The 229538-nt window shown below is 70.9% G+C and carries 191 protein-coding genes, 1 tRNA gene, 1 other RNA gene and 11 pseudogenes (1 of these 204 only partly in view); 97 read left to right on the top strand and 107 right to left on the bottom strand.

Annotated features, from left to right (window positions below; genetic code table 11):
• The 3 genes from ACZ60Q_RS02505 to ACZ60Q_RS02495 form a co-directional block, all read right to left on the bottom strand.
• Positions 1 to 236, bottom strand: partial view of an MFS transporter gene (locus ACZ60Q_RS02505; RefSeq protein WP_469627205.1) — the 5' portion only. The gene continues 1183 nt to the left of window position 1, outside the view; 236 of the gene's 1419 nt are visible here — the first part of the coding sequence; the start codon lies at positions 234 to 236; the stop codon falls past the left edge of the window.
• Between the two features lie 176 nt (positions 237 to 412).
• Positions 413 to 682, bottom strand: a complete 270-nt coding sequence (locus tag ACZ60Q_RS02500) for a DUF397 domain-containing protein (protein WP_469627202.1) — start codon at positions 680 to 682, stop codon at positions 413 to 415.
• A complete protein-coding gene (locus tag ACZ60Q_RS02495; protein WP_469627200.1) occupies positions 666 to 1490 on the bottom strand; it encodes a helix-turn-helix domain-containing protein in 825 nt (274 codons plus the stop codon). The genes ACZ60Q_RS02500 and ACZ60Q_RS02495 overlap by 17 nt, the downstream gene beginning before the upstream one ends.
• A gap of 82 nt (positions 1491 to 1572) precedes the next feature.
• Between ACZ60Q_RS02495 and ACZ60Q_RS02490 the strand changes: the two genes are divergently transcribed.
• Entirely contained in the window at positions 1573 to 2046 is a 474-nt protein-coding gene (locus tag ACZ60Q_RS02490) for an ATP-binding protein (RefSeq protein ID WP_469627198.1), read from the top strand.
• On the opposite strand, the gene ACZ60Q_RS02485 is transcribed toward ACZ60Q_RS02490, so the two are convergent.
• From ACZ60Q_RS02485 to ACZ60Q_RS02460, 6 genes are all read right to left on the bottom strand, one after another.
• Complete coding sequence (locus ACZ60Q_RS02485) at positions 2015 to 2827, bottom strand: serine hydrolase domain-containing protein (protein ID WP_469627195.1); 813 nt, start codon at positions 2825 to 2827, stop codon at positions 2015 to 2017. The genes ACZ60Q_RS02490 and ACZ60Q_RS02485 overlap by 32 nt on opposite strands.
• 74 nt (positions 2828 to 2901) lie before the next feature.
• Positions 2902 to 4119 (bottom strand): glycerate kinase family protein, encoded by a 1218-nt coding sequence (locus tag ACZ60Q_RS02480; RefSeq protein WP_469627193.1) that lies wholly within the window; start codon positions 4117 to 4119, stop codon positions 2902 to 2904.
• A complete protein-coding gene (locus tag ACZ60Q_RS02475; protein WP_469627190.1) occupies positions 4116 to 5549 on the bottom strand; it encodes an SLC13 family permease in 1434 nt (477 codons plus the stop codon). Before ACZ60Q_RS02475 ends, ACZ60Q_RS02480 begins: the two co-directional genes overlap by 4 nt.
• Before the next feature lie 260 nt (positions 5550 to 5809).
• On the bottom strand, positions 5810 to 6469 hold the full coding sequence (locus ACZ60Q_RS02470; RefSeq protein WP_469627188.1) for a response regulator transcription factor: 660 nt from the start codon (positions 6467 to 6469) through the stop codon (positions 5810 to 5812).
• Positions 6466 to 7890 carry a sensor histidine kinase gene (locus ACZ60Q_RS02465; protein WP_469627185.1) on the bottom strand — a complete coding sequence of 475 codons (1425 nt, stop codon included), beginning with the start codon at positions 7888 to 7890 and terminating at the stop codon, positions 6466 to 6468. Before ACZ60Q_RS02465 ends, ACZ60Q_RS02470 begins: the two co-directional genes overlap by 4 nt.
• On the bottom strand, positions 7880 to 8194 hold the full coding sequence (locus ACZ60Q_RS02460) for a small hydrophilic protein (protein ID WP_469627182.1): 315 nt from the start codon (positions 8192 to 8194) through the stop codon (positions 7880 to 7882). Before ACZ60Q_RS02460 ends, ACZ60Q_RS02465 begins: the two co-directional genes overlap by 11 nt.
• Before the next feature lie 202 nt (positions 8195 to 8396).
• On the opposite strand from ACZ60Q_RS02460, the gene ACZ60Q_RS02455 reads away from it, so the two are divergent.
• Together ACZ60Q_RS02455 and ACZ60Q_RS02450 are read left to right on the top strand one after the other, a co-directional pair.
• A complete protein-coding gene (locus ACZ60Q_RS02455) occupies positions 8397 to 8897 on the top strand; it encodes a MerR family transcriptional regulator (protein ID WP_469627985.1) in 501 nt (166 codons plus the stop codon).
• Positions 8897 to 9910, top strand: a complete 1014-nt coding sequence (locus ACZ60Q_RS02450; protein ID WP_469627179.1) for an aldo/keto reductase — start codon at positions 8897 to 8899, stop codon at positions 9908 to 9910. The genes ACZ60Q_RS02455 and ACZ60Q_RS02450 overlap by 1 nt, the downstream gene beginning before the upstream one ends.
• Before the next feature lie 70 nt (positions 9911 to 9980).
• Here ACZ60Q_RS02450 and ACZ60Q_RS02445 read toward each other — a convergent pair whose 3' ends face one another.
• The 7 genes from ACZ60Q_RS02445 to ACZ60Q_RS02415 form a co-directional block, all read right to left on the bottom strand.
• The gene (locus tag ACZ60Q_RS02445; RefSeq protein WP_469627176.1) at positions 9981 to 11210 is read right to left on the bottom strand and encodes an acyltransferase family protein; all 1230 of its coding nucleotides are present in this window, start codon (positions 11208 to 11210) and stop codon (positions 9981 to 9983) included.
• Positions 11207 to 12301 carry an alpha/beta hydrolase gene (locus ACZ60Q_RS02440; RefSeq protein WP_469627174.1) on the bottom strand — a complete coding sequence of 365 codons (1095 nt, stop codon included), beginning with the start codon at positions 12299 to 12301 and terminating at the stop codon, positions 11207 to 11209. The genes ACZ60Q_RS02445 and ACZ60Q_RS02440 overlap by 4 nt, the downstream gene beginning before the upstream one ends.
• 425 nt (positions 12302 to 12726) lie before the next feature.
• Complete coding sequence (locus ACZ60Q_RS02435) at positions 12727 to 13416, bottom strand: response regulator (RefSeq protein WP_469627171.1); 690 nt, start codon at positions 13414 to 13416, stop codon at positions 12727 to 12729.
• Complete coding sequence (locus ACZ60Q_RS02430) at positions 13413 to 14753, bottom strand: sensor histidine kinase (RefSeq protein ID WP_469627168.1); 1341 nt, start codon at positions 14751 to 14753, stop codon at positions 13413 to 13415. Before ACZ60Q_RS02430 ends, ACZ60Q_RS02435 begins: the two co-directional genes overlap by 4 nt.
• A gap of 140 nt (positions 14754 to 14893) precedes the next feature.
• A complete protein-coding gene (locus ACZ60Q_RS02425) occupies positions 14894 to 15859 on the bottom strand; it encodes a DUF4429 domain-containing protein (RefSeq protein WP_469627165.1) in 966 nt (321 codons plus the stop codon).
• An 86-nt stretch (positions 15860 to 15945) separates the two neighbouring features.
• Positions 15946 to 17154, bottom strand: a complete 1209-nt coding sequence (locus ACZ60Q_RS02420) for an alpha/beta hydrolase (protein WP_469627162.1) — start codon at positions 17152 to 17154, stop codon at positions 15946 to 15948.
• A gap of 175 nt (positions 17155 to 17329) precedes the next feature.
• Positions 17330 to 17983, bottom strand: a complete 654-nt coding sequence (locus ACZ60Q_RS02415; protein ID WP_469627159.1) for a TetR family transcriptional regulator — start codon at positions 17981 to 17983, stop codon at positions 17330 to 17332.
• Between the two features lie 126 nt (positions 17984 to 18109).
• On the opposite strand from ACZ60Q_RS02415, the gene ACZ60Q_RS02410 reads away from it, so the two are divergent.
• Positions 18110 to 19729, top strand: a complete 1620-nt coding sequence (locus tag ACZ60Q_RS02410) for an MFS transporter (RefSeq protein WP_469627156.1) — start codon at positions 18110 to 18112, stop codon at positions 19727 to 19729.
• A 285-nt stretch (positions 19730 to 20014) separates the two neighbouring features.
• Positions 20015 to 20407 carry a peptidase inhibitor family I36 protein gene (locus tag ACZ60Q_RS02405; protein ID WP_469627153.1) on the top strand — a complete coding sequence of 131 codons (393 nt, stop codon included), beginning with the start codon at positions 20015 to 20017 and terminating at the stop codon, positions 20405 to 20407.
• A gap of 71 nt (positions 20408 to 20478) precedes the next feature.
• Here the strand turns inward: ACZ60Q_RS02405 and aceE are convergent, their stop codons facing one another.
• A complete protein-coding gene (aceE, locus tag ACZ60Q_RS02400) occupies positions 20479 to 23211 on the bottom strand; it encodes a pyruvate dehydrogenase (acetyl-transferring), homodimeric type (protein ID WP_469627150.1) in 2733 nt (910 codons plus the stop codon).
• Positions 23212 to 23708: 497 nt separating this feature from the next.
• Between aceE and ACZ60Q_RS02395 the strand changes: the two genes are divergently transcribed.
• The 6 genes from ACZ60Q_RS02395 (at position 23709) to ACZ60Q_RS02370 (ending at position 28274) form a co-directional block, all read left to right on the top strand.
• Positions 23709 to 24146, top strand: coding sequence for a DUF3052 domain-containing protein (locus ACZ60Q_RS02395; RefSeq protein ID WP_030585952.1), 438 nt, complete (start codon positions 23709 to 23711; stop codon positions 24144 to 24146).
• A 169-nt stretch (positions 24147 to 24315) separates the two neighbouring features.
• Complete coding sequence (locus ACZ60Q_RS02390; protein WP_003969401.1) at positions 24316 to 24774, top strand: peroxiredoxin; 459 nt, start codon at positions 24316 to 24318, stop codon at positions 24772 to 24774.
• A gap of 139 nt (positions 24775 to 24913) precedes the next feature.
• Positions 24914 to 25489, top strand: coding sequence for a TerD family protein (locus ACZ60Q_RS02385; protein ID WP_097865933.1), 576 nt, complete (start codon positions 24914 to 24916; stop codon positions 25487 to 25489).
• Between the two features lie 125 nt (positions 25490 to 25614).
• Complete coding sequence (locus ACZ60Q_RS02380; protein ID WP_469627146.1) at positions 25615 to 26190, top strand: TerD family protein; 576 nt, start codon at positions 25615 to 25617, stop codon at positions 26188 to 26190.
• A 68-nt stretch (positions 26191 to 26258) separates the two neighbouring features.
• Complete coding sequence (locus tag ACZ60Q_RS02375) at positions 26259 to 27410, top strand: DUF475 domain-containing protein (protein ID WP_469627143.1); 1152 nt, start codon at positions 26259 to 26261, stop codon at positions 27408 to 27410.
• Between the two features lie 129 nt (positions 27411 to 27539).
• On the top strand, positions 27540 to 28274 hold the full coding sequence (locus ACZ60Q_RS02370) for a TerD family protein (protein ID WP_469627140.1): 735 nt from the start codon (positions 27540 to 27542) through the stop codon (positions 28272 to 28274).
• Between the two features lie 72 nt (positions 28275 to 28346).
• Here the strand turns inward: ACZ60Q_RS02370 and ACZ60Q_RS02365 are convergent, their stop codons facing one another.
• Complete coding sequence (locus tag ACZ60Q_RS02365) at positions 28347 to 29234, bottom strand: TerD family protein (RefSeq protein WP_469627137.1); 888 nt, start codon at positions 29232 to 29234, stop codon at positions 28347 to 28349.
• Between the two features lie 219 nt (positions 29235 to 29453).
• On the opposite strand from ACZ60Q_RS02365, the gene ACZ60Q_RS02360 reads away from it, so the two are divergent.
• From ACZ60Q_RS02360 to ACZ60Q_RS02345, 4 genes are all read left to right on the top strand, one after another.
• Positions 29454 to 30713 carry an HpcH/HpaI aldolase/citrate lyase family protein gene (locus ACZ60Q_RS02360; protein ID WP_469627133.1) on the top strand — a complete coding sequence of 420 codons (1260 nt, stop codon included), beginning with the start codon at positions 29454 to 29456 and terminating at the stop codon, positions 30711 to 30713.
• Positions 30714 to 30723: 10 nt separating this feature from the next.
• Complete coding sequence (locus tag ACZ60Q_RS02355; protein WP_469627130.1) at positions 30724 to 33297, top strand: phosphoribosyltransferase; 2574 nt, start codon at positions 30724 to 30726, stop codon at positions 33295 to 33297.
• Entirely contained in the window at positions 33294 to 34115 is an 822-nt protein-coding gene (locus ACZ60Q_RS02350) for an HAD family hydrolase (RefSeq protein ID WP_469627127.1), read from the top strand. The genes ACZ60Q_RS02355 and ACZ60Q_RS02350 overlap by 4 nt, the downstream gene beginning before the upstream one ends.
• A 95-nt stretch (positions 34116 to 34210) precedes the next feature.
• Positions 34211 to 34870, top strand: coding sequence for an O-methyltransferase (locus ACZ60Q_RS02345; RefSeq protein ID WP_469627126.1), 660 nt, complete (start codon positions 34211 to 34213; stop codon positions 34868 to 34870).
• A 112-nt stretch (positions 34871 to 34982) separates the two neighbouring features.
• Here the strand turns inward: ACZ60Q_RS02345 and ACZ60Q_RS02340 are convergent, their stop codons facing one another.
• The 3 genes from ACZ60Q_RS02340 to ACZ60Q_RS02330 form a co-directional block, all read right to left on the bottom strand.
• Positions 34983 to 35201 carry an FmdB family zinc ribbon protein gene (locus tag ACZ60Q_RS02340; protein ID WP_073218577.1) on the bottom strand — a complete coding sequence of 73 codons (219 nt, stop codon included), beginning with the start codon at positions 35199 to 35201 and terminating at the stop codon, positions 34983 to 34985.
• Positions 35202 to 35255: 54 nt separating this feature from the next.
• Entirely contained in the window at positions 35256 to 36701 is a 1446-nt protein-coding gene (locus ACZ60Q_RS02335) for a hypothetical protein (protein WP_469627123.1), read from the bottom strand.
• A 71-nt stretch (positions 36702 to 36772) separates the two neighbouring features.
• On the bottom strand, positions 36773 to 37573 hold the full coding sequence (locus ACZ60Q_RS02330) for a DUF4097 family beta strand repeat-containing protein (protein ID WP_469627121.1): 801 nt from the start codon (positions 37571 to 37573) through the stop codon (positions 36773 to 36775).
• Between the two features lie 282 nt (positions 37574 to 37855).
• Here ACZ60Q_RS02330 and ACZ60Q_RS02325 point away from each other — a divergent pair.
• Positions 37856 to 37927 (top strand) — tRNA-Val (locus ACZ60Q_RS02325).
• 269 nt (positions 37928 to 38196) lie between these two features.
• Here the strand turns inward: ACZ60Q_RS02325 and ACZ60Q_RS02320 are convergent.
• Positions 38197 to 38493 carry a hypothetical protein gene (locus tag ACZ60Q_RS02320; protein ID WP_469627118.1) on the bottom strand — a complete coding sequence of 99 codons (297 nt, stop codon included), beginning with the start codon at positions 38491 to 38493 and terminating at the stop codon, positions 38197 to 38199.
• 383 nt (positions 38494 to 38876) lie between these two features.
• Positions 38877 to 39023 (bottom strand): hypothetical protein, encoded by a 147-nt coding sequence (locus ACZ60Q_RS02315; RefSeq protein WP_469627115.1) that lies wholly within the window; start codon positions 39021 to 39023, stop codon positions 38877 to 38879.
• 198 nt (positions 39024 to 39221) lie between these two features.
• Here ACZ60Q_RS02315 and ACZ60Q_RS02310 point away from each other — a divergent pair, with 198 nt between their 5' ends.
• The 3 genes from ACZ60Q_RS02310 to ACZ60Q_RS02300 are packed head-to-tail and all read left to right on the top strand — an operon-like array spanning position 39222 to position 40854.
• Positions 39222 to 39482 (top strand): hypothetical protein, encoded by a 261-nt coding sequence (locus ACZ60Q_RS02310; protein WP_469627112.1) that lies wholly within the window; start codon positions 39222 to 39224, stop codon positions 39480 to 39482.
• Positions 39454 to 39978: a DUF6879 family protein gene (locus ACZ60Q_RS02305; protein WP_469627108.1), complete on the top strand. Its 525-nt coding sequence runs from the start codon at positions 39454 to 39456 to the stop codon at positions 39976 to 39978. The genes ACZ60Q_RS02310 and ACZ60Q_RS02305 overlap by 29 nt, the downstream gene beginning before the upstream one ends.
• Before the next feature lie 18 nt (positions 39979 to 39996).
• Positions 39997 to 40854 (top strand): helix-turn-helix domain-containing protein, encoded by an 858-nt coding sequence (locus ACZ60Q_RS02300; protein ID WP_469627105.1) that lies wholly within the window; start codon positions 39997 to 39999, stop codon positions 40852 to 40854.
• 254 nt (positions 40855 to 41108) lie between these two features.
• Here the strand turns inward: ACZ60Q_RS02300 and ACZ60Q_RS02295 are convergent.
• A pseudogene (locus ACZ60Q_RS02295) lies at positions 41109 to 41498 on the bottom strand (transposase); the annotation flags it as partial.
• Between the two features lie 841 nt (positions 41499 to 42339).
• On the opposite strand from ACZ60Q_RS02295, the pseudogene ACZ60Q_RS02290 reads away from it, so the two are divergent.
• Both ACZ60Q_RS02290 and ACZ60Q_RS02285 read left to right on the top strand, forming a co-directional pair.
• Positions 42340 to 42435, top strand: a pseudogene (locus ACZ60Q_RS02290) (ScoMcrA-related endonuclease); the annotation flags it as partial.
• A gap of 67 nt (positions 42436 to 42502) precedes the next feature.
• Positions 42503 to 42550 (top strand): annotated as a pseudogene (locus tag ACZ60Q_RS02285) (hypothetical protein); the annotation flags it as partial.
• A gap of 116 nt (positions 42551 to 42666) precedes the next feature.
• Here ACZ60Q_RS02285 and ACZ60Q_RS02280 read toward each other — a convergent pair.
• The 3 genes from ACZ60Q_RS02280 to ACZ60Q_RS02270 all read right to left on the bottom strand — a co-directional run bounded on the left by ACZ60Q_RS02280 (position 42667) and on the right by ACZ60Q_RS02270 (position 44558).
• On the bottom strand, positions 42667 to 42957 hold the full coding sequence (locus ACZ60Q_RS02280; protein ID WP_469627102.1) for a hypothetical protein: 291 nt from the start codon (positions 42955 to 42957) through the stop codon (positions 42667 to 42669).
• Between the two features lie 49 nt (positions 42958 to 43006).
• Positions 43007 to 43474, bottom strand: a complete 468-nt coding sequence (locus ACZ60Q_RS02275; RefSeq protein ID WP_469627099.1) for a nuclear transport factor 2 family protein — start codon at positions 43472 to 43474, stop codon at positions 43007 to 43009.
• A 460-nt stretch (positions 43475 to 43934) separates the two neighbouring features.
• On the bottom strand, positions 43935 to 44558 hold the full coding sequence (locus ACZ60Q_RS02270; RefSeq protein ID WP_469627097.1) for a histidine phosphatase family protein: 624 nt from the start codon (positions 44556 to 44558) through the stop codon (positions 43935 to 43937).
• 145 nt (positions 44559 to 44703) lie between these two features.
• Here ACZ60Q_RS02270 and ACZ60Q_RS02265 point away from each other — a divergent pair, with 145 nt between their 5' ends.
• From ACZ60Q_RS02265 to ACZ60Q_RS02250, 4 genes are all read left to right on the top strand, one after another.
• Positions 44704 to 44922: a hypothetical protein gene (locus tag ACZ60Q_RS02265; protein ID WP_469627094.1), complete on the top strand. Its 219-nt coding sequence runs from the start codon at positions 44704 to 44706 to the stop codon at positions 44920 to 44922.
• Positions 44923 to 44949: 27 nt separating this feature from the next.
• Positions 44950 to 45294: a hypothetical protein gene (locus ACZ60Q_RS02260; RefSeq protein WP_469627093.1), complete on the top strand. Its 345-nt coding sequence runs from the start codon at positions 44950 to 44952 to the stop codon at positions 45292 to 45294.
• 133 nt (positions 45295 to 45427) lie between these two features.
• Complete coding sequence (locus ACZ60Q_RS02255; RefSeq protein ID WP_469627090.1) at positions 45428 to 45892, top strand: DUF7144 family membrane protein; 465 nt, start codon at positions 45428 to 45430, stop codon at positions 45890 to 45892.
• Positions 45893 to 45985: 93 nt separating this feature from the next.
• A complete protein-coding gene (locus ACZ60Q_RS02250) occupies positions 45986 to 46207 on the top strand; it encodes a DUF2277 domain-containing protein (RefSeq protein WP_097866502.1) in 222 nt (73 codons plus the stop codon).
• A gap of 42 nt (positions 46208 to 46249) precedes the next feature.
• Here ACZ60Q_RS02250 and ACZ60Q_RS02245 read toward each other — a convergent pair whose 3' ends face one another.
• On the bottom strand, positions 46250 to 47092 hold the full coding sequence (locus ACZ60Q_RS02245; protein ID WP_469627087.1) for a DedA family protein: 843 nt from the start codon (positions 47090 to 47092) through the stop codon (positions 46250 to 46252).
• Between the two features lie 197 nt (positions 47093 to 47289).
• Between ACZ60Q_RS02245 and ACZ60Q_RS02240 the strand changes: the two genes are divergently transcribed.
• Positions 47290 to 48057 (top strand): superoxide dismutase family protein, encoded by a 768-nt coding sequence (locus ACZ60Q_RS02240; RefSeq protein WP_469627084.1) that lies wholly within the window; start codon positions 47290 to 47292, stop codon positions 48055 to 48057.
• 197 nt (positions 48058 to 48254) lie between these two features.
• Here the strand turns inward: ACZ60Q_RS02240 and ACZ60Q_RS02235 are convergent, their stop codons facing one another.
• The 3 genes from ACZ60Q_RS02235 to ACZ60Q_RS02225 all read right to left on the bottom strand — a co-directional run bounded on the left by ACZ60Q_RS02235 (position 48255) and on the right by ACZ60Q_RS02225 (position 51285).
• Complete coding sequence (locus tag ACZ60Q_RS02235) at positions 48255 to 48704, bottom strand: DoxX family protein (protein WP_469627082.1); 450 nt, start codon at positions 48702 to 48704, stop codon at positions 48255 to 48257.
• A gap of 84 nt (positions 48705 to 48788) precedes the next feature.
• Complete coding sequence (locus tag ACZ60Q_RS02230; RefSeq protein WP_469627079.1) at positions 48789 to 50513, bottom strand: alkaline phosphatase D family protein; 1725 nt, start codon at positions 50511 to 50513, stop codon at positions 48789 to 48791.
• A gap of 127 nt (positions 50514 to 50640) precedes the next feature.
• Positions 50641 to 51285 (bottom strand): HNH endonuclease family protein, encoded by a 645-nt coding sequence (locus ACZ60Q_RS02225; RefSeq protein WP_469627076.1) that lies wholly within the window; start codon positions 51283 to 51285, stop codon positions 50641 to 50643.
• 247 nt (positions 51286 to 51532) lie between these two features.
• Here ACZ60Q_RS02225 and ACZ60Q_RS02220 point away from each other — a divergent pair.
• Positions 51533 to 51991 (top strand): annotated as a pseudogene (locus tag ACZ60Q_RS02220) (ABC transporter permease); the annotation flags it as partial.
• A gap of 161 nt (positions 51992 to 52152) precedes the next feature.
• Here ACZ60Q_RS02220 and ACZ60Q_RS02215 read toward each other — a convergent pair.
• Both ACZ60Q_RS02215 and ACZ60Q_RS02210 read right to left on the bottom strand, forming a co-directional pair.
• Positions 52153 to 52815, bottom strand: a complete 663-nt coding sequence (locus tag ACZ60Q_RS02215) for an HAD-IA family hydrolase (RefSeq protein WP_469627073.1) — start codon at positions 52813 to 52815, stop codon at positions 52153 to 52155.
• A 228-nt stretch (positions 52816 to 53043) separates the two neighbouring features.
• Entirely contained in the window at positions 53044 to 54207 is a 1164-nt protein-coding gene (locus tag ACZ60Q_RS02210) for a peptidoglycan-binding domain-containing protein (protein ID WP_469627070.1), read from the bottom strand.
• Between the two features lie 214 nt (positions 54208 to 54421).
• Between ACZ60Q_RS02210 and ACZ60Q_RS02205 the strand changes: the two genes are divergently transcribed.
• Positions 54422 to 56545: an MDR family MFS transporter gene (locus ACZ60Q_RS02205; RefSeq protein ID WP_469627068.1), complete on the top strand. Its 2124-nt coding sequence runs from the start codon at positions 54422 to 54424 to the stop codon at positions 56543 to 56545.
• Between the two features lie 55 nt (positions 56546 to 56600).
• On the opposite strand, the gene ACZ60Q_RS02200 is transcribed toward ACZ60Q_RS02205, so the two are convergent.
• Complete coding sequence (locus ACZ60Q_RS02200; RefSeq protein WP_469627065.1) at positions 56601 to 57089, bottom strand: GNAT family N-acetyltransferase; 489 nt, start codon at positions 57087 to 57089, stop codon at positions 56601 to 56603.
• 110 nt (positions 57090 to 57199) lie between these two features.
• Between ACZ60Q_RS02200 and ACZ60Q_RS02195 the strand changes: the two genes are divergently transcribed.
• Together ACZ60Q_RS02195 and ACZ60Q_RS02190 are read left to right on the top strand one after the other, a co-directional pair.
• A complete protein-coding gene (locus ACZ60Q_RS02195) occupies positions 57200 to 57340 on the top strand; it encodes a hypothetical protein (RefSeq protein ID WP_469627063.1) in 141 nt (46 codons plus the stop codon).
• A gap of 88 nt (positions 57341 to 57428) precedes the next feature.
• Positions 57429 to 59684 (top strand): bifunctional glycosyltransferase 87/phosphatase PAP2 family protein, encoded by a 2256-nt coding sequence (locus ACZ60Q_RS02190; protein WP_469627060.1) that lies wholly within the window; start codon positions 57429 to 57431, stop codon positions 59682 to 59684.
• 207 nt (positions 59685 to 59891) lie between these two features.
• Here the strand turns inward: ACZ60Q_RS02190 and ACZ60Q_RS02185 are convergent, their stop codons facing one another.
• The gene (locus ACZ60Q_RS02185) at positions 59892 to 61145 is read right to left on the bottom strand and encodes a cytochrome P450 (protein ID WP_469627055.1); all 1254 of its coding nucleotides are present in this window, start codon (positions 61143 to 61145) and stop codon (positions 59892 to 59894) included.
• Between the two features lie 305 nt (positions 61146 to 61450).
• On the opposite strand from ACZ60Q_RS02185, the gene ACZ60Q_RS02180 reads away from it, so the two are divergent.
• Entirely contained in the window at positions 61451 to 62629 is a 1179-nt protein-coding gene (locus ACZ60Q_RS02180) for a steroid 3-ketoacyl-CoA thiolase (RefSeq protein WP_469627053.1), read from the top strand.
• On the opposite strand, the gene ACZ60Q_RS02175 is transcribed toward ACZ60Q_RS02180, so the two are convergent.
• The 6 genes from ACZ60Q_RS02175 to ACZ60Q_RS02150 form a co-directional block, all read right to left on the bottom strand.
• On the bottom strand, positions 62613 to 63503 hold the full coding sequence (locus tag ACZ60Q_RS02175; RefSeq protein WP_469627050.1) for an ECF transporter S component: 891 nt from the start codon (positions 63501 to 63503) through the stop codon (positions 62613 to 62615). The two genes, ACZ60Q_RS02180 and ACZ60Q_RS02175, sit on opposite strands and share 17 nt — an antisense overlap.
• Positions 63500 to 65248: an ABC transporter ATP-binding protein gene (locus ACZ60Q_RS02170; protein ID WP_469627047.1), complete on the bottom strand. Its 1749-nt coding sequence runs from the start codon at positions 65246 to 65248 to the stop codon at positions 63500 to 63502. The genes ACZ60Q_RS02175 and ACZ60Q_RS02170 overlap by 4 nt, the downstream gene beginning before the upstream one ends.
• A complete protein-coding gene (locus ACZ60Q_RS02165; protein WP_469627044.1) occupies positions 65245 to 66492 on the bottom strand; it encodes an energy-coupling factor transporter transmembrane component T in 1248 nt (415 codons plus the stop codon). The genes ACZ60Q_RS02170 and ACZ60Q_RS02165 overlap by 4 nt, the downstream gene beginning before the upstream one ends.
• A complete protein-coding gene (locus ACZ60Q_RS02160) occupies positions 66489 to 67244 on the bottom strand; it encodes an SCO2322 family protein (RefSeq protein ID WP_469627041.1) in 756 nt (251 codons plus the stop codon). Before ACZ60Q_RS02160 ends, ACZ60Q_RS02165 begins: the two co-directional genes overlap by 4 nt.
• Entirely contained in the window at positions 67241 to 68491 is a 1251-nt protein-coding gene (locus ACZ60Q_RS02155) for a prenyltransferase/squalene oxidase repeat-containing protein (RefSeq protein ID WP_469627038.1), read from the bottom strand. Before ACZ60Q_RS02155 ends, ACZ60Q_RS02160 begins: the two co-directional genes overlap by 4 nt.
• Before the next feature lie 279 nt (positions 68492 to 68770).
• The gene (locus tag ACZ60Q_RS02150; RefSeq protein ID WP_469627035.1) at positions 68771 to 69808 is read right to left on the bottom strand and encodes an MBL fold metallo-hydrolase; all 1038 of its coding nucleotides are present in this window, start codon (positions 69806 to 69808) and stop codon (positions 68771 to 68773) included.
• Between the two features lie 186 nt (positions 69809 to 69994).
• On the opposite strand from ACZ60Q_RS02150, the gene ACZ60Q_RS02145 reads away from it, so the two are divergent.
• Both ACZ60Q_RS02145 and ACZ60Q_RS02140 read left to right on the top strand, forming a co-directional pair.
• Positions 69995 to 71455 (top strand): aldehyde dehydrogenase, encoded by a 1461-nt coding sequence (locus ACZ60Q_RS02145; RefSeq protein ID WP_469627033.1) that lies wholly within the window; start codon positions 69995 to 69997, stop codon positions 71453 to 71455.
• Entirely contained in the window at positions 71455 to 71688 is a 234-nt protein-coding gene (locus tag ACZ60Q_RS02140) for a ferredoxin (RefSeq protein ID WP_469627031.1), read from the top strand. The genes ACZ60Q_RS02145 and ACZ60Q_RS02140 overlap by 1 nt, the downstream gene beginning before the upstream one ends.
• A 266-nt stretch (positions 71689 to 71954) precedes the next feature.
• On the opposite strand, the gene ACZ60Q_RS02135 is transcribed toward ACZ60Q_RS02140, so the two are convergent.
• The 3 genes from ACZ60Q_RS02135 to ACZ60Q_RS02125 form a co-directional block, all read right to left on the bottom strand.
• Complete coding sequence (locus ACZ60Q_RS02135; protein ID WP_469627028.1) at positions 71955 to 72461, bottom strand: hypothetical protein; 507 nt, start codon at positions 72459 to 72461, stop codon at positions 71955 to 71957.
• 543 nt (positions 72462 to 73004) lie between these two features.
• On the bottom strand, positions 73005 to 73280 hold the full coding sequence (locus ACZ60Q_RS02130; RefSeq protein WP_469627026.1) for a DUF7848 domain-containing protein: 276 nt from the start codon (positions 73278 to 73280) through the stop codon (positions 73005 to 73007).
• Complete coding sequence (locus ACZ60Q_RS02125) at positions 73273 to 73569, bottom strand: hypothetical protein (RefSeq protein WP_469627023.1); 297 nt, start codon at positions 73567 to 73569, stop codon at positions 73273 to 73275. The genes ACZ60Q_RS02130 and ACZ60Q_RS02125 overlap by 8 nt, the downstream gene beginning before the upstream one ends.
• A gap of 94 nt (positions 73570 to 73663) precedes the next feature.
• On the opposite strand from ACZ60Q_RS02125, the pseudogene ACZ60Q_RS02120 reads away from it, so the two are divergent.
• Positions 73664 to 74419: pseudogene (locus ACZ60Q_RS02120) on the top strand (tyrosine-type recombinase/integrase); the annotation flags it as partial.
• 502 nt (positions 74420 to 74921) lie between these two features.
• Here the strand turns inward: ACZ60Q_RS02120 and ACZ60Q_RS02115 are convergent.
• From ACZ60Q_RS02115 to ACZ60Q_RS02095, 5 genes and pseudogenes are all read right to left on the bottom strand, one after another.
• Positions 74922 to 81878: a polymorphic toxin-type HINT domain-containing protein gene (locus ACZ60Q_RS02115; RefSeq protein WP_469627021.1), complete on the bottom strand. Its 6957-nt coding sequence runs from the start codon at positions 81876 to 81878 to the stop codon at positions 74922 to 74924.
• 123 nt (positions 81879 to 82001) lie between these two features.
• Positions 82002 to 86096, bottom strand: a complete 4095-nt coding sequence (locus ACZ60Q_RS02110) for a LamG-like jellyroll fold domain-containing protein (RefSeq protein WP_469627018.1) — start codon at positions 86094 to 86096, stop codon at positions 82002 to 82004.
• Positions 86097 to 86494: 398 nt separating this feature from the next.
• A pseudogene (locus ACZ60Q_RS02105) lies at positions 86495 to 86651 on the bottom strand (IS701 family transposase); the annotation flags it as partial.
• A 385-nt stretch (positions 86652 to 87036) separates the two neighbouring features.
• The gene (locus ACZ60Q_RS02100; RefSeq protein WP_469627015.1) at positions 87037 to 87246 is read right to left on the bottom strand and encodes a DUF397 domain-containing protein; all 210 of its coding nucleotides are present in this window, start codon (positions 87244 to 87246) and stop codon (positions 87037 to 87039) included.
• Positions 87243 to 88127, bottom strand: a complete 885-nt coding sequence (locus ACZ60Q_RS02095) for a helix-turn-helix domain-containing protein (protein WP_469627013.1) — start codon at positions 88125 to 88127, stop codon at positions 87243 to 87245. The genes ACZ60Q_RS02100 and ACZ60Q_RS02095 overlap by 4 nt, the downstream gene beginning before the upstream one ends.
• A 193-nt stretch (positions 88128 to 88320) precedes the next feature.
• On the opposite strand from ACZ60Q_RS02095, the gene ACZ60Q_RS02090 reads away from it, so the two are divergent.
• Together ACZ60Q_RS02090 and ACZ60Q_RS02085 are read left to right on the top strand one after the other, a co-directional pair.
• Positions 88321 to 88956, top strand: coding sequence for an ATP-binding protein (locus ACZ60Q_RS02090; protein ID WP_469627010.1), 636 nt, complete (start codon positions 88321 to 88323; stop codon positions 88954 to 88956).
• Between the two features lie 340 nt (positions 88957 to 89296).
• Positions 89297 to 89671, top strand: coding sequence for a type II toxin-antitoxin system VapC family toxin (locus ACZ60Q_RS02085; RefSeq protein WP_469627007.1), 375 nt, complete (start codon positions 89297 to 89299; stop codon positions 89669 to 89671).
• 31 nt (positions 89672 to 89702) lie between these two features.
• Here ACZ60Q_RS02085 and ACZ60Q_RS02080 read toward each other — a convergent pair whose 3' ends face one another.
• From ACZ60Q_RS02080 to ACZ60Q_RS02065, 4 genes are read right to left on the bottom strand one after another with little or no spacing between them, the layout of a single operon-like run.
• Entirely contained in the window at positions 89703 to 90977 is a 1275-nt protein-coding gene (locus ACZ60Q_RS02080; RefSeq protein ID WP_469627004.1) for an MFS transporter, read from the bottom strand.
• Complete coding sequence (locus ACZ60Q_RS02075; RefSeq protein WP_469627001.1) at positions 90967 to 92739, bottom strand: condensation domain-containing protein; 1773 nt, start codon at positions 92737 to 92739, stop codon at positions 90967 to 90969. The genes ACZ60Q_RS02080 and ACZ60Q_RS02075 overlap by 11 nt, the downstream gene beginning before the upstream one ends.
• The gene (locus tag ACZ60Q_RS02070) at positions 92736 to 94082 is read right to left on the bottom strand and encodes a DUF6271 family protein (protein WP_469626998.1); all 1347 of its coding nucleotides are present in this window, start codon (positions 94080 to 94082) and stop codon (positions 92736 to 92738) included. Before ACZ60Q_RS02070 ends, ACZ60Q_RS02075 begins: the two co-directional genes overlap by 4 nt.
• Positions 94064 to 95152 carry a phytanoyl-CoA dioxygenase family protein gene (locus ACZ60Q_RS02065; protein ID WP_469626995.1) on the bottom strand — a complete coding sequence of 363 codons (1089 nt, stop codon included), beginning with the start codon at positions 95150 to 95152 and terminating at the stop codon, positions 94064 to 94066. The genes ACZ60Q_RS02070 and ACZ60Q_RS02065 overlap by 19 nt, the downstream gene beginning before the upstream one ends.
• Before the next feature lie 429 nt (positions 95153 to 95581).
• Between ACZ60Q_RS02065 and ACZ60Q_RS02060 the strand changes: the two genes are divergently transcribed.
• The 3 genes from ACZ60Q_RS02060 (at position 95582) to ACZ60Q_RS02050 (ending at position 97535) form a co-directional block, all read left to right on the top strand.
• Positions 95582 to 96439: a class-II aminoacyl-tRNA synthetase family protein gene (locus tag ACZ60Q_RS02060; RefSeq protein WP_469626993.1), complete on the top strand. Its 858-nt coding sequence runs from the start codon at positions 95582 to 95584 to the stop codon at positions 96437 to 96439.
• 168 nt (positions 96440 to 96607) lie between these two features.
• Positions 96608 to 96859 carry an acyl carrier protein gene (locus tag ACZ60Q_RS02055; RefSeq protein ID WP_469626990.1) on the top strand — a complete coding sequence of 84 codons (252 nt, stop codon included), beginning with the start codon at positions 96608 to 96610 and terminating at the stop codon, positions 96857 to 96859.
• Between the two features lie 10 nt (positions 96860 to 96869).
• Entirely contained in the window at positions 96870 to 97535 is a 666-nt protein-coding gene (locus tag ACZ60Q_RS02050; RefSeq protein ID WP_469626987.1) for a 4'-phosphopantetheinyl transferase family protein, read from the top strand.
• Here the strand turns inward: ACZ60Q_RS02050 and ACZ60Q_RS02045 are convergent.
• Entirely contained in the window at positions 97501 to 98112 is a 612-nt protein-coding gene (locus ACZ60Q_RS02045; protein WP_469627982.1) for a TetR family transcriptional regulator, read from the bottom strand. The genes ACZ60Q_RS02050 and ACZ60Q_RS02045 overlap by 35 nt on opposite strands.
• Before the next feature lie 266 nt (positions 98113 to 98378).
• Between ACZ60Q_RS02045 and ACZ60Q_RS02040 the strand changes: the two genes are divergently transcribed.
• The 4 genes from ACZ60Q_RS02040 to ACZ60Q_RS02025 all read left to right on the top strand — a co-directional run bounded on the left by ACZ60Q_RS02040 (position 98379) and on the right by ACZ60Q_RS02025 (position 102501).
• A complete protein-coding gene (locus ACZ60Q_RS02040; RefSeq protein WP_469626984.1) occupies positions 98379 to 99692 on the top strand; it encodes a glycosyltransferase family 4 protein in 1314 nt (437 codons plus the stop codon).
• A gap of 70 nt (positions 99693 to 99762) precedes the next feature.
• Positions 99763 to 100494, top strand: a complete 732-nt coding sequence (locus ACZ60Q_RS02035) for a class I SAM-dependent methyltransferase (protein WP_469626981.1) — start codon at positions 99763 to 99765, stop codon at positions 100492 to 100494.
• Entirely contained in the window at positions 100491 to 101564 is a 1074-nt protein-coding gene (locus tag ACZ60Q_RS02030; RefSeq protein WP_469626976.1) for a prenyltransferase/squalene oxidase repeat-containing protein, read from the top strand. Before ACZ60Q_RS02035 ends, ACZ60Q_RS02030 begins: the two co-directional genes overlap by 4 nt.
• 157 nt (positions 101565 to 101721) lie before the next feature.
• Entirely contained in the window at positions 101722 to 102501 is a 780-nt protein-coding gene (locus tag ACZ60Q_RS02025; protein ID WP_469626973.1) for a maleylpyruvate isomerase family mycothiol-dependent enzyme, read from the top strand.
• A 23-nt stretch (positions 102502 to 102524) separates the two neighbouring features.
• Here ACZ60Q_RS02025 and ACZ60Q_RS02020 read toward each other — a convergent pair whose 3' ends face one another.
• The 5 genes from ACZ60Q_RS02020 to ACZ60Q_RS02000 form a co-directional block, all read right to left on the bottom strand.
• Positions 102525 to 103535 (bottom strand): LLM class F420-dependent oxidoreductase, encoded by a 1011-nt coding sequence (locus tag ACZ60Q_RS02020; RefSeq protein WP_469626971.1) that lies wholly within the window; start codon positions 103533 to 103535, stop codon positions 102525 to 102527.
• Between the two features lie 111 nt (positions 103536 to 103646).
• Positions 103647 to 104504, bottom strand: coding sequence for a DUF5336 domain-containing protein (locus ACZ60Q_RS02015; RefSeq protein WP_469626969.1), 858 nt, complete (start codon positions 104502 to 104504; stop codon positions 103647 to 103649).
• Positions 104505 to 104670: 166 nt separating this feature from the next.
• On the bottom strand, positions 104671 to 105639 hold the full coding sequence (locus ACZ60Q_RS02010; RefSeq protein ID WP_469626966.1) for an N-acetylmuramoyl-L-alanine amidase: 969 nt from the start codon (positions 105637 to 105639) through the stop codon (positions 104671 to 104673).
• A gap of 35 nt (positions 105640 to 105674) precedes the next feature.
• Positions 105675 to 106262, bottom strand: coding sequence for a class I SAM-dependent methyltransferase (locus ACZ60Q_RS02005; RefSeq protein WP_469627979.1), 588 nt, complete (start codon positions 106260 to 106262; stop codon positions 105675 to 105677).
• A gap of 241 nt (positions 106263 to 106503) precedes the next feature.
• A complete protein-coding gene (locus ACZ60Q_RS02000; protein ID WP_469626963.1) occupies positions 106504 to 108096 on the bottom strand; it encodes an MFS transporter in 1593 nt (530 codons plus the stop codon).
• Between the two features lie 175 nt (positions 108097 to 108271).
• On the opposite strand from ACZ60Q_RS02000, the gene ACZ60Q_RS01995 reads away from it, so the two are divergent.
• Positions 108272 to 110674: an acyl-CoA dehydrogenase family protein gene (locus tag ACZ60Q_RS01995; RefSeq protein ID WP_469626960.1), complete on the top strand. Its 2403-nt coding sequence runs from the start codon at positions 108272 to 108274 to the stop codon at positions 110672 to 110674.
• Positions 110675 to 110717: 43 nt separating this feature from the next.
• A complete protein-coding gene (locus ACZ60Q_RS01990; RefSeq protein ID WP_469626957.1) occupies positions 110718 to 111911 on the top strand; it encodes a lipid-transfer protein in 1194 nt (397 codons plus the stop codon).
• A 95-nt stretch (positions 111912 to 112006) separates the two neighbouring features.
• Here the strand turns inward: ACZ60Q_RS01990 and ACZ60Q_RS01985 are convergent, their stop codons facing one another.
• Entirely contained in the window at positions 112007 to 113788 is a 1782-nt protein-coding gene (locus ACZ60Q_RS01985) for a BCCT family transporter (RefSeq protein WP_469626954.1), read from the bottom strand.
• A gap of 115 nt (positions 113789 to 113903) precedes the next feature.
• Here ACZ60Q_RS01985 and ACZ60Q_RS01980 point away from each other — a divergent pair, with 115 nt between their 5' ends.
• The 4 genes from ACZ60Q_RS01980 (at position 113904) to ACZ60Q_RS01965 (ending at position 118621) form a co-directional block, all read left to right on the top strand.
• Positions 113904 to 115379 carry an MFS transporter gene (locus ACZ60Q_RS01980; protein ID WP_469626952.1) on the top strand — a complete coding sequence of 492 codons (1476 nt, stop codon included), beginning with the start codon at positions 113904 to 113906 and terminating at the stop codon, positions 115377 to 115379.
• Positions 115380 to 115659: 280 nt separating this feature from the next.
• A complete protein-coding gene (locus tag ACZ60Q_RS01975; RefSeq protein ID WP_469626950.1) occupies positions 115660 to 116514 on the top strand; it encodes a MaoC/PaaZ C-terminal domain-containing protein in 855 nt (284 codons plus the stop codon).
• 48 nt (positions 116515 to 116562) lie between these two features.
• Positions 116563 to 117639 (top strand): Zn-dependent alcohol dehydrogenase, encoded by a 1077-nt coding sequence (locus ACZ60Q_RS01970; protein ID WP_469626948.1) that lies wholly within the window; start codon positions 116563 to 116565, stop codon positions 117637 to 117639.
• Between the two features lie 34 nt (positions 117640 to 117673).
• The gene (locus ACZ60Q_RS01965) at positions 117674 to 118621 is read left to right on the top strand and encodes a 3-oxoacyl-ACP reductase (protein WP_469626945.1); all 948 of its coding nucleotides are present in this window, start codon (positions 117674 to 117676) and stop codon (positions 118619 to 118621) included.
• A 392-nt stretch (positions 118622 to 119013) separates the two neighbouring features.
• Here the strand turns inward: ACZ60Q_RS01965 and ACZ60Q_RS01960 are convergent, their stop codons facing one another.
• Entirely contained in the window at positions 119014 to 120309 is a 1296-nt protein-coding gene (locus tag ACZ60Q_RS01960; protein WP_469626942.1) for a hypothetical protein, read from the bottom strand.
• Positions 120310 to 120522: 213 nt separating this feature from the next.
• Between ACZ60Q_RS01960 and ACZ60Q_RS01955 the strand changes: the two genes are divergently transcribed.
• The 4 genes from ACZ60Q_RS01955 to ACZ60Q_RS01940 all read left to right on the top strand — a co-directional run bounded on the left by ACZ60Q_RS01955 (position 120523) and on the right by ACZ60Q_RS01940 (position 124681).
• A complete protein-coding gene (locus ACZ60Q_RS01955; protein ID WP_469626940.1) occupies positions 120523 to 121566 on the top strand; it encodes an ABC transporter substrate-binding protein in 1044 nt (347 codons plus the stop codon).
• A 171-nt stretch (positions 121567 to 121737) separates the two neighbouring features.
• Positions 121738 to 122574, top strand: a complete 837-nt coding sequence (locus ACZ60Q_RS01950; protein WP_469626937.1) for a Nif3-like dinuclear metal center hexameric protein — start codon at positions 121738 to 121740, stop codon at positions 122572 to 122574.
• Complete coding sequence (locus ACZ60Q_RS01945; protein WP_469627976.1) at positions 122571 to 123314, top strand: zinc ribbon domain-containing protein; 744 nt, start codon at positions 122571 to 122573, stop codon at positions 123312 to 123314. The genes ACZ60Q_RS01950 and ACZ60Q_RS01945 overlap by 4 nt, the downstream gene beginning before the upstream one ends.
• Positions 123314 to 124681 carry a bifunctional RNase H/acid phosphatase gene (locus tag ACZ60Q_RS01940; protein ID WP_469626934.1) on the top strand — a complete coding sequence of 456 codons (1368 nt, stop codon included), beginning with the start codon at positions 123314 to 123316 and terminating at the stop codon, positions 124679 to 124681. The genes ACZ60Q_RS01945 and ACZ60Q_RS01940 overlap by 1 nt, the downstream gene beginning before the upstream one ends.
• Before the next feature lie 124 nt (positions 124682 to 124805).
• Here ACZ60Q_RS01940 and eda read toward each other — a convergent pair whose 3' ends face one another.
• The 4 genes from eda to ACZ60Q_RS01920 all read right to left on the bottom strand — a co-directional run bounded on the left by eda (position 124806) and on the right by ACZ60Q_RS01920 (position 128183).
• Entirely contained in the window at positions 124806 to 125456 is a 651-nt protein-coding gene (gene eda / locus ACZ60Q_RS01935; protein ID WP_469626932.1) for a bifunctional 4-hydroxy-2-oxoglutarate aldolase/2-dehydro-3-deoxy-phosphogluconate aldolase, read from the bottom strand.
• A gap of 78 nt (positions 125457 to 125534) precedes the next feature.
• On the bottom strand, positions 125535 to 126335 hold the full coding sequence (yaaA, locus tag ACZ60Q_RS01930; RefSeq protein ID WP_469626929.1) for a peroxide stress protein YaaA: 801 nt from the start codon (positions 126333 to 126335) through the stop codon (positions 125535 to 125537).
• 199 nt (positions 126336 to 126534) lie between these two features.
• A complete protein-coding gene (locus ACZ60Q_RS01925; protein WP_469626927.1) occupies positions 126535 to 127440 on the bottom strand; it encodes a hypothetical protein in 906 nt (301 codons plus the stop codon).
• Entirely contained in the window at positions 127437 to 128183 is a 747-nt protein-coding gene (locus ACZ60Q_RS01920) for a MerR family transcriptional regulator (protein ID WP_469626924.1), read from the bottom strand. Before ACZ60Q_RS01920 ends, ACZ60Q_RS01925 begins: the two co-directional genes overlap by 4 nt.
• A gap of 170 nt (positions 128184 to 128353) precedes the next feature.
• On the opposite strand from ACZ60Q_RS01920, the pseudogene ACZ60Q_RS01915 reads away from it, so the two are divergent.
• Positions 128354 to 128518, top strand: a pseudogene (locus ACZ60Q_RS01915) (Uma2 family endonuclease); the annotation flags it as partial.
• 148 nt (positions 128519 to 128666) lie between these two features.
• An RNA gene (rnpB, locus tag ACZ60Q_RS01910) (RNase P RNA component class A) lies at positions 128667 to 129074 on the top strand.
• Positions 129075 to 129134: 60 nt separating this feature from the next.
• On the opposite strand, the gene ACZ60Q_RS01905 is transcribed toward rnpB, so the two are convergent.
• Positions 129135 to 130037, bottom strand: coding sequence for a glycosyltransferase family 2 protein (locus tag ACZ60Q_RS01905; RefSeq protein ID WP_469626921.1), 903 nt, complete (start codon positions 130035 to 130037; stop codon positions 129135 to 129137).
• Positions 130038 to 130455: 418 nt separating this feature from the next.
• On the opposite strand from ACZ60Q_RS01905, the gene ACZ60Q_RS01900 reads away from it, so the two are divergent.
• Positions 130456 to 131478 (top strand): hypothetical protein, encoded by a 1023-nt coding sequence (locus ACZ60Q_RS01900; RefSeq protein ID WP_469626918.1) that lies wholly within the window; start codon positions 130456 to 130458, stop codon positions 131476 to 131478.
• A 34-nt stretch (positions 131479 to 131512) separates the two neighbouring features.
• Here the strand turns inward: ACZ60Q_RS01900 and ACZ60Q_RS01895 are convergent, their stop codons facing one another.
• The 3 genes from ACZ60Q_RS01895 to ACZ60Q_RS01885 all read right to left on the bottom strand — a co-directional run bounded on the left by ACZ60Q_RS01895 (position 131513) and on the right by ACZ60Q_RS01885 (position 133988).
• Entirely contained in the window at positions 131513 to 132367 is an 855-nt protein-coding gene (locus tag ACZ60Q_RS01895; protein WP_469626916.1) for a PhzF family phenazine biosynthesis protein, read from the bottom strand.
• Between the two features lie 232 nt (positions 132368 to 132599).
• On the bottom strand, positions 132600 to 133079 hold the full coding sequence (locus tag ACZ60Q_RS01890; protein ID WP_469626913.1) for a lamin tail domain-containing protein: 480 nt from the start codon (positions 133077 to 133079) through the stop codon (positions 132600 to 132602).
• Between the two features lie 144 nt (positions 133080 to 133223).
• Positions 133224 to 133988: an SDR family oxidoreductase gene (locus ACZ60Q_RS01885; RefSeq protein ID WP_469626910.1), complete on the bottom strand. Its 765-nt coding sequence runs from the start codon at positions 133986 to 133988 to the stop codon at positions 133224 to 133226.
• A 144-nt stretch (positions 133989 to 134132) separates the two neighbouring features.
• Between ACZ60Q_RS01885 and ACZ60Q_RS01880 the strand changes: the two genes are divergently transcribed.
• Positions 134133 to 135830: an alkaline phosphatase D family protein gene (locus ACZ60Q_RS01880; protein WP_469626907.1), complete on the top strand. Its 1698-nt coding sequence runs from the start codon at positions 134133 to 134135 to the stop codon at positions 135828 to 135830.
• A gap of 23 nt (positions 135831 to 135853) precedes the next feature.
• On the opposite strand, the gene ACZ60Q_RS01875 is transcribed toward ACZ60Q_RS01880, so the two are convergent.
• Positions 135854 to 136849 carry a Gfo/Idh/MocA family protein gene (locus ACZ60Q_RS01875; protein WP_469626904.1) on the bottom strand — a complete coding sequence of 332 codons (996 nt, stop codon included), beginning with the start codon at positions 136847 to 136849 and terminating at the stop codon, positions 135854 to 135856.
• A gap of 89 nt (positions 136850 to 136938) precedes the next feature.
• On the opposite strand from ACZ60Q_RS01875, the gene ACZ60Q_RS01870 reads away from it, so the two are divergent.
• Entirely contained in the window at positions 136939 to 138324 is a 1386-nt protein-coding gene (locus ACZ60Q_RS01870; RefSeq protein ID WP_469626901.1) for a multidrug effflux MFS transporter, read from the top strand.
• A gap of 40 nt (positions 138325 to 138364) precedes the next feature.
• Here the strand turns inward: ACZ60Q_RS01870 and ACZ60Q_RS01865 are convergent, their stop codons facing one another.
• Positions 138365 to 139687, bottom strand: a complete 1323-nt coding sequence (locus tag ACZ60Q_RS01865) for a hypothetical protein (protein WP_469626898.1) — start codon at positions 139685 to 139687, stop codon at positions 138365 to 138367.
• A gap of 229 nt (positions 139688 to 139916) precedes the next feature.
• Between ACZ60Q_RS01865 and ACZ60Q_RS01860 the strand changes: the two genes are divergently transcribed.
• Complete coding sequence (locus tag ACZ60Q_RS01860) at positions 139917 to 140915, top strand: small ribosomal subunit Rsm22 family protein (RefSeq protein ID WP_469626895.1); 999 nt, start codon at positions 139917 to 139919, stop codon at positions 140913 to 140915.
• A 50-nt stretch (positions 140916 to 140965) separates the two neighbouring features.
• Here ACZ60Q_RS01860 and ddaH read toward each other — a convergent pair whose 3' ends face one another.
• Positions 140966 to 141883, bottom strand: a complete 918-nt coding sequence (gene ddaH / locus ACZ60Q_RS01855; protein ID WP_469626892.1) for a dimethylargininase — start codon at positions 141881 to 141883, stop codon at positions 140966 to 140968.
• Positions 141884 to 142059: 176 nt separating this feature from the next.
• On the opposite strand from ddaH, the gene ACZ60Q_RS01850 reads away from it, so the two are divergent.
• Complete coding sequence (locus tag ACZ60Q_RS01850; RefSeq protein ID WP_469626889.1) at positions 142060 to 142689, top strand: TetR/AcrR family transcriptional regulator; 630 nt, start codon at positions 142060 to 142062, stop codon at positions 142687 to 142689.
• Positions 142690 to 142886: 197 nt separating this feature from the next.
• The gene (locus ACZ60Q_RS01845) at positions 142887 to 143633 is read left to right on the top strand and encodes a bifunctional DNA primase/polymerase (protein ID WP_469626886.1); all 747 of its coding nucleotides are present in this window, start codon (positions 142887 to 142889) and stop codon (positions 143631 to 143633) included.
• 84 nt (positions 143634 to 143717) lie between these two features.
• Here ACZ60Q_RS01845 and ACZ60Q_RS01840 read toward each other — a convergent pair whose 3' ends face one another.
• From ACZ60Q_RS01840 to ACZ60Q_RS01825, 4 genes are all read right to left on the bottom strand, one after another.
• Complete coding sequence (locus ACZ60Q_RS01840) at positions 143718 to 144734, bottom strand: SCO2278 family lipoprotein (protein ID WP_469626884.1); 1017 nt, start codon at positions 144732 to 144734, stop codon at positions 143718 to 143720.
• 129 nt (positions 144735 to 144863) lie between these two features.
• A complete protein-coding gene (locus ACZ60Q_RS01835) occupies positions 144864 to 145703 on the bottom strand; it encodes a heme ABC transporter ATP-binding protein (RefSeq protein ID WP_469626881.1) in 840 nt (279 codons plus the stop codon).
• The gene (locus tag ACZ60Q_RS01830) at positions 145700 to 146809 is read right to left on the bottom strand and encodes a FecCD family ABC transporter permease (RefSeq protein WP_469626878.1); all 1110 of its coding nucleotides are present in this window, start codon (positions 146807 to 146809) and stop codon (positions 145700 to 145702) included. Before ACZ60Q_RS01830 ends, ACZ60Q_RS01835 begins: the two co-directional genes overlap by 4 nt.
• Complete coding sequence (locus ACZ60Q_RS01825; protein WP_469626875.1) at positions 146806 to 147906, bottom strand: heme/hemin ABC transporter substrate-binding protein; 1101 nt, start codon at positions 147904 to 147906, stop codon at positions 146806 to 146808. Before ACZ60Q_RS01825 ends, ACZ60Q_RS01830 begins: the two co-directional genes overlap by 4 nt.
• Before the next feature lie 134 nt (positions 147907 to 148040).
• Between ACZ60Q_RS01825 and ACZ60Q_RS01820 the strand changes: the two genes are divergently transcribed.
• From ACZ60Q_RS01820 to ACZ60Q_RS01810, 3 genes are all read left to right on the top strand, one after another.
• Complete coding sequence (locus ACZ60Q_RS01820; RefSeq protein ID WP_469626872.1) at positions 148041 to 149501, top strand: HtaA domain-containing protein; 1461 nt, start codon at positions 148041 to 148043, stop codon at positions 149499 to 149501.
• 97 nt (positions 149502 to 149598) lie between these two features.
• The gene (locus ACZ60Q_RS01815) at positions 149599 to 151245 is read left to right on the top strand and encodes an HtaA domain-containing protein (protein ID WP_469626870.1); all 1647 of its coding nucleotides are present in this window, start codon (positions 149599 to 149601) and stop codon (positions 151243 to 151245) included.
• 156 nt (positions 151246 to 151401) lie between these two features.
• Complete coding sequence (locus ACZ60Q_RS01810) at positions 151402 to 152073, top strand: PhzF family phenazine biosynthesis protein (protein ID WP_469626867.1); 672 nt, start codon at positions 151402 to 151404, stop codon at positions 152071 to 152073.
• A 104-nt stretch (positions 152074 to 152177) separates the two neighbouring features.
• Here ACZ60Q_RS01810 and ACZ60Q_RS01805 read toward each other — a convergent pair whose 3' ends face one another.
• Positions 152178 to 152843 (bottom strand): biliverdin-producing heme oxygenase, encoded by a 666-nt coding sequence (locus ACZ60Q_RS01805; protein ID WP_469626864.1) that lies wholly within the window; start codon positions 152841 to 152843, stop codon positions 152178 to 152180.
• A gap of 208 nt (positions 152844 to 153051) precedes the next feature.
• Positions 153052 to 153909, bottom strand: a complete 858-nt coding sequence (gene map, locus ACZ60Q_RS01800) for a type I methionyl aminopeptidase (RefSeq protein ID WP_469626861.1) — start codon at positions 153907 to 153909, stop codon at positions 153052 to 153054.
• Between the two features lie 58 nt (positions 153910 to 153967).
• Here map and ACZ60Q_RS01795 point away from each other — a divergent pair, with 58 nt between their 5' ends.
• Positions 153968 to 154225 carry a hypothetical protein gene (locus ACZ60Q_RS01795; protein ID WP_469626858.1) on the top strand — a complete coding sequence of 86 codons (258 nt, stop codon included), beginning with the start codon at positions 153968 to 153970 and terminating at the stop codon, positions 154223 to 154225.
• 81 nt (positions 154226 to 154306) lie between these two features.
• Here ACZ60Q_RS01795 and ACZ60Q_RS01790 read toward each other — a convergent pair whose 3' ends face one another.
• Positions 154307 to 155629: an MFS transporter gene (locus ACZ60Q_RS01790; protein WP_469626855.1), complete on the bottom strand. Its 1323-nt coding sequence runs from the start codon at positions 155627 to 155629 to the stop codon at positions 154307 to 154309.
• A 201-nt stretch (positions 155630 to 155830) separates the two neighbouring features.
• Between ACZ60Q_RS01790 and npdG the strand changes: the two genes are divergently transcribed.
• Together npdG and ACZ60Q_RS01780 are read left to right on the top strand one after the other, a co-directional pair.
• Entirely contained in the window at positions 155831 to 156541 is a 711-nt protein-coding gene (gene npdG / locus ACZ60Q_RS01785) for an NADPH-dependent F420 reductase (protein WP_469626852.1), read from the top strand.
• Positions 156542 to 156619: 78 nt separating this feature from the next.
• On the top strand, positions 156620 to 156802 hold the full coding sequence (locus ACZ60Q_RS01780) for a hypothetical protein (RefSeq protein ID WP_469626849.1): 183 nt from the start codon (positions 156620 to 156622) through the stop codon (positions 156800 to 156802).
• A 16-nt stretch (positions 156803 to 156818) separates the two neighbouring features.
• On the opposite strand, the gene ACZ60Q_RS01775 is transcribed toward ACZ60Q_RS01780, so the two are convergent.
• Positions 156819 to 157625 (bottom strand): site-2 protease family protein, encoded by an 807-nt coding sequence (locus ACZ60Q_RS01775; protein ID WP_469626846.1) that lies wholly within the window; start codon positions 157623 to 157625, stop codon positions 156819 to 156821.
• 242 nt (positions 157626 to 157867) lie between these two features.
• On the opposite strand from ACZ60Q_RS01775, the gene ACZ60Q_RS01770 reads away from it, so the two are divergent.
• Entirely contained in the window at positions 157868 to 161275 is a 3408-nt protein-coding gene (locus tag ACZ60Q_RS01770) for an AfsR/SARP family transcriptional regulator (protein ID WP_469626843.1), read from the top strand.
• A gap of 22 nt (positions 161276 to 161297) precedes the next feature.
• On the opposite strand, the gene ACZ60Q_RS01765 is transcribed toward ACZ60Q_RS01770, so the two are convergent.
• From ACZ60Q_RS01765 to panB, 3 genes are all read right to left on the bottom strand, one after another.
• Entirely contained in the window at positions 161298 to 162143 is an 846-nt protein-coding gene (locus ACZ60Q_RS01765; protein WP_469626840.1) for an ABC transporter permease, read from the bottom strand.
• Positions 162140 to 163153, bottom strand: coding sequence for an ATP-binding cassette domain-containing protein (locus tag ACZ60Q_RS01760; protein WP_469626838.1), 1014 nt, complete (start codon positions 163151 to 163153; stop codon positions 162140 to 162142). The genes ACZ60Q_RS01765 and ACZ60Q_RS01760 overlap by 4 nt, the downstream gene beginning before the upstream one ends.
• A 197-nt stretch (positions 163154 to 163350) precedes the next feature.
• Entirely contained in the window at positions 163351 to 164271 is a 921-nt protein-coding gene (panB, locus tag ACZ60Q_RS01755) for a 3-methyl-2-oxobutanoate hydroxymethyltransferase (RefSeq protein WP_469626835.1), read from the bottom strand.
• A 180-nt stretch (positions 164272 to 164451) separates the two neighbouring features.
• Between panB and ACZ60Q_RS01750 the strand changes: the two genes are divergently transcribed.
• The 3 genes from ACZ60Q_RS01750 (at position 164452) to ACZ60Q_RS01740 (ending at position 168136) form a co-directional block, all read left to right on the top strand.
• Positions 164452 to 166065 carry a DHA2 family efflux MFS transporter permease subunit gene (locus ACZ60Q_RS01750; protein WP_469626833.1) on the top strand — a complete coding sequence of 538 codons (1614 nt, stop codon included), beginning with the start codon at positions 164452 to 164454 and terminating at the stop codon, positions 166063 to 166065.
• A 180-nt stretch (positions 166066 to 166245) separates the two neighbouring features.
• Positions 166246 to 166911: a TetR/AcrR family transcriptional regulator gene (locus tag ACZ60Q_RS01745; protein WP_469626830.1), complete on the top strand. Its 666-nt coding sequence runs from the start codon at positions 166246 to 166248 to the stop codon at positions 166909 to 166911.
• Positions 166912 to 167110: 199 nt separating this feature from the next.
• The gene (locus ACZ60Q_RS01740; protein ID WP_469626828.1) at positions 167111 to 168136 is read left to right on the top strand and encodes an endonuclease/exonuclease/phosphatase family protein; all 1026 of its coding nucleotides are present in this window, start codon (positions 167111 to 167113) and stop codon (positions 168134 to 168136) included.
• 102 nt (positions 168137 to 168238) lie between these two features.
• Here the strand turns inward: ACZ60Q_RS01740 and ACZ60Q_RS01735 are convergent, their stop codons facing one another.
• The 6 genes from ACZ60Q_RS01735 to ACZ60Q_RS01710 form a co-directional block, all read right to left on the bottom strand.
• The gene (locus ACZ60Q_RS01735) at positions 168239 to 169993 is read right to left on the bottom strand and encodes an NAD+ synthase (protein ID WP_469626825.1); all 1755 of its coding nucleotides are present in this window, start codon (positions 169991 to 169993) and stop codon (positions 168239 to 168241) included.
• A 122-nt stretch (positions 169994 to 170115) separates the two neighbouring features.
• Positions 170116 to 171687, bottom strand: coding sequence for a multicopper oxidase family protein (locus ACZ60Q_RS01730; RefSeq protein WP_469626823.1), 1572 nt, complete (start codon positions 171685 to 171687; stop codon positions 170116 to 170118).
• 69 nt (positions 171688 to 171756) lie between these two features.
• Positions 171757 to 172263, bottom strand: a complete 507-nt coding sequence (locus tag ACZ60Q_RS01725) for a hypothetical protein (RefSeq protein WP_469626820.1) — start codon at positions 172261 to 172263, stop codon at positions 171757 to 171759.
• A gap of 174 nt (positions 172264 to 172437) precedes the next feature.
• Positions 172438 to 172863: a CBS domain-containing protein gene (locus tag ACZ60Q_RS01720; protein WP_469626818.1), complete on the bottom strand. Its 426-nt coding sequence runs from the start codon at positions 172861 to 172863 to the stop codon at positions 172438 to 172440.
• A 188-nt stretch (positions 172864 to 173051) separates the two neighbouring features.
• A complete protein-coding gene (locus ACZ60Q_RS01715) occupies positions 173052 to 173759 on the bottom strand; it encodes a DUF305 domain-containing protein (protein ID WP_469627973.1) in 708 nt (235 codons plus the stop codon).
• Positions 173760 to 173812: 53 nt separating this feature from the next.
• Positions 173813 to 174505, bottom strand: coding sequence for a DUF3105 domain-containing protein (locus ACZ60Q_RS01710; RefSeq protein WP_469626815.1), 693 nt, complete (start codon positions 174503 to 174505; stop codon positions 173813 to 173815).
• A gap of 289 nt (positions 174506 to 174794) precedes the next feature.
• On the opposite strand from ACZ60Q_RS01710, the gene glnA reads away from it, so the two are divergent.
• Complete coding sequence (gene glnA / locus ACZ60Q_RS01705; RefSeq protein ID WP_003969536.1) at positions 174795 to 176156, top strand: type I glutamate--ammonia ligase; 1362 nt, start codon at positions 174795 to 174797, stop codon at positions 176154 to 176156.
• Positions 176157 to 176256: 100 nt separating this feature from the next.
• Here the strand turns inward: glnA and ACZ60Q_RS01700 are convergent, their stop codons facing one another.
• Together ACZ60Q_RS01700 and ACZ60Q_RS01695 are read right to left on the bottom strand one after the other, a co-directional pair.
• A complete protein-coding gene (locus tag ACZ60Q_RS01700; RefSeq protein WP_469627970.1) occupies positions 176257 to 176553 on the bottom strand; it encodes a hypothetical protein in 297 nt (98 codons plus the stop codon).
• Positions 176554 to 176723: 170 nt separating this feature from the next.
• The gene (locus tag ACZ60Q_RS01695; protein ID WP_469627967.1) at positions 176724 to 177062 is read right to left on the bottom strand and encodes a hypothetical protein; all 339 of its coding nucleotides are present in this window, start codon (positions 177060 to 177062) and stop codon (positions 176724 to 176726) included.
• A gap of 160 nt (positions 177063 to 177222) precedes the next feature.
• Between ACZ60Q_RS01695 and ACZ60Q_RS01690 the strand changes: the two genes are divergently transcribed.
• A complete protein-coding gene (locus ACZ60Q_RS01690) occupies positions 177223 to 177987 on the top strand; it encodes a GntR family transcriptional regulator (protein WP_469626812.1) in 765 nt (254 codons plus the stop codon).
• 105 nt (positions 177988 to 178092) lie between these two features.
• Here the strand turns inward: ACZ60Q_RS01690 and ACZ60Q_RS01685 are convergent.
• Positions 178093 to 178260: pseudogene (locus tag ACZ60Q_RS01685) on the bottom strand (TetR family transcriptional regulator); the annotation flags it as partial.
• 281 nt (positions 178261 to 178541) lie between these two features.
• Here ACZ60Q_RS01685 and ACZ60Q_RS01680 point away from each other — a divergent pair.
• Entirely contained in the window at positions 178542 to 179441 is a 900-nt protein-coding gene (locus tag ACZ60Q_RS01680; RefSeq protein ID WP_469626809.1) for a putative protein N(5)-glutamine methyltransferase, read from the top strand.
• An 86-nt stretch (positions 179442 to 179527) separates the two neighbouring features.
• On the top strand, positions 179528 to 182524 hold the full coding sequence (locus tag ACZ60Q_RS01675; protein ID WP_469626806.1) for a bifunctional [glutamine synthetase] adenylyltransferase/[glutamine synthetase]-adenylyl-L-tyrosine phosphorylase: 2997 nt from the start codon (positions 179528 to 179530) through the stop codon (positions 182522 to 182524).
• A 123-nt stretch (positions 182525 to 182647) separates the two neighbouring features.
• On the opposite strand, the gene ACZ60Q_RS01670 is transcribed toward ACZ60Q_RS01675, so the two are convergent.
• Positions 182648 to 183628, bottom strand: coding sequence for a phosphatase PAP2 family protein (locus tag ACZ60Q_RS01670; RefSeq protein WP_469626803.1), 981 nt, complete (start codon positions 183626 to 183628; stop codon positions 182648 to 182650).
• A gap of 58 nt (positions 183629 to 183686) precedes the next feature.
• The gene (locus ACZ60Q_RS01665) at positions 183687 to 184730 is read right to left on the bottom strand and encodes a LacI family DNA-binding transcriptional regulator (protein WP_469626800.1); all 1044 of its coding nucleotides are present in this window, start codon (positions 184728 to 184730) and stop codon (positions 183687 to 183689) included.
• Positions 184731 to 185076: 346 nt separating this feature from the next.
• Between ACZ60Q_RS01665 and ACZ60Q_RS01660 the strand changes: the two genes are divergently transcribed.
• From ACZ60Q_RS01660 to ACZ60Q_RS01630, 7 genes are all read left to right on the top strand, one after another.
• On the top strand, positions 185077 to 186348 hold the full coding sequence (locus tag ACZ60Q_RS01660; RefSeq protein WP_469626798.1) for an extracellular solute-binding protein: 1272 nt from the start codon (positions 185077 to 185079) through the stop codon (positions 186346 to 186348).
• A gap of 19 nt (positions 186349 to 186367) precedes the next feature.
• Complete coding sequence (locus tag ACZ60Q_RS01655) at positions 186368 to 187387, top strand: carbohydrate ABC transporter permease (RefSeq protein WP_469626795.1); 1020 nt, start codon at positions 186368 to 186370, stop codon at positions 187385 to 187387.
• The gene (locus ACZ60Q_RS01650; RefSeq protein ID WP_469626793.1) at positions 187384 to 188262 is read left to right on the top strand and encodes a sugar ABC transporter permease; all 879 of its coding nucleotides are present in this window, start codon (positions 187384 to 187386) and stop codon (positions 188260 to 188262) included. The genes ACZ60Q_RS01655 and ACZ60Q_RS01650 overlap by 4 nt, the downstream gene beginning before the upstream one ends.
• 112 nt (positions 188263 to 188374) lie before the next feature.
• The gene (locus tag ACZ60Q_RS01645; RefSeq protein ID WP_469626790.1) at positions 188375 to 190057 is read left to right on the top strand and encodes a glycoside hydrolase family 13 protein; all 1683 of its coding nucleotides are present in this window, start codon (positions 188375 to 188377) and stop codon (positions 190055 to 190057) included.
• Positions 190042 to 191103, top strand: coding sequence for a LacI family DNA-binding transcriptional regulator (locus ACZ60Q_RS01640; protein ID WP_469626787.1), 1062 nt, complete (start codon positions 190042 to 190044; stop codon positions 191101 to 191103). The genes ACZ60Q_RS01645 and ACZ60Q_RS01640 overlap by 16 nt, the downstream gene beginning before the upstream one ends.
• Positions 191104 to 191354: 251 nt before the next feature.
• Positions 191355 to 192491 carry a PQQ-dependent sugar dehydrogenase gene (locus ACZ60Q_RS01635; protein ID WP_469626784.1) on the top strand — a complete coding sequence of 379 codons (1137 nt, stop codon included), beginning with the start codon at positions 191355 to 191357 and terminating at the stop codon, positions 192489 to 192491.
• Between the two features lie 396 nt (positions 192492 to 192887).
• Positions 192888 to 194207 carry an MFS transporter gene (locus ACZ60Q_RS01630; RefSeq protein WP_469626781.1) on the top strand — a complete coding sequence of 440 codons (1320 nt, stop codon included), beginning with the start codon at positions 192888 to 192890 and terminating at the stop codon, positions 194205 to 194207.
• Positions 194208 to 194717: 510 nt separating this feature from the next.
• Here the strand turns inward: ACZ60Q_RS01630 and ACZ60Q_RS01625 are convergent.
• Complete coding sequence (locus ACZ60Q_RS01625) at positions 194718 to 195212, bottom strand: Imm1 family immunity protein (RefSeq protein ID WP_469626779.1); 495 nt, start codon at positions 195210 to 195212, stop codon at positions 194718 to 194720.
• Complete coding sequence (locus ACZ60Q_RS01620) at positions 195209 to 198850, bottom strand: DddA-like double-stranded DNA deaminase toxin (protein WP_469626776.1); 3642 nt, start codon at positions 198848 to 198850, stop codon at positions 195209 to 195211. Before ACZ60Q_RS01620 ends, ACZ60Q_RS01625 begins: the two co-directional genes overlap by 4 nt.
• 541 nt (positions 198851 to 199391) lie before the next feature.
• Here ACZ60Q_RS01620 and ACZ60Q_RS01615 point away from each other — a divergent pair.
• The 5 genes from ACZ60Q_RS01615 to ACZ60Q_RS01595 all read left to right on the top strand — a co-directional run bounded on the left by ACZ60Q_RS01615 (position 199392) and on the right by ACZ60Q_RS01595 (position 203451).
• On the top strand, positions 199392 to 199895 hold the full coding sequence (locus tag ACZ60Q_RS01615) for a hypothetical protein (protein WP_469626773.1): 504 nt from the start codon (positions 199392 to 199394) through the stop codon (positions 199893 to 199895).
• A 176-nt stretch (positions 199896 to 200071) separates the two neighbouring features.
• Positions 200072 to 201925, top strand: coding sequence for an FG-GAP-like repeat-containing protein (locus ACZ60Q_RS01610; protein ID WP_469626771.1), 1854 nt, complete (start codon positions 200072 to 200074; stop codon positions 201923 to 201925).
• A gap of 213 nt (positions 201926 to 202138) precedes the next feature.
• On the top strand, positions 202139 to 202576 hold the full coding sequence (locus ACZ60Q_RS01605) for an FG-GAP repeat domain-containing protein (protein ID WP_469626768.1): 438 nt from the start codon (positions 202139 to 202141) through the stop codon (positions 202574 to 202576).
• Between the two features lie 346 nt (positions 202577 to 202922).
• Entirely contained in the window at positions 202923 to 203129 is a 207-nt protein-coding gene (locus tag ACZ60Q_RS01600; protein ID WP_469626766.1) for a hypothetical protein, read from the top strand.
• A gap of 10 nt (positions 203130 to 203139) precedes the next feature.
• Positions 203140 to 203451, top strand: a complete 312-nt coding sequence (locus ACZ60Q_RS01595) for an SGNH/GDSL hydrolase family protein (RefSeq protein ID WP_469626764.1) — start codon at positions 203140 to 203142, stop codon at positions 203449 to 203451.
• Positions 203452 to 203666: 215 nt separating this feature from the next.
• On the opposite strand, the gene ACZ60Q_RS01590 is transcribed toward ACZ60Q_RS01595, so the two are convergent.
• Both ACZ60Q_RS01590 and ACZ60Q_RS01585 read right to left on the bottom strand, forming a co-directional pair.
• The gene (locus ACZ60Q_RS01590; protein WP_469626761.1) at positions 203667 to 203858 is read right to left on the bottom strand and encodes a hypothetical protein; all 192 of its coding nucleotides are present in this window, start codon (positions 203856 to 203858) and stop codon (positions 203667 to 203669) included.
• Positions 203859 to 203869: 11 nt separating this feature from the next.
• Positions 203870 to 204609, bottom strand: a pseudogene (locus ACZ60Q_RS01585) (helix-turn-helix domain-containing protein).
• Between the two features lie 293 nt (positions 204610 to 204902).
• Here ACZ60Q_RS01585 and ACZ60Q_RS01580 point away from each other — a divergent pair.
• Complete coding sequence (locus ACZ60Q_RS01580) at positions 204903 to 205532, top strand: ATP-binding protein (protein WP_469626758.1); 630 nt, start codon at positions 204903 to 204905, stop codon at positions 205530 to 205532.
• 259 nt (positions 205533 to 205791) lie between these two features.
• On the opposite strand, the pseudogene ACZ60Q_RS01575 reads toward ACZ60Q_RS01580, so the two are convergent.
• Together ACZ60Q_RS01575 and ACZ60Q_RS01570 are read right to left on the bottom strand one after the other, a co-directional pair.
• Positions 205792 to 206016, bottom strand: a pseudogene (locus ACZ60Q_RS01575) (helix-turn-helix domain-containing protein); the annotation flags it as partial.
• A gap of 500 nt (positions 206017 to 206516) precedes the next feature.
• A complete protein-coding gene (locus tag ACZ60Q_RS01570; RefSeq protein ID WP_469626755.1) occupies positions 206517 to 207335 on the bottom strand; it encodes an aminoglycoside phosphotransferase in 819 nt (272 codons plus the stop codon).
• 252 nt (positions 207336 to 207587) lie between these two features.
• On the opposite strand from ACZ60Q_RS01570, the pseudogene ACZ60Q_RS01565 reads away from it, so the two are divergent.
• Positions 207588 to 207796: pseudogene (locus tag ACZ60Q_RS01565) on the top strand (transposase); the annotation flags it as partial.
• A 183-nt stretch (positions 207797 to 207979) separates the two neighbouring features.
• Positions 207980 to 208510, top strand: coding sequence for a hypothetical protein (locus ACZ60Q_RS01560; protein ID WP_469626753.1), 531 nt, complete (start codon positions 207980 to 207982; stop codon positions 208508 to 208510).
• 16 nt (positions 208511 to 208526) lie between these two features.
• Here ACZ60Q_RS01560 and ACZ60Q_RS01555 read toward each other — a convergent pair whose 3' ends face one another.
• Positions 208527 to 209090 carry a transposase gene (locus ACZ60Q_RS01555; protein WP_469626750.1) on the bottom strand — a complete coding sequence of 188 codons (564 nt, stop codon included), beginning with the start codon at positions 209088 to 209090 and terminating at the stop codon, positions 208527 to 208529.
• Positions 209091 to 209124: 34 nt separating this feature from the next.
• Here ACZ60Q_RS01555 and ACZ60Q_RS01550 point away from each other — a divergent pair, with 34 nt between their 5' ends.
• The 5 genes from ACZ60Q_RS01550 to ACZ60Q_RS01530 all read left to right on the top strand — a co-directional run bounded on the left by ACZ60Q_RS01550 (position 209125) and on the right by ACZ60Q_RS01530 (position 220154).
• Positions 209125 to 209388 carry a hypothetical protein gene (locus ACZ60Q_RS01550; protein WP_469626747.1) on the top strand — a complete coding sequence of 88 codons (264 nt, stop codon included), beginning with the start codon at positions 209125 to 209127 and terminating at the stop codon, positions 209386 to 209388.
• Between the two features lie 455 nt (positions 209389 to 209843).
• On the top strand, positions 209844 to 211571 hold the full coding sequence (locus ACZ60Q_RS01545) for a carbohydrate-binding module family 20 domain-containing protein (protein ID WP_469626744.1): 1728 nt from the start codon (positions 209844 to 209846) through the stop codon (positions 211569 to 211571).
• Positions 211572 to 211657: 86 nt separating this feature from the next.
• A complete protein-coding gene (pulA, locus tag ACZ60Q_RS01540; RefSeq protein ID WP_469626742.1) occupies positions 211658 to 216976 on the top strand; it encodes a pullulanase-type alpha-1,6-glucosidase in 5319 nt (1772 codons plus the stop codon).
• Between the two features lie 180 nt (positions 216977 to 217156).
• A complete protein-coding gene (locus ACZ60Q_RS01535) occupies positions 217157 to 219316 on the top strand; it encodes an ATP-binding protein (protein ID WP_469627964.1) in 2160 nt (719 codons plus the stop codon).
• Between the two features lie 127 nt (positions 219317 to 219443).
• Positions 219444 to 220154 (top strand): DUF2470 domain-containing protein, encoded by a 711-nt coding sequence (locus ACZ60Q_RS01530; RefSeq protein WP_469626739.1) that lies wholly within the window; start codon positions 219444 to 219446, stop codon positions 220152 to 220154.
• Positions 220155 to 220176: 22 nt separating this feature from the next.
• On the opposite strand, the gene ACZ60Q_RS01525 is transcribed toward ACZ60Q_RS01530, so the two are convergent.
• The 3 genes from ACZ60Q_RS01525 to ACZ60Q_RS01515 all read right to left on the bottom strand — a co-directional run bounded on the left by ACZ60Q_RS01525 (position 220177) and on the right by ACZ60Q_RS01515 (position 223013).
• On the bottom strand, positions 220177 to 220920 hold the full coding sequence (locus tag ACZ60Q_RS01525; protein ID WP_469626736.1) for a TetR/AcrR family transcriptional regulator: 744 nt from the start codon (positions 220918 to 220920) through the stop codon (positions 220177 to 220179).
• Between the two features lie 101 nt (positions 220921 to 221021).
• Positions 221022 to 222104 (bottom strand): PDR/VanB family oxidoreductase, encoded by a 1083-nt coding sequence (locus ACZ60Q_RS01520; RefSeq protein WP_469626733.1) that lies wholly within the window; start codon positions 222102 to 222104, stop codon positions 221022 to 221024.
• A gap of 3 nt (positions 222105 to 222107) precedes the next feature.
• Positions 222108 to 223013 carry a metal-dependent hydrolase gene (locus ACZ60Q_RS01515; protein WP_469626730.1) on the bottom strand — a complete coding sequence of 302 codons (906 nt, stop codon included), beginning with the start codon at positions 223011 to 223013 and terminating at the stop codon, positions 222108 to 222110.
• Between the two features lie 91 nt (positions 223014 to 223104).
• Here ACZ60Q_RS01515 and ACZ60Q_RS01510 point away from each other — a divergent pair, with 91 nt between their 5' ends.
• Entirely contained in the window at positions 223105 to 223857 is a 753-nt protein-coding gene (locus tag ACZ60Q_RS01510) for a class I SAM-dependent methyltransferase (RefSeq protein ID WP_469626727.1), read from the top strand.
• Between the two features lie 233 nt (positions 223858 to 224090).
• Here ACZ60Q_RS01510 and ACZ60Q_RS01505 read toward each other — a convergent pair whose 3' ends face one another.
• Positions 224091 to 224738, bottom strand: a complete 648-nt coding sequence (locus tag ACZ60Q_RS01505) for a LuxR C-terminal-related transcriptional regulator (RefSeq protein WP_469626725.1) — start codon at positions 224736 to 224738, stop codon at positions 224091 to 224093.
• Positions 224723 to 225991, bottom strand: coding sequence for a sensor histidine kinase (locus tag ACZ60Q_RS01500; RefSeq protein ID WP_469626722.1), 1269 nt, complete (start codon positions 225989 to 225991; stop codon positions 224723 to 224725). The genes ACZ60Q_RS01505 and ACZ60Q_RS01500 overlap by 16 nt, the downstream gene beginning before the upstream one ends.
• A gap of 244 nt (positions 225992 to 226235) precedes the next feature.
• Between ACZ60Q_RS01500 and ACZ60Q_RS01495 the strand changes: the two genes are divergently transcribed.
• On the top strand, positions 226236 to 228383 hold the full coding sequence (locus tag ACZ60Q_RS01495) for an MMPL family transporter (protein WP_469626719.1): 2148 nt from the start codon (positions 226236 to 226238) through the stop codon (positions 228381 to 228383).
• An 80-nt stretch (positions 228384 to 228463) separates the two neighbouring features.
• On the opposite strand, the gene ACZ60Q_RS01490 is transcribed toward ACZ60Q_RS01495, so the two are convergent.
• On the bottom strand, positions 228464 to 229123 hold the full coding sequence (locus tag ACZ60Q_RS01490) for a winged helix-turn-helix domain-containing protein (protein WP_469626716.1): 660 nt from the start codon (positions 229121 to 229123) through the stop codon (positions 228464 to 228466).
• Positions 229124 to 229538: the final 415 nt, after the last annotated feature.

Raw genomic sequence — 229538 nt, 5'->3', positions numbered from 1 at the left:
CCCAGCACACCACCGAGCAGACTGGCCGCCACGAAGCTGCCCGCCACCAGGGGGAACAGGGACACCCCGTTCAGATCCTGCGCCGCCGTCGGCAGCGTCGGCACCACGGCCAGCGCGGCGAAGCCGGTCAGGAACATCACCGTGGCGAAGGTCAGGGTGGCCGCCGCGTACGGTCGGGAGAAGATGCCCGGCTCGGTGTCGCTCGGTGGGGGTCGGAGGGCCTGTTCCGCGGTCATCGATGTCCCGTTGACGTAGCTCGACACCCCGAGGCCTGGTCTGGACCACCCGGAGCCAGCGAGAAGCTATGCCAGGTGTCGATTCCCGGGCAACCGCATTTAGCGCGGTCGCGACGCGAAGCGGGGTGGTACGGGGACCAGTTGCCCGTACCACCCCGCTCCCGTTGACGGCTCCGTCAGCGCAGCCCGTCCACGAACGCCTGCCAGGCGGGGGCCCCGAGGACGATGGCGGGGCCGGTCGGATTCTTGCTGTCGCGGACGGGGACGGCCCCGCAGGGGGAGCCGACGGCGGTCTCGACGCAGCAGCCGCCGGTGCTGCCGCTGTACGAGGAGGTCCGCCAGGCCGCGCCGCCGGTCACGGCGCACTCGACGCAGTCGCCGCCGGTGGTGCCGCTGTAGCTGGACTTACGCCATTCCGCGCTCTTCAGGTCAGTGCTGGTCTGCATAACGTTCCTCCATCACGCGGCGGATCCGCGCCGCCGATTCCTCCACGGAGAGGGCGGCGGCCTGGAGGTGAGCGTATCGGAGCGAGCCCTCCCTGACTGTCTCAGGATTGGCTGTCATGTGGCCGGAGATGAGGTCCTCGGTGTAGACAATGTCCAGGTCGTCCTCGAAACGCAGGAGGTTGAATGAGCCATCCAGGCTCGCGTGTTCACCTGCCGTGAACGGCAGCACCTGAATCCGCATCCAGCGGTGTGCCGAGAAATCCAACAGCTTCTGGAGTTGGGCGCGCATCACGGCAGGGCCGCCGATCGTCCGGTACAGCACCGCCTCGTCCAGGATCGCCCAGGCCAGCGGCGGCTTCTCGCGCTCCAGGATGCGCTGGCGCTCCATGCGAGCCGCCACCAGCCTGTCCGGGTCGTCGGGCATTCCGGGGGCGAGCAGCGCCCGCGCGTACTCCTCCGTCTGCAACAGCCCGTAGACCACCTGCGCCTGGTACGTCGAGATGTACGCGGCCTTCGCCTCCATGTCCGCGTACGGCTGGAACCACGTGGGCAGCTGGCTCCGCAGCACCAGTCCCACCAGCCGTGAGAACGTCCCGTCCGTGCCCAGCGCCGCGTCCACGCGCTCCGAGAAGTCGCGGGTGGGGATCTTCTTCGTCGTCTCGACCTGGCCGATCAGCGAGCCCGTGCAGAAGATGATGGTGCCCAACTGCGGCTGCGTCAGGCCTTGGGCCTCGCGCTGGCGGCGCAACTCCCCGCCGTAGTAGGCGAGCGGGGAGGCGTCGGGATCGAGCGTCTGGATGTTGGCCACGGATGGACCTCCGGGTGCAACGCCTCGCGGCGTTCGTTTCGGTACGTAGCCGAGCGTAGCCAGTCCGTCGCAGCCTGGTGGCATGAACTACGTACTTGTCCCCCGGAGGGATCCCGGGGAGCCCGTCTACCGCGCCGACTTCGCCCTCGGCGCGCACTCCGCCCGGCATCTGCGGTGCGTCCTGCGGCTCTACCTCAAGGCCTGGGAGCTGCTGTTCCTCGCCGACGCGGCGGAGCTGGCCCTCACCGAGCTGATCGCCAACGTCGTGCGACACGTGCCCGATCGGCGCGGCAGGACCCTCATCTTCCGGCTGCCGCGCGGCGAGGGCGTACGCGTCGAGGTCGCGGACAGCAGCCCCGCCGTGCCCCTCGCCATCACGGGCGACCCCCTGGACGACGGGGGCCGGGGGCTCGTCCTGGTCGACGCCGTCACCGACGACTGGGGCATCGTGAAGCAGTGGGACGGCAGCGGGAAGACCGTCTGGTTCGAGTGCCTGACGCCGCCGGAGCTGGGCGGCAGCCGGTTCAGGACAGCTCGGCCAGAACCGCGTCCGTGAACGGCGTCCAGGCCTGTGCCGCCCACGGGCCGAAGGCGCGGTCGGTCAGCGTGACGCAGGCCGCGCCCGCCACCGGGTCGATCCAGAGGAACGTGCCCGACTGGCCGAAGTGCCCGAAGGTGGCGGGGGAGGAGGAGTCGCCCGTCCAGTGCGGGGACTTGGCGTCGCGGATCTCGAAGCCGAGGCCCCAGTCGTTCGGGCTCTGGTGGCCGTAGCCCGGCAGGACGCCCTTGAGGCCCGGGTGCACGACGCTCTGGGCCTCAAGAACCGTACGCGGGTCGAGGAGGCGGGGGGCCTGCACCTCGGCGGCGAAACGGACCAGGTCGGCCAGGGTGGAGACGCCGTCGCGGGCGGGGGAGCCGTCCAGCGTGGTCGAGGTCATCTCCAGGGGCTCCAGAACCGCCTGGCGCAGATACTCCGCGAACGGGATGCCGGACGCCTTGGCGATGTGGTCGCCCAGCACCTCGAAGCCGGCGTTGGAGTACAGGCGGCGGTTGCCGGGCGGGGCCGTCACCCGGTGCTCGTCGAAGGCGAGGCCACTGGTGTGGGCGAGGAGATGGCGCACCGTGGAGCCCTCGGGTCCGGCCGCCTCGTCCAGCTCGATGGCCCCCTCCTCGTACGCCACCAGCGCCGCGTAGGCCGCGAGCGGCTTGGTGACCGAGGCGAGGGGGAAGCGGTGGTCGGCCGGCCCGTGCGTGCCGAGGACCGTGCCGTCCGCCCGGACGACGGCCGCCGCCGCCGTCGTGACCGGCCAGGTGTCGATGATGCGCAGGCTCTCCATGGCTCCGAGCCTAACGGTCGCGCCTGCCACCGGGGCCCCGGCCCCGGGAGCCCCGGGGCTCCCGGGCGTACGCCTCACGCGGCCAGTGGCGCGAGCCGGGTGCCGAGCGCCATGATCCGCATCGCGCGCTCCGTGGCGTCGGCCAGGAACTCGCCGCTCCTGCCGATCGCCTCCACCAGCGTCATCGGCGCGGGCAGGATCGAGCTGTACGCGTCCACGCCCACCGCCCGCACGTCCTGCGCGCCCGGCCCGATGGTCCCGGCCAGCACCAGGACCGGCACCCCGGAGGCGTGAGCCCGCCGGGCGACCTCCGCCGGGATCTTCCCCCGTACGGTCTGGTGGTCGAGCGCCCCCTCCGCCGTGATCACGAAGTCGGCGCGGGCCAGGCGCGCGTCCAGGTCGAGGCCGTCGAGGAGGACGTCGTAACGGGGGAGCAGGCGGGCTCCCACGGCCGCGAGGCCGGCCCCCAGGCCGCCCGACGCACCCGTGCCGGGGGCCGTGCGCAGGTCGACCGGGACTCCGGTCGCCGGGGTGAAAGCCGGGGCGAGGTCCCGGGTGAGGACGGCGGCCAGCCGCTCCAGGCCCGCCGAGAGCAGCTCCACCTCCGCCGGGGTCGCCCCCTTCTGCGGCCCGAACACCCGGGCCACTCCGCGCTTCCCGCACAGCACGTTGTACGGGTTGCAGGCCACGAGCAGTTCGGTGCGGGCCAGCCTCGGGTCGAGGCCGGACGGGTCGATGCGCTCCAGCTCGTGCAACGCCCCGCCGCCCCGGCGCAGTTCATGGCCGTGCCGGTCGGTCAGCCGGGCCCCGAGCGCCTGGAGGGCGCCCGCGCCCCCGTCCGACGTACCGGAGTCACCGCAGCCGACGAGGATGCGCCGGGCCCCCGCGTCCAAGGCCGCCCGGATCAGCTCGCCGACGCCGTACGTGGTGGTCGCGCCCGGGTGGCGCAGGCCCGGCGGCACCAGGGCGAGGCCCGCGACGGCGGCCATCTCGACCACGGCGGTGAGCGGGCCGGTCGTCCTGCCGGGCGCGGGAACGCCGCCGCCCAGCAGCGCGAAGTGCGAGGCGACCGGCTCGCCCACCGGGCCCGTCGCGGTGACCGGGACCAGCCGGCCGCCGCCCGCCAGAGCCAGCGCCTCGGCCGTGCCCTCGCCGCCGTCCACCAGCGGGATGAGGTCGAGATCGGCGTCGGGGATCACGCGCCGTACGCCGACGGCGATGGCCTCGGCCACCCGGGCGGCCGAGAGGGACTCCTTGAAGCCACTGGGGGCGATGGCGATGCGGTGGGTCATGGCTGGGTCTCCAGAAGGACGGGCACGCCGAGCAGAGGCCAGACGGCGAGGGCGAAGGTGAGGACGAGGGCCGCGCTGAGCGGGGCGAGGAACGCGGACAGCCGCAGGAGGTCGCGCGGGGTGTAGGTCGGGGTGCCGGGCACATCAGCGAAGAGCGCGACCGGCTTGGCCGACGAGGGCAGCGTGTGGCAGAAGCCGGCGGCGGCCGTGGAGGCCAGCGCCGCCGTGACCGGGTTGACCCCGGCCCCGACCGCCGCCGCGACCACCAGCGGGACCAGCACGGAGGACCGGGCGGAGCGCGACTGGAGCGCCAGATGGGCGGCCGTGCTGACGACGACCACTCCGGTCAGGAACACCCAGGGGGGCGTGGACGCCCCCAGGGGTATCCAGCCCACCAGCCAGTCGGCCGCCCCCGAGTCGGAGAGGGCGACGCCCATCGCCATGGTGGCGGCCATGAACAGCAGCAGCGGCCAGGGAACCGTCCGCAGACCGTCCTTGAAGCGCACGGTCCCCAGCGCCGGAGAGGTCGCCACCAGCGCGCCGATGAGCGCGACCACGGCGGGCGACACCCCGTGCAGGGGTTCGCTGCACCACAGCAGGACGACCGTCGCCAGCAGGAGCAGGCACCGGGACTCCGCCGGGCTGAACGGGCCCTCGACGGCCGTCTCGGAGTGCTCCTGGATCTGCGCCGCCGTGATCGTGACAGGCCCCTTGCGGTCCGACCGCCGGGTCGTCGTCAACAGCACCAGCTCGGCGGCCAGATGGGAGGAGACGACCGCCAACGGCATCCCGACCACCAGCCATTGCACGAAGCTCAGCTGCTCACCGGTCTGCTCCCACAGCACCCCGACGGTGATCAGGTGCGCCCCCGCGCCGATCAGGGTCGCGACGGCCGACAGCAGGATGACCGTGGGGAAGAGCAGCGCCAGCATCACCACCAGACGGCCACGCTCACGCAGGGCGGCGGCCAGCGCCAGGAACACCGGGAGCGCGAGGGCGGCGCGCCCCGACGTGGCCGGCACGGCGAACGCGGTGACGACCAGTCCCGCCGTGGTCAGGTGCACCAGCTGGCGCACGGTCCTGGCCCCGCCGACCAGGAAGACGGCGGCCCGGCCGGCCAGACCGGTCCGGGTCACCGCCGCCGCCAGGACGAAGGCGCAGATCAGCAGCCACACCGTCTCGTCGCCCAGGGTGGCGAACAGGGTCTCGCTGCTGATCACCCCCGTGACCGTCAGCGCCAGGCCCGCGCCGAGCGCGATGTAGGCGTCGTCCACCGGAGTGGCGATCCAGGCGGCCGTGGCCAGGGCGAAGACGGCGAGGGAGAACCGGCCGTCGACGCTGAGGCCGGGGGCGGCGCCGGGGACGGCGAGGAGAGCGCAGAGCCCGAGGACGGCACAGAGGCCGACGGTCTGCCGGAGTGATAGAGGCACGCTGTACAGACTCCGGAGGCGGGGTGAGCGCCCGATGAGTGTCCGGTGAAGGCCTTTTCATCAAGTCCGCCGAGCGGATCGCACCCACCCGGGGCCCGGTCGAACCCCCCCAGGGCCAGGGGCGGGTCCGGGCGGCTCACACCTCGCGGCCCGGGGTGGCCCGCGACAGCGAACGGCCCCGCCCCGGGCACACGGGACGAGGCTGTCGATCGAGGGGCCGGGGTCGGGGTCGGGTCCGGGGTCGGGGCCGGGACCGGGGCTCAGGGCAGGCGGTAGCCCATGCCCCGGATCGTCTCCAGCCGCTCCGCGCCCAGCTTCCGGCGCAGCGCGCGCACGTAGACGTCCACGATGTTGGAGCCGGGGTCGAAGTCGTACCCCCACACATGGGACAGGATCTGCTCGCGGGAGAGCACCTGGCCGGGGTGGCGCAGGAACATCTCCAGGAGCACGAACTCGCGCGCCGTCAGATCCACCGTCCGCTCGCCCGCGCGGGCCCGCCGGGTCCGCAGGTCCAGGGCGAGGCTGCCGCTGCGCAACATGGTGACCTCGGGGGCGCGGGCGGCGGTGCGCTGCCGCAGCCGTACCCGGGCGAGCAGCTCCTCGAAGCGGAACGGCTTCGTCATCCAGTCGTCGGCCCCGCCCTCCAGCCCGGCCACCGTGTCCCGTACGGAGTCGCGTGCCGTGAGGACGATGACCGGCAGCGTGACGCGGGCCTCGCGCATCTCCCGCAGCACGGTGAAGCCGTCCCGACCCGGCAGGCCGATGTCGAGCACCATCAGGTCGAACCCGCCGGTCAGGGCGTGGCCCAGCGCCAGGTCCCCGTCCTCGGCGACGACCGTGGTGAAGCCGTTGGCGCGCAGCCCCTTCTGGACGAACGAGGCGATGCGCTCCTCGTCCTCGGCGATCAGGATGCGGTTCATGAGTCCTTCTCCAGCGTGAGTACGAAGGTGGCTCCGCCGCCTTCGGTCCGGCGTAGTTCGACGCGGCCGTGGTGGCCCTCCGCGATGGCCTTGACGATGGCGAGGCCGAGCCCCGCGCCGCTGGTACGGGTCCCGCGCCGGGACGTCCCCCGGCGGAACCGCTCGAAGATCACGCGGGCGTCCTCCGGCGGAATCCCGGGCCCGTGGTCGGCGACGTACAGTTCGACGAGGTCCGCCTCGGCCCGCGAGCCGATCCGGATGCGCTGGCCGGGCACGGTGTGCTGGACGGCGTTCTGCGCGAGCTGCACCATCGCCTGCGTCATCCGCTGCGGGTCCAGGCGCACTTCGAGGTCCGCGACGCCGTCGAGCTGCCACTCCCGGTCACCGAGGGTCCGCACCTTCACGAACACGTCGGCGGTCAGCTCCGCGAGCTGGACCGGTTCGGGGCGTACGAAGTCGGGGCGCTCGGCCCCCGCGAGCAGGAGCAGGTCCTCGACGATGCGGCTCATCCGGTCCAGCTCGTCCGTGACCAGCCGCACCGTCTCCTCCCGGTCCGCCGGATCGTCGCCCATCAGCTCCAGGTGGCCCCGGACGATGGTGATGGGGGTGCGCAGCTCGTGTCCGGCGTCGTCGACGAAGACCCGCTGCGAGGTGAACGCCCGCTCCAGCCGGTCGAGCATCGCGTTGAACGTCTCGGCGAGGGCCGCGATGTCGTCCCGGCCCTCCACGGGGATGCGGCGGGTGAGGTCCTGTTCGGTCAGCTCCGCCGCCGTCGTCCGGACGATCCGGACGGGCGCGAGGATGCGTCCGGCGACGGCCCACCCGATCCCGGTCGTCATCAGCAGCGCCACACCGGACAGGGCGAGCAGCGTCCAGAACGTCTTGTCGGCGACGGCCCGTTCGCGCTCCGGGTGGAAGGCGACGACGAACGCGCCGGGCAGCCCGCCCGCGGACGGTCCGATCTTGACCTTGGCCCAGCGCACCTCGCCCTGCGGGCGCTCCAGGGTCCCGAAGGAGTCCTTGGAGGCGTGGATCCGGCGGAGCGAGGCACGGTCCTGCCACAGGGCGGTCTCCGGGGGCAGTTCGCGGACCTGCCGGATGACGCCGGGGCGGTCCCCGGGCCGGCCGGTCAGGCCCAGCAGCTCCTCGTCGGGGTCCGCGTACTGCCGTTCCAGATAGACGCGGAGCAGCTTGTCCGTGGTGGCGAACCGGCCGCCGGTGTCGGGGTCCACCCCCTGCGGCACGAAGTTCGCGAACTCGCCGGTCTCCTGCGTGAGCAGCTGGCTGATGCGGTGGTCCACGTCCCGCTGGAGGATCGAACGCACGGTGACGGCGACCGCGCCCAGCGCGACCGCCATCACGACCAGCAACCACAGCAGGATCCGTACCCGGGCGGAAATCCTCGGAAGGCTAACCGTCATCACCGAAGTCGTCGTCATCGTCGTCGTCGGCCGCCGAGGGGCCCGGGACGACGGAGCTGTCCGCTGTACGGGTGGGGGAAGGCGTAGAAGGAGGAGTGGGGGAGCCGCTCGGCGCCGGGGCGTCGGTCGGTGACGTGACACCGCTCGTCGGCGGCGGTGTGCCGCGCGGACTCTCCTCCAGCTGGACGGAGGGAGGCACCTTCGGTGCTTCCGAGGTGTCGGTCATGGCATAGCTGGTGGCCGCTATGCCTAGGGGCACGGCGACGACGGCTGCCAGGGCCGCCAGACGAGGTGAGAAAGCCATGTATTCACCCTGACTGTCCCGGACGGTCAGAACATGAAGCGAAGATGAACAATCCTTCATCTTCGATGTGCTTCCCGTCGCCCCGTCGCCCCGTCCGTCCGCCCGTGCAAGTGCCCGGCCCGAGAAGACCTGCCGTTCCCGCCCGCGTCGAGCTCTTCCCCCCCTTGCTTCGAGTGCACTCCAAGGATTTAGCGTGGAGTACATGACGGTGATCGACGGAACCTCCCGGAGCACTCCCGCGACCATCGCACACCCACGGCCCTCACCGGCGGTGGATGCCTGCACGGCCGCCCCGAAGCCGCACCCCCGCCCCACGGGCGAGGACAGCTACACGATCAGCGAGGTCGTCGCCTTCACCGGGCTCACCGCGCACACCCTGCGCTGGTACGAGCGCATCGGGCTCATGCCCCATATCGACCGCTCGCACACCGGCCAGCGCCGGTTCAGCAACCGCGACCTCGACTGGCTGGCCTTCGTCGGCAAGCTGCGGCTGACCGGGATGCCCGTCGCCGATATGGTGCGGTACGCGGAGCTGCTGCGCGAGGGCCCGTCCACCTTCGAGGAACGGCGGGAACTGCTGGAGGCGACCCGCCGCGATGTGGTCACGCGGATCGCGGAGCTCCATGACACCCTCGCCGTCCTCGACCACAAGATCGAGTTCTACGCGGGCGCCCGCCGGGCCCCGGAGAGGAAGGGCGCCTGATGACCGCTGACACGATCGCCACCGTGGAGCTGGGCGCCGGAGGGCCGCCTGTCGGCGTCCAGGGCCTCGGCTGCATGGGCATGAGCGAGTTCTACGGCGACACCGATGAGCGTTCCGCCCGGGACACCCTGGACGCGGCCCTGGAGGCGGGCGTCACGCTCTTCGACACCGCCGACACCTACGGGCGCGGGGCCAACGAGGAGTTCCTCGCGCCGTTCGTCGGGGCCCACCGGGACGAGATCACCCTCGCCACCAAGTTCGCCATGATCCGCACCGAGGACCCCAAGTACCGGGCGATCAGCAACGACCCCGCGTACATCCGCACCGCCGTCGAGGCGAGCCTGCGCCGGCTGAACACCGACGTCATCGACCTCTACTACATGCACCGCCGCGACCCGGCCGTCCCGTTCGCCGAATCGGTCGGCGCGCTGGCGGAGCTGGTCGAACAGGGCAGGATCCGGCAGATCGGGCTGAGCGAGGTGACCGGTCCCGAGCTGCGCGAGGCGCACGCCGTGCACCCGATCGCCGCCCTCCAGTCGGAGTGGTCCCTCTTCAGCCGGGACATCGAGAAGAGCGCCGTCGGCGCGGCGGCCGAGCTGGGCGTCACGCTCGTGCCGTACTCGCCGCTCGGCCGGGGCTTCCTCACCGGCTCCTTCACCGACGCGGGCAAGGACCTCTCCGCGGGCGACTTCCGGGCCCGCCAGCCCCGGTTCAACGGCGACAACGCCCGGACGAACGCCGCCCTGCTGGAGCCCGTCCACGAAATCGCCGCCGCACACGGGGCCACCGCCGCGCAGGTGGCCCTCGCCTGGGTCCAGCAGCGCGCCCAGGTGCACCGACTGAACGTGGTCCCGATCCCCGGCACCCGTAAGCGCAGCCGCCTGCTGGAGAACGTGGCGGCGACCCGGCTGACCCTGACGGCCCAGGAGCTGGCCCTGCTGGAGCCGATCGCGGGCCGGGTGGCGGGGGACCGCTACCCGGACATGAGCAGTACGTCGGCGGCGCGGGAGTAGCCCGGAACCGTATGCGGTGATCGCTCGGTTCATGAACGGTGTGACGACCGAGCCACGCCCCTGAAGGCCTTCACACCAGCCCCAGCGCGAACACCGCGAACCCCGCCGCGAGCAGCCCCGCCAGCGCACGGCGGGCGTTCGCGGCGCGGGTGCCCGCCTGCCACGGAGCCTCGAAGCGGCGCGCGTACCGGGCGATCAGCACCAGCAGTGCGGCGAACACCGGCAGCCAGGCGATCCGGGCGAGGATCCAGCCCACCGTGTCCGGCGCGGTCGTCAGCCCCGCCACGGCCGTCCCCACCCCGGCGAGCGAGGCCGGTACGGCGGCGGCCAGCATCGCGGTCTGGTGCCAGCACAGGATCGTCATCGCGGACAGGTTGATCACCACGACCGGCGCCCAGAGCAACGGCTTGCACAACAGCCGCCCGAGCCGGTCGCGCAGCAGGATCGCCGCCCCGCTCTGCGCCGCCGCCAGCGCCACCACCAGCAGCGACGGCGGATGCGAGTTCGTCCGCGCCTCGCCCGGCACCCCGACCATCGACGCCGGGTAGTCGAAGGCGAGCAGCAGCGTGGCGAACAGCACCCCGCCGCCGATCAGCAGCAGCCGGGCCCCGCACCTTCCGATCCGCCCCTCGCCCCAGGACACGCCCAGCTGATAGGCGAAGAGCCAGCCGGGCAGGATGTTGAGCATGCTCAGCCAGGACGGCATCGCCTCCGCGAAGGGCCCGTAGCGCAGGAAGTCCACCACCGCGACCGACGCCAGCAGCGGCAGCGCCGCCCACCCGCCGAGCCTCCGAGCCAGCGTGACGCAGACCGGGGTGAGGGCGGTGACCACGGTGTACACCCCGGCGAACCAGAGCGGCTGGATCACCAGCGTCGACCCCGTACGCAGGGTGTCGCCGGGTACGCCCAGCGCGGACCCCACCGCGAGCAGCACCGCCCAGGCGGCGGTCACCCCGAGCACCGGCCGGCCCAGGCGGGCCAGCCGGCCGCCCAGCCAGGCGGCCGTCGTCGAGGTCCGGCGGCGGAAGGAGAGCACCGAGGCGTACCCCCCGACGAGGAAGAAGATCCCCAGCATCTGGAGCACCCAGCTCGCGGGCGCGAGCCCGGCGAACGTCGAGAGCGGGCTCGCGTTGTGCAGGCCGTCGGCGTCCAGCCGGAACCCGCCGAGCATCCAGTGGCCGAGCGGCACGGCGAGCAGCGCCAGCGCCCGCAGGCCGTCGACCGCCCGGTCGCGGTGGGCGGGGGTGGACGCGTCGATACGGGCCGCGAGCCGCCGGCCGTCCTTCGGCAGGGCGTTCATCGGGCCACGCCTTCCGGGGCCGGGGCGGCTTCCGCCTCCGGGGCTGCCTCCGGCGCGTCGCCGCGCGCGATGGCGGCGAAGGTCCGCAGCGAATCGGTCCCGGGCTCGAAGTAACCTGCATGGCCCCGGGCCTCGTCCGCCGGCACACGGCGGGCGCCGAACGCCGGATCGGCCGGGTCCGTCCCGTGGCCGAGGCCCGCGAAGCGCACGTTCGGCACGTCGTCGATCCAGTCGGTCGGGTCCTTCGCCGCCCACACCCGGGCGCTCGTCCGCAGCGCGCCCACGTCGTCGGCGCGCATACCGGGGGAGCCGAGGACCACCAGGTCGGTGACGGGGAGGCGGTGCGCGGCCAGGCCGCAGACCACCGAGCCGTAGCTGTGGCAGAACACGGCGGCCCGGGGCAGCCCGTCCGCCGCCAGGCCCTCCGTGAACCGGGCCAGCCGCCCGGCCCCCGCCTCGGCGAGGGCGCCGGTGGCCGCGTCGAGGCCGACGCCCACCGGGGTGGTGTACCCGACCCAGGCGATGACGGCGGTCCCCGGACCGGCCGCCGTGTGCAGGGTCCTGGCCATGCCGACCGGGGCCCCGTGGGCGGCGGCCTTCCGGTCGAAGGTCCCGGCGTCGTTGTCGGACCCCGGCACCACCACCGAGACCCGGAGCGCCGTGCGCAGGTCCCCGAAGACCTCGGCGACCTGGCCGCGTCCGCGTGGGTCGAACGCGAGGATCTGGCGGCCGGGGGCGGCGAGCGAGCGGTAGCGGGGATCGTCCTCGGCGGCCAGCGTGAGGGTGTTGGCGCGGTAGCGCAGTTCGAGGGGCGCACCGTCGAGATTTCCGACGACGGACGGATGGCGGGCGAGCAGGAGCTGCCGCTCGTCGTCGCCCAACCCGGAGAAGAACGAAGCGACTTCGGTGGGTGTGGCATGCTCCGGATCCGGCAGCTCCGTCCCCAGCGCCCGGTCCGCCCGCCACTGCGAACTGCCCGGCGGCGGTCCGGTCAGCGCTTGCTGAGCATCCGCCGAAACCCAGCCCGCGGTTCCCGTCACCACGCTGGTGGCCAGTGCGAAAGCGACCAGGGTCCTCGCGTATCGGCGCATCGTGTGCCCTCCCTCTCCGGATCCGCACCGACCGGTGCGACCGGGAGGAAGGTAGGAAGAGGACGGGTGAGGGGGCGTCACACCGGGGAGCCAACCGCGGGATGCTACCGGGGTAGGGGGTGGGCCAGGCGTACGCGCGAACCGGGGCGGCGCACCCGCGAAGTCCCGTACGGCGGTGGCGGCTCACGGGGCGTACGGCGAGGGCGCGTCCCACGCCGGCGAAGACCCGTACGGCGGGCGGCTCACCCGCCCACGACGCCCCGCACGGTGAGGGGCCCGGCTGTGCGCCGTGACGCCCCGCACAGCGAGGCCCCGACTACGCGCCCGCGACGCCCCGCACAGCGAGCCCCGACTACGCGCCCGCGACGCCCCGCACAGCGAGCCCCGACTACGCGCCCACGACGCCCCGCACAGCGAGGCCTCGACTACGCGCCCGCGTCCCCCGGTGTCACCAGCCCCGACTCGTACGCGAAGATCACCGCCTGCGCCCGGTCCCGCAGCTCCAGCTTGGCCAGCACCCGCCCGATGTGTGTCTTGACGGTCTGCTCGGCCAGCACCAGCCGCCCCGCGATCTCCTGGTTCGACAGCCCCCGGGCGATCAGCTCCAGCACCTCGCTCTCGCGCGGGGTGAGCCCGTTGAGCCGGAGTGCCTGGCCGCCGCGCGTCGCCCCGGCGGGCCGCTGCGCCGCGAAGTCGGCGATCAGCCGCCGGGTCACCGAGGGCGCGAGCAGCGCGTCCCCGGCCGCCACCACCCGTACCGCGGCGATCAGATCGGCGGGCGGGGCGTCCTTCAGCAGGAACCCGGACGCGCCGGCACGCAGCGCCTCGTACACGTAGTCGTCCACGTCGAACGTGGTGAGCATCAGGACCTTCGGCCGGTGCACCACCCCCACCGGCGGGTTCAACAGCCGGCGGGCGGCGGCCAGTCCGTCCATCTCCGGCATCCGGACGTCCATCAGGACGACGTCGGGGTGCTGGTTGCGGCTGACGTCGATGCCCTGGCGGCCGTCCGCCGCCTCGCCCACCACGTCGATATCGCTCTGCGCCGCCAGCAGCGCCGCGAACCCGGCCCGCACCATGGCCTGGTCGTCGACGATGATCACGCGAATGGTCACAGGTCCTCCGAAGGGGGTGGGACGGAAGGCGACATGGCCGGAGGCAGCGGCATCCGGGCGGCCACCCGGAATCCGCCGTCGGGCAGCGGCCCGGTGTCCAGCGTGCCGCCGGTCAACCGTACGCGCTCCCGCATCCCCACCAGCCCGTGCCCGGTACCGGCGCTCTCCAACGGTGCGGCGGCGGGCTTCGGCGCGGGGCCGTTGACGACCAGGACGTTCAGATGGCCCGCGGAGGTCCGGACCGAGACCTGGGTGCGTGCCCCGGGCGCGTGCCGCACCACATTGGCCAGCGCTTCCTGCACGATCCGGTACGCCGACAGATCCACCGCCGGCGACACCTCACCCAGATCCGCCGCGAGCGACAGCTCCGCCGGCAGCCCGGCCCGTACCGTCGCCTCCACCAGCTGCTGGAGCCGGTCCAGGCCCGGTTGCGGCGCCCGGTCGCCCTCGGTGCCGTCGCTGCGCAGCACCGACAGCAGCCGCCGCATCTCGCCGAGCGACTCCCGCGCGGCCGCCGCGATCGAGGCGAACTCCTCCCGCGCGGTCTCCGGGAGCCCGGAGATCCGGTACGGCGCGGAGTCGGCCTGCACGGTGATCACCGACATATGATGCGCGACCACGTCGTGCAGCTCACGGGCGATCCGCGTCCGCTCCTCCAGCAGCGTGCGCCGCGCCCGCTCCGCCTCGCTGATCGTCTCCTGCTCCGCCAGCCGCCGTGTCGCCTCGCTCCGCTCCCGTACGGCGCCGCCGATCACCAGGACCACCGCCCCGAGGATCGGCAGCAGCAGGGCGCTGCCGGTGCTGCGGCCCGCCGGAGCGAGCAGTTGCATCACGGCCCCGGCCGCTGCCGTCATCACCCATACGCCGACGACGGTCCGCCGGGTCTCGCGCAGGCCGAGGGCCAGCAGCAGGAAGAGATACGCGACCAGGGTCGGTGGGGGCCACGGCCAGGTGTCGTGCCGCCCGGGGGCGTGGGCCAGCAGCACCAACGCGCCCGCGATGTCGGCCGGGAAGATGATCCACCACGCCTGGAGAGGCCGGTGGGCCAGCATCAGCAACGGGGCCGCCTGGGCCACCCCGAGCGCCCCGGCCAGTGCCCCCGGTACGCCGTACTGCGAGGTCAGGACGTTGATGGTGACCGGAATGAAGGTCGCGGTCAGGGCGAGCACCACGACGTACGGCAGCAGCCGCTGCCACCGCTTCGGGGCTTTTGCCAGCAGCGGGGTGGACGGATGGGACGCGTGGGACAGTCCGTGGGCGAGCTCGCGCAGATTGCGGCGGGCGGCGCTCAGCAGGCCGTCGGCGGGCGGCGGAGGCCCGGCGGGGGAAGTGGACATGGCCCGGTCAGCCTAGGCAGGCCGGGGGCCCGGGGGCGTCATACCGGGGTCGCGGCCCCCGGCAGGTTCGCCTCATACCCCGGTACGGGGTCACAGTCCGGTACGGGTGGCGCCCCCGACGAGTGCACGGGGGCGCGGGGTCACAACTCCGCGAGCAGCTGGGCCTTCTTCGCGCTGTACTCGGCGTCCGTCACCAGTCCGGCCTGATGCAGCTCGCCGAGGTGATGTATCCGCTCGGCGATGTCCGCCGGATCGCGCCGCCCCGCGTTCACCAGGACCGGGGCGGAGGCGGCGGGCGCGGGCTGGGTCCGGCGTACGGATTCCAGGACGGCGGCGGCGAAGGGCAGCGACTCGTGCACCGGCCCGTAGCCCAGCCCGAACAGCACGGCCGCCGGATCCTGGTCCGCACGGGCGGCCGGAGGCTCGGCGGGCAGGCCCGCGGGCGTCCCGTCGTCCGCGTCCCCGCGGCTGCCGGGACCGTGAAGATCGCCGAGACTGCCGCCGGCGCGGTGGTCGACCGGAGCCGCCGCGCGGGGCACCAGACGCAGATAGCCGTCCAGCGCCTCGGGCGAGCGCCATACGATTCCGGCCAGTTCGCTCACCCGGAAGCTCTGGTCGCCGGCCTTCCACTTGGCGCTGGAGGCCCCGGTCCAGGACCACCGGAAGGAGATCCGGTCGCCGTCGAAGCTGGCCCGGCCGTCGTACGCCTTGAAGTTCATCGGGGCCTCGGGTGCCGCCACCAGGAAGCGGTCGGCGCTCTCGCCGGACGCCGGGTCCAGCAGAGCCCGCAGCTCGTCCGCGTAGTACTCGGCGAGCACCTCCCGCTCCGCCGGAAGCACCAGACGGTAGGGGTCGCACCCCTCCTTGAGCTGCCCGGAGGCAGCCTCCACCAGAGGATCGGCACCTGCTCTCGGCACGGCACGCAGAACCACCGTGCCCCGCTTGCCGGGGGTCAGCACCACCGACGACAACGCCGCATACGGGATGCGGCGTTCCCGCAGGCTCTGGAAGAGCTTCGGTGTGCGGATGCCCCGTTCGAAGCGGATGAGCACGGAGTCGGTGTCGAACTCCCAGGTGGCATGAATTCCGGCCAGCACATCACCCATGTGCCTCATCGTATGCGGCACAGTCGCCCACGTCCCCCCTCGGAGCAAGTCCCGATTAATCCGCCCGACACCGACCTCTACGCGCGTCAGCCGTCCCGCTCGCCGGAAATACCCTTGTGGCAGGTGCCGCCGGCACTCGCGCAGCTGACCGCCCCGTACGCTCCGACGCCGATCGCGGCGAAGTTGTCCAGGCTCTCGCTTCCCGGTTCGAAGTAGCCGCTGTGCCCGGCGGCACCGGCCGCCGAGAGGATCCGCGCGCCGAAGGCCGGGTCGACGGGGTCGGCCCCGTGACCGATCCCGCCGAACTCCAGATGGGGTACGTCCCCGATCCAGTCGTCCCCGTCCCGCGTCGCCCAGATCCGGGCGCCGGTCCCCAACTGCCCGGCGTTGGCGGCCCGCATGCCGGGGCTGCCCGCGACCGCGATGTCGGCCACCCGGTCGTGCGCCCGGTGCGCGGCCACCCCGCACACCACGGAGCCGTAGCTGTGGCAGAACAACGAGACCTTCGAGGCGCCGGGCAGTGCGCCGACCATCGCGTTCAGCCGGACCGCACCGTTCGCCGCGAGCCCGCCCAGCGCCGCGTCCATGCCGAGGCCGGCCGGGGAGGTGTAGTCGGCCCACGCGATGACGGCCGTACGGGTGCCCGGGGAGGCCGAGCGCTCCGCCTCGTACAGGGACTTGGCCATGCCTACGGGGGCCCGGTACGCGCGTGTGCTGCGCTCCAGGGTCAGCAGATGGGTGTCGACGCCCGGGACGACGACGGAGACCCGGGCGGCCCGGTCGAGATTCCCGAACACCTCGGCCGCACGGCCCCTCCCGGAGGGATCGAAAGCCAGGATCTGGCGCCCGCCCGTGAGCATCGACCGGAACCGGTCGAGACGGGCCTCCGCCTCACCGCGGCCGTCCGGCGAGAGCTTCGCGTCGTGCGTCCGCGTCTTCTCCACGGCCACGGCCTGTCGGAGAGCCAGCCGGTTGGCGTGGTAGCGCAGGGTGACCGGAGCGCCGTTCAGATTCCCCACCACCGACGGGTACTTGCCCGCGAGGGCGATTCGCTGTCCCGAGGTGAGTGTGGCGAAGAAATGGGCCAGCCGGTAGGCGGGAGCATCGACGTCCGGCAGCGGGCGGCCGGCTATCCGGTCCCTCGCCCAGGAGGCGAGCGCGAGCTCGCGTGGCTCGTCGGAGCGCTGATCGCGGACGGCGTTCCAGCCCGTCGTCGCCAGCATCACGAACACCACCGCCACGGCGAGCAGAGCGCGCCATGCGGTCAACGTGGGTGAGGTGTCGAAGGAAGTCACTGCGCCACACCCTAGGAGACGCGTGCCGACCACCGTGATGCGGGTGAGGTACATCACCCGTCCGCGAAGGATTCATCATGGAATTCTCACGCAGGGTCACCGCGGTCCCGAGGTCGTGCTACTCCCGACGCCCGCCCGAGGAGCGTGCTGCTCCCGACGCCCGTCGGTGGGTGCGCTACTCCCGGCCCCAGTCCCGGGCGAGGGCCGGGGCGAGCTGGTCGAGATACTCCTCGGTCAGGTCGCGCAGCGCGTCCACGCTCGGATCGAGCCCCCGGCCCCACAGTTGGCCGGTCACCCGCATCACCGCGGAGAACGCGGCGACGGCCACCCGCGGCCGGGGGTCCCGTTCCACGTCGAGCCCCTCGCGCTCCGCGATCAGCAGGGCGACCTGGTTCTCCAGGGCGACTCCGCGCCGCATGTGCGCGGCGAGCAGGGAGGGGGTCGACTCGATCATCTGGTACATCCGCATATGGAGATCGACGGTGACGACCTCCTCGATCGCCTCGCCGATGCTGTTCCACGCGCACAGCACCGCCCGGCGCATGGCCTCGAAGGGGGCTTCGGCCGCGGGGCGGCGGCGCAGCTCCTCGATGAAGCGGGACTCGACCATCTCCTGCACGGCGAAGGTGACGTCCTCCTTGCTCGCGAAGTAGCGGAAGAAGGTGCGCTGGGAGACCTCCACGGCGTCGACGATCTCGTCGACGGTGGTGCGTTCGTACCCCTGGGTGGTGAACAGTTCGAGGGAGGCGCGTACCAGGGCGTCCCGGGTGCGCTGTTTCTTGCGTTCACGCAGTCCGGCTCGGGGCTCTACTGTCTGCCCGTCGGTCACGTACTGGTTCCTCTTCTTCCGTGTTTGCCCAGCTCAGCATAGTGTGAGCCAGGTGTGAGCTACGTGACAGTTACTGACTTGTGAATTGGTTTGTCAACTGTCAGTGGCTGTCACTAGTCTCGCTGTATGACTAGTCAGACCACCGTCGAGAAGGCGCCGCGAGAGCCCGAAGACACAGCAGTACCCGCCCCGGTCAAGGGGCTGCGCGGCCACCCCTGGCTGACCCTCTTCGCCGTCGCCATCGGCGTGATGATGGTCGCCCTCGACGGCACCATCGTCGCCATCGCGAACCCCGCGATCCAACGGGACCTCGGCGCCTCGCTCGCCGACGTCCAGTGGATCACCAACGGCTATCTGCTCGCCCTCGCCGTCGCCCTGATCACCGCGGGCAAGCTGGGCGACCGCTTCGGCCACCGACAGACCTTCCTCATCGGCATCGCGGGCTTCGCCGTCGCCTCCGGTGCGATCGGTCTCTCCAGCGAGATCTCGCTGGTCATCCTCTTCCGTGTGCTCCAGGGCCTTTTCGGCGCCCTGCTGATGCCGGCCGCACTCGGCCTGCTGCGGGCCACCTTCCCCGCCGAGAAGCTGAACATGGCGATCGGCATCTGGGGCATGGTCATCGGGGCGTCCACCGCGGGTGGCCCGATCGTCGGCGGCCTGCTCGTCGAGCACGTCAGCTGGCAGTCGGTCTTCTTCATCAACGTGCCGGTCGGCGTCGCCGCGCTCGTCTTCGGCCTGGTGATCCTCAAGGACCACCGCGCCGCCAACGCGCCGCGCTCCTTCGACGTCCTCGGCATCGCGCTGCTCTCGGGCGCGATGTTCTCCCTCATCTGGGGCATCATCAAGGCCGGTGAGTCCTGGGGCTGGGGTGACGGCCGCACCTGGGCGTGGCTCGGCCTCGCGATCCTGCTCTTCGTCGCCTTCGGTCTCTGGGAGACCAAGGTGAAGGAACCGCTCGTTCCGCTGGGGATGTTCCGTTCCGTCCCGTTGACGGCCGGTGTCGTCCTCATGATGCTGATGGCCTTCGCCTTCATGGGCGGCCTCTTCTTCGTGACGTTCTTCCTCCAGGGCGTCCACGGCCTCAGCCCGGTCGACAGCGGTCTGCACCTGCTGCCGCTGACCGCCATGATGATCGTCTCCTCGCCGGTCGCCGGCCTGCTGATCACCAAGTTCGGCCCCCGGGTCCCGCTGGTCGGCGGCATGGTCTGCACGGCCACCGCGATGTTCGGCATGACCACGCTCAGCGACTCCACCGGCACCTTCGCGATGTCCCTCTGGTTCGCCCTGCTCGGCTGCGGGCTCGCCCCGGTCATGGTCGGCGCCACCGAGGTCATCGTGGGCAACGCGCCCATGGAGCTGTCCGGCGTGGCCGGCGGCCTCCAGCAGGCCGCCATGCAGGTCGGCGGCGCGCTCGGCACGGCCGTCCTCGGAGCGGTCATGTCCTCCAAGGTCAGCTCCGAGTTCGCGGACAACTGGGCGGGCGCGGGCCTGCCCGGCGCACCCGACCCGAAGCTGGAGGAGGCCGCCGAGTTCGGCATGGTCCCGGCCGAGGCGCTCGCCAAGGCTCCGGGCATGACGCCGGACATCATCGACCGCATCGGCGGCGTCATCCACGACACGTTCATGTCCGGCATGGGCCTGGCCTTCACGGTCGCGGGCGTCGTCGCCGTGATCGCGGCCTTCGTCGCCACCCTCACCAAGCGCGGCGCGAACGCCGAGGCGGGTGCCGGAGTCGGCCACATCTGACGCTCGAAGCAGCGCCGGTCCTCAACACAGCGCCGGTCCTCAACACAGCGCAGGCTGTCAACACGACGCAGACCGTCAACACGAAGCCGGTCGTCAACACGAAGCCGCTCGTCAGCGCAGCGCAGACCGTCAACACAGCGCAGGTCAGAGCCCCGCCGAATCCTTTCGGCGGGGCTCTCGCCTATCAGGGTGGAGCCCCCCGGTCCCGCTTCCGCACACCGCGCATGGTGACGCAGAGTGAGCGGCGGAAGAACAGTACCGACCAACCACGGGGGTTGATCCATCATGCGTACGACCGTCCTCGCCGCGGCCGCCCTGGCCGTCACCGCACTCGTTCCCCAGGCCCTGGCCCACGACCGGGCGGCAGCGGCCCCCGAACGGTCCCCGGGCGTCGGCCTCGGGAGCTGTGAGGCGGGCAGCCTCTGTCTCTGGAAGAAGCCCGACTTCACCGGGGCCCGCCACGCCTACGAACTCTCCGGTGTGGACATCGAGAGCTGCACCCCGCTGCCGAAGGGTGGCGACGCCCAGTCCCTCGCCAACCGCACCGGCCGGCCCGTCACCACCTACCAGTCCGCCGAGTGCGCGGAGACAGGGGAGTTCGAGACGTACCCCGGCGGCGGCACCTGGACGCCCCGGTCCCCGTACCAGGTGCGAGCCTTCAAGATCTGGGAGAACTGAGCCCACCGGCCCCGGAGAACGCCGAGGGGCGGCGGCGCTCCCGCGCCGCCGCCCCTCGGACCACCACGTCCCTACGCGTCGCCGCCCGCCGCGCCCGGATCGGCCGCGGCCACGTCCAGGAGCTGGTAGCGGTCCACCGCCGTCTTGAGGGCCGACCGGTCGATCCTGCCCTCCTTGGCCAGCTCGGTGAGTACCGCCAGCACGATCGACTGCGCGTCGATGTGGAAGAACCGGCGGGCCGCACCCCGGGTGTCGGCGAAGCCGAAGCCGTCCGCACCCAGCGACTGGTAGGCGCCCGGCACCCAGCGCGCGATCTGGTCCGGAACCGAACGCATCCAGTCCGAGACCGCCACGAAGGGGCCCTGGGCCGCTTCGAGCTTCCTGGTCACGTACGGGACGCGCTGCTCCTCCTCCGGGTGCAGGAGGTTGTAGCGCTCCACGTCCACCGCCTCGCGGCGGAGCTCGTTCCAGGAGGTCGCCGACCAGACGTCCGCCTTGACGTTCCACTCGTCCGCGAGGATCCTCTGCGCCTCCAGGGCCCAGGGGACCGCCACGCCGGACGCCATGATCTGGGCCGGGATCTCGCCCTTCTCACCGGTGCTGAAGCGGTGGATGCCCTTGAGGATGCCCTCGACGTCCACGTCCTCCGGCTCGGCCGGGTGCTGGATCGGCTCGTTGTAGACGGTGAGGTAGTAGAAGACGTCCTCGTTCGCCTCGCCGTACATCCGGCGCAGCCCGTCCTTCATGATGTGCGCGATCTCGAACCCGTACGCCGGGTCGTACGCGACACAGCCCGGGTTCGTCGAGGCGAGCAGCTGCGAGTGGCCGTCCGCGTGCTGGAGGCCCTCACCGGTCAGCGTCGTACGGCCGGCGGTCGCGCCGAGCACGAAGCCGCGCGCGAGCTGGTCGGCCATCTGCCAGAACTGGTCGCCGGTGCGCTGGAACCCGAACATCGAGTAGAAGACGTACACCGGGATCAGCGGCTCGCCATGCGTGGCGTACGCCGAGCCGGCCGCGATCAGGGAGGCCGTACAGCCCGCCTCGGAGATGCCGTCGTGCAGCATCTGACCCGTGGGGGACTCCTTGTACGCGAGCAGCAGATCGCGGTCGACGGCCTCGTACTGCTGGCCGAGCGGGTTGTAGATCTTCGCACTCGGGAAGAACGCGTCCATGCCGAAGGTGCGGTACTCATCGGGGGCGATCAGCACGAAACGCTTGCCGATCTCCTTGTCCCGCATGAGGTCCTTAAGGATGCGGACGAACGCCATGGTAGTGGCGATCGACTGTGCACCCGAGCCCTTCTTCGCAGACGCGTACGTCTTGTCCTCGGGCTGCGGAAGCGGCTTCGCACGCACCACACGAGTCGGGACATAACCGCCCAGACTCTGGCGGCGGTCGTGCATGTACTGGATCTCCTCCGAGTCGCGGCCCGGGTGGTAGTAGGGCGGGTAGCCCTCGTCCAGCCGCTTGTCCGTGATCGGGATGTGCAGCCTGTCCCGGAAGCGCTTGAGGTCCTCGACCGTGAGCTTCTTCATCTGGTGGGTCGCGTTGCGGCCCTCGAAGTTCGGCCCCAGCGTCCAGCCCTTCACCGTCTGCGCCAGGATGACCGTCGGCTGGCCCTTGTGCGCCTTGGCCGCCGCGTAGGCCGCGTAGACCTTGCGGTGGTCGTGGCCGCCGCGGCCCAGGTGCAGGATCTGCTGGTCGGTCATGTCCTTGACCATGTCCCGCAGCCGCGGGTCGTCGCCGAAGAAGTGCTCGCGGATGTACTCACCGGTCTCGGTGGCGTACGTCTGGAACTGGCCGTCCGGCGTGGTGTTCAGCCTGTTGACCAGGATGCCCGTGCGGTCCTGCGCCAGCAGCGGGTCCCAGGAACGGTCCCAGACCAGCTTGATGACGTTCCAGCCGGCGCCCCGGAACTGCGACTCCAGCTCCTGGATGATCTTGCCGTTGCCGCGCACCGGGCCGTCGAGCCGCTGGAGGTTGCAGTTGACCACGAAGGTCAGGTTGTCCAGGCCCTCACGGGCCGCGATGGACAGCTGGCCCAGGGACTCCGGCTCGTCCATCTCGCCGTCGCCGAGATAGGCCCACACGTGCGACCTGGAGGTGTCGGCGATGCCGCGCGCCTCCATGTAGCGGTTCATCCGCGCCTGGTAGATCGCGCCGAGCGGACCGAGGCCCATCGAGACGGTCGGGAATTCCCAGAAGTCCGGCATCAGCCGCGGGTGCGGATAGCTGGACAGTCCGTTCGGGGCCTTCGACTTCTCCTGGCGGAACGCGTCGAGCTGCGCCTCGCTCAGCCGGTCCAGCAGGAACGCGCGGGCGTAGATCCCCGGGGACGCGTGTCCCTGGAAGAAGATCTGGTCGCCGCCGTCGCCCTGGTCCTTGCCCCGGAAGAAGTGGTTGAAGCCCACGTCGTACAGCGAGGCGGAGGAAGCGAACGTGGCGATGTGACCGCCGACGCCGATCCCGGGACGCTGGGCCCGCGAGACCATCACCGCGGCGTTCCAGCGGGTCGCGTTGAGGACCTTGCGTTCGATCTCCTCGTCGCCGGGGAAGAACGGCTCGTCCTTCGTGGCGATCGTGTTCACGTAGTCCGTGCTGCGCATCTCCGGCACGGCGACGCGCTTCTCACGCGCGCGCTCGATGAGCCGGAGCATCAGGTAGCGGGCCCGCTCACGGCCGCGCTCGTCGACGGCGGCGTCGAGTGAGTCGAGCCATTCCCGGGTCTCCTCGGGATCAAAATCCGGGACCTGGCTCGGAAGGCCGCCAATGATGATCGGGTTGCGATCGGATCCGGAAGCCACACTGTTCCTTCGCTGTTCGGTGGTGCCCTACGGGGCCTGCTACGGGGAACACGCCCCCGGGGACAACTCTGGGTGCGCCGCCTCCATCGTGCTACCGCGAGGGCCCGAACGTCATCTCTACCGTGGGGTAACCCCCAGGTTCCGCAACGCGTCCGCGGGGCACGAGTATGGGCAGTGCGAGGCTGGGTGCGGGCAAACCGCAACCTTACGCCCAAGGCGTCCAAGTGTTCCCAAAGGCTGTTCGACTCCGATTGGCGGATCGAAACCGCATAAGCTGAGGAAGGACGTAAACGGATGGAGTGACCCGGGGGAGGCCCTGGGAAGCCGCCGGAGAGAGATGCCTGGACTTGCGGTGACGTGGCAGGGAACGTCACCGTATAGGCGGTCTCGCACGCTGGGTACTTGCGCGATTCGCCGAGCCCGTGTGGACTACGGCCAACGCCCCGCGCACGCGCGTGGCTGCAGCATTTTCCGAAGACATGATCAGGAGGCAACCCGTGAGCGCGACCGCGGACCACGCGGAGGAGCGGACCAACCCGGCAGCACGCCTGGGGTTCGAGCCCGGACAAGTGGTCCAGGAGATCGGCTACGACGAAGACGTCGAGCTGGAGCTCCGTGAGGGCATTGAGGCCACTACCGGCCAGGAACTCGTCGACGAGGAGTACGACGACGTCGCTGACGTCGTCCTGCTCTGGTTCCGCGACGAGGACGGCGACCTTACGGACGCGCTGGTGGATGCCATTGGTCTGATCGAGGACGGCGGTACGGTCTGGCTGATGACGCCGAAGACCGGCCGTGACGGATACGTCGAACCGAGCGACATCAATGAGGCTGCCCAGACAGCCGGTCTCGCCCAGACCAAGAGCATCAGCGCGGGCAAGGACTGGACGGGCAGCCGTCTGGTCACCCCCAAGGGGGCCAAGGCCAAGCGCTGAACCACGTTTCGCACCACTCCGGGGCCCCCACGGGCGCACACCGCGCCCGTGGGGGCCTTCGGGCGTCCACGGCCCCTCCGGGACCGGCCCGGGACCCCTGCGTAGGGTGGGTGTCACCCGGACGGACCCGGCCCGGGATGCGGAGAAGCGGCGAAGGGATACGTGTTCCATGACGATCGAGGTCGGCAGCCAGGCCCCGGACTTTCAGCTCAAGGACAACCACGGCCGGACCGTGCGGCTGTCGGAGTTCCGCGGCGAGAAGAACGTAGTACTGGTGTTCTACCCGTTCGCCTTCACCGGCGTCTGCACCGGCGAGCTGTGCGCGCTCCGCGACGAGCTCCCCCGCTTCGAGAACGAGGGCACCCAGCTCCTCGCCGTCTCCAACGACTCCATCCACACCCTGCGCGTCTTCGCCGAGCAGGAGGGCCTGGAGTACCCGCTGCTGTCCGACTTCTGGCCGCACGGGGAGACCTCGCGGGCGTACGGAGTCTTCGACGAGGACAAGGGCTGCGCGGTGCGCGGCACCTTCGTCATCGACAAGGCGGGCGTCGTCCGCTGGAGCGTCGTGAACGGGCTCCCGGACGCCCGCGACCTGAACGACTACGTCAAGGCGCTCGAAGCGCTCTGAGACGATCGCTCTGGCGACGCCCGGTCAAAAGCCTGTTTTGGCCGGGAACCGGTCACTAGGATCCACTCGTTGATCCGATGCCAATGAACGACGGGGACGCCGGTGTCCGCCGGCCCCTGAGAAAACTACTGGAGGACTCGTGGGAGTCAGCCTCAGCAAGGGCGGCAACGTCTCGCTGACCAAGGCCGCGCCCAACCTGACCGCGGTCATCGTCGGTCTGGGCTGGGACGCCCGCACCACCACCGGCGGTGACTTCGACCTCGACGCCAGCGCACTGCTGGCGAACGCCGAGGGCAAGGTCGCCGCCGACGGCAATTTCGTCTTCTTCAACAACCTGAAGAGCCCCGACGGCTCCGTCGAGCACACCGGTGACAACACCACGGGTGAGGGCGAGGGCGACGACGAGGTCATCAAGGTGAACCTGGCCGGTGTGCCGGCCGACGTCGACAAGATCGTCTTCCCGGTCTCGATCTACGAGGCCGAGAGCCGCCAGCAGAGCTTCGGGCAGGTCCGCAACGCGTACATCCGCGTGGTCAACCAGGCCGACAACACCGAGCTGGCCCGCTACGACCTGAGCGAGGACGCGTCTACGGAGACCGCGATGGTCTTCGGCGAGCTCTACCGCAACGGCGCGGAGTGGAAGTTCCGCGCCATCGGCCAGGGGTACGCCTCCGGCCTGCGCGGCATCGCCCAGGACTTCGGCGTCAACGTCTGACGTCACCTGGGCCCCGGGGTGCCCGGCCCGATGGGCCGGACACCCCCTGACCGGGCGTTTTCGATGCCCGGCCGCGGGCGTCGAAAGCGCCCGGCAGCGTTTTACACGACTCGGGGAGGACACACATGGGCGTCACGCTCGCCAAGGGAGGCAATGTCTCCCTCTCCAAGGCCGCACCGAACCTCACCCAGGTGCTGGTGGGACTCGGCTGGGACGCACGCTCCACCACCGGAGCCGATTTCGACCTCGACGCCAGCGCACTGCTGTGTCGGTCGGGCCGCGTGCTCGGCGACGAGTGGTTCGTCTTCTACAACAACCTGAAGAGCCCTGACGGCTCCGTCGAGCACACCGGTGACAACACCACGGGTGAGGGCGACGGCGACGACGAGTCCGTCATCGTCCGTCTCGACCAGGTTCCCGCCCACTGCGACAAGATCATCTTTCCGGTCTCGATCCATGACGCGGACAACCGGGGCCAGGCGTTCGGCCAGGTCGGCAATGCCTTCATCCGGGTGGTCAATCAGGCCGACGGCCAGGAACTGGCCCGCTACGACCTCAGCGAGGACGCGTCGACGGAGACCGCGATGATCTTCGGCGAACTCTATCGGTACAGCGGCGAGTGGAAATTCCGTGCAGTCGGCCAGGGGTACGCGTCTGGCCTGCGCGGCATCGCTCTAGACTTCGGCGTCAGCCTTTCCTGACGCCGCGCTCGGCGTGGGGGAGCCCCGACGCACCGGGGAGCCCCTTTACCAACACGATGAGGTAGCCAGTGGTCCTGAGAACCTTCGGCTGGTCGTTCGCGGTCACCGCGCTCGGCCTGGTCGCAGCGATTTTCTACGGGGGGTGGCAGGCATTCGGTATCGTCGCGATCCTGTCCGTCCTGGAGATCTCGCTGTCCTTCGACAACGCGGTGATCAACGCCGGAATCCTGAAGAAGATGAATGCCTTCTGGCAGAAGATCTTCCTCACCATCGGCATCCTCATCGCCGTCTTCGGTATGCGACTGGTGTTCCCCGTCGTGATCGTGGCCGTGAGCGCCCAGCTCGGCCCGATCGAGGCCATCGACCTGTCCTTCAACGACCCGGACAGGTACAAGGAACTGGTCACGGACGCCCATCCGTCGATCGCCGCCTTCGGTGGCATGTTCCTGTTGATGATCTTCCTCGACTTCATCTTCGACGAGGACCGCGACATCCACTGGCTGCGCTGGATCGAGCGTCCACTCGCCAAGCTCGGCAAGGTCGACATGCTGTCGGTCTGCGTCGCGCTCATCATCCTGCTCATCACCGCCATGACCTTCGCGACCCAGGCCCACCAGCACGGTGGCGGGCACGCCGACAAGTCGGCCACGGTCATGCTCTCCGGCATCGCCGGTCTGATCACCTACCTCGTCGTCGGCGGGCTCTCCGGATTCTTCGAGGGCAAGCTCGAAGAGGAGGAGGAGCGCGAGCACGAGGCCGAGGAAGAGGCCAAGAAGAAGGGCAAGCCCGTCACCGGGGTCGCCCTCGCCGGAAAGGCCGCGTTCTTCCTCTTCCTCTACCTGGAAGTCCTGGACGCCTCGTTCTCCTTCGACGGCGTCATCGGCGCCTTCGCCATCACCAACGAGATCGTGCTGATGGCCCTCGGCCTCGGCATCGGCGCCATGTACGTCCGTTCGCTCACCGTCTACCTGGTGCGCGAGGGCACGCTCGACGACTACGTCTACCTGGAGCACGGAGCGCACTACGCGATCGGCGCGCTCTCCATCATTCTGCTGATCACCATCCAGCACCAGATCAACGAGTTCATCACCGGCTCGGTCGGTGTGATCCTGATCGCCCTCTCCTTCTGGTCCTCGGTCAGGCGCAACCGCGCGCTCGCCGCGGAATCCGGTGGGGGCGGCGGCTCGGGAAACAAGTCCGAGGTGTCCTCCGGGGTGTGACCCGGTAAGGATTGAGGAACGCTCTCTGCGGGGCGGCCCACATGGCGACGGCTCTCCGGGAACTCCCGGACCCGGCCCGGTGGCCGCCCCGCAGTGATGTCCGGGGCGCGCGAACAGGTGGGGGTTGGTATGGGATTCTTCGACGGCCTGTGGCCGGGGCGCGCGGCGCAGTTCGACTCGGGCAACTCGACGTCGAGCGCGATCGTGCTGTCCAAACGGAACGCCACGATCTCGCTCAACAAACAGGGCGCCCTGTCGGGCAACCTCCGGGTCAACCTGTCCTGGCGGATGCGGACCTCGGACATCGAGGGCCGGTCGCGCCAGAGCGGCATGCTGCGGCGCCCCCTCCAGCTCTTCAAGCCCGAGGTGGTCCAGGCGCACACCCAGGGCGTCGTCAACGTCGACCTGGACCTCGGCTGCATGTACGAGCTGATGGACGGCACCAAGGGGGTCGTGCAGCCGCTGGGCAGTCTGATCGGCGACCTCAACGGCCCGCCCTACGTCCGGCTCAGCGGCGACGACCGGTTCGGCGCGCCCTCGGGGGAGACGGTCTACGTCAACCTCGACCAGCGCGACCAGATCAAACGGCTGCTGTTCTTCGTCTACATCTACGACCGGACGCCCGCGTTCGACCGCACGCACGCCAAGATCACGCTCTACCCGGGCAACGGCCCGCGCATCGAGATCGAGCTGGACGAGCGCGCACCACAGGCCCGCTCCTGCGCGGTGTTCACCGTGGAGAACATCAAGGACGAGCTGATCGTGCGCCGCGAGGTGAAGTTCGTGTACGGCTTCCAGTCGGAGCTGGACCGGCTGTACGGCTATGGCATGCAATGGGGGCGCGGCTACAAGTCCCGGACCTGAGCCCGGGCAGCCGTGCGGGCCCGAGGGCGAACACGGGAATCAGGACGGACGCGGGACTCGGATCGGGGCGGCTCAGGAACGGACGAACTGCGGACCTTGTGGAGGCAGCACGAAATGGGGGTCGGGCGCGTGCGCGGCGGCTGCCGCGGGCTGCGGATAGCCGTACGTGGGCGGCTCGGCGGCGGGCTGCGGGTAGCCGTACGCCGGCTGGTGGGCCACGGCGGCGGCAGCGGGGTGCGCGACCGGCGGCGGATAGCCGTAGGAGGGCTGCTGGTGCTGGACCGTGGCGTGGGAGTCCGGCCCGGGCCCGGGCGGCACGGCCGGCAGCGGGGGCGCGGCGGCCGGGAGGGGCCCCGCGCCCGCCGGAGCGGCCGGGTCCCACGGCCCGTTGCCCGCCTGCGCCCCGTTCACGGCCTCCGACTCGTCCACCGAGATACCGAAGGCGGTGGCCAGGCCGATCAGGCCGGTGGGATACCCCTGGCCGACCGCGCGGAACTTCCACCCGTCGCCGCGGCGGTAGAGCTCGCCGCAGATGATCGCCGTCTCTTCCCCGGTCTCCGGCCGGACATCGAACACCGCCAGCGGCTCGCCCTCGGCGAACGCGGCGTCGAACAGGAGTATCCGCAGCTCCAGGATCCGCTCGAAGGCGCCCCCGTCGGAGGACGCCGCGATGACCACCTGGTCCACCGACGCGTCGAGCGCCCCGAGGTCCGCCTCGACCGTGTCCGTCAGCCCTTCCGGGACGCTGCGCTTCGGCAGCCGCCGGACCAGGCCGGAGGGGTGCCGGGGCTGGTTGTAGAAGACGAAGTCCTCGTCGGACCGCACCCGGCCGGACGCACCGAGGAGCAGGGCGGAGGCGTCCACGTCGGGAACCCCGGCGCCCGGGGTCCAGCGCAGCACGGCCCGTACGGCCGCGGCATCGACGGGGACGTTCGAGCCCTTCAGCATCGTGTGCGTCATGAACGTCATCCTGCCTGCTGGGGGCCCGTGCGGACAATGCGGGGGCACCGCGGCCGTGCCCGGCGGCGGTGCGGGCAGGGCGTGACGATACCGCGACAGGGGGTCGGACAAGGAGTGGGTAACCGGAAATTCATATACATGGGGAACTGTCGACACCCGTCCGTACGTACTATTACCGGCCATGCATTGTTCGGCCGGTCAGGCAGTTAGGGGGAAAACATGCGTCACTTCGGGCACATATCGCCCACTGCCCGCGAGGGTCTGTTCTTCAGGGAGCCCTGCACCTTCACCGCGGACTCCCCGGCACGGATGCTCTCCGTCGCCCTGGGAGCCACGCTCTACTCCCCGGCCACCCGGCCGTCGCTCGCCGACGATGTGCTCAAGCAGGCCGCGCGCGGCGTCGTCTCCATGGTGCTGTGCCTGGAGGATTCCATCGACGACGCCGAGGTCGCCGACGCCGAATCCAATCTGATCAGGCAGTTTGCCGAGCTGGCCGCCCGGGACGCGGTATCGGGAACCCAGGACACCGGACCGGGGGCCCAAGACGGGGCAGCGGGGACCGCCGCGCGGAACCCGCACGGGGCCACGGGCACGGCGGGCGTCGATGTACCACTGCTCTTCATCCGGGTACGGGAACCGGCTCAGATCACCGACCTGGTGCGGCGCCTCGGCGACTCGGTCCGGATGTTGTCCGGTTTCGTACTTCCCAAATTCACCGAAGAGCGCGGCAGACGGTTCCTGGAGGCGCTCGCCGAAGCCGAGTCGGAGTGCGGACGACGGCTCTTCGCCATGCCGGTCCTCGAATCCCCCGAGCTGCTCCATCTGGAGACGCGCGCCGAAATACTCCAGGGCATCGCCCGCAGCGTGGAGAAGCACCGGGACCGGGTGCTCGCCCTGCGGCTCGGCGTCACCGACTTCTGCTCGGCCTACGGACTGCGCCGCGCGCCCGACATGACGGCGTACGACGTCCATATCGTCGCCTCCGTGATCGCCGACGTGGTCAACGTGCTCGGCCGGGCCGACGGCACCGGCTTCACGATCACCGGCCCGGTCTGGGAGTACTTCCGCCGCCAGGAGCGCATGTTCAAGCCCCAGCTGCGCAGCAGCCCCTTCCTGGAGGGCCGGGCCGAGGAACTGCGTACGGCCCTCATCGAGCACGACCTCGACGGACTGCTCCGGGAGATCGAGCTCGACCGTGCCAACGGCCTGCTCGGCAAGACCTGTATCCACCCGTCACACGTGGCGCCGGTCCACGCCCTGTCCGTGGTCAGCCACGAGGAGTACACCGACGCCCAGGACATCCTCAGCCCGGAGCGCGGGGGCGGCGGGGTGCTGCGCTCGGCCTACACGAACAAGATGAACGAAGTGAAGCCCCACCGGGCCTGGGCCGAGCGCACACTCCAGCGGGCCGAGGTCTTCGGGGTGGCGAGGGAAGACGTCGGCTTCGTGGACCTGCTGGCCGCAGGTCTGACGAACTGAGCGCGTCTCGATGAGCGAGCGCGCGACGAGAGAAGAGACCGTGGACGTGGTGTGGTCGGGCAACTGGGTGGCGGAGCGACTGGGAGTCGCCCTCGAAGGCGACGGAGAACTCCGGGAACTGCTGGGCCTGGCCCTGCGCCGCAACCCCAGACGGGCGCATCTGCTGGTGTCCAACGTGCTGGGCAAGCATGTGCCCCAGCGGCCCTCCGTCGTCCACGGGGCCGGGTTCGAGCTGGGTGAGCGGGTACGGGCGCTGCTCGGCGCGAAGGGGGCCCGCCGCGCGGTGGTCCTCGGGTACGCGGAGACGGCCACCGGCCTCGGGCACGCCGTCGCGGACGGCCTGCGGGACGCCCCGTACCTGCACTCCACCCGGCGACCGGTGGCGGGCGTCGAGCAGGCGGGCGGCTTCGAGGAGTCCCACTCGCACGCCACCTCGCACCTGCTGCTGCCGGAGGACCCCGACCTGCTGGCGGGCGGCGGGACCGGGGACGACGCCTCCGTGCTGGTGCTGGTCGACGACGAGTTCTCCACCGGCAACACGGTCCTGAACACCATCCGCGCGCTGCACGCACTGCACCCGCGCGAGCGGTACGTCATCGTCGCCCTGGTCGATGTGCGATCGGCAGGCGACCGCGACCGGCTGACCGCCTTCGCCGCCGAGATCGGCGCCCGCGTCGACCTGGTGACGCGCGGCACCGGAACAGTCGTCCTGCCGTACGGCGTCCTGGAACGCGGCCAGGCCCTGGTCGCGGCCCAGGAGGCGGAACAGGCGGACCGGGCAGCGCGGGCCGGGCAGCCGGAGGGGCCCGCGGGGGCCGCCGAAGGCACGGACCCCGCCCCCGTCACCCGGGTCGACCTCGGCTGGCCGGCAGCCGTGCCCGACGGCGGCCGGCACGGCTTCACCCCCGCCCACCGGGCGGCGCTGGAAGCGGCGCTCCCGGGCATGGCGGACCGGATCGCCAGCGCGCTGGGCAACGCGGCCGGCACCCGCCCCCACCCCCGCCGGATTCTCGTCCTCGGCTTCGAGGAGCTGATGTACGCCCCGCTGCGCCTGGGCACCGCCCTCGAAGCCACGCTGGGAACCGGCACCGAGGTCCGCTACTCCACCACCACCCGCTCACCCGTCCTGGCCGTCGACGACCCCGGCTACGCGATACGCACCCGTCTCGTCTTCCCGGCCCACGACGACCCGGCGGACGGCCCCGGCGACCGGTACGCCTACAACGTGGCGGGCGCCGGCTTCGACGCGGTGGTCGCCGTCGTCGACTCCACCGCCGACACCCCCGAACTCCACGCCCCCGACGGGCTGCTGGCCCGGCTCGCCGAGCACACCGGCCAGATACTCCTCGCGGTCGTCCCCTCGTACACCCCCGCACCCGTCTCGTGCACCCCCGCACCCGCTTCCCACCGGCAGGAGCCCGCCGTGCTGCCCGAGCCCCTCCGAGGCCCCGACTTCTCCAGCTACGCGCCCGGGGACGTCGGCTGGCTGCTCCAGGACCTCTCGGACACCGAACTGGAAGCGCCCACCGAGGAGCGCGAGGAGGCGATCCAGAGCGGCGGCGCGCACTACGCGGAGTCGCTGCCCGTCGAGTACCAGCCGAGCGCCGCATACCAGGCCCTGTTCACCGCGGCCCTGGAGACCTCCGCCGCACGCATCGCACACGCGGTCGGCACCGTCACCGAGACGGTCCTCGCCGAACGCGGCCCCCGCCCCGTGCTCGTCTCACTCGCCCGCGCCGGAACCCCGGTCGGTGTGCTGATGCGCCGCTGGGCCCAGCACCGGCACGGACTGGACCTGCCGCACTACGCCATCTCCATCGTCCGGGGCCGCGGCATCGACGCCACCGCCCTGCGCTGGCTGGCCGCCCATCACGACCCGGCCGACGTGGTGTTCGTCGACGGCTGGACGGGGAAGGGCGCGATCACCCGCGAACTGGCCGCGGCCATCACCGAGTTCGAGAACTCGGGCGGACCCGCCGGCTTCGACCCGGAGATCTCGGTACTCGCCGACCCGGGCGGCTGCGTGCGGACGTACGGCACCCGCGAGGACTTCCTCATCCCCTCGGCCTGCCTCAACTCCACGGTATCCGGGCTCATCTCCCGCACGGTGCTCCGCGCCGACCTGGTCGGCCCCGACGACTTCCACGGCGGAAAGTTCTACCGGGAACTGGCGGACGCGGACGTCTCGGGCCTCTTCCTCGACACGATCGCCGCCCGGTTCGACGAGGTGGCGGACCACGTCGAGGCAGCGGCCAAGGAGCTCCTCGCCGCCGACCGCGCCCCGACCTGGGAGGGCTGGGCCGCCGTCGAGCGGATCAGCGAGGAGTACGGCATCCACGACGTCAACCTGGTCAAGCCGGGTGTCGGCGAGACCACCCGGGTGCTGCTCCGCCGGGTCCCCTGGAAGATCCTCGCCAAGCGCGGCGCGGGCGCGGACCTGGAGCACATCCGGCTGCTGGCCGAACAGCGCGGCGTCCCGGTCGAGGAGGTCGACGACCTCCCGTACAGCTGTGTCGGACTGATCCACCCCCGGTTCACGCGCGGCGCGACGGGCGCGGACGGCAAGGCGGTGCAGGGCGCATGAGCGCGACGTCACCGGCCACCCTGGTCGCGAGCGACCTCGACCGCACGCTGATCTACTCGGCGGCCTCGCTCGACCTGTCGATGCCCGACGCGGAGGCCCCCCGGCTGCTGTGCGTGGAGGTGTACGACCACAAGCCCCTCTCGTACCTGACCGAGACGGCCGCCGCCCTCCTCACCGAGGTGGCGACCTCCACCGTCTTCGTCCCGACGACCACCCGCACCCGCGAGCAGTACGGGCGCATCCACCTGCCCGGCCCCGCCGCCCGGTACGCGATCTGCGCCAACGGCGGGCACATCCTCGTGGACGGCGTCTGCGACCGTGACTGGCAGCGGAGGGTGGAGGCACGCATCGCCGAGGAGTGCGCCCCGCTCACCGAGATCCGCGCCCACCTCGCCACCACCGCCGACCCGGCCTGGCTCCTGAAGGAACGGGTCGCCGAGGACCTCTTCGTCTACCTCGTCGTCGAACGCTCCCTGCTGCCCGGGGAATGGGTGAAGGAACTGGCCGCCTGGGCCGGGCCGCGCGGCTGGACGGTCTCCCTCCAGGGCCGCAAGATCTACGTGGTCCCGGCGCCGCTCACCAAGAGCGCCGCGATGCACGAGGTCGCCCGCCGCACCGGTGCCACGCGCACGCTCGCCGCCGGGGACTCCCTGCTCGACGCGGACCTGCTGCTCGCCGCCGACCTCGGCTGGCGCCCCGGCCACGGCGAACTGGCCGACGAGGGCTGGCGGGCCCCGCACGTGGTGGCCCTTCAGGAGCGGGGCTGGGCGGCGGGGGAGGAGATCCTGCGCCGGTTCCTGGCGGCTTGCGCTGCGTGAGGGCGCGGGGTGCGCGAGGCTGGGAGCGGCGGAGGGGCCGCCGCCCCACCTCACTCCCACTGCTCCACTCCACGACACCGAGGGAAGCGCACCGGATGGCCAAGGGCAACGACACCACGATCACGGACGAGCTGTACGCGTACATGCTGGCCCACAACCCGCCGCTGGACCCGGTCCAGCGGGAACTGGTGGACACCACGTACGCGCGGTTCCCCGACCACGCGGGCATGCAGTCGGCCGAGGAACAGGCCCCACTGCTCGCCTTCCTCGTCCGGCTGGTCGGCGCCCGGCATGTGGTGGAGGTCGGCACCTTCACCGGCTTCAGCGCACTGGCGATGGCCCAGGCGCTGCCCGCCGGCGGCACGCTGATCGCCTGCGACATCTCGGAGGAGTGGACGGCGTACGGCCGGGAGGCCTGGGCGAAGGCGGGCGTCGCGGACCGGATCGACCTGCGCATCGCCCCGGCCCTTGACACCCTGCGCGCGATGCCCGCCGAGCCGCACATCGACCTCGCCTACCTGGACGCGGACAAGGGCGGTTACCTCGCGTACTGGGAGGAGCTGGTGCCCCGGATGCGGCAGGGCGGGGTCATCGCCACGGACAACGTGCTCTTCCACGGTGGGGTCACGGACCCGGGGGCGACCGGTCCGACGGCGGCGATCAAGGAGTTCAACGACCACGTGAGCGCCGACCACCGGATGGACAGCGTCCTGCTGACGGTCTCGGACGGCCTGACGCTGTCCCGCAAGAAGTAGCGAGCCTCTCGCGACGGCCCGGCGACGGCCCCGCGACGGCCCTGCCATCGGAGTCGGTCTCCCGGTGGGACCACCGGCCGGGATCAGCCTCGCGGTGGCACCATGGCCGGGTTCAGCCGCAGCACCCTCCCCCGCAGCAGCCCCCGCCCCCACCGCCGCCGGACGGCGCGGGAGCGGACCCGGCGGCACCGCCCACGGCCACGGCGGACAGCAGCTTGACGGTGTCGTCGTGGCCTGCGGGGCAGGAGGCGGGGTCCGAGGACCGGGCCATGGGACGGCTGACTTCGAACGTGTCTCCGCAGGTGCGGCAGCGGAATTCATAGCGAGGCATGGGCTCAGGCTAGAGCCATCGCGGCCGGGGGGCTACGTCCCCCCAGCGGTCTCCTCAGGAGCCGGTGCCGCGTTCCTCACGGATGTCGGAGACGACCCGGGCGGCGGTCCCCCGCACGGCCTCGGTCTCGGTCAGGAAGTGCCAGTAGTCGGGGTGGCGCCCCTCGAGACCGGCGATCGCGCGCTCCAGCCGGGCCACGGAGTCGTCCAGGGGCCGGGCGTGCCGGGGGTCGGGCGTATGCCGGCCGGACATGGCGAGACGCTGGGCGTCCCGCACCGCGAACCGGGTCCGCTCGATCTCCTGCTGCGGGTCCTTCGCCACGGCGTTCAACTGCCGCAACCGGTCCCCGGCGGCGGAGACCGCCTCGTCCGTGGCGTTGAGCAGGGCGCGGACCGTGCTCAGCCGGGACGTGGCGTCCGCCCAGCGCTGCTCGTCGCGCGCCTTCGCCGCCTCCGCGAGCTTCTCCTCGGCCTGCCGGACGTTGACGGCTGCCTGCTCCGGAACGGGCTGGAGGTCCTGCCAGCAGGCGGCCGAGAAACGCCGCCGCAACTCGCTGAGCACCGGTTCCACCGAGCCCGCCCGTGTCGTCAGCGCCTGGGCGCGGGTCCGCAGCGAGACGAGCCTGCGGTCGATCTCGGCGGCCCGCTCGGGCAGCCGCTCCGCCTCGGTGCGCACGGCCTCGGCATCGCGCAGCACCGCGTCGGCCCGCTGGAGCGTCTCCGCGACGCCATGCGCTCCCGCGCCCTGGTTCAGTTTGGTCAGCTCCGGGGCGAGCGCGGCGAGCCGGGCGGCCAGCTCATCGGCCCGCAGTCCCGCGGCCCGGGCCCCGTCGAGGGCGTTGCTCGCCCCCAGGAGCGCCTGCCGGGCCCGCTCGACGGCTGGGGCGAGCCGGGCGAGCTGCGTCTCCGCGCTGCCCAGCAGGGGCCCGAGCCCCTGGGCGAAGCGGTCCAGCTCGCCCTTGACCCGCACGAGGTCGCCCTTGGCCCGGGTCAGCTCGGTACGGGCCCGGGAGGCGACGGCGGGCTCCAGATCGTCCCGGTCCAGGTCGTGGCTGTCGACGGCGGTGATGTACGTGTGACTGACCTCGTCGATGCGCCGCCCGAGCGCGGCGAAGTCCTCGGACGCCTTGCGGCCGCGCGAGGAGCTGTCCACGGCGTTGATGGTCTCGATGGAGATCCTGAGATCACGCTGGGCGCTGTCCAGCTCGTAGAACGCCTCGGCGGCGGCGTCCTTCGCGGCCTGCGCCTCAGCCCGCTCATTCTCCCCGCGCCCGCCGAACCACCGGCGCGTACCGCCACCGGCGAAGGAGGCGGGGAGTGCGGCGAGCAGGAGGGGCACGGGCAGGAGCATCAGCGCCAGGACATCCCGACCGCCGGAACCACCCCGTTCGCCCGGCCTCCGTGACCTCCCGGGGGCGTGCTGCCCCGGCAGGCCCTGACCGCTCCGGGCGGCGGAACCTCCACCCGCTCCTGCCTCCGGCCGCGCGTGTGTCGCCGTCACATCCCACTCCCGTGCCGATTCGCCCTGCCCGGTACATTCTCCCACCAGGTAAGGACGAACACACGGGTCGGTCAGTTCGCGCTTCGAACAGTGACTTGGCCGTTGTCGCTGCGCGCCTTCACCACATGGGCGCTGTCCTCGCCGCGCGGCACCCCGATCGAGACGTCCCCGTTGTCGGCGGAGGCGTTCACCGCGTACGTCTGCCCGCCCGGCGGCAGGTCGATGGTGGTACTCCCGTTGTCGCTCACGGTGTCCACGAGGTCGGGCACGGAGCTGAAGCCCAGCCGGATCTCCCCGTTGTCGGCGCGGGCGACCACGGAGGAGGCGGATATCCGGTCCGCCCGCACCTCCCCGTTGTCGCTCTTCAACTTCAGCGCGCCGCTCGCGTCCCGGACATTGATCTCCCCGTTGTCGGACGAGAGGTCCAGCGCGCGGTCGAAGCCGGTGGCGCTGATCGTCCCGTTGTCCGTCGAGGCCGTCACGCCGACCCCGCGCGGCACCTTCACCCGGTGCCGGGCCTCGCAGTTGTTGATCAGCGCCTCACACTTCACCCGGAGCGTGAGGGTGTCGCCCTCCATGGACCAGACCGGGTCGGGCCCACTGCCCAGCACCACCCACCCGTCGACCTGCCGCTCCACCTCGACCTGTTCCACGTCGGCCGACACCAGGTCCACGGTGCCGTTCTCGGCGTCGATGGTCAGCGTCTTCCCCTCCAGGGCGAACGACTTGCGCTCGACGGGAGCGCCGTCGACGTCCGCACTCCCGCACCCGGTGAGAGCCAGCGCCAGCAACGTGACCCCACCCCCCAGAGCGAGGGCCCGCCCGGGTGCCCTGCGGAGCGTGCGGGTCGCTGCGCTCGTAACGATGTCCACGGTGATCGGGTCCCCCAGTGCGTGCTGCCGGACGGTGCCACCGGACGTCGCTGCCGGTGCACTCGAACCGTATGCGCCGACATCCCCCGACGGGATCCGGCCGGCTACCGTCTTTGTGGTGGGGTTATCCCCCGGACGGGCTGTGGACCCGCCCCGGACTCAGCCCCGGACCCGGGCGTCGGCGCTGGTCCCTGCCCCGGGGATGCGGCCCGGCCTCCGCCCCGAACAGCCAACGGTTTATGAGCGGGGGCCCCGGCCCATGTACGCTGTTGCCTCATCCACGGGTGCGTAGCTCAGGGGTAGAGCGCTGCTCTTACAAAGCAGATGTCGGCAGTTCGAAACTGCCCGCGCCCACCGAGGGTAAGTAGCAGGTGAGAGCCTGTTTTTGGCCCCCCAGCCCTGATCGGCGGGGGCCTTCTGCTGTCCAGCGTGGACCGCCCCGCACCCATCAGGGTGCGGGGCGGGGCGTCTTGGCTGAGTCATGACGCCTAACGGCGCAAAGAGGCGGACATGCGAACACCTCCGCGCCGCTTCAGTGCCACATCCCGACGGACGTAGCTGCTCAGGGTCTCCGATGTGGGCGACGGGGCTGCGGCTGGGCGAGGCCGCAACCCACTCATCCGTTACGCCGGCGGGGTACCCGGCGGCGACGGAGTCGGCGGGGGGTTCGGCAGCGGTGGCCCCTGATCCGGAGGCGTCTGCGGAGACCCGCTCCCATGCCGGCCCGCCTCGATCCTGCGAGCCGTCAGCCCGTAGATCCCGAACGGCGGGAACAGGTCGACGCGCCGCGGGTAGCCACCGACTGCGCACGGCCGGCAGAGGAGATCCGTACCGGAAGCGGTGACGCGCACGCCCGCGACCGGCTCCTTCCAGCAGGCCTCGCACGTGGTGACCGCGGCCGGCGACAGGGTGGTGGTCATGGGCGCCGCCCAGGGGGTGCGCTCGGGCGGGTGTCGGTGGTACGCATGGTGGTGCCTCCGTCCTCATGGGTGGATGGTGACCCGCCTCGGCCGCTGTCCTGCCAGGGAATGAGCGGCTGGGGCGGGAGTCTCAGTTCTCGCGCCGCGCCTCGGCGAGCCGGTCCTCGCGGGTCTCCTGAAGCCAGATCAGGTCGTCCAGCTCCGGGTCCGGCTCGGGCTGCGGCTTCTGGGGGGTGCTCATCGGCGGTCCATTCGCCAGACCCGTGTCAGCCGGGCGGCGGTCGGGCAGGGGCCTCTGGCTGCTCGGCAGGCGGCGCACTGCGTGGTGTGACCGAGGAGCGTGCGGTATGCCTGGTCTGGCTTGGCGTGTTCGGTTACTGGCCTCACTGCCCCGTCTCCTGACACTGCGGGCACTTGCAGGCGGGGAACTGGTGCGAGGCCTCCGGCCGGGCGAGCGGAACGACCTCCGCTTCTTCGCGCACGATCCGGGTGAGCCCGTCGCGGTTCACCTCGTACACCTTGATCGTCATCACGGGTAAGCCCCTCGTCGCAGTCGGTGACATATGCCAGACCGTAGGGACGGCCCGTGCACGCGCACCACCTATGTGCAGAACTGTGCGCACTCCGCCGCCCTGACGAGTGGTAGGCCGAAGCATGCTCTTGACCAGGGCTAAGGCAGGCGTCGACGCTGATGCACAGAACTGCACACCCCGATACCGGAGGTCAGCATGTCGCTACAGTTCATCGGGATCGACCCCGAGACGGGGGACAAGCAGAGCCCCACCGTGTGGGTCGATACCGACAACAAGGAGCTGGTCTTGCAGGGCTGGAAGCCGGGACAGGGCCTCGAAGCCGAGTGCGCGGCGTTCACCGTGCCCGGTCACGCGGTCGGCATCCCCGACAACGAGGCAGTCATCCGTATCCCTGCCCGTATGGTCGGCATGATCAGGGAGGCTTGCGATGCCGTCGAGCGTGCCGACCTTCGATGAACTGATCTCCAGGTGCACCACTGCGGTGCACCTGGAGATGCGAGACAGCTACGCCGTCGACTACGAAGAGGGCCCGTTCGCTCAGTGGCGGGGCGGCTTCCGCCACGACCCGGCAGACAGCGGGTCATGGTGGCGGCCGTGGCTCGACCTGATCCAGGACACCACCCAGCGCGGCGCGTCCGTCAAGCGGGCTCGCATCGTCTCCGAGCCGGTCAGCGAGTACACCCGGTTCCTTTACGACGGGACCTTCACGAACGTCGCGGCCGGCGAGGAGGTGCGGTGGCTGCCCCGCCGCCGAGCCTCCGACATCGCGCTACCAGGCAACGACTTCTGGTTGTTCGATGACCAGTGGGTTCACTGGAATCACTTCTCGGGAGACGGCTCGTCACTCGGCGAGGAGATCACCGGCGACCCGGCCGTAGCCAGGCTGTGCGCCGACGCGTTCCGAGCCGTGTGGGAACGCGCCACACCCCACCAGAACTACAAGATCACCTGACAGGAACGCTTGCCGCCCATGCCTATCTCCCCCTCGTCGTCCGCTCAGGCCGCGCGCGAGAATGTCGCGTGCCGTCTGCGTGACATCCGAAAAGGGGCTGGCCTCACCGTGGTGCAGTTGGCCGCTGAATGCGGCTGGCATCACGCCAAGACGTCCCGCATCGAGAACGCGCGTACCGCCCCATCCGCCTTGGACATCACCCGCTGGACGGCGGCGTGCGGCACCGCGGAGCAGGCATCAGACCTGATGACTCAGTCCCTCAACGCGGAGTCCATGTACCAGGAGTGGCGGCACCAAGTGCGGGCCGGGCTCAAGCAACTCCAGGACAGCTGGGTGGACTTCTACCGATCCACCCAGCTGTTCCGCATGTACTCACCAACGCTGGTCCCTGGCCTGCTGCAGGCCGAGGGGTATGCCGCAGCGCTGCTGTCCTCGATCGGCCGGTTCCGCGGCATCCCCATCAACGACGGTGCCGAGGCGGGAGCTGCGCGGGTCGAACGGTCTCGCATCATCCGCGAACCGGGTCGTCGGTTCGTCTTCCTCGTCGAGGAAACCGTCCTCGGGTACAGGATCGGCGATGCGGACGCGATGGCCGCCCAGCTCGGCTACCTGCTTGCTGTTGGTGCGCTCCCGTCCGTGTCGCTGGGCATAATCCCGTCGTCGGTGTCACGTGAGCAGAGCATGTGGCCGCAGGAAATCTTCCACGTGTACGACGACAACTTCGTCTCCGTCGAGCTCCTGTCCGCCCAGGTCAACATCACGCAGCCGTCCGAGGTCGAGATGTACGTCAGGGCCTTCGAGGAACTGCGCGGAATGGCCGTGTACGGCGGAGCGGCGCGCGCCCTGATCGTGAAGGCCATCGACTCCCTCGGCTGACCAGGCATGACGGAAGCCCCCACCGTCGAAGCGATGGGAGCTTTTCGCGCAGGAGCTACTGAACTTGATTGGGTGATGTCAGGCGAACGGCCCGACATCACCCAATCAAGTTCAGTAGTCGACGGCCCATCAGGCGTCAGGTATAAGGACCGCTGCTCTGAACTGGACGATTCTCACAGGCCAGGCCCCTGAGCACAGCCGAAAGGCCCCACCGCCGAAGTAGTGGGGGCACGACGAAGCTCAACAGGTCGGTTCTGGCAATTCTCGGTGCGGCCGGCGGTGCCGGAATACTGCCGTTGCACCCCGGCGGAAATGGTGCCCTTTTCCAGGAACCCGATGTCGTCGACGATCAGCACACCGTCCGGCCGCCCGAGCCGCTCGGCCACGTAGTCCTGCAGATCGTCGCGGATCTCGTCCGGATCCCACTGGCACCATGACAGCAGCCGCTGCAACCCGTACGGGGTGTTGTGGCCCGCGTGCTCGGCTATTTGCCAGCTGTTCTTGCGGCCGACGGGGCCCAGCAGACCGCGCACGTGGTCCCGCATCCGACGCCGCGGCTCGACCCTGCCGAACCGCTCGCCCACTCGCAGCAGCAACGCCTGCAACTCGGCTTCCCACAGCCCTACTTCGACATCACTCTCCATCTCCATGACTGGTTCAACGCCGATCGGGTGAGTCGCGAACCTCCGCCCACCTGATGGAGCGTCAGCCCGCTAGGCTCCAGAAACACCCTGTGACCAGGACAAATGAAGAAGCACGACTGGATTACTAGCCCTGAACTGACAGGTCCGGATGCGTGAACACAAAGATCATGTAAGTCACCGCAGCTACTGTCCCTACGGTCGAGAGCGCTAGTCCGATCAGAGGCTGAGCATGGCTGGTGTCTTGACGCGAAGCAGCGCGGTATTCGATGGCACCCCGGACTAGGCCTGTCAGCCCCAGAGGCAAGGCCACTAGCCAGACAAGCATCCAGAATGGACAGCAGAACCAGAGGGCAACGGAGGCCCCGCCGAGAGCGACGGCGAGACTCGTCCGCCTCGGTCTGTCGCCAGTCGAGTCATCGGTAGGGAGCATGTGCTGATCAAAGCATCATCAGAACGGGCGCCCGGTACCGCCTCTGGACAAGTCCGTCCCCCTCACGTGCCCGATCCGAGCTGGAAACCGGGGTGAACACCGCAGAAACGCGGTGCAAGGGCTCGCCGAGGTGCTACTGCTGGCTATGAGAACTGTCAAGCTGCCGGTTGATGTCTGACACCAGCACCTGACACCAACAGGGGCGAACGGCGGCGGTCAACGCCGAACCTCAACGGACAACCATTCCAGGCGCAGAGCCGCTTGACCGACGTCACCGACTCCCAGTGATCGACCTGACGAGGATGAGGCCAGAACCCCCAGGTCGAGCACGGGGCGAAGAGTTCGTGCGTCGCTACGGTGCGTCTGGGGAACGCCGAGGCTGTTGTCATTGCCCGGCCCTACGATCCTCGTATGCGAAGAGGAGCGATCACGCGAGAGTCCGTACTCAAGGTCCTGGCGGAACACGACGAGTTGGGGCGTAAAGCCTTTCTGACGAAGTACGGCTTCGGGGAGGCGCGGTCCTACGTGCTGGTCCACGAGGGCCAGGAGTACGACTCCAAGGCTGTCCCCCGGGGTGGCCCACAAATGGGATCAGGGGCGGGCCCTCACGCGGGACGAGTTCAGCGGGGGCAAGGATCATGCCGCGGCGTGGCTCAAGCGGGTTGGCCTTCAGGGGGAACTTCATCCACTTCTTCCCCCTCGCGGTGACATGGCCGCGACGAACGGCTCTCAAGATCGTCATCGTGCGCCGGCGGCATCGCCTGCCTCGGTGATGAGCCTCTGCACTTCCATGACCGCATCGCGGAGGTGTCCCTGCTGTACGGCCTCGCGCACCAGCCACTCATCGAGGCGGGGACGTAGATACCTGACGGTCCTGGGCCCATGACGCCGTAGGGCCGAGCGGTTGACCGAGATCTCTTCCTGGATCTCCCGCCGCAGGTCATCAGTCCAGCCCTGCTCACGGTCACCCTGCTTCAGTGGAGCTTTCAGGGCGGCCACGGCGCCGTCGAGGGACTCTGCCAGATCCACGGCTCTCCCACCTCACGCACGTCGAACGGTGAACCATCGTATGTGCCCGTCAACGCGCGCGGTCACCCACCGCCTCCGCGATCGACAGGCTGTTCTCGTAGAGGTGGTGCCGGGTGATCCGGCCGCTCTCGACGGTGAGGCGCAGCGCGAACGGTCCCTCGAAGGATCTGCCCGTCGCCCGCACGGTCCCCGACAGGTGCCCCGTCAGGACGGCGTCGGTGCCGTCGACGAGGAAGACGTCGACGGAGGCGCGTGAGTCCTCGGGCACGGTGTGCTCCATCAACTCCGTGAACTGCGCCGCGCATTCGGCTGCCGTGGACCGGGGGCGGATCCACGGCACGGTCGGGTTCTCGGCGAGCAGCCAGTCGACCTCGTCGGCGAAGAGCGCCGTGAGCCGCGCGGTGTCTCCGGCCAGCCGGGCGGCCAGGAACTCCTGGACCGCGGCCCGGGTCGCGTCGGCTGAGGAAGGTGCTGTGCCGGCCGGGCTCGCCGCGGGAGTGGGGGACGTGACGGACATGGGGCTCTCCTCGCTGCGGGGGCGGGGCCTGTCAGGGCTTCCCGTCGATGGGTTCGATTCTGCCGGGGCGGGCGGACGCGGTCGATGACGCCTGAGGTAATGCCGGAGGCGATGAGGGGGCGTCCGCATCGGGGGGAGCCTCCTCGGGTGCGTGTACCGGGGCATCTGGACGTCTGCCGCGCGACGGTCCCGCCTACCCTGGCCGGTGCGTCGCGGGAGGGGCGGATGAAGGTTCGTCGTCCATCGCCCCGTGCGGTGGCGCGGGCCGCGGCGATACGACGGTCCGAACGAACGACGAGGTACGAGGGGGCAGTCCATGGGGCAGACGCCGGGCGAAATCCTGGGCGGGGCGGCGCACGGGCGGCACGGGCTGCTGATGTCGTCGGTCCGCGGCCGTGGACCGGGTGTCTGGGCCACTGCCTGTGTCGAGACGGGGTGCGCCCGCCGCTTCGCGTCCCCCTCAGACGTGCAGTTCGGGCGGGAAGCCGGTCCAGCGGAGTTCGGCGGGCAGGTGGCCGGTGTCGTTGAACAGGAGGAGGGCAGGGGGGCGGCCGGGCGCGTAACGGATGACGGTCAGCGCGGCGTTGGCGTGGTTGATGCCCAGCCAGCGCCACTCCGGCGCGTCCAGCGCGGCCCGGACGAGCCAGCCGACGAGGAAGTTGTGGGTCACGAGGAGTTCGTGGCGGGGCTCGTCGCCCCCGACCGTTCCCGTGAACCGCGCGAGAGCCTGCCGGGCCAGCCCGGGGCCCTGCTCGCGCTCCGCCGCCGGGAACCCGGCCAGCCGGGCGAGCGTCTCGTCGGCCGAATCCGTCGGCAGTTCCTCTCGTCGCGGCAGGTACGGGATGTAGTCGCCGGCCGGCTCGGACCGCAGCAGGGGAACTCCCGTCAGCCGCTCGCCGACCAGCCGCGCCGTCTGCTCGGCGCGCGGGAGCGGGCCGTGGTGGATCGCCGTGATCGGGACCCCGCGGAGCCGTTCTCCGAGCAGGGCGGCCTGACGGCGGCCGTCGTCGGTCAGCGTGCTCTCGTCGGCGGAGGCCTGACCGTGCCGGGTGAGGTACAGGTAGCGGGCAGCCGTTGTCGTCATGGGCGGGTCCTCCGTCGCGGTTCATGATCGTACGAACCTCTGCGGGGACGCCGGGCCGCGCTCGGGCGGTTCCGCCGAGGTGAGCCGGGACAGCGGCCCGCCCCTCCGGGATGCGTGGGGGCAGCGCTCAAGGCACCGTGGAGGCATGGCCGAGCACCCGCCCGTGATCGTCTACCCGCCTTCCGCGACCGGAGGGCGGCGGGTCACCGTGCACGGACAGATCGTGGGCCTGGCGCACGGGCGGGGCGAAGTGGCCGCGCTGCTGCGGGCCGCGGGGTTCGCCCCGGGGCCCGACAGGGTCGTGGAGCTGAACCGGCCGGGGCTGATCGAATGGCGCGGCGGCGACCTCGACACGTGGGAGTGATCCCGTGAAACACCTGGGAGTGATCCCGTGAAACGTCGTCGGGTGGTACGGGACAGCGCCTCGATCGAACCGCCGCCCGGCTATTACGTCGCCGGGGGCGAGCCCCCCGACGCGGCGCAGCGCGCACTGATCCTGGACTGGATCGTGAGCCGGCGCATCGCGAGCGGCTGGCGCGTCGAGTCGCGTTCGGAGAGCCAGGTGGTGCTGGTGCGCGGGCAGCCGGTGAACCATGTGCTGCACGCCTTCCTCACCGTCTTCTCGTGTCTGGCGTGGGGGATCGTGTGGGTCGGCGTCGCCCTGGTCAACCGCGTCGAGCGGGTGGCGCTCACCGTCGACGCCCAGGGGCGCGTCGTCACGGTCAGCGCGCCGTGACACGTCACCCGAACGGGCGCGTCCGGGTGGCCCTGCCCAGGGGCCGGGAGGAGCGTCGGAGCTGATCTGCACGCACTACCAGGGCAGGTCAGGACAGCAGGCGCCCGGCGCCTGTTCCGGCTAAGGAGTCCCCATGTCGCAGCCCAGTACCCCCGCACCCGGTGCCTCGCGCCCCGCCGACCCCCGTCCGGGTGGCACCTCCGGCAGCCCGTGGGCGGCCGGAGGAACGGTCTTCGCCGGTGTCCTGCTCTTCGTGGACGGCATCCTCGGCGTACTGAAGGGCATCGCGGGGATCGCCTCGAACGACGTCTACACGCGCGTCAACGACTACGTCTTCAAGTTCAGCGTGACCTCGTGGGGCTGGATCCACCTCGTCCTCGGCGTGATCCTCATCCTTGTGGGCTGGGGCATCCTCAAAGGTGCGACCTGGGCCCGCGGCGCGGGTGTCGTTCTCGCGTCCCTGAACCTCATCGCCAACTTCATGTGGCTTCCGTACACCCCGGTCTGGGCCATCGTCACCATCGCGATCGACGTCTTCGTCATCTGGGCCCTGTGCACCGACCGGTCGACCCGGAGCGACCGGGTGCGGAGCAGCTGAGCGACGAGCGGCCGGGCAGGCGGACCGGGCCTTCGGCGGGGCGGGCGGCGGCGACGGGTGTCCTTTGTCAGTGGGGCGGTACACACTGGAGTCATGTGCCGCAGCATCAAGACGCTTCGCCCGCCCGCCCTCCCCGAAGAGGCCACCGAGGAGGACATGCGGGCCGCCGCCCTTCAGTACGTACGCAAGGTCTCCGGGTTCCGCGCTCCCGCCGCGCACAACCGGGAGGTCTTCGACCAGGCCGTCGACGAGATCACCGCAGCCACCATGAAGCTGCTCGACGGCCTGGAGATACGAGGTGCGGCCCGGGGCTGAGCTCGCCGCGCGCGAGCCGGCCGCTCCGGTGAGCCGCTCCGGTCAGGGGGTGGCCGGCGCGGGCACCGACACCGGTCCCGGACCTCCGAGGACGGCCGGCCCGCCCGGGGGAGTGACGCCGGGGGCAGGCGCGGGCGTCGGCACGGACACGGGCGGGGACATCCTCGGCGCCACGGCTACGGCCACGGCTATGGACCCGGATACCCGTGCCTCAGTTGTCTCCGCCTCCGTCACCGCTGCCTCGACCTCGGCTTCGGCCGCTGTCCGCGTCGCCGGGCGCTTCACCACGAACGCGGCCAGCGCGCCCGCCAGGAACAGGGCCAGTACGGAGACGGCCGTGCCGAACCACGTCGAGCCCAGCCACCGGCCGCCGAAGTAGCCGAGGCTCACGCTGTAGCCCGCCCATGCCAGGCCCGCCAGCGCGGACCAGGGAAGGAAGTCCCGCTTCCTGCGGTGGGCGGCGCCCGCGCCGAGGGAGACCACGGAGCGGCCAGCGGGTGCGAACCGGGCGATGATCACCAGCGCGCCGCCGCCGCGGCTCAGCGCCGCGCCGAGACGTTCCTGTGCGGAGGTGAGCCGCCGGGAGCGCGCGATGGCCCGGTCCAGCCGGTCGCCCCCGCGCCAGGCGAGCCGGTACGCGACGAGGTCGCCGAGCACCGAGGCGCCGGCCGCGCACAGGATCAGTACGACGAGCGAGGGAACCTGCCCGGCGGTGCCCTCACCCGAGCCGCTGACGGTGGTGGAGCCCGCTGCCGCCGCCGTGGCGGTTGTGATGACGAGAACGCCGCTGGGCAGCAGGGGCAGAAAGACATCCAGGAGAACGGAGAGGGCGACCACCGCGTAGATCCATGGGCTGCTGGTCAGCGCGCCCACACTCTCTAGCACCTTCTACTACTCCCCGATCGTGTCAACGCCGCGACGTCGCAGGGGAGCGGCAGGGGCGGCAGGTTCAGCTGTACAGCGTACGCGTGAGGGGCATCCGGAGATTGCCCGGGGCGGGTGATGTTGTGCAGGTCACGTACACCTGGAGGCCTTGTGCCCGTTAGGCGGGGAGAACGACCGGCACGAGCAAGGAGCAGCGCATGACGGCATGGATGGTACGGGCGCGACGCGGCCCGGCGCACCTGATTTCGGGGCGGCGGGGGACGGCGGGACGCGAGGCTGGGGCGGTGTCGCGGGGCCGGGGGGTCTCACGGGTCCCGGGCGTACTGGCGGGCACGGCAGCTCTGCTGACGCTGGCCTCCGGCATCGGCGTCGCCCACACAACGGGCGGCGGCGCGGCGGACGCCTCCGGCCACGGTGCGCACGGGGCTCCCGCGGCGGGGGTCCCGGCGCAGAAGCCGGGCGGCGGTGGAGACCCGAGCCGCACGGATGAGGCGGTCGCCGTGGGCGGCGGTTCGTGGCGGCGGGCCGCAGGGGTGTTCTCCCCGCCCGGTTCCTTCGTCCCGTCCGACGCACTGACGTACGACACCCGGCTGGTGCCGGCGGGCGCGCGGATCGAGGTCACACAGTTCGCGCATCCGTCCGGCACCCGGGTCGGGGCCCGGCTGCGGGGGCTCGTGCCCGGCCGTGCGTACGGGATGCACGTGCACACCTCACCCTGCGGCGCCGATCCCGCCGCCGCCGGGCCCCACTACCAGAACCGCCCGGCGGCGACCGCGGACCCGGTCAACGAGGTGTGGCTGGACTTCCGGACGGACGAGGAGGGCGACGGGCGGGCGGAGGCCCTGCACGGCTGGGGTTTCCGGGAGGACGGGGCGCGGTCGCTGATCATCCATGACCGGCCGGGCGGTGCGGGGGAGCGGGCGGCGTGCTTCACGGTGCCGTTCGGGCCCCACGGGCGGGAGTGACGGCGCTCCGCACCCTCGGGCGTACGGCGGCGTACACCGGTGTGCGGCGCCGTACGGCGGTGTGCGGCGTGGCGTACGGCGGTGTCCCGCTCCTCCGCATCACCGGAGGGCCGGGGCACCGCCGCATGTGCCCGCCACTCCGTGCGAGGAGGCTGCGGGGCAACGCCGAGACGGTGGGCTGACGCCGATACGGCGGGTCAGGCCGGGACGGCCGGGGTCTTGCCACGCCGGGGCGCGCCCTCGGCGGTGGCCGCCGTGTTCCGCGAACCGAAGAACCGGTCCAGAGAGACGGTTCCCGGGCCGGTGAAGACCAGCAGCAGGAACGCCCAGCAGAACATCGCCGAGGCCTCGCCGCTGTTCTGGAGCGGCAGGAACGCCTCGGGCTGGTGCACCTTGAAGTACGCGTAGGCCATCGACCCCGAGGCGAGGAAGGCCGCGGCGCGGGTGCCGAGACCGAGGGCGACCAGGGACCCGCAGACCAGCTGGATCAGAGCGGCGTACCAGCCGGGCCAGGCGCCGGTCTCCGCCTGGTTGCCGCCGAGCACTCCGAAGAGCGTGGCGGTGCCGTGGAAGGCGAAGAGCAGGCCGACGACGAGGCGGAAGAGGCTGAGTACGTAGGGCTGGGCCTGGTTCAGGCGGATGAGCATGGGGGGTGGGCTCCTTCGGTCGTGGTGGGGACGTGAACCGACTGAGCGCCACAGGTTAGGGAAACCTGATCAATGCTTGCAACTTCAACATTCCGCCGAGTGGCCGAAAATCGCCTCATTCTCAGGGGTGAGTGAACGCTCAAGAACCGCTTCGAGCTGGGCCCCCTGCTTGCTCGCCTTGGCCTGGACCAATGTCAGCGCAGACTTTCGGCCATGCAGCGTGAGTGTCATGAGCTGATTGCCGAACCAGGGGCCGCCTGCTCTGCTCCAGATCACCGGCGACGCCCCCGTGCGGCCGTGGCGGGAGAGCAGCCGGCCGATCCGCCGGCCCGCCCGGCTCCAGCCGAAACGGAAACCTGCCCGGATCGACCGGGGGATCGAGTTGTGCACGGGCGAGCAGGTCAGCTGGAGGACACGGGAGGCCGGGGCGCCCCCGGAGCCGGGACCGGACTCCGGCCACCGCGGCTCGGCGATGTAGGCGTGGTGCACATCGCCCGAGAGGACGCATACCGTCGCCGGGGCGTCCGGGCCGCTCCCCGCTTCCCGCAGCAGCTCCGTGAACCGGTCGAAGGACTCCGGGAAGGCGGCCCAATGCTCCAGGTCGGACGCGCGGCGCAGCTTCTCGCCGAAGCGTGCCCAGCGTTGCCCGCGTACGCCCGCGCACAGGGCTGCGTTCCAGCGCTCCGCGTCATGGACGAGCGGGGGCAGCAGCCACGGCAGAGAGCTACCGATGAGAAGATGATCGTACGAAGCGGGGTCGTCCAGGACCGCATCCCGCAGCCAGTCGGCCTCCTCGGTGTCGAGCATCGCCCGCCGCTCCTCGGTCAGGACGCGGGCCGCGCGGGTGTCGACCATCACCAGCCGTACTCGGCCGAAAACACGCCGGTAGCTCCACCGGGTACGGGCGGGGTCCGCGTCGGTCTCGGCGGCGAAGCGTCGCAGCGCCTCGGTGCCGTCGGGCGAGGCTCTGACCGCCGCGTACACGGGGTCGGCGGCCAGCTCGGCGGGGGAGAGATTGCCCAGGTGCTGGTGGACCCAGTACGACATCAGCCCGCTGACGATCCGTTCGTGCCACCAGGGCGTGGCACGCATCTCACGCTGCCAGGCGGCGCTGGTGTTCCAATCGTCGACGATGTCGTGATCATCGAAGATCATGCAACTGGGGACCGTGGACAGCAGCCAGCGGACCTCCGGATCGCGCCACGATTCGTCGTAGAGGTAGGTGTACTCCTCGTAGTCGGCGATCTCCGTGCCCGGTGGCTCGCCCAGGTCCCGGCGGGCGGCGAGTCTGCGGCGGGTCGCCCCGGAGGTCTCGTCCGCGTACACCTGGTCGCCGAGGAGCAGCAGGACGTCGGGCCGCTCGGCCGCCGGATCCGCGGCGAGGCGAGCGGCCAGGGTCACCAGGGCGTCCGGTCCCACGGGGTCGTGCCCGCCGCCGGGGGCGGCCGCCCAGCGGCAGGACCCGAACGAGATCCGCACCCTGTCCGGCTCCGCCCCGGTGTCGTCCGGGGGCGCCGCGGACGGCGTGGTGATGGTGCTGGGTGGGAGGCGTGCGTCGTCGGGCGGCCAGACGCGCCGGGAACCGATCAGCACCTCGTACGCCGTGGTGGAGCCGGGGGCCAGCCCCGTCACGACGACCAGGGCGTAATGGTGCCCGGCCACCGAGAAGGTGGGCGACGCCCCCGCGGCGCCGTCCGTGCACCGGACCTCCACGGTGCACGGACGGCTCGCCTCGACCCAGACGGTCGCGGTGGTCCCGGACTCCCAGTCGATGTACCGCAGCAGTGGTCCCAGGCGCAGCCCGGCCATGTGATATCTCCTCGCGACGCCGTCACGGATGAGGTCCGTAACGTACAGAACGCGGGAGGAGTGCGCACGGGTTCCGGTGGGCCGGCTGCCGTGCGGGCGTCGGGAGGTCAGCTGCCGTGCGCGGTGGTCAGCAGCCGTTCAGGGCGGACTGAAGGGCGCTCTTCTCGGCGGAGTCCACGGTCAGGTTGTAGTACTTCTTGACGTGGACCCAGGCGCGGACGTAGGTGCACGTGTACGAGGAGCTCGGCGGCATCCACTTGGCCGGGTCCTTGTCGCCCTTGGCCTGGTTCACGTTGTCGGTGACGGCGATGAGCTGGGGACGCGTCAGGTCGTTGGCGAACGACTGGCGCTGGGCGGTGGTCCAGCTGCTCGCGCCGGAGCGCCAGGCCTCGGAGAGCGGGACCATGTGGTCGATGTCCACGTCGGACGCGGCGCTCCAGGTCGCGCCGTCGTAGGGCGAGTACCAGCTCCCGCTGACCGCGGCGCAGGAGGCGTCCTGCTGGACGTTCGTGCCGTCCCGCTCGAGGACGACCTCGCGGGTGTTGCAGGCCCCCGACTGGGTGCTCCAGTGCGGGAACTTGTCGCGGCTGTAGCCACTGGACGAGCCCTCCGCGCCGACGGTGAGCTGGCCGAGGTAGGTGCGTGCGGTCGCCGCGCTGACCGGGGTGGGCATGGCGGCCTGCGCGCTCGGGGCGGTGAACAGGGCTGATGTGGCGGCGAGCGCTGCGGTTGCGGCGGCGACGGAGAGGCGACGCGCGTAGACACCGGACATGGGAACTCCCTTGATGTGGGGGGGCTTGGGCGGGCGTGAGGAGGCCCGGCCATCGTGGCGACGCCAGGTTTCTGTGGGGTGGGCGTCAGGTAACAGAGTGGCGACATGTGCACGTCACATCAAGGGGTGTGTGAGGGGAGTGACGGATCGCGGGAGCGCGCGGAATCGTCACGGGTGGTTTGTACGGGTGATGCTGGGCATCCACCGGGGGCTCGGGGGCGCTCGCGTTCCTGGTCGCGCCCCCGGAGTGGCCCTCGGGGCGGGAGCGCTGCCCGTGGTGGGGGCGCCGCTGTTCACAGGGCTCGTGCCGGTCCGGGGCGTGGCGCTCATCCCGGTGGCCGGCATCCTCATCGGCGGAGCGCTCACCGCGACCGTGCTCGGCGGGCGGCGCGCCCTGGACGAACTCGCCGGCCGGCGCGGGGAGGTGGAGGCGGGCATGGCCCTCGGGCTGCTCGACCGGGACACCCGGCTGGAGATCGTGCGGCCCGCGGCGTCGGACGCGTTGCTGCCCGGGCTCGACCGGACCCGGACGGTCGGGCTCGTCACCTTGCCGGGGGCGTTCGTGGGCATGCTGCTGGGCGGAGCCTCACCTGTGGAGGCGGGCGCCGTGCAGCTGTTCGTCCGGGTGGCGCTGATGGCGGTCCGGGTGGTTGCCGTCGCGACGGTCCTGGAGCTGGTCGCGCGCGGGCTGCTGCACCGGGACTGAGCGCCGGGGGGCGGTGTTGTCCTGGGGCTGAGCCCTGGGGCTCAGTCACAGGGTGGAGCGGAGTGAGTGGCCGGAGTCGCGAGCCCAAGGATGCGGGGCTCGGGTCGGAGCCGAAAGACGCGGGGCCCGGGTCGGAGCGAGGGGCCGGGCCGGGGTGTGTCTCAGGCCTCGTCGATGTGCAGACGGATCGAGCCGTCCGGGGCTGCCTCCACGCGCACCTGCGTCAGATCCCCGACATGGACGTCCGGCGCGAGGGCCGCGGCGCGCGGGCCGACGCCCACGACGCGCATGCCCGCCGCCCGGCCCGCGGCGATGCCCGCCTCGGAGTCCTCGAACACGATGCAGTCCGCCGCGTCGAAGCCCAGCTCCGCCGCCCCCTTGAGGAAGCCCTCGGGGTCCGGCTTGCTGGCGCCGACCTGCTCGGCGGTGACGCGGACGGCGGGCATCGGCAGCGCGGCAGCGGCCATCCGGGCCGTCGCGAGCGCGGTGTCGGCGGAGGTCACCAGCGCGTGCGGCAGCTCGGCGATCGCGGCCATGAACGCGGGCGCTCCGCCGATCGGCACGACGCCCTCGACGTCGGCGGTCTCCTCGGCCAGCATCACCCGGTTGTCCGCGTGGTTCTCCTCCACCGGGCGGTCCGGGAGCAGGACGGCCATCGTGGCGTACCCCTGGCGGCCGTGGACCACCTTGAGCGCGGCCTCGGGGTCCAGCCCGTGCTCGATCGCCCAGCGCCGCCAGCAGCGCTCCACCACCGCGTCGGAGTTCACGAGGGTGCCGTCCATGTCCAGCAGGAGGGCTTGTGCGGTGAGGACGGTGGCAGGCATCGGCTGCTCCAGAGCGCGGGGAGGTGTGCGAACAGCCCGGGTGCGCGTGCCGCGGGGCATGACGTACACGGGCTGCCAAGGGTGTGCGGGACAAGGTGTGCGGTACCGCGTGCGGTGAACAGAGCAACCCCCGCCCGCCGGTCAGGGAGTGCGGGCGGGAGCTACTTTGTTCCATCAAGATACAAAAACCGGGGCGGGAAAGCCAATCTCCCTGTCGGGTGGCCGGGCTCAGTGGCGCCCGCGTCCGTTCGTCTCCGCCTCCAGCATGCGCCGGGTGTTCGGCCCGTACACGCCGACCGGATCACCCTCGATGTCCTGGTACGACTGGTAGATCGCCACGGCGTTTCTCACTTGGTCGCTGTAACTCCCGTCGGAAGGACCCGAATAGAGCCACACCTCCTTGAGCCGGTTCTGTAGCTCGGTGACCTCCGGGCCGCGGTCGCCGGGTCGCAGTGAGGAGCCGGTCAACCCCGGGGGCGGATCGGCGGGCGGTGCGGCCGGGGGAGCGCCGCCGTCCGGGGTGGACGACGCGCTCGCCGTCGGCGACGCGGACGCGGTGGCGGTGGGCTCCTGGATCTTCGTCGGCGAGGCGGATGCGGACGGCGCTGCGGACGGTGTGACCGAGGGGGACTGCGTGCGGGGCCGAGAGGCCGACGGGGAGGGGGACGGGGCCACCGACGCGGCCGGTTCGTCCTCCGCGTCCAGGGCGCTCGTGGTGGCCTCCGGCAGTGCCTCGTCCCTGCTGTCGTCGCCGCCGAAGAGCCCGCCGGCGAAGGCCGCGGTGCCGACCACCGCGGCCACGGCCGCCCCCACGGCGAGCGCCCCGAGTGGACGCCTGCGGCGCGGCCTCACGGGGTCGGGGGCGAAGACGGGGGCCGCGCCCGCGGTGCGCCTCCGGCTTCCGTCCGGCATGGCGCCTGTGCCCACGCCTGCGCCGCCGCCCGCGCCTGCGCCGCCGCCCGTGCCCACGCCGCCGCCCGGGCCGTCGCCACCCAGGAACAGCGGCATGGTGCGCGCCGCCGCCTCCGCATCGATCGCGGCCCCCTCGGCATCGGGGCCCGGCGGGCCGGTCCCGGAAGCCGCGTCCTCCCACGTGCCGGGAGCCGCGCCTTCCCGCGACCCGGAAGTCGAGCTCGCCCGCGTACCGCCCCCGGAGTGAGGCGCCCCGCCCCCGCTCGCCCCGGCGAGGTCCGTCAGCGTCACGTACGGCCGGATGCGCAGCGGGTCGAAGTCCTCGGCCGCGGCGATCTCCGCCGTACGGGCGGCGCGCTGTTCTTCACCCGAGTGCCGCGCCGAAGGTGCGCCGGCGCCGCACCGGCACGGCACCCGGTGTTCCGTGCCGGGCTCCCCGGCCGTCCGTCTCCCGCACTCCGGGCATGCGTGTCCGGTCATCGTGGATCTCCTCCCCTTGAGCTGCCTGCGATTATGCAGCCCGCTCCGGGGCAGCCCAACGGCCTGCTGGGGCTCGGCCCGGTCTCGGCAGGCCGTAACGGGGCGAAACGTCCAGGATGGGGGTGTAGTGGATCAATGGATCAGTGGATTCAGTGGATTCAGTGGATTCAGCGGAACAGCGGAACAGTGGATTCAGCGGATCGAGGAGACGCCCATGGCCCAGCAGCTGAGTCCGTCACCCCCGGCGCCCGGTGAGGGACAGTCCCACCGGAGCATCCTGGTGGCGATCGGAGCGCTGCTCCTCGGCATGCTGCTCGCGGCACTCGATCAGACCATCGTCTCCACGGCGCTCCCGACGATCGTCAGTGAGCTCGGCGGCCTCGACCACCTTTCCTGGGTGGTGACCGCCTACCTGCTGGCGGCCACCGCGGCGACCCCGCTGTGGGGCAAGCTCGGCGACCAGTACGGGCGCAAGAAGCTCTTCCAGACCGCGATCGTGATCTTCCTGATCGGCTCCGCCCTCTGCGGAGTCGCCCAGAACATGCCCCAGCTGATCGGCTTCCGAGCCCTCCAGGGACTCGGCGGCGGTGGGCTCATGGTGCTGTCGATGGCGATCGTCGGTGACCTCGTCACACCGCGCGAACGCGGCAAGTACCAGGGGCTCTTCGGTGCGGTCTTCGGGGTGACGAGCGTCCTCGGTCCGCTCCTCGGCGGCTTCTTCACCGAACAGCTCAGCTGGCGTTGGGTCTTCTACATCAACCTGCCGATCGGCGTCGTCGCGCTGGTCGTCATCGCGGCTGTCCTGCACATCCCGGTCCGCCGCGAGAAGCACACCATCGACTACCTCGGCACCTTCCTCATCGCGGCCGTCGCCACCGCCCTGGTGCTCGTCGCCTCCCTCGGCGGTACGACCTGGGCCTGGAGCTCCCCGCAGATCATCGGGCTCGCGGTGCTCGCCGTCGTGCTCCTCGTGGCCTTCATCGCCGTCGAGCGGCGCGCGGCCGAGCCCGTTCTGCCGCTGAAACTGTTCCGGATCAGGACCTTCAGCCTCGTCGCCGTGATCAGCTTCGTCATCGGCTTCGCCATGTTCGGCGCGATGACCTACCTGCCGACCTTCCTCCAAGTGGTCCACGACATCACCCCGACGATGTCCGGCGTGCACATGCTGCCGATGGTGTTCGGCCTGTTGATCACCTCGACCGGCTCCGGCCAGATCGTCAGCCGGACCGGCCGCTGGAAGGTCTTCCCGATCCTGGGCACGGCCATCACCGCCGTCGGGCTGCTGCTGCTCCACCAGCTCGACGAGAACAGCTCCACCTGGCTGATGAGCGCCTACTTCTTCGTCTTCGGCGCCGGTCTCGGCCTCGTGATGCAGGTCCTCGTCCTGGTCGCCCAGAACTCCGTCTCCTACCAGGACCTCGGTGTCGCCACCTCCGGCGCGACGTTCTTCCGGTCCGTCGGCTCCGCGTTCGGCGTGGCCATCTTCGGGACCATCTTCGCCAGCCGGCTGACCGGGCAGCTCACGGACGCGCTCGCCGGGCAGTCGCTGCCGTCGGGAGTCGACGCGGGGCGGCTGGCCGCCGACCCCCGGGCCATCGGGCAGCTCCCGGCCGACCTGCGGCCCTCCGTCCTCAGCGCCTACTCCACCTCCATCACGGACGTCTTCCTGTATGCCGTCCCGGTGGTCCTCCTGGCCTTCGTCCTCGCCTGGTTCCTCCGTGAGGACAAGCTCCGGGGCTCGGTGACCGCCCCCGACACCAGTCAGACGCTCGCCTCCAATCCCGTCGAGCGCTCCTCGTACGACGAGTGCGCTCGCGCCCTGTCGGTGCTCGCGACCCGGGAGGGCCGCCGCGAGATCTACGAGAAGATCACCGCGCGGGCGGGGTACGACCTGCTGCCCGCCGCCAGCTGGCTGCTCCTGCGGATCAAGCGGCACGGCACGGTCGAGCCCGCCAGGCTCGCCGAGACGGCACCCGTACCCCTGCATGTGATCACCGATGCGGCACGGCAGGTCGAGGAACGCGGACTGGCCCGCCGGGAGGGCCTGCAGATGATCCTCACGGATACCGGGGCCGAGGCCGTCGTCCGGCTCTCGCAGGCTCGCGAGGACTCCCTCGCCGAACTGCTCGGCGACTGGTGGGGCCCCGAGCGCCCCACCGACCTGGTCAGACTCGTCAGTGAACTGACCGCGGAGCTCAGCGGCTCGACCAGGGAGCGCCCCCACGCTCCACAGCCGCCCCGTGACCACGAGGCCCACCTGCGTCAGGACGAGCGCGAGGCCCATCAAAGGAGCCTCGACGGCCGCGACGATCAGGACCGCCACCACCCGCCCGCCTGAGTACCCGGCACCTGGCACCCGGGCCGGGGCGTCGGCCGACAGGCCGGACGCCGCGTCACAGCTCCTTGGCGAACCAGTGCTCCGCGAACGGGTTGCGCCGGTGGAACGCCGGCACCTCCCGGTACCCGTGCTTCGTGTACAGCCCGCGCGCCTCCACCAGGTCGTCGCGGGTGTCCAGCCGCAGCAGCCGTACGCCGTACGCCCTCGCCGCCTCCTCCACCGCGGCCAGCAGCAGCCCGCCGCCGCCCGTGCCCCGGAACGCCGGGCGCACGTACACCCGCGTCAGCTCCGCCGTGCCCGGCCCCGCGGACTCCGTCAGCACCAGCCCGGCGCAGCTCGCGGCCTTGTTCCCGTACCGGCCGACGACGAACTGTCCGTTCGGCGGTGCGAGCAGGTCGGCCCCGTCGCCGTCGAGCCCGTCGTCGATCTCCTCGGGGGTGGCGGGCCGCTGCCAGTAGCGGCTCGCGACCTCGTCGTAGTAGTCCCGGCGCAGTGCGCTCGCGTCGGGGGAGTCGAATCGTTCGGCGGCCACGGTCCAGGTCATGTGGGCATTCTCGCTGCCGCACGGCCGAACGACGACGCGATTTACTTGTAGGGGGCAGTAGTGACCTGCCGTCCACCGACGCGGCCGGGACGGTCGGCCCGGTGCCGGCCATGGCCAAGGACGTGCCGCCGGCCGACGCGTGGACGGCGGGCGCCCCGGCCGATCCGAACGCCTGGGCCCCGGGGATCCCGCGGCCGGTAGGACCCCTGGTCATCCTGGCGGACGACCTCTTCGGGACCGAAGCAGGATGACAGTCAGGCAAAGAGGGGGTTGATTGTGTCTACCTCGTAGGGCAATGCGAGGCTTCATCCGGCATGGCCCCACTCGAAGTGGCGATGCATGGAACGGTGGGAGGGTCGGCGCAGCGTGGTGAATGCGGATCACAGTGTGCGCGGTGACGCGGCGACGGACACGGGAGCGGGGGCCGGGCTGACCCGGGCCCTGCTCTGGCTGGTCGTGGCCGTGCTGGCGGTACGGCAGGTGGCGGTGGTGCTCCGGCAGCCACCGGGGGAGCGGCTCCTCGATCTGGAGACCTGGATCGGGGAGAACGGTGTCCTGCACGTGACGGGCTCGCTGTACGACAGCGGCCGGTTCACCGGCACGCCCTTCGCCGGGCTGGTCCTGAAACCTCTCACCGCTTCGGCCCAGGAGGCCCTGGGCATCGCGTGGACGTTCGGGTCCCTGCTGCTCGTCGTCGCCCTCGGCCTCGTCGCGGCCCGGGCCCTGCCCTCGCCGGTAGGCCGCCGGACGGCCCTGCTCGCGGCCCCCGTCGCGATCAGCCTGCTCATGCTGTCGCTGCCGGTCCGCAACGCCCTGCACCTGGGCCAGACCAGCGTCCTGCCCGTCCTGTTGGTGCTCCTGGCCTGCTTCGTCGTCCGGGAGCACCGGGCGGCGGGCGTTCTCGTCGGCCTCGCCGCCGCCTTCCAGCCGATGCTGCTGCTCTTCGCCGCTCTGCTCTGGCTGACGGGCAGACGGCAGGTTTCGGTGAGCGCGGGCGTGACCTTCGCCCTCGCCACGGCCGCCGCCTGGGCGGCGGCGCCGAAGGACTCGTGGACGTACTGGGTGCACCATCTCGCGGGTGCCGGACTGGGGGAGCGGCCGGACAGCCTCGCCAACCAGTCCCTGCACGGGGCGCTGCTCAGGCTCGGCCTCGAAGGCCCCGTGGAGATCGCCCTGTTCCTGGTGCTCTCCGCCGCCGTCGTGGTCGTCGGGCTGCGGCGCGCGGTGCGGTACGCGAAGGACGGACAGTTGCTCCTCGCGGTGGCCGTGACCGGCTGTGTCGTGGTCGCCGTCTCGCCGACCGCCTGGCAGCACCAGCTGCTCTGGGTGCTCCTCGCGGTCGTCGGCAAGGTCGGCAAGCGGGCCTCCGACCGGCTGGTCTGGCCGTCCGTGGTGCTGCTGGTCGTCATCCTGCCGGCAACGATGCTGCTGCCGAACATCGAGACGCTCTACCCGATACGGGACAACGCGCTGCTCCTCGTGGCGCTCGGCGCGGCCTGTCTCGCCCCGTTCGTGTCCCGCACCTCGCCGTACTGGCAGCACCCGGTCCCCACCGACCACGCGAAACCGGTCGCGGCGCGCTGGAGACGCGTGCCGCTCCTGCCGTTCTGGCGTCGGGTCCTCACCCGCCCCAACCTGCTGCTGGAACTCCTGCTCATCCGGGTCGTCTACGACGCCTACGCGCAGGTTCGTCTCGCGGCCAGGGCGGGCCGCCCGCTCGCCGAGGAGCACGGCCGGCAGATCCACGCCATCGAGCAGTGGCTGCGCATCGACATCGAGCACTGGGTCAACCACACGGTCGTGCAGATCGGCTGGCTGCGTGAGTTCTTCGACTACTACTACTCCACGTTCCACTTCATCGTCCCGCTGACGATCCTCGGCGTGCTGTACGTGCGCCGCCCCGCCGACTACCGCTGGGTCCGCTCGTCCATCGGCTTCGCCACCCTGCTCGCTCTCGTCGGCTTCTGGCTCTACCCTCTGGCCCCGCCCCGGCTCATGCCCGGCCTCGGCTTCATCGACACCGTCCACGGGGTGCAGGACTTCGCGAAGCCCGACTACGGGACGTTGACCACCGTCACCAACCAGTACGCGGCGATGCCGTCGCTGCACTTCGGCTGGTCGCTGTGGTGCGGTGTGGTGATCGTGATGCTGGCCCCGAAGCTCTGGATGAAGGCGCTCGGCCTGCTGCACCCGCTCTTCACGATCGCCGCGATCGTGGCCACCGCCAACCACTGGGTGCTCGACGCGGCGGGCGGCGCACTCGTCGTGGCGATGGGCTTCGGGCTGACGTATCTGCTGGCGGGGCCGCGAAGGCTCCAGACCGGCGAGGAGCGGACGGCGGAACCCGCGCGGACGTCGTCACACCCCGCCGGCCCCGAGCTCGCATCCGGCCCCGACCCCGCATCCGACCCCGAGCCCGGTACCGACCCCGACCCCGATCCCGATCCCGGCACCGCGACCCCGAGCTCGGCACCGACCCCGATCCCGATCCCGGCACAGACCCGGAGCGTGAAGCGGGGTGCCGAGGTGAGCTCGGCGGACGCCGAGGTGAGCGCCGAGGACGCCGAAGCGGCCGAGCAGGTCGGCGGCAAGTAGGCGGCAGGTCCGGCGGCGAGCAGTCGGCCCGGCCGCGTCGGGCGGAGCGCGCCGAAGGGGTGCCGGGACGGCTGGCGAACCGTCCCGGCACCCCTTCGGCATGGATCCTCGCGTGTTCCGCGGTCCGCCCGGCCGGTGCCGCCCGCCATCCGGGCGGCACCGGACCGCACGGTGCGGCACCATCCGGGCGGCACCGTACAGCCGGTGTCAGGTGGCCGCGACCGTGGTCACCTGGAGCTGCTTGATCCCGTTGAGCCAGGCAGAACGCAGCCGCCGCGGGTCCTTCAGGAGTCGCAGGTCCGGCAGCACGTCGGCGATGGCGTTGAAGATCAGGTCGATCTCCATCACGGCCAGCGACTTGCCCAGGCAGAAGTGCGGGCCGCCGCCCCCGAACCCGAGGTGCGGGTTGGGGTCGCGGGTGATGTCGAAGGTCTCGGGGGCGTCGAACACCTCGGGGTCGTTGTTGGCCGAGGAGTAGAACAGCCCCACCCGCTCCCCCTTCCTGATCCGTTGACCGCCCAGCTCCAGGTCCTGGGTGGCGGTCCGCTGGAAGGAGACGACCGGGGTCGCCCAGCGCACGATCTCCTCGGCCGTGGTCTTCGGGCGCTCCCGTTTGTAGAGCTCCCACTGTTCGGGGTGGGTGAGGAAGGCGTGCATGCCATGACTGATCGCGTTACGGGTCGTCTCGTTCCCGGCCACCGCGAGCAGGATCACGAAGAACCCGAACTCGTCCGAGGACAGGTTCCCCTGACCCTCCGCCGCGACGAGTTGGCTCACGATGTCCTGGGCCGGGCACTCCTTGCGGGCCGCCGCCAGGTTCATCGAGTACGCCACGATCTCCATCGCCGCCTCGGCGCCGACCTCCTCGGTGATCGCGTACTCCGGATCGTCGTACGCGGCCATCTTGTTGGACCAGTCGAAGATCTTCGCACGGTCCTCCTGCGGTACGCCGATGAGCTCGGCGATGGCCTGGAGCGGGAGCTCCACAGCGATGTCGGTCACGAAGTCGAAGGAGCCGTCGGTGCCGGCGGACGCCAGGGCGGTCTCGACGATGGAGCGGGCCCTGGAGCGCAGGGCCCGCTCCAGGGAGCGCACCGCGCGCGGGGTGAAGCCGCGCTGGACGATCTGGCGGACCCGGGTGTGCTCCGGCGGGTCCATGTTCAGCATGATCATCTTCTGGACGTCGATCTGGTCGCGGCTGATCGTCTCGTTGAAGCGGATGACGGCGGTGTTGGTGTTCGAGGAGAACAACTCGGGGTGGGTGGAGACGTACTTGACATCCGCGTGACGGGTGACGGCCCAGTAGCCCTCGTCGCCGAACCCGGAGATGTTGTGGGGCTGGGTGCACCACCAGACCGGCGCGGTCTCCCGCATCAGAGCGAACTCCGGGTGCGGCACCCGGGTTTGGAGGAGGTCGGGATCGGTGAAGTCGAACCCGTCGGGCAGATGGGGGCAGCGCATGGGCACCTCTCCACTCCGGAACAGTCGGCGAACAGCCGGACGGCCGCCACTGTCTGACGCTCCATCAGAAGTTCTCCGCAAGGTAGTAACGAGTTCTGCAAGTGGCAAGGGCCGTGGTCGGATCCGTTGCCTCCGGACCCGGTGCGCGCCCGCCGTCCCGCCGGAGGGGCGCACGCGCGGTGCGTGCACGCCCCTTGCGCAGTCGGGGCCCCGTCACGAGACTGCTAGCAGAACTAGAACGCGTACCAGTTCCTTCCGCGGGCGCCGGGACGCCCCCTGCGGAAGCGCGAGGAGAGGACGAGCTCATGGCCGCGGAACCCGTCATCGTCGAAGCCGTACGCACTCCCATCGGCAGGCGCGGAGGCGCACTCGCCAACCTGCACCCCGCCTATCTGCTGGGCGAGACCTACCGTGAACTTCTCGGCCGCACCGGCATCCAGGCCGACTGCGTCGAACAGATCGTCGGCGGCACCGTCACCCACGCCGGTGAGCAGTCCATGAACCCGGCCCGCAACGCCTGGCTGTCCGTGGGACTGCCGTACGAGACCGCCGCCACCACCGTCGACTGCCAGTGCGGCTCCTCGCAGCAGGCCTCCCACATGGTCGCCAACATGGTCGCCGCCGGGGTCATCGACGTGGGCATCAGCTGCGGCGTCGAGGCGATGTCCCGGGTGCCGCTGGGCAGCGGCTCCAAGCACGGCCCGGGAAAGCCCTGGCCCGACGAGTGGAACGTCGACCTGCCCAACCAGTTCGAGGCCGCCGAGCGTATCGCCCGCAAGCGCGGCCTGACCCGGGAGCGGGTCGACGCGCTCGGCCTGCTCTCCCAGCAGCGGGCGGCCGCCGCCTGGGCGGAGGAGCGCTTCAAACGCGAGACGTACGCCGTCCAGGTCCCGACCACCGAGGAGGAGCAGGCGGCCGGCCAGGGCATGTGGCGGCTCGTCGACCGGGACGAGGGGCTGCGCGACACCTCGATGGAGGCGCTCGCCGGGCTGAAGGCCGTCATGCCGAACGCGATCCACACCGCCGGCAACTCCTCGCAGATATCGGACGGCGCCTGCGCGATCATGTGGTCCTCCAAGCGCATGGCGCGGGCCCTCAAGCTCAGGCCCCGGGCCCGGATCGTGGCCCAGGCCCTGGTCGGCTCCGACCCGCACTTCCACCTGGACGGTCCGATCGACGCGACCCGGGCGGTGCTCGGCAAGGCGGGCATGACGTTGCGGGACATCGACCTCGTCGAGATCAACGAAGCGTTCGCGTCGGTGGTGCTGAGCTGGGCGCAGGAGTTCGAGGGGGACCTCGACGGCCTGGAGAAGGTCAACGTCAACGGCGGAGCGATAGCGCTGGGCCACCCCGTCGGCGCGACGGGCGCCCGGCTGATCACCACGGCCCTGCACGAACTGGAACGGCGTGACAAGGAGTTCGCGCTCATCACGATGTGTGCGGGAGGGGCCCTGGCGACGGGCACGATCATTCAGCGGCTGTGACCCCGGTGTCCCTGCCCGGTGAGCCCGGGGCCGGTCCCGGGCTCTCGGGCCCCCCGAACACGGCGCGCGCGTCGAAGGCGGCGCGACGGGTGGCCCGGCGCAGCGCCTTCAGCAGCGTCGGGCCGATCGTGACCGTCAGGATCACGGTCAGCGCCGCCCGCCCCAGGTCCCAGCCCAGTGAGGTCGCCGCACAGTAGGCGAGGAAGCGCACCAGGTTCTCGTTCAGCGGGTCGCCCGCGACGAACGAGATCCCCGACCCCAGCCCGGCGATGAGCGTCCAGCCCTGCAGATTCATCACCGTGCCGTACGCGAACGCCGCCACGCAGCCGTACGCCGCCAGCATCGCCGACTCCGCCCGCCCGCGCAGCCGGTCCGCTCCCGGCAGCAGCCCCGCGCCCATGGCGAACCAGCCCATCGACAGCATCTGGAACGGCATCCACGGCCCCACCCCGCCGGTCAGCAGCGCCGAGGCGAACATGGTCACCGAGCCGAGCACGAAACCGAAACCGGGGCCCAGCACCCGCCCGCTCAGCACCATCAGGAAGAACATCGGTTCCAGGCCCGCCGTCCCGGCCCCGAGCGGGCGCAGCGCCGCCCCGACCGCCGCCAGCACCCCGAGCATCGCGACGGCCTTCGCGTCCATGCCGGACTCGGAGATCGTCGCCACCGCCACGGCGACGAGCAAGGGCAGCAGCGCCGCGAACAGCCAGGGCGCGTCCCGCGCGTGCGCCAGTCCGGACCCGGCGTCCGCCAGCAGCGGCCACCCGAAGGCGACCGCGCCGATGGCCCCGGTCAGCAGCAGCACGGCGACCGACTTCGGCCCGAGCCGCACGGGCCGGGCCGCCCGCTCCCGTACCTCCTTCGTGCCGCTCACGCTCCCGCCTCCAGCGCGCCGCGCACCTGGGACACGGTCAGCCACTCCTGCGGGGCCAGGATCTTCGCCGTCTGCGGGGCGAACGCGGGCGAGGAGACCACCACCCGCCCGGTCGGGCCGTCCGCGACGACCTCCCCGTCGGCGAGGATCACCACCCGGTGCGCCAGCTCGGCCGCCAGCTCCACGTCGTGTGTCGCCAGGACGATCGCGTGCCCCTCGGACGCCAGGGAGCGCAGCACGCCGACGAGACGGGCCTTCGCCGCGTAGTCCAGGCCCCGTGTCGGCTCGTCCAGCAGCAACAGCGGCGGCCGGCCCGTCAGCACCAGCGCCAGGGCCAGCGCGAGCCGCTGGCCTTCCGACAGGTCCCGGGGGTGGGTGTCGTCCCCGACGCCCGGCAGCAGCTCCGACACCAGCGCCCGGCAGGAACCCGCCGCCGCGCCCGCGTCCCGGTCGGCGGCGGCGCACTCGGCGGCCACCGTGTCCGCGTACAGCAGATCGCGCGGCTCCTGCGGTACGAGGCCGACCCGGCGCACCATCGCCCGGGGGTCCGTCCGGGCCGGGGCCAGGCCGCCGACGCGCACGGTGCCCGCGGTGGGCTCGATCATGCCGACCAGGGCCCCGAGGAGCGTGGACTTGCCCGCCCCGTTGCGGCCCATCAGGGCCACCGTCTCGCCCGGGGCCACGGTGAGCGTCACCCGCCGCAGCGCCTCGACCCGACCGCGCCGCACCCCGAGCCCGTCCACCCGGGTGACCGGATCGACGGCCGGGGTGGCCGGGGCGCCGGCCCCGCGTCCCAGGAGCCGGGCGAACCGGCCGGTCCGTGGCGGCTCGGCAGCGACCGGAACGGGCGCCTCCGGAGTCCCCGGAGTCCCCGGAGTCCCCGGAGTCCCCGGAGTCTCTGGCGCCTCCGGGGGCGCGGGCGGCGAGGCGTCCGCCAGCCGCTCCCGGAGCCCGCCCGCCCCGCGCCGGGCGTCCCGTACCGACAGGGGCAGCGGGTCCCAGCCCGCGAGCAGACCCAGCTCGGCCACGGGCGGCCGTACCGGGGACACTTTCATGATCCCGGCGGGCGGCCCCATCACGGGGGCGGCGCCGGGGGCGGGCAGGAGGATCACCTGGTCCGCGTACTGCACCACGCGCTCCAGCCGGTGCTCGGCCATCAGCACGGTCGTGCCCAGGTCGTGCACCAGCCGCTGGAGCACCGCGAGGACCTCCTCGGCCGCCGCCGGGTCCAGCGCGGAGGTAGGCTCGTCCAGTACCAGCACCTTCGGGTGCGGGGTGAGTACCGAACCGATCGCCACCCGCTGCTGCTGGCCGCCCGAGAGGGTCGCGATCGGCCGGTCGCGCAGCTCGGCCAGGCCCAGCAGGTCGAGCGTCTCCTCGACCCGGCGGCGCATCACGTCGGGGGCCAGCCCCAGCGACTCCATGCCGTACGCGAGCTCGTCCTCGACGGTGTCCGTGACGAAGTGCGCGAGCGGGTCCTGGCCCACCGTGCCGACCAGATCGGCCAGTTCGCGGGGCTTGTGCGTACGGGTGTCGCGACCGTCCACCGTGACCCGGCCCGACAGCAGTCCGCCCGTGAAGTGCGGGACGAGCCCGGAGACCGCACCCAGGAAAGTCGACTTGCCGACACCGGAGGGTCCGACGAGCAGGACGAGTTCGCCCTCGGGGACCGTGAGGTCGACGCCGGACAGCGTGGGGTGCGCCGTGGACTCGTACCGCACGGAGACCCGCTCGAACCTGATCACGCCTGCTCCTTGCCGATACGAGCCTGTTTCCCGGTCCCGTGCGAGGACGGCTTTCCGGCCCTGTGCGGGGACGGCTTCCCGATCCCGTGCGAGGACGGCTTCCCTGCCCGGTGCGAGGACGGTGGCACGGGCGCGACCAGCGCGGGCAGCAACCCGACCAGCACCGCCGCCGCGGGCCACAGCGGCAGCACCGGAGCGGCCAGCGGTACGACACCGGGGCGCATCGCGTCCGGATCCACCGCGCCCGCCCAGATCATCGCCGCCGCGACCGCCGCACCCGAGCACGCCACCAGCCAGGCCCGGGCACCCCACCGGTCCGGCCGGTAGCGGGTGCGCACCGAGCGCCGCCCGCCGAGCCGCAGCCCTGCCATCGCCGTGACCAGCCCGGCCACCAGCAACGGCAGCCCGTACACCGCCCCCTGCGCGGCCAGCAGCCCGTACGTGCCGGCGCACACCCCCAGCAGCCCGCCCAGGGTGAGGACGTTCGTGGTGTGCCGGACGGCGGCCGGGACCCGGGCGGTGCGCCCGTACCCGCGCGCGTCCATCGACGCGGCCACCGCCACCGACCGCTCCAGCGCGCCCTCCAGCACCGGCAGCCCGATCTGCGCCATGGCCCGGACGCCACCGGTCGGCCGCCCCCGCAGCCGGCGCGCGGTGCGCAGCCGGACCACATCGGCCACCATGTTCGGCGCGAACGTCATCGCGACCACCACGGCGACCCCCGCCTCGTACAGCGCACCGGGCAGCGACTTCAGCAGCCGCGCCGGGTTGGCCAGCGCGTTCGCCGCGCCGACGCAGATCAGCAGCGTGGCCAGCTTCATCCCCTCGTACAGCGAGAAGACCACCTGCTCGGCGGTGACCCGACCCCCGATCCGCACGCCCTGCGCCCAGTCGGGCAGGGGCAGTTCGGGCAGCGTCAGTACGGTGTGCGTGCCGGGGATCGACGAACCGAGGAAGACGGAGAACAGCAGACGCAGCGCCACGACGAACAGCCCGAGCTTGACGAACGCGCCGTACGAACGGGCCCATGGCGCATCCGTGCGCCGCGCCGCCACCACATAGCCCGCGACACCCACCAGCAGCCCGAGCAGCAGCGGGTTGGTCGTCCGGGACGCGGCGGTGGCCAGTCCCAGCGCCCACAGCCACCACGCCCCGGCGGGCAGCGCGTTGCCGCGGTCCGCCTCGGGGGCGTGCAGGGCACGGCGCAGCAGCCGGGCCGGAGCCGGGGCGGGGGAGGCGGTCACCGGCGGCGGCGGGCCTGGACCAGGGCGGCGACGCCCAGCAGCAGGACGGCGCCGATGCCCACGAGCAGCCCGACGGACGGACCGCCGCCGTCTCCGCCACCGTCTCCGTCGTCCTGTGCCGTGTTCGAGGCATCGGCCGTTTCCGAGGCATCGACCGTCCCCGCAGAGGCGGACGGCTTCGCACGGCCGTCCTCGCCGGAAACCTGCTCGCCGCAGCCGGCCTTCGGGTAGCCCGAGATCGCGCAGAGCATGGCGCTGCTGTCGTACCGCAGCGGTTTCGCCACCGAGGCGAGTGCCTCGGCGCTGCTGGCGTCCGGCGCGACCTGCGCGCATGCCGTGCGCGGGGCGGGCGGCTTCTCCCCGTCAGGGGCGTCCGCCGCCGTACCCGGGTCGATCACCAGCGCCACCCGCTTCTCCCCGTCCTTCGCAGGGGTGTCCGCGCAGATCGCCCCGAAGTCGGGGGCGCGGCGCGGCTGTGCGGCATCGCCCGAGTCCTCGCTCACGGCGAACCGGAAGCCCTGGACCGCGCCGTCGTCCGGGCGCAGCAGCGAGGGTCCCTGGGTGGCGTACTCCCAGTTCTTGCCGTTGCCCTCCCAGAAGGACCAGTAGCGGTATCCGGCGGCCTCCGCGCTCCCCGCGCCGAGCAGGACGGCCGAGGCGGCGACCAGGGCGGCCAGCAGCGCGGCGAAGGCATTCCGCAGCGGAGCGACGGCGGGATTCCGTAGCCGCGCCGGGACCGGCGTACGCCTCACGGCTGCTGCTTCTTCCGGCGCATGCTCAACAGGAAGCCGATGCCCGTCCCGGCGAGGAGACCGATGCCGATCAGCCACCCGAGACCCAGCCCGCCGTCGTCGCTGCTGGTGCCGCTGGAGGGCTGCGGACCGGTCGGTGTGGGCGAGGGGAGGGCGGTGGCGGCCGGGGCGGGGCCCATCGAGTTGAGCTGCTTGACGAGGTCCACGCCGCCGAAGCTGCGGGCGTCCGCGCCGGTGGCGTGCGCCGCGAGGATCAGCTGCGCGGTGGCGGCCGGGCCGCCCTGCTTCGCCCAGCCCGTGGCGTTCTTCTCCAGCCAGGCGACGGAGGCCTCGGCCCTGTCCGTGTGCCCGGAGGCGGCGAGCGCGACGACCGCGTCCGCAGTGTTGCCGTAGTCGGGCTGCGGCTCGGTGTCCTCGGCGCCCGGCATCGGGGCCTGCTCCAGATACGGCGACTTCTTCAGGGCGTCCGCGAGGAAGAAGGAGCCGTTCTGGGCGGTCTGCTCCGGGCCGAGGTCGTCGCCCTTCGTGCAGGAGGGGTCCTTGACCGCGTTGGACGTGCCGGAGGCGATGCCCTTGCCCATCAGACCGAGCACCGAGGCCGCGGTGGCGTCCGGATTGGCGGTCAGCTCGCCCTTCTTGCCCGGCTGGTAGGCGAACGCGCCGCCGTCCTTGTCCCCGCAGGGGATGGCCAGGGACTGGAGCGCGGTGTACGGGGTGCTGCCGTCGGCGGTGGTGAGCTCGTTGACCGGGACGCCGGTCCGGGCCAGTGCGCCGATGACGATGGACGTGGAGTTCGCGTCGCTCGGGCTGCCGGGGTTGTAGCCCCAGCCGCCGTCCTCGTTCTGCACGGACTTCAGCCAGTCCGCGCCGTTGTTGGCTTCGTCGCGGCGCTGGTTGATCTCGACGAGGGCCTGCACGGCGATGGCGGTGGCGTTGGTGTCCATCACCGTCGAGGCGTCACAGGGCTTGGCGGCGTCCCGGTACGAGGTGAACGCCCCGCTGTCGCACTGCTGGCCCGCCAGCCAGTCGACGGCGGCGGTGGCCGGAGTGGCGTACTCGATCTTCTGCGCGAGGAAGGCCAGCGACTGCCGCCACACCCCGTCGTACGTGGGGTCCGTGCTGCCGTAGAGCCCGGCCGGCAGATCCGCCGACGGGGAGGGGCTCGGTGCGGCGACCGCTACGGGTGCGGCCGCGCCCAGGAGCACGGCGGTGGTCGCGAGCGCGGCTGCGCTGCGGCGTACGGTCATGGCTGGCTGGGCCTCTCCTGCGAGGGCCGGACTCCCCGGGCGCCCGAGGGCCCCGGGCTCCGGCCCCGTATGCCTTGACGGTGCCGGCCACCGGGGTTCCGGTGGCCCGAGCCGGTCACGCTCCGCGGCGGGCGGTCCGGCTGCCGTCGGGCGGACGGGTCACGGCTGGGGCACTGCGCCGGATTCGCACCGGCTTCCCCCGGTACGGGCATGATGACGACCTGCCCACTCTACCGGTCCGTGGCCGGGGGGGCCGGGGGCGTACGTGACGACGGTGGCTCAGACGGCGATGTACGTCACCGGGGGTCCGCCGGGCGCGGCCTCGGCGCGGCCGAGCTTCACCAGTCGCCGCAGATGGGACTCGGCCTCGGAGACGGCGATGGACCGTGAGCCGTGCGGGATCTGTTCCCAGGGCCGGTTCCACTCCATCCGCTCCGCGAGCTGCCACGGGGTGAGGGGCGTGGCGAGCAGGGTGAGGAGCCCGGTCAGGCGCTCCTCGTGGTGGTCCAGCAGCTCCCGCACCCGTCCGCCCGCATCGGTGAACGCGTACTGGTGCGCGGGCAGCACCTCGGCCACCCCGAGCCGGCCGATCCGCTCCAGCGAGGCGAGGTAGTCGCCGAGCGGATCGGTGACGGTGGTGTCGTCGGGGTCCTCGTACAGCCCGATGTGCGGACTGATCCCCGGCAGCAGGTGGTCTCCGGAGAACAACCGCCCGTGCCCCGCCAGGTCCGCCGGATGCCGCTCCTCCAGATGGAGGCAGACGTGCCCCGGGGTGTGTCCGGGGGTCCAGACGGCGCGCAGCCGTCGCCCGGCGAGGCCGAGCAGTTCACCGGGGACGATCTCCCGGTCCGGCAGGGCGGCGCGCAGACCCGGCAGGGTCCGCGGCCGGCCGCCGCGGCGGGCGGCGCGCAACGGGGCGAGGTGCTCCTCCGGCGCGCCGACGGCGGCGAGCTTGCGGGTGAGGTAGTCGAGCCAGGTGCCGGGCTCGGATTCCCGGGTGCGCCGGACGATCGCGGTGTCGGCCTCGTGCATCGCGATCCAGGCCCCGGACGCCTCGCGGACCTGGCCGGAGAGCCCGTGGTGGTCGGGGTGGTGGTGGGTGATGACGATGCCGTGGATGTCGGCGACGGCGGTGCCGAGGGCGGCGAGCCCGGCGACCAGGGTGTCCCAGGAGGCCGGGTCGTCCCAGCCGGTGTCGATGAGGACCGGCCCCCGGTCGGTGTCGACGAGATGAACCAGGGTGTGACCGAGGGGATTGTCAGGGATGGGCACCTTGATGCTGTGGACGCCTCCACCGTGGTCGGTCACCTGAGTCATGGGCTCCCCATCTCCGCTTCGGCGTGCACTGCGCCCACTGTAACGAGAACTCGTTCCAGTGGTAGCCCTGGTCTACCAAATCATTCGCGTGCGGGGCGGTCCGCACCGTGGACTCCTGAAACAGGAACTGATATCAGTTCTGACGAGTAGTCAGCCAGTGGGGCCGGGCCGCGGGAGGCGACAGCCATGACCGAGCTTGTGGAACACGGACAACTGTTCATCGGCGGGGAGTTCACCGATCCGCTCGGCATCGAGGTCATCGAGGTGATCTCCCCGCACACCGAACAGGTCATCGGCCGTGTGCCGCACGCTTCCGAGGGCGATGTGGACCGGGCGGTCGCCGCCGCCCGCCGCGCCTTCGACGAGGGCCCCTGGCCGCGGATGGGCCTGGACGAGCGGATCGCGGTGATCACCCGGATCAAGGACGCCTTCGCCGTACGCCACGAGGAGTTCGCACGGCTGATCAGCGCCCAGAACGGCACTCCGTACAGTTCGAGCGTCATGGTGCAGGCGCTGGCCGCGATGATGGTCTGGGACTCGGCGATCACGGTGGCCCGCGACTTCCCGTACGAGGAGCGACGCGACGGTGTCCTCGGCCCCCTCCTGGTCCGCCGGGAGCCGGTCGGCGTGGTCGCCGCGGTCGTCCCGTGGAACGTCCCGCAGTTCACGGCCGCCGCGAAGCTGGCGCCGGCCCTGCTCGCGGGCTGCACGGTGGTCCTGAAGGTCTCACCGGAAACCCCCCTGGACGCCTACCTCCTGGCGGAGATAGCGGCGGAGGCGGGCCTGCCGCCCGGGGTCCTCTCCATCCTCCCGGCCGACCGGGAGGTCAGCGAATACCTGGTGGGCCACCCGGACGTGGACAAGGTCTCCTTCACCGGCTCGGTGGCGGCCGGCCGCCGCGTGATGGAGGTGGCCTCCCGCCACCTCACCCGCGTCACCCTGGAGTTGGGCGGGAAGTCGGCGGCGGTGATCCTCCCCGACGCGGACCTGGAGGCGGCGGTCGCGGGTATCGTCCCCTTCGCCTGGATGATCAACGGCCAGGCGTGCGTGGCCCAGACGCGCATCCTGGCCCCGCGCTCCCGCTACGACGAGATGGCGGAGGCCTTCACGGCGGCGGCAGGAGCCCTGCGCGTGGGCGACCCCCTGGACCCGACCACGGAACTGGGCCCCTTGGTCGCCCGCCGCCAGCAGCAACGTTCCCTGGACTACATCCGGTTGGGCCAGGAGGAGGGCGCCAAGATCCTCACCGGCGGTAACCGCCCCGCCTCCCAGGAGCGGGGCTGGTACGTCGAGCCGACCCTCTTCGGCTCGGTCGACAACTCCATGCGCATCGCCCGCGAGGAGATCTTCGGCCCGGTCATCTGCCTGATCCCGTACGGAGACGAGGACGAGGCCGTCCGCATCGCCGACGACTCCCCGTACGGCCTCAGCGGCAGCGTCTGGACGGCCGACACGGAACGCGGCATCGACGTGGCCCGCCGCGTCCGCACGGGCACGTACAGCGTGAACACCTTCAGCCTCGACATGCTCGGCCCCTTCGGCGGCTACAAGAACTCCGGCCTGGGCCGCGAGTTCGGCCCCGAGGGCTACGGCGAGTTCTTCGAGCACAAGATGATCCACCTGCCCGCCGGCTACCGGGAGGCGTGATGGGCGACCGCTGGCACGTGGAGGTCGACCGCTCCGTCTGCATCGGCTCCGGCATGTGCGTCAGCCACGCCCCGGACGGCTTCCACCTGGACTCAGCCCGCCAGTCCCACCCGACGGACGAGGACCACGACGCGAACGAACAACTCCTCGCGGCGGCGGAGGGCTGCCCCGTGGAGGCGATCACGCTGACGCTGGAGGGGTCGGGGGAGGTGGTGTTCCCGCCGGAGGAGTGAGGGGTCCGACCGTCATGGGCGGCTACTCGGATCGGGATACCAGCCCCACACGGGCACCTACAGAGGCTACGAAGCGGAAACTGACCTCGATCTTTCGTGAGGGGCAGACGAGGCGGCGCCCCTCCATCCTGCGCCGCCCTTGTCCGCTGACGTTTCCGTCAACTACCGCCGTCACCCACCGCAGAAGCCCCGCCAGAACGCACCTGGCGGGGCTTCAAGTTTGCTACTGCTGTCCAACACGTGGATTGTAGGATCGGGCTGCGAGGCTACACCTCACCCTCCAGCCAAAGATCGAATGGTGCGGCCTCCGACAGGCCGAATTTAATCGTCTTCAAGCCCCGTGCGAAGTCTTCGGCCAATTTCGAGAGCATCGCGACTAGCTCACTTTGCGCAATGCTCTCGTACTCTGGGTTTGGAACCCAGTTGGTCCGCGACTCGCAGTGAATCATCACCAGATCCTCGCTTGGTCGGAAGGTCAAAGTCCTTTCGATGCCCTGCGAGTAAAGATCCGCCTCGACTTCGCGACGTTCACGCACACTTGCCATCAGTGGCGGGAACTGCTCCATGAAGGCAGACAAGTCATACCCGACATCGAGCGGCCAATCACCGTTCCCGAAACCGCCGATGTGGAATCTGCTGCCTCCAGCATCGGAGAGGGCGCTACACGCCTCCATGACGAGGGTTTCGTAATCGTCACCTGGCTCCAGACTCGCTGGAGCAGGAGCCGCAGTACCAGACTGCACGGCCGGATTGAACGACACAGAGAAGCTCATCTCTCCAGCCTCCTAGTTCGGGCCAATAATCGGGAATCCTGTCTTGTACAGTCCATTTGGACTCGAGACGATGGTGGCTGCCCGCGCTTGGGTGATACTCCCATCCGGCATGATCACCTGCCCCAATCCATCCGGAATGCGCACCGACCTGGGACCGGCCCCTTCGACATGGAGTCCCTTCAAGAACTCTGCGGCGCCGTCATTATCCAGCCATTGACCCTGCTGATTTCCGGTACTACGAGCGCGGTCGGTCAGAGCCTTCGTGTTCTTCGCTCCGGCACCATGAGTCTTGAATGTGTGCCCCCACGTCTTCACGCTATTGGCGGCCCAATTTGTGCAGTTGCTGTTGTGAACGAGTACCGGCGTCTGACCAGCCAGCACATAGTACGTGTGCTACGCGGCCCCTCTCTGTCTGCGTATTCGCAGATCAGCGACGGTTTCGGGTTCCGCTGGTGTCCGTGATTGTGCGGGGGAATCCGTGGGCGTTGCCGTCGCTACTGCCGTCAGGCGGCGTGGACCACGCTGCCGCTGGCGCAGGGGACTTTACTGCCATGCGCCGGGCTCGGCGCGAAGAACGGTGCGGGTGGTCTGCTCGTACAACTCGTGGCCAGTGGCGGCACAGTGTCCGGCGATCCAGCGGGTCAGCTCGTCCGGTTCGTGAAGGGTGCCGGAGGTGGCGCCGCAGTCGTGTTCCTCGCCGGTGACGCAGACCGCCTCGAAGACCGGCAGGGCCAGGGAATCGGGGGCGGTGGTCACGCGGTACTCGCGAAATCGGTAGCGCCCCCGGGCCGGTGCGTCGCTGCTTGCGGGATCAGGCATCACCGCCGGCCTCTTCCTCCGCCGCGTCCGGGAGACGTCGCCCTCGCGAGTCCGCGACCCGGAGTGCGTCGGCCAGGGCCTCGGTCAGGCGGCAGGCCAGCCAGCGGTATTCGGTGGCCGAGAGGATCTTCACGCCGGGGACCGTGGTGTCTCGGGCGTACTCCAGCAGCTCCTTGCCCATGCCGAGCTGCACCGACTCGATGTCGTCGGCGAGGGTGGCCAGGCCCGGGGGTACACGATGAATCAGCCCAGGAGCGACGCGGACCGTATGCGCCGCAGGGATCTCCACGACGCGGCAGCGGGACTGACCGGCCCGCGCCTGTTGCCGTGGACCACCCCCGACGGAAAGCCCTGCTACCTCAGCACCGACGGCCGCGGTTACCTCAGTCCGCGAAGAGGAGATCCCGCGCAACGTCGCCCGCAACGTCCGCACCGGCACCCCACGGCCCCGACGCTTCGAACCCCTCACCGCCGACGAAGCCCGCCAGTTCCTCACGACCACGCGCGGACACCGGTTGCACGCCCTGTTCGAACTCGCCCTCCACACCGGACTCCGCAAGGGCGAACTCCTCGGCCTGCGCTGGGAAGACCTCGACCTCGATCGGGGCACCGCTGCCGTCCGCCGCACCTTGCAGCGCACCACCGCAGGCGGACTCACCACGCTGCCCACCAAGACGCGGGCCTCTGAACGTCGCATCGCCCTGCCCACCCGCTGCCTCCACTCGCTGAAGCATCACCACGAGCAGCAGCAGCGCGAACGGGAAGCCGCAGGCACCACATGGCAGGACAGCGGGCACGTGTTCGCCACCGCGCAGGGCGGATCAATCGACCCGACCAACCTCACACGCGCCTTCACCACGCTCCTGCGCAATGCCGGCCTCCGCCGCATCCGCTTCCACGACCTCAGACACTCCACGGCCACCCTGCTTCTGGAACAGGGCGTCGAACTCGTCGTCATCAAGGAACTCCTCGGCCACGCCCACATCGGCGTCACCGCCACCGTCTACGCCCACGTCCGACTCCGCCTCCAACGAGACGCCATAGACGTCCTCAGCATCGCCCTTGATCGTCCCGTCAACGACGAGCCGACCCGCGACGACGACGGCGACCCGCCGCTGTGCGGAGCCACAGTCCGCTGACGTTGCCGTCAACTACTGCCGTCAGACCGCGCAGAAGCCCCGTCAGGACGCACCTGACGGGGCTTCTCTTTACTTGCGCGAACCTTCAACAACTATTCGAATAGCTCCGCCTCAAGGCGATATTCGCGCCTCAAGTCCTCCACCAGGCGCCTACGCGCAAATTTCACCACTCCGCGCGCCCACCAGGCTTCCTCAAGGATCCTTGGGAACGCATCAGGGATTAGGAGTGCACGGAATCTTGAGTCTACCGCTTCCACTTCTGTGCGAAGTAGCGCAAGCTCGGGGAAGCTTTGCAGTTCCGCAGAATCCATGGCCCTCGCCAGAGAATCCCTCGATGTCAGATCATTGAAGTAGTCTTCGGCGTCACCCCGATAACCCTGTTCGCACTCTTCGACGAACGTCCTCCAGCGAGACAGGAGTGCCTCTGGTTCGACGTCACGCCACCGACCAGACTCTCTGACAAAGCTAGAGAACGCATCGCGGAAGTTCTCAGTACCGTGAGTCATCGGGCCGCCTCCCGCTGGAAGTATGCGAGCGGGTCATCTGGCCGGAAATAGGTAGTGATGGTATTTCCGTTCCTCATTCCTATTCTTCCCTGGGAATCCATTCGAATGATGACACCATCGCTTCTGACAGCTTCACGGGTGGCGGCAGGGCAGCTACCGGGACACATCAGCGCCTGCGCGTCCGCGACGTATCTTTCAAACCCATCACCCGTGTCATATTCCGGCATATCGGGCCTGCGGGTGGCGTTTCCGGAATCATCGAGACCCAGGACGTGCTTGTCGTACTTCTCGTCCGCAACGCCAATCTTGAAGTCGCAGTTGCTGTTGTGAACCAGTACCGGCGTAGCCCCCGCCAGCACATAGTACGTGTGCAGGTCTTCGACAGTCAGATTGTGGACCTCGGCAACCTGAGCCCAGTTCTTGACACCCACAATACGCTCAAGTGACCCGTCGCTGTTCAGTAGCGACTGTCCTGCGCGAAGATCTGCGGCGTCGACCCATTCTTGAAGATCTGGAACCCAGAAGGGGTGGTTGCCTGTGGCTTTGATCTTCGAGTCTGGATCCGAGGTTTCGGTGAGCGCGATAGTGATCTCGACAAGAGTCTTTTGGCCACTGCCGAGAATTTCCCTGCTGACCTTCTTCGGTTTAGTCTTGCCAGTTTTTGGATCAGTCGCCAGGACCTCGTCCCCGACTTCTACTTCCGATATTTCCTTGTGCGTTCCATCCGCCATGAGGACTTTGGTGTCTGGGAGGAAGCTGTTGCACCCGCGGCCAGCCTTGGCGAGCCTTGCGGCCTTCGCGACCTTCGCAATTTTTCCTACGGGTGTGAATCCGGCGACTGTCCAGACGCAGCCGCTCACGCTGCCGCCCGCGCAACGGATCGCGTCACGAACCCCGATGAGTTCGAGGAAGTCCTTGGTCGGGCTAACCCACCCCAAGTCGTGGGCTACTTTGCAGGATGGCCCGTCGGGCCTAGCCTGGCATTGGTTGTCGGCCCAGGTGAGGATCATCTCTGAGTAGGAGACGGACGCGTCACCCATTGAATAGTTTTGTGCGTAGAGCGCGGCCTTTGTCGGGAGGGGTGTGTCTCCGATTACTGGCTGTTTGTCGATGGGTTTGGGCTGGTTGGCGCTCCCGTTGTTTCCTCCGGGGTTGGCTGACCCACTGTTCTGGGGTGGCGTGGAGGTGTTCTGGCTTTCTTGGTAGTCCCAACCCTTTTGGGTTTTGGTCCAGTTTCCGGTGTCGGCTTTGCAGGAGCCGGTTCCGCCGCAGGCTCCGTCGGGGCGCAGGCCGGTCGGGTCGGAGAGGGTGGTGGGGTTGTTGTTGGCGTAGTTGTAGCCGTTCATCTGCTGGGGGTCGGCCAGGTCGAGGATGGGGTCGACGGAGATGAAGCGGCCGAGGTCGGGATCGTATTCGCGGGCGCCGAGGTGGGTGAGGCCTGTGGTTTTGGTGTCGTCGGTGCCGCTGACGAAGCCTCTGGTGCCTGGCCAGGTGGTGGGTGTCTGGCCGCGGATTTCGCCGAAGGGAAGGGTGCGGCGTTGGGTGATGGCGAGGGTGTTCGCCTGGATGGCGAGTTCGCCGGTGCCGTGGTGGTCGGCGACGGTGAAGGAGAAGGTTCCGTCGTCGCTGCGTATGGCTGTCTGTCCGCCGCCGAGGCCGAAGTACCGTGTGGCTTCAGCCTTGTCGGCTCCCGTACGGGCGGTGACTTCGGTGTGGCCGAGGTAGAGCGTGACCTCGGTGGGGGTGCGGCCGATCAGCCGGTTGCCTGCCGCGTCATAGAGGTAGCTGGTGGTCTTGCCGTTCTCGGTGACGGTGGCGAGACGGCCTTCGGCGTCCCAGGTGAGCTTCTGTCCCGGGCGGGTGATGGTGTTACCTGCGGGGTCGTAGCCGTAGGACTCGGTGCTGTTTCCGGAGGGGCCTGTGGTGGTGCGTGAGGTGAGGCTGTGGGCGTTCTTGGCACCGGCCGAAGGGTAGGTGTAGACGCGGCTTACGTCTTTCGCCGTGTCACCTGCGCTGTCGTGCTGCATTTCGGTCTTGCGGTTGCCGGCTTTGTCGTAGGTGAAGGACTGCCAGTAGGGTTCCGGGCCCCCGAGCTTGTTTGCCGCCGGTGCGGTGGCACAGGTGGTGACAGGCTGGGTCCACGCCTCGGTCAGCCGGGTGAGGTAGTCGTAGGTGAAGCACTGGTTGTCCGTACCGGTGCGGGAGACATCCGCGATGGACAGGATGTTGCCCGCTTCGTCGTACTTGTAGGTGGCGTGGCGGTCCACGCCGGCCTGTTCCTCCCGGTCGACACGTGTTGTGGCCAGTCTCTGGGTACCGGGCTCGTAGGAGTTTGTCATTCTGGTGCGTTTGCCGCCGTCGGTCAGGCCGACCTCGTGCATGAGGGGCTTGCCGGTATAGCTGTAGGAGGTGCTGGCGGATATGCCCTGCCCGTACACCCTGATTGGTCTGAGGGTCTGCTCTTCGTAGGTGTAGCCCACGGAGCCGCCCGGGAGGTTGCCGGCGGCGGAGTAGTTGGTTCCGTCGGGCAGGCCGGAGGGCAGGAACGTGGACCCGGTCTGGTAGGTCCCGGCGAGTTTGCCTTCGTCCCCTTCTGCTGCGGGAATGACGACGGAGGTTCTGACCGCACGGTAGAGGGCGTCGTACTGCGTGACCTTGGTGGTGTACTGCTTGCTTCCCACGTAGCGAGTGGAGGACGCGAGGTGTCCCTTGGCCCGGCTGACGGTGTCGTACTCGTGCTTCGTACGCAGGGTTCCGGTCGCTGAACTCTCACGTACCTCCGTCTGGCGTCCGAGATCGTCGTAGACGTAGGCGAGACCGGGGACGTCGGTGCGGGCACCCTTGCTGAACACGAGTTGGCCGCGGTCGTTGTAGGTGTTCTCGGTGGCGCCCTTGTCGGGGTCGGTCAGCTTTGTCTGGTGGCCGAGCTGGTCGTACTCGTAGGTCCAGCTGTTGTTGTCCGGGCCGGTGACCTTGCTGAGCTCGCCTCTGCGCGTGTACTGGTACAGCGTGCTGTCGTAGGCAGCACTCGCTGAGCGGAGGTGATGCTGGCGGAGCTCCGTGTTCTTGCCACGGGCGTCGGTGAGCGTCGTGGTCGCGGTGGTGCCCACTGGAGGGATGACAGTGGTCCGGTCCCCTCCATAGAGGGTCTTTGTGGTGCTGAGAACTTGTCCACCGTCGCCGTTTCCACGGACCTGCCGTGTTTCGACAGGACGGTTCAGGCCGTCGAACGAGGAGTGAGTCTGCGTTTCCACGGACCACGCGTTGTCGGGTTTGAAGATCTTGGCCGACGGTTTAGCGGTCGTGTAGTAGTGGGCGAACGATTTCGCTGCCAGGCCGCGCTCATCGTAGAAGACGTCGCTCAGGACGCTTCCGCCTTCAGGTCCGGGGGCCTGAGTCTGGCGCTGCCGGAGATATCCGTCGTACAGCACCCAGGACGTGACCTGGCCGCCCTGGCTGTCCAGGGCTTTCGCGGACACCGCGACTTCCTGGCCTTCGGCGACCGTGTAGTCGAACTGTTCGGTCGGTGTCTGGCTGGTCGTCCGGTTGGCCTGCCAGACCTTGACGGTTCGTCCCAGGGCGTCGTAGGCGATCTGGGTGGAGTTGTTGTTGGCGTCGGTCTGCTTCACGGCGTTGTTCCGCCGGGGGTCCACGGTGGTGGTGGACGTCAAGGACGATGTCGCGACGCCGACCGAAGCGGGCGGTGTGGTCACCTTGATCTGGGTGGGCAGGCCGGTAGCCGGCGTGTAGACGGTCGTCGTGGTGAGGCCGCCGCTCCGTGCCGTGCGTACGGGAGCTGCGGTTCCTGTGACTGTGACGTCGGCGGTCAGATCCACCATGGTGAGCTGACGCCCGTAGGAGTCGTGGGTAGTGGCGCTTTCCAGGTAAGTGGCCTTGGTCCCGTCGTGGCTCTTGAGCTTTGCGCCGGCGGTGAGGTCTCCCTTGGTCGGCGCGGCTCCGTATCCGGCGCCGTCGTAGGCGGCAAGCGCGTCGGAGACGACGTCCTTGGCTCTGTCGATCTGTGTGACGTCACACGCTTTGGCCACGGTCTCGACACGGTAGGTGAGGCCGAGGATGTTCTTGTTCGTCACCGGGGGATAGGTGGTGCGGGTGCACTGGTCGTCGGCGGCTATCGCGTCGTCGCCGTGGTCCTCGACCTGCACGACCCGTCCGGCGACGGTGTCCTGCTTGGTGGATCTGGACATCGTGCGCCACAGGACCCCGGCTCCGTTGTCCAGGGAGACCCACTGCTTGGAGTGCGAGGCGCCTGTGAAGTTGGCGGTGACCGTGCCCCAGTCACGGACCTTCTTCGCCGTCTCGTGGTGCCAGGGACGCTCGACCGACTTCTCCAGGACCTTGCCGCCCGGCTTGTCGAACGTCACCGACTTGTAGGCGAAACCGGCAGCGGACTCGTGGTCGGTGATCGGGTCGCCCTCACCGGCCGCCAGAGTGACGGCAACGCTCTTGGAGCCGCCGTTCTTGTCCTTGCGGTCGCCGTCCATCCCGCGCAGGAAGTAGGAGTCGTGCTGGGTCTTGAGAGGGACGTCACCGCCGTCTCCGCCGGTCTGGACCCGGACCTGGCCGTAGCCGCGCCACTGGGACCAGGTCTTCTCCTTCTCCTTGGTCAGGCCGTCATCGTCGTTGTAGTGCCAGGCGGCGTTGCCGGGGTACTGGTAGTGGGTCACCTCGTCGGGGGCGCCACCGGTGCGGTCCTTCGTCGTGACCGACGTTGTCACGTACTTGTTGAACCAGTGCAGTTCTGCGGGTTCGGAGCTGGTGCCGCCGAGGTACTGCGGGAAGCAGCGTGTGGTGTTGGTCTCCGGGGTGGGCAGCGCGGACCAGTTGCATGCGGCAGCTGAATAGTTGGCTACGACGCTGGATCCGTACTCGTCGTCGATGTGGCTGAGGCGGTCCTTGATGAACGGGGCGTAGCCGTCACCGATCTTGTCCAGCCGGTTGGCGAGCTGGGTGTAGGCGAACGTCGTTCTCGGCAGGGTGATGGTGGGCGTGGCGGATTCACCGGTGCGCTGAATGCTCTCCAGGAGAAGCTGGTAGTCGGTGTCGGCCATGCCCCACCGGTGGCCGAGCTTCCAGGAGTCGACCTTGTCGTAGGTGCCGCCAGTGTTCAGTACCTGGGACGTGATACCGGTCAGCCGGTTGCGGGTCCAGAACGACGGGGAGAGCCGGCCGCTGTCGCAGCTGGTTCCGGCCTTGCAGTTGAGGTCCCAAGGGGTGTCGTACCAGTAGAACGCCTTGGCGTCGATGGTGTCCGGGGCGCAGGTGACACCGGTCTGGGGCAGGCAGCGCTCCGAGCTCTGGAAGACGACCTGCGAGAGAGGCTTGGTTGCGTAAAGGTCATCGGAGCGCTGCCCGTAGTCGATGCGCTTGAGGACGCCGCCACGGGTGTAGGGGGTGTCGTCCTCGGCCTTCAGGTTCCGGCCGTAGGAGTTGCCCTCCTTCGTGTAGTGGTAACTGACAGCGTTCCCGCGGGTATCGACCGCGTAGTCGAGGTTCCACCGCCACGCCTGCTGGCACCAAGAGGTTGCGAAGGTCGTGCCGTGGCACTTTTCACCGGTGTTGTTGCCGTACACCGGGTGTGTCCAGGTCGAGTCGGTGGTGGGCTTACCAGTAGCCCATCCGGGCAGACGGTTGTAGCCGAAGAAGTACTGGGTTCCGTTGGATGTGGTCAGGCGCCAGTACTCGTTGTCGTTGTCCCCGTTGGCCCGGTCGGAGGACTCCAGCCGAGTGATGCGAGTGCCATCGTCCTTCTTGAGCTTGAATTCGTCCTTTCCAGCGGGGACCAGTTCACCGCTGGATCCGTTGAAGGAGATGAACGCGTTGTCGTAGGCCCAGCACATGTCGCCGGGCTCGCTGCCGTCCGCGTTCTTGACACCATCGTCCACGCACGGCTTGTAGCGGCGTTCGATGAAGCCGGGCCACAGGTCGAAGCCGTCACCGACCCATGATCCCTGGTTGTTGGTTCCTCCGGTGCGGCCGTCGATGGCTCCGGAGGAGTAGGAGAGGCCGATTTGTGGCTTGAAGCCGCCTGGGACCTCGGGGACGGGGATTTCGTAGGACCAGTTGAAGTCGCCGGTGTTGAGGCTGGTGTCCCAGCTCGACGAAGGCGACAGCGTCGTTGCCTTGAAGTTGCCCTTGTCCCCAGCGGCGGCAGCCGTGGCAGCGAGGACGGTGGCCGCTCCGGCCTGAAGGGATATCGACTCCGTGGTGAGCGACTGAGCTGCTGTGTCATTGGTTGTTTTCACCGCCTCGGCTCTGCGGCAGTCCGCGTCGGCTGGTGTGGTCAGCGCGCAGGCAGGCAGTTCGACCAGGTGCATGCGCGAGGCATACGAACCTCCGTAGGCCTCCGCGAATGCTGAGTAGTCCACCGTCACAGCCGCAGGGACACCAGCCGGAGGCCGGGCGGCGCGAAGTGCCGGTGTCGGTGCCTTCGCAGTCAGGGTGAACAGCACACCGTTCACACCGGCGCGCTGGGCGTGTTCGCGGCCCAGGACGCGCGATGTCACCTCTACCGGGCTGGAGAGCGGTACCGGAGCCTTCTGAGCCTTGCTGTTCGAATTTTGGCCCCCTTGCTCCTGCTGGGCGGGAGCGACGCCTATCGGTTGCCCTTTGGGCCGAATGAAGCGTGTATCTTCCCCTGGTTCGGCCGCCGGAAGAGCAAAGGAGATCTCACTGGCCGCGGGCATAGCCGCGTGCGGCTTTCCGTCAGGAACACGAGGCCCCTTAGTCACCGTCCGAGGGATGACCTTGCGGACCTTTTCCCCTGCGACGGGCTTCTCCGAGGCGGGCAGCCCCGGGAGGTTCGATGAGTCAGCCATTGCGGCTACCGGCATGGCTGCGGCTTGCAGAAGGCCGGCGATCAGTGCTGTTGACAGGACAAATGATGTACGGCGAAGTCTCCGTGGCCCTGAATGCGGTGCGCGTGCGGATCTCATGGGTGGGTGTCCATTGCTTCTGGGTGTTCCGCCGGGCAAGGGGCCGAACACGAAACGTCGGGAAGAAGAGTGAGAGCCCGGGGTGTATCCAGCCAACTGGCCGGATACACCCCGGGCGTCCGGTCAGCTGCCGGCGGGTACTTCTGTGGGGGTGTCGAACCAAGCCCGGTAGAGTTCGCCGATCTGGCTGTCGTTCAGGGAACCTTGGAAGGTCCAGACATCGTCGATCGACCCGGCGAAGTACTCGCCTGGACTGTCTCCCTGGGCACGTCCGATCTGGAGCGACTTGGATGCCTTGAAGGTCAGGACGTCGGTGGCCCAGGCGACCAGGTCCTGACAGCCGCTGTCGTCCGCAGCCCCGTCACCGTCGGCGTCTCCGCAGGCGACCTCCTGGAGGATGCCGTTGACGTACAGGCTGGCTTCCTTGGTGAACCCGTCGTAGACCACGGCAAGGTGATTCCAGTCCCGGACATCGGAGAACTCGGTACTGCTCAGCTGCTTGACCGTGGCGTCAGCAGTGTCCTTGTCGGCAATCGTGAGCTCCCAACGGCCCAACCCCTCCGGGTTTGCAGGCTCGGGGCGGAACCGGACTTCAAGAGCGCTGCGGGACGCGCCGCCGGCACTGAGGACCGCCATGTCGTGATCCGGCACAGCTGCCGCCTGTGCCCAGGCAGTCATCGTGAAACTGGTGCTGGTGTCGACCGGCATGGTCGCTGTCGCGGCGTATGCATCCGTACCGTTGAGCTGGAGGCCGCTGTTGTCCACCATGCCCATGCCCAGTTGCGGTGTCCCGTACAGGCTCAGACGGTTCTGCTCCTGGGAGGAGTCCGGGGTGGTCACCGGAGAGCCGGCTGTCGTCTCCTCGAAGTTCCAGCGGCTCTTGACCAGAGGGCGCTGGCGGAAGATCTGCTGGACTTCTTCCGCCGAGACGGGGCGCTCGAAGAGACGGACGTCATCGATCACCCCCGGGAAGTAGTTCCTGATGATTCCGCTCGATGCGCCGGCGCCGATGAGCATCGACTGGCTCGCGTAGAACGCGTCACCGAGGGCGACGGATTGGACCTTCTGCCCGTTCACGTAGAGCGTCAGGGTCTTGGCGACGGTGTCGTGAACCCCGGTGAGATGCGCCCATTCGCCGCCCCGCGCAATGGTGCCGTCCGGCTGCATGGCCCGGATCGGTGTGGCGTCGCCGGTATCGGCCGAGTACTGGTTGAACGCCCACCGGTCGTAGGTGGCCGAGTAGTACAGCTCGAAGCCGGGAGCGAAGTCGCCGGCCTGCGAGGCAATGATCGCGGCTTTCGTGGGCTTCGTGGCGTTCAGCTTTGCCCATGCGCTCACACTGAAGCTGCGCGAGGTGTTGATGTGCGGCCCGCTGGTCTGGCCGATCTTCGCGTATCCGGTGGTTCCGTTGAACTGGGCAGCTTTTCCGGCAATGCCCGGGACACCGGTTGTGACCCCGCCGTTGTACTTGGCCGGCAGTACACGACCGTGGCCACGGATCTCCTTGGAGCCGGGCTCTTCGTCGAGCTCGAAGACTGCCGTGGCCGGGCGGCCCGGATCGCCGACAGGCTGCTTGAGATACAGCTTGTCGACCTCCGACTGGACGATCACCTTGTCGAAGATCTGCACCTCATCGACAGCACCGGGGAAGAACGCCTTAGCCACCCCGCTGTAACTGCCAGCGCCGATCTGGAGGCCCCGACGAGCGTTCCAGGGGCTCGACACGGATGCTTCACCGGCGAGTTCTCCGTTGACAAACAGGCTGAGCTTCTTGGCTACACCGTCATACGTGCCGACCAGGTGGGTCCAGGCACCCGCCGTCGCCCCGCCGGGCTGGGCCGACATGGCCCGAATCGGTGTGGCGTCGGCGGTGTCGGCCGAGTACTGGTTGAACACCCAGCGGTTCAGGCCAGCGGAGTAGTACAGCTCAAAGCTGGGACTGTGATTACCCGGCTGGGCAGCCACGATAGCCGCACTCGTGGGCAACTTGGACAGCTTCACCCACGAGGAGACAGTGAAGCCGCGCGTCGTATCGACAACCGACAGATCGGATGAGGCATAGGCATCGACACCGTTCAGCTCGAGCGCGGTGCCCTTCGCTCCTGTTGCCCCTGTGACAGCTCCACCCTGAAGACCAAGGACCCTTGGTGGCGTCCACCCCTCTGTTTGAGTCGCGCCGGAGGGTTCGTCCAGTTGCCAGGTAGCACGTTCGGGCTGACCGGCCTTCACCCGAAACTGATATGTGCGGATCTCAGAACCGTTGCCGGCCGCGTCGAACGCTTGGGCGGTCACGAAGTTCAACCCCGGCTTCGAGGGAAGGAACTGCATGTCCTTGGCCGACCCGCCGGTCGTGGTCAGTTGCCGTGCCGAGGTCGGGTCGTTGTTAATTCCGTACCAATAGCGGGTGACGTCACTCGACGATGTGTCGAATGTGAACGTGCCGTACTGGCCCACCCCATCGATCCATGGATCATTCGGATCCTCAGGCCGGGACGCGGGGTACTCACCGGAGACAATGCTCGGCGCTGCCGGGACGGTCTTGTCGTAGACGAAGTAGCACGCTGTCGCATCTCCTGCGGAGGACCAAGGAGAGTACTGACCACCGTTCTCCGAGCCCGGTATTCCATCGAGGGAGCGGACATGCCAGCTCACCGACTTGTTCTGCGGAATCGTGGTGGGAAGGCTCATGTTGAAGCCCGCTCCCGACCTGGCGAAGCCGGTGCGTTGCGAACGCCACCGGACGATCGATCCCTTGCCGTCCCCCGCGTCCCACGTAGCCTGCACCTCAACGGCGACGTTGTCGCCGTCCGGGTCGGTGACGTTGTTGATGTGGATCCTCCCCAGCGTGCGCACCCGCGGAGCGCTGCTAGGCCGTTTGCAGACCCCGCCGTACTCCATCACAAGCTGTGACATCTTCACCTGGGCCGGCGGCCGGTTGTACAGAACTCTCAGATGCGCCTTGTCGGAGAACCTCTTCCAGGCGTAGCGGTCCGACTCGTTGCCGGCGCGTAGTCCGAACGTCAGCGATGACCACCTGCCGTTAGCGGCCTCTTGAACCGCGGTCTTCACGTTGAACTCTGCGTCCTTCGCCGAGCAGCCGTCGTATCCGTACGCGAATGACTCCGAGGCGAGCTGCTTGATCCAGAAACCGGAGGCGTTCTGCGAGTTCCAGGTCGTCGATGACGAGATGTCCTTGGTCCGCCACAGCTCGACCTCCCTGGCCGAGCAGGACGCGGCCCAGGTGCTCCGCACGACGAACTGAGCGGACAGGATCGACTTGCCAGCGAACTTCGACGTGGATATCCGGTACAGCAAACGCTTGGTGTCGTGCGGTGCGCAGTAGCTCCACTCGCAGTAGCCCATTCCGGCGGTTGACTCGCCATTGAACTTCCACTGCGGCGAAGACGCCCAATACCTCGAGGCCATCGTCCACGCCGTGGCCCGGGGTGAGTGCCACTGAGGATCGATGAATACCGGATAGGTGGTGTCCTTGCCCCGCAGCACTTCAGTGTCGGGAGTCAGTACCAGCTCCCTGCCATGCTCTGGGAGAGTCACCTGGACCGGGGCCAGCTTTCCCGACTCCGTCGGAGCCGGCTCACCTGCGTTCTCGTCAACGAGTACCTTCGTCGGCTGTGACGGAGACTTCGCTGAACCTGCTGCGTTGGCCGGAGTGCTGCCGGTGGGGGTGCTGGAGTCCCACATCATGGGGCGCGGCGCCTCGAACACAGCGCCCTGAGCCCCATTGTCGACCGCCTCAAGACCGCCCGTGGCAGTCTCCTTCACCTGCATGCCATCAGCAGCCAACTTCAAGCGCAGCTCGGAGAGCTTCTCGTTCGCTGCCGCCTCCGCGGAGTTGACCACCAGAAGCTGGGTGAAGCCGTCTTCCTGGGCCTCCATACGCAGGTCTACGTCCGGCAACACATCACGGTAAGTGGCCCTGGGGCCGTCGAGCTCAGGCTCCGGCAACTTATCTGGCCACGAAAGTGCAAGCTCCCGACCTGCCTTGGCCATCCTGACCAGAGGCTCACTTCCGCCGCCGGAGAACGACATCCCGATGGTTGCCGATTTCGGCGCGACACTTCCGTCCGCTGAACGGACCAGTTCGGTGTCGATGGGCTGCCACGTCCCCTTCACCCGGGCCCGGATTGGCCGCAGATACTCCCGCGCCTCCAGATTGCCCTCGGGTGTCGCAAAGACATCGGTACTCTCACCGCGCATCGACGCCACCTCAACTGGGCGACCGGTCTGCTTCGCAGCGGCCTGAGCCGCTTCCAGTCCAGGTCCGCCGCTACTGGCAACCTCAGCAGGCGAAGGCCGCCCCGCAGGCGAGCTGGCCGCCGCCTGCGGGGCCAAGCCGGCCAGCAGAGCAACCCCGACTCCAGCCGCCAATAGTGACGTTCCACCACGAGAACGCAAACGTCTCCACATAGTCCCCACCCCACTCGAAGAAGAAACAGATCCTCGAGGATGAGGAGCTCAGCGGGACTCTATGAAGATCCTGTGTGAATATCTAGTAGTGCTTCGTTAGGTTGTGTCTGGTGGGCGGTCGCCTATGTGTGGCTGGGGTGGTAACCCTCGGTGGCAGTTGGGGCATGCGCCGGTCCAGCACAGGAGGAGGTCCTGCATGACCTGGAGGACCTGGTAGAAGGTCAGGCCCGGTGCTTGGGCTTTTGGGTCCAGGCGCCGGAGGGTGAGGAAGGCGTGGGTGGCGGTGGCGAGGGTGACATGGTGGTGTCAGCCGCGCGAGGTGCGGCCCTCGAAGTGGTCCAGCCCCGTAGAGCGCGATCGCCGCACATGCCTTGCCCTGGGCGTTTCACGACCGCCGACCCGTACGTCTCCAACGCCTACGCCGCGTCGACTCCCTTGCCCAGGAGCTCCTTGCCCTCGCCGTGGGCCTCGGTGAACGAGTCCGCGCTCCAGCCCAGCAGCGAGGCCGTTGCCCTGCTGGGAGAACCCCCGCACGCCCCATTCCCACCGGTTGCAGAACGTCTCGAACTTCGCGGTCAGCCCGCTGTGCCCCAACTCCAGTACGGAGAGAGCGAGATCTGAGAATCCTCGGCCCGTCGTCGCCTGTCCGGTCATGCCGAGCTCCTTCAACTCGGTTTGCGTCAGGCCGATTTCCTCGAGATCTGCGCCAACGTCGCTGGCCGCCCCTCGGTCAGGCCTGGACGAGATCGTCGAGGAAGGTCCGCCAGGCGGCGGGGCCGAAGGCGATGACGGGGCCGGCGGGGCGGGTGCTGTCGCGGACCGGGAGGAGGTGGGGGAGGTTGGGGGCTATCTCTACGCACTCGTTGTTGCCGCCGCTGTATGAGCTGGTACGCCATTGTGCGCCTGACAGGTCCGGCGTGCTGGGGTGTGCACTGGTCATGCTTGATGCTCCTTGGCCCTGCGACGGATGACAGCGCGGGATTCCGTCGGGGAGAGCGCGGACGTGCGCGCGGCGTCGAACAGGTCCTGGTAGCGCGAGACGTCCGCTTTCCGTTCCAGCCACATGGAGCCGGACGGATTGTCCGCCAACACCACGTCGAGCGCCCCGTCCTCGGGGAATCCCAACACTACGTATGGGCCGAACATACTCGCATGGGCGCCTCGCGAGAACGGCAGCACCTGCACGGTCACGTTGGGGTGCTCAGAACTGGCCAGTAGGTGCCGCAGTTGCGCGCTCATGACCTGCCCGCCACCTACTTGCTGGAGAAGGACGGCCTCCGACAGTACGGCCCACAGCTGAAGAGGGGCGTTGTCCAGGAGTCGTTCCTGCCGTGCCAGCCTGACGTGAACGAACTTCTCGATCTCGTCCGCTGTCTGCCACTGACGTGAGGCCACGGTGACGGCGCGGATGTAGTCCGGGGTTTGGAGCAGGCCGGGGATCAACTGTGCCTGGAAGGTTCGGATGGATCCTGCCATCGCCTCCAGCGCGATGTAGTCGCGGTAGGTGTCGGCGAGTACATCGCCGTACTGGTTCCACCACCCCTCTCGACGCCTGCGGTTCGCCTTCCTTGCCAAGGATGCGAGGCGGTCCCGGATGGCAGGGTCCGCGATCTCGTACGCGTGCAGCATCGCTGTCAGGTCGGGCAGTCGTACCGCCACTCGCCCGTTCTCGATCCGGCTGATCTTTCCCTTCGTGCAGTCCAGGGCCTCAGCCGCCTGGCTGGTGGTCAGGCTTGTCGCCTCGCGCAACCTCCTCAATTCGTCGCCGAGTTGGCGGCCGAGAACGGTGGAGGTGTTGGCGGCGGTGCTCTTCGCGTGCATGTGAACACCTTTAGCAAAGTAGCGGCTCTGTCGGGGTGAGGTTACTCGAAAGAGGGAAAAATGATGCAGAGGCTATCGGCAACGTTGCATTTTCGAGCGGTGTGCGGCCATTCTGCTGATGCTGGAGGGGCGTTGAGCTGAACGTGTCCCCTCTGCAAGGGATTTCAGTCGCCGCACCCGCTGGAGGATCGAGATGGCCGAACTGTGTGAAGCGAATATCCGGCTGGCCCGCAACCGCAGCAGCGTCCCCCGGGCCCGCGCCCTCCTCCGGGCCAAGCTCGGCGAATGGCGGGCCGGGCAGGAGGCCCTCGACGTGGGGGAGTTGCTGCTCTCCGAGCTGGTGACCAACGCCTTGCGCGTCGAAGCCCCCGGCGACCGGATGATCGGCGTACGCATCCTCTGCCGGAAGCTGGGCGGCCTGCTCCGGCTGGAGGTGAGTGACGCGGGTGGGGGACGTCCCGAGGTGCGGTGGCCCGGGGAGCTGGATACCGGCGGGCGCGGGCTGCTGCTCGTCGACGCCCTGGCCCACTGCTGGGGCGTCGACGAGCGGCCGGGCGGGATCGGCAAGACGGTGTGGGCGGAGGTTCTGGCCCCCGGTGTCGTGCCCGAACCGGCCGGGAGAGAGGTCGCCGCGGTGACGGTCCGGGCCGGTCAGTCCGTACGGGTCTGGGGCGCCTGGCACACCGTTCGGAGCGTGCGCGCCGAGCCGTACGCATCGGGCGGGCTCGCGGTGGTCATCGGTCTGGACGACGGGCCCGCCCTGCGGATGGCCGCGGCGGCGCCCCTCAGGGTGCGGAGCGCGGCCGGCCGATCGGCGGTGACGTCATGAGGTGGCTGTGGCGGCGACTTGGCGAGGGTTCGGTGGCTCGGCGGGCCGGGCCACCGCCTCGCGGTACCTTGATCCAGCTCATCGACCGGCAGCCGTTCGTGATCAGCAGGGCGGGGCGGCCAGTAGCGCCCGCGCGCGTGTTCGTGCCCGCGTCCATGTCTGTGCCCGAGCCCCCGTCCGTGTCTGTGCCCGAGCCCGTACGGGCGCAGGCGCGGGAACCTGAGGTGCCACCGCCCACCGTGCGGTGGCCCGGGCGCGGCTCTCTGCGAGGGCAGATCCGGGTCCCCCGTCACTTCGACGGTACGCATCCCGGTATCTCCTCCGCTTTCGGGATGCTGTGATGCGCCTTCTTCTCGACACTCCGGTGATCCTCTGGTGGCTCGAGGACTCCTCGGAGCTCACCGCTGCGGACAAGTGCCTGTTCGACACCACGGACGCGGTGCACATCAGCGCCGTGAGCCCCTGGGAAATCACCTTCCAGCAGCACCTCGGCCTCCTGGAAGGTCCGGGCGACCTCGCCGAGCGTGTGCGCGACCTCGCCCTGCCGGGCCTCCCCGTCACCGCCGCGCACGGCGTGCGGGCCGGGCGGCTGCCGATGGTGCACGAGGACCCCTTCGACCGGCTTCTCGTCGCGCAGGCGCAGGCCCATCGACTGGTTCTCGTCACCCGCAACGCCTTCATCCCGCAGTACGACGTACCGGTCATGCGGGTCTGACCGGTTTTTCGCCGTACCCCCGTGGTGCGGGTCATACCGCCGGTTCGCCCTCCGCCGCCCTCGGCATGCCCTCCGGGGCCCGCCGCAGTGCGCGGATCGCGGGGACGCTGAGCATGGCGGCCAGCAGGACGAACGACATGACCGACGAGAAGATCAGTACCTCGTTCGCGCCGAACGCGTCGGCCGCCGGGCCCGCCAGGGCGCGGCCGAGCGGGATGACCATGATGGAGCCGGCGACGTCGTACGCCGAGACGCGGCTCAGGACCGTCAGCGGGATGTGCGACTGGACGCTGGTCGCCCACATCACCCCCCAGAACGCGAAGCCGTAGCCCGCGATGACGTGGGCGATCGCGGTGGCGGCGAAGGACCATTCGAGGGCCGGCGCCAGGGGGTTCAGCGCGAAGCAGAGCATGGCCAGGGCGCCCGCCACGAGGGGGCGGCGAGGGCGGACCCGCATGCCGATCAGGCCGCCGATGATCGTGCCCGCGCCGTCCGCCGAGGCGATCCAGCCGTACCCGCTCGCCCCGTGCTGCTCGATCATCAGCGCCGCGCCCAGCGGCAGCGCGGGGCCGAACACGAACAGGCCGTAGACGGACCAGACCGCGATGACGCCCCACAGCCACTGGCGGGACCGGAACTCCTGCCAGCCCGTCGCGAGCCTGCGCCACATCGGGGCGTCGCCCTCGTCGCGGACCGTGTGCAGCTTCCGCAGGGGCAGCAGGACCAGTGCGCTGAGCGCGTACGCCGCCGCGATGACCAGGTACGAGCCCGAGACCTGCCAGTACGCGACGAGGATGCCCGCCAGGCCGGGGCCCAGCAGTGTGCTCAGGGCCTCGGATATGCGCAGCAGCGCGTTGGCCTTCTGGATGTCCTCGGCGACCCGGGGGACCATGCTCGCCATACCGGGCTGGAACATCGCGGTCGCGGCGCCGCTGAGGGCCATCAGCGCCATGACCTGCCACAGCGGGACGCTGTCGGAGGAGAAGAGCAGCGCGGCCAGTGTGATCATGGCCAGCATGCGCACCAGGTCGGCGCAGATCATCATGAGCTGCGGGGTGAACCGGTCGGCCAGCACCCCGCCGAACAGCACCAGCAGGACGATCGGGGTCATCCACGCGGCCAGCGCGTAGCCGACGCCGCTCGCCCCGTGGCCTGCTCCCAGTACGGCCGTGGTGAGGGAGACCATCAGCATGCCGTCGGCCAGCAGCGAGGCACTGCGGGCCGTGAAGAACAGCTGGAACCGGGCCGACCGCCAGGGGCTCGGCAGCGGTTGGGGCTTGTGGAGGGTCGTGTCGTCAACGCTCATGTCGTACCTGCCGGCTTCTGCCGGTCCCTTCCTCGATGATCTGCGGCCGACGCCACGCGGCACTTCGGTCCGCTTCGGCCGGCGGGTGCTCGACGAGCACATAGCGGCTCGGGGCGAGGACGCCCGTACCGCCGTGGGCGGGGACCTCCACCATCAGCGCCTCGTGGGCGCCGGCCGGTGTCAGGGCCGTCTCGCCGCCACGCGCCAGATACGCCGTGAGGCCCGCGTCCCGGTCCGCCTCGATATGCACGGGCAGGCCGCCCAACGCCCCGGACAGCGCGTCCCGTACAGCGGTCGGTGATACCCAACAGCCGTCCACCCGCGTCCAGTCGGGTCCGCGCTCGGCCGGCCCGACGCCCGTCACGCCGGTGAGCGAGTCCAGGGGGACGTCCCGGTCGGCGGCGGCCTCCAGCAGCAGGACCAGACCGGTCAGGAAGCCCTCCGCCTCCTCCGGGGTGAACAGAGCGGGGTCGGCCCACAGGGAGATGTGGAGCTGGGGCGTCGTCTCGTACGCGAACGCCAGCATCCGTGTCGGCAACGCCTGGAACGGGCCCCAGGTCAGGTCGAGTTCGGATGCCCGGCGGTCCTGCGGCGCGGTGGAGAGGAGGGTGGCGGGAAGCACGCTGACGTCGTTGAAGACCACGTCCCGTGCGAAGTGGCTGCCACGCTCCCCGGTGACCCGGCCGATCATCTCCCACAGGCGCACGGAGTCGAACTGGCTGTGCTTGTAGGCGTTGAGCGCCGCGCCCCAGGTCTTGCGGACCAGGGTGTCGAAGGACGGGACCCGGACATCCAGGCAGAGCAGCGCGTCCTGGGACAGGGTGTTCACCGACCGGGCGCTCCTGGCGTGGAACCGGTTGGAGGTCGGCACGGCGGTGACGCAGGAGTCCTGGCCCGCCCGGTGGGCCACCAGCGCGCACCAGGCCGCCAGCAGCACGGTGGCCTCCGGGTTCCCGGTGCGCCCGGCCGCTCCGGCGAGGGCCCGCGCGCCCCGCAGGGAGCGGAGCGTGAGCTGCCGGGCCCGGCCGTCCGCGCCCGCCGCACGCGGCTCGGCGAACATCTCCTGCGGTTCGGTGCGGATGATCCGCTCCCAGTACCGCAGCGACGCCTCCGACTTCCGCTTTCCGGTGGGGGAGGCCTCCTCGGCGGCCAGATCGAGCGGGGCGAAGGAGGCCGGGGCGGGGAGCTCCTCCCCTGCCAGCAGGGCGAGGAACTCCTCCCTCAGGACGGCCAGCGCGCTGCCGTCCGTCACCGCGTGACTGGACGCCAGGGCGGCGTGGACCGGCACACCCCGGTGAGTGAGCAGGGAGATCCGCAGCGGGAACTCCCGGTCCAGGGCGAAGCGGCCGGCGCGGGCCGCCCGCGCCACCGTCTCGGCGTACCGCGCGGGCTCCTCGGGGAACTCCGGGTGGTCCAGGACCGTCACCGTGAACGTGCCCTCGGCCGCCACGACCTGCTCGACGGGCGCGGACCCGGGGACATGCGGGAACGTGGTGCGCAGCCCCTCGTGGCGCAGGGCCAGGGTGCGCAGGGCGTCGACGACGTCGTCCGGGTCCGTGTCCGGGGGGATCGCCCACACGTCGTGGTTGTTGATGTGCTCGGGGTCGTCCCGCAGGATGCAGCGGATCATGTTGGCCTGGCCCATGGTGAGGGGGCCTCGGCGCTCGTCACCGCCCGCGTAGGCGACGGTGACGGTGCGCGGGGCGGGCGGAGTACGAGGGGTGTTCGGGTGCATGGTGTCCTTGCGGGCTGCGGTGCTCATCGGTTCACGGCCAGGGGATGTCCGGCCGCGCTCCGCCGGACGCCCGCCGGGCCCGCGTCCGCGCTCGCACGAGTCAACGCCTCCCAGTGGTCCATCAGGAATGCGAAGTCGGCCATGTCGTCGTGGGCCTCGTCCAGGAGCCGGGACCGGCGTTCGAGGAGGACATCGGCGACGGTCTTGTAGCGGTCGCCGAGCCGCCGGTAGGCGTCCTCGATGACGTCGAGGCGGTGGGCGCCCGAAGCCCGGTCGAGGCCGGTGCTGTCCCGGACGAACCCGGCGACCTCACGGGCCCGGATGTGGCCTTCGTCGTCGAGCAGCGTGTCACCCGCCGCCGCCGTCCTCGCGTACACGGCGTTGAGATACGCCTTGGACAGCAGGAACTTCACGAACCGCAGCTGGTAGGCGAGGAACCCCTCGTCCGTACGCCGCTCCGCCGTATGGAAGTTGACGATGTGCCGGTTGTGCTGGACTCCGGGCACCCGGGCGTCGTGGAGGAGGTGGATCAGGAAGTAGTCGCTGCCGATGGTGTCGGTGGCGGGCGGCAGGGGAACCCGGCGGTAGACCTCGTGGTCGAGTGCGATGTTGCACATGTCCACGCGCATCGGGCTGATGGGGGCGAGCGTCGTGCGGTCGCCGTCGAACGCGGTGTCGCCGGCGCCCCGGAAGGACTCGTCGATCAGATGTCCGCGCCAGATCTCCGGGTATCCCTCGGGGATCGACAGGCCGATCAGTTCGCGGTACGTGTCCGGGTCGAGGTCGCGGATCTCCGCGACGTCCACCGACATCTCTCCCACGAAGGAGCCGCCGGCCATCGTCACCCGCCGGCCCCCGGTCCCCGGCGGCAGCTTGCTCCGGGTCGCCGACTCACGTACGTCATCGGCGCGTTGGCCCAGATAGGTGAGCTCCTGATGGAGCGGGAAGACCGGTTCGCCGTGGAGGTACTGGTAGCGGCTGTCGGAGTCCCGGCGGTGGACGGACGTGCAGCCGAGGGCCTGGGCGATGAGGAACGCCCGGTTGGTGCAGGCACCGTAGGAGACGCGGGAGGGCAGCATCAGTTCCGCCAGCCGGTCCGGCGCGGCCCCGCCGGACCGGTCGATCACCCCGCGCAGAAACGTCCGTTGCCCGTCCTCGTCCAGGTGGTGGACGGTCACCCCGGGGGACGGCGGCAGCGCGGCCACCGCTCTCCGGTGCTCTGCGAGCACCGGCGCGGGGGAGGAGTCCAGGACCAGGAGGTGCACCTCGACGCCGAACCGCCGTGCCCCGTACGCCGCTTCCTCGCCGACCGCCGCGATGGTGGCGGCACAGGCCCGGTGGGTGGGCAGGGTCAGACAGACGCGGCGCACGAAGGCTCCCCGCTCCGCGCGGCGGGCGCGGTGTCCTCGACCGGGTCCTGCCAGGAGGCGAGCCCCAGCAGCCGGCTGCCCAGCGGGTTCAGTTCGGCCGTCGGGTAGCGCTGGGACTCGGGCAGCACCGGGTCACCGACCAGGGTGCGGTTCCAGCGCGGGGTGCGCAGGTGGCGCCAGGACTCCACGCGGGACTTGCGCAGCCGCTCGTGCTCCTCCAGCGCGGGCATCATCGACAGGTACTGCACGGCGCGCACCCCGCTCTCGGAGAGGTTGCGCGCCACTCCGTGGGCCAGCAGACCGTTCCAGATGAGCAGGTCGCCGGGGCGCAGATCCGGTCGTACGACGGGGAGTTCGTCCCGGTCGATGGTGGGGCGCAGCGGGTCCCGGTCCCCGGGCCGGCCGGTCTTCCAGGTGTCGAACTGCCGGAACAGCTCCGGGCAGCACTGGAAGCCGCCCGTCTCCGGCCGGGTGTCGTTGAGCGCGATGATGCCCTGCACCCGCTGCGGCGGGACGGCGAGCGTGGTGTCGATGTCCCAGTGGAGCTCGATGTCGAAGCCCCGGTCCGTCGGCTCGATCAGGGCGCGGTCACGGTTGCCCCGGTTGGGCGGGTTGAGGTTGAGCCGGTCCAGGGTGACCCACAGCTCCTCGCAGTCCCACACGTCGACGAAGGCGTCGTAGACCCGCTGCGACTGCCGGTTGTCCCAGAGGAGCTGGTGGTGGTAGGCCTCCACGAAACCGTAGATGTGCAGTTGCTGGTCCAGCTCGGAGCGCAGCGGCCGGTCCTCGTACCAGCTCTCCGGCCGCTCCGGGTCCAGGCCCTGGAACTCCCACGTGAAGTCCAGCAGTTGACGCGCCACCGGGGCCGGGATCGCTTCCCGGACGATGACGTAGCCGTACGTCTGCCAGTGGGCGAAATCCTCCTCGGACAGCACCCGCAGCGGGCGTGACTTGTCGAGCTCCCGCAGGGCGGTCTGTGCGAGGTAGGCCTCGCCGTCCGCGCTGAAGTACGGGATGTCCGACGCCGCGCGGTGCAGGCGGGGCCGACGGCGAGGGGCGGGTGTGGTCATGAGGTTGATGGCAGGTCCTTCTCCTCGGCCGGCCGGGCGGCGGCCCCGGGGGAGCGGGGGCGCCGCGGACGGCGGGACGGTTGGCATTGCCGTGGCGGGAGGAGCCGTGACCACGTCGGTCAGCAGGATTGGTCCAGACCGCCCGGGCTGTCAAGTGCCATCCACATATGGGTATATGGGGTGCCGTCCTGTACCCCGCGGCCACGGAATGGATACCTGCCGTTCGGTATCTTTGGTCTAGACAACAGGCGAGTGGCAGGCCTAATGTCCAACTGCGCGGTTCGGTGCGTGACGGGGCGTCAACCCGTTTTCCCGCCCGTCCCCCGGCCGGTCACGGACCTGTCCGGGGCCGCCGACGCCACGGCGATGTGGTCCGTACGCCCGAGGGGTGTCCCGATTGCCGGCCCACACCGAGAAAGACGCGGTTTCATGAACACATCCAGCATCACGGACCTGCCGGGTATCACGCTGAAGAGTCCCGGTGCCGGGCTGATCACGCTGGACCCGGTCCGCACCGCACTGCTGCGGGGCCTGGACGACCTGCTGACCGGCCTCGCGGCGCGGCTCGCCGCCCCCGAGGTCGTGGGGCCGCCCCTGCTGTCCGTCGACGGACTGGCGCGGCTCGACTTCTTCCGCAACTTTCCCCATCTCGGCGTGTCCGCCGGACGGTTCGGCCCGGAGGCGCTCGACGGCCTGGCCTCCGGCGGCTCGCCCCAGGACCTGCCGCTGCGCCCGACCGGCCATGTGCTGCCGTCCGCGACCTGCTACGGGCTGCTGCTCTCCCTGGAGGGCGAGGACGTCGGCGAGAACGGGCTGCGGCTCTCGGCGGTCGGCCGCTGCTTCCGCAACGAGACCCACTACGACGGCCTGCGTCGCCTGTGGGGGTTTCACATGCGTGAGGTGATCTACCTCGGCACCAAGGACGGAGCCACCGAACACCAGGAACGCGGCGGGGAGTTCGTCCAGGAGGTGGCCGGACGGCTCGGTCTGACCCTGACCCGGGCGGCGGCCGACGACCCGTTCTACGACAACGGGGGATCGCGGGCCCGCCTGATGGCACTGGACCCGGTGAAGTACGAGTACAGCGCCCCCGACGGCACGGCCATCGCCTCCGTCAACCGGCACCGCAACTTCTTCGGCGAGCGGCTCGGCATCCGGGCCGGCTCGCACGGTCCCGCGTACAGCTCCTGTGTCGCCTTCGGCATGGAGCGCTGGGTGCACGCGATGCTCCTTGAGCACGGCACCGCCGAGCAGGCCCTGGAGCGGCTCCGCGCCGCCGGTTCCTGAGCGGCTTCGCGCCGCCGGTCTCCGAGCGGCTTCGCGCCGCCGGTTCCTGATCCGGTCTTCACCCCCGCCGTTCTCCACTCCCGGCCGTCACTTCGAACAGAAGTAACCCGAATAGAAGTACCCCGAACAGAAGCAGCCAGAACAGAAGCAAGAGGAGCGTTTTCTCTCATGGAACGTGTCGTAGCGTGGCTCAACGAGAAGAATCCCGGCCTCGACGGCCCGATCGGCTTCGAGGAGGACCTCATCGAGGCCCGCCTCATCGACTCGATGGACTTCCTGGAGTTCATCGACCTCCTGGAGGAGATCTCGGGCAGCGGCATCGATCTGCAGGAAGTCACCATCGACGACTTCCGCACCCTCGCCCGCGTCAAGGAGCGCTTCCTCGGCTCCGCGGTCCTGGCGGAGGCGCCGGCCGGGTGAGCCCGGGCCGGTGACCCCTCTCCCGCCGCCCCCCGAGCGGGGCGCGGCCACCGTGGCGCTGGTGGCCACCACCGCGGAGGTGCTGGCGCACCCGGAGCTCGACGAGCGTCTGCTCGCCCCGTGGGAGCGGCTGCGGCTCGCGGGGATCCGCGTGCCGGCCCGGCGTGACGACGTGGTGGCGGCCCGCCTGCTGCTGCGGCTGTGCGCCTCCCGGGTCACCGGTCTGCCGCCGGGCGAGGTGGAGCCGGCCCAGCGCTGCCCCGGGTGCGGGCGGGACGGGCACGGCCGGCCGTATCTCCCGGACCATCCCGTGCTGGGCGCCGGCTTCAGCCACGCCGACGGCCTGGTCGCGGCCGCGGTCGGCGTGGGCCCGGTCGGTATCGATGTGGAGCCCCTGACGCGCCGGCCGGGCCCTCTGTCCGTACTGCGGCGGATGCTGCCGGCGGACGAGGTGGACGCCGCCTGTGCCGAGCCGGACCCCGGCCCGGCGCTGCTGCGGTTGTGGGTCCGGCGGGAGGCGCAGTTCAAGGCCGGGCGGGACGATGTCCCGCTGGCCGAGTGGACCGACCACCGCCGTGCGGCCGTGGTCGCACTCGCGGGCGCCGACGCGTCGACGGCCCGCCCCGTCGACGCGCCGCTCCTCAGCTCCGGCGCGGCTCGGCCGTCAGGTCGATGAGACGGCAGACCGTCTCGATGTCGATCTTCACCTGGGCGATCGAGGCCCGGCCCGACAGCCAGGTGATCAGTGCCGAGTGCCAGGTGTGCTCGATGACCCGGACCGCGGAGAGCTGCTCCGGGGTCGGGTGCTCCAGGCCCATCGCGTCCAGGATGATCGCCGTGGTGAGCCGGGAGACGGTGTCCACCTCGGGGCTCACGCTGCGGTCCGCGAAGGTGAGGGCGCGGACCATGGCATCCGCGAGGTGCGGTTCGCGCTGAAGGGCGCGGAAGGCGCGCATCAGCGTCTCGGCCACCCGCTGGGCCGCGTCGTCGCCGGCCGGCGGGCGTTTGCGGAGCGTGGTGTGCATGTGCTGGAGCTGGTCCTGCATGGTCGCGACCAGCAGATGGATCTTGGACGGGAAATAGCGGTAGAGGGTGCCCAGCGCGACCCCGGCGGCCTCGGCCACCTCCCGCATCTGCACCGCCTCGAACCCGCCCCGGCCGGCCAGTTGGGCGCTGGCGTGCAGGATGCGGCGGCGACGGGCCTCCTGGCGCTCGGTGAGCGGAGGCGCTGCCGGTCTGGCGTCCGCGATCATGCTGTCCCCGATCCACGATCCGTGATCCATGGCTTGATCCCGCACCCGGACGGACGAAGCGGCCGGGCCGGGCGCGCACAGCATGCCAGGGCGTCCGTCGTGGCGCGAATCACCCGATCCGGCCCTCACGCCGACGCTACCTGCCGGTAGATTCGACGCACGTCGAACGATCAAGTATGCGACTTGTTCTATCAAGTCTGAAACTTGTTCTAGATTAGCGCGACCGGTTACGCTCCGGCGAACACGCAGTAAGAAGGGGGCCGAGTGTGACCGCTGAGGCCATAGAGACAGGCCCCCGCACGGGCGACGGCACCACCACCGGGACCGGCGACCGGCCGTTGCGCATCGCACTCCTCACCTACAAGGGCAATCCGTTCTGCGGCGGCCAGGGCGTGTACGTCCGCCACCTCGGCAGGGAGCTCGCCCGCCTCGGCCACAGCGTCGAGGTGATCGGCGCGCAGCCCTACCCGGTGCTCGACGAGGGCGTTCCGCTCACCGAGCTGCCCAGCCTCGATCTCTACCGCCAGCCCGACCCCTTCCGCACCCCGAAGCGCGGCGAGTACCGCGACTGGATCGACCTGGCCGAGGTCGCCACCATGTGGACCGGCGGCTTTCCCGAACCGCTCACTTTCAGCCTGCGCGCCCGACGTCATCTGCTGGCGCGGCGTGGCGAGTTCGACGTCGTCCACGACAACCAGACCCTCGGGTACGGACTCCTCGGCGACCTCGGGGCCCCGCTCGTGACGACGATCCACCACCCCATCACCGTGGACCGCAGGCTCGACCTGGCGGCCGCCGCCGACCGCCGCCGCCGCGCCTCCGTACGCCGTTGGTACGCCTTCACCCGCATGCAGAAGCGGGTCGCCCGCAGGCTGGACACCGTCCTCACCGTCTCCGGCTCCTCCCGGGACGAGATCGTCGAGGACCTCGGCGTACGCGCGGACCGGATCAGTGTCGTCCACATCGGCGCCGACACCGACCTGTGGTCCCCCGACCCCTCCGTCCCCGAGGTGCCCGGCCGCATCGTCACCACCTCCAGCGCCGACGTCCCGCTCAAGGGCCTCGTCCACCTCGTCGACGCGCTCGCCAAGCTCCGCACCGAGAACCCCGCGGCCCACCTCGTCGTCGTCGGCAAACGCGCCGAGAACGGCCCGGTCGCCCGCGCGATCGAGCGGCACGGGCTCGCGGACGCCGTCGAGTTCGTCAAGGGCATCAGCGACGCCGAGCTGGTCGACCTGGTGCGCGGCGCCCAGGTCTCCTGTGTGCCCTCGCTGTACGAGGGGTTCTCACTGCCCGCCGCCGAGGCCATGGCCACCGGCACCCCGCTGGTCGCGACCACCGGAGGCGCGATCCCCGAGGTCTCCGGCCGCGACGGGGAGACCTGCCTCGCCGTGCGGCCCGGCGACGCGGACGCGCTGGCCGGGGCGCTGGCCCGGCTGCTGGAGCGCCCGGAGCTGCGCGCCCGGCTCGGCGCGGCGGGCCGCGAGCGGGTGCTGGCCAACTTCACCTGGGCCAGGGCGGCCGCCGGAACGGCCGAGCTGTACCGTCAGGCGATCATCGCCCGCGGAGTCCGCGGATGACCGCGCGCCCCCGGGCGACCGCGGACCCGATCGTCGCAACCCGTACCTCCGACCTCGAAGGCAGGCCCCCGTGCTGACCGTCGACTTCACCCGCTTCCCGCTCGCCGCCGGCGACCGGGTGCTCGACCTGGGCTGCGGTGCCGGCCGGCATGCCTTCGAGTGCTACCGGCGCGGCGCGCAGGTCGTCGCGCTCGACCGGAACGGCGAGGAGATCCGCGAGGTCGCCAAGTGGTTCGCCGCGATGAAGGAGGCCGGGGAGGCCCCCGAGGGCGCCACCGCCACCGCGATGGAGGGCGACGCCCTCAACCTGCCCTTCCCCGACGACTCCTTCGACGTCGTGATCATCTCCGAGGTCATGGAGCACATCCCGGACGACAAGGGCCTCCTCGCCGAGATGGTCCGGGTGCTCAGGCCGGGCGGCCGGATAGCCATCACCGTCCCGCGCTACGGCCCCGAGAAGATCTGCTGGACCCTCTCCGACGCCTACCACGAGGTCGAGGGCGGCCACATCCGCATCTACAAGGCGGACCAGCTCCTCGCCCGGATCCGCGAGGCCGGACTCAAGCCGTACGGCACCCACCACGCCCACGCCCTGCACGCGCCGTACTGGTGGCTCAAGTGCGCCTTCGGCGTGGACAACGACCAGGCGCTGCCGGTGCGGGCGTACCACAAACTGCTGGTCTGGGACATCATGAAGAAGCCGCTCGCCACCCGGGTCGCCGAGCAGCTGCTCAACCCGGTCGTCGGCAAGAGCTTCGTCGCCTACGCCACCAAGCCGCACCTTCCGAAGGCCGAGGCGTGAGCACCCCCGAACAGACCGAACACCTCGTACTGCCGGGCGTCCTGACGGCGGCCCAGGCCACCGAGACGGTCGCCGCGATCGCCGCCGTGCAGCGGGAGGACGGCGCGCTGCCCTGGTTCCGGGGCCATCACCTCGACCCGTGGGACCACACCGAGTCCGCGATGGCCCTGGACGCGGCCGGCGAGCACGAGGCCGCGGCCCGCGCCTACGACTGGCTCGCCCGCAACCAGAACACCGACGGCTCCTGGTACGCCGCCTACCACGACGGCGATCCGCGGCAGCCGACCGACCGGGGACTGGAGAGCAACTTCTGCGCGTACGTGGCCGTCGGCGTCTGGCACCACTACCTGGCCACGGGCGACGACGCGTTCGTCGACCGGATGTGGCCCACGGTCTTCGCGGCCGTCGAATTCGTCCTCGGGCTCCAGCAGCCCGGTGGGCAGATCGGCTGGAAGCGGGAGCCCGACGGAACGCCCGTCAACGACGCGCTGCTGACCGGCTCCTCCTCGATCCACCAGGCGCTGCGCTGCGCGCTGGCCATCGCCGAGCGCCGCGAGGAGCCGCAGCCCGACTGGGAGTTGGCGACCGGTGCGCTGGCCCACGCGATCCGCGGTCACCCCGAGCGCTTCCTCGACAAGAGCCGCTACTCGATGGACTGGTACTACCCGGTCCTCGGCGGCGCGGTCACCGGCGCCGAGGCCACCGCCCGCATCCAGGAGGGCTGGGACCGCTTCGTCGTTCCCGGTCTCGGGGTGCGCTGTGTGCTGCCCAACCCCTGGGTGACCGGCGGCGAGAGCTGCGAACTCGCCCTGGCCCTCTGGATGACGGGGGAGTCGGACCGGGCGCTGGAGATCCTCCAGTCCGTCCAGCACCTGCGCGCCGAGGGCGGGCTGTACTGGACGGGGTACGTCTTCGAGGGCAACCGGGCCTTCTGGCCCGAGGAGCTCACCACCTGGACGGCGGGCTCGCTGCTGCTCGCGGTGGCCGCGCTCGGAGGGGACGAGGCGACCACCGCGGTCTTCGGTGGCGAACGGCTGCCGGTCGGCCTGGAGCTGGACTGCTGCCGCTGAACACGCCCTGGAGCTGAACTGCTTCCTGAACGTGTTCTGGGAGACATGGAACTCTGGTTGCCGCTCCACGCGGGGTGAAACCCGGACGGCCCGCACCGGGTGGCGACCGGCGGAGATCGGGTGATCAACCCGGGCTCCGCCGGTTAAGGTGCGCCGCATGACCTCTCTCTCCCATGAACGTTACTGCGACGAGATACTGGCCCAGACCGACGCCCTGCGCGCGGTGCTGACCGGCGCCGACCTCACCGCGACCGTCCCCACCTGTCCCGACTGGACCCTGCGGGAGCTGGCCGTGCACGTCGGCGGCGCGCACCGCTGGGTCGGCGAGATCGTCCGCACCCGCGCGGCCGAGGAGATCCCCGAGGACACGGTGCCCGGCGCCGGGGGCCCGGACGGCGATGACCCGGCCGCGCTGGACGCCTGGCTCGCCGAGGGGGCCGTGGCCGCCGTCGCCGCGCTGCGGGAGGCGGGGCCGGACGCCGAGGTGTGGACCTGGGCGTGGGAGCGGCGGGCGGCCTTCTGGGCTCGGCGTGTGACGCACGAGACGGCTGTGCACCGGGCGGACGCCGCGCTCGCCGCCCGCGTCCCGTACACGGTCGACGCCGACGTGGCCGCCGACACCATCGAGGAATGGCTGCGCATCGTCTCCTTCTCCCAGGAGGACGGCGACCCGGAGGCGGCCGAACTGTGCGGAGGCGGGCGCTCGTTGCATCTGCACGCCACCGACGTGCCCGGTGCGGAGTGGCTGATCGAGTTCGGCGAGGACCGCTTCACCTGGCGGCACGCGCACGACAAGGCCACGGTCGCGCTGCGCGGACCGCTCACCGACCTGATGCTCGTCTTCAACCGCCGGCTGGAGCCGACGAGTCCACGGGTCGAGGTGCTCGGTGACGCCGCGCTGCTGGACTTCTGGCTGGACCGGTCCTCGTTCGGCTGAGCCGAGAGGGTCGCGGACAGCTCTCAGCTGTTCAGCTCCGCCAGGACCCGCAGCGTGTGCGGGTCCGGGGCGGTGACCAGCAGATCCGTCACCGGACCCGTGCGCCACAGCTCCAGCCGCTCCGCGATGCGGGCGCGCGGCCCGATCAGGGAGATCTCGTCGGCGAACGCGTCGGGCACCGCCCGCACCGCCTCCTCCTTGCGGCCCTGGAGGAACAGCTCCTGGATCAGCCGGGCCTCCTCCTCGAACCCCATGCGGGCCATCAGGTCGGCGTGGAAGTTGCGGGTCGCGTGTCCCATCCCGCCGATGTAGAAGCCGAGCATCGCCTTCACCGGCCACAGGCCCTCGGCCACGTCGTCGCAGACGTGCGCGCGGGTCATCGGCGCGATCATGAATCCGTCCCGGAGTCCGGTGAGCGAGGCCCCGTAGACGTCCGTGCGCAGCGGCGACCAGTACAACGGCAGCCAGCCGTCCGCGATCTCAGCCGTCTGCGCGATGTTCTTCGGGCCCTCCGCGCCCAGCAGAACGGGGAGCGAGGCCCGCAGCGGATGCGTGATCGGCTTCAGCGGCTTGCCGAGCCCGGTGGCGTCCGGGCCGGTGTACGGGTGGGAGTGAAAGCGGCCCGCCAGCTCGACCGGAGCCTGCCGTGCCAGCACCTGCCGGATCACCTCGACGTACTCGCGGGTCGCGGTCAGCGGGCTCCTGGGGAACGGCCGTCCGTACCACCCCTCCACCACCTGCGGCCCGGACAGGCCGAGGCCGAGCAGCATCCGGCCGCCGGAGAGATGGTCCAGGGTCAGCGCGTGCATGGCCGTCGCGGTGGGGGTGCGGGCCGCCATCTGGACGATGCCGGTGCCCAGCCGGATCCGGGAGGTGTGGGCGGCGATCCAGGTCAGCGGCGTGAACGCGTCCGACCCCCAGGCCTCCGCCGTCCACACCGAGTCGTAGCCGAGCCGCTCGGCCTCCTGGACCAGGGCGAGTTGGCCGGGGTCGGGGCCGCGGCCCCAGTATCCGAGCGCGAGTCCGAGCCGCATGCCGCTCCCTCCCACCGCAGGTGACGAAGTGTCAGATCTGGTCGCCGGGTTGGACTGTACGACAACGGCCCCCCGCCCGGAAGGGCGAGGGGCCGCGGTGTGCGTACGGGATCAGCCGCGCTGGATGCCCGTGGTGTCCTGGAGGACACCACGACGGCCGTCCTGCGTCTGGGCGATGAGGCTCTGGCCGCGCTGCTCCACCGCGAGGTACCACGTGCCCGGCGCCAGCTCGGCGATCGGGTTCGGCGAACCGTCCTCGCCGTACAGTGGGCGGGCCACCGGAACGGCGAACCAGAACGGGGTGAAGTCGCCCGCGGGGGCCGCGCCGCCCTGTGAAGGCTGCTGGGCCTGGGGATGTTGCGCCTGCGCCGGGTCGGCCTGGGCGGGCTGACCCTGCTGCGGAGCGCCGGGGTAGCCGTAGCCCTGGCTCTGCTGGGCGCCGTACGGCGACTGCTGCTGGCCGGCCGGGAAGCCGTAGCCCTGGCCGGGGCCCGCACCGTACGGGGCCTGCCCGGCCCCTACGCCCTGCGCCGGGCGGTCCGCGCTGAGCAGCGGGGCCTTGAGCGCGGGGACCAGCGGACCGGCGATGGCGCCCGCCGCGAGTACGAAGGTGGCCAGCAGGCCGAGAATCAGGCCGGCCCCGGCGCTGTTGACGTCGAGCATCGTCCAGAAGGCGGTCCACAGCGCGAAGACGGTGAGCGCCGCACCGAACTGGCCGAGGTCGAGCCCGACGACCTTGCGGCCCGGCATGGTCCGACCGACGACCACCAGCGCCGCACCGATGACGCCGGCGATGAAGACGCTCATCAGGAGCCCGAGCGAGTCCCAGGCGTTCGGGCTGTCGAACCGGGAGCAGTCGACACCCTGCGGGCAGTCGTAGTTGGAGAAGTCGAGGAAAGAGGCGATGAACAGCACGACCGCTGCTCCGATCACCACGCCGTCGCCTCGAGTGAGGGATCGGATATTCACGTGAAGGTCCTTAGTCGGTCGTCTCGTCGGGGCGGTCGTCGCTGCCGCCGGTGCGGCTCGAGCTCGGGAGCGGCTCCCCATCGTACGGATGAATCTATCGTCTGCCCGGTCGGGTTGCGCCCGCGCCCGGATCATGAGCGGTTATCCCCCCAATATCACCGCAGAACTACCCCTTCAGGTAGCTGGTAATACCATCGGCCAGTCCCTGGGCCGCCTTCTGTCGCCAACTCGCGCTGGTGAGCAGGGCCGCGTCCTTCGGGTCACGCATATTGCCGCATTCGACGAACACCTTGGGCACGGTCGACAGATTCAGTCCGCCGAGATCATTACGCGTGTCCAGACCGGTATTTCCGCCGATGTAATTGGAGGGCGCGCTTCCGGTCGTACGGACGAAGTGTCCGGCGATCCTCGCGCCGAGATCGGCCGAACTCTTCACGATCTTCGAGGTATCGGCCCCGCCGCCCCTCACCCCGGCGGGCAGGATCACGTGGAAGCCCCGGTTGCCCACGGCCGACCCGTCGGCGTGCACCGAGACCACCGCGTCGGCCTTCGCCTCGTTCCCGATCCGGGCCCGCTCGTCGATGCACGGCCCGAACGGCCGGTCCGCGTCGTGCGTCAGCCGGACCCGGGCCCCCTCGGCCTCCAGCAGCGTGCGCAGCCGATGGGAAACGTCGAGGGTGAACCGGGCCTCCGGGTAGCCGTCGTCGGTGGACGTGCCGGTCGTGTCGCACTCCTTGCGGCCGGTGCCGATGTCGACCTGCTCGTTGATCTCCCGGGTGTGATCGCGGTTGCCCGGATTGTGCCCCGGGTCGATCACCACGGTCCGGCCGGTCAGCGGGCCCTTCGGCAGCGGCTTCCCGGAACCGGAACCGGAACCGGAACCGGAGCCTTCGCCGGATGCGGATCCGGAGGGCGAGGTCCCGGCGGAACCGGACGGCTCCGGCCGCTTCCCGGCCGGTGTCGGAGCCGTCGAGGAGGCGGCGTCCGCGCCGGACCGGGGCGAGGCCGCGCCGGCCCCCTCGGCTTGTGGACCGCCGCCGCATCCGGCGGCGGTCAGGCATACGGCGGCCAGCGCGGCGGCCACGGAAACGGGCCGGGCGCGGCGGGTGGGGGGAGGGCTGTCGTCGTACGGCACGCGGCGATGCTACCCACCCGGGCCGTCCGGGCGGCTCAGATCCCGACCCCCGTGCGGCGCAGCACACGCAGCGAGTCCGTCGCCGACACCTCGGTGAACGCCCCGGAGGCCAGCGCCCGGAGATAGATCCGGTACGGGGCTCGGCCGCCGTCGGCCGGGTCGGGGAACACGTCGTGGATCACCAGCAGCCCGCCATCGGCGACATGCGGGGCCCAGCCCTCGTAGTCGGCGTTCGCGTGCTCGTCGGTGTGGCCGCCGTCGACGAAGACGAGCCCGAGCGGTCCTCCCCACACGGCGGCGACCTGCGGGGAGCGCCCGACGAGCGCCACCACATGATCCTCCAGGCCGGCCCGGCGCAGGGTGCGGCGGAACGTCGGCAGGGTGTCCATCAGCCCGACCTCGGGGTCCACCACACTCGGGTCGTGGTACTTCCAGCCGGGCTGCTGCTCCTCGCTGCCCCGGTGGTGGTCGACGGTGAGCGCGCTCACCCCGGCTCGCCGCGCCGCGTCCGCGAGCAGGATGGCGGACCGCCCGCAGTACGTGCCCACCTCCAGCAGCGGCAGCCCGAGCGCGGCGGCCCCGGTGGCGGCGGCGTACAGGGCGAGACCCTCATGGACCGGCATGAAGCCCTTGGCGGCCTCGAACGCGGCGAGGATCTCCGGCCCGGGTCCCGCGGGTCCGGCGGGTCCTGCGGCGGGCGCGGGCGCGGAAGCGGCGGCGGACTCGGCGGTCACGGGGTTCCTCCAGGTGGGGCGGGGTGAGTGCGGAGCGGCGCCCCATCGTGCCGTACGTCCCCGCCGGGGGGATCGGCGGGGCCGTACGCGGGGTGAGCCCCCGTCCGGGCGGCCTCCGGCGGAACCGTGCTCAGCCGCCCGAACCGGCGACGTGCGCCGAGGCCGGGCCGGGGGCCGGAGCCGGGCCGGGACCCGCGGTCGGTCCGGCTCCGGCTCCGGTTCCGGCCCGGGAGGCTCGCGCGGCCTGCGCTGCCTGCGCGCCGCCGTCCGCACCGCTCGCCAGGAGCACCGGGTGCGCGGAGGGCCGCTGCGTGGGCAGGAAAGCCGCCAGCACCAGGCCGATCAGCACCGCGCCCATGGCGATCAGGAACGAGGTCCGGAACCCCTCCATGGACGGCACCTGGACCGAGCCCGTCGTCACGGAGGTGTCGGCCAGCACCATGCCGATGACGGCGCTCGACACCGAGGTGCCGATGGACCGCATCAGGGTGTTGAGGCCGTTGGCCGCGCCGGTCTCCGAGGGGTCGACGGCGCCGATGATCAGGGCGGGCAGCGAGGAGTAGGCGAGGCCGATCCCGGCGCCGAGCACCACCGCGATCAGCACGGTCTGCCAGGCGGCGTCGAGCAGCCCGAGCCCGGCCCCGTAACCGATCGCGATGACCAGCATGCCGAGCATCAGCGTGACCTTGGGGCCGCGGTGGGCCGAGATCCGGGCGTACAGCGGGGCGACGAACATCATCGTCACGCCGAGCGGGGCCACGCAGAGCCCGGCGACCACCATGGACTGCCCGAGGCCGTAACCGGTGGACGTGGGCAGTTGGAGCAGTTGCGGCAGGACCAGGGAGACCGCGTAGAAGGCGACCCCGACCATGATCGAGGCGAGGTTGGTGAGCAGTACCTCGCGGCGGGCGGTGGTCCGCAGGTCGACGAGCGGCGCCGGGGTGCGCAGTTCGAACAGGCCCCACAGCACCAGGGTCGCCACGGACGCGGCGAGCAGCCCGAGGGTCGGGGCCGACGTCCAGCCCCAGTCGCTGCCCTTGGTGACCGGCAGGAGGAGAAGGACCAGGCCGAGCGAGAGTCCGAGCGCGCCGATGACGTCGAACGTGCCGGGCGCGCGCAGCGGCGGTTCGGGGACGAGTGTGTACGTGAGCGCCATCGCGAGCACGCCGAGCCCGGCCGACCCGAGGAACAGCGCGTGCCAGTCGGCGTGCTGGGCGACCAGTGCGGCGGCGGGCAGCGCGAGCCCGCCGCCCACCCCGATCGAGGAGCTCATCAGGGCCATCGCCGAACCGAGTCTCTCGCGCGGCAGTTCGTCACGCATGATGCCGATGCCGAGCGGGATGGCGCCCATGGCGAAGCCCTGGAGCGCGCGGCCGGTGATCATGACGACCAGGTCGTCGGTGGACGCGCAGATCAGCGAGCCGACCACCATGACGGCGAGGGAGGCGAGCAGCATCCGCCGCTTCCCGTACAGGTCGCCGAGCCGCCCCATGATCGGGGTCGAGACGGCGCCCGCGAGCAGGGTGGCGGTCATCACCCAGGTGGCGTCGGCCGGGTCGGTGTTCAGCAGGACCGGCAGGTCCTTGATGACCGGCACGAGCAGGGTCTGCATCACCGCGACGGTGATGCCCGCGAAGGCGAGGACGGGCACGATGGGGCCGGAGCGCGCCTGCCGCGGCTCGGACAGCTCCCCGGTGTGCGGTATCTGTTCCGTCCCTCGCATACGTGGGGCCTCCGGGCAGCGTCGATCACCCGGGCTCCCCCCAAGTGCATGCATGGCGAACGCTTCCCGGCGGCACCCTATTCCGATCCGGATCCCACGCCCCCTGACCTTCCGTCAGATTGAAACGTGTTCTACTCTTGCGCCGTTCCAGTGGCCCCGACCGGCGAGGACTCGCATGGGCATCGGCACAGGCACAGGCATCGGCGTCGGTACCGGCATCGGTATCACCGACGAGCACCGCGCGCTGGCGCACTCCGTACGGGGCTGGCTGGCCCGCGCCGCACCACCCGGCGACGTACGCGAGCTCCTCGACGCGGGGAGCCCGGCCGCCCCCGGCGGGCGCCCGGCCCACTGGAAGGGGCTCGCCGCTCAGGGGCTCACCGGCATCCATCTGCCCGAGGCGTACGGCGGTGGTGGCGGGGACCTCCTCGACCTGGCCGTCGTCCTGGAGGAGGCCGCGTACGCCTCGCTGCCCGGCCCGTACCTCGCGACCGCGCTCACCTCCGCCGTGCTGCGCCACGCGGTGGCCGCCGGGGCCCGGGCGCTGGGCGGCCCGCTCCGGGAACTCGCCGCGGGGGACCGCACCGCCGCCCTCGCCCTCGCGCCCGGCACCCTCACCGCCACCCCCGCCGAGGGCGGCCACCGGCTCGACGGCACCGCCCCGCCCGCCCTGACCGCCGAGGCGGCCGACCTGCTCCTGCTGCCCGCCGCCACGCCCGACGGCGAGCGCTGGTTCCTCGTGGACGCCGGGACCGAGGGCCTCACCGTGCGCCCGCACCGCAGCGTCGACCCGACCAGGCCCACCGCCGAGGTGCGCGCCGACGCCGTCCACGTACCGGCACACCGGGCCGTGCCGGTGGCCGACCCGGAGCTTGTCGGCGACCTGGCGGCCGTCCTCCTCGCCGCCGACGCCTGCGGGACCGCCGCCCGGAGCCTGGACACCGCCGTCGCGCACGCCGGCGTCCGCGAGCAGTTCGGGCGGCCCATCGGGGCGTTCCAGGCGGTCAAGCACCTCTGTGCCGACATGCTCGTCCGCCTCGAGCAGGCCCGCGCCCTCACCTGGGACGCGGCCCGCGCCGCCGACGAGTCCGCCCGCGCCGCCGATGAGTCCGCCCGCGCCGCCGACGAGGCGGGGGCGGCGGGTTCCGGCGGCGGCGAACCCACCCGGTCCGACGACACCCCGTCCCATGGCACCCGGTCCCATGGCACCCGGTCCGACGGCACCCGGTCCGACGGCACTCCGTCTGACGGCACGGGGCCCGGGGTGCGGGGCCTCGCCGCCGCGCTCGCCGCCGCCACCGCACCCGAGGCCGCCTACACCTGCGCCAAGGACGCCATCCAGATACTCGGCGGCATCGGCTTCACCTGGGAGCACGACGCCCACCTCCAGCTGCGCCGGGCCGTCCTCGCCCGCCAGCTCCTCGGTGCCGCCGACACCCACCGGCTGCGCGCCGCCCGCCTCGCCGAGGCCGGAGCCCGCCGCGAACTCGCCCTGGAACTCCCCGCCGAGGCCGCCGGCCACCGAGCCGAGGCCCGCCCCCACCTCGCCGCCGCCCGGGGCCTGACACCGGCCGGTGCCCGCCGCGCCCTCGCCGCCACCGGCTACGCGGCCCCGCACCTCCCCGCCCCGTACGGACTGGACGCGGGCCCCGTGCGACAACTGGCGATCCAGCGGGAGTCGAGGGAACAGGGCATCCGCCTCAGCGACCTGTCCATCGCCACCTGGGTGGTGCCTTCCCTCATCACCCACGGAACCGAGGAACAGCGGGAGCGCTATCTGCCGGCCACCCTGCGCGGCGACCTCCAGTGGTGCCAGCTCTTCTCCGAACCCGGCGCAGGATCCGACCTCGCCGCGCTGCGCACCCGCGCGGTACGGACCGACGAGGGGTGGCGGATCACCGGGCAGAAGGTCTGGACGAGCGCGGCCCGCACCGCCGACCACGGCATCCTGCTGGCCCGCACCGACCCGGACGCCCCCAAGCACCGCGGACTCACCTACTTCCTGGTCGACATGAAGAACGCCGAAGGCATCGACATCCGCCCGCTCAAGGAGATCACCGGCGAGGCCCTCTTCAACGAGGTGTACTTCGACGACGTCCTGCTGCCCGCCGACGCCGTCGTCGGCGAGGTCGGCGGCGGCTGGCGGGTCGCCCGGGACACCCTGGGCAACGAACGCGTCCACATGGCCGACCAGATGACCTTCGACAGCGGGCTGGAAGCCCTGATCGCCCGCTCGGCCGGGCTGGACGAGGCGACCCGCACCCGGATCGGCGGGCTCGCCGCCGAGGCCCACGCGCTCGCCTGCGTCGGACTGCGCACCACGCTCCAGCAGGTCTCCGGCCGCGAACCGGGCGCCGGGGCCTCGGTCCGCAAACTCGTCCAGACGCTCCACCAGCAGAAGGTCGCCGAACTCACCCTCGAACTCCTCGGCCCGGACGGCGCGGTGGACGAACCGGCGGCGGCCGGGCGGGCCCTCCACGGCTTCCTGATGTCCCGCTGCCTGACCATCGCGGGCGGCACCACCCAGATCCAGCTCAACGTCGTCGCCGAACGGATACTCGGCCTCCCCCGGGACTGACCACAGAAGACCAAGAGGGCAAGAGGACAAGAGGAGTCGGACAATGAAGGCCTACATCGTCGGCGTCGGCATGACGAGGTTCGAGAAGCCCGAGACCCGCGACTGGCAGTACTGGGACATGGTCCGCGAGGCGGGCACAGCCGCCCTGGAGGACGCCGGGGTCCGCTACGACCAGGTCGAGCAGGTCCCCGTCGGCTACTGCTTCCAGGCCTCCACCGCCGGACAACGGGCCGTCTACGAACTGGGGCTGACCGGAGTCCCCGTCTACAACGTCAACAACAACTGCGCCACCGGCTCCACCGCCCTGATGCTGGCCCGGCAGTTCGTCGAGGGCGGCGGCAGCGACTGCGTCCTGGCCGTCGGCTTCGAGAAGATGGCCCGCGGTTCGCTCGGCAGCGGCGCGGACGGCGGCGGCGACTTCGCGACCTCGCCCGTCGCCCGGCACTACGGGATCATGGCCGCCGCCCACGGCTTCGAGATGTCCCCGCCCACCGCCCAGATCTTCGGCAACGCGGCCCGCGAGCACATGGAGCGGTACGGGACGACGCCCGCACAGCTCGCGGCGGTCGGGGCCAAGAACCACCGGCACTCGGTGAACAACCCGTACGCCCAGTTCCAGGACCCCTACACGGTCGAGGAGATCCTCGCCGCCCGCACCGTCCACCGCCCCCTCACCAAACTCCAGTGCTCGCCCACCTCCGACGGATCGGCGGCGGCCGTCGTCGTCTCCGAGCGGTTCGTCGAGCGGCACGGTCTGGGGGAGCGGGCGGTGGAGATCGCGGCCCAGGCCATGGTCACCGACACCGAGGCCTCCTTCGCCTCCGGCAGCTGTATCGACGCGGTCGGAGCCCCGATGTCCCGGGCCGCCGCCCAGCAGGTCTACACGGCCTCCGGCCTCGGCCCGGACGATCTCGACGTCATCGAACTGCACGACTGCTTCTCCGTCAACGAACTCCTCACCTACGAGGCGTTGGGCCTGTGCGGCGAGGGGGAGTCCGGCAAGCTCGTCGAGTCCGGGGCGACCACCTACGGCGGGCGGTGGGTCGTGAACCCGTCCGGCGGGCTGATCTCCAAGGGCCATCCGCTGGGCGCCACGGGGATCGCCCAGGCCGCCGAGCTGACCTGGCAACTGCGCGGGGAGGCCGGCGCCCGCCAGGTGCCCGGCGCACGGACCGCCCTCGCCCACAACATCGGCCTCGGCGGAGCGGCGGTGGTCACGCTGCTGCGGCGCGGCTGAGTCCGGGACCCCGTGCCCGCGCGCCCGCGCGTCGGTCCCGGCCCCTGCTGCCCGCGCGTGGGTCCCGGTCGCCGCGTCCGTCCCCGCGCCGCGCGTCAGCTGTCCCGCCCGGGGGGCCCGTCCTCGTCGTGGTGGTGGCTCTCCCCCTCCTGGTCGCCCTCGGCGTTCGTCGTGCGGGCCTCGGCCGCGCGACGCAGCTGGCGGTGGCGGGCCGCCGGCCGGTTGCCCAGCTCCTCGCCGACCATGACGCGCACCGCGTCCCGCATCCCGTGCAGGCCCTCGCTGCGCCCCGGGCCGGCGCCGGGATCCGTGCGCAGCTCCCGCAGCAGTGACCAGCAGAGGAAGAGCATCACCACGACGAAGGGCAGGGCCACCAGGATCGTCGCGCTCTGGAGGGACCCCAGCCCGCCGGCCACCAACAGCGCCGCCGCGACCGCCGCCATGAGGAGCCCCCAGGTGACGACGAGCCAGCGCCGCGGGTGCAGGGCGCCCCTGCTGGTCAGCGAACCCATGACCAGGGAGGCGGAGTCCGCGCTGGTGACGAAGTACATCATGATCAGGATCATCGCGACCCAGGCCGTCACCGTGCTGACCGGCAGGGCGTCGAGCATCGCGAACAGCGTCGCCTCCGTCCCCTCCTTCGCCTTCTCGGCCATGTCGACGACGCCCGTCTCGGCCAGGCGGATCCCGGTACCGCCGAGCACCACGAACCACAGGGCGGTCGCCCCGCTCGGCACGAGCAGCACGGCGAGGAGGAACTCGCGGATCGTGCGGCCCTTGGAGATCCGCGCGATGAAGGTGCCGACGAAGGGGGCCCAGGACAGCCACCAGGCCCAGTAGAAGATCGTCCAGGTGCCCAGCCAGCTCTCGTCGCCGAAGGCGCCGGTGCGCGAGGCCATCGGGAGGAGCTGGTCCAGATAGCCGCCGACCGAGGACGGCAGCACGTCCAGGAGGTAGACGGTCGGACCCGCGACGAAGACGAAGACCATGAGGGCCGCGGCGACGACGAGGTTGATCGAGCTGAGCCATTTCACCCCGCCGTGCAGGCCGGTGAAGGCGGAGACCACGAAAGCCGCGCTGAGCACGGCGATGATCACCAACTCGACGCCGGTGCTCTGGTCGAGGCCCGCCGTCAGGTCGAGCCCGATGGCGATCTGCAGAGCGCCGAGTCCCAGGCTCGTCGCGGTGCCGAAGACCGTGGCGAAGACGGCGAGCAGGTCCAGGACCCTGCCGAGGACGCCGTTGGCCCTGCGTTTGCCGAGGAGGGGCACGAACACGGCGCTCAACCGGTTGCCCCGGCCCTTGCGGAAGCTCGCGTAGCCCAGCGCCAGGCCCACGATCCCGTAGATCGCCCACGGAGTCAGGGTCCAGTGGAAGAAGGAGTACTCCATGGCGGCGCTCGCGGCACCCGCCGTCTGCGGCTCGGCCCCGCTGGAGGGCGGCGGGCTCAGATAGTGCGCGACGGGCTCCCCGACGCCGTAGAAGATCAGCCCGATGCCCATGCCGGCGCTGAACATCATGGCGATCCACGAGAAGTTCGAGAACTCCGGAGGGGAGTCGTCCCTGCTGAGCCGGATCCGGCCGTAACGGCTGAAGGCCAGCAGGAGGCACAGCACCAGGAAGACATCGGCGGCGATGACGAAGAGCCACGCGAAGTTGTCGAGCACCCAGGGCAGGGCCGCGTCCGACGCGCTCTCGAAGGTGTCCTTGCCCAAGGCCGCCCACAGGACGATCCCGATGACGCCCAGCACCCCGATCGTCACCACCACCCGGTCGGGTGAGGAGTCCATCCCGGGATCCATCCCGGGATCCGCACCGGAATCCGCGGTGCCGGGGGGAGACTGGCCAGGGGGCACGTGGGCGTTCTCCGTACTCATAGCGCACCACTATGGGGGGCGTATGTGGCGATATGGGGGATGTGCCACGCCGACGGTCGGTGTCCGGGATAGGGCTCCCGATACCCGATGTACGGGCCGCTCGCCGCCTGGGACCATGACCTCCATGCCTGACGTCTCCGCGCCCGTCTCCGCTCCGCCTGCCACTTCCCGAATACGTCCCAGCACCTGGGCCGTCGTGCTCGCCGCCTGTACCGGCCAGTTCCTCGTCGTCCTCGACGTCTCCGTCGTCAACGTGGCCCTGCCCTCCATGCGGGCCGACCTGGGGCTGAGCGCGGGGGGCCTCCAGTGGGTCGTCAACGCCTACTCGATCGCGTTCGCCGGGTTCATGCTCCTGGGCGGGCGGGCCGCCGACATCTACGGGCGCAAGCTGATGTTCCTCGTCGGGCTCGGCGTCTTCACCGCCGCCTCGCTCGCGGGCGGCCTCGCCCAGGAGGGCTGGCAGCTCCTCGCCGCCCGCGCCGTACAGGGCCTCGGGGCCGCCGTCCTGGCTCCCGCCACCCTCACCATTCTCACCGCGGCGGTGCCCGAAGGGCCGGCCCGGACGAAGGCGATCGGCACCTGGATGGCGGTCGGCGCCGGTGGCGGCGCGGCCGGCGGGCTCATCGGCGGGGGTCTCACCGACGCCCTCTCCTGGCGCTGGGTGCTTCTGATCAACGTGCCCATCGGCGCCCTCGTCCTGCTCGCCGCCGCCCTGCGGATCACCGAGGGCCGCGCGGGCGACCGCCGCCGCATCGACTTCCTGGGCGCGGTCCTGGTCACCGCGGGCCTCGCCGCCGTCGCGTACGGCATCGTCCAGACCGAGGCCGAGGGCTGGGTGGCCGCCGCCACCCTCGTGCCGCTGCTCTCCGGAGTCGTGCTGCTGGCCGCCTTCGTGCTGGTCGAGGCGCGGACCGCCGTCCCGCTGATCCCGCTGCGCGTGTTCTCGGTACGGGCCGTCTCCTCGGCCAATGTGTCGATGCTGCTCATGGGTTCGGCGACCTTCTCCATGTGGTACTTCATGACCGTGTACGCCCAGAACGTCCTGGGCTACACGCCGTTGCAGGCCGGTCTCGCGCTGATGCCGACCTCGGCCGCCGTCATCATCGGCTCCAAGCTGGCCCCCCGCCTCATGGTGCGCACCGGGGCGAAGAGCCTCGCCGTCGCCGGGGTCCTGATCACGGCCGCGGGCTTCGGCTGGCAGTCCACGATGGGCGTGGAGGGCTCCTACCTCACCGCGATCTGTCTGCCCGGCGTCCTGATGATGGCCGGGGCCGGTCTCGCCTCTACCCCGCTCGCCACCCTCGCCACCTCCGGCGCGGACCCGGGCGACGCCGGACTCGTCTCCGGCCTGGTCAACACCTCCCGCACCATGGGCGGTGCGCTGGGCCTCTCGGTGCTCTCCACGGTCGCCGCCGCGCGCACCGCGGGTTCCGGCGACGCGGTCGAGGTCACCGCCGGATACGCGCTGGCCTTCCGCACGGCGAGCGGGGTCCTGCTGGCCGGGGCGGTCGTGATGCTGATCTGGCTGCCGAACCATCGCAGGCCCCGCCCTCCGGCGGACCTCCCGGTCGAGGCCCCGACCGCGGGCTGACACGGGCTCCACCATGGGCGCCATGACGGGCGCCACTACGAGCTCCATGACATCGATCTGACGATACGTCAGCGGTCTTCCCAACTTCCGTGGCCTGCGTTATACATGGGCCATCGGCTAGAACGCGTTCTAGAAGGGGCGTGCCCTGCCGGTCACCGCGCGACCTCGGTGCGGCCGGCGGTGCGGACGGCCGCGCCGAGGTCTTCCCGCCATCAAGGACCACCAAGGGCCAGACCACCAAGGGCCAGACCACCAAGGACCATCAAGGAGCTGCTCCGTCATGCCCATTGATGCCCGGGCGGCACTCGCCGCCGAACCCCGCCGAGCCGAGATCGGCTGGGGCCACAAGGACGTCCAGCTCTACCATCTGGGTATCGGCGCGGGCAGCCCCGCCACCGACCCCGACGAACTGCGCTACACCCTGGAGTCCCGGCTCCAGGTGCTGCCGAGCTTCGCCACCGTCGCGGGCGCGGGCACGTCCGCCTTCGGCGCTATGGGGGCGCAGGGGATCGACGTGGACCTCGCCGCGGTCCTGCACGGCGGACAGTCCGTCACCGTCCACCGCCCGATTCCGGTGACCGGCAGCGCCGTGCAGACCTCGAAGGTCGCGGCGGTGTACGACAAGGGCAAGGCCGCCGTCATCGTGCTGCGTACCGAGGCGGGCGACGCCGACGGGCCGCTGTGGACCAACGACGCCCAGATCTTCGTACGGGGCGAGGGTGGTTTCGGCGGCGAACGCGGCCCCTCCGACCGGCTCGCCCCGCCGGAGCGGGCCCCCGACCGCACGGTCGAGCGGCCCGTCCGCGAGGACCAGGCGCTGCTCTACCGCCTCTCGGGGGACTGGAACCCGCTCCACGCCGACCCCGCCTTCGCGAAGCTGGCCGGCTTCGACCGGCCGATCCTGCACGGGCTGTGCACGTACGGCATGACGTTGAAGGCCGTCGCCGACACCCTGCTGGACGGTGATGTCTCCCGGATCACCGCCTATCGCACCCGTTTCGTCGGCGTGGTCTTCCCCGGCGAGACCCTCCGTATCCGGATGTGGACCGGGGATGGCCGTGTCCAGGTGACGGTCGCCGCCGCCGAGCGGGACGACGCGCCGGTCCTCGCCGACACGCTCGTCGAGCACTCCTGAGCACAGCAGAACCCAGATGTAGATGACGATGTGAGGGGAGCCGTACCCATGCGCGCAGCCGTACTGCACGAGATAGGCCAGGAGAAGCTCGAAGTCCTCGACGACGTCGAGGCGGTGGGCTTCGGCCCCGGAAAGGTCAAGCTCCGCATCCGCGCCACCGGCCTCTGCCACTCGGATGTCTCCGCGATGAGCGGCGTTCTCCCGCAGCCCGCCCCCTTCATCCCCGGCCACGAGGGCGCGGGCGAGGTCGTCGACGTCGGGGACGGGGTGACCGGGCTGAACGCCGGCGACCGGGTCCTCGTCTGCTGGCTGCCCGCCTGCGGGGACTGCCCGTCCTGCAAACGAGGTCAGACCCACCTGTGCCTCGCCGGTTTCATGAACGCGGGCACCCCGAACTTCAAGCGACCCGGCGGCGACGTCTTCGGCTTCGCGGGCACCGGCACCTTCACCGAGGAGGCCGTCGTCGGTGCGAGCTGCGCGGTGCCGATCCCCGACGACGTACCGTTCGAGATCGCCGCCCTGATCGGCTGCGGGGTCACCACCGGCCTCGGCGCGGCCATCAACACGGCGCAGGTGGAGGCCGGTTCGTCGGTCGCGGTGATCGGCTGCGGCGGCGTCGGCGTCTCCGCGATCCAGGGCGCCCGTGTCCGGGGCGCGGCCCAGATCATCGCCGTCGACCCGGTCGCCTCACGCCGTGAGGCCGCTCTGCGCTTCGGCGCGACGGAGGCCGTCGCCCCCGACGGGCTGGCCGACGCCAAGCAGCGGATCACCGGCGGCGAGGGCTTCGACTACGTCTTCGAGGTCGTAGGCAAGTCCGCCACCGCCCGCACCGCCTACGAGAACACCCGCCGCGGCGGCACCCTGTGCGTCGTCGGGGCCGGGGCCATGGACGACAACTTCCAGGTCAACATGTTCGAGCTGTTCTTCGACGAGAAGCGCATCCTGCCCTCCATGTACGGCGGCGGGGACGTCCTGCGCTCCTACGAGCGGGCCATCGCGCTCTGGCGGGCGGGCCGCATCGACCTGGAGTCGATGATCACCCACCGGGTCCGGCTGGACGGGATCAACGACGCCCTGGACCAGATGCGCACGGGCGAGTCGCTGCGCACCTGCATCGAGCTCTGAACCCGGCTCCCGACCAACGACGTTGAGGAATCCGATGTCACTTCCCCTTCCGCTGGACGGACTGTCCGCGATCGTCACCGGCGCGGGCCGCGGCCTCGGCCGGGCCGAAGCCCTCGAACTGGCACGCCTGGGCGCGGCCGTCGTCGTCAACGACTACGGGCAGCCCGGCCGCGACGGCTCCGGCGAAGCGTCCGCAGCCCCCGCCGAGGAGGTCGCCGCCGAGATCCGCGCGGCCGGCGGGCAGGCCGTCGCCCACCTCGGCGACGTCTCCGACCACGAACAGGCCCGCGCGCTGGTCGCGTTGGCGACCGCCACCTACGGCCGGCTCGACATCCTGGTCAACAACGCCGGCATCCTGCGCGACCGGATGGTCTTCTCGATGACCGAGGAGGAATGGGACTCGGTGATCCGCGTCCACCTCAAGGGCCACTTCAACACCACGCACTTCGCCGCCGCGCACTGGCGCGCCCGCTCCAAGGAGACCGGCGGGCCGGTCTACGGGCGGATCGTCAACACCTCCTCGGAGGCGTTCCTCGCGGGCTCGGCGGGCCAGCCCAACTACGCGGCGGCCAAGGGCGGCATCGTCGGCCTCACCACCTCCACCGCGCTCGCCCTCGCCAAGTACGGCGTCACCGCCAACGCCATCTGCCCGCGCGCCCGGACCCGGATGACCGAGGACGTGTTCGCGGGCTTCCAGGAACCGGCGGACGGGACCCTCGACCCGCTGGCCCCCGAGCACGTGTCCCCGCTCGTCGGCTATCTCGCCTCACCGGCGGCGGCCGGGGTCAACGGGCAGCTGCTCGTCGTCCACGGAGGGATGGTCGCCGTCGTCGAACGGCCGCGGGTGGCCGCCCAGTTCGATGCGACGAAGGAGACCTTCACCTTCGCGGAACTGGACGCGCTGCTCACCCCGTACTACGCGGACCGGCCCCGGAACGAGACCTTCGCCGCCGCCGAAGTCCTCGGACTGAAGCGGCGGTGAAACGGCGGTAGCGGCGGAGGTCCGCACGCGGAAGGGCCCGGCCGGCTGTCCGCCGGTCCGGGCCCTCCTTCCTGCGCCTGCCGAGCGGCCCTCAGGCCGCCCTGGATTCCTCGTCGGCGGGCCGGCGGTGGCGACCGTGCGGCTGCACCGACGTGTTCTTTGCCGACGCATCCCCCCGGTGCCTTCCGGAACCGCCGGTTTCGGTGCCATCGTCCGCCCCCGTCGGGCGCTGCTGGTTCGTGTCGGTCCGCGCTTCGGACATGTGGGAAGTCACCCCGTTGTTATCGCTTACTTGTGTCGCGCCTACGTGTGCCGCAAGCCCCGCCGCCGCCATCCGACGTGGTCACCGTCGGTACCCGCCCGATACGGCCGCGCAGCCCAGGGCTCTGAGTTTAGTCGGATCGAGCGGCTCGGTGCAGAGGCGCCTGCCCCAACGGAACGGGCTTGCACGGGGCGGGAGCGGCGACGGCGGCGGACGGTTCCGTTCCGCCTTCCCCGCCGCTCGGACGGCCGGTCAGGGAAGAGGGTTCCACGTCCTGCGGCGCGTCCAGCATCGCCACGCCGCAGGATGTCGCCCCGTTCGCGTACGGGAGACGCAGCACCCCGTCCCGGTTCCAGTACCCGGCCCCCGGCGCCCAGCCCAGCGGGGCGGCGAACTGGTGCAGCCGACGTGCCGCCGGACGCCAGACCCCCACCCAACTGTCCGCGGCCCCGTCGATACCGCCCGTGGCCCTGTCGATCCGCAGCGCCACCGCGCAGCTCTCCGGCATCAGCATCTGGCCCGGCTGCACCGCGAACGGCGTCACCGCCACGTCCGTGAGGCGCAGGCACTCCGGGAACCTGACCGGCAGGGCGCTCCCCAGCACCCCCCAGCCGAGCCGGTCGTGGCCAGGGGCGTCCGAGCGGAGCAGCAGCAGCCCGCTGTCGGCGTCCGCGAGCAGCAGTCGGTCGTCGCTGCCCGGCGCGATCTGGAGCAGCGGCGTCACCTCGGCCTCCCGCCCCAGGTCGACGGCGACCGCCTTGACCGGTCCACCGCCCGGCGCCTGCCGGTCCAGCGCCAGCATCCGGCCCGCCCGGTCCAGCCAGGCCCCGCCCGAACAGCGCCCGGGAATCCGCGCGACCTCCTCGGGCCCGAACGCTCCACCCGCCACCAGCCAGAGCGACGAGTGGTGTTCGCCGACCGACAGGGCGTAGACGCACCGGCCGTCCGGCGACGGCGGCACCAGGGTCATCTCCGCGCACTCGACCGCGCCCAGCAGGAGTTCGCCGGTCCCGGGTCCCGTCGGGTAGAGCAGCGAGAACATCTGGCGGTCCGCCACCCGTCGCAGGATCAGCACCCGCCCGTCGGCGAGCGGCGCCACCTGGGCGTCCGGCTCCTCGGGCTGGTCGAGCGGGAGGGACACCGCGTACGGCTCGGGCCCGTCCAGCGTCCACCGCTCCGGATACCAGGCGCGCTCGCCCGGCGGGCCGGGAGCCGCGGTGAGCCGGGCGGCGTAGGCCCCGTCCGCGGTGAGCGTGAAGCCGCCGGGCCCCTTCGGCCCGCGTTCCGCTCCGTACTCCTCCGGGCCGGATTCCGCCCCGGGCCCCTTCGGTCCGCGTTCCGTTCCGGAATCCGTTCGGGATTCCGCTTCGGGTTCCGCCGTCGCGGCGGCCCCGGCGGAACCACCCCCGATGGCACAGGCAGTCATGGACTCGTCACCTCCGGCTACGAAAGTTAGTTTTCGCACTTCCAGCCGAACAACACGAGCCACCTCTCTTCATACATAAGGGTGGTGATGCCCGGATTCTCCTGAGGTGGCGGGGGCGGGTGTGCTGGTGAAGGTGGCCGTGTCTAAGGTGAGGCGACCCTTACCAAGAGCCCGTGCCCCCCACGCACGTACGCGGACCATCTGGAGCAAGTGATGTCCCCTCGACCCCGCGGTACCGCCGCAGTCGCCCTGGCCGTGGCGGCCGCCCTCTCCCTGTCGGCCTGCGGGGGCGGTGACGGCGGGGACGGCGACGCGGCGAAGTCCGACGCGGGCGGTGGCAAGAAGGCCGCCGTCGCCACCGGCGGCAAGGACTTCGCGGACGCGGCGAAGGAGACCGCGGCGTACGGCACCGACGCCGGGGCCGGCGAGTTCCCCCGTACGGTCACCCACGCCATGGGCAGGACCGAGATCAAGGCCGCGCCCGAGCGCGTGGTCGTGCTGGACGTCGGCGAGTTCGACAACGTGGTGTCGCTGGGGCTGAAGCCGGTCGGCTACGCCCCCAGCGAGGGCGACGCGGCCATCCCCTCCTACCTGGAGAAGGGCGCGGGCGAGCCGAAGAGCGTCGGCACGATCAACAGCCTCAACCTCGAAGCCATCGCGGGCCTCCAGCCCGACCTGATCCTCGGCAGCCAGCTCCGCGCCGCGGACAAGTACGACGAGCTGTCCAAGATCGCCCCCACCGTGTTCTCCATCCGTCCGGGCTTCACCTGGAAGGAGAACTACCTCCTCAACGCCGAGGCGCTGGACCGCACGAAGCAGGCCGGGTCGGCGCTCGCCGCGTACGAGGAGAAGGCGCGAAAGCTCGGCGAGGACATCGGCCCCGACAAGCCGACCGTCTCGATGGTCCGCTACATGCCCGACCGTCTCCGTCTCTACGCCAAGGCCTCGTTCATCGGCACGATCCTCGAAGACGTCGGTCTGCCGCGTCCCAAGAACCAGCAGATCAACGACCTCGCCGCCGAGATCGGCCCGGAGAGGATCGACGAGGCGGACGCCGACTGGATCTTCACCGGCGTCTACGGCGACGCGAAGGCCACCCAGCGCGACACCGCCCGGTCCAACCCGCTGTGGAAGAACCTGAAGGCGGTCAAGGAGGGACGGGCCAAGGACGTCTCCGACGAGACCTGGTACCTGGGCCTCGGCGTCACCTCGGCCGGCCTGGTCCTCGACGACCTCCGCGCCGACCTGGTGAAGTGAACCGTCACCGTGCCGGCGCGGTGAAGCGGACCGTCACCGTGCCGGCGCGGTGAGGTGAACCGTCACCGTGCCGGCGCGGTGAAGTAACGATTCGTGTCCGGCCGCCGGTCCTGGCGTACAGGTCCGGCGGCCAGGGGCGACGGACCACCCCGGACAGGTAGCCTTTCCCCCGTGCCCCGTCTGTCTGAAGTCATCGCCGCCCTCGACGCCCTCTGGCCCCCCGAGCGGGCCGAGGGATGGGACGCGGTCGGGACGGTCTGCGGCGATCCGGACACGGAGACCGACCGGGTGCTGTTCGCCGTCGACCCGGTCCACGAGATCGTCGACGAGGCCCGTGAGCTCGGCGCCCAGCTGATCGTCACCCACCACCCCCTCTATCTGCGCGGGACGACGACGGTCGCCGCCGACACCTTCAAGGGCCGGGTCGTCCACACCCTCATCAAGCACGACATCGCGCTCCACGTCGCGCACACCAACGCCGACACCGCGGACCCCGGAGTCTCCGACGCCCTGGCCGGCGCCCTCGACCTGCGGATCACCGGGCCCCTCGTCCCCGACCCCACCGACCCCGAGGGCCGGCGCGGACTCGGCCGGATCTGCGAGCTGGACCACCCCGAGACCCTGGCCGCCTTCGCCGCCCGGGCCGCCGCCCGGCTCCCCGCCACCGCCCAGGGCATCCGGCTGGCCGGCGACCCGGAGGCGCTCGTGCGCACCGTCGCCGTCAGCGGAGGCTCCGGCGACAGCCTCTTCGAGGCCGTGCGTGCCGCGGGCGTCGACGCCTTCCTCACCGCGGACCTGCGCCACCACCCGGCGTCCGAGGCCGTGCGGCACTCGCCGCTCGGCCTTGTCGACGCCGCGCACTGGGCCACCGAATGGCCCTGGTGCGAGCAGGCCGCCGCCCAGCTCGACGCGCTTTCCGACCGCCACGGATGGGACCTGCGGGTCCATGTCTCGAAGCAGGTCACCGACCCCTGGACCACCCACCATTCCTCTGGAGCCCCCAACTGAACGCCGCGCCCGCCGACCAGATCCGACTTCTCGACGTCCAGGCCCTCGACCTCCGTCTCGCCCAGCTCTCCCACAAGCGCACCTCGCTGCCGGAGCACGCCGAGATCGAGCAGCTCAGCAGCGACCTCGCCCAGCTGCGTAGCCTGCTGGTCGCCTCCACCACCGAGGAGAGCGACACCACCCGCGAGCAGACCAAGGCCGAGCAGGACGTCGACCAGGTGCGCCAGCGCGCCGTCCGCGACCAGCAGCGCCTGGACTCCGGCGCGGTCTCCTCGCCCAAGGACCTGGAGAGCCTCCAGCGCGAGATCGTCTCGCTCGCCAAGCGCCAGGGGGACCTGGAGGACATCGTCCTGGAGATCATGGAGCGCCGCGAGGGTGCCCAGGAGCGGGTCGCCGAGCTGACCGAGCGGGTCGCCGCCGTCCAGGCCAAGGTCGACGACGCCACCGCCCGCCGTGACGCCGCGACCGCCGAGCTGGACGCCGAGGCCGCCGCGGTGACCAAGGACCGCCAGGTCGTCGCCGAGGTCATCCCCGCCGACCTGCTGAAGCTGTACGACAAGCTCCGTGCCCAGCAGGGCGGGGTCGGCGCCGCCCGCCTCTACCAGCGCCGCTGCGAGGGCTGCCGGCTGGAGCTGAACATGGCCGAACTCGGCGATGTGCGCGCCGCCTCCCCCGAGACGGTCCTGCGCTGCGAGAACTGCCACCGGATCCTGGTCCGTACCTCGGAGTCGGGTCTGTAATGAGCGCCGCGCGCCAGGTGGTGGTCGAGGCCGACGGCGGATCCCGGGGCAATCCGGGGCCCGCCGGTTACGGTGCGGTCGTTCTCGACCCGGCCACCGGCGAACCCCTCGCCGAGGCCGCCGAGTACATCGGCGTCGCGACGAACAACGTCGCCGAGTACCGGGGCCTGATCGCCGGTCTGACGGCCGCGAAGGCACTGTTCCCGGACGCGGGGGACGCGCTGTGGGTCCACGTCCGGATGGACTCCAAGCTGGTGGTCGAGCAGATGTCGGGGCGCTGGAAGATCAAGCACCCCGACATGAAGCCGCTGGCGGCCCGCGCCGCCGCGGTGCTGCCGCCGTCCCGCGTGACGTACGAGTGGATCCCGCGCGCGCAGAACAAGCACGCGGACCGGCTCGCCAACGAGGCGATGGACGCGGGCCGCGACGGCAGGCAGTGGGAGGCCTCGGCCTCGACGGCCGCCCTGGACGCCCCGGCCCGCCCCGTGAGCACCCCGCCGCCCGTCCAGGGCCCGCCCGGCGACCAGGCCGCGGGCGCCGCCAAGGCCCGTGCGGCCCTCGCGGCGGCACGCGGCGCGGCTGCCCCGGCGGCCGACACGCTCTTCCCGGTTCCGGAGCCCGGGGTGCCGGACGCGACGGTCCCCGCCGCATCGGCCCCCGCACCGACCCCCGGGCAGCCGGCCGGAACCGCGCCGGAGAAGACCGGGGCCCCGCAGACCGGCTGGGGTTCGGCCCCCGACCTGGGCGCGCCCGCCACGCTCTTCCTGCTCCGGCACGGCGAGACCGCCCTCACGCCCGAGAAGCGGTTCTCCGGCAGCGGCGGCACCGACCCCGAACTCTCCGCCACCGGTCGCGGCCAGGCCGAGCGGGCCGCCGAGCACTTCGCCGCCCTGGGCGCCGTCCAGGAGATCGTCAGCTCCCCGCTGCGCCGCTGCCGTGAGACCGCCGAGGCTGTCGCCGGCCGCCTCGGCCTGGACGTCCGGATCGACGAGGGCCTGCGCGAGGCGGACTTCGGCGCATGGGAGGGCCTGACCTTCGGGGAGGTGCGGGAGCGGTACGCCGACGACCTCACCGCCTGGCTGGCCTCCCCGGACACCGCCCCGACCGGCGGCGGCGAGAGCTTCACGGAGGTCGCCGAGCGGGTCGCGGCCGTCCGGGACCGGATCGTCGCCCGGTACGCGGGCCGCACGGTCCTGCTCGTCACCCATGTGACCCCGATCAAGACGCTCGTCCGGCTCGCCCTGGGAGCCCCGCCCGAGGCGCTGTTCAGGATGGAGCTGTCGGCGGCCTCGATCTCCACGGTCGCCTACTACGGGGACGGCAACGCCTCCGTACGCCTGCTCAACGACACGTCCCACCTGCGCTAGCGGGAAGCGCGGCCTTTCGACCCGGCTGCTCGTCCTGGGCACCGTTGCCGAGGGCGGGGGCGGGGGCGGGGTCGAGGGCGGAGTCGGAGTCGGCGCGGTGATCCGGGTGTTCGCGCTGCGGGCCCTACGGGGCGAGTGCCGCCGCCTCGGCCGCCAGGCGGGCCACCCGGTCCCAGTCCTTCGCCGCCACCGCGTCGCCCGGGACCATCCAACTGCCGCCCACACAGCCGACGTTGGGCAGCGCGAGGTACGAGGGCGCGGAGGCGAGCGAGATGCCGCCGGTCGGGCAGAACCGGGCCTGGGGGAGCGGCGCGGACAGGGCCTTGAGGTAGGCCGTGCCGCCCGCCGCCTCGGCCGGGAAGAACTTCATCTCCCGCACCCCGCGCTCCAGCAGGGCCACCACCTCCGAGGTGGTCGAGACGCCGGGCAGGAACGGCACCCCGGACGCCTTCATCGCCTCCAGCAGCGCATCCGTCCACCCCGGGCTGACCAGGAACCGGGCCCCGGCGTCGACGGTGTCCCGCACGTTCTCCGGCGAGATCACCGTGCCCGCCCCGACCACCGCACCCGGGACCTCGGCGGCCATGGCCCGGATCGACTCCAGCGCGGCGGGCGTCCGCAGCGTCACCTCGATGGCCGGGAGCCCGCCCGCCACCAGCGCCCGCGCCAGCGGCACCGCGTCGGCCGCGTCGTGCAGGACGACGACGGGGACGACGGGGGCGAGATCGAGCACGGAGGCGTCGGACGGAGCGGAGGGCACGGCAGAGGAGGTCATGGGGTCATCCTGCCGCGAGCAAGGCAGTATCTGCAACGAGCGTTGCGCGGTGCGCAACGCCCTCTTCCTCGGGTCCGGTCAGTGGATGTCCGTCACCACCACGTCCAGCGACCACGGCCGCCCGGCCCGCGCGGGGGCCTCGGCCTCCACCACGTACCCGAGGTCCCGCAGCACCTCCACCAACCGCGCCGGGCCCTTCGGCCGCGCACCCGCCAGCAGCAGATCGCGCACCAGCCTGCCCTTGGTCGCCTTGTTGAAGTGGCTCACCACGGACCGCTTCTCCACCCCGCCCACCAGCTGGGAGTGCAGCACCCGCACGCTCGCCGTGCGCGATGCCACCTCACCCACGGGCTTCCACGCCGCCGCGTACGCCGAGGACCGCAGGTCCAGGACGAGCCCGTTCCCGGCGGCCTCGGGCAGCACCGTCTCCATCGGGGCACGCCAGTACGCGCCGAGCGCGCCGAGACCGGGCAGCTTCACCCCCATCGAGCAGCGGTACGGCGGAATCCGGTCGCCGATCCGCACCGCGCCCCACAGCCCCGAGAACACCAGCAGCGACTTCGCCGCCCGCCGCCGTGCGTCCGCCTCCAGCGAGGCCAGGTCCAGGGCGTCGTACAGCACACCGGTGTACAGCTGCCCGGCCGGACGGGTCCCGGCCGTGCGCAGCTCGGTGTTCTTGCCGACCTCGCCCCCCAGCCCCACGCTCAGACCCAGCACCTCACGGGCCTTCTCCTCGTCCGCCCGGCACAGCTCGACCAGCTCGTCCAGCACCGCCGCACGGGCCGGGGCGAGCCCCGACAGCGACAGCGACTCCGGCTTCAGCGAAGCCCCGCGCCCCGGGGCGGCCTTTCCTTCGGAGGGCGGCAACAGCACGAGCACGGCGGTTCTCCTTCGTACGTACGGCGCAGCGCGGACCCGGTCGGCGTGCGGGCTCTCCGGGTCCTCGGCAAGGGTACGGGGACGGGGCGGCGGCCCCTGTACGGCTGGAGCGGGGCCGGTGCCGGGGAGCGCCCCGGACGCCGCCCGCCCCCGCCCGGCCCGGCCCCGCTCCCGTTGGGGGAGCGGCTGCGGGTCCGGATCACGCGGGCTGGTCCGGTGCCGAGGACGGTGCTGTTCGCTCCGGCGTGAGCGGGGAGGACGATGTCCGGTCCTTCGTGAGGGCCGCGACCGCCGCCCGTGGGTCGTCGGCGTGGAAGCGGAGCGTCCGGGCGCTCCCGCGCCGGCCGAGCGGCCGCACGAACTCCACCGGCTCCGTCAGTTCCACCGTCACCGTCGTCTGGCTCCCCACCGCCAGATCAAGCGTCCCGTCCTCGTCCACCCGCAGCAGCCCCCCGTCCGGGAAGCGCCGCTCCACCCGGGCGGCGGCGATCACGGCGGCGGGCGCCCGCAGCTCGAACAGGGCGCCGTAGCGCAGCCGCAGCGATCCGTCGGCCTCCACGAGATGCGGCCGGGTCACACAGGCCGCGTGCAGGGCGAGGACGACGACGATCCCGTACACGTCCACCGCGAGCAGGATCGCGTGGACCAGCGGCCAGGGGATCACCAGGGCCAGCACCACGGTCTCCACGACAGAGACGACGAGCAACACGTACATGATTCCGCTCTGCGGTCCGGTGTACGAGAACGGCCGGGCCCCCGCCGGAATCCGGTGACGGCGGCGCAGGACCCACAGCCCGAGACCGTGCAACGCCCGGAGCTCGTGCACCACCAGCCGCCGCACGGCCACCGGCACCACGGACCGCACCACGGACAGTCCGGCCTCCCGCCGCGTGTCCCCGGACCGCCGCCGCGCCGTGTACAGCGGCCACATCGCGCACGCCTCCAGCACGAGCACACCCACCACCAGCGCCTCGGCCACCAGCAGAACGGCACCGGATATCCGGACCCCGGCCACCAGGCAGACCGCCAGCGCGACCTCACCGGGCAGCACCGCCCACATCGCGGCCCGCGCCACCCGCGGGCCCACCGGCTTCCCGGTGCTCATGTGTTCCTCCCCCGCACCCGCTCGGCCAGCGCCTCCATCACCCGGCGCACCACCGCGCGCTGCGCGGGCGGGTAGTCGTCGAGCAGCACCCGCCCGACCCCCGTCGCCGACGGCTCACCCCCGGGGATCACCGCCAGGACCTCGTCCGGTACGGCGGCGGCCAGCTCGGCCGCCAACGGCGCGATGCGCGGGTCGTCCACCCGGGCCCCGGCCAGCTCGTCGAGCCGCTCGTACAACGCGAGAACGCCCGGGTCCTCGGCCACCGGTCGCAGCGCGGCGAACACCTCGGCCCCGGCACCGTCGCCCGCCGCGTCCAGCAACAACAGATGCTCGCGGTCCTTCGCGGCGGCCGGGGACGTGGTGGCGGGCGCGTGCGCCAACAGCGTGGCGAGAGCGGGGGAGAGCGGCCCGTCAGAGGTGAGCGGAGCCTCCAGGAGCACGGCCAGCACCTGCCGCCGCCCGTGGATCTCCCGCTCCTGCCGCGCCAGATCGGCGTCCAGCTCCCCGAGCACCTCGGCCAGCTCCCGCCCCGCGTCGTCGGCGAGCACGTCCCGCACCTCGTCCAGGGAGAGCCCGATCTCCGACAGCCGCCTGATCCTGGCCAGCAGCACGGCATCGCGGACGGTGTACGCCCGATAGCCGTTGGCCTGCCGGGCGGGCTCGGGCAGGAGGCCGATGTGGTGGTAGTGCCGGACGGCCCGGGAGGTGACTCCCACGAGCGCGGCGATCTCTCCGATACGCATGCGGCCAGTAGAAACGTTGACGCCGCGACAAGGTCAAGCACCACTTTCCTTCTTCCGCTTCCGTCCACGCCGCATGGGCCTGTGCCACGATCGGGGGAGGAACTCCCATCTCATGGACGGCTGGTCCCCCGATGTCCCAGTCCGGCGAGCGACCGAGGAAGGGGCGTGACATGACTGCCATGGCGCACGAGCCGCTCACGCGGGCAGAAGTCCTTCTGGAGGGCTTCCTGGCCCTGGACACGCCGGAAGGCTTCCGGGCCGAGCTGATCGAGGGGGAGATCGTCGTGACGCCGCCGCAGGACGGGGACCACGAGGACTACATCAACGTGGTCCTGAAGATCGCCAGCTCCTGACGATTCCGTATGGGAAACCGCTTCCGCTGCCCGAGCCTTTCGCCTTCGATCTGGAGACCGGAGACTTCGGCTGAGGGACCACCGACAGGGCTGCCTGTCTGCGGCCCGGTAGGATGGCGATCACGGCAGACGAGCCGTGCGGACGGCCGCGTGGGGATCCTCGGATCCTCCCGAGGAACGTCCGGGCTCCACAGGGCAGGGTGGTGGCTAACGGCCACCCGGGGTGACCCGCGGGACAGTGCCACAGAAAACAGACCGCCCGGGACCTCGGTCCCGGGTAAGGGTGAAACGGTGGTGTAAGAGACCACCAGCGCCTGAGGTGACTCAGGCGGCTAGGTAAACCCCACCCGGAGCAAGGTCAAGAGGGGGCGTGCCGGAAACGGTACGGCCCTGCGTGAACGTCCGAGGGCTGCTCGCCCGAGTTCACGGGTAGACCGCACGAGGCCGGCAGCAATGCCGGCCCTAGATGGATGGCCGTCTCCCCGGCCGCCGCGAGGCGACCGGGAGACAGAACCCGGCGTACAGCGCGACTCGTCTGCCGGTGTGCTTGACAGGGCCTTCGGCCGGGTGTCCTACCTGGTCGGAGGCCCTTCCTCCGTCAGATGACCGGCGGCCGGCCCAGCCGTGTCATCTGCCACACCGTGGACCAGCGCATCGGGTGCCGCTCGCCGCACGGGGTCCGGACGCCCTCGGCGAAGCCGCCCGCCCAGGCGCGCAGGCCCTTCGGGTCGCGGGTGCGGGCCAGGGTGAGCAGGGTCCAGGTGCCGAGGTAGGCGGGGACCAGGAGGAGGGGCAGGTTCCGGCGGGCCAGCCAGACGCGGTTGCGGGCCGTCATCCGGTAGTAGACCGCGTGCCGGGCCGGGGACGTCTTGGGGTGCTGGAGCAGCAGCTCGGGCTCGTACAGCACCTTCCAGCCCGCGTCGAGCGCGCGCCAGGCGAGGTCGGTCTCCTCGTGGGTGAAGAAGAACTCGGCGGGCCACGGGCCGGTCCGCTCCAGCATCTTCATGGAGAACGCGTGGCCGCCGCCGAGGAAGGCCGTGACCGGGCCGCCGCGCATCGGGTCGCCCGCCCGCAGCCGGGGCACGTGGCGCCGCTGGGTCTCGCCGTGCTCGTCGGCGATCCGGAAGCCGACGATGCCGAGCCGGTCGTCGGCCGCGAAGTGGTCCCGCACCCGGCGGAAGACGTCCTTCTCGACCAGCAGTCCGTCGTCGTCCAGCTCGATCACCACGTCCACGTCGCCGATCTCGGCGAGCCTGCGCAGACCCTCGTTCCGGCCGCCCGGGCAGCCGAGGTTCTCCGGCAGTTCGATGGTGGTCACCCCGCCGTCGAGGTCCTCCAGGCCGGGGAACGCGGTGAAGTCCGGGAGCGCCGTCCCGTTGCCGATGATCACGAGCCGGGTGGGCCGGACGTCCTGCATGGCGACCGACGCCAGCAGCGCCTCGACCGCCTGCGGGCGGTCGCCCATGGTCACGATGGATACGCCGATGCGTGGTGCGGACAAGTTCGGTACTCCTGGGCTCGGCTGCCGTGCGGCTGCTGGTCGGCTGCGGTGCCCGCGATCGTAACGTCTCGGTGTTCAGTGTGCGGCTACCGCCCGGCCATTCGCGGGCCCGTCGGTGTTCAGCAGCGCGTACCCGGCCATGTCCCGCCGCCGGTCGCCCACCTGCCGTCGGCCGTGCGGCAGCCCCCCTCCCGCCGGGAGCCGACGTCCTCGGCGATCCGGGCGGAGGCGGTGTTCCACGGCTCGATGAAGAGCTGGAGGCGCTGGACGCGCGGGGCCTACCCCGTCACCGTACGCAGCACGGCGCCGGCGACCCCCTGGCCGCGCGGGAGAGGGGGGACGTGCGGTGAGGGGCGTGGGAGGCCCTTGGCGGTGACCGGCTTCGCGGTGCCCGGCGGCGCGTCGATAAAGTGCTGGAATGATATTCGGTAGAGCCGGGTTCGGGGGAGCCGTCGCCGACTTCGAGGCGGCGGTGACCGCCCAGGACGCCAAGCGCTCCGGTAAGGCGTTCGGCCGGTTGCAGGAGACCTTCGGGCAGGCCAGGGAGCCGGAGCTGCTGGACGGCGGGCCACGGCTCGCCGCCGTGCTGGAGCTGGTGGAGCCCGGCCCCCGTGCCGTCGTCGCCGCGCTCGTCGGGGCCTGTGTCGAGCGCGGCGCGGACGCCGAACGCTGTGCGCCGGGGGTGCTGGCCGGGCTGCGGTGGGCGCTGGAGCAGGCCCTGGTGTTCTGCGAGGCGTGGGTCTCGGGCGGTGGCGGCGCGTTTCCCGTCCCGGACGGCGGCGAGCCGGGCCCGGAGCCCGTGGAGCGGGCCGGCCTCGACGCGGCGGTCGGCTGGTGGACCCTTCCCCGGTGGGAGATGGCCGCCGTCGCGATGCTGAACCACCCGGGCGTGCGGCGGGCGGCCGGCTTCCGGGGCGAGGCGCTGCGGCTGCTCGGCGCGGTGGAGCGGGCCTCCGGCACGGAGCTGAAGTCCCTCGCCTACGCCCTCCTCGTGCTGGACGACGAACCGCTCGTCGCCCTCCACCGGGCGAGCGGCACCGGCTACCTGCTGCGGCTCTCCGGCATCGGGGACAACTTCCAGCTGCACACCCTGCTCGCCCACGCGCTCATCGGCGGCGGCCATGTGGAGGGCCGGGCCCCGTCGTCGCAGGAGGCGGCCGTCTGCCGGGAGACCCCCGGTCAGGTGGACACCGTGGGCTCCTTCGATCTGGTGGCCCCGGACGGCGAACTCATCTGGAACGAGGGCGCCCCCGCCGACATCCCCGTCGTCGACGGCGTCCGGCTGCTGGTCCTGGACGAGCCGTCCTACCGGCGGTCCTGGCCCGCGGGCCGCTTCTTCCCCGGCATGCGCGGCGACGCCCTGCTGGAGCGCGCCCTCGACCCGGAGGAGGCGGAACGCTGGTACGCCCACGTCTCCCCGGCCAAGGACGCCACCGGCTGAACCGCCGCCCCTTCGCCGTGCCCTGGAAGGCGGTTCAGCCGATCCGGACGCCCGTTCCGCTGACCCGGATCCGGGCGTCGCCCGTGCGCAGTTCTACGGTGAGCGTGCCGGGGCGGCCCAGGTCCGCCCCCTGGTGCAGCGTCAGTACGGCCGCGTCGGGTACGAGCCCCAGCTCCCGTGCGTACGCGCCGAAGGCCGCCGCGGCCGCGCCCGTCGCCGGGTCCTCGACGACCCCGCCCACCGGGAACGGGTCCCGGACGTGGAAGACCTCGGGCCCCTCGCGCCACACCAGTTGCAGAGTGGTCAGGTCGAGCCGGCGCATCAGCGCCGCGAGGCGCGCGAAGTCGTAGTCCAGGTCCGCCAGCCGTTCCCGGGTGGCGGCGGCCAGCACCAGGTGCCGGGCCCCCGCGTAGGCGATCCTGGGCGGCAGGGCCGGATCGAGGTCGGCGGCCGCCCAGTCAAGGGCCGCCAGTGCCTCCGCCAGGTCGGCCGCGGTGGTCTCCTCGACGTGCGGGGCCACGCTGGTGAGGGTGGCGCGGAGTTCGCCGTTCTCCCGTACGACGGTCACCGGCACCGGACCCGCGGGCGTGGCGAACTCCAGCTCGCCCGGCCCGTCCCGGTCGGCCAGGGCGAGCGCCGCGGCGACCGTGGCGTGGCCGCAGAAGGGCACCTCGGCCTTCGGGCTGAAGTAGCGGATCGCGTATGCGCCTTCGCCGGTCCGCTCCGTGAGGAACGCCGACTCGCTGTAGCCCAGCTCCGCCGCGACGGCGAGCATCGCTTCCTTGTCCAGCCCGGAGGCGTCCAGGACGACACCGGCGGGATTGCCGCCCGCGGGGTCGGCGGAGAAGGCGGTGTAACGCAGGACTTCGGGCGCGGGATCAGGTGTCACACCGGGGTCCAACCGTGCCGGCGTTCCCGGAATTCCCGCTTCCAGGTACGGCGGCCGGGCGGTACTGCGGCCGGGTGGTGCGACGGGTGACGTGCGGCGTCGCGGTGGTACGGCGCGCGCGGTGACACGGCGTGCGGTGGTACGGCGCGCGCGGGAGGGCCGGTCGCGGAGGGCCGCGCGCGGGAGGGCCGGTCGCGGCCGCCTGTGTCGCGACCGGCCCTCCCCGGACGTGTCAGTGGCAGCTCTTGACGCCCTTGTTCGCCTTGGTGGACTTCTTCCAGGAGCAGGAGTCCTGGAGCTTCCCGTTCGGCTTGATCAGCCGCGCCTTGTCGCCGGTGTTGTTCCAGACGTACGAGCCCCGGTTCCAGTGCACGGTGCCCGAGACGTTCTTGCCCTTGCCGGTGCGGAGCTTGACCGTCTTGCCCGCACCGATCGTGTAGCTGCCGAAGGTGTAGGTGTAGCCGGTCTTGTCCTTCACCTTGAAGCCCTTGAGCTGGACCTTCTTCTTGCCGTTGTTGTGGATGTTCACCCACTCGGCGTTCAGCGACTTCGTCGACCGGTTGTCCTTGCCGGGGCCGTCGTACTGCACGGTCCCGAAGTGCAGCCCGCCCTGGTGGGCGGCGGCCGAGGCCGGTGCCGCCGTGGCGAGGAGCGAGCCGGCCAGTGCGGTGGCGGCGGCCAGGGCGATCGGCGCAGCGGTGCGTATGCGCATGCGGTGTTCCTTCTGTGTCGTTCTGGTGAAGGCGTAACGAGATGCGATCATACGGACGGTGCGCGCTTGTTCGGTCGAAAGTGGAGAAATATGCAAATCCGGCCATGTGATGGCTAGTTCGAGCAAGGGCGATCGCCTTCGGGCTCAACCTCGTCCGATATAGGGCATGTTCGTCGCCAGGACCGTGGCGAACTGAACGTTCGCCTCCAGTGGCAGCTCCGCCATGTGCACCACCGTCCGCGCCACGTCGGACGCCGCCATCACCGGCTCCGCCGCCAGCTCTCCGTCGGCCTGGAGGATCCCGGTCGACATCCGCTCGGTCATCTCCGTCGCCGCGTTGCCGATGTCGATCTGCCCGCAGGCGATCCGGTGGCGGCGGCCGTCCAGCGAAAGCGACTTCGTCAGCCCGGTCATCGCGTGCTTGGTCGCGGTGTACGCGATCGAGTGCGGGCGCGGCGCGTGGGCGGAGACCGAGCCGTTGTTGATGATCCGGCCGCCCCGCGGGTCCTGCTCCTTCATCAGCCGGTACGCCGCCTGCGCGCACAGGAACGCGCCCGTCAGGTTCACATCGACGACCGCCCGCCAGTCCTCGGCGGCCAGGTCCTCCAGCGGTACACCACCGGGGCCGAACGTGCCCGCGTTGTTGAACAGGAGGTCCAGCCGGCCGAACCGCTCCCGTACGGCGGTGAAGAGTGCGCCGACCTCGTCGGCGTCGGTCACGTCCGTGGTGACGCAGAGCGCCTCGGTGTCCCCGGCGGCGGCTGCCGTCTCCGCCAGCGGCTCGGCCCGCCGGCCCGCGAGCGCGAGCGACCAGCCCGCGCTCGCGAGGGCGAGCGAGACGGCCCGCCCGATACCTGATCCCGCACCCGTGACGACGGCGACCTTCCGGCCGGGCTGCTCAGTGTTCATGGCCCGGCAGCGTACGGGACGGATCGGTGCACAGGGCACGCGGTGCTCATCGACCCGCCATGTGGATGTTGTGCACGCGACAACGGTGCGTCGTCACGCGCGATTGCCATGAAGCCCGACACCATCCGGGCTGAGGAGGGGCATATGACAGCCGCACAGACCATCATGACGCCCGATCAGAGCACACGGGCCACCGAACTCCACGCCACCGAACTCCACGCCACCGAACTTCACGCCGCCGCACGGCTGCTCGAACCGGAGGTGGGGCGCCGACGCTTCCTGACCGGCACCGGAGCCGCCGCCGCGCTCGCCTTCGCCGTGAACCTGCCCGCCGCCGGCACGGCGAGCGCCGCCGAACTCGACGCCCGCCGGATCACCGAGGACCCGTTCACCCTCGGCGTCGCCTCCGGCGACCCGCACCCGGAGTCCGTCCTCATCTGGACCCGGCTCGCCCCCCGCCCCTACGAGCCGGGCGGCGGCCTGCCGGCCGACCGGGTCGAGGTGCGCTGGGAGGTGGCCCGCGACGAGCTCTTCCGCCGTGTCGAGCAGCGCGGCTCGGTCACCGCCCACCCCGAGTTCAACCACAGCGCCCGCGCCGAGGTCCAGGGCCTCGACTCCGGACGGGTCTACTACTACCGCTTCCGCACCGGCGACTGGACCAGCCCGGTCGGCCGCACCCGCACCGCCCCGGCCCCCGGAACCCGCACCAGCTCCCTGACCCTGGCCGCCGTCTCCTGCCAGGCGTACCACGACGGGTACTTCACCGCCCTCCGCCACCTCGCCGCCGAGGACGTCGACGTCGTGTTCCACCTCGGCGACTACCTCTACGAGTACGCCGTCACCGCCACCGGCGGGGCGCGCGCCCACACCGACCTCAGACTCCCCGCGCACTACAACCGGGAGACGTTCACCCTGGAGGACTACCGGCTGCGCTACGCCCTCTACAAGTCCGACCCCGACCTGCGCGCCGCCCACGCCGCCCACCCCTTCGTCGTCACCTGGGACGACCACGAGACCGAGAACAACTACGCGGGCGACACCCCCGAGAACGACGTCACCCCCGAGGAGTTCCTGCTGCGCCGGGCCGCCGCGTACCGCGCGTACTGGGAGAACCAGCCGCTGCGCACCCCGCAGCGCCCCACCGGACCCGACATGCCGCTCTACCGTCGCCTGACGTTCGGGCGGCTCGCCCAGTTCGACATCCTCGACACCCGCCAGTACCGCAGCGACCAGGCCTACGGCGACGGCTGGCGAACCCCGGGACCCGAGTCCGAGGACCCCACGCGCACCATGACCGGGGCCGCCCAGGAGCGCTGGCTGGCCGACGGCTGGCGCGTCTCGGACGCCACCTGGAACGTCGTCCCGCAGCAGGTGACCTTCGCGCAGCGGCGCGACGTGCCCACCGACGCCTTCAAACTGTCCATGGACTCCTGGGACGGCTACCCGGCCTCCCGGCAGCGGGTGCTCGCCGGGGCCGAGGCCGCCGGGGTGGAGAACCTCATGATCCTCACCGGCGACGTCCATGTCTCCTACGCCTTCGACCTGAAGAAGGACTTCGACGACCCCGCCTCGCGCACCGTCGGCACGGAGATCGTCACCACATCCGTCAGCAGCGGCAGGGACGGCGTGGACCGGCCCGCCAACTGGGAGAACCAGACCCGTGCCAACCCGCACCTGAAGCACTACAACGGGCGGCGCGGCTACGCGCTCGTCACCCTCGGGACCAAGGAGGCCCGCGCCGACTTCCGTACGGTGGCGGCGGTCACGACCCCCGGCGCGCCCCTCTCCACAGTGGCCTCCTTCGTCACCGAGGCGGGGAACCCCGGGCTCACGCCCGCGTAGGCCTCACACCCGCATCACCGGGTTCACCGGTCCGCCGGGTAGCGGACGCCGATACGGTCCCGTACCGCGTCGAGCGTCCGCATCACCGCCAGCGAACCCTCCAGCGGGACGAGCGGGGACTCCAGCTCCCCGGCCCGCACCGCCCGTGCCACCTCGGCGGCCTCGTACTGCATGCCCGAGAGCCCCCGTGGCCCCGGCCCCGAAGTGATCGTCTCCGGCTCGGCGCCCGCCCGCCGCAGCACGAAGTGGTCCGGGTGGAAGAAGTCGCGCGGGATGTCGATCCGCCCGGCCGTGCCGATGATGGTGGCCGCCGTCGGGTGGTGGCCGACGATCGAGCACGAGAGCAGCGCGGTCGCACCGGAGTCCCAGCCGAGCAGCATCCCCGTGTTCAGGTCGACGCCCTCCGGGGACAGCAGCGCGTCGGCCGCCACCCGGTCCGGCTCGCCCAGCAACAGCTGCGCGAACGACACCGGGTAGACCCCGAGGTCCAGCAGCGCCCCGCCGCCCAGGTCCGGGTCGAGCAGCCGGTGCCCCGGAGCGAAGTCGCCCGCGAAGCCGAAATCCGCCTGTACGGTACGGATCTCGCCGATCGCCCCGTCCCGGACCAGCTCGGTGAGGCGGCGGACCACCGGGTTGAGATAGGTCCACATGGCCTCCATCAGGAAGAGGCCGCGGTCCCGCGCGAGCGCCACCAGCTCCCTCGCCTCCCGGCTGTTGAGCGTGAAGGCCTTCTCGCACAGCACATGCTTTCCGGCCCGCAGCGCCAGCCCGGCCGCCGCGTGGTGCGCCGAGTGCGGGGTGGCCACGTACACCACGTCCACCTCGTCGTCGGCGACCAGCTCCGCCCAGCTGCCGTAGGCCCGCCCGATCCCGTGCCGCTCGGCGAAGTCCCGCGCCGAGGCCTCCGTGCGCGAGGCCACCGCCACCACCTCCGCGTCGGGGAGCCCCTGTACGTCCGCCGTGAAGACCGCGGCTATGCCGCCCGTCGCCAGCACACCCCAGCGCACCGTCCCGCCCATGCCCGCCACCCCAGCCCGCCCGAAAAAGGTATCGACCACTCCGGCCGAGCTGAGAGCATAGATGCGGATTCAACGATGTGGAGAAGAGAATGCCGGACAGCGGCGGCAGCCGGGCCCAGCGAGCACACATACCCGACACCAGGACCGGGGCCGACGCCCGGCCGATCCCGCACGGGGACGCGGGCGCCCTCTCCGTCGACCCTGCCGCCCCGCAGGTCACCGCCCCCGCCGGCCTCCCCGGCCCGGCGGCGAAGACCGCCCGGCGCACCGGCCTCCTGGTCACCATGGTCCTCGGCGGACTCACCGCACTGCCGCCGCTGTCCATGGACATGTACCTCCCCGCGCTCCCCGCCGTCACCGACTCCCTGAGCGCCCCCGCCGCCACCGTCCAGCTCACCCTGACCGCGTGCCTGGCCGGAATGGCGCTCGGCCAGCTCGTCGTCGGACCCATGAGCGACCGCTGGGGCCGCCGGAAGCCCCTGCTCCTCGGCATGGTCGTCTACGTCCTCGCCACCGCGATCTGCGCCCTGGCCCCCACCGCCGAACTCCTCATCGGCTTCCGCCTCCTCCAGGGGCTCGCGGGCGCGGCCGGCATCGTCATCGCGCGGGCCGTGGTGCGCGACCTCTACGACGGCGTGGAGATGGCCCGGTTCTTCTCCACCCTGATGCTCATCTCCGGCGTCGCCCCGGTCATCGCACCGGTGATCGGCGGGCAGGTCCTGCGGATCACCGACTGGCGGGGCATCTTCGTCGTGCTGACCGCCGTCGGCATCGCCCTCACCCTGGTCGTCTGGAAGTGGCTGCACGAGACGCTGCCGCCCGCCGACCGCCACACCGGCGGGGTCGCCGACGCCCTGCGCACCATGCGGGGACTGCTCGCCGACCGGGTCTTCACCGGCTACATGGTCGCGGGCGGACTCGCCTTCGCCGTCCTCTTCGCGTACATCGCCGCATCCCCGTTCGTCGTGCAGGAGATCTACGGGGCCTCGCCCCAGACCTTCAGCCTGCTCTTCGGGCTCAACTCGATCGGCCTGATCATCGTCGGGCAGATCAACGGCAAGCTGCTCGTGGGCCGGATCAGCATGGACAAGGTGCTCGGCTTCGGCCTCGCGGTGATCGTGCTGGCCGCCGTGGCGCTGCTGCTCATGACGGCCGGCGTCTTCGGCGAGGTCGGGCTCGTACCGGTCGCGGCCGGACTCTTCGTGCTGATGTCGGCGATGGGTCTCGCGATGCCGAACACCAACGCCCAGGCGCTGATGCGCACCAAGCACGCGGCGGGCTCCGCCTCCGCGCTGCTCGGCACGTCCTCGTTCCTCATCGGCGCCATCGCCTCCCCGCTGGTCGGCATCGCGGGGGAGGACACGGCCGTCCCGATGGCCCTCGTCCAGGTGGTCTGCGCGGTCGCGGCGGTGGTCTGCTTCCTGCTGATGTGCCGCCCCTGGCAGCGAGTGGGCCGCGAGGCCGGCGGCCTCTGAGACACCCCTTCCGGCTGCGGACCCGGCGCCCGCCGCGGACTCAGCCGGCGCGCGGGTAGCCGATCAGATGCGTGCGGTCCTGCCGGTCGGTCCAGTGGAACACCCCGACCCCGGTCGTCTCCGTCCCCGGCAGCCGCGCGCCGCGTGACAGCCGGTCGGTACTCCAGGTGGCGAAGTCCATCGAGACCGGGAGCCCGCCGCCGGACAGCGCCTCCGAGGCGTCGCGCGCGTTCTCGGCCCCGTACGCGATGCCGTCGTCCGTCACCGTGGCCAGCGTCAGATGGGCGGCGCCCTCCTCGTCCTCGAAGCAGCGGCCCTGCTTCGCCTCCAGATCAAAGGCCAGGTTCCCGGCGATCAGGTAGTCGCCCGAGGGGGAGAGGACCGCCTGGGGGAACCGCCCCGGCGCTATGGCGGGCCGGTGGCACTCCACCGAGGTGAGGACCTCTCCGGTCGTCGCGTCGTGCACCGCCCACAGCTCGTGGGTCGCCGCCCGCTTGGTCTTCCTCGCGGGCGCCCACTTCGCCAACACCTGGTCCGGGGTCATCGACGTCACCACACCGCTGCCCCTGTCGGCGCCCTTGGGCGCGACATCGCGGCTGAACCAGCCGCCGCGCACCCAGAACTCCCGTGCTCCGCCCAGCAGCAGGCCCTCGGCGGTCTGCCCGTGCACCTCGGTGAGCTGCTTGCAGGCCGGGCAGCCCTTGGGGTACTTCAACCTGCCCGCGCTCAGTTCGGACACCTCACCCGTGACCGGGTCCACCAGGGTGCTGTTCGCCTTCGCGTCGCTGATCACGATGTCCGGCCCGGTCGTGTTGACGTCCGGGGCGCCGGACCACGGCACCTCGACGCGCTCCCGGTTCCCGTTGGTCACGTCGTACAGATCGAGCGCGAGGAAGGTGCTCGACGGCGACAGCCCGTCGCCGACCTTCCCGTAGGACCAGGTCACGAAGAACTGCCGGTCGCCCTTGGCGACCGTGGCGAGCCTCGGATAGTGCAGCGGGTCCGGCTGCCGCCAGGCCTTGCCGCGCCAGCCCAGCTCGCCGGTGGCCGTGTCGACGGTGCGCAGCCGGTAGCGGTTGTCCTTCGAACGCTCCAGATAGGCCAGCAGGCCCGTCGCGTGGGAGACGGCCACGTCGGGGGAGGAGCCGATGATCTCCCAGCCCCGGTCCGTCGTGTACTGCGGCGGAACGGTCAGCCGGGTCACCGGACCCGCGCTCGGCAGCACCGGCTTCGCCGTCGTGCCGGCCGCGCCGTCCTTCCCGCCGTCGTCGTCGGGGCTGGTGCCGCAGGTGGCCAGCAGCAGGAGCAGGGCGAGGAAGACCACCCCGCCGACCAAGGTCAGCCGCACGATCTTCTGTCTCATGGATCCCTCGCTGGACCTTGGTGATCTGGCGCCGCTCACGCGCGGGCCAGCGTAGCAACAGGCTCCCGGCGGCGTGGAGTTCGCGGGATTCCTGTCCGGTGCCGATGATGTGGAGCCCTGGTGCGGCCCGCCGGTGGGGTCCGCCCCGCCCGCGCAGTCTCCCCGTACCCGCTCCGGCCGGGCCGAAGCGGAATGCGTCCGCCGGTCCGCCTCCGCCTACAATTCGGCGGTGAACGTCACCCTCCCCACCGCACAGTCCCTGCGCGCGGCGCTGGCCGGGCTGCTCGACGGACTGCCGCCCAAGCAGGCCGCGCAGGCCGTCGACCGGCTGATCGCCAGCTACCGGGGGGAGACCCCGACGGACGCCCCGATCCTGCGGGACCGCTCCGATGTCGCCGCGTACGCCGCGTACCGGATGCCCGCCACCTACGAAGCCGTACGGTCCTCCCTCGACGCCCTGGCCGAGGCCGCGCCCGACTGGAAGCCCGCCACCCACACCGACGTCGGGGGCGGCACGGGCGCGGCGAGCTGGGCGGTGGCCGGGGTCTGGGAGGGCCCGGCCACGACCGTCCTGGACTGGGCCGAACCGGCCCTCGCGCTCGGCCGCGAACTCGCCGAGGCGTCCGGGGTACCCGGGCTCCGCGACGCACGCTGGGAGAAGGCCCGGATCGGAGCGGCGCTGGAGCTGGCCCCGGTGGACCTGGTCACCGTCAGCTACGTACTCAAGGAGCTGACCGCCGGGGCCAGGGCCGGGCTCCTCGACGCCGCGGCGGCGGCCGGGCAGGCGGTGGTGGTCGTGGAGCCCGGCACCCCCGACGGCTACGCCCGGATCATCGAGGCCCGCGACCGGCTGATCGCCGCCGGGCTGAGCGTCGCGGCCCCCTGCCCGCACAGCGACGCCTGCCCGATCACCCCCGGGGCCGACTGGTGCCACTTCTCCGCCCGGGTCAGCCGCTCCTCGCTGCACCGGCAGGTCAAGGGCGGCTCGCTGAGCCACGAGGACGAGAAGTTCAGTTACGTCGTCGCCACCCGCTTCCCCACCGCCCCGGCGCCCGCCCGGATCACCCGCAGACCGCAGATCCGCAAGGGCCAGGTGCTGCTGGAGCTGTGCACCCGCGACGACGGCCTGGCCCGCTCCACGGTCACCAAGCGCCACGGCGAGCTGTACCGGGCGGCCAGGGACGTCGCCTGGGGCGATCCCTGGCCGCCGGAGGGCACGGACCGCTAGCGATCCGCGCCCTCCGGCCCGCTCCGCGGGGAGCGCGGACCGCCGCCTGATCAGGCCCGCAGCTCCTGGGTGCAGCACTTCACGCTGCCGCCGCCCTTGAGCAGCTCGCCCAGGTCCATCGGGACCGGCTCGAAGCCCCGGTCCCGCAGCGGGTCCAGGAGCCCCGTCGCCCCCTGCGGCAGCAGGACGTGACGCCCGTCGCTGACCGAGTTCAGGCCGAACGCCGCCGCGTCCGCCTCCCGGGCGAGCAACGCGTCCGGGAACAGCCGGCGCAGCACCGCCCGGCTGCCGGGGGAGAAGGCGTCCGGGTAGTACATGATCTCGTCGGCCGCCGGGTCCAGCACGCACAGCGCGGTGTCCAGGTGGTAATAGCGCGGATCCACCAGATCGAGACCGATGACCGGCAGCCCGAAGAACTCCTGGGCCTCGGCGTGCGAGAGCGGACTGGAGCGGAAGCCGCGTCCGGCCAGCAGGTACGAGGCGGTGACGGCGAAGTCCCCCTCACCCTCGTTGACGTGCTCCGGCTCGTGGACCTCGGCGAAGCCGTGTTCCCGGAACCAGTCCCGGTGGGCCCCGGCCTCCTCGTACCGCTCCCGGTACGCGAACAGCGCGCCGAGCACCCGGCCGCCGATCACCGTGGCGCCGTTGGCGGCGAAGACCATGTCGGGCAGGTCGGGACGGGGAGCGAGCAGCTCGACGGTGTGGCCGAGGGCGCGGTAGCGGTCACGCAGGTCCTCCCACTGGGTCTGGGCCAGCGGCAGGTCGACGGGTTTGGACGGGTCCATCCACGGGTTGATGGAGTAGGTGACCCGGAAGTGCGCCGGGGCGCACATCAGGTAGCGACGAGGGGTGGCGTCACGGTTCAACTCGGGCTCCTCGCGAACGGCGGCCGGGGCCGCGGAACGGTGGGATGCGCACGGTCTGTGCGTGAGCCCATGGTGCGCCGTGCGCGCCGGATCCGCAGTCAATCGATCGGGTGGTTCACCGGACCGTCCGGTCACGGCCACCGCCGGTCGCGGCCACGCCCGGATGTCCCGGTCGCCCGGTCGTCCGGTGTCGCCCCAGATGTCCGGTCGCCCGGTTGTCCCGTGTTCCGCCGCCGCAAGACGATACGTATCGGCTTGTTGGGCGCTAGATTGGGCCCATGGCACCCACCAAGGCACCCGACTCCGCCCGTCGCAGCGACCGCTCCCGCCGCGCGATCCACGACGCCGCGCTCGCCCTCGTCGGAGAGGTGGGCTACCGGCGCACGACGATCGAGGGTATCGCCGCCCGCGCCGGGGTCGGCAAGCAGACCATCTACCGATGGTGGCCCTCCAAGGCCGCCGTGCTGATGGAAGCCTTCCTCGACCTGGCGGGCCGGACCGCAGAGGAGGCCGGACCGCAGTCCGGCGACGCCGCGCAGTCCCTCCCCGACACCGGTGATCTGACCGCCGACCTCAAGCTCGTCCTGCGGGCCACCGTCGACGAGCTGAACGACCCGGCGCTGGAGGTCCCCACCCGCGCGCTGACCGCCGAGGGCATCGTCGACGCGAAGCTGGGCGCCGAATTCGTCACGAAGCTGCTCGATCCGCAGCTCGCGCTGTACGTCACGCGCCTGCGGGCCGCCCAGGAGGCCGGGGACCTGCGTGCCGACGCCGACCCCCGGATCGCCCTGGAACTGCTCATCGGCCCGCTGATGCACCGCTGGCTGCTGCGGACCCTGCCGCTCACCCACGCGTACGCCGACGCGATCGTCGACTACACCCTCGGCGGGCTCACCCCGCGGCCGTGATCCGAGGCCCCGGCGGCAGCCCCCAGCCCCTTCCGGCCATGGGGGGAGAGGGCCGGTATGGGGTGACATCGGGCGTGATCGTGCTCACTCGGCGCGGTGGTACACGGCCCCGCTGGTGAACTCTGGCCACCCGAACCGCAGGATGGTGCGACGATGGACAGGCAACGCTGAGGTGAACTGCTGAGGTGAGGGGATAGATGGGCGCCGATTCCGGCCGTTTCCGCGGCACAGAGAGCAGGATCTCCCAGTGGCTGCGGCGACGTCCCAAATCACCGGGGGCCGAGGCCGATGAGTCGGCCAGAGTCGCGCTGCTCCTGGCGGTCGCCGACGCGGGCATGCCCATCGCCCCGGCCGCCCACCCCCTCGGATACCGGTGTTCGTGCGAACGCATCGGCTGCCCCACTCCCGCCCGGCATCCCATCTCCTTCGCCTGGCAGACGCAGTCGACCACCGACCGCGCCCAGATCGAGCGCTGGGCCGACGGCCAGCCGCTGGCCAACTTCATCACCGCGACCGGCATGGTCCACGACGTGCTGGACGTCCCGCTGACCGCGGGCCGCAGCGCGCTGGAGCGCCTTCTCGACGCCGGTATCGACGTCGGCCCGGTCGCCCAGTCCGGCGAGGACCGGATGCTCTTCTTCACCGCCACCCGCGGCACTCCCGAGGACGAGGACGAGTGGTGGCCCTGCGAGCTGGACTGCCACCCGGAGACCATGGACGCCCACCCGGGCCTGCGCTGGCACTGCCGGGGCAGCTACGTCCTGCTGCCGCCCGCCCGGCTCCCCGGTGAGCTCGACGTCCACTGGGTGCGCGGCCCCGAGCACGAGCTGCCCGACCCGCTGACCCTGCTGGAGACGCTCACCGACGCCTGCGCGCGGTACGCGGGCAGTGCCGAGCAGAGCGAGCTGGACCACGACTCGATCGCCTGGCCGCTGAGCCGCTGAGCCGCTGGTCAGGTGTGCGACCGCCCGGCCGCGGGGCCGGGCGGCGTCGGGCCGTCGGCGGCGCCGCGGCCCGTGCCGCCGCGCCTACTCGCCCTTGGCCGCGACCAGACCCGGCAGCCGGTTCAGCATCCGCACCTTGCCGCCGGATCCGGACTCGGAGCCGGCCGCCGTCCCGCGCGGCGGGACGTGCACCAGCTGGCTGGAGACCCGCTCCTTGGTGAGGCTGCTGTTCACCTCTCCGGTGAGCAGCGCCTTCACGTCCGCGTTGACCTCGGGCCGCAGCCCCTTCGCCGCGATCTGCCGCTCGAAGTGCTTGCTGCTGAAGAAGACCAGCGCCCCGCCGCCCTCGGTGCGCAGCCCGAGCGGCGCGAACGCCGCACTCGTCAGCGGCTGGTCGACGTACTGGTACGAGAACCCCGCCCGCCGCGTGGTGCGGCGCGTCTCGCGCCAGCCCGAGGTCGCCGTGGAGGGCGTGAACACATCCGGGGCGCCGCTGCGCAGATAGTCGGTGTACGTGGCGCTCAGCTCCGCGGGCGCCACGGCCAGGCTCTCGTCCTCGGGCTTCACCGGGGTGGCGAACCCGTCCTCGTCCAGGGTGAACTCCGGTACCTGGGACGGCGGGACGACAGCGAGATACGAGGCCTTCCACAGCGCGTCGGGGCCCGACCGCACGAACACCACCAGCCAGCGGGTGTCCAGCTTCCCGCCGTCCCGGTCCCGGTTGGAGTCGGTGTCCGCGAGGAACCAGCGCGGCCAGCCCGCCTTCTTGGGGACGATGTACGTCACGTCGTCCAGCACCAGTGGCGTGTGCGCCTTGTTGCCTTCGGGGCTGTACGCCTGCCGGGCCTTCAGCCCGGCCTGGTTGACCGCGCCGAGCGAACCCGTCACCCGGTCCGCGTCCAGCGCCGGATCGAACGCCTTGTCCGCCGCGTTGTAGGCGTCGGTGAAGTCCTTGAGCGCCTGTGCGGCCTCCGGCTTCTTCGCCCCGGGGAGCACCTCCAGCTCCCCGTGCACCGTCACACAGCCGCTCGCCGTCAGGCACAGCACCGTCGCCGTCGCGAGCCCCGCCGTCAGCCGGCCCAGCCCAGGGTGTCTCGTCATCCGTTGCTTCCGCGCCTTCTGATCCGTCGCCCGCACTGACCGTCGAAACCCTACCGGGGCGGCGGACGGTGTGCGGACGGGGAGCGGATGCGGCGTCCACACCGTGACCTGGCGGCGGCGGAAGCCGCCTCAGACCCCGCGCACCGGCACGATCAGCGGTCTGCCCGTACGGGGGTGGGGGAAGACCTCCACCGGCTGCCGGTACACCTCACCGAGCAGTTCGCCGCTGAACACCGTCTCCGGCGGGCCCAGTTCCGCGATCCGCCCCTCATGCAGGACGGCGGCCCGGTCCGCGTACGCCGCGGCGAGGCCGAGGTCGTGCAGCACGACCACCACCGCGTCCCCGGCGGCTGCCCGCTCCCGGCAGATCCGCAGCACCAGCTCCTGGTGGCGCAGGTCCAGGGCGGCGGTCGGCTCGTCGAGCAGCATCAGCGGGGCCCGCTGCGCCAGCACCCGGGCCAGCGCCACCCGCGCCCTCTCGCCGCCCGACAGCGCGGAGAAGGGGCGGCCCGCGAACCGGGTCACCTCGGTGGCCGCCATCGCCGCGGCCACCGCCGCGTCGTCCTCGTCCTCCCGCTCCGTACCGGCCCAGGGTGCCCGCCCCATCCGTACGACGTCCTCCACCGGGAACGGGAACGACAGCGCGGCGGACTGCGGCAGCACCGAGCGGCGCAGCGCCAGATCGGGCGCGGACCAAGCGGCGGCCGGGCGGCCGTCGATCCGCACCTCCCCGCTCCCGGCGGGCAGATCGGCGGCCAGCGCCGCCAGCAGCGTCGACTTGCCCGCCCCGTTCGGCCCGACCAGGGCCACCACCTCGCCCGCGTGCGCGGTCAGGCCGACGGAGTCCAGCACCTGCCGCTGCCCGAGGCGGACCGACAGACCGACGGCCTCGACGGCGGGGGAGCCGGGGGCGAGAGGCGAGGGCAGCTTCCGGGTGCGTACCGCGAACAGGTCTCTCAGCGTCCTCATGCCCAACCACCTTGCCTACGACGGGTCCTGCGCAGCAGCCAGAAGAAGAACGGGCTGCCGAAGAGCGCGGTGAGCACCCCGAGCGGCAGCTCGGCGGGGGCCGCCACCGTACGGGCCGCGAGGTCCCCCGCCACCAGGACCAGGGCGCCGCCGAGCGCACTGCCCGGAACGAGGAAACGGTGGCCGGGGCCGTTCGCCATCCGCAGCAGATGCGGCACGAGCAGCCCGACGAAGGAGATGATCCCGGCGACGGCGACCGCGGCGGCCGTCAGCAGCGCCACCACCAGCACCAGCACGATCCGCAGCCGCTCCACGTCCACGCCCAGGTGCCGGGCGGGCCGCTCCCCGAGCGCCAGCAGGTCCAGCTTGCGGGCGTAGAACGGGGCGATGAGGAGCCCCGCCAACGCGCACGGCAGCACGGCGAGCACCTTGGGCCAGGTGGCCTGGGAGAGCGAACCGAGCTGCCAGAAGGTGATCTGGGTGATCTGCGCGTTGTCCGCGAAGAAGATGAAGAGTCCGATCAGCGCGCCCGCGAACGCGTTGACCGCGATACCGGTGAGGATCAGCGTCACCACTTCGGTCCGGCCGCCGGACCGCGAGAGCGTGTAGACGAGCAGCACGGTGATGAGACCCGCGACGAACGCGAAGACGGTGATGGTCCAGTTGCCGAAGAAGCTCAGGCCGAGCGCGATGGAGGCGACCGCGCCCACCGCCGCGCCCGCCGAGATGCCGATCACACCGGGCTCGGCGAGCGGGTTGCCGAACACGCCCTGCATCAGCGCGCCCGCACAGCCGAGGGACGCGCCGACGAGCAGCGCGAGGACGACCCGGGGAAGCCGTACGTTCCACAGGACGCTCTCGCCGACCCGGTCCAACTCCTGGCCGCCGAGCCCGATCCGGTGCTGCACGGAGGACAGGACGTCGCCGAGCGGAATGCTGTACGCGCCGATCGCCGCGGACAGCAGACAGCCGGCGAGCAGGGCCAGGGAGAGCACCGCGGTGAGCACGAACGCCCTGCTCCGGGGGGACTTGGGGGCGGCGCCGCCCGTTCCCTCGCCCGGGGACCTCGGATCGGTCCCGGTACGTTCCCCGTACGAGGTGGTCACCGGCCCGTGCCGCCCTTCGCGTACAGCTGCTCCACGATCTCGGTGAGCACCCGGTCGGTGCGCGGCCCGTAGTTGAGCAGCACCCCGTCGTCGACGGTGACGATCCGGCGGTCCATCCCGGCCGGGGTCTCCGCGATGCCGGGGATCTTGACCAGACCGTCCATGCCGCCGACCGATTCGAAGCCCTTGGTCATCAGGAGGATCGCGTCCGGCGCGGCCTTGGCGAGCGCCTCGCTGGTGATGGCGGTGAAGTCCTTCTCCAGGCCCGACTCCTTGCCTGCGTCGACCGCGCCCGCCGCCTCCAGCAGCGAACCGGCCCCGGACTCCGCGCCGCCCAGCAGATAGACGGAGGCCGAGCCCCGCAGGTAGAGGAAGGCGACCCGGGGCTTCTTGCCGTCCGCGGGGGCCGGGATCGACTTGCTGACGGCGGCGATCCGGGACTCGGTGCGCTCCTTGAGCTCCGTTCCGGCGGACGGTACGCCGAGGGCCTCGGCGACGGCGTCGATGCGGCGGCCGACATCGGTGAGCCCCTTGGCGGGCTCGACGACGAGCAGGGGGATGCCCGCGTCGCGGATCTGGTCGATCGCCTCGGCCGGCCCGGTGGTGGTGTCGGCGAGGACGATCGTCGGCCTCAGCGAGAGCACGCTCTCCGCCGATACGTCGTGGGCGCGGGTCACCACCGGCAGTTTCCCGGCCTGTTCGAAGGTGGCGGTGATGTCCCGGGCGACCACCTGCTTCCCGAAGCCGAGGGTGAAGACGATCTCGCTCAGCGACCCGGTCAGTGGCACGATCCGGTCGGTGGAGCCGATGGTGACCTTCGTGCCGTCCGCCGAGCCGACCGTCACCGGCAGCTTCGGCGCGGGCGGGGCGGCCAGTGGCTCGACCCGGTCGGCGTCGGCGGTGCTCCCGGCGGACTTCGGCGTGGAGTCGCCGCCTCCGCCTCCGCCGCAGCCGGTCAGGACCAGTGCGAAGGCCACGGCGGCGGTGAGGGTGGCGACCACCCTGCCCCGGGCCGGGAGACGGGGACAAGTCCGTCCGGCGTCCGGGCCCCCGGAGCCCTCGGGGCTCCTCGTGGCGAAGGCCTGCGAGATGTGCACGGGGCACCGTCCTGTCGTTCTGCGGCGTGCGGTCGGCCGTTCGCCGGTAACGGCGTGACCGGAGGGGTTCCGGCCCGGGCTGGGAATACCTTAGGTTAGCCTTACCTGAGTATCCAGTCCTCGGAGGGGCCCTCATGCTGTCGTCCAGATCCACCCGCGCGCTCGCCGTCGCGCTCCTCGCGGTACTGCTGGGAGCCCTGCTCCCCGCCGCCACCGCGCAAGCGGCAAGCCGTACGGTGCAGGGCGGCCGGCTGGACTGGGGCATCAAGTCCTCCTTCCAGAGCTACGTCACCGGCCCCATCGCGAGCGGCAGTTGGAGCCTGACCGGCGGCGCGGCCACGGTCGGTGGCAGCCAGTTCCGCTTTCACTCGGCGACCGGCTCCTACGATCCGGACACCGGAGCGTTCAGCTCCGGCTTCTCCGGCGGCGTGCACTTCACCGGCCATCAGAAGCCCGACGGCAGCAATGAGCTGGACCTCACGATCAGCCGTCCCACCGTCCGCGTCAGCGGCGGCAGCGGCACGCTCTACGCGGACATGGTCAGCAAGGAGCGAGGGACCGGAAAGGTCTCCAACCGCTCCCAGGTGCCGCTGGCCACGCTCGGCCTCGGCGGGATCGACATGAAGGGCGGTTCCACCCCCGTCGCCCTCACAGGCGTCCCCGCGACGCTGACCTCCCAGGGCGCCTCCGCCTTCGCGGGCTACTACACCGCGGGCACCCCCCTCGACCCGATCAGTCTCTCCGTCGACACCGAGGGCGCCGCAGTCGAGCCGAAGCCCGCCGCCCCGGACGAGAAGAAGGGCGAGGGCGAGAAGAAGGAGAAGGCGGAGAAGAAGGAGAAGGCGGGCCGGGTCGAGGACGCCGCCGTCGACTGGGGCGTACGCCGCACCTTCCGCGAGTACGTCACCGGCTCCATCGGCCAGGGCAGGTGGACGCTCGCCGACGGCGCCCAGGACGGCGGGGCCCTGTTCCGCTTCCCGCACGGCAAGGGGACGTACGACGCGAAGAAGCAGACGCTGGAGGCGGACTTCAGCGGCAGCGTCCGCTTCACCGGCGCCCACGACCTCGACCTGAAGTTCGCCGGCGTCACCGTCGCCGTCGCCAAGGGCGAGGGCACCCTGTCGGCGGACGTCACCAGCGAAGGCGCCACCCGCGAGGACGTGCCCCTCATCACCTTCCCCGCGAAGGACCTCGCGCCGAAGGAGGGTCTCGCCGTCCTCACCGAGGTCCCCGCCACCCTCACCGCCGACGGAGCCAAGGCGTTCGGCTCCCTGTACGCGGCGGGCACCGCGATGGACCCGGTCTCGCTCGCCGTGGCCGTCGACGAGAAGGCCGAACTGCCCGCGCTGCCCGACCTCGGCAGTGAGCCGACAGCTGCTGCGAAGCCCACGAAGAAGGCCGCGGCGAAGACCTCCGCCGCACCGGTGGCCGCCTCCTCCGACTCCGGCCCGGGCGCCGGCACCTGGGCGGCCATCGGCGGCGGTGTGCTGCTGCTCGTCGCCGCCGGGACGTTCCTCGCCCTGCGCCGCCGCGGGTCCGGGCAGGGGCCCGACGCCGACGCCACCGCGGGCTCCGACGCCTCCACGACCCCCTGACCCCCGGACACCTCCTCATGCGCGCCTTATGGATCCTCACCCCCTCCCCGCACGCCTCTCTTCCCCCTCCCCCCGTTTCGCTAGGAGACCCACCGACATGGCAGCAACCCGCCGCCCCATAGCCCTCGCCGCGGCTGTCGCCACGGCCGCCGTCCTGGGCGCGACCTTCGCCCTCCCCGCCCTCGCCGCCGACGGCTCCTCCGGGGCCGCGCCCGCCGGGGCCCCGAAGCTGGAGCTGGTGAACGGCACGCTGGACTGGGGCATTCACGCGGACTTCCGTGAGTACGTGGCCGGCCCCATCGCGCACGGCAAGATCACTGTCACGGACGGCGCCCAGCAGGCCGCCGACAACGGTGTGTTCACCTTCACCGGCGGCACGGGCACGTACGACACGGGGACGCACGCATCCGAGACCGCGTTCAAGGGCGGTGTCCGGTTCGAGGGCCACGAGGGCGTCCTCGACGTCAAGCTGAGCGACATCAAGGTCGGCTCGGGGCGTGAGACCGGCACCATCACCGCCGACTTCACCAGCAAGAAGACGGACGGCACCGTCGTCACCAAGAACGACACCCCGATCGCCGACCTGGACATGACCAAGGCCAAGCGGGGCGGCGGCGCGGGTGGTGCGATGGTCTTCTCCGACATCCCCGCCAAGCTGACCGCCGACGGCGTGGACGCTTTCGGAGGCTTCTACAAGGAAGGCTCCGCGCTCGACACGGCGACCCTGTCGGTCAAGTCCGCCGAGCCCAACCCGGATCCGTCGAAGGACCCGAGCAAGGATCCCTCCAAGGACCCGAGCAAGGACCCGAGCAAGGACCCGAGCAAGGACCCGTCCAAGGACCCGTCCAAGGAGCCGAGCAAGGACCCGTCCAAGGAGCCGACGACCGACCCGTCGCCGACTGCCTCCGAGACCGCCGCGCCCGTCAGCGGACCGGTCGTGGACGGCACCCTTAACTGGGGCGTCAAGGAGAAGTTCCGCTCCTACGTGGTCGGCCCGATCGCGCACGGCAAGGTCGAGACGAGCGGTGGCGCGACCACCGTCGCCGACGGCTACCGCTTCAGCAAGGCCACCGGTCACCTCGACGCCGACAAGAACACGCTGGACGCCGCGTTCCGGGGCAAGGTGCGCTTCCTCGGCCACGAGCAGGCCGGCGCGTACGAGCTCGACCTCTCCCTCAGCAACCTGAAGGTCGAGATCAAGGGCACCTCCGGCACGCTCGTCGCCGATGTCTCCACCAAGGCGCTCCCGACCAAAGCGAACCCGAAGCCCAAGGTCAACGAGCTGACCGGGGTGGACTTCGCCGACCTGAAGGTGCCCGCGGGCGCGCTCGCCGCCAGAGGCGGCATCGTGAACCTCAAGGGCATCCCGGCGACGCTCACCGAGGGCGGCGCCAAGGCGTTCGGTGGCTTCTACTTCAAGGGCGACGAGCTCGATGCCGTGAACGTCGCGGTCTCCCTCGACAAGGACGCCCAGCTTCCGGGCGGTTCCACCGGCGGCTCCGGTTCCACCGGCGGTTCGGGCTCCACCGGCGGCTCCACGACCGGTGGTGCCACCACCGGCGGTGGCACGGTCGGCGGCTCCACCGGCGGCTCCACCGGCGGTTTGGTCGGTGGCTCCGGAGCCTTGGCAGCCACCGGTTCCGACGTCCCGACGGGCGCGCTGATCGCCGCCTCCGGCGTCGTCGTGGCGGCCGGCGCGGGTGTCGTGATCGCGGCGCGCCGTCGTCGCGACTCCACCGTCTGACCCATCCGCACTACCCGCACCACCCGCACCACCTGAACGGCCCCGGGGCCGTACCGGCAGCCTCCCCGCTTTCCGGTACGGCCCCGCTGCCTAGGCCCGCCGCCGTACTCCGCCCGGTTTCCCCTCCCCGGCGCCGGGCAGTGCTTGAATGCCCCCGTGAGCGACTACGACGTACCCCGGGGCATCGATGTCCTGCGGGTGTTCTGCGGACCCGACGGCCGGCACGGCAACGCCCTCGGCGTCGTACGCGACGGACGCGGCCACCCCGACGAGGCCTCCCGGCAACTCCTCGCCCGGCGGCTGGGCTTCAGCGAGACCGTGTTCGTCGACGACCCGGAGCGCGGGCGGGTGGACATCCACGCCCCGGGGCTCCGGCTGCCGTTCGCCGGACACCCGCTGGTGGGCACCGCCTGGCTGCTGGACCTGGAGGTCCTGGAACTGGAGGTCGGGGACGTGTTCGCGCGCCAGGACGGGGAGTTCACCTGGGTCACCGCCCGCCCCGAGTGGGTCCCGCCGCGCACGCTCCGGCAGTACGGGAGCGCCGCCGAGGTCGAGGCGCTGCCGGGCCCGCCGCCCGGCGGGGGGTGGCTCTACGCCTGGGCCTGGGAGGACGAGGCGGCCGGGCGGGTGCGTGCGCGGGCCTTCCCGGGGCGCGGGGAGGCGATCGTCGAGGACGAGGCGACGGGCGCGGCGGCCCTGCTGCTCAGCGCACGGCTCGGCCGGGCCCTGAACATCATCCAAGGACGCGGTTCCCAGATCCTCACCGCACCCGCGCCGGACGGCACGGTGGAGGTCGGGGGCCGCGTCCTGATGGCGCTCCGGGGCTGACCCCGGAGCGGCCTTCCTCGTTCTTCGCCCCTTCCGGAAAAGCGTGCGGCTCCACCGGAAGCCGGTGGAGCCGCACGCTTACGGGCACACTCGCCCACGCCCGGTCACGCGCTGAGCGGGAAGACCTCGCCCAGTTCGCGGAAGACCGCGGTGTTCAGTGCGAAGGCCCGCTTGCACTCCTCGATGATGCGCTGCTTCTCCAGGTCGTCCGCGTTCACCGTGTCCAGCAGTTCGCGGTAACCCCGCTTGAACGCGGCCGGGTTGGTGATCTCCTCGAAGACGTAGAAGCGCACGCCGTCGCCCTTGCGCTCGAAGCCCCAGGTCTTCTCCGCCTTGTCGCGGATGATCTGACCGCCCGAGAGATCGCCGAGGTAGCGGGTGTAGTGGTGGGCGATGTAACCGGCGGGCCAGGTGCGCGCGCACTCCGCGACCCGGGCCGCGTACGCGGCGGTGGCGGGCAGCGGCTCGGCCCCCTCGCGCCAGTCGGCCCCGCGCAGGTGCGCCAGGTCGCGTTCCAGTTCGGTGGAGCGCATCAGCTCCGGCTGTATGAAGGGGCCGGCGACCGGGTCGTCGCGCAGGGCCTCCGCGCCCTCCTCCAGTGCCCGGTAGACGAACCACAGTTGCTCGGTGTAGCGCGTGTAGGCGTCCACTCCCAGCCGCCCGCCGAGCAGGTCACTCATGAAGGTCGAGGTCTCGGCCTCGGTGTGCTGTTCGTGCGACGCGGTACGGATGAGCGTCGAGAAGGGAGTGACGGTGGCGGTTGCGTCCAAGGCGGGCCTCCGGGGACCGAGGGGACGGGAAGTCCAGAGAGAGACGGATATATCGGCAGCGACCGCCGCGGCGGTGCGGTGGTGCGTGCCGATACGCCCGATCCTCCTGCTTAGGCTTACCTAAGTCAACTGGTTCCCGACTGCCTGTCGGTAAAAAGACTACGCGCAACAGGGGTGAAGGGTGCTGTTGTGTGACTTTTAGGGTGATTTACGGGAGGGTGAGGATCTCCGCTCCGGTCTCCGTGACCACCAGTGTGTGCTCGAACTGGGCCGTCCGCTTCCGGTCCTTCGTCACCACGGTCCAGCCGTCCTCCCACAGGTCGTACTCGTGGGTGCCCAGTGTCAGCATCGGCTCGATGGTGAACGTCATGCCCGGCTGCATCACCGTGGTGGCGTGCGGGCTGTCGTAGTGCGGGATGATCAGGCCGGAGTGGAACGAGGAGTTGATCCCGTGCCCGGTGAAGTCGCGGACGACCCCGTAGCCGAACCGCTTCGCGTACGACTCGATGACCCGGCCGATCACGTTGATCTGGCGACCGGGCCTGACCGCCTTGATGGCCCGGTTCAGCGACTCCCTGGTGCGCTCGACCAGCAGCCGCGACTCCTCGTCGACGTCGCCGCAGAGATAGGTGGCGTTGTTGTCGCCGTGCACGCCGTTGATGTACGCGGTGACGTCCAGGTTCACGATGTCGCCGTCGCGCAGCACGGTGGAGTCGGGGATGCCGTGGCAGATGACCTCGTTGAGCGAGGTGCACAGCGATTTCGGGAAGCCCCGGTAGCCGAGTGTCGAGGGATACGCGCCGTGATCGACCATGAAGTCGTGGGCGACCCGGTCGAGCTCGTCCGTGGTGACTCCCGGCGCGATGTGCCGGGCGGCCTCCTCCATCGCCCGCGCGGCGATACGGCCCGCGACGCGCATCCGCTCCACGGTGTCGGAGTCCTGGACCTCCGGGCCGGTGTACGGCGTCGGGGCCGGCTTCCCCACGTACTCGGGACGCCGGATGTTTCCGGGTACGGAACGGACGGGAGTGATCTCCCCTGGTACGAGAAGCGACTGGCCAGACATGTCAGCGAGTCTAACCAGCGGCCCCGGGGCACCATGGCGACAAGGAAAGGAGCCGTCGATGGCCCTGTTCAAGAAGCGCACGGTGGGCAAACCGGGCGAATGGTACTACTGCCTGGAGCACAAGAAGGTCGAGGAGGGCCCGCAGTGCCCTGCGCAGAACCGGTTCGGCCCCTACACCTCACGCGAGGCGGCACAGCACGCGATGGACACGGCGCGCGACCGGAACCTGGAGTGGGACACCGACGCCAAATGGCACGACGAGGACAAGGGCCCTTCAGGCCCGTCCGGCGGCACCCCGAGCCCGTCCGGCGACTGAGGACGTCCTCCCGGCGATCGAGGGGCGGGTGCGGGGCTGGGGTGCGGGCCGGAGCCTCGGGATCCCGGCCACCGGCCAGGCTCACGCCTCCGCCCCCGACCCCGCCCCGGCCTCCCGCCTCCGCACCGCGTCCTCATCCGTCTCCGAGTCGTACCGCATGAGCTTCGGCAGTGCGGCGGTCAGCAGCACCACCGACGCCACGCACGCCACCCCGCCCGTCCAGATCGCCGACCGGGTCCCCGTCCAGCCCGCCATCGCCCCGGCCCGCACCTGGCCCAGCTGCGGGCCGACGCTGTACGAGAGCACCTCGATGCCCGCCAGCCGGCCCCGCAGCTCCTCCGGGATCGTCTGGTTCCAGATCGTCGAGCGCCCCAGCCCGCTCAGCATGTCGCCCGCCCCCGCGACGGCCAGGCAGAGCAGCACCACCCACACGCTGGAGAACCAGCCCGCCGCGGCGATGGCCAGCCCCCACGCCGTCGCACCGAACACCACGAACAGCCCGTGTCTGCGCACCCGGCCCGTCCAGCCGCTGGTCAGCCCCAGCGCCAGCGAGCCGACCGAGCCCGCCGCGTACATCAGGCCCAGCGACCACTCCGCGTCCAGGTCGTCCGCGAGGAACGGGAAGATCGTGTTCGGGAAGGCGAAGAGCATCGCCGCCATATCGATCGCGTACGTCCCCAGCAGCACCGGCCGGCTCCAGGCGTACCGCGCCCCCTCGACGATCCCGCGCAGCGACGGCTTCCGCGCGTCCCGGGCCGGCGGGGCGGGGGAGAGCCGCAGACAGAGCACGACGGAGACGGCGAACGTGCACACCGTCACCCCGTACGCCGTGCCGTGACCGGCGTACGCCACCACCAGACCGGCCAGCGCCGGACCCGCGATGGCCCCGATCTGCCAGCGCAGCGAGTTCAGCGCGGCCGCCGCCGTCTGCTGCTGGTGCGGCACGATCCGGGCCATCAGGGAGTCCAGCGCCGGCCGCTGGAGCCCGGCGAGCGCGGACACCCCGCCGGCCACCACGTACAGCGGCCACAGCAGCGGCTCCGGGAGCAGGGCGTTCACCAGCAGGATCGCGGCGAGCACCCCGAGCCCCGCCTCGGTGAGCATGATGACCCGGCGGCGGTCCACCGAGTCCGCGAGCGCCCCGCCGTACAGCCCGAAGACCACCAGCGGCACCAGCTCCACCGCGCCCATCGCCCCGACCGCGAGCGGGGAGCCCGTGAGGTCCTTGATCTGGAGCGGCAGCGCGATGAGCGCCATGAAGCTGCCGAAGTACGTGATCAGGCCCTGGACCCACAACAGCCGGAAGTCCGCCGAGGAACGCCACGGCGAGAGGTCCGGCAGCAGGGCGCGGATCCGGGACCGTGGCGGTGAGGAGGGGGAGGGCGAGGGAGGCGCTGAGGTCACGAAGGGCCATGATCCGCACTGTCGGGCGTTTCGGGCAAGCCGATATGCCGTGACGCCCGCCGGCCGGGGCGAACGGGCCCGCCGGTGTCCGTCGACCCCTCGCTCACCCGAACGGGGGCCGCGCGGCGACCGCGCGAAGAGCTGGACCGGGCGACCGCAGGGGCGGCTTCCCGGGGGCTACCTGGCAGTAGGGTCTGGCCCATGACTACACAGGACAGCGGCAGCGCGCCCAAGCCCCCCGCCAAGGACCCCTGGGACCTTCCCGATGTCTCCGGCAAGAGCGTCGGCGTGCTCGGCGGGACAGGCCCGCAGGGGCGCGGCCTCGCCTACCGGCTCGCCCGCGCCGGACAGCGGGTCACCCTCGGCTCCCGGGACACGGCCCGCGCCGAGCAGGCGGCGGCCGAGCTGGGTTTCGGTGTCGAGGGCGCGGACAACGCGGAGTGTGCCCGGCGCAGCGACATCGTGATCGTCGCGGTGCCGTGGGACGGCCACGCGGAGACGCTCCGGTCCCTGCGCGAGGAGCTCGCGGGCAAGCTCGTGATCGACTGCGTCAACCCGCTCGGCTTCGACAAGAAGGGCGCCTACGCCCTCAAGCCGGAGGAGGGCAGCGCCGCCGAACAGGCAGCCGCCCTGCTGCCGGACTCCCGGGTCACCGCCGCCTTCCACCACCTCTCGGCCGTGCTGCTCCAGGACGAGTCCATCGAGGAGATCGACACCGACGTGCTGGTCCTGGGCGAGGCCCGGGCCGACACGGACCTCGTGCAGGCGCTGGCCGGCCGGATCCCCGGCATGCGGGGCGTCTTCGCCGGCCGGCTGCGAGGAGCCCACCAGGTCGAGTCGCTGGTCGCCAACCTGATCTCGGTCAACCGCCGCTACAAGGCCCACGCCGGGCTGCGCGCCACCGATATCTGACCGGCCCGGTCAGGGCACAACGGGGCATGGGGGACACTGGACGGGACCGCGACCCGTTCCCGACAGGAGTCGACCCCCATGCCCCGCATCGCTCTCTACGCCCTCGTCGTCTGCGTCCTCGCCGTCGTGGCGGCCGTGGTCTCCTTCGCGCGGGGCAGCCTGCTCGGGATCGTCTGGGTACTCATCGCGGGGCTCTCGTCGAACATGACCTGGTTCTACCTCCGCAGGCACCGGCTGGCCGTCGCCGCCGACGCGGCCTGAACGAGGCGCCACGCGGTCAGCCCACCGCGCAGCCCGGGTCCTGCTCGTCGAAGAGGCCCCGCCAGAAGCGGTACAGGTCGTAACCGCAGTACCGCTGGAACTCCTCGACGCCCAGTCCGCGCAGCAGCGCGTGGATCGCGTCGAAGAAGACGATGTTCACCTCGGGGATCCACAGGATCGCGAACACCGCGATCAGCCCGAACGGTGCGATCGGTTCCACCCGGCGGCGGATCCGGAACGAGAGCCAGGGCTCGATCACCCCGTACCCGTCCAGCCCCGGGATCGGCAGGAAGTTCAGGATCGCCGCCGTAACCTGGAGCATCGCCAGGAACGCCAGCGCGTAGCGGAAGGCGAGCGGCACCCCGTCGAGCGCGTCCAGCCAGAACGGGGCGGTGCACACCACCGCGAACGCCACGTTCGTCAGCGGGCCCGCCGCCGAGATCAGACTGTGTTTCCACCGGCCGTGGATCCGGCCGCGCTCGATGTACACCGCGCCGCCGGGCAGCCCGATCCCGCCCATGATCACGAAGAGCACCGGCAGCACGATGCTGAGCAGCGCGTGCGTGTACTTCAGCGGATTGAGCGTCAGATAGCCCTTCGACCCGACCGAGAGGTCCCCGCTGTGCAGCGCGGTACGGGCGTGCGCGTACTCGTGCAGACAGAGCGAGACGATCCAGGCCCCGGTGACGAACAGGAACACCGCGAAGCCGGTGGAGTCCGCGAAACCCGTCCACACCGCCCAGCCCGCGACCGCGGTGACGGCGGCGATACCGAGGAAGACCGGGCTGATCCTCCGGTCGCCGCGGGTGGCTGCGGTGGTCATCGGCACTCGGCTCCTGGGGTGAGGGGGCGGGGGGAAGGGACTGTACGGCGTGGGAGCTCGGGAAGTGGGGCGGGGGATCAGGGACGCGTGGATCAGGGGATGCGGGAAGAACGGCCGGGATGCGTGAACAGTGCAGGCGGGAAGGGTGATCGTACGGTCCGACAGGGCTGGAACGCCGGAGACCGTTTGTGGAGTTCCACCCGGTCAACGCCGCGCCCCTCTCCGTCACGGACAATGGGCCCGTGCGCTACCGCATCCTCGGCACCACCCGGGCACTCCGCGACGACGGCACGGCCGTCCCCCTCGGCGGGGCGCGGCTGCGCGCCCTGCTCACCGTGCTCGCGCTGCGCCCCGGCCGGACCGTCCCCGCCGGAGTCCTCGTCGACGAGGTGTGGGACGGCGACCCGCCCGCCGACGCGGCCGGCGCCCTCCAGGCCCTGGTCGGGAGGGCGCGGCGGGCCCTGGGCCGGAGCGCCGTCGATTCCGTGGAGGGCGGCTACCGGCTCGCCGCCCCGCCGGACGCCGTGGACCTGTACCGCTTCGAACGCCTGGCGGGGGAGGGGAGCCGGGCCCTGGAGGACGGGGACGCGTCGCGTGCTCTCGCCCTTCTGGGGGAGGCACTCGCCCTGTGGCACGGGCCCGCCCTCGCCGATCTGCCCGACCGCGCGGCGATGGCGTCCCGCTGGGAGGCCCGCAGGCTCGACGCGCGACGCGCCGGGCTCGGGGCCCTCCTCGCCCTCGGGAGAGCGGGGGAGGCGCTGCCGGAGCTGGCCGTTCTCTGTGACGCTCACCCGCTCGACGAACCACTCCAGGTCCTGCGTGTCACGGCCCTGCGGGGCGCCGGACGTCCCGCCGAGGCGCTGGCCGCGTACGAGGAGGTCCGCACCCTGCTCGACGACCGCCTCGGCACCGTCCCGGGCCCGGCCCTGCGCGCCCTGCACACCGAACTGCTCCACCAGGAACCGGTCGCGCCGCCCACGCCGGGGACTTTGCCCGGCCCCGCCCGGAGCACCCCGCCCGCCGTGGCCGCGGGCCTCTCCCCGGCGGCCCCGCCCGCGGCCCCACCCGCGGCCCCACCCGGGAATCTCCGGGCCCGGCTCACCAGCTTCGTCGGCCGCGACACCGACATCGCCGCCCTGCGCGAGGATCTCGGCCGCGCCCGGCTCGTCACCCTCCTCGGCCCCGGTGGCGCGGGCAAGACCCGGCTGTCCCAGGAGGCCGCGGAGGCCGCCGCCGGGGGCTGGCCCGACGGCGTCTGGCTCGCCGAACTGGCGCCCGTCGACGACCCGGACAGCGTGCCCGAAGCCGTCCTGTCCGCGCTCGGCGCCCGTGAGACGGTGCTGCGCGGAGCCGGGGCCGAGGAGTTGCGGGCCACCGACCGCACCGGTGCCGACCCCCTCGTACGTCTCACCGAACACTGTGCCCCGCGCCGGATGCTTCTCCTCCTGGACAACTGCGAGCACGTCATCGGGGCGGCGGCCGCCCTCGCCGACCGGCTGCTGACCCACTGCCCGCAGCTCACCGTCCTCGCCACCAGCCGCGAACCCCTCGGCGTGCCCGGCGAGTTCGTCCGTCCCGTCGACCCGCTGCCGGACCCGATGGCGCTGCGTCTGCTCGCCGAGCGCGGGGCGGCGGCCCGCCCCGGCTTCCGCACCGACGCGGACGAGGCGACCGCGGCCGCCTGTGCCGAGATCTGCCGCCGCCTGGACGGGCTGCCGCTCGCCATCGAACTGGCCGCCGCCCGGCTGCGGATGCTCACCCCGCGCCAGATCGCCGACCGGCTCGACGACCGCTTCCGCCTCCTCACCAACGGCAGCCGGACCGTGCTGGCGCGCCAGCAGACCCTGCGGGCCGTCGTCGACTGGTCCTGGGACCTGCTGGACGCCGCCGAACGCGCCGTTCTGCGCCGCCTCTCCGTCTTCGCCGGAGGCTGCTCCCTCACCGCCGCCGAGGAGGTCTGCGCACTGCCCGATCCGGCCGACGGCGTCGCCGTCGACTCCATGGAGGTCGCCTCCCTGCTCGGGTCCCTGGTCGACAAGTCCCTCGTCGTCGCCGCGCCCGGCGACGAGGGGGAGATGCGTTACCGGCTGCTGGAGACGGTCGGCGAATACGCCGCGGAGCGGCTGGAGGAGGCCGCCGAACGGGACGCCGTCGAACGGCGCCACCTGGTCCACTACCGGGAGCTGGCCCGGATCACCGGACCGCGGATGCGTGGCGCCGGACAGCGGGAGACCATCGCGGTCTTCCAGCGCGAGTACGAGAACATCCGCACCGCGCTCCGCCACGCCGTCGCCGCCCGGGAGGAGCACGAGGCCCTCTGCATCGTGCTGTCGATGTCCTGGTACTGGATGCTGCGGGATCTGAGCTCGGAAGCCCGCCAGTGGGCCGAGTCCGCGTCCTCGCTCGGCCCCGACCCCTTCGCCCCGCCCGGTGTCCGGGCTCCGGTGCTCAGGGAAGGGGCCATCGACCGGCCGCCGCCGATGGACGACGAACAGCTCGCCGAGGCGCGGCGCGGGGTGGCGCTGATCCACCTGTCCGGTGTGGACAACGCGATCAGCGCGTGGTCGACCCCCGAAGGCAAGGCGCGCCTGAGGACCATCGCGGACACCTACCGGCCCGGCATGCCCCAGACCTGCCGCATGCCCGGAATATTCTGGCTGTTCGCGGTCATGCTCACCGGCGACATGGACCAGCTGTTCGCGGTGCTCGACGAGACGGTCCGGGCCTCCCGGCTCCATGGCGGCGAGTGGGAGCTGGGCTCCGCGCTCCACACCCGCGCCAACCTCCTGTCCAACAGCCCCGAACGGGTCGCGGACGCGCGCGCCGACGCCGACGAGAGCCTGGAGATCTACACCCGGCTGGGCGACGACTGGGGCGTTGCCGAGGCACTTTCCGCGCGGGGGGAGGCCAATGAGCGCGCCGGGGACTTCCTGGCCGCCCTGGACGACTACCGGGCCGCCGTGGAGTACGCGCGGAAGATCGGCGCCCAGAGCCAGGCGGCGCTGTTGCGCGCCCGGTACGCCGGAGCCCTCATCGAGCTCGACCGTCTCCCGGAGGCCGAGGCCATCCTGCGTGACGTCACCGAGAACGGCCGGCAGTCCGGTCATGAGGCGACACCGATGGCCCGCATCCACCTGGGGTTCGTCCTCGGGCTCCAGGGGCGGGTGGACGAGGCCCGTCAGCAGGCGCACTTGGTCCGCGAGGACTTCAAGTCCCGCGATGTCGCCGTCTTCGGCGGCTTCGTCTACGGCGTGCTGGCCTGGCTGGACAACCTCGACGGCGCCCACGCCTCCGCCCTCGACAACGCGCTGATCGCGCTGGAAGGCGCGCGCGAGCCGCTGTCGATGATGGTGGCCCCGCATATGCCCTCGGCCCATCTCACGGCCATCGCCCACGCGTTCGCGGGGATCGGTGGCGCCGACGCGGCGAAGGACGCCGCCCGGCTGCTGGCGTGCCAGGCGACCCTCCTGCCCAAGGGGTATGTGCCGAGCGTGATGGAGCACCGCAACCTGGTCCTCGCCGAGCGGGCCGCCCGCGCGCGGCTCGGCGACGACGCGGCGTACGAGGCGGCGTACGAGGAGGGCGGTGGCCTCACTCTCGACGAGGCCACCGCCCTGGCGCAGACGTACCGGTCGGCTCCGTCGCCTTGACGGCCCTTTGACGGCTCCTGGTTCAGGCCTTCTTGCGGAACTTCGCGACCGCCAGCGGAGCCATCACCAGCGTGATGCCGGCGGCCCAGGCGAGCGTCATCCAGACCGAGTGGGCGACCGGGCCGCCGCCCATCAGGCCGCGCACCGCGTCGGCCAGGTTGGACAGCGGGTTGTAGTCGGTGAAGACCTGGAGCCAGCCCGGCATGGTCCGGGTCGGGACGAAGATCGAAGAACCGAACTGCAGGGGCATCAGCACCAGCATCCCCATTCCCTGGACCGCCTGGGCCGTCGGCAGACTGAGCCCGACCAGGATGAAGATCCACATGATGGCCGCGGCGAACACTCCCGACAGCGCGACCGCCGCGAGGAGACCGAGCACGGACGTCCGCAACTCCATGCCGAGGGCGAAGCCCATGACGAGCAGGATCACCGTGGCGACCATCATCCGGCCCAGCTCGACCACGATCTTGGCGATCAGTACCGAGGAACGGGCGATCGGCATCGTCCGGAACCGGTCCATGACGCCCTTGCGGAAGTCGTCGTTGACGCCGGTTCCGACGGCCATGGCGATGTTCATGCCCATCATCGCCATCAGTCCCGGAATCAGGTAGTTCAGGTAGTCCTGCCGGTTGCCGCCGAGGCTCGCGCCGACCGAGCCGCCGAAGACGTACACGAACAGCAGCGTGAAGATGACCGGCATCAGAAGGACGTCGAACATCGACTCCGGGTCCTTCTTGATCTGGAGCAGATTGCGCCGCGCCAGGGCCCCGATGTGCCGAAGGTTGCCCCGCGGGCCGATCCGGCCCTCGTCGGTCACCACCTTCGTGGACGGCTCGGCGGGGGCGGGGGCCAGTGTCGTGGTGCTCACGCGGCGACCTCCTGGGAAGCCTGGTCGGAGAGGGGCGAGGCCTTGTCGCCGGTGATCGCGAGGAACACCTCGTCGAGGCTGGGCAGGGCGGTCGCGACATGGGCGAGGGAGAAACCCCGGACGCCCAGCAGCCCGATGACGGCGGTCAGTTGCTCGTCGCTGAGGATCGGTACGTACAACAGGCCCTCGTCCGGCACCGCCTGCGCGCCGGCGATGCCGTCGAGGCCCGCCTCCCGGATCGCCCGCGCCATCGCGGCCAGCTCCGCCGGGTCCGAGGGCCGGATCTGGAGGGTGCGTCCGCCGACCTTCGCCTTCAGTTCGTCGACCCCGCCCCGGGCGATGATCCTCCCGCGGTCGATCACGGTCAGCTCCTTGGCGAGCTGCTCCGCCTCCTCCATGTACTGGGTGGTCAGAAGTACGGTCGCCCCCTCGGCGACCATCCGCTGTACCTCGTCCCAGACCTCGTTGCGGGTCCGGGGATCGAGCCCCGTCGTCGGCTCGTCCAGGTAGAGCACGGAGGGGTTGCCGATCATGGAGGCGGCCAGGTCGAGCCGGCGGCGCATCCCGCCGGAGTACTCCATGCTGGCCCGCTTGCCCGCCTCGGTGAGCGAGAACCGCTCCAGCAGCTCGTCCGCGCGGGCCCTCGCCTTCTTGCGGGGCAGATCGAGCAGCCGCCCGATCATGTAGAGGTTCTCCCAGCCGGAGAGCTTCTCGTCGACCGAGGCGTACTGCCCGGTGAGGCCGATGGTGCGGCGGAGCTGCCGGGGTTGCCTCACCACGTCGTAGCCCGCGACGACCGCGTGGCCGGAGTCGGGGGTGATCAGGGTGGACAGGCAGCGTACGAGGGTGGTCTTGCCGGCGCCGTTGGGGCCGAGTACACCGAGAACGGTGCCTTCGCGGACGTCGAGGTCCACGCCGTCCAGTGCCTTGGTCTCGCCGTAGTGCTTGACCAGCCCCCGCACTTCGACGGCGTTCCGGCCGCTGCTGGGGTTCTTGTCGATTCGTTCCATGCCCACCAGCAGACCAGCGCCCACCGACAACTCACCGACAGCCCGCCGACAGCCCGCCGATGGGGCCCGGCGCCGGGCCCCGCACGGGCGACAGCCCGCCGAAGGGGGGACGCCGGCGGGCTGTCGGTGATGCGGGAAATGGCTGGTGGGCACGGGATGAAGGCGCGCCGAAAGGCCCGTGGGTCAGTGCGCGGGCATCAGTGGAAGGTGTGCTCCGGAGCCGGGAACGTGCCGCCGACGACCTCGTCCGCGAACTCCTTCGCGGCGGCGCCGAGCACCTGGCGCAGGTTCGCGTACTGCTTGGTGAAGCGCGGCACCTTGCCGCCGGTCAGCCCGACCATGTCCGTGTAGACGAGCACCTGGGCGTCGGTCGCGGAACCGGCGCCGATGCCGATGGTCGGGATGTGCAGCGCCCGGGTGACCTCGGCGGCCAGCTCGGCCGGCACCAGCTCCAGAACGACGGCGAACGCGCCCGCGTCCTGCACGGCCTTGGCGTCGCGCAGCAGCTGCTGCGCGGCCTCCTCGCCGCGCCCCTGGACCCGGTAGCCCATCGCGTTGACGGACTGCGGCGTCAGGCCGATGTGGCCCATGACCGGGATGCCGGCCTCGACCAGCAGGCGGATCTGCTCGTGGGACCGCTCGCCGCCCTCCAGCTTGACCGCGCCGACGCCCGACTCCTTGACCAGCCGGGTGGCGTTGCGCAGCGCCTGGACGGGACCCTCCTGGTAGGAGCCGAAGGGCAGGTCGCCGACGACGAGGGCGCGCTTGGTGCCCCGGACGACGGCGGCGGACAGCATGGCGATCTCGTCCATCGTGACGGGCACGGTGGTCTCGTAGCCGAGGTGGACATTGCCCATCGAGTCCCCGACGAGCATGACCGGGATGCCGGCCTCGTCGAAGACGGACGCGGTCATCGCGTCGTAGGCGGTGAGCATCGGCCACTTCTCGCCGCGCTCCGTGGCGGCGGCGATGTCGTGGACGGTGACGCGGCGGGTGGACTTCCCTCCGTACAGCGCTCCGCTGCTGATCGCGGACGCACCTGCGGGGGAGGAGGTGCCCGTGCGGGAAGCGGAGGTATCCGTGGGGGGAGACGGATTCTGTGCAGCCTGAAGCGACATGGCCGGTGGCTCCTTCGTCATCTCGAGGCGCCCTGACGGCGTCCCCGGATCCCTTCCATGGTGGCATCCCGCCCCGCCGCTCGGGAAGTGGTCCCGCACGCGTGTCCGAACGGCGAGCGGCAGGGAAATCTTTAACAATACGAGACGGTATCGTATCGAAATGAGGTTAGGATCGTCCCCATGCCCATCCCGTCCGGTGCTCCCGCCGCCGCGCCCCGTGTTCCCGAGGCGATCCACCGCCGCCGCTGGTGGATCCTCGCCGTCCTCATGTTCAGCCTGCTCATCGTGGTGCTGGACAACTCGATCCTGAACGTCGCGGTCAAGACGATCGCGAGTCCCGCCCCCACCGGCATCGGCGCCACCCAGGGCGAGCTGGAGTGGGCGATCAACTCCTACACGCTCGTCTTCGCCGGGCTGCTGTTCACCGCGGGCCTGCTCGGCGACCGGATCGGACGCAGGAAGGTCCTGCTCGCCGGCATCCTGGTCTTCGGCGTCGGCTCCGCGCTGGCCGCGTTCTCCGCCTCGCCCGGTGAGCTCATCACCTGGCGGGCGCTGATGGGCTTCGGCGCGGCCTTCGTGATGCCCGCCACCCTCGCCGTCCTGATGAACATCTTCGAGCGCGACGAGCAGCCCAAGGCCATCGGCATCTGGGCGGGCAGCGTCGGACTCGGCATCGCCATCGGCCCGATCACCGGCGGGCTGCTCCTGGAGCACTTCTGGTGGGGCTCGATCTTCCTGGTGAACGTCCCCGTGGTCGTGATCGCCTTGGTCGCCATGGCGATCCTGGTCCCGGACTCCCGCGACCCGAAGCCAGGCAAGGTCGACCCCGTGGGCGTCGTGCTGTCCATCGTGGGCCTGGTCCTGCTGGTGTACGGGATCATCCGGGGCGGCGAACTGGCCGACTTCACCGACACCACCGTCCTCATCGCCATCGTCGGCGGACTGCTGGTGCTGGCCGGATTCGTCTGGCACGAGAGGCGCAGCCGCCACCCGGCCATCGACATCACGTACTTCCGCGAGCCCGCGTTCTCCGCCGCCGTCGCCGCCATCGCGCTGGTGTTCTTCGCGCTCATGGGCGTGACCTTCTTCTCCGCCTTCTACCTCCAGAGCGTGCGTGGCTACACCGCCCTGGAGTCGGGCCTGCTGATCGTTCCGCTCGCCGCCGCCCAGATGATCTTCGCGCCCCGGGCCCGGCTGGTCGTCGACCGCTTCGGCGCCCGCTCGGTCTGCACGGTGGGCATGCTGTTCGTCGCCACCGGACTCGCGTCGTTCGCCCTGTTCGGCACCGGAACGCCGGTGTGGGTGATGTGCCTCGTCTTCTTCGCTCTGGGCACCGGGATGGCGCACATCATGCCGCCCGTCACCGTCGCCGTGATGCAGGCGCTGCCCCGCGAGAAGGCCGGTTCCGGATCCGCCATCAACAACACCTTCCGCCAGGTCGGCGGGGCGCTCGGGATCGCGGTACTCGGCTCGGTGCTCTCCACCGTCTACCGGGGCGACATCGAGGGCCACCTCGGCGCCCTGCCGGCCGAGGTCAGGGGCGTGGCGGGCGAGTCCATCGAGGCCACGCTCGCCGTCGCCGAGAAGCTCGGCCCGGTGGCCGGAGAGCCGCTGGTCGCCGCCGCCAACGACGCGTTCATCAGCGCCATGCACATGACCGCGCTCGGCTCGGCGGCCGTCGCCCTGATCGGTGCCGTCGTCGTGGGCCTGTTCCTGCCCGGCCGGACCCCGGCGTCGACCGGGGCCCCCACGGCCACGGAAGTCCCGCCCGCGAAGGAGAAGCTGAACCGCTGACGCCCAGCTGCCCCGGTGCGCCTGGGCGGGCCCGACGGGCCACGGCGGGCCCGACGGGCCCGGTGAGGCCCGTCGCTCCGGGCCTCCCGGGTCGGCGAGAATCGGGGCGACGTTGTGTACGTACCGGGGCGACAGTCGCGGACGTACGCGGAACGACAGCGCGGCGAGAGGCGGCTTCAGGTGCAAGGCCAGGACGGCGAGCGGGACCGGTGCGGGGCACGGGACGGGGGCGATCCGCCGGCCGGCCCGGCGGATCCGGAACCCCGCCGCGGACGGCCCCGCTCCGCCGCGGCGGAGCGGGCGATCCTGGACGCCGTCATCGCCCTCCTGGAGGCGGGCGAGCCGCTGTCGGGCCTCTCCATCGAGCGCATCGCGCGCACCGCGGGTGTCGGCAAGGCCACCATCTACCGGCGCTGGAGCGGAAAAGAAGAACTGTTCGTCGACGTCGTACGCGCCATGGAGCCCACCGACCCGCCCGTCTCCGGCACCGCCGGACTCGCCGACCTGCGCGTCATGCTGGAATCGATGCGCACCCGGGGCCTCGCCCAGCGTTCCTCGGTGCTCCTGGTCAACATCTTCGCCCAGATGAAGAGCCACCCGAAGCTGTGGCAGGAGTACTTCTCCACGGTGATCGCCCCCCGGCGCGTCGCGATGCTGGAGGCGGTGCGGCGCGCCGTCGCCGCCGGGGAACTGCGCGACGACCTCGACGTGGAGCTGATCGACGACCTCTTCGTGGGCCCCATGCTCGTCCGCACGGTGCACCGCCCCGACGCGCCGCTCCCCGAGGACCTCGTGGACCGCGTCATCGCCGCCCTGCTGGGAGGGCTCGCCCCCGTACGCGTGTGATTGTTCTGTCACAAGGCCCCCCGTCCGGCCACGCACCGGAACCCGTCGTCCCGCCTCCGTCGTCCTGGTTTCCGTACGGGCACTCCGTACGGTCGTGGGACGTCGGGCGGGTCTGTGGGCCGACGGCCGGAAAGACGCCGTTCATCGCCTAGGGTCGGAGGCGCGGCGATGTACAGGGCAAGGCAGTGAGGACAGCGCGATGGTGCAGGCGTACGGAGCGGACACGGACAACGGCAGCGCGGAGCGGCCGGCGGCCGGCGGGCCCCGCCTACGGGGCCTGTGGGACAGACTGAGGTCCGACCGGGGCATCTGGCGGCGCGGGATCGCGCTGGCCCTCTGCTCGGTGCTGCTGACCCTGCTGATGGTCGTCCACGCGCAGATCCCCAACCGGCTCGGCAACCTCGGCAGCCTCATTGAGACGTTCCTGCCGTGGGTCGCGCTCCTTGTCCCGGTGCTGCTGATCCTCGGCCTGCTGCGGCGCTCGGCGACCGCCCTGATCGCGCTGCTGCTGCCCGCCGTGGTCTGGCTCAACGTCTTCGGGGGGCTTCTCACCGACAAGTCCGGCGGCGGCGGCGACCTCACCGTCGCCACCCACAACGTCAACGCGGGCAACCCCGACCCCGAAGGCACCGCCCAGCAGGTCGCCGGTTCCGGGGCGGACGTCGTGGCCCTCCAGGAACTCCCGGGCAAGCAGGTCTCCACATACGAGAAGTCGCTGGCCGACCGCTACCCGTACCACTCCGTCCAGGGCACGGTGGGCCTGTGGAGCAAGTACCCGCTGACCGACACCAAGCCCGTCGACATCAAGATGGGCTGGACCCGGGCGATGCGCTCGACGGTCACCACCCCGCAGGGCGAGATCGCGGTGTACGTGGCCCACCTGCCGTCCGTCCGCGTGAAGCTGCACGCCGGGTTCACCGCCAACCAGCGCGACGACAGCGCCGACGCGCTCGGCGAGGCCATCTCCGACGAACGGATCGAGCGCGTCGTCCTGCTCGGCGACCTGAACGGCACGATGAACGACCGCTCGCTGAACGCGGTCACCGCGCAGATGCGCTCCACCCAGGGCGCGGCGGGCGACGGCTTCGGATTCAGCTGGCCCGCCTCGTTCCCGATGGCCCGGATCGACCAGATCATGGTCAAGGGCGTCGAGCCGCTGGCCTCCTGGACCCTCGCGGCGACCGACAGCGACCATCTCCCGATCGCGGCCCGCGTGGAGCTGTGACCGCCCTCGCGCAACCGGCAGTTCACCTCAGGGCACAGAACCTCCGCCCGGCGCCCGAGGACGAAGGCGGCCACCGGACGCCTCCGGTGTACGCCGCCCCCGCTACGACGACTCGCGCCACCGGCTCGTGATCGGCAGCCGCCGGTCCTTGCCGAACCCCTTGGGCGAGATCTTCGTCCCCGGCGGGTACTGCCGCCGCTTGTACTCGGCCGCGTCCACCATCCGCAGCGTCTTCGCCACCAGCTCCGCGTCGAACCCCGCCGCCACGATGGCGTCAAGACCCTGGTCCCGGTCGACGTACATCTCCAGGATCGCGTCCAGGACGTCGTAGTCCGGCAGTGAGTCCGTGTCGACCTGCCCCGGCCGCAGCTCCGCGCTCGGCGGTTTGGTGATCGAGGTCTCCGGGATCGGCGGGGTCTGCCCCCGATCCTCGGCGGCCCGGTTGCGCCACTTCGCCAGCCGGAACACCGACGACTTGTAGACGTCCTTGATCGGCCCGTACGCGCCGACCGCGTCCCCGTACAGCGTGGAGTAGCCGACCGCCAGCTCGGACTTGTTGCCCGGCGCCAGCACGATCTGCCCCTCCTGGTTGGACAGGGCCATCAGCATCGTGCCGCGCAGCCGCGCCTGGAGGTTCTCCTCGGCGAGGCCGGTGAGCTGGAGTGACTCCATATAGGCGTCGAACATCGGCTCGATCGGTACGGTGCGGAAGTTCAGCCCCGTCCGCCGCGCCAGCTCGGCCGCGTCGCCCTTGGAGTGGTCCGAGGAGTACTTCGACGGCATCGAGACGCCGTACACGTGCTCAGCGCCGAGCGCGTCGCAGGCGATGGCCGCGCAGATCGCCGAGTCGATGCCGCCGGAGAGCCCGATCAGCACGCTGCTGAAACCGTTCTTCGCGGCGTACGCGCGCAGCCCGACGACCAGTGCGGAGTAGATCTCCTCCTCGTTCCCCAGCCGCTCCGCGTACCCGCCCGCCAGCTCCGGCTCGTACGCGTCCACGGGCCGGTCGGACAGCACCACATGGTCGATGCGCAGCCCGTCGTCCACCACACCGGAGGGCGCCACGGCCGCGGCGGCGGGCAGCTCCAGATCGAGGATGACGCTGCCCTCGGAGAACTGCGGGGCGCGGGCGATGACCTCGCCCTCCTTGTCGACGACGATCGAGTCGCCGTCGAAGACCAGCTCGTCCTGTCCGCCGATCATCGCCAGATAGGCCGTCGTGCAGCCGGCCTCCTGGGCCCGCTTGCGGACCAGCTCCAGCCGGGTGTCGTCCTTGTCCCGCTCGTACGGCGAGGCGTTGATCGACAGCAGCAGCCCGGCCCCGGCGGACCGGGCGGCCGGGACGCGCCCGCCGTCCTGCCACAGGTCCTCGCAGATCGCGAGGGCCACGTCGATGCCGTGGATCCGGACGACGGGCATCGAGTCGCCCGGCACGAAGTACCGGAACTCGTCGAACACCCCGTAGTTCGGCAGGTGGTGCTTGGCGAAGTTGAGGGCGATCCCACCGCGGTGCAGCACGGCAGCGGCGTTGCGCGGCGAGCCGGCCGGCTGTCCGTAGCGCGCCGCGGCGTGCTCGGAGCGGTCCAGGTAGCCGACGACGACCGGCAGTTCGCCGAAGCCCTCCGCGTCGAGCCGGACGGCCAGCGCACCCAGCGCCTGACGCGAGGCCTCGACGAAGGACGACCGCAGGGCCAGGTCCTCGACGGGGTATCCGGTCAGCACCATCTCGGGGAACGCCACCAGATGGGCGCCCTGCTCAGCGGCGTGCCGGGTCCAGTGGACGATCGCCTCCGCGTTGCCGACGAGGTCGCCGACGGTGGAGTCGATCTGATTCAGTGCGAGGCGTAGTTGAGGCACGCCGCCCAGTGTAATCGTCTTTCTGACGCGATGCCCCGGTGGGCCGGGCAAAAACTGCCCCGGCCCACCGGAACCGCAAGTCGAAGCCGCTATCGGCCCCCACCCGCCGGGGTCCGGGAGGGTCAGCCCCGGTAGCCGAGGACCGTCATCATCCCCGCCTCCGCGTGGTAGACGTTGTGGCAGTGGACCATCCACAGCCCCGGGTTGTCGGCGTCGAACTCCACGGTCAGCGACCGGTGCGGCAGCACGATCGCGGTGTCCTTACGGGCCCCGGCGGCGTTCCCGCCGAGCGCGAAGGTGTGCCCGTGCAGATGCAGCGGGTGCCACATGGCCGTCCCGTTGTCGAAGACGATCCGCACCCGCTCGCCCGCCTCCACCGGCCTGCGCTGCCCGGCCTCGTACGGCTTCCCGTCGAAGGCCCAGTCGTACGTCGCCATCCCGCCGGTGAGCCGCATCCGGATCGTCCGGTCCGGTGCGCGGGCGGGCAGTGCCACCGACGGGTCCGGCACCAGCCGCCCCGCCTCCACCAGCTTCCCGTCCAGCTCCTTGGGCCGTACGGAAGCGGTGGGTGCGGCCCCGCTCCCGGTCCGCAGTACGGCCAGCGCGGACGCCTTCTTCCCCTCGGCCAGCGCGGTCAGCGGGAAGACCCCGTCGCCGGCGGTGACGAGCACGTCGTACCGTTCGCCCATCCCCAGCAGCAGCGCGTCACCCGTGGTGTGCCGGACCGGGAACCCGTCGGTGTGCGTCACGGTCATCCGGTGCCCACCGAGCGCGACCCGGAAGGCGGTGTCGCCACCGGCGTTGATGATCCGCAGCCGGATGCGGTCGCCGGGCCGCGCGGAGAAGGAGGACGGGTCCCCCGGCACCCGCCCGTTGACCAGGTAGTGCGGGTAGGCCACATCTCCGGCGTCCCCGCCGAGCAGCTCACTGGTGGCCCCCATCATCATCCGCGAGGGCCCGTCACCACTCTCGCCCTCCTCGCCCGACATGGTGTGCGCGCCGTGGTCCATCCCGCCGCCCATGCCCCCGGACAACTCCTTGAGCACGGCGTCCGGAGTCGATCCGTCCACCCCGTCGACCCAGTCGTCGAGGACGACGACCCACTCCTTGTCGTACGCCAACGGCTCCTTCGGGTCCTCGACGATCAGCGGCGCGTACAGTCCCCGGTCCTGCTGGACGCCGGAGTGGGGGTGGAACCAGTACGTCCCCGGATGCGGCACGGCGAACCGGTAGGCGAAGTCGGCCCCCGGCGCGATGTCCCGCTGGGTCAGCCCGGGGACCCCGTCCATGTCGTTGCGCAGGGCGAGCCCGTGCCAGTGCAGGGAGGTGGGCTCCGGCAGATGGTTGGCGAGGGTGAGAGCGAGCGTGTCGCCCGCCGTCACCCGCACCTCGCGCCCGGGAAGCCGGTCCCCGTACGCCCAGGAGGCGACGGTCCGCCCGCCGCCGAGATCGAGCCGGGCGCGGGTGGCGGTGAGGGAGACCTTGCGCACGGGACCGGAGCCGCGCGCGGCCTCGGCCGCCTCGACTTCCTTGCCGCCGGGCGAGACGTACGTACCGGGGTCCTGGGCTCCGCCGGGGGAGTGCGCCCCGCCGTGATCGCCGCCGCCACCGTCGGAACAGGCGGCGAGGGCTCCCGTGCCGGCGACGGCGAGAGCGGCGCCGAGCACGGCGCGTCGAGTGGGTTGCGTGGGCATGCCGAATACACCTCTGAAGAACTGAAGGGCTGTCGATGCTGGGAGGGGGCGGAGGTGAAACGCCCACTCCTAAATGCGCAGCACCGAAACGCTGGCGAGCACCGATATCCGGGGCGGCGGAATCGGCCGCAGGTGCCGCAGCGGCCCCGCATCCACCGGCGTACCGAGGGGCCGCCCGTCGGCGCGCAGCCCGAGCAGCCAGGAACCGACGAGAGCGAGGCCCCAGACGCCGAGGACGGCGAGGCAGACGGAGAGCGGATCCATACCGCTCATCGGGGCGTCGGAGCCGGGGGAGCCGTGCGGCGGCGGCTGAGCGTCGGTGACGCCCGGAGCCAGGGCCTGAGCCGAGTCCGGAGCCAGGACTTGAGCCGAGTCCGGAGCCAGGAGCAGGCCCAGGTCCTGACCCGGGCCGGGGGCCTGGGCCACATGCTCGCTCAAGGCGGGGGGCGAGGTCGGTGAACCGCCGTGCTCCGCCGGATGCCCGACCGTATGCATGGCGAGGATGCCGAACAGCAGAGCGACGAACAGCATCAGCTGCCCGTACGTCACGCTCCTGCTCCGCGTCCTGCCCGCCATGCGGGCCACCCTACCCCTGGCGGGTATACGGAGGATGGGGGGGCGGCCCGGCACCCCTCCATCACCCCGCAGGAGCGGGGGAGCGGGGGAGCGATGGTGGGATGCCGGCCACCGTCACACATGTTCTCGACACCGTGACCTCCCGGCCCATCGGCGTCCCGGCCCATCGGCTTCTCAGGTCCGGGAGTAGACCTTCTCCGCCCAGCCCGCGATCTGCTCCTCGGTGAGGTGCTGCGCGAGGTCGGCCTCGCTGATCATGCCGACAAGCTTCTTGTTCTCGACGACGGGCAGTCGGCGGATGCGATGGGTCTGCATCTCCTCCAGGACCGCGTTCACATCGGCCTCCGCCTCGATCCAGCGGGGCGTGCCCTGCGCGAGATCGCCCGCCGTGATCTTCGCCGGGTCGTGCCCCTTGGCCACACAGCCGACGACGATGTCGCGGTCGGTGATGATGCCGACCATCCGGTCGGAGTCACCGTCGGCGGACACCGGAAGCGCGCCCACGTCGTGCTCGCGCATCAGCTGTGCCGCACGGTCGAGCGTCTCGTGGGCCGGGATCCAGCGGGCCCCGCTGTGCATGATGTCTTTGGCGGTCGTCATGGGGGATTTCCTCCTGCGTGCCGATGGCACTGCCGTACGGCCCCGAGCGCAACCCATCGTCACCGGCCCGCCGGGGCGACGCGACCGCAATCACCCGTTCGGGTGTGCCAGCGCAAGGACGGAAGCTGACACACCCGTCGTCCGGGCCTCGGCCCCGGGCTCGGGGCCGAGGTCTCAGGGCCGAGGTCTCAGGGCCGAGGCGCGGCTTCCCGCTCGGCCAGCATGTCCCGCATCAGCCCCAGCTCGGACCGCTGGCCCGCGACCATGCCCCGGGCGAGCCGCTGCTCGGCCGGTACCGCGCACAGGGACGCACAGGCCTCGGCCATGGGGACGCCACCCTTGTGGTGGTCCGTCATCAACTGGAGGAAGAACACCTCGGCCTCCGCACCGCCGAGGCGGTTGAGCCGCGCCAACTCGGAGCGGCTCGCCATGCCGGGCATGAACACCCCGTCCGCACCGGAACCCGCCTCGGCACCGCCCGAACCGTGCCCACCGTGCTCGTGTCCACCCGTACCGGCCATCCACGCCATGGGCTGCTTCCCGTCCGGGGCGACCTTCGGCAACTCCCACAGGTCGAGCCAGCCGAGGAGCATGCCGCGCTGGTTGGCCTGGGTGTTGGCGATGTCGTAGGCGAGACGGCGTACGTCCTCGTCGTCCGTGCGGTCGCGGACGATGAACGACATCTCGACGGCCTGCTGATGGTGGACGGCCATGTCCCGGGCGAACCCGGCGTCGGCGGACGAGGCACCGGGAACACGAACACGGGCGTCTCCCGCTTCCGCGTCGTCCCCGCCTCCCCGCGCGGAGGCGACGGTGGCCGCCCCCGCGAACAGCAGGGCGAGGGCCACGGCGCTACCGGCAGCCCAGCGGACCCGCAGGGTCCTCCGCCGCTCCACGAGGGCGTGAGGGGCCACCAGGGCGTCGCCGCCCACCGCTCGTTCTCCGGCCGTCACCGCGGTACCGTCGCCAGCCCGCCGGTGCAGGGTGCGCCGGGCTCGGGGGTCTGTGCGCCCTGAACGTACTGGGCGAGGAACTGGTCCACCCGCTTGTCCTCGGCGGAGTCGACGGCGACCTGCTTGCCCCAGGCGCTGAGCATGATCGCGCCCTCCTGGCCGGCGTACGGGCTCATCAGCGTGAACGGGGTCTTCCTGACACGCTCGGCCAGCTCGGCGACATCGGCGTCGGCGGCCTTGCCGTCGTAGGTGACCCAGACCGCGCCGTGCTCCAGGGAGTGCACGGCGTTGACGTCCGGGAGAGCCTTTTCGTATACGTCGCCGTCGCAGTTCATCCAGGACTGGTTGTGGTCGCCGCCTACCGGAGGCTTCATCGGATAGTCCACCGAGCCCGCGACGTGCTCGCGGCCGAGCTTCGCCGCGTCCCAGGACTTCAGCCCTTCGATGGCCCCGCCCGTGGCGTTGCCGTGAGAGACGCCGTGACCGCCCGGGTGCTTGCCGTCCTGGGCCGCCGAGGCGCCGTCGGACCTCTCGTTCGCCTCGGAGTTCTCCAGCAGCAGGTATGAGCCGAAGGTGACGAGACCGGCCACGACGGCAGCGCTCAGCCCTATGGCGATGGCCCGGTTGCGGGTGGCGCGGGCGCGCGTCTCGGGGGCCTGCGGCTGGGGGTACCGGGAGTCGTAGCTCATATCGTCGAGTCCTTCTGCGAAGGGGCCGGGAGGCGGGAGAAAGGTCCGTGAACCGATGCGCGCGGGCGGGCGGGAATCCGGGCCGGAATCCAGGCCGGAATCCGGGCGGGAAGCCGGCCACTGCTCGGCTGCCGCCCCCGTGCGCCACGGTCGCCGATCGTAGTGGGTGGCCGAGTGCTCTCTCTCACACCGTGTGCGTAATCTGGGGGAAATCCCGGGTCGCGATACTGAAGTGTCCCCCTACCCCGGGCGGTGGTGCACGGACCGTCTGAACTGCAAGGATGTGGCAATGGACAAGCAGCAGGAATTCGTCCTCAGGACCCTTGAGGAGCGCGACATCCGCTTCGTGCGGCTGTGGTTCACCGACGTCCTCGGGTTCCTCAAGTCCGTCGCCGTGGCTCCGGCCGAGCTGGAGCAGGCCTTCGACGAGGGCATCGGCTTCGACGGCTCGGCGATCGAGGGCTTCGCCCGAGTGTACGAATCGGACATGATCGCCAAGCCGGACCCGGGCACCTTCCAGATCCTGCCCTGGCGCGCGGAGGCCCCCGGTACCGCGCGGATGTTCTGCGACATCCTGATGCCGGACGGCTCCCCGTCCTTCGCGGACCCGCGCTACGTCCTCAAGCGCATCCTGGCCAAGACGTCCGACCTCGGCTTCACGTTCTACACGCACCCCGAGATCGAGTTCTTCCTGCTGAAGAACAAGCCGGTCGACGGCACCCGCCCGACGCCGGCGGACAGCTCGGGCTACTTCGACCACACGCCGCAGAACGTCGGCATGGACTTCCGCCGCCAGGCGATCACCATGCTCGAATCGATGGGCATCTCGGTCGAGTTCAGCCACCACGAGGGCGCCCCCGGCCAGCAGGAGATCGACCTGCGATACGCGGACGCGCTCTCCACGGCGGACAACATCATGACGTTCCGCCTGGTGATGAAGCAGGTGGCGCTGGAGCAGGGTGTGCAGGCAACGTTCATGCCGAAGCCGTTCTCGGAGTACCCGGGTTCGGGCATGCACACCCACCTCTCCCTCTTCGAGGGCGACCGCAACGCCTTCTACGAGTCGGGCGCGGAGTACCAGCTCTCCAAGGTCGGCCGCTCCTTCATCGCGGGCCTGCTGACGCACGCGGCGGAGATCTCGGCCGTCACCAACCAGTGGGTCAACTCCTACAAGCGCATCTGGGGCGGCTCCTCCCGCGCGGCCGGCGCGGGCGGCGAAGCCCCCTCGTACATCTGCTGGGGCCACAACAACCGCTCCGCCCTCATCCGCGTCCCGATGTACAAGCCCGGCAAGACCGGCTCGGCCCGCGTCGAGGTCCGCTCCATCGACTCCGGCGCCAACCCGTACCTCACCTACGCGGTCCTGCTCGCCGCAGGCCTCAAGGGTATAGAGGAGGGCTACGAACTCCCGGCCGGAGCCGACGACGACGTCTGGGCCCTCTCCGACGCCGAACGCCGCGCGATGGGCATCGAGCCGCTCCCGCAGAACCTGGGCGAGGCGATCTCGCTGATGGAGAAGAGCGAACTGGTCGCCGAGACGCTGGGCGAGCACGTCTTCGACTTCTTCCTCCGCAACAAGAAGCAGGAGTGGGAGGAGTACCGCAGCGAGGTCACGGCCTTCGAGCTGAAGAACCTGCTGCCGGTGCTGTAACCGCAGGCCAGTGGCTTGCAGAACGCAGTGCGGGCGGGTCGCCCGGTTCAACCGGAGCGACCCGCCCGCAGTCATGATCAGCTCTGGGCCGTCCAGGGGCCTACACCGGCGGCGTCCCTGGTGGTGACGGTGCGGGGGGCGGGTCGGGCAGCGGAGGGCCCGGGTCGGGTGGCAGTTGCGGGGGGCCGCTGCCGTGTTTGCCGTCGTTCAGGACCTTGTGGGTCGTCAGGCCGTAGACGCCGAACGGCGGGAAGAGGTCGACGCGGCGCGGGTAGTCGCCCTCCGAGCACTCCTCGCAGAGCAGGTCGCGGCCGGCGGGGGTGTGCCGGGCGGCCGTGACCGGGGCGTCCCAGCACGCCTCGCAGGTACGGACGTCCGTCGTGGAGAGGGTGATCATCCGGGCCTCCCGGGTGGTGCGGGCAAGGCGTGGCGGGTCGTGCGCATCAGGTGCCTCCGTCACTGGTGGATGGGTGGCGCCCCGGCCCGGGCCGGGGGCTCAAGGGGTTCGCCCGGCCGTACGCGGCCGGGCCCCCGCGGCCCGTTCCCGCGGGTGTCCCGTACCGCGGCTCATCGGCGGGTCTCCCGCCAGACGCGGACGAGCTTCGTCGCGTCGGGGCAGATCGCGCCGGTCCGGCAGGGGGTGCAGGTCATCGTGTGGCCGAGCAGGGCACGGTAGGCCGTGTCGGGGGATGTGGTCGTGGTCACGTTCGCCTCTCTGCTGATCTCGGCCCAGACGTATTCGGAGGTACGGGTACGGGTGTGTCCGTAGCGGTCCGCCGTGTCCAGGGCGGCGAGGACCGCCGCGTGGGCGGTCGCGCTCAACTCGACGGGGAGATCGGCCTCGACACGGAAGGCGTCCAGGTCGGTGGTCACGCGCGGTTCGGTGTCCGTGGCGGCGGCGAGCATGCCGGTCAGCGCCGCGACCCGCGCTTGTGCAGAGCGCACACTTCTCCCCTGATGAACCGAATGTCACTCCATGTAATGCTGAATATTCAGCTTCAACCTGATGGGTTAGCTTTGTCAACAGCGACGCCCCTATCGACGCCGAACACACGGAGCTGCTCAAATGCCACGTGATACGCCGTACTTGCAGGTGGCGGATGCTTTGCGGGCTCGTGTGCGGGCCGGTGAATGGGCGGTGGGGGACAAGCTGCCGTCCCGGGCCCGGTTCGCCGAGGAGTACGGCGTCGGTCAGTCCGTGGCGCAACGAGCCATGGAGCGCCTGATCATCGAGGGCATCCTCGAAGGCCGCGCCGGCTCCGGCACGTACGTCCGCCGGGCGCGCGAACGCCGGCGCATGATCCGCTCGCGCCACCGTGAACAGCGTGGCAGGAGCCCTTTCGCCTCGGACATGGGCGAGCTGGACCACGAGGCCGACTGGGAGTGCACCAGTACGGCACGCGTCCCCGCGCCGGAGGGTGTCGCCGAACGGCTGGCGATCGAGCCCGGCGACCTCTGCGTCATGACGGACTACGAATTCCTCGCCGACGGCCTGCCCGTACAGCTCGCCAAGAGCTGGGAGCCGATGGCCATCACGGGCGGGACGCCGGTCCTGCTCCCGGAGATGGGGCCGCGCGGCAAGCTCGGCGTCGTCGAACGCATGCGGTCCATCGGTGTGGCCATCGCCACCGGCATCGAGCTGCCCCGCCCGGCCCGCGCGACGCGGGAACAGGCGAATCTGCTCGGGATCTCCTTCGGTGACCTGGTCATCGTGATCGAGCGCACGTACTTCGACCGCGAGGGCCGCCCCGTGGAGACGGCCGACATCATCGTGCCGGACGTCCGCTGGGAGATCGCCTACGAGATCCACGTCGACCAGCCGGATTCCTGAACCGGGGACGGAGGGCCGGGCTCCTGGGCGGCGCCTTGTGCGAGGTGCCGACGGGCCGCTGAGCCGTCAGTCGCGTCAGTGGGGAGGTCGGGGCTCACCCACCCCTCACGCGAACCCCCGCCCCATCTCGTCCAGGATCTCGTCGATCACCGCCGCAGGCTCCCGTGCCAGGTCCTCCTCGATCCACCTGCGCATCGCGATCCGGAGCGAGGAGAGGAAGCCCGCCGCCAGGACAATCGGGCGGACCTGGGCCGAGACCGATCCGGGGCGAGCGACGCCGGATCCGGCTGTGGTCGAGCGAGGTCCGATTCGGCACAGCGGCCCGTTCCCGCGACCCGCGAGGGCGCGGGAACGGGCTGTTGTAGGGTTACGACCCCCGTACGCCACGGGACCGACGGGATCGACGGGATCGACCAAGGAGGTGAGCCCCATGACCGCTGGATCAGGCCGGGTGCTCACCCCGCGCGATCGCGTCGTACGACCGGCAGCAGCCGACCGGACGGCATAAGCGGATCGCGGAGCGCCCATCGGTTTCCCCGAAAGGCTTCGCTCGTATGCCGGTTCGCCCCTCCACCTCCCTCTCCACCTCCGGTGCCCTCTCCGCCACCGTCGTCGCCCTCCGCCGCGCCGGCTGTGTCTTCGCCGAGGACGAGGCCCGTCTCCTCCACGAGGCCGCCGAGTCCGTCGACGAGCTGGCCCTGCTCGTCGAGCGCCGCGCCGCCGGACTGCCGCTCGAACACGTCCTGGGCTGGGCGGACTTCCACGGCCGCCGCTTCGCCGTGGACACCGGCGTCTTCGTGCCCCGCCGCCGTACGGAGTTCCTGGTCGCGCAAGCCGCCGCCCTCGCACCCCGCCGGGCCGTCGTCGTCGACCTCTGCTGCGGTTCCGGCGCGCTCGGCGTCGCCCTGGCCTCCACGTCGGACGCGGCCGAACTGCACGCCTGCGACGTCGAACCCGCCGCCGTGCGCTGCGCCCGGCGCAACGTCGGCGACCTGGGGCACGTCTACGAGGGCGATCTGTTCGCCCCGCTGCCCGCCACCCTGCGCGGCCGGGTCGACGTGCTGCTCGCCAACGTCCCCTACGTCCCCACCGGTGACGTCGAGCTGCTGCCCGCCGAGGCCCGCATCCATGAACCGCGCGTCGCCCTGGACGGGGGAGGCGACGGGCTCGATGTCATGCGCCGGGTCGCCGCCGAAGCGCCCCGGTGGCTCGCGCCCGGCGGCAGCCTGCTCGTGGAGGCGAGCGAGCGGCAGCGGGACACGGCGGTCGAGGTCCTGCGCGCCGCCGGGCTGAGCCCCCGGGTCCTGGTCTCCGAGGAGTTGTACGCCACCGTCCTCGTCGGGACGGTCCATGTCCCGAGAGCCGGGACGGTCCACGTCGGGGCAGCGGAACAGCCGGGGAATCCTCCGTGGGGGGACCCCGCCACCGCCCCGAATCCGCCGGCACAGGACTAGGCTCGAAGGGCCCCGGGGCGGAGACGGAGCCGCACCGGGGCGACGCACGGGGACACAGTTCGGTTCGGCTGGCGGGAGAGCACGCGATGACGACGGCGCCGGGGCGCAGAAGCAGTACGTTCACCAGGCTGCTGCGGCACGGATTCACCGACCCGTCCGCCGCGGACCAGCTCCTCAACCTGGACGCGCTGGCCTCCGTACGGTCCGATCCCGTCCTCCTGGAGGCGCTCGGGGCCACCGCCGACCCGGATCTCGCCCTGCGCGGCCTCGTCCGGCTCGCCGAGGCCGAGGCGGAGAGCGAGCGCCAGGTACTGCTCGACACCCTTGTCACCGCCAAACCCCTGCGCGACCGGCTCCTCGGGGTCCTCGGCGCCTCGGAGGCGCTCGGGGACCACCTGGCCCGGCATCCGCGCGACTGGCAGGCGCTCGTCACGTACGAGGCGGTCGACCTGCACCCCGGGGTCGCCGAGTTCGAGCGCGGGCTCGCCGACGCCGTCGACCCGGACTCGCTGCGGGTCGCCTACCGCAGGTGTCTGCTCACCCTCGCAGCCCGGGACGTGTGCGGGACGACCGACCTCGAGCAGACCGCGGCCGAACTGGCCGACCTCGCCACCGCCACCCTGCGTGCCGCCCTCGCCATCGCCCGGACGGCCGCACCCGAGGACGCGGCACGGTGCCGGCTCGCCGTCGTCGCGATGGGCAAGTGTGGCGGGCGCGAGCTGAACTACGTCTCCGACGTCGACGTCATCTTCGTCGGGGAGGCGCGCGACGGGGTCGACGAGACCAAGGCCATGCAGGCCGCCACCCGGCTGGCCGCCCACATGATGAGGATCTGCTCCGAGACCACCGTCGAGGGCACCATCTGGGAGGTCGACGCCAACCTCCGCCCCGAGGGCCGCAACGGGCCGCTCGTGCGGACCCTCACCTCCCACCTGGCCTACTACCAGCGCTGGGCCAAGACCTGGGAGTTCCAGGCCCTGCTGAAGGCCCGCGCGGTGGCCGGCGACCCCAAGCTGGGCGCGGAGTACGTCGAGGCGGTGTCGCCGCTCGTCTGGGGGGCCGCCGACCGGGAGAACTTCGTCCCCGACGTGCAGAAGATGCGCCGCCGTGTCGTCGACAACATCCCCCGCGACCGGATCGAGCGGGAGCTGAAGCTCGGCCCCGGCGGACTGCGCGACGTCGAGTTCGCGGTGCAGCTCCTCCAGTTGGTGCACGGGCGCAGTGACGCCACGCTGCACAGCGGCTCCACCCTCAAGGCGCTGCGGGCGCTCGCCGAGGGCGGGTACGTGGGGCGTGCGGACGCCGCCCAGCTGGATGAGGCGTACTGCTTCCTGCGCTCCATGGAGCACCGCATCCAGCTCTACCGGCTGCGCCGCACCCACCTCGTCCCCGAGGACGAGGCGGACCTGCGGCGGCTCGGCCGGTCGCTCGGGATGCGCACCGACCCGGTGACCGAGCTGAACAAGGCCTGGAAGCGGCACGCCTCCGTCGTACGGCGGCTGCACGAGAAGATCTTCTACCGGCCGCTGCTGGACGCCGTCGCCCAGCTGGCCCCCGCCGAGTCCCGGCTCAGCGCGAAGGCCGCCGCGATCCGCCTGGAGGCCCTCGGGTACGCCGACCCGGCGGCCGCCCTGCGGCACCTGGTGGCCCTCTCCTCCGGGGTGACGCGCAAGGCCGCCATCCAGCGCACCCTGCTGCCGGTGCTGCTCGGCTGGTTCGCGGACTCCGCCGACCCGGACGCGGGGCTCCTCGGCTTCCGCAAGGTGTCCGACGCGCTCGGCAAGACCCCGTGGTACCTGCGGCTCCTGCGCGACGAGGGCGCCGCCGCGGAGAACCTCGCCCGGGTCCTGTCCGCCGGCCGCTTCGCCCCGGACCTGCTGATGCGGGCCCCGGAGGCGGTGGCGATCCTCGGCGACCCGGAGGGGCTCACGCTCCGCACCCGGGCCCACCTGGAGCAGGAGATAGTGGCCGCGGTGGGGCGTGCCGGGGACGCGGAGTCGGCCGTCGCGGTGGTGCGCGGGGTGCGCCGCCGCGAGCTGTTCCGTACGACGGCCGCCGACCTCATCGGCTCGTACGGCACCGAGGACAACCCCGCCGAGCAGGATCACGGGGCCCTCGTCGACCGCGTCGGCTCGGCTGTCAGCGACCTCAACGCCGCCACCGTCGCGGGTGCGCTGCGGGCCGCTGTCCGCGCACGGTGGGGCGAGACCCTGCCGACCCGGTTCGCGGTCATCGGCATGGGCCGCTTCGGCGGGCACGAGCTGAGTTACGGCTCCGACGCCGACGTCCTCTTCGTCCACCGGCCGCGTGAGGGCGTCGGCGACGAGGAGGCGGCCCGGGCCGCCAACACCGTCATCGCGGAGATGCGGCGGCTCCTTCAGCTGCCGACCGCGGATCCGCCGCTGCTGATCGACGCCGACCTGCGCCCGGAGGGCAAGAGCGGGCCGCTGGTCCGCACACTGAAGTCGTACGAGGCCTACTACCGGCGCTGGTCGCTGGTCTGGGAGAGCCAGGCGCTGCTGCGGGCCGAACCGGTGGCGGGCGACGAGGAGCTGGGGCGCGACTTCATCGAGCTGGTCGATCCGCTGCGGTATCCGGTGGAAGGGCTCGGCGAGGACGCCGTACGGGAGATCCGCCGGCTCAAGGCCCGGATGGAGTCCGAGCGGATGCCGCGCGGCGCGGACCCCACGCTCCACACGAAGCTGGGGCGGGGCGGGCTGAGCGATGTCGAGTGGACCGTGCAGCTGATGCAGATGCAGCACGGCTGGGAGACACCGGGGCTGCGTACGACGCGTACGCGCGAGGCGCTGGCCGCGGCGTGTGCGGCGGAGCTGATTCCGGCGGAGGACGCGCAGACGCTGGACGAGGCGTGGGTCCTGGCGTCGCGGGTCCGCAACGCGGTGATGCTGGTCCGGGGGCGGCCGGGCGACACCTTCCCGTCCGACCCGCGGGAGATGACGGCGGTCGGGCGGTATCTGGGGTACGAGCCGGGGCATGTCGGGGACATGTTGGACGACTACCGGCGGATCACGCGGCGGGCGCGGGCGGTGGTGGAGGAGCGGTTCTACGGGACGGCTTCCTAGGGGCGTGCTCCAGGGGCCCGGCCCCGGGGCCCCTCGGCGCTCCGCCCCGACCCCGCTCCTCAAGCGCCGGACGGGCTGGGAGAGACGTCCTCAAGCGCCGGACGGGCTGGAGATGGTCCGTCGCTACGCCCTCCGCGACCCGGCGGCCTCCGGCTCCGATGCCGGGCGTGGCAGTCGGGCGGCGCGCAGGCCGGTCAGCCGTCCCCGTCGGTCCGGCACCCACTTCGGCAGCCGGTGCGGCAGCGAGCCGTACCAGACGCGGGAGACCGCGTACCCGAACGCGAGGCAGACCATGCCGCCCACCGCGTCCAGCCAGAAGTGGTTGGCGGTGGCCACGATGACGACCAGGGTGAGCGTCGGGTAGAGCAGGCCCAGGATGCGGGCCCAGGGCGCCGAGGCCAGGGCGAAGATCGTCAGGCCGCACCAGAGCGACCAGCCGATGTGCATCGACGGCATCGCCGCGTACTGGTTCGACATGTTCTTGAAGTTGCCCGACGCCATCGAGCCCCACGTCTCGTGCAGGAGCACGGTGTCGACGAAGTTCGCGCCGTTCATCAGACGGGGTGGCGCCAGCGGGTAGAGGTAGTAACCGAGCAGGGCCACGGCCGTCGTCGCGAAGAGGACCAGCCGCGTCGCGGCGTAGCGGCCCGGGTGGCGGCGGAACAGCCAGATGAGGACGCCGATGGTCACGACGAAATGCAGCGTCGCGTAGTAGTAGTTCATCGACACGATCAGCCATGTCACGGAATTGACCGCGTGATTGACCGTTTCCTCGAAGGCGAGGCCCATGGACCTCTCCGCCGCCCAGATCCAGTCCGCGTTGCGCAGGGCCTGAGCCTTCTGCTCCGGGACGGCATTGCGCACGAGCGAATACAGCCAGTAACTGACCGCGATGAGCAGGATCTCGAACCAGAGCCGGGGACGGCGGGGCGCCCGCAGGGAGCGGAGCCGGGCCAGTCGGCCGGTCTTCCCGGAAGCCGGAGTAGCGGTGGACGCGGCGGCGGCTTCGGGGGCCGCCTCGGCCGCGATGGGTGAAGAACCGGCCGTTGACCGGCCTTCGTGCGCTGACACCCGTGTTTCACCCATAGGCAGAGATTCTTCCATAGTGGTTCCCCTGCCCCCGATCATCCTCCGGTCGGGTTCCGGTCGCACGTTCTGCGTCTCAAGGACGAGAGGCCGGCCCTGAGCCGACTGCGGGTCCCGACGCCGTCGAGCCGCGCACCACCAGCTCAGGCATGAAGACGAACTCGCTGTGCGGCGCCGGAGTTCCGCCGATCTCCTCCAGGAGCGTGCGGACGGCGGCCTGGCCCATCGCCGTCACCGGCTGCCGGATCGTCGTCAGCGGCGGGTCCGTGAACGCTATGAGCGGCGAGTCGTCGAAGCCCACGACCGAGAGATCGCGCGGCACGTCCCTCGACAGCCGGCGGGCCGCCCGGATCGCCCCGAGCGCCATCATGTCGCTCGCGCACACGACCGCCGTGCAGCCGCGCTCCATCAGGGCCGAGGCGGCGGCCTGGCCGCCCTCCAGGGTGTACAGGGAGTGCTGGATCAACTCCTCCACCTCGTCCGGTGCGAGGCCCAGCTGCTCCCGCATCGTCGCGTGGAAGCCCTCGATCTTGCGGAGCACCGGCACGAAGCGCTTGGGGCCGACCGCGAGGCCGATACGGGTGTGGCCGAGTGCCACCAGATGCGTCACCGCCAGGCGCATCGCCGCCCGGTCGTCCGGTGAGATGAACGGCGCCTGCACCTTGGCGGAGAAGCCGTTCACCAGGACGAACGGGACGCCCTGGCCGCGCAGTTGCTCATAGCGCTGCATATCGGCCGAGGTGTCCGCGTGCAGTCCGGAGACGAAGATGATGCCGGAAACGCCCCGGTCCACCAGCATTTCGGTGAGTTCGTCCTCGGTGGAGCCGCCGGGTGTCTGGGTCGCCAGTACCGGGGTGTAGCCCTGCCGGGTCAGCGCCTGGCCGATGACCTGCGCCAGCGCCGGGAAGATCGGGTTCTCCAGCTCCGGGGTGATCAGGCCGACCAGTCCCGCGCTGCGCCTGCGCAGCCGCACCGGGCGTTCGTACCCCAGCACGTCGAGCGCCGCGAGGACGGATTCGCGGGTGGTCGCCGCGACTCCGGGCTTGCCGTTCAGGACCCGGCTGACCGTTGCTTCGCTGACCCCCGCCTGATTTGCGATATCGGCAAGCCGTGCGGTCATGGGATGGGACTGTACCGGGCCCGTGTCGGATTGCCCACCGTGTGCGGGGCGGTGCGGGGGCGGGCCCCGGAGGGCTTTCCGGCAACGTCTTGCAAGGACTTGCGGCCCCGGACCGCGGACTGCGATCAGATCGTCGCACTGCGGATATGCCGTGCCCTGCGCGCCCCTGCCAGGGGTGGGGGACTGTCGTCAAGGGGCTTGACGGCAACCTTGCGGACACGCGAATGTAACGATCGCCAGGGCTTGCAGAAATCTTCCGCAAGGTCTTTCGGTCGTCTTTCATCCTTGTTACGTTCACGTCGACCCGGCGCCGCGACGGAGCGGTACGGCAGTTGAAGGAGTTCAGATGCGACGTGGCATAACGGCCACCGCCCTGGTCGCGGCCCTGGCGCTCGCGGCGACCGCCTGCGGCAGCGACGACGAGTCCGGTGGCGGCACGAGCTCGGGCGAGCTCTCCGGCACGGTGACCTGGTGGGACACCTCCAGCGTCGGCAGCGAGGACAAGGTCTTCAAGAAGCTGGCCGAGGGCTTCGAGAAGAAGCACCCCAAGGTCGACGTCAAGTACGTCAACGTGCCCTTCGGCGACGCGCAGAACAAGTTCAAGAACGCCGCCCAGGCCGGCGACGGCGCCCCCGACGTGATCCGCTCCGAGGTCGCCTGGACGCCGGACTTCGCGAACCTCGGCTACCTGGCCCCGCTGGACGGCACCCCCGCCCTGAAGAACCAGGACGACTTCCTCAAGCAGGCCGTCGCGTCCACCGAGTACAAGGACAAGACCTACGCCGTCCCGCAGGTCATCGACTCCATGGGCATCTTCTACAACAAGAAGCTGCTCAAGGAGGCCGGCGTCGAGGCGCCCGCCAACCTGGACGACCTCGAGGCCGCCGGTAAGAAGGTCAAGGACAAGACCGGCAAGACCGGCCTCTACCTGCGCGGCGACGACCCGTACTACTTCCTCTCCTTCCTGTACGGAGAGGGCGGCGACCTCGTCGACGCCGGCTCCAAGTCCGTCACCGTGGACAGGCCCGAGGGCGTCAAGGCGTTCAAGGCGGTCAAGGCCCTGGTCGACGACGGCACCGCGAAGACGGACGCCTCGGACGGCTGGGAGAACATGATGCAGTCGTTCAAGAACGGCGACGTCGCGATGATGATCAACGGCCCCTGGGCCGTCGCCGACACCCTGACCGGAAGTGAGTTCACGGACAAGGACAACCTGGGCATCGCCCCGGTCCCGGCCGGCTCCGCCGCTCAGGGCGCCCCGCAGGGCGGCCACAACCTCGCCGTCTACGCGGGCTCCAAGAACCTCGACGCCTCCTACGCCTTCGTCGAGTACATGACCTCCGTGGACAGTCAGGCCACCGCCGCCGGTGAACTGAACCTGCTGCCCACCCGCACCTCCGCGTACGCCAAGCAGGAGGCCGTGGACAGCGAGATCGTCGGCTTCTTCAAGCCGGTCGTCGAGACCGCCGTCGAGCGCCCCTGGATCCCCGAGGGCGGCAGCCTCTTCGCCCCGCTCGGCATCGAGTACACCAAGGTCCTCACCGGCCAGACCACGCCGGAGAAGGCCGCCAAGTCGACCGGCGACTCCTACCGCAAGCTCCTGAAGGACTGGAAGTAACAGGAAGGTTGGCCGACTGATGGCTGTCGACACCAGCCAGTCGGTGGTGAAGGCCGCGGGCGGGAACACCGCCCGCGGCCGGAGCCGCGGTACTGGCACCCCACCACCGAAGCCCGGCCGTCTGAGGCGGGCCCTGTCGGTCCACTGGTACGCCTGGGCCATGGTCGCCCCGGTCGTCCTCGTGATCGGCGTGATCATCGGCTATCCGCTGGTCCGCGGCGTCTACCTCTCGATGACCGACGCCGACGAACGCAACGTCGCACGTTCCATCGGCGTCAACGAGATCCCCGCCACCTACGAGTTCGTCGGCGCGGACAACTACATCGACGCCCTGACCGGCTCGCAGTTCCTCGGCACGCTCGGCTGGACGCTGGTGTGGACCGTCTCCTGCGTGAGCGTCACCTTCGTCCTCGGCATGGCCCTGGCCAACATCCTCAACCGCCGCATCGCCGGACGCTCCGCCTACCGCATGGCCCTCATCCTGCCCTGGGCCATCCCCGGCTTCGTCTCCGTCTTCGCCTGGCGCTTCCTCTACAACGAGGAGCGCGGCCTGCTCAACAAGGTCCTCGGCGGCGCCGGCATCGACGCCGTCCCGTGGCTGAACGACCCGACCTGGGCCAAGTTCGCGGTCATCGCCGTCAACGTCTGGCTCGGCATCCCGTTCATGATGGTCGCCCTCCTCGGCGGACTCCAGTCCATCCCCTCCGAGCAGTACGAGGCGGCCGAGATGGACGGCGCCACCGCCTGGCAGCGCTTCCGCCACATCACGCTGCCCGGCCTGCGCCCGGTCTCCACCACGGTCGTCCTGCTCTCCACCATCTGGACCTTCAACATGTTCCCGGTGATCTTCCTGCTGACCCGCGGCGGACCCGGCGAGGCGACCCAGATCCTGGTGACCCAGGCGTACAAGTTCTCCTTCGAGATCAGCCCGCGCGACTACGCGCAGTCCTCCACCTGGGGCGTGCTGATCCTCGTACTCCTGATGGTCTTCGCCGTCGTCTACCGGCGGGTCCTGCGCTCCCAGGGAGACAACTGGTGACCACCGCGACCGACACCCCCGCCCGGCACGCCGTGCCCAGGGTCCGCCCGCGCGGCGAGCGCTCCCCGCTCGCCTCCGTCGCCCTGCACCTCACCCTGATCACCGCCTCGGTGATCGCGGTCTTCCCGGTGCTGTGGGTCCTGCTGACCTCGCTCAAGCCCGCCAAGTTCGCGACCACCACGGACTTCTTCCGCGAGACCACGTTCGTCAACTACACGAACCTGATCCGCGACACCGAGTTCCTCAACTGGTTCGCCAACTCCGTGATCATCTCGGCGCTCTCCACCGTGATCGGCGTCTTCGTCGCCGCCACCACCGGGTACGCGGTGAGCCGCTTCCGCTTCCCCGGCAAGCGCGGGCTGATGTGGACGCTGCTGATCACCCAGATGTTCCCGGTCGCCGTCCTCATCGTGCCGATCTACAACATCATGTCGAGCCTCGGACTGCTCAACCAGCCCACCGGCCTCGTCATCACCTACCTCACCATCTCGGTGCCGTTCTGCGCCTGGATGATGAAGGGCTTCTTCGACACCATCCCGCGCGAGATCGACGAGTCGGGCGAGGTCGACGGCCTCACCCCGTTCGGCACCTTCTGGCGGCTCATCCTGCCGCTGGCCAAGCCGGGCCTGGCGGTCACCGCGTTCTACTCCTTCATCACCGCCTGGGGCGAAGTGGCCTACGCCTCCGCCTTCCTGGTCGGCGACGAGAACCTCACGCTGGCCGGCGGACTCCAGAAGTTCGTCAACCAGTACGGGGCCCAGTGGGGCCCGATGACCGCGGCCTCGGTCCTCATCGCCATCCCGGCCGCCCTGGTCTTCCTCTTCGCCCAGAAGCACCTGGTCACCGGCATGTCCGCCGGAGCCGTCAAGGGCTGAGGGACCCCCTGGCCACCCGCACCAGCACGCACCACCGCACCTGTCACGGCGGCGCCGGAAACCCCGACCCGGTCACCGGCGCCGCTCCCCACCCAGACACCCCAGGGACGACATGACCCAGCACCTCGCTGCCCCCTCCACCGGCACGTCCGACGACGCCCCGGGCCACCGCACCGGCTGGTGGCAGGACGCGGTGATCTACCAGGTCTATCCGCGGAGCTTCGCCGACGGCAACGGCGACGGCATGGGCGACCTCGCCGGCGTCACCGCCCGCCTGCCCCACCTGAAGGACCTGGGCGTCGACGCGGTCTGGCTCAGCCCCTTCTACGCCTCCCCGCAGGCCGACGCGGGCTACGACGTCGCCGACTACCGGGCCATCGACCCGATGTTCGGCAATCTGCTGGACGCCGACGCGTTGATCCGCGAGGCGCACGGCCTGGGCCTGCGCATCATCGTCGACCTGGTCCCCAACCACTCCTCCGACCAGCACGAGTGGTTCAAGCGCGCCCTGGCCGAGGGCCCAGGCTCCGCCCTGCGCGAGCGCTACCACTTCCGCCCCGGAAAGGGCGCCGACGGCGAACTCCCGCCCAACGACTGGGAGTCCATCTTCGGCGGCCCCGCCTGGACCCGCACCGAGAACCCGGACGGCACTCCCGGCGACTGGTACCTCCACCTCTTCGCCCCGGAGCAGCCCGACTTCAACTGGGAGCACCCGGCCGTCGCCGACGAGTTCCGCTCCATCCTGCGCTTCTGGCTCGACATGGGCGTCGACGGCTTCCGGGTCGACGTCGCCCACGGCCTCGTCAAGGCAGAGGGGCTGCCCGACCTCGGCTCCCACGACCAGCTCAAGCTGCTCGGCAGCAGTGACGGCGTCCTGCCGTTCTTCGACCAGGACGGCGTGCACGCGATCTACCGCAGTTGGCGCACCATCCTCGACGAGTACCCGGGCGAGAGGATCGCCGTCGCCGAGGCCTGGACCCCGACCGTCGAGCGCACCGCCAACTACGTGCGCCCCGACGAGATGCACCAGGCGTTCAACTTCCAGTACCTGGGCACCGCCTGGGACGCCGCCGAGCTCCGCAAGGTCATCGACTCCTCGCTCGCCGCGATGCGCCCGGTCGGCGCGCCCACCACCTGGGTGCTCTCCAACCACGACGTCACCCGGCACGCCACCCGCTTCGCCAACCCGGCGGGCCTCGGCACTCAGATCCGCACCCCCGGCGACCGCGAGCTGGGCCTGCGCCGGGCCCGCGCCGCCTCCCTGCTGATGCTCGCCCTGCCCGGCTCCGCCTACGTCTACCAGGGCGAGGAGCTCGGCCTGCCCGACGTCACCGACCTGCCCGACGAGGCCCGCCAGGACCCCTCGTTCTTCCGCGCCGAGGGCCAGGACGGCTTCCGCGACGGCTGCCGCGTCCCGATCCCGTGGACCCGCGAGGGCAGTTCGTACGGCTTCGGCGACGGCGGCAGCTGGCTCCCGCAGCCCGCCGGCTGGGGCGAGCTGTCCGTCGAGGCGCAGACCGGTGTGGAGGGCTCCACCCTGGAGCTGTACCGGACCGCCATCGCCGCCCGCCGGGAACACCCGGGCCTCGGCGCGGGCACGGACGTCGAGTGGCTGGACGGCCCCGAGGGCGTTCTCGTCCTCGCCCGCCCCGGCTTCGTCTGCACCGTCAACACCACCGGCGCCCCCGTCCGTGTCGCCGCCCCCGGCCGGGTGCTGCTCGCCAGCTCCCCGGTCACCGCGGACGGCGCCGAGGTCGAACTGCCCGCCGACACCACGGTGTGGTGGACGGTGTGACACTGGCCGCGCCCAGGACCACCGCGGCGCCCCGCCTCTCCGACATCGCCGGACAGGCGGCGGTCAGTGAGGCGACGGTCAGCCGGGTCCTGAACGGGAAGCAGGGCGTCGCGGACTCCACGCGTCAGCGGGTGCTCGCGGCGCTCGACATCCTGGGCTACGAGCGGCCCGTACGGCTGCGGCAGCGCAGCGCCGGACTCATCGGCCTGGTGACGCCCGAACTCACCAACCCGATCTTCCCGGCGTTCGCGCAGTCCGTCGAACAGGTGCTGGCCGGGCACGGCTACACCCCCGTGCTCTGCACCCAACTGCCCGGCGGGGCCACCGAGGACGAACTCGTCGAGCAGCTCGTGGAGCGCGGCGTCGGCGGCATCGTCTTCCTCTCCGGGCTGCACGCGGACACCTCCGCCGACCCGGGCCGGTACGCCGCGCTCACCGAGCGCGGCGTACCGTTCGTCCTGATCAACGGCTACAACGAGCGCATCAGCGCCCCGTTCGTCTCGCCCGACGACAACGCCGCCGTACGGATGGCCCTCCAGCACCTCGCCGACCTCGGCCACCGCCGGATCGGCCTGGCCATCGGCCCGCAGCGCTACGTCCCCTCCCGCCGCAAGCGCGACGGGTTCCTGGAGGCGGCCGTCTCGGTGCTCGGCATGGACCGCGCCGAGGCCGAACCGCTCGTCTGCTCCACGCTGTTCAGCGTCGAGGGCGGCCAGGTGGCGGCCGGTGCCCTGCTGGACGCGGGGTGCACGGGCGTGGTCTGCGGCAGCGACCTGATGGCGCTGGGCGTGGTCCGCGCCGCCCGGGGGAGGGGCCTCGACGTGCCCCGTGACGTCTCGGTCGTCGGCTTCGACGACTCGCAGCTCATCGCGTTCACCGACCCGCCGCTGACCACGGTACGCCAGCCCGTGCAGGCGATGGCGGCGGCCGCCGTGGGCGCCCTGCTGGAGGAGATCGGCGGGAGTCCGGTGCAGCGCACCGAGTACGTCTTCCAGCCGGAACTGGTCGTACGGGGCTCGACGGCGGCGGTGGTGCGCGGCGTGTGAGGCCGGGTGGCGGGTGGGCGCAGCCCGGGCGGGCGTCGGGGACGGTGGATACGGGTGCCGCGACGGCAAGCGGAACTGGCGTACATGGATGGGGCGTTGGCCCACGCCAAGACGCCCCTGTCCCTGTATCCTCATCCGTGGCCAGTGGCACAACCCCCCCACCCAGGTTGCGTGCTGGCACGGGCGATACCCATGGAACTCTGCCCCAAGCAGCCGGGTCACCCCCATTCGCCGCCTCCAGGAGGGTCACGGTGAAAGTTCGCACCAGAAGCACGGCGATCATCGGCACCATCTGCCTCGTCGCTTCCCTCGCCTTAACCACCGCGTCCGCCGACGAGCCCGCCGTCCCACGTCAGGCGGCGGCGGTCGCGCTCAAGAAAGTGGCTACAGCCCAGAATCCCATCGCCGGCGCCGCCGGGCCCAATGACACGGTCTGGATAGCCGAACGCGCGGGCACCGTAAGGGTCCTGGGTGCCAAGGGGCTCGGCAAGCCCGTCCTCGACATATCCGGCGAGACCACCACCGACGGCGAACGCGGCCTGCTGGGCGTCGCGTTCGACAAGGGGTTCAAGCACTTCTACATCTCGTTCACGAACCGCGAAGGCACCAGCACCGTGGACGAGTTCGCCGTGCGGAACGGCAGGATCCGGCAGGACACCCGGCGCACCGTCCTCACCCAGACGCAGCCGTACGCCAACCACAACGGCGGCGACATCAGGTTCGGTCCCGACGGCTATCTCTACATCGCGTTCGGCGACGGCGGCGCGGGCGGCGACCCGCACGACTACGGGCAGAACCTCGACACACTGCTCGGCAAGGTGCTGCGGATCGACCCGAGCGGCGGCGAGCCGTACGCGATTCCGCCGGACAACCCGTTCGTGGACGACCCGAACGCGAGGGACGAGATCTGGTCGTACGGGCTGCGCAACCCGTGGCGGTTCTCCTTCGACGTGGGCACGGGCGACATGCTGATCGGCGACGTCGGCCAGAGCGCCTGGGAGGAGATCGACTGGGCCCCGGCGGACAGTAAGGGCGGCGAGAACTACGGCTGGTCCGAGATGGAGGGCAACCACTTCTTCCGGGGCGGCACGGAGCCCGCGAACCACGTGCCGCCGGTCCACGAGTACGACCGTAACGGGCTGGGCTGCTCGGTGACCGGCGGATACGTCTACCGCGGCGAGGAGATCCCGGACCTCGAGGGGCAGTACGTGTTCAGCGACTACTGCGACGGCACCATCCGCGCTCTGCGGATGGAGGACGGCAAGGTGACCGGCGAGAGCGACCTCGGAGTCAACGGCGGCGAGGTCATCTCGTTCGTGGAGGGTGGCGATGGCGAGCTGTACGTACTCGCCATCGGCGGCAGCGTCTTCCGCATCGACCCGGCGTAACCACCACTGGATGAAGAAACCCTGGTAGTTCTGGACGAAGGGGCCACGGGTTCACATCCCGCCACCCCAGCGGATGAGACAACAGGTCAGGCCCGGTGCTGAGAGATCAGCACCGGGCCTGACCTGCTTTGCGCCCCCGACGAGCCGTAGGCCCTCCGTTCGGTTCGCTCGACTTCATCGGACCGTTCTTGACGGCATGGGTGCGGGCCTTGACTGCCGCCCGCGCCCATACGAACGGCTCGACGGCCGGGGGCGTGTCTCGTCACCGGTGGACTGCTTGCCTTGTCCTCGGTGGTGCCTGTGAGGCAACCGCCGCAGGTGGTGGCATCATCGGTGCCCACCTGCCCGTACCGCAAAGAGGCCACAAATATTCCGAGTGCGGTGTCGGATCCGGGAGTGAGGAGGAGTACGGGCTCGTGCCTGAAGACCCCGACCCGCCGGCTGTCACCCCTGCTCATGCCCCGGGCGCACGGCCCGGCCCGGAGGGGGGACGGCAAGTGGCTGACCACCGGTGTGGGCAGCGTCTCGGTGACGAGTTTCCTCTCCGATTCCGGGCATGAGATCGCCACAGCGGTCCTTCCCAGCTTCGTGACGAGTGTTCTGCACGGTTCCGCCGCTTCACTGGGGCTGATCGAGGGCGTCAGCGATGCGCTGACCGGTGTCATGAAGCTGGTTGGCGGTCCGTTGGCCAATGACCCGCGCCGACGGCATCGTATGGCCACCGGCGGTTATCTCGGTACGGCGATCGCGACCGGTGCCATCGGTCTGGCCACGGCGGTGTGGCAGGTGGGTGTCCTGCGCGCGCTCGCCTGGTCGTCCAGGGGGCTGCGTTCTCCGGCCAAGGACACGCTGCTCGCGTCCCTGGTCCCTCGCCGCGCTTTTGGCCGTGCGTACGGTCTGGAGCGTGCCGGGGACAATCTCGGGGCGGTGGTGGGTCCGCTGGCCGCTGCCGGTCTGGTGGCGTGGCTGGGTATCCGTCCGGCGATCTGGTTCGCTTTCATCCCCGGCATCCTGGCCGCGGTCGCGATCACTGTCGCGGCCCGTGAGGCCCGCCGCCGCAACGTGGACGGTGCCCAGGTAGCGATCCGGCTGCGGTTCGCCGGGCTGCGGGGCGCGGGGCTGCTGAGGCCCATGCTGCCGGTCCTGCTCTTCGAGTTCGGCAATGTCGCTGTCACGCTGCTGATCCTGCGGGCCACGCAGCTCCTGCACGCAGATGGCCGCTCGGCCGCCGCAGCGGCATCCCTGGCCATCCTGATCTACGCCGCGCACAATGCCGTCGGCGCGGTCGTCGCCTACGCCGGCGGCCACTGGATCGACCGGGCGGGGCCGCGTGTCGTGTTCGCCGCCGGATCGGCGCTCTACGTCCTGGCCTACGCGGGGTTCGCGGTGGGGTCGCATTCCTGGTGGGTGCTGCTCCTCCTCTTCAGCCTCGCCGGGGCCGGCATCGGATGCGCGGAGACCGCGGAATCCGCCTTCGTCGCCCAGCTCCTGCCGGACCGGCTGCGCGGCAGCGGCTTCGGCATCCTCGGCGCCGTACAGGCCGGCGGTGATGTCGTGGCCACGATCGTCGTCGGGATCCTGTACACCGCGGTCTCCCCGGCCGCCGGACTTCTCTACGCCGCCGGATGGATGCTGCTCTCCGTCCTGGGCGCCGGTGCCTTGACGTCCGGCCGCCGGACCGGTCCGGCGGCACCGGGCCGGCCACGGAAGCCGTGAGGAAGACCTGCTGCGACTTGCCGGCGCGCTCGTCCAGGACGTCCCACACGCCCGAGGCGTCGTAGTCGCTCAGGGACCTGGTCCAGGATGCCCGCGCAGTGATGAAGGTCCGCCTTCTTCGCCTCGAAGACCCGGGCAACCTCTGCCCGTGTCTCGTCGGCGGCGCCTTCCTCGCGGGCCTTATTGATGGCGCGGGTCAGTTCCGTGCTGAGGGCCGCCTCATCACAGAGGGAGTCCCCGAAGCTGAGCCAGGGGTCCGGAAGCCCCTGCTCGGCCGTGACCTGAAAGATGCGATCGCCTTGCGCTCCCATCCGCTCCTCCTCGGAACGAGACGCGCAGCGGAACGAGTCCGCTGCGCGTCAACTGGATGGTGCGCACCACCGCGAGAGTTCTTCGGCGGCCTGATCGAACGGGACCTCGACTCCCAGCACCTTCAGGGTCATTCAGTCCTCGCTCCCCACAGCCCCCACTCGTCAACGTCCATACGCTGCGAGCAGTCTTAGGCTCGCGTCAGGACAACCGACTGCCGTCCTGTCGGCCGGGAAGCCAGTCAATCCGCGTAGGGCGATTTCCCATCAACTCGCTGAACTCTTCGACCACCGAACGGATTTCCGTTACCGGTAGAACTCCGCGAGGGTCGAAGTACAGTGCGCTGTCATGATCCGATATTACTTCTGGATCAAAGTTCGGAGGCTTCTTGGCACCGGAGACCCAAAAGTAATCACCCAAGTCGTCCTGTGGGTCTTCTGGGTCCTTTTTGAAGCGCCTGGCTTCATCCCAGCCAGCGAACCAGACTATGCCGCCGAGGCCATTTTCTAGGTTGGCACTAACCTCTAGCATACTTACTGGAGCACTAGCTCCTTCTTCTTCAAAAAGGAGCCACGTTGCTTGGATATGGATTTCCTTTCCTGGGAGGGATTCGAAGACCTCGTCTAGGGATTTAAGGACATCTTGTGGATGCCTAAGGTGCCGAGTTTTGCCGAGATGGTGCACCGCAAGAATCACGGCCTCACCCTCTTTCCCGTGATCAGTTTCGGGCTGCCAGAGCCCGGATAGTATACCTCCAGCGTGTGCCCTACCGGCAAAATGGCCTCCACGGCATTCTTGCAGTTCATGTAATTGCCGCAAACACCGTTGCTGTTATTGATCACGACTTTGGCGTGTTGAATCTTCTGACCCTTCATCCAGGCGGCATATTTTGTCTCCACGTGGGAAGCAATGGAGAATTCGCCTTTCGCTGGCCACGGGGCCATGCCGGAAGTCCTCAGTAGATCGTTCGCCTCATTCCAGAGGCTGTCGTGCTTACCGCTCATCAGTAGGCGCAGCTCGCCGGATTCCGATCCCGGGATCACTTTCCCATCCTTGTCACGGATTTTCCCGAAGGTCTTGTCGCCAAGTTTTTTGTACGCAGGAAGCTCGTCGAAGATGTTCGAAACCCACTTTGGGCATGAATCTCCGGCTGTGCGAATACTTCGCTGGCCTGTTTTGGTGAGGCAGGCAACAGCGCGACGGGTGGCGCGTGCGTCCCTCAGCGCGTCGACGCCTTCGTCGATTTTGCCGAGGAGTTTGAGTCTGCCCCAGGGGAGGAGACCGGTGGCTGCGAGTGCGCAGTCGGCGGCGACAGGGTCGGCGATGCATTTTTCGATGTCGGCGAGGCCGGATATCTCCCACACCGCGGTGTGGGTGGTGGTGCCTGGCGTAGCCGCGTCGTAGATCCACCGGAAGATGGGCAGTTGGCAGGGCTGCGGGAAGAACCGGCCCGGAACGCATGCCTTCTTACGAGGGCCTTCCTGTGCCTTGCGCTCCTTCTCGGCCTGTCGCTGTGCCTCAGCCAACTCGGCTTCGGCAAGCTTGCGTGTTCTCTCCCAGGCGGCGCTGGCCTCGGCCTTGGCTTCGTCTGCGCTCTTGCCCGCCGCTATGGCGGAGGCGTGGGCGTCGTCCTTTGCCCGGTCCGCCTTCCTCGCTGATTCGCGGGCGTAGGCCTCGGAGAAGGCCGCGTTGGCTGCAGAGTTTTCGGCGGCGTCGGCGTCCGCGTCGGCCCGGTTGGCGGCAGCACGTGCGATGGAGGCGGAGGCCGCTGCGTTGGCGGAGCTGGTTTCGGCGGCGTCGGCGGAGGCGTCGGCGTCGCGCGCGTGCCCTTCGGCCTGCCGAGCCGACTCCTCTGCTTGATCGGAGGCTTCTGTTGCTTCCTTGGTGGCGTTGATGGCCTTGGCGGCGGCTTCAGCTGCGCGCCAGGCGTCCTCGTGCGCCTTGGCCGCGATCATCGCTCCTTCGGCCAGAAGGCCTTGGAGGTGACGCTGGTGGGTGGTGGCGAGGTCGTCCTTGCGCTGGGCCATGTACTGGCCGACGGTGACGAACTCGTGGATGAGCTCAGCGGGGCCAGCCAAGGCGATGGTGGCGGCTGCCTTGAGCTCGGGGCCTCCCTCGGTGGCCAGCTGTGCGGTGAGGATCCGTTCGTCCTGGAGCCGCTTGCCGTACTGCCCGGCTTGCAGAAACGCGGCGAGTGCCTTGGGGGTTCCCGTTTTGAGCGCGGCCTGTGCGGCCTCACTGACATAGGTGCCGCCCACGGTGGTCAGGTGGGCGACTTCGATCCGCGTGTTGGTGCTGCCGGCTTCGTACTGGCCGGTGGTGTAGAAGACCTCGATCTGCTCCGTGCTACCGGTGAGAGCTTCGGTGGCTGCGGTGCGGACGGATTCGAAGGGGCTCTGCGTGCTGAGGTCGACGACCCGCTGGCGAATGTCGTTCTGATCGGCTTCTCTCCACCGGGTGCGCAGGTAGTCCAGGACGTCCTGATCGGTGCCGGACAATGCGCGGGCGGCGGTTTCCTGCTGCCAGGGGCCAAGCATCTTCATGGCCTGCATGGCAAGCTGGCGGCCCTTGACGGCGGTGGCCTGGACGTCGACGTCAGGCCGGCCAGCCTCCTGGGCCAGCTCGGCCGCTGTGGTCTGCAAGGACCGGGCTCCGGCTGCGGCAGAGGCAGACTGCTTGATTGCGGCCTCGGAGGTTGCCTTCATCGACCGGGCCTGTTCGATCGCCGCGTCGGTGCGGGTGTCGAGTTCGGCGGTCTCGGTCTCCCGCGCCAAGGCGTAGATCTGCTTGGCCTGGTTGACCGCTGTTGTTGCGGCAGCGGCTGCGACCTTGGCCTGGTCAGCGTTCTTCTTGGCCAAGGCGGCGTAGGTCGCCGCGTTGCCGGCATGTTCAGCGGCATCGTCTGCGAAGTCTGCAGCCTTGCGCGCGTGACCTGCAGCGTTGTTGGCTGCGTCCCGTGCACCGTAAGCGGCCTGGGCCGAGCGTTCGGCCAGCCCGGCGGCCCGGACTGCGGCCCGGTCGGCGGCATCGGCGTGACGGCGCGCCTCAGCCGCGGCATTCCGCGCCTCGCTCGAATGCGCACCTGCGGCGTCGGCGGCGTCATTCGCCTCTATCGCGGCGTCGGCTGCCGCGCGGGCGTTGGCGGCGGCGCCCCTGGCGTTTTTTGCGGCCACTCCAGCGGCTGCCGAGGCATTCCCGGCCATTTCTGCCGCGAGCCCCGACTCCTCGGCTGCGTCCGCAGCTTTGCGTGCGGTGGTGGCAGCCTTTCTCGCCTCGGCAGCATCCTGCTGGTTCTTGCCGGCTGCGATGGCCTTTTCGTGCGCCTCGTTCGCCGCGGTCGCGGCTTTGTTGGCGGCCGAGGCGGTCTGCGCGGCGGCGAGCGCGGCTCGCCGGGCGGCCGCATTGGCGGCATCCGCCGCTCCGATGGCCACCTGGGCTGAATCAGCTGCGGCCTTGGCGGCGTCCGCGGCCTGCCGGGCTTTTATCCCGGCGAGCTTGGCATCGTCCTTGGCGGCTTTGGCCTCCTCGGCCGCGTTCTGCGCGGCCTCCTTGGCCAGCTTGGAGGCCGCGATCGACTTCTTGGATGCTTCCTCTGCCAGCTTGGTGGCGTTCGCGGCTTGATTTCCGGATTCCTTTGCCTGCTTGAGCAGCTCCTCGATCTTGGTCTGCTCCAGGTCGCGGGCGCGGGCGGTGAACTGCCCGATGTCCAGGAACTCGGCAATGTCCTCTGGTGTGCCGCTCAGGGCAACCGTGGCGGCCGCCTTCACGTTCGCGGTGCCATTGCTGGCCAGGTAGGCCGTTTCGATCCGGTTGTCGGTTCGAAGAGCGGTGTACTGACCCTGGCTCAGGAAGCGTTCGCGCTCTTCAGTGGACCCTTGGAGGGCAGTCTCGCCCGCCTCGCGTACGTAAGTTCCGCCCAGCGTCGTCAGCCGGGCGGTTTCAACCCGATTGTCCTGGTCCTGCGGCTCCTGGTAGCCGAAGAGAAGGAACTCCTCCAGCTCAGCTGGCGTCGTCTGCAGGGCTGCAACTGCGGCTTCGCGGACATATGGACCACTGGTCATCGCCAGCCGCGCGCTCTCGATGCGGTTGTCGATGTTCTGGATGGACTCGGCGTCCCGGAGGAATTTCTGAATTGACTCGTCACCGCCGAGCAGCGCCTCCTCGGCTGCCTCCTTCAGGCCAGTGCCGCCGGTTTTCCAGTAGGTGACGATTTCGGCGCGTATGCCCTCGGGCAGTGGTGTCGAGTCCGCCTTCGCTGCTGCTGCGGGGGTACCCAGCAGTCCCACCAGCAAGCCGGCAGATACCAGCAACGGCAGCATGAGGCGCCGGGCCATGAATCTTCCTGGTGCTCCAGAGCCGACTGGTCTGGAAAGTATTCGCCGTTTCACTCGGCAACTCCTTAGTGAATTAATATTGCCCAGTTGGGCAGACTGCTGCTATCAAGAATGCATGCAGGGTTACCGGCTACCATTTTTTGTCGTGGAGTGATTGAGGTTGCCTGATCGTACATGGCCATCGAAAGATGCCAGTCGGATATTTCTGCACCATCAGCTTGAACCGGCCGCAACGCAATTACGATCAGAATGACGGAAATGCGCGCGCCGCCACGATTAAGCACATTGCCTCATTAGAGACTTATGGGCGGTTTAATGCTTTTCGCGCACGGCTCTTCTGCGCTGTCCGCGGCGAGGTGAGCTCTTGCCGCGGACGCGGTCACCCCTCTGCGTGAAAAGGTTGTATGGAGAATCGTGAAGTTTATGTGACATAAATTACTCCATATTTCAGCCTGTGGGAGGTTTTGGGGCGTGCTTTACTTCCCAGCGGTATAGCCTGCCGTGCATTCATCCTCGGCACCCCGTCCCTGAAAGGTCCATTATGTTCAACTTTGGCGCAAAGAAAGTGCTTTTGCTGTTTATGGCTACCGGGTTGGCAGCTGCTGCGACCACGCTCGGTGTAGCTCAAGCGGACCCTGGCAACGAGCCGATACCAGCCGCTGAAAGCGGCATGACCTCTTTGGTGGAGGACTTCACCTATCCCAACGCGGCTCAGATCGAGGAAGAGACGGGAGCGGTTCTTAAGCGCGGTGACGGCCACCTGATTTTCATGGCGTGCGATGGAAGCGAAGACATCAAGATTGAGAGCGCGCACGGCCAGCAGTATTTCTGCTTCAGGCTGATCTCCAAGCCCGCCTTCCTCGCACTTGAAATCCCCAAGGCGTACGGCATCTGGACCACCGATGATCCGGTGGAAGCTACCGTTCAGAAGGCCGACGGCACGTCCGCCGTAATCGATGCTCCGGCAGGTAAGTTCACCGGCTATGGCGAGGCCGGGGCCGATCGTGAACGCACCACATTGATCGAACTCCGCGTGGACGGCTGACCATCAAGCGCGGAAGACTTGCGTGGCTAGATGCCGCGTCATCGTCTCCGGACCGCCTGGCGCACCGCACCATCAGCCGATCCCCTTGCCGCAATCGTCGGCAGGCTCTGGTTCTTTGTGTGCAGCTCCCGATTCGCCTCGGTGTCGAACTCGCTTACTCCAGCAAGGAAGACCACGTGCCTTTCAGACCTTCCCGCCGTACGCGGGCCATCGCTCTGTTCGCCGCTGCCACTGCGGCCGGCGCGTTGACCATCAGTACCCCGGCCCAGGCCGTTGTCGGTGACACCGTCGCCGACAACGCCTACGCCTTCACCGCGAAGCTCGACATCGGTGAGGGCGACAAAAAGCGCGGCTGTACCGGCTCCCTCGTCGACGCCCAGTGGATCCTGACCGCGAGCAGCTGCTTCGCAGCGGCCGGGCAGCCGTCGTTCCCGCTTCCCTCCGGTGCTCCGGCGGAAAAGACCACAGCGACGATCGGCCGTACCGACCTGAGCAGCTCCGCGGGCAAGGTCGTCAGCATCACCGAGCTGGTCTCCCGGTCGGACCGGGACCTGGTGATGGCCAAACTCGCCGAGCCGGTCACCGGTATCACGCCCGTGGTCCTGGCCGGTTCCGCGCCAGTGGCCGGCGAGAGTCTGAGGGCAGTCGGGTATGGCCGCACCGCGACCTCCTGGGTGCCCGACCGGCTGCACGCCGGTACGTTCTCCGTGACCCGGGCCGACGCGACCACAGTGGGCGTCACCCGTGACAGCGGCAGCATCTGCAAGGGCGATGCGGGTGGTCCCGCGCTGCGCGAGAAGAAGGACGGCAAGGCCGAGCTCGTCGCCGTCCACAGCGCTTCCTGGCAGGCTGGCTGCTTCGGCTCCGACGAAACCCGCGACGGCGCGATGGAGACCCGGCTGGACGACATCACAGAGTGGGTCCAGCAGGTTCGCGGACTGCCCGGGGAGTCCCAGGTAGCTTCCGGTGACTTCGACGGTGACGGCAGGGAGGACATTGCGGCCTTCTACGACAACGGCACCAACACCAACGGGATGAACAGGTCCTCGCTTTTCGCCTTCTACAGCACCGGCACCGGTTTCAGCGCGCCCAGGAACGTGTGGAGCACGCCCGGCGGCTTCACCTGGGAGAAGAGCAAGCTGACCTCGGGCGACTACAACGGGGACGGCAAGGACGATGTCGCCGTCTTCTACGACAGCGGTGTCTCGGACACCGGCAGCATGTCCTCGATCTACACCTTCACCAGCACCGGCACCGGTTTCAGCGCGCCCAAGAAGACGTGGACCACGACCGGCGGCTTCACCTGGAACAAGAGCGAGGTCGCCTCGGGCGACTACAACGGGGACGGCAAGGACGACATCGCCGTCCTCTACGACGCAGGCTCCTCCGACAGCGGCAGAGTGACCTCGCTCTACACGTTCACCAGCAACGGCACCGACTTCAGCAACCCCCGCAAGACATGGACCACCACTGGTGGGTTCACCTGGTCCGCCGGCAAGCTGACCTCGGGCGACTACAACGGGGACGGCAAGGACGACATCGCCGTCCTCTACAACGGAGGCAAGTCGGCCGACGGCAAGTTCATCTCCTCGCTCTACACGTTCACCAGCAACGGCACCGACTTCAGCAACCCCCGCAAGACATGGACCAGCAGCAGTGGCTTCACCTGGGACGCAAGCAAGCTGACCTCCCGTGACTACAGCGGCGACGGCCGGGACGACGTGGCTGTCCTCTACAACCGGGGAACCGCAGCAGACGGCACCCACCAGACCTCACTCTTCACGTTCACGAGCGACGGGACGAACTTGGGCGCGCCCCGCGAGGTGTGGGCCAGCACAGGCTCTTTCTCCTGGGCAGCGAGCCAGCCGGTTTCCGGCGACTTCAACAAGGACGGCAAGGACGACATCGCCGTCCTCTACCGATCCGGAACCTCCGCCGACGGCCGCCGAATCGACTCTCTGTTCACCTTCACCAGTACCGGAACCAGCGTAAAAGCACCGGTCAAGGCCTGGACTGGCAGCGTCGTCTGACTCAACCGGTTCGGTAAGAAATACACCGGACTGAGGCACCCATACCTTCACGCCGTGGCCCCGCATCCGTGCGGAGGCACGGCGTGAAGGCTGTACCGGGCCGGCACACGCCAGCAAGCCACGCTCCGACTCCCACCTGGCAACGGGAGATACCCCGGCAATGGGAAGAACGGTGTCACCGGGCCCTTGGCCGCCGGTAGCGGATGGGGCGGCATGCGCGTCATCGCCGCCGCCGACTTCAACGGAGACAAAATGGGCGACGTGATCGCCGCCCATACCAACGGCACCCTCTACTTCTACGCGGGCAAGGGCAACAGCTTCGCCGCCGGCACCCAGTCCGGTAACGGATGGGGCGGCATGCGCCTTGTTGTCGCCGCCGACTTCAACGGCGACAACAAAGCCGACCTCATCACCGTCCACGACAACGGCAGCCTGAACCTCTACACCGGCAAGGGCAACGGCACCTTCAACAATGCAGTCAAGGCAGGAGACGGCTGGCAGAACATACGCCTCCTCGCCGCCGCCGACTTCAACGGCGAGAACAAAGCCGACCTCATCGCCATCCACGCCAACGGCAACATCCTTGCCTACCCCGGCAACGGAAACGGCGGCCTCGGCACCCCCGTCGTCACCCCAGCCCCGGCCAACTAACCGGTCTGCCCCGGATCAGCTTGACTCTGACGCGTAAATAACCACAGTCCTGCCCGAAACTCCCCTCTAACTGTGGTTATTTACGCGTCAGAGTCCAAGAAGTGGATCAGAACCCCAAGAGTTCCCCACGTACGGTCAGATGCTGAGGTAACCGTGTGTGGCTGTCGGCTTGTTGTCGTGCTTGACGATGGATCCTCCTCATGTCCGCCCTGCTGAACGTAGATGCGCCCTGGTCGGGCTGGCCGCTACGGTCCGCCGGATGATCAAGGGCATACGTATCTGTTTCATCGGGGACTCCTTCATCCAGGGCATCGGCGATCCAGAACACCGCGGATAGATCGGCAGGGTGCTGGAGGCCACCGGTGGTGACATAGACATAACGGCCTTCAACCTGGGCATCAGGCGCAACACCTCCGAGGACGTCCTGCATCGCTGCTGGCAGGAAGTCCTGCCCCGGACCCTGCCCGGTGCCGACAACCGGCTCGTCGTCTCCTTCGGTAGCAATGACACCATCCAGGAGGGTGGCGCGGTGCGTGTCGATCCGGCCTCGTAGCCTGGAAAACTTGGCCTCGCTCCTGGAGGGCTGCCGACGCCAGACCCTCGCCCCTCTGGTAGTTGGCCCACCACCGGTCATCGACGCGGGGGCGGGCCATCAGCGACGTACCGCGAAGCTCTCCGACGAAATGACCACGCTCTGCCAGGCACAGCACGTCCCGTTCATTGCCACGACGTTGGAACTGGCCAACGACCCCACCTGGACTGAGGAAGTCATGGCCGGCGACGGCGCACACCCGGGCAGCGGCGGCTATCGGAGGCTGACCAATCTCATTCTCGCCGGGCAGTGGCACGAGTGGATCGCTCAGGCGCGCCCGTGACCGGTATCAGCCGCCGAATGCCGTAGCCCCCTGTCACATTCGCGGCCGGACAGCTCTCGCCAACCGGCCGTGAATCAAGCTCGCAGCTCCGCCGAACACAACTGTGTGCGCTGGGAAGCCCGCAACCCCCAGACGGGGGAGCGGGCTTCGGCGTCGCTGCTCGAACTCTGGCCGTACGATTGCGTTTTACCCCTTGGCGTGACTTGAGGTGGCGCCTACAGCAGGTGATCCGCCTTGCCCGCCTTGATGTCGCGGATCAGGCTGCTCAGGGCCTCGCGGGTGTCCGTGAGGTAGGTGTCTTCCTGCCCGGCCAGCGCTATATATGCCTTGCCGTTCGAGTCGGTGCCGATGCGGAAGCAGTTGTTTCCCTCTCCGCAGAAGGCTTCTTCCCAGTTGATCTCTGACATGGCCAGGCTCCTCATAGGTCGCGGATGACGCTGTGGATGAAGTCGCGCGAGGCATCCGGTGACAGGCTGGCCTCGTCCATCCATTGCAAATGGGATCGGCATTTTGCGAGTTGTAGCTCAGCGTGCATGAACTCCGGTCCATGCGCCGAATCGAGTTGAACCGTGTCGAGCTGGGGCACGGATCCCTCTGCGTAGAGCAAAGCGTGTCCGGCGCCGGGGAAGCTGCCGCGTTCGACGGGAACTATGCGGATCGTGATGTGGTCCCGCTCGCTTGTCTTGAGCAACGCGTGGAGCTGGCTCCTTGTCGCCTCACGTCCACCGAAGTGCATGCGCAGGGCTGCCTCGTGCACATATCCGACGTAGTCGACGGGACGTTCGCGGGTCAGCACGCGCTGCCGGTCCATGCGGTGGGCCACCCGCGGGACGCATGCCATTCCAGTTCGACGATGTCCAGGAGGCCGGACGACAGCCTTCCTCGGTACTCGTCCCACCAGTTGCTCTGCGGGGCCCGGGTGAGGTCGACAAGCGCGGACAGGTACGCCTCATCCGTTTACGTGCAGTGAGTGGCCAGAGTGCGTAGGCGATCGGAGCTGATGTTGCGAACACCTGACTCGATGTTCGAGATCTTGCCCCGGTCGACACCGAGTAGGCCTGCGGTGTACTCGGCTGTCAGCCCTGCTTCGGTTCGCATCTTGCGGATCTCGGCGCCGAGCCTCTTCTGCCGCTGTGTGGGCGTAGTGCGTGGGGGCATTGATTGCCTTTCTGTCCGATCTGTTTCTCAGGCTGCCCGCCGTCACGCTACCGATCCATTGGTGGTTAAGTTCCATCGAGTTGGTGGCGCATGATGCGAGGCGTGCTCTGCTTTAAGTCATGCGACGCTCACGCATGGCGAGAACGAAGTGCATCAGGCGAGCCTGCCCGCATCCTCCTTCCCTGGGAGGGGTGTGCCCGCGTCAGGGTGACGAGCCACTGTCCCGCTGTGTGCCGCAGACGTCCACGTACGCGCACGGACCATCAATCACCGCACCAGCGAGCGGAGTTGCCATGCCCGAGAACGATCTCACCCCCGTACTGCCCAGGACCGGCCCCACGGGCGATTCGCCCAGCGAGGAGTCCGCCCCCGCCCTGCCGGGTGGAGCCCCGCGCCTCATCCCCGTAACCCAGGCTCCGGCCGCACCGCCTGTTCCCTTTGCCCTGCGTGCCACGCCCCGGTTCACCCAGTATCCGCAACCGCGTCCTGACCTGCGGGAGCCGGGACCGGAGAGCCTCTCCTACGGGCTCACGCTGCCCTCGGCCGTGGCTACGCCAGACCTGGCCGAGGAGACTGTCGAGGTCATCCTGGACGGGCATCAGGTGCAGGAGGAGGCGGTCCTCCCGGCGCCTCAGCTGGTCCACGAACTCGTCACCTATGCCAGCCGGTTCACGGGAGCCGGGGACCAGATCCATCTCGCGCTGCGTTGGGCGGCGGGTGTGTTCCAGGTCGCGGTGTACGACACCCATGCCGCCCATGCCCATCCCCGGCTCGCCGCCGCGTGCGATGAACGCCGTCGGGCAGCCCTCGTGCGGGTCCCCGGACTGGTGGAGTCGCATCGGGGGACCTGGGGTTTCGGGGCGGCGGCCTACCCGCCCGGTGACGGGACATGCACCTGGGTCACCCTTGTACACACGCCGTAGAGCAGGGGCGTCCGACCGGACGGACCCTCCCGACCGTGGCCGCCGTGCCGAAGCCGCCGTGCCGAAGCCGTCGTGCCGAAGCCGTCATGGCGGCCACGCGTGATCGTCGCGAGGCCTGTCCGCGCCCCGCCGTACCCGGTCCCGTGACGGTCGGGCGGTCACTTCCCGCGGCCAGTCCCCGTGGCGGCCCCACAACCGGTCCTGTGACCGGCCCGGCCGGCCGGGCGTGGGGCCCGGTGCCGAGGCGGCCGGGACCCCCGGCCGGCATCGTCGGAGTCCGCTTGAGCAGTTCGCGGATCTGCGGCTCGACCGCGTCGACCGCCGAGCCCTTCGCGGGCCGCTGGTAGACCGGCGGCCGGTCGGTGGCCAGCGCCCGCTTCACCGTGCTCTTCGAAATGCCCAGGTGCCGGGCAACCGCCCGGATCGGCATCTTCTCGGCCCGGTGCAGCCGACGGATCTCAGCCCAGTCCTCCACGGAGATCACCCTCTCCTCCTGATCCTCGAACAAGATCAGGATGATCAGACGGCCGCGAGGTGGGTCAGTTCTGCACCGCCGTTCAGCGGTCAGCTTTCAACCCGACGCCGAGAGACGTCAGCCGCTACCGCGCGGCGTGGATCACGCACGTATCCTGGTCGCGGAGATCGACCCGTGTCGCGGCCTTCGAGGACCGCTGGGGCGGCCTCGCGCTACCCCCCAGATCCGTTCCATGAGAGCGGCCCGCGCATCCTGGACACGAACCGTTCCCGAGGGCTCGGCCGCGGACGGCTGGTGGATGCCCGGGACGTACCGTCCGGGCAGCGAGGCGGCTGGATCGGTATCGGCACCCGGTGGGCTACCTGCGTATTCGGGACGACCTTACCCCTGGCAAGCCAAGTCCGGAGAGGGACGGGCACCGTGGAGAGGGCCCGGCCAGGTTACCGTCCAGCTCCCGCGCGCGGGGCTCTGAACCGCTGGCCAACGCCCGCACTTCCCCTCGCCTGCAGCTACGGGGTCTGCCAGTAGTCCGCCCACGCTCGTGCCGCCTTCACGTGGCGCTCCAGGCCGGGCGTCCCGTACTCATGCCATGCCTCCCAGGAACGGGCGTCGGCCTCGGCGAGTACCACCACGCCCTCGCGGGGAGCCTCGGCGAACGCGGGAATGCGCTGGCACCACCAGGCGGCCTGCTCGGGAGTCTGCTCGCCGTCCAGGACGAGGCGCTGGCCCCACAGGACCGCGTCCACCCATCCGGGGCCCCGGGCCGCCCACGCCCAGTCGACCAGCCACGTCCGGTCGGTCCCGGGCAGGAAGTTGACCGCCGCCGGATCGCCGTGCACGAGCATGTCCCCTGTCAGCAGCGGCTTGTCAACAGGGTCGCAGTACTCCTTCCACCGCTCCCACGCCGGCGTCAACCGGGCCTCGGGCGGCGCGGACGTCGTGCTCAGCTCCTGCAGGGCCGTCGTGACGGAGTCCAGATGGGGGCTGTCGTCCGCATAGAAATCGGCCCACGGTGACGTGCTGGTGATCCCCTCGAACCCGAGGATCGTCCAACCGCCCGCTGCCACCCGCCACAGGAGACGTGGTGCGAAGTCGGGTAGGAACGGCGCCACCGCGCTCTCCACGTTCAGCTCGGCTGTCCGTTCGTGGTCCTCGGGCAGCCCCTTGACGAAGACCCTCCTGCCGCAGGGGGCGGTCAGCAGGGCGGCGAAACCCGAGCTGGTCGCGTTGGCCATGTTGGCGACCGAACTGTTCTCTCCGACCTGGCCGGCGACCGCCCGCCGTACGGGTTCGGGCAGTTCCTCGTAGGAGCGCAGAACGACACGCACGACCGTCTACCTCGGGGGCCTCTGGGGGGCGTTCGGCGGGAATGGCGGGTTCTTGTCCGGCCTCGTCGGCGGGTTGGTCGAGGGGCGGCCTGGCGGGGGGTTGGTTGACGGACGGGGGGACGGGTTGCGTGCTTCAAGGATCGCCATGACCGGGACCGTACCGGCCGTCCCCGACCGGACGGGCCCGAACCAGTGAAGTTCCAGGGGTGGAAACCCAGTCCGTACGACTACGACCACCTGCGCCGATGGCTCCGGTCACGCGGCATCACCCACCGCATCGCCCGCAGGGCGTCGAGTCTTCCCAGCGCCTGGGCCGTCATCGTCGGGTTGTCGAGAGGACCGTGTCCTGGCTGGCCGACTGCCGACGCTTGCACCGCCGCTACGAACGCAAACCGGAACACTTCCTCGCCTTCGTCGGCATCGCCGCAGCCCTCATCAACTACCGGCGACTCACGGAGTGAAGGGCTGCACACGGGTGCGAAACTGCCGTCATGACTATGCACCTCATCTCCGTCATCGGCAGTAGCCCTGGAGTCGGCAAGACCACCCTGTGTCGTGCGGTGGCCCAGTAGCTTACCAGCATCGGCGCATCGGTCGACCACTTCGAGGAGGCCGACATTCTCACACGGTCGGCTTTCCGGCCCGTGGCTGAAGAGTTCGCCAGTGAGACTGCCGTCGTGCAGCCTGCGACCTTGGTTGCGTGCACTCGCGCCTACGTCGCGGAGTCACTCGCGGCGGGCAAGGACCACCTGGTGACAGATGCCCTTCTGTCCTTCATTCCGTCTCTTGTGGCATGGGGCCACGACGAGGGGACTCTCGTCCAGGTCATGGAAGAGCTGTCCCGGGCCGTGGAGCCGGCCCAGATCACCGTGGTGTACGTCCACGACAATCCGGAGACGGCGCTGCGACGCGCAGTCGAGCGGGAAGGCGATGCCTGGGAAGACTGGTACGTGCGGAAACTTGCTTGCTCCCCTGGTACTCAGGCTGTTCATGACCTCTCGTCGGCTGCCGCTCATCTCCGCTTCGAAGCCGCCTTGACCTGTCGCCTCCTCGCACAGGCCCCGTGGCATGTTCTGAACGTGAATGTAGGAACACTCAACGCTCAGGAGGCATACGCCCACACCCAGCGCCACCTGATGGACGTGCTGGAGTTGTCAGGACGACCTTCCACGTAGCCGACCCCGCCAACGATCAAAGGAAACGGCCTCTATTGACCCGAAACTCAAAGGGGTCTATTCGAGGGTGCAGTGCACGTGCGGGCCCCCGAAGTAGCCGCGGATGATGTGGGTTTCCGCCGGCGTCGATGGAAGAACCCGCGCGTTTCGGCCGCGAGTTGGGATTGGTCACGTGCTCGGTGGTGCGTGGGCAGGCTGCGTTTGAGGCTGGCGTTGACCAGCTCGTCCGGGTTCTGCTCGGTGAGTGCGACGGCAGGAAGTGCAGCTCGATCCGATCGGGGTGGTCGTCCGGCCAGGCTCGGACTTTGCGTGAACGGTGGGCGGAGTGTCCGTCCAGGACGAGGTGGACCTTGCGGGTGAAGTGTACGGCGAGGCGGTCCAGGAAGCGGCACATGACGTCGGTGTCGAAGGTCTCGGCGAACACCATGAAGCGCATGCGGCCCTTGGTGCTGATCGCGGACATCGCGTTCACCGGGAACCGGTTGCCGGTGCGGCGCACGATGGGTGTGCGGCCCCTGGCGCCCCATGTACGCCCGGTGACCTCGCCGGAGCGGGCGTCGGCCAGGTCGGCGAAGAGCACCTCGCCGCCCTCGGCCTCTGCCCTGGCGCGGATCGTGCCACCTCTCCTCGCGCCGGACTCGGACGGCTTCCGCGTCCTGACCTTCGACCTCGCCCGCGAGACCGAGGACCTCTCCACCCGCACCAACGCGGGCGTCGAGGCGGCCCTGACACAGAAGGCCACCGCCGACACCTTCACCGTCGAGGTCTCGAAATCCGTGGTCGAGGGCCAGGCGATCGTAGTCGTGCCGAAGCCGCCACTGCGGCCACGCGTGATCGTCGCGAGGCCTGTCCGCGCCCCGCCGTACCCGGTCCCGTGACGGTCGGGCGATCAGTTCCCGCGGCCAGTCCCCGTGACGGCCCCACAACCGGCCCCGTGACCGGCCCGGCGAAACCGGCCCCGTGACCGGCCCGGCGAAACCGGCCCCGTGACCGGCCCGGCGAAACCGGCCCCGTGACCGGCCCGGCCGGCCGGGCGCGTGGGGCCCGGTGCCGAGGCGGCCGGGACCCCCGGCCGACCGGGCCGGAGTCCGGGCGAACTTTACCTTCACGAAATAACTTGCGAAAGGCTTTGCAGGCAGAAAACTGCCTGATTTCGCGGATGTGAGCGGGAGATGTCCAAAAGGTTGACCAGCGCGGAGTGGGCTCGTACGGTCTGCTCCGCGGCAAGGTTTGCATTCTTGCAGCAAGAACCTTCAGGAGCCTTGAGGGCACGGCGCGTTGTCACGTGAGGCTGCACCGTCACCCGCGTTTCCCCCACCGCAGGAGGAAAGACATGGCACGCAGACCCCTGTCCGCCGCGCTCGCCCTGGCCGGCGCCGCCGCCCTCGTCATCCCCACCGGATTCGGCGCCGCGGGCACCGCGCAGGCCGCCGCTCCGGGCGACAAGGACGTCACCGCCGTGATGTTCGAGTGGAAGTTCGCCTCCATAGCCAAGGCCTGCACGGACACCCTCGGTCCGGCGGGCTACGGCTACGTCCAGGTCTCGCCGCCCCAGGAGCACATCCAGGGCGGCCAGTGGTGGACCTCCTACCAGCCCGTCAGCTACAGGATCGCCGGCCGGCTCGGTGACCGTGCGGCCTTCTCCGCCATGGTGAACACGTGTCACTCGGCGGGGGTGAAGGTCATCGCGGACTCCGTCATCAACCACATGTCGGCCGGCGGCGGCAGCGGCACCGGCGGGACCGCCTACACCAAGTACGACTACCCGGGCCTCTACTCCGGCAACGACATGGACGACTGCCGGGCCCAGATCACCAACTACAACGACCGCGGCAACGTCCAGAACTGCGAACTGGTCGGCCTCGCCGACCTGGACACCGGCGAGGACTACGTACGCGGGAGGATCGCCGGCTATCTGAACGACCTGCTCTCGCTCGGTGTCGACGGCTTCCGGATCGACGCCGCCAAGCACATGCCCGCCGGTGACCTCGCCAACATCAAGTCCCGGCTGAGCAACCCGAACGTCTACTGGAAGCACGAGGCGATCCACGGGGCGGGGGAGGCCGTCTCGCCCTCCGAGTACCTCGGCAGCGGAGACGTCCAGGAGTTCCGGTACGGGCGGAGCCTCAAGCAGGTCTTCCTCAACGAGAACCTCGCCCACCTGAAGAACTTCGGCGAGGGCTGGGGCTTCATGGAGTCCGGGAAGTCCGGCGTCTTCGTCGACAACCACGACACCGAGCGCGGCGGCGACACCCTCAACTACCGACACGGCTCCGCCTACACCCTGGCCAACGTCTTCATGCTGGCCTGGCCCTACGGCTCCCCGGACGTCCACTCCGGCTACGAGTTCAGCGACCACGACGCCGGACCGCCGAACGGCGGCCAGGTGAACGCCTGTTACAGCGACGGCTGGAAGTGCCAGCACGCCTGGCGCGAGATCTCCTCCATGGTCGGCCTGCGCAACACCGCACGCGGCCAGGCGGTCACCGACTGGTGGGACAACGGCGGCGACCGGATCGCCTTCGGCCGGGGAAACAAGGCGTATGTCGCCATCAACCACGAGGGCTCCGCGCTCGACCGGACCTTCCAGACCTCGCTGCCCGCCGGCGACTACTGCGACGTCCAGTCCGGCAAGGGCGTCACGGTGAACGGCTCCGGCCAGTTCACCGCCACCGTCCCGGCCGGCACCGCCGTCGCCCTGCACGCCGGTGCCCGTACGTGCGGTGGAGGCGGCACCAACCCCGACCCGGGCCCCGGCAACGGCACCTCGGGCGCCTCCTTCGGCGTCAACGCCGCCACCCGGCCCGGCCAGAACATCCACGTCACCGGCGACCTGGCCGCCCTCGGCGGTTGGAACCCGGCGAACGCGCCGAAACTCGACCCGGCCGCGTACCCCGTCTGGAAGCTGGACGTGAACCTGCCCGCCGGGACGACGTTCGCCTACAAGTACCTCCGCAAGGAGGCGGGCTCCGAGGTCACCTGGGAGAGCGGCGGCAACCGCACCGCCACCGTTCCGGCCTCCGGCAAGGTCACGCTGACCGCCGACGTCTGGCGCAGCTGACCCGTATCCCTTCGAGCGGGCCGGTGGCGCCGCCACCGGCCCGCCTGCGTACCGATCGACCGATCAAGCCCCGAGGAGTGCCCTCCGTGTCCCGAACCATCCCCGGACGATGGGCGGTGGCCGCCCTGTGCGCGGCGCTGCTGCCCGTCGTCCCGGCGGCCACCGCCGCCGCGTCGCCCCGGCCGCCGGCCCCGCCCTCGGACACGAAACTCGCCCGTGAGGCGGACCGGCACGACCTCACACGCGAGCAGTTCTACTTCGTGCTGCCCGACCGGTTCGCCAACGGCGACGCCTCCAACGACCGCGGCGGACTGACCGGTTCGCGGCTGGAGCACGGCTACGACCCCACCGACAAGGGGTTCTACCAGGGCGGCGACCTCAAGGGCCTCACCCGGAAACTCGACTACATCAAGGACCTCGGCACCACCGCCATCTGGATGGCGCCGATCTTCAAGAACCGGCCCGTGCAGGGGACCGGCAAGGACGCCTCGGCGGGCTACCACGGCTACTGGATCACCGACTTCACCCAGGTCGACCCGCACTTCGGCACCAACGCCGACCTGGAGCGGCTGATCGACAAGGCCCACGCCAAGGGCATGAAGGTCTTCTTCGACGTCATCACCAACCACACCGCCGACACCGTCGACCACGCGGAGAAGGCCTACGGCTACAAGCCCAAGGGCGCCTTCCCCTACCTCGACGGGAACGGCCGCCCCTTCGACGACCGGGACGGCGTCGAGCAGGTCGACCGGGACTCCTTCCCGTACACCCCGGTCCAGGCCCCCGGCACCGGCGAGAAGGTCCCGTCCTGGCTCAACGACCCCACCATGTACCACAACCGGGGTGACTCGACGTGGGCCGGCGAGTCCAACGAGTACGGCGACTTCTCCGGGCTCGACGACCTGTGGACCGAGCGTCCCGAGGTCGTGAGGGGCATGGAGAAGATCTACGAGAAGTGGGTCCGCGACTTCGACATCGACGGCTTCCGCATCGACACGGTCAAACACGTCGACCTGGACTTCTGGACCCAGTGGGCCACCGCGCTCGACGCGTACGCCGCGAAGCGCGGCAGGGACGACTTCTTCATGTTCGGCGAGATCTACTCCGCCGACACCGAGGTCACCTCGCCCTATGTGACCCGGGGCCGCCTGGACTCGACGCTCGACTTCCCGTTCCAGGACGCCGCCCGGCAGTTCGCCTCCCAGGGCGCGCCCGCCGACCGGCTCGCCTCCGTCTACGGCAACGACTACCGCTACACCACCGACAAGGCCAACGCCTACGAGCAGGTCACCTTCCTCGGCAACCACGACATGGGCCGCATCGGGACCTTCCTGAAGCAGGACAACCCGAAGGCCGATGACGCCGAGCTGCTGAAGCGGGCCCGGCTCGCAGACGAACTGATGTTCCTCGGCCGGGGCAACCCGGTGGTCTACTACGGCGACGAGCAGGGCTTCACCGGAGCCGGCGGCGACAAGGACTCCCGCCAGACCCTCTTCGCCTCGAAGACCGCCGACTACCTCGACGACGACCAGCTCGGCACCGATCGCACCCACGCCTCGGACGCGTACGACACGAAGCACCCGCTCTACCGCTCCATCGCCGCGCTCTCGAAGCTCACCAAGAGCCACCCGGCGCTGCGCGACGGCACCCAGATCGAGCGGCACGCGCGGGGCCAGGTGTACGCCACCTCGCGTATCGCGACCGAGCGCCCGTACGAATACCTCGTCGCCTCCAACAACGGCACGAGCCCGAAGGAGGTCCAGCTCGCCACCGAGTCGGCCGACATGAACTTCCGTACGCTGTACGGCGGGTCCGGGTCCACCCGCAGCGGCAAGGACAAGAAGGTCACCGTCACCGTGCCCGCCCTCTCCAGCATCGTGCTGAAGGCGGACCGGCCGGTCGGCTCTCACGCCACCAAGCCGGCGGTCGCGCTCACGGCCCCGGCCGCCGGTGCGACCGGCACCGTCGAGATCTCCGCCGACGTGGACGGCGGACAGCTCAACCGGGTCGTCTTCGCCGCCCAGGTGGGCAACGGGAAGTGGCAGACGCTCGGTTCGGCCGACCACGCCCCGTACAAGGTCACCCAGTATCTCGACGAGACGGTGAAGGCGGGCACCCCGCTGCGCTACAAGGCCGTCGTCGTCGACCGGACGGGCCGCACCTCCAGTGCTCTCGCCTCGACCACCGCCGGTCAGGCACCGCAGCCCGCGAAGCCCGTCGCCGTCGAACGCGACCGGGCCCTCGTCCACTACCGGCGGGCCGACGGCGACTACGAGGGCTGGCAGCTGAAGTCCGGCGGGAAGTCCGCCGAGTTCATCGGCCGGGACGCCTACGGCGCGTTCGCCTGGATCGACCTGGAGAAGGGCACCGACTCCGTCCCGTACACCGTCGAGAAGAACGGCGCGGCGGACGGACCGCAGCGGACGATCGGCCTCGGCGTGACCGGCCAGGTCTGGATCGAGCAGGGCAAGGACGGGCAGGCGGTCGAAGCCCCCGAGGCCCCGCCGCAGGACACCGGCAAGGCCATCCTCAACTACCACCGCCCGGACGGGGACTACGACGGCTGGGGACTGCACACCTGGGCCGGGGCCAAGGAGCCCACCGACTGGTCGAAGCCGCTGAGGCCCACGAAGAAGGACGCCTACGGGGTCACCTTCGAGGTACCGCTCGTCGACGGCGCCACCTCGCTCAGCTACATCCTGCACAAGGGCGACGAGAAGGACCTGCCCACCGATCAGTCCCTCGACCTCGCCACGTACGGCCACGAGGTCTGGATGCTCGGCGGCAAGCCGGGCTACCTGCTCCCGCAGACGGGCGGCGGCGCTGCCCCCGACCTCTCCCAGGCCCAGGCGCAGTGGCTCGACGCGGACACCGTCGTCTGGAAGGTGAAGACGACCGACGCCACCAGCCAGCAGCTCGTGTACGCGAAGAAGGGGGGCATCTCCGTCGTCGACGGGGCGCTCTCCGACGAAGGCCAGTGGCTGCGGCTCACCCCGGGCGCGCTCAGCGACGCGCAGAAGGCGAAGTACCCGCACCTGGGGGACTACCCGGCGTTCACCGTGGACGTCCGCGACCGGGACCGGGTCCGTGAATCCCTGCGCGGCCAGATCGTCGCCACCCAACGCGCCGCCAACGGCGCTCTGCTCGCCGCCACCGGCGTACAGACCGCGGGCATTCTGGACGACCTGTACGGGAAGAAGGCGGCCTCCGCCGCACTCGGCCCGGTCTTCCGGAAGGGCACGCCCACGCTCTCCGTCTGGGCCCCGACCGCCCGGACCGTATCGCTCGAACTCGACGGCCGTACACACCCGATGAAACGCGACGACCGCACCGGCGTCTGGTCGGTCACCGGGAAGAAGAGCTGGCGGGGCAAGCCCTACCGGTACGCCGTGACCGTCTGGGCCCCCACCGTCCAGAAGGTGGTCACCAACAAGGTCACCGACCCCTACTCCACGGCCCTGACCGCGGACTCCGCCCGCAGCCTCGTCGTCGACCTCACCGACCCGAAGCTGGCCCCGCGCGGCTGGTCCGGTCTGAAGAAGCCCGCCGCGACTCCACTGCGGGACGCCCAGATCCAGGAACTGCACGTCCGTGACTTCTCGGTCACGGACCGCACGGCGGCCCACCCCGGTGAATACCTCGCCTTCACCGACACCCGCTCCAAGGGCATGAAGCACCTCAAGAAGCTCGCCGACGCCGGCACCGGCTACGTGCATCTGCTGCCCGTCTTCGACATCGGGACGATCCCGGAGAAGAAGAAGGACCAGGCGGTGCCCGCCTGCGAGCTGTCCGTCTACGCGCCCGACTCCGAGGAGCAGCAGGCCTGCGTCAGCAAGGCCGCCGCCAAGGACGGCTTCAACTGGGGCTACGACCCGCTGCACTACACCGTCCCCGAGGGCTCCTACGCCTCCGACCCGGACGGCACCCGGCGCACGGTCGAGTTCCGGCAGATGGTGCGGGGCCTCAACCAGGCCGGTCTGCGCACCGTCATGGACGTCGTCTACAACCACACCGTCGCCTCCGGCCAGGACGACAAGTCGGTCCTCGACCGGATCGTGCCCGGCTACTACCAGCGGCTCCTGGAGGACGGCGCCGTCGCCACCTCCACCTGCTGCGCCAACACCGCGCCCGAGAACACCATGATGGGCAAGCTCGTCGTCGACTCGATCGTCACCTGGGCGAAGGAGTACAAGGTCGACGGCTTCCGCTTCGACCTGATGGGCCACCACCCCAAGGACAACATCCTCGCCGTCCGTGCGGCGCTGGACGGGCTGACGCCCGCGAAGGACGGCGTCGACGGCAAGAAGATCATCCTGTACGGGGAGGGCTGGAACTTCGGCGAGATCGCCGACGACGCCCGCTTCGTCCAGGCCACCCAGAAGAACATGGCCGGCACCGGCATCGCCACCTTCTCCGACCGGGCCCGCGACGCCGTGCGCGGCGGCGGCCCCTTCGACGAGGACCCCGGCGTCCAGGGCTTCGCCACCGGCCTCTACACCGACCCCAACTCCTCCCCGGCCAACGGCACCCGCGCCGAGCAGAAGGCCCGGCTGCTGCACTACCAGGACCTGATCAAGGTCGGCCTCACCGGCAACCTCGCCGACTACACCTTCACCGACACCTCCGGCCGAACCGTCAAGGGCTCCGAGGTCGACTACAACGGGGCGCCCGCCGGATACGCGGCAGCCCCCGGCGACGCGCTCGCCTACTCCGACGCCCACGACAACGAGACCCTCTTCGACACCCTCGCCTTCAAGCTCCCGGCCTCCACCACGGCCGCCGAACGGGCCAGGGCCCAGGTGGTGGCCATGGCCGCCTCCGTCCTCTCGCAGGGACCCTCGCTCTCCCAGGCGGGCACCGACCTGCTGCGCTCCAAGTCCCTGGACCGCAACTCCTACGACAGCGGCGACTGGTTCAACGCCCTGCACTGGGACTGCCGCGACGGCAACGGCTTCGGCCGGGGCCTGCCGCCCGCCGCCGACAACCAGGACAAGTGGGCGTACGCCAAGCCGCTCCTGGCCGCCGCCGGCACCATCGCGCCGGACTGCGCGCGGATCGACGGGGCCTCGGCCGCCTACCGTGACCTGCTCACCATCCGCTCCACCGAGAAGGAGTTCTCCCTCACCACCGCGGACCAGGTGCGGTCCGCGCTGTCCTTCCCGCTCTCCGGCACCACCGAGACCCCCGGCGTGATCACCATGCGCCTCGGCGACCTGGTCGTCGTCCTCAACGCCGCGCCGACCACCGCCGACCAGCGGCTCGCCGCGCCGACGGGGAAGACGTACGCCCTGCACCCCGTCCAGGCCAAGGGTGCGGACTCTACGGTCAAACGAGCCAGGTACGACGGGAAATCGGCCACTTTCACCGTACCGGGACGCACGGTGGCCGTCTTCACGCTGCGCTGACCTCCGGCAGCACTACGGTGACGGCAGACGTCGGCAATGGAGCCGCGACAGCCGTCCTGGTCCACCGGGCCGGTCCCGCTCTCCCCACCGGGGAGGCGGGACCGGCCCGGTGCGCGCGACAGGAGCCCCACCCGGGGCGGTCGGCTCGCCGGCGCACAGTGCCCCAGCGTGCGGACGGTGATGATGACCAAGGTGGGATACCTTCCCGACGAGACGAGCAGCTTCGTCGGGAGGCGGGCCGAACTGGCCCGGCTGCACACCGCGTTGACCACCCGGCGGATGACCACCCTGATCGGTCCCGGCGGCGTCGGCAAGACCCGGCTCGCCGTCCGGGCCGCCCGCGCCGCCGCCGACCGTTACGCGGACGGCGCCTGGTGGGCCGACCTCTCCCCGCTCCCCGACGACGGGCTGCTGCTCCCCACCGTCTCGGAGGCCGTCGGACTCGCCGACCACACCCTGCGGATGCCCGTCGAGGCGCTCTGCGAATGGCTCGGCGACAAACGCCTCCTGCTGGTCCTCGACTCCGCCGAACACCTCCGGGGCCCCTGCTCCCATCTGCTGGCCGAGATCCTGACCACCTCGGCGGGACTGACCGTCCTGGTCACCAGCAGACAGCCGCTCGGCACCCGGGGCGAGTACGTCGTCGAGGTGCAGCCGCTCCCCGTCGACGGCGCTCCCGACGCCCTCCAGCTCTTCGCCGACCGGCTGCGCGCCGCCGACCCCCGGGCCGGTCTCGACGCCCCCGGCGACGAGGCGGCCGCCGCCGAGATCTGCCGCCGCCTGGAAGGCATCCCGCTGGCCATCGAACTGGCTGTCGCGGGCATCGGCCGGCTCAGCGTGGCCCAGCTCGCCGCCCGGATCGGCACCCGCTTCGACGCCCGGAGCGCCGGCTTCGGCACGCACGAGGGCGGCGGAGTCCTCTCCCTCGGCCTCGAATGCGGAGCATCGGGCGCGGACGGGGCGAAGGAGGACCCGGGCACGGCCCACCCCGACCTCCTCGCCGACGCGACGGCGTGGCCCCGCCGCCACCGCACCCTGCGCACCGCCATCGGCTGGTCCCACGAGCTGTGCACCCCGCTGGAGCGCCTCCTGTGGGCCCGCCTCACCCCGCTGCGGACCGACTTCGACGCGGAGGTCGCCCGCGAGGTCTGCGCGGGCGGCCCGCTCACCCCGGACGAGGTGGACCGGGCGCTCCAGGGCCTCGTCGCCCAGTCCGTCGTCCAGCGCGACGGCGACCGCTACCGGATGCTCGACACGCTCCGCGAGTACGGCCGGATGTGGCTCACCGAACTGGGCGAGGCCCGCGCCGCCGCCGACCGGCACGCCGACAACTTCCTCGGCCTCGCCCGCCGCGCCCACGACGGCTGGACCGGACCGGACCAGGTGTCCTGGTACCACAAGGTGTCCGACACCCACCTCGACCTGTGCGCCGCCCTGGAGCACCTGCTCGTCCACGACGTCGGCGGGGCCCAGGAGATGGCGGGCCGTGTCGGCTTCTTCTGGGCCTGCTGCGGCCACCTCGCCGAGGCCCGGAGCTACGCCCAGCGCGCCCTGGACGCGGGTTCCGTGGACGGACCCCACCGGACCAGGCTGCAATGGGTCCTCGGCGTCGCGGCCCTGCTCCAGGGCGACTTCGCGACCGCTGACAAGTACGGCGCGCTCTGCACGGCCACCGCCCTGTACGACCGGGACGACGAGGGCATGCTCGGCGCGGCCTATCTCTCCGGCCTCACCCGGCTGATGACCGGGGAGCCCGCCTCGGCCCTGGACGCGGCCGGGCGGGTCCTGCGGATGACCGAGAGCGTCCCGGTGGACTCGGCCCACCGGCTGCGCTGCCGCCTCGTCACCGTCTTCGCGCTCACGGCGCTCGGCCGGCTCGCCGAGTCGGAGGCGGCGGCCACCGAGCTGCGCCGCGCCTGTGAACGCGGCGGCGAATACTGGACCCGCTCCTACGCGGACTACCAGCTCGCCCTGATCGCCCTGTTCCAGGGCCGCCCGGCCGCCTCCGCGGCGCACGCCCGGTCGATGCTCGCGGGCAAGCACCGGCTCCGCGACAGCTTCGGCATCGCGCTGGGCCTGGACATCCTGGCCGCCGCCATCGCCGCCCAGGGCGCGGGCGCGCAGGCCGCCCGGGTCTACGGCACCGGTCACGCGTACTGGCGCATGGTCGGCCATCCCCAGCGCGGCACGCCGGAGCTGGGGCCGGTCCGTGAGAAGTGCGAGCTCCAGGCGCGGGCGGCCGTCGGCGACGAGGCCTACCGGTGCGCCTTCGAGCGCGGCCAGTCGGACAACGCGGAGGTGGGCCTCGCCGCCGCCCTGCGCACGGAGCTACAGCTCTGACCTGGCAGTGGGCGGGGACCGGTACGCGGATGGAGTCCCCGGACTACCCACACCCCGGCCATGTGGGTAAGGTTAGGCATACCTAAGTGGCAGCTTGGGTTCCGCTGACCCTCCCTGGAGAACTCGGATGCGTCTTTCCCGCTCCCGCGCCACGCGGCCGACCCGCGCCGAACGCGTCCGGTCGATCCTGACCGTCGCCCACTCCATGACCGTGGTCAGTGACGGGCTGCACACCGAAGTCCGCCGCCTCGACGGCACGGGCGCGATGGGCCACATCCACCTGCACGCCCCGAACGACGGCGGCCACGCGCCGAGCGCCGAACGCGTCCCGGCCCGGCTGGAGTTCACGGACATCGCCCCCACCCCCGTACGCGACCGGCTGCGCGCCCGTGTCACGGTCACCGGGCTGCTCGCCGCCCCGTACACCACCGGCACCGGCACCGAGCACAGCACCTGCATGGAGTTCGGGCAGGCCGTCCTGGAGGACGCAGAGGGACGCACCTTCGTCACCCTGGAGGAGCTGGAGGAGGTGGAGACCGACCCGATCGCCGCCTGCGAGGCGGGCATGCTCACCCATCTGGTGGACGACCACGCCGAACTCGTCCCACTGCTCCTGCGCCTCGTCCATCCCCGCCCGGAGCGCGGTATGACGCGGGCCGTGCCGCTGGCGATGGACCGCTTCGGGCTGACCCTGCGGCTCGAATACCCGAGCACCCACGAGGACGTCACGCTGCCGTTCCCGCGCCCGGTCACCGAGATCGACCAGGCGGGCCCGCAGATCCATGCCCTGCTGGCCGCCGCCCGCCGCGTCTCCCACCGCAACGGCCTGCCGGCCTGATCCCGCTTCCCGCCCGGCGTGCTCAGTGCGGCAGACGCTGCGCGGGCACGTCCGGCACGTCCGGCACGTCCGGGGCGAACGCGGAGAGCCGGGTGAGCCGGGCGAGCAGTTCCCCGAACGGGCCGTCCGCCGGCTCCTGGGCCAGCACCCGCAGCACGATGCCCGCCATCTCCTCGTCGTACGCGGCGCTGACCGCCGCGAGCGCCGCGAAGTCGTGCACCAACTGCGTCTCCAACTCGGCGCGCGGGATGCGCCGCCCGTCCAGCCAGATCAGCGCCGTCGACTCGGCGAGCGAGACCCAGGAGCGGACCACCAGCTCCAGCCGGGCGGGCGGTTCGGTCACTCCGAGGTGCGTGATGATCTGCTCGTACGCGGCCTGCCGCACCCCGTCGATCATGGCGTTCGCCGTCGAGGAACCGGCCGCGGGTCCGCCCCGCATCAGCGCCGAGAAGCCGGGGCCGTGCTCGTCGACGAAGTCGAAGAACCGTCCCATCACGCGCAGCAGCCGCGCGCCCAGCGGCCCTTCGAGGGGTTCCAGGAAGCGGGCCGCCAGCTCGTCCGCGGCCCGCCGCAGCGCCGCCTCGTACAGACTCTGCTTCCCGGGGAAGTAGTGGTACACCAGCGGACGGGAGATGCCCGCGGCCGCGGCGATCTCGTCGATCGACACATCCTCGGGCGAGCGACGGCTGAACAACTCCAGCGCGACGCCGATCAGTTGCTGTCTGCGTTCGTCGACGCCCATCCTGCGCCGCATCCCGGTCGTCATACGGACAGCCTATCCGGGCTCGGAGGCGTCTGACCGATCATGCCGCGCTCGTGTGCCCGGGGCCGGACCTCGCGCGGCGGACGCCGAGCCCACGCCCGCCCTCAGAGGTCCAGGACCAGACGTCCGCCGCGACAGCGCGAGACGCAGATCAGCATCGAGTCGCCCCGCTCGTCGTCGGTCAGCAGACCGTCGCGGTGATCGATCTCGCCCTCCAGGACCCGCTGTTGACAGGTCCCGCAGAACCCCTGCTCGCAGGAGTACGCGACATGGGGCGCCGCCGTGCGGACGGCGGCCAGGACCGACTGCCCGGCCGCGACAGGCACCGTGCGCCCGCTGCGCCGCAACTCCACCTCGAACGCCCCGGAACCGGGCCCCGCGGCGTCCCCCGGCGCGGCCGAGAACCGCTCCAGGTGCAGGGGGTGCCCGTCGGGGAGCGCGGCGGCGACGGCGTCCATCAGTGGCTCGGGACCGCAGCAGTAGACCGCCGTGTCCGGGGCGAGACCGGCCAGCGCCGTCGTGACGTCCGGGTGGCCCGCCTCGTCCTGGGCGACGACCGTGACCCGGCCCCCGTCCGCACCGAGCCTCTCGATCTCCTCCAGGAACGGCATCGACCCCCGTGACCTGCCTCCGTACAGCAGCCGCCAGTCGGCCCCCGACGCGGCCAGCGACCGCAGCATCGGCAGGACCGGGGTGATCCCGATGCCGCCGACGACGAAGACGTACCCCGGGGCCGAGGTCAGCGGGAACCGGTTGCGCGGCCCGCGCACCTCGATCTCCAGACCTTCCCGGAGCTGTTGGTGCACCTCCCGCGAACCGCCCCGGCCGTCCTCCACCAGCCGGGTCGCCACCGTGTACGCGCCGCTGTCCGCCGGGTCGCCGCACAGCGAGTACTGCCGCACCAGGCCGGACGGCAGCACCAGGTCCAGATGGGCCCCCGGCTCCCAGCGAGGCAGACCGGTCCCCTCCAGCCGGAGCCGCACGACACCGTCGGCGATCACGGTCCGCCCGGTGATCAGCAGCCGGCGCACCGAGGTCGCGCGCCGTTTCGAGTGGCCCGATATCGGTACGGGCAGAGCGGGCAGGGGCCACAACGGAGACCGGGCGATCCGGCGTCTCAGGGCGCGCCGGGTGAGCAGGGCGGCTCCGGAGACCAGCACGACGGTTCGCAGACGGGGCAGCACCATGGGTCAGGCCCCTCCCGACGTGGCGGTCTCCGCGGCGAGTGCGGCGGGGGAGTGGGCGAGGTAGTCCACGGCCTGGGCCGTACTGCCCTCCTGCGACGGGTGGTACGACCGGCTGAGATAGCTGGGCACGGACCGCAGGATCGCGCCCGTGCTGGGCAGTGTGCCCCGCTTCCCGCTCGTGTGGAACGCCTTGAAGGAGGCCTTGCCGCCCGGCAGCGTGGGGTCGTTCGCCATGAAGAAGCGGATGCCGCGCTGCCAGAGGAACACCAGCGCGGAGAACGCCGCCGCCCAGGTGCGCACCCGCCGGCGGTAGCCGCCGTCCACGTGCATGAAGACGTCGAAGGCCACCGAGCGGTGCTCGACCTCCTCCGCCCCGTGCCAGCGCAGCAGATCGAGCATCGTGGGATCCGCGCCCCGGCGGTCCAGGGCGTCGGCGTTGAGGATCCAGTCGCCGAGGAACGCGGTGTAGTGCTCGATCGCCGCGATCGTCGCCACCCGCTCCATCAGCCACCACTTCGAGGCCCGTCCCGGCGGCAGTGTCCGGTCCCCGAGGAGCTTCTCGAAGAACCAGTCGACCTGCGCGGTGTACGGGGTCGGGTCGAGTCCCAACTCCCGCAGGTGTGGCAGCACATCGTCGTGCGCCTGCGAATGCACGGCCTCCTGGCCGATGAACCCGATGACGTCCTCGCGCAGTCGGTCGTCATGGAGGTACGGGAGTATCTGCCGGTACACATGGATGAACCAGCGTTCCCCGGCCGGGAGCAGCAGGTGGAGCACGTTGATGGTGTGTGTGGTGAACGGGTCGCCCGGCACCCAGTGCAGCGGGGTCCCCTCCCAGTCGAAGGACACCTTGCGGGCCTTGAGGGGCGTCCGCTCCGCCGCGACCGCCGCTGGCTGCTTATGAGACATGCCGTCAATGTACTGACGGGTATGCGGGGGGTACCAGAGGCGTGCAGAGATTTCCGTGCCGCTCCGGAGGCCCCGCGCGATGATTGCTCGTATGACAAATCCTGTGCGGGCCCGCTCCTTCGATGCCATCGCCGCCGCCTATGACGCGCACCGCCCCTCCTACCCGCCCGCCCTGTTCGACGCCGTCGAGGAGCTGGCCGGGTTGCCGCTCGCCGGAGCCCGGGTCACGGACGTCGGAGCGGGGACCGGGCTCGGCACGGCGCGGCTGCACGAGCGCGGGGCCCGGGTCACGGCGGTGGAACCGGGTGACGGGATGGCCGAGCAGTTCCGCCGGAGCCTGCCGGACGTCCCCCTGGTCCGGGGCGACGGGAACAACCTGCCACTACGGACCGGCTCCATGGACCTGATCACGTACGCCCAAGCTTGGCACTGGACCGACCCCGCCCGCTCGATCCCGGAGGGCCGCCGGGTACTGCGGCCGGGCGGGGCGCTGGTGCTGTGGTGGAACGACGGCGACTCGTCTGTGGAGTGGCTGGCCGACCAGGAGAACCGTATGCGGACCTTCTTCGGGGTGGAGATCCCCGCCGTACCGTCCCACCGGGCCCGCTTCCGGGCGGAGCTGCCCGACGGGCTCGACTTCCGCACCCGGCAGGTGACGTGGAGCCGCCGCGTACCGATCGACGCCCATATCGCCAACCTGGCCACCCACTCCGACTTCCTCATCGGCGAACCGGCGGTGGTCCGCGCCTACTTCGACCGTGAACGGGCCCTGCTGACCGCCCTGTTCCCGGACGGCGAGGTGGAGGAGGCCTACGTCGTGAGTCTTGCCGTAGCCCACCCCTGAGTCCGAGGTGGCGCTGATCTTCAGGAAGCCGCCCAGAGTGTGCGGCGAGGCGGCGGACCGGGCGATGGCGGCGGGCCGGTAGCCCAGCCGCTCGGTCACGGCCCCCATGGTGCGCCGCGAATCGGCGGGGCGGTTCACGGGCTGAACGGAGCCCCGGGCCCACCGGCCCGCTCGACGGCGGAGGCGAAGGCGGCGGAGGAGCGTCCCGGGGCGGCGGCACGCGACGCGTCGGATCAGCCGTGGTCCAGATACGCCAGCACCGCCAGCACCCGACGGTTGTCGTCGTCCGACGGAGGCAGATCGAGCTTGCCGAAGATGTTCGACGTGTGCTTGGCCACCGCCCGTTCCGTGATCACCAGCTGTGAGGCGATGGCGGCGTTGGAGCGGCCCTGGGCCACCAACTCCATCACCTCCCGCTCGCGCGGGGTGAGTCCGCCCATCGGCCTGTCCCGCGAACGGCGCGACAGGAGCTGGGAGATGACCTGCGGGTCCATCGCCGTGCCGCCCGCCGCCACCCGCCGTACCGCGTCGATGAACTGGTCCGCGTCGAAGACCCGGTCCTTCAGCAGATAGCCGATGCCGCCGTCGCCGTCCGCCAGCAACTCCCGTGCGTACAGCTGCTCCACGTGCTGCGAGAGCACCAGCACCGGAAGCCCCGGCCGCGCCCGACGGGCCGCCAGGGCGCACTGGAGTCCCTCGTCCGTGTGGGACGGCGGGAGCCGGACGTCGACGACGGCGACGTCCGGCTCCAACTCGGCCAGGGCCTTGGTCAGTTCGGGCCCGGTCTCCACAGCCGCGGCGATCTCGAAGTCGTACGCCTCCAGCATGCGCACCAGGCCGTCGCGCAACAGGAAGAGATCTTCGGCTAGGACAACTCGCAAGGAATCTCCATGGTCACCATGGTGGGACCGCCCACGGGACTGCTGACGGCCAGTACGCCGTCGAATGTACCCAGTCGTCGTTCGATTCCGCTCAGACCCGAGCCCGATCCGAGCACCGCACCGCCCCTGCCGTCGTCCGTCACGGAGATCCGGAGCATCCCCTCCGCATGGTGCACATCCACGTGGATCCGCTCGGCCCCCGCGTGCTTCACCGTGTTCGTCAGGGCCTCGCTGACCGCGAAGTACGCCGCCGACTCCACCGGGGCCGCCGCCCGGCCCGGCAGCTCCACCGTCACCTCGGAGGCGACCGGCAGCCGCAGCGCCAACGCCCGGACCGCGTCGCCGAGGCCCCGCTCCGCGAGGACCGGCGGGTGGATGCCCCGGACCAGGTCGCGCAGTTCGGTCAGCGCCTGAGCCGACGACTCCCGGGCCGTCGCCAGCATCTTCTTGGCCCGCGCCGGGTCCTTCTCGATCAGCGCCTCGATCGTGCCCAGGTTCATGCCCATCGCGACCAGCCGGGCCTGCGCCCCGTCGTGCAGATCCCGCTCGATGCGGCGCAGCTCGGAGGCGGCGGTGTCCACGGCCTCGTGCCGGGTCTCGGTGAGCCGCTCGATGCGCTGCTCCAGCTCCTGGTCCTGGGTCGGCGCCAGCACCGTACGAGCGAGCACGAAGTGCAGTCGCAGCAGCGGCCGGCTCGCCCACAGCCCGGCGTGGAAGAGCGCGATCCCCAGTGCCAGGGCCGCGAGCCCCGTCGCCTGGCTGTCCACCGGCACGAACCCGTACCAGTACGGGTCGTCGCGGAACACCCGCCACAGGCCCGCCGCCAGGACGAGCCCCTCGACCGGGTAGATCATCAGGCCCGCCGCCAGCAACGCCACCACCGCGCCGGCCGTCATGTCGACCAGCAGCCACTGGAGATCCCGCCAGGTCGCCGGGTCCTTCAGCATCAGCGTGGTGCGCTCCACCTGGCCGGTGACGCCCGTCCGCAGATCCCCGGGGAAGCGCCGGTACGGAACCGGAATCCGCACGTCCGACCAGGTCACCGCCCACAGCCGCCGCTGGTTGGCGTGGATGCGGACCGCCTCCAGCACGACCGGGGTGGTGAACACGCCGATGCCCAGCAGGATGAAGGCGATCGAGAGCACCGCGAGCACGAACAGCGTGATGGACGCCGTCAGACCGGCCACCGACAGGAACAGCCCTCGCCCCGCGGCCAGTGCCGCCGGCCGCAGCCGTCCCGAGAACACCTTCATCGCGGGTCTCTCCCCCCTCACCGGAGCCGGGCCGGTCCCGGTCCGGGTGCCAGTCTCACCCGGCCCCGCTCCGCCGCGTCAGCCGGTCCGCCACCCGGCGGGGGTGTACCTGGCACCACCCCCGCACCCGCCCCCTACGCCTCAGCCACCGGGGGCTCCGACGGCTGGGGCGGACCGTGTCCGATTCCTAGATTCGAAGCGTCCCGATCGCTTACCTGACGCTTACCTCCGGGGGAGAAACCGCATGAGGCGCAATCTCGCCGCACGCATCGGCGTGTGGAGCACACATCATCGTAAGACGGCCGTTCTCGGCTGGCTGCTCTTCGTCGTGCTCGCCACGGGCCTCGGCGGGGCCACCGGCATGGTGGAGATGACCAACGCGGAGAACGGCGCGGGCGAGTCCGCCCGCGCCGAGCAGATCCTCCTCGACGCCGGACTGGACAAGCCCGCGGGTGAACTCGTCATGGTCTCCGCCCCCGCCCCCGGCGGCTGGAAGCCGGCCGCCGAAGCCCTCGCCGACGCCGTACGGGCGACCGGCGAAACGCGGAACATCGCCCCGCCCGTCGCCTCCGAGGATGGCAAGGAGGCCCTGATCGCCTTCGAGATGAAGGGCGAGGCCGCCACCTCGTCCGACCGGATCCAGCCCGTCCTGGACGCGGTCGCCGCCGTGGGCGCGGACCACCCGGACACCGAGATCCACCAGTTCGGCGAGGCCAGCGCGGGCAAGTGGCTCGGCGACCTGCTCGCCGAGGACTTCAAGAAGGCGGAGTTCACCGCCGTACCGCTGGCCCTCGGTATCCTGCTCGTCACCTTCGGCGCGGTGGTCGCCGCCCTGCTCCCGGTCGGGCTCGCCCTCACCGCGTGCATGGCCGCCTTCGGCCTCCTGTCGATCGCCAGCCACCAACTGCACCTGTTCCAGACCACGTACTCGGTGATGTTCCTGATGGGCTTCGCCGTCGGCGTCGACTACTGCCTCTTCTACCTGCGCCGCGAACGCGACGAACGCGCCGCCGGACGGGACGCCGAGAGTGCCCTGCGCATCGCGGCCGCCACCAGCGGCCGGGCGGTACTCGTCTCCGGCCTCACCGTGATGGTCGCGATGGGCGGCATGTTCCTCTCCGGGCTCCTGCTGTTCAAGGGCTTCGCGCTCGCCACGATCATCGTCGTCTTCATCGCCATGCTCGGCTCGGTCACCGTCCTGCCCGCCCTCCTCTCCTGGCTCGGCGACCGGATCGAGGCCGGCCGTGTCCCGCTGCTGAACCGCCGTGCCAAGCACGGCCAAGTGGGCAGCGGCCGGATCGTCGGCCGGGTCCTTGGCCCCGTCCTCGCCCGCCCCCGTGCCTTCGCCGTCGCCGTCGTCGTCCTGCTCCTGGCGCTCGCCGCGCCCGCCCTCGGCATGAAGACCGAATCCCTCGGCCTGGAGAAGCAGTTCGGCTCCGACTCGCAGCTCTCGATCGCCCACAGCAGGATCACCGAGAGCTTCCCCGGCGGCCCCGCCCCCGCCCTCGTCGTCGTCACCGCGCCCGACATCACCGCCCCGCGGGTCGCACAGGCCCTCGACGGCTTCGAGGACGTCACCGTCCACCGCGCCGAGAACGTCGCCGAGATCGAGATCCCCCTCCCGCGCGGCACCGCCGACCTCACCGAACTGCGCGAGCGGAAGCTGCCCGCCGCTTTCGACGGCACCGGGGCGAAGGCCCACGTCACGGGGGAGACCGCCGGATCGGTCGACTTCAACGACCAACTCCGGCGCGGCATCGTCCCGGTCTTCGCCTTCATCACGGCGGTCACCTTCCTGCTGATGCTGTTCTGCTTCCGCAGCTACGTCATCGCCGTGACGTCCATCGCCCTCAACCTGCTCTCGGTGGCCGCCTCCTACGGCGTGATGACCGCCGTCTTCCAGCACGGCTGGGGCGCCTCACTCATCGGCTCCGAGGGGGTCGGCGCGATCGAGGCGTGGATGCCGCTGTTCGTCCTCGTCGTCCTGTTCGGCCTGTCGATGGACTACCACGTGTTCGTCGTCTCCCGGATCCGGGAGGCGCGCGGCGGCGGCCTGGACAACCGGGCCGCGATCGAGACCGGCATCCGGCGCACGGCCGGGGCGGTCACCGGAGCGGCGGCCATCATGGTGGCGGTGTTCGCGGTGTTCGGCACCCTGTCCATGCAGGACATGCAGCAGATGGGCGTCGGCCTCGCCGTCGCGGTGCTGCTCGACGCCACGGTCGTACGGATGGTGCTGCTGCCCTCCGTGATGCTGCTCCTGGGTGAGCGCAACTGGCGTACCCCGCGCGGTCTTTCGCGCCTGCCGAGCCTGGAGGACGAGGGCCACGACGGGTACGGCGAGCCGACCGGGCCGGCACACGCGCCGGCTCCGGCGGCCCAGCGGGCCTGAGGCGCCCGGACGGCCCCGGACCACGGTGAGGGAGGGACCCGTGGCCCGGGGTGGCCGGACGTACGTGGTGAACCGGGCCGTCAGGGCGTGTACTTGTACCCGACCCGCCGCACCGTCTGGATCGAACGCCGGTACTCCGCACCGAGCTTGCGGCGCAGCCGGGCGACATGCACGTCGACGGTGCGCCCGTCGCCCACGTGCCCGTAGCCCCACACCGTCGTCACCAACTGGTCGCGGGTGTGCACCCGGTGCGGGTGCGCCACCAGATGGGACAGCAGCTCGAACTCCAGGTACGTGAGGTCCAGGACGACGCCGTCGACCGAAGCCGTACGCCGGGTGGCGTCGATCCGGACCGGACCGCCGGGCGCCCCCTCGTCGGCCGTCTCATCGGGCTCCGGCCGCTGGAGGAACGGCGAGCCTCCCGGCCGGAGCCGGGAGGCCGCCACGGCCCCCGCGAGCGCCGGCTGCTGGTCGGCCGGCACGAGCACCAGGTAGCCGATCATCGGCGGCTGACCGGGCAGGGCGGGCAGGGTGTGCTGCGGGGCGGGCAGCCAGGTGGCCCCGGGCGGGAGGAAGCCCGTCACATCGGCCGGTCCGGCGACCTCGTCGCTGTCGACCGCGCGCAGCCGGTGCCGGTTCGGGTGGGCGGGGAGGGAACGGGCGGTGGGACGGGCCGCAGCGGGCGCCGGGGACGCCGCCGTGGCGGCGGACGCGGCGGAGAAAGTACGAGTGTTCGCCATGAAGGTCAGCTCTTTCGCGCGAGGAGTCGTCAGGGACGGACTTACGTCGTACGCGCGGACCGAAGGCCGGGGTGAGCGGCTTTAGTGGGCCTGCGCGTTCCACGCGCGGCAACACACCCGGTCGAAATCATGGTGCTGACGGGAAGGCCAGAACGGTTCGAGGTCACTGCGACCCGACGCGATGTGCTGGTAGCTGGCCATGTGCTCCATTGAAGCAGATATCGCGGCGGGGCATCAGACTCCTCTCGCCCGTCGATACGGACCCCTGGCGTTAGGTTCCTCACGCCGGGCCGTCGCCGCCCACGGAGGAGGGGCCCGCCGAACCGGCGGGCCCCTCCCCCCTGGGGGGGCACCGGGGGCCAACAGGGCCGGCGTAAGCCCCCCCGGGCCCGCCGGGTGGGAGCTAAGCACGGGT

Source organism: Streptomyces sp. NPDC104313 (genome assembly GCF_055583985.1).
Note: the sequence above shows the minus strand (reverse complement) of the source record. Positions and strands in the feature narration are given on the sequence as shown.

Coding starts and splice junctions, on each gene's coding strand:
- ACZ60Q_RS02200 (WP_469627065.1), bottom strand. CDS start 57,089: ATGACCTGGACCGTGGCCGCCGAACGATTCGACTCCCCCGACGCGAGC.
- ACZ60Q_RS01515 (WP_469626730.1), bottom strand. CDS start 223,013: ATGTCTCATAAGCAGCCAGCGGCGGTCGCGGCGGAGCGGACGCCCCTC.
- ACZ60Q_RS02140 (WP_469627031.1), top strand. CDS start 71,455: ATGGGCGACCGCTGGCACGTGGAGGTCGACCGCTCCGTCTGCATCGGC.
- ACZ60Q_RS01985 (WP_469626954.1), bottom strand. CDS start 113,788: ATGAGTACGGAGAACGCCCACGTGCCCCCTGGCCAGTCTCCCCCCGGC.
- ACZ60Q_RS02135 (WP_469627028.1), bottom strand. CDS start 72,461: ATGAGCTTCTCTGTGTCGTTCAATCCGGCCGTGCAGTCTGGTACTGCG.
- ACZ60Q_RS01495 (WP_469626719.1), top strand. CDS start 226,236: ATGAGGCGCAATCTCGCCGCACGCATCGGCGTGTGGAGCACACATCAT.
- ACZ60Q_RS02275 (WP_469627099.1), bottom strand. CDS start 43,474: ATGTCCGTCACGTCCCCCACTCCCGCGGCGAGCCCGGCCGGCACAGCA.
- ACZ60Q_RS01980 (WP_469626952.1), top strand. CDS start 113,904: ATGACCTCCATGCCTGACGTCTCCGCGCCCGTCTCCGCTCCGCCTGCC.
- ACZ60Q_RS02060 (WP_469626993.1), top strand. CDS start 95,582: ATGAACACATCCAGCATCACGGACCTGCCGGGTATCACGCTGAAGAGT.
- panB (WP_469626835.1), bottom strand. CDS start 164,271: ATGTCGCTTCAGGCTGCACAGAATCCGTCTCCCCCCACGGATACCTCC.
- ACZ60Q_RS01530 (WP_469626739.1), top strand. CDS start 219,444: ATGCGTCTTTCCCGCTCCCGCGCCACGCGGCCGACCCGCGCCGAACGC.
- ACZ60Q_RS01535 (WP_469627964.1), top strand. CDS start 217,157: ATGATGACCAAGGTGGGATACCTTCCCGACGAGACGAGCAGCTTCGTC.
- ACZ60Q_RS01960 (WP_469626942.1), bottom strand. CDS start 120,309: ATGACTGCCTGTGCCATCGGGGGTGGTTCCGCCGGGGCCGCCGCGACG.
- ACZ60Q_RS01725 (WP_469626820.1), bottom strand. CDS start 172,263: ATGGCGGGCAGGACGCGGAGCAGGAGCGTGACGTACGGGCAGCTGATG.
- ACZ60Q_RS02470 (WP_469627188.1), bottom strand. CDS start 6,469: ATGAACCGCATCCTGATCGCCGAGGACGAGGAGCGCATCGCCTCGTTC.
- ACZ60Q_RS02480 (WP_469627193.1), bottom strand. CDS start 4,119: ATGACCCACCGCATCGCCATCGCCCCCAGTGGCTTCAAGGAGTCCCTC.
- ACZ60Q_RS02055 (WP_469626990.1), top strand. CDS start 96,608: ATGGAACGTGTCGTAGCGTGGCTCAACGAGAAGAATCCCGGCCTCGAC.
- eda (WP_469626932.1), bottom strand. CDS start 125,456: ATGACCTCCTCTGCCGTGCCCTCCGCTCCGTCCGACGCCTCCGTGCTC.
- ACZ60Q_RS02020 (WP_469626971.1), bottom strand. CDS start 103,535: ATGCGGCTCGGACTCGCGCTCGGATACTGGGGCCGCGGCCCCGACCCC.
- ACZ60Q_RS01710 (WP_469626815.1), bottom strand. CDS start 174,505: ATGAGCTACGACTCCCGGTACCCCCAGCCGCAGGCCCCCGAGACGCGC.
- ACZ60Q_RS02095 (WP_469627013.1), bottom strand. CDS start 88,127: ATGCACGCGAAGAGCACCGCCGCCAACACCTCCACCGTTCTCGGCCGC.
- ACZ60Q_RS02025 (WP_469626973.1), top strand. CDS start 101,722: ATGACCTCTCTCTCCCATGAACGTTACTGCGACGAGATACTGGCCCAG.
- ACZ60Q_RS02320 (WP_469627118.1), bottom strand. CDS start 38,493: ATGACCACCACCCTGTCGCCGGCCGCGGTCACCACGTGCGAGGCCTGC.
- ACZ60Q_RS02355 (WP_469627130.1), top strand. CDS start 30,724: ATGAGCGAGCGCGCGACGAGAGAAGAGACCGTGGACGTGGTGTGGTCG.
- ACZ60Q_RS01660 (WP_469626798.1), top strand. CDS start 185,077: ATGCGACGTGGCATAACGGCCACCGCCCTGGTCGCGGCCCTGGCGCTC.
- ACZ60Q_RS02195 (WP_469627063.1), top strand. CDS start 57,200: ATGGCCAAGGACGTGCCGCCGGCCGACGCGTGGACGGCGGGCGCCCCG.
- ACZ60Q_RS02465 (WP_469627185.1), bottom strand. CDS start 7,890: ATGACGGTTAGCCTTCCGAGGATTTCCGCCCGGGTACGGATCCTGCTG.
- ACZ60Q_RS02340 (WP_073218577.1), bottom strand. CDS start 35,201: ATGCCTCGCTATGAATTCCGCTGCCGCACCTGCGGAGACACGTTCGAA.
- ACZ60Q_RS01730 (WP_469626823.1), bottom strand. CDS start 171,687: ATGCCCACGCAACCCACTCGACGCGCCGTGCTCGGCGCCGCTCTCGCC.
- ACZ60Q_RS01835 (WP_469626881.1), bottom strand. CDS start 145,703: ATGAGGACGCTGAGAGACCTGTTCGCGGTACGCACCCGGAAGCTGCCC.
- ACZ60Q_RS02225 (WP_469627076.1), bottom strand. CDS start 51,285: ATGTCCGGTGTCTACGCGCGTCGCCTCTCCGTCGCCGCCGCAACCGCA.
- ACZ60Q_RS01500 (WP_469626722.1), bottom strand. CDS start 225,991: ATGAAGGTGTTCTCGGGACGGCTGCGGCCGGCGGCACTGGCCGCGGGG.
- ACZ60Q_RS01900 (WP_469626918.1), top strand. CDS start 130,456: ATGATATTCGGTAGAGCCGGGTTCGGGGGAGCCGTCGCCGACTTCGAG.
- ACZ60Q_RS02205 (WP_469627068.1), top strand. CDS start 54,422: ATGGCCCAGCAGCTGAGTCCGTCACCCCCGGCGCCCGGTGAGGGACAG.
- ACZ60Q_RS02360 (WP_469627133.1), top strand. CDS start 29,454: ATGCGTCACTTCGGGCACATATCGCCCACTGCCCGCGAGGGTCTGTTC.
- ACZ60Q_RS01590 (WP_469626761.1), bottom strand. CDS start 203,858: ATGTCAGAGATCAACTGGGAAGAAGCCTTCTGCGGAGAGGGAAACAAC.
- ACZ60Q_RS01865 (WP_469626898.1), bottom strand. CDS start 139,687: ATGAGACAGAAGATCGTGCGGCTGACCTTGGTCGGCGGGGTGGTCTTC.
- ACZ60Q_RS02310 (WP_469627112.1), top strand. CDS start 39,222: ATGTCGCTACAGTTCATCGGGATCGACCCCGAGACGGGGGACAAGCAG.
- ACZ60Q_RS01740 (WP_469626828.1), top strand. CDS start 167,111: ATGGTGCAGGCGTACGGAGCGGACACGGACAACGGCAGCGCGGAGCGG.
- ACZ60Q_RS01665 (WP_469626800.1), bottom strand. CDS start 184,730: ATGACCGCACGGCTTGCCGATATCGCAAATCAGGCGGGGGTCAGCGAA.
- ACZ60Q_RS02005 (WP_469627979.1), bottom strand. CDS start 106,262: ATGCCGGTCCATGAGGGTCTCGCCCTGTACGCCGCCGCCACCGGGGCC.
- ACZ60Q_RS02110 (WP_469627018.1), bottom strand. CDS start 86,096: ATGCGCGGTGAGAGTACCGATGTCTTTGCGACACCCGAGGGCAATCTG.
- ACZ60Q_RS01995 (WP_469626960.1), top strand. CDS start 108,272: ATGGGCATCGGCACAGGCACAGGCATCGGCGTCGGTACCGGCATCGGT.
- ACZ60Q_RS02500 (WP_469627202.1), bottom strand. CDS start 682: ATGCAGACCAGCACTGACCTGAAGAGCGCGGAATGGCGTAAGTCCAGC.
- ACZ60Q_RS02115 (WP_469627021.1), bottom strand. CDS start 81,878: ATGAGATCCGCACGCGCACCGCATTCAGGGCCACGGAGACTTCGCCGT.
- ACZ60Q_RS02490 (WP_469627198.1), top strand. CDS start 1,573: ATGAACTACGTACTTGTCCCCCGGAGGGATCCCGGGGAGCCCGTCTAC.
- ACZ60Q_RS02085 (WP_469627007.1), top strand. CDS start 89,297: ATGCGCCTTCTTCTCGACACTCCGGTGATCCTCTGGTGGCTCGAGGAC.
- ACZ60Q_RS02080 (WP_469627004.1), bottom strand. CDS start 90,977: ATGAGCGTTGACGACACGACCCTCCACAAGCCCCAACCGCTGCCGAGC.
- ACZ60Q_RS01965 (WP_469626945.1), top strand. CDS start 117,674: ATGTCACTTCCCCTTCCGCTGGACGGACTGTCCGCGATCGTCACCGGC.
- ACZ60Q_RS02270 (WP_469627097.1), bottom strand. CDS start 44,558: ATGACGACAACGGCTGCCCGCTACCTGTACCTCACCCGGCACGGTCAG.
- ACZ60Q_RS02090 (WP_469627010.1), top strand. CDS start 88,321: ATGGCCGAACTGTGTGAAGCGAATATCCGGCTGGCCCGCAACCGCAGC.
- ACZ60Q_RS01875 (WP_469626904.1), bottom strand. CDS start 136,849: ATGGGCGGGACGGTGCGCTGGGGTGTGCTGGCGACGGGCGGCATAGCC.
- ACZ60Q_RS02315 (WP_469627115.1), bottom strand. CDS start 39,023: ATGACGATCAAGGTGTACGAGGTGAACCGCGACGGGCTCACCCGGATC.
- ACZ60Q_RS01775 (WP_469626846.1), bottom strand. CDS start 157,625: ATGACCACCGCAGCCACCCGCGGCGACCGGAGGATCAGCCCGGTCTTC.
- ACZ60Q_RS02455 (WP_469627985.1), top strand. CDS start 8,397: ATGACGGTGATCGACGGAACCTCCCGGAGCACTCCCGCGACCATCGCA.
- ACZ60Q_RS02155 (WP_469627038.1), bottom strand. CDS start 68,491: ATGACCGTACGCCGCAGCGCAGCCGCGCTCGCGACCACCGCCGTGCTC.
- ACZ60Q_RS02255 (WP_469627090.1), top strand. CDS start 45,428: ATGTCGCAGCCCAGTACCCCCGCACCCGGTGCCTCGCGCCCCGCCGAC.
- ACZ60Q_RS01615 (WP_469626773.1), top strand. CDS start 199,392: ATGTTCAACTTTGGCGCAAAGAAAGTGCTTTTGCTGTTTATGGCTACC.
- ACZ60Q_RS02185 (WP_469627055.1), bottom strand. CDS start 61,145: ATGCGCTGCCCCCATCTGCCCGACGGGTTCGACTTCACCGATCCCGAC.
- ACZ60Q_RS02215 (WP_469627073.1), bottom strand. CDS start 52,815: ATGCCTGCCACCGTCCTCACCGCACAAGCCCTCCTGCTGGACATGGAC.
- ACZ60Q_RS02130 (WP_469627026.1), bottom strand. CDS start 73,280: ATGCCTGATCCCGCAAGCAGCGACGCACCGGCCCGGGGGCGCTACCGA.
- ACZ60Q_RS01840 (WP_469626884.1), bottom strand. CDS start 144,734: ATGACGAGACACCCTGGGCTGGGCCGGCTGACGGCGGGGCTCGCGACG.
- glnA (WP_003969536.1), top strand. CDS start 174,795: ATGGACAAGCAGCAGGAATTCGTCCTCAGGACCCTTGAGGAGCGCGAC.
- ACZ60Q_RS02370 (WP_469627140.1), top strand. CDS start 27,540: ATGGGATTCTTCGACGGCCTGTGGCCGGGGCGCGCGGCGCAGTTCGAC.
- ACZ60Q_RS01490 (WP_469626716.1), bottom strand. CDS start 229,123: ATGGCGAACACTCGTACTTTCTCCGCCGCGTCCGCCGCCACGGCGGCG.
- ACZ60Q_RS02440 (WP_469627174.1), bottom strand. CDS start 12,301: ATGCGCCGATACGCGAGGACCCTGGTCGCTTTCGCACTGGCCACCAGC.
- ACZ60Q_RS02305 (WP_469627108.1), top strand. CDS start 39,454: ATGCCGTCGAGCGTGCCGACCTTCGATGAACTGATCTCCAGGTGCACC.
- ACZ60Q_RS01890 (WP_469626913.1), bottom strand. CDS start 133,079: ATGCGCATACGCACCGCTGCGCCGATCGCCCTGGCCGCCGCCACCGCA.
- ACZ60Q_RS02485 (WP_469627195.1), bottom strand. CDS start 2,827: ATGGAGAGCCTGCGCATCATCGACACCTGGCCGGTCACGACGGCGGCG.
- ACZ60Q_RS01795 (WP_469626858.1), top strand. CDS start 153,968: ATGGCCCTGTTCAAGAAGCGCACGGTGGGCAAACCGGGCGAATGGTAC.
- ACZ60Q_RS02380 (WP_469627146.1), top strand. CDS start 25,615: ATGGGCGTCACGCTCGCCAAGGGAGGCAATGTCTCCCTCTCCAAGGCC.
- ACZ60Q_RS01845 (WP_469626886.1), top strand. CDS start 142,887: ATGGGCGCCGATTCCGGCCGTTTCCGCGGCACAGAGAGCAGGATCTCC.
- ACZ60Q_RS02405 (WP_469627153.1), top strand. CDS start 20,015: ATGCGTACGACCGTCCTCGCCGCGGCCGCCCTGGCCGTCACCGCACTC.
- ACZ60Q_RS01520 (WP_469626733.1), bottom strand. CDS start 222,104: ATGGTGCTGCCCCGTCTGCGAACCGTCGTGCTGGTCTCCGGAGCCGCC.
- ACZ60Q_RS01880 (WP_469626907.1), top strand. CDS start 134,133: ATGACAGCCGCACAGACCATCATGACGCCCGATCAGAGCACACGGGCC.
- ACZ60Q_RS01605 (WP_469626768.1), top strand. CDS start 202,139: ATGCGCGTCATCGCCGCCGCCGACTTCAACGGAGACAAAATGGGCGAC.
- ACZ60Q_RS01670 (WP_469626803.1), bottom strand. CDS start 183,628: ATGGAAGAATCTCTGCCTATGGGTGAAACACGGGTGTCAGCGCACGAA.
- ACZ60Q_RS02230 (WP_469627079.1), bottom strand. CDS start 50,513: ATGGCCGGGCTGCGCCTGGGACCACTGCTGCGGTACATCGACTGGGAG.
- ACZ60Q_RS01720 (WP_469626818.1), bottom strand. CDS start 172,863: ATGACGACCGCCAAAGACATCATGCACAGCGGGGCCCGCTGGATCCCG.
- ACZ60Q_RS02365 (WP_469627137.1), bottom strand. CDS start 29,234: ATGACGCACACGATGCTGAAGGGCTCGAACGTCCCCGTCGATGCCGCG.
- ACZ60Q_RS02235 (WP_469627082.1), bottom strand. CDS start 48,704: ATGCTCATCCGCCTGAACCAGGCCCAGCCCTACGTACTCAGCCTCTTC.
- ACZ60Q_RS01820 (WP_469626872.1), top strand. CDS start 148,041: ATGCTGTCGTCCAGATCCACCCGCGCGCTCGCCGTCGCGCTCCTCGCG.
- ACZ60Q_RS01675 (WP_469626806.1), top strand. CDS start 179,528: ATGACGACGGCGCCGGGGCGCAGAAGCAGTACGTTCACCAGGCTGCTG.
- ACZ60Q_RS02210 (WP_469627070.1), bottom strand. CDS start 54,207: ATGACCGGACACGCATGCCCGGAGTGCGGGAGACGGACGGCCGGGGAG.
- ACZ60Q_RS01885 (WP_469626910.1), bottom strand. CDS start 133,988: ATGAACACTGAGCAGCCCGGCCGGAAGGTCGCCGTCGTCACGGGTGCG.
- ACZ60Q_RS01700 (WP_469627970.1), bottom strand. CDS start 176,553: ATGATCACCCTCTCCACGACGGACGTCCGTACCTGCGAGGCGTGCTGG.
- ACZ60Q_RS02390 (WP_003969401.1), top strand. CDS start 24,316: ATGACGATCGAGGTCGGCAGCCAGGCCCCGGACTTTCAGCTCAAGGAC.
- ACZ60Q_RS02180 (WP_469627053.1), top strand. CDS start 61,451: ATGGCCGCGGAACCCGTCATCGTCGAAGCCGTACGCACTCCCATCGGC.
- ACZ60Q_RS01780 (WP_469626849.1), top strand. CDS start 156,620: ATGCCCCGCATCGCTCTCTACGCCCTCGTCGTCTGCGTCCTCGCCGTC.
- ACZ60Q_RS02350 (WP_469627127.1), top strand. CDS start 33,294: ATGAGCGCGACGTCACCGGCCACCCTGGTCGCGAGCGACCTCGACCGC.
- ACZ60Q_RS01750 (WP_469626833.1), top strand. CDS start 164,452: ATGCCCATCCCGTCCGGTGCTCCCGCCGCCGCGCCCCGTGTTCCCGAG.
- ACZ60Q_RS02430 (WP_469627168.1), bottom strand. CDS start 14,753: ATGTCCACTTCCCCCGCCGGGCCTCCGCCGCCCGCCGACGGCCTGCTG.
- ACZ60Q_RS01760 (WP_469626838.1), bottom strand. CDS start 163,153: ATGGAACGAATCGACAAGAACCCCAGCAGCGGCCGGAACGCCGTCGAA.
- ACZ60Q_RS02425 (WP_469627165.1), bottom strand. CDS start 15,859: ATGGGTGATGTGCTGGCCGGAATTCATGCCACCTGGGAGTTCGACACC.
- ACZ60Q_RS02145 (WP_469627033.1), top strand. CDS start 69,995: ATGACCGAGCTTGTGGAACACGGACAACTGTTCATCGGCGGGGAGTTC.
- ACZ60Q_RS02100 (WP_469627015.1), bottom strand. CDS start 87,246: ATGACCAGTGCACACCCCAGCACGCCGGACCTGTCAGGCGCACAATGG.
- ACZ60Q_RS01870 (WP_469626901.1), top strand. CDS start 136,939: ATGCCGGACAGCGGCGGCAGCCGGGCCCAGCGAGCACACATACCCGAC.
- ACZ60Q_RS02450 (WP_469627179.1), top strand. CDS start 8,897: ATGACCGCTGACACGATCGCCACCGTGGAGCTGGGCGCCGGAGGGCCG.
- ACZ60Q_RS01680 (WP_469626809.1), top strand. CDS start 178,542: ATGCCGGTTCGCCCCTCCACCTCCCTCTCCACCTCCGGTGCCCTCTCC.
- npdG (WP_469626852.1), top strand. CDS start 155,831: ATGACTACACAGGACAGCGGCAGCGCGCCCAAGCCCCCCGCCAAGGAC.
- ACZ60Q_RS01815 (WP_469626870.1), top strand. CDS start 149,599: ATGGCAGCAACCCGCCGCCCCATAGCCCTCGCCGCGGCTGTCGCCACG.
- ACZ60Q_RS02410 (WP_469627156.1), top strand. CDS start 18,110: ATGACTAGTCAGACCACCGTCGAGAAGGCGCCGCGAGAGCCCGAAGAC.
- ACZ60Q_RS02265 (WP_469627094.1), top strand. CDS start 44,704: ATGGCCGAGCACCCGCCCGTGATCGTCTACCCGCCTTCCGCGACCGGA.
- ACZ60Q_RS01850 (WP_469626889.1), top strand. CDS start 142,060: ATGGCACCCACCAAGGCACCCGACTCCGCCCGTCGCAGCGACCGCTCC.
- ACZ60Q_RS02460 (WP_469627182.1), bottom strand. CDS start 8,194: ATGGCTTTCTCACCTCGTCTGGCGGCCCTGGCAGCCGTCGTCGCCGTG.
- ACZ60Q_RS01580 (WP_469626758.1), top strand. CDS start 204,903: ATGCCCGAGAACGATCTCACCCCCGTACTGCCCAGGACCGGCCCCACG.
- ACZ60Q_RS01970 (WP_469626948.1), top strand. CDS start 116,563: ATGCGCGCAGCCGTACTGCACGAGATAGGCCAGGAGAAGCTCGAAGTC.
- ACZ60Q_RS01975 (WP_469626950.1), top strand. CDS start 115,660: ATGCCCATTGATGCCCGGGCGGCACTCGCCGCCGAACCCCGCCGAGCC.
- ACZ60Q_RS01695 (WP_469627967.1), bottom strand. CDS start 177,062: ATGCTCGCCGCCGCCACGGACACCGAACCGCGCGTGACCACCGACCTG.
- ACZ60Q_RS02045 (WP_469627982.1), bottom strand. CDS start 98,112: ATGATCGCGGACGCCAGACCGGCAGCGCCTCCGCTCACCGAGCGCCAG.
- ACZ60Q_RS01690 (WP_469626812.1), top strand. CDS start 177,223: ATGCCACGTGATACGCCGTACTTGCAGGTGGCGGATGCTTTGCGGGCT.
- ACZ60Q_RS01955 (WP_469626940.1), top strand. CDS start 120,523: ATGTCCCCTCGACCCCGCGGTACCGCCGCAGTCGCCCTGGCCGTGGCG.
- ACZ60Q_RS02445 (WP_469627176.1), bottom strand. CDS start 11,210: ATGAACGCCCTGCCGAAGGACGGCCGGCGGCTCGCGGCCCGTATCGAC.
- ACZ60Q_RS02065 (WP_469626995.1), bottom strand. CDS start 95,152: ATGACCACACCCGCCCCTCGCCGTCGGCCCCGCCTGCACCGCGCGGCG.
- ACZ60Q_RS01620 (WP_469626776.1), bottom strand. CDS start 198,850: ATGGCCCGGCGCCTCATGCTGCCGTTGCTGGTATCTGCCGGCTTGCTG.
- ACZ60Q_RS01925 (WP_469626927.1), bottom strand. CDS start 127,440: ATGAGCACCGGGAAGCCGGTGGGCCCGCGGGTGGCGCGGGCCGCGATG.
- ACZ60Q_RS01510 (WP_469626727.1), top strand. CDS start 223,105: ATGACAAATCCTGTGCGGGCCCGCTCCTTCGATGCCATCGCCGCCGCC.
- ACZ60Q_RS02300 (WP_469627105.1), top strand. CDS start 39,997: ATGCCTATCTCCCCCTCGTCGTCCGCTCAGGCCGCGCGCGAGAATGTC.
- ACZ60Q_RS01990 (WP_469626957.1), top strand. CDS start 110,718: ATGAAGGCCTACATCGTCGGCGTCGGCATGACGAGGTTCGAGAAGCCC.
- ACZ60Q_RS02250 (WP_097866502.1), top strand. CDS start 45,986: ATGTGCCGCAGCATCAAGACGCTTCGCCCGCCCGCCCTCCCCGAAGAG.
- ACZ60Q_RS01645 (WP_469626790.1), top strand. CDS start 188,375: ATGACCCAGCACCTCGCTGCCCCCTCCACCGGCACGTCCGACGACGCC.
- ACZ60Q_RS01920 (WP_469626924.1), bottom strand. CDS start 128,183: ATGCGTATCGGAGAGATCGCCGCGCTCGTGGGAGTCACCTCCCGGGCC.
- ACZ60Q_RS02075 (WP_469627001.1), bottom strand. CDS start 92,739: ATGAGCACCGCAGCCCGCAAGGACACCATGCACCCGAACACCCCTCGT.
- ACZ60Q_RS02240 (WP_469627084.1), top strand. CDS start 47,290: ATGACGGCATGGATGGTACGGGCGCGACGCGGCCCGGCGCACCTGATT.
- ACZ60Q_RS01545 (WP_469626744.1), top strand. CDS start 209,844: ATGGCACGCAGACCCCTGTCCGCCGCGCTCGCCCTGGCCGGCGCCGCC.
- ACZ60Q_RS02345 (WP_469627126.1), top strand. CDS start 34,211: ATGGCCAAGGGCAACGACACCACGATCACGGACGAGCTGTACGCGTAC.
- ACZ60Q_RS01940 (WP_469626934.1), top strand. CDS start 123,314: ATGAGCGCCGCGCGCCAGGTGGTGGTCGAGGCCGACGGCGGATCCCGG.
- map (WP_469626861.1), bottom strand. CDS start 153,909: ATGTCTGGCCAGTCGCTTCTCGTACCAGGGGAGATCACTCCCGTCCGT.
- ACZ60Q_RS02150 (WP_469627035.1), bottom strand. CDS start 69,808: ATGACTCAGGTGACCGACCACGGTGGAGGCGTCCACAGCATCAAGGTG.
- ACZ60Q_RS02000 (WP_469626963.1), bottom strand. CDS start 108,096: ATGCGAGGGACGGAACAGATACCGCACACCGGGGAGCTGTCCGAGCCG.
- ACZ60Q_RS01655 (WP_469626795.1), top strand. CDS start 186,368: ATGGCTGTCGACACCAGCCAGTCGGTGGTGAAGGCCGCGGGCGGGAAC.
- ACZ60Q_RS02190 (WP_469627060.1), top strand. CDS start 57,429: ATGGAACGGTGGGAGGGTCGGCGCAGCGTGGTGAATGCGGATCACAGT.
- ACZ60Q_RS01525 (WP_469626736.1), bottom strand. CDS start 220,920: ATGACGACCGGGATGCGGCGCAGGATGGGCGTCGACGAACGCAGACAG.